This is a genomic window from Chitinophaga sp. Ak27 (assembly GCF_012726295.1).
Taxonomy (GTDB): Bacteria; Bacteroidota; Bacteroidia; order Chitinophagales; family Chitinophagaceae; genus Chitinophaga.
In genome coordinates this window covers 1-230,686 of the sequence record NZ_JABAOB010000004.1, presented here as the reverse complement: position 1 = coordinate 230,686, position 230,686 = coordinate 1, and the positions used below count along the sequence as shown (strand labels likewise).

155 protein-coding genes, 1 pseudogene and 1 riboswitch are annotated in these 230,686 nt (G+C 45.3%); of the genes and pseudogenes, 54 read left to right on the top strand and 102 right to left on the bottom strand.

What is annotated here, in order from left to right; genetic code table 11:
• Positions 1–12: 12 nt before the first annotated feature.
• The 4 genes from HGH90_RS15680 to HGH90_RS15665 all read left to right on the top strand — a co-directional run bounded on the left by HGH90_RS15680 (position 13) and on the right by HGH90_RS15665 (position 2,613).
• The gene (locus tag HGH90_RS15680) at positions 13–981 is read left to right on the top strand and encodes a lipid A deacylase LpxR family protein (protein WP_168762952.1); all 969 of its coding nucleotides are present in this window, start codon (positions 13–15) and stop codon (positions 979–981) included.
• 181 nt (positions 982–1,162) lie between these two features.
• Entirely contained in the window at positions 1,163–1,483 is a 321-nt protein-coding gene (locus HGH90_RS15675; protein WP_168762951.1) for an ArsR/SmtB family transcription factor, read from the top strand.
• A complete protein-coding gene (locus HGH90_RS15670; protein ID WP_168762950.1) occupies positions 1,480–1,980 on the top strand; it encodes an SRPBCC domain-containing protein in 501 nt (166 codons plus the stop codon). Before HGH90_RS15675 ends, HGH90_RS15670 begins: the two co-directional genes overlap by 4 nt.
• Positions 1,981–2,124: 144 nt before the next feature.
• Positions 2,125–2,613, top strand: coding sequence for a DinB family protein (locus HGH90_RS15665; RefSeq protein ID WP_168762949.1), 489 nt, complete (start codon positions 2,125–2,127; stop codon positions 2,611–2,613).
• A 5-nt stretch (positions 2,614–2,618) separates the two neighbouring features.
• Here the strand turns inward: HGH90_RS15665 and HGH90_RS15660 are convergent, their stop codons facing one another.
• From HGH90_RS15660 to HGH90_RS15615, 10 genes are all read right to left on the bottom strand, one after another.
• Positions 2,619–3,263, bottom strand: coding sequence for a class I SAM-dependent methyltransferase (locus tag HGH90_RS15660; RefSeq protein WP_168762948.1), 645 nt, complete (start codon positions 3,261–3,263; stop codon positions 2,619–2,621).
• A gap of 51 nt (positions 3,264–3,314) precedes the next feature.
• Complete coding sequence (locus tag HGH90_RS15655) at positions 3,315–4,358, bottom strand: Gfo/Idh/MocA family protein (protein WP_168762947.1); 1,044 nt, start codon at positions 4,356–4,358, stop codon at positions 3,315–3,317.
• Positions 4,330–5,436 carry a radical SAM protein gene (locus HGH90_RS15650; RefSeq protein WP_168762945.1) on the bottom strand — a complete coding sequence of 369 codons (1,107 nt, stop codon included), beginning with the start codon at positions 5,434–5,436 and terminating at the stop codon, positions 4,330–4,332. Before HGH90_RS15650 ends, HGH90_RS15655 begins: the two co-directional genes overlap by 29 nt.
• Positions 5,437–5,649: 213 nt before the next feature.
• On the bottom strand, positions 5,650–6,612 hold the full coding sequence (locus HGH90_RS15645) for a class 1 isoprenoid biosynthesis enzyme (protein ID WP_168762944.1): 963 nt from the start codon (positions 6,610–6,612) through the stop codon (positions 5,650–5,652).
• 281 nt (positions 6,613–6,893) lie between these two features.
• Positions 6,894–7,538, bottom strand: coding sequence for a Gfo/Idh/MocA family protein (locus HGH90_RS15640; RefSeq protein WP_169191502.1), 645 nt, complete (start codon positions 7,536–7,538; stop codon positions 6,894–6,896).
• A gap of 79 nt (positions 7,539–7,617) precedes the next feature.
• Entirely contained in the window at positions 7,618–8,295 is a 678-nt protein-coding gene (locus tag HGH90_RS15635) for a hypothetical protein (RefSeq protein ID WP_168762942.1), read from the bottom strand.
• Positions 8,296–8,305: 10 nt separating this feature from the next.
• The gene (locus tag HGH90_RS15630) at positions 8,306–9,274 is read right to left on the bottom strand and encodes a hypothetical protein (RefSeq protein ID WP_169191501.1); all 969 of its coding nucleotides are present in this window, start codon (positions 9,272–9,274) and stop codon (positions 8,306–8,308) included.
• A gap of 69 nt (positions 9,275–9,343) precedes the next feature.
• On the bottom strand, positions 9,344–10,147 hold the full coding sequence (locus HGH90_RS15625) for a polysaccharide deacetylase family protein (RefSeq protein ID WP_168762939.1): 804 nt from the start codon (positions 10,145–10,147) through the stop codon (positions 9,344–9,346).
• A 70-nt stretch (positions 10,148–10,217) separates the two neighbouring features.
• On the bottom strand, positions 10,218–11,252 hold the full coding sequence (locus tag HGH90_RS15620; protein WP_169191500.1) for a ferredoxin--NADP reductase: 1,035 nt from the start codon (positions 11,250–11,252) through the stop codon (positions 10,218–10,220).
• Positions 11,253–11,408: 156 nt separating this feature from the next.
• Positions 11,409–11,996: a helix-turn-helix domain-containing protein gene (locus HGH90_RS15615; protein ID WP_168762936.1), complete on the bottom strand. Its 588-nt coding sequence runs from the start codon at positions 11,994–11,996 to the stop codon at positions 11,409–11,411.
• A gap of 249 nt (positions 11,997–12,245) precedes the next feature.
• On the opposite strand from HGH90_RS15615, the gene HGH90_RS15610 reads away from it, so the two are divergent.
• The gene (locus HGH90_RS15610) at positions 12,246–14,249 is read left to right on the top strand and encodes a TonB-dependent receptor (protein WP_169191499.1); all 2,004 of its coding nucleotides are present in this window, start codon (positions 12,246–12,248) and stop codon (positions 14,247–14,249) included.
• A gap of 11 nt (positions 14,250–14,260) precedes the next feature.
• Positions 14,261–15,286, top strand: a complete 1,026-nt coding sequence (locus HGH90_RS15605) for an AAA family ATPase (protein WP_211092901.1) — start codon at positions 14,261–14,263, stop codon at positions 15,284–15,286.
• A gap of 241 nt (positions 15,287–15,527) precedes the next feature.
• On the opposite strand, the gene HGH90_RS15600 is transcribed toward HGH90_RS15605, so the two are convergent.
• Positions 15,528–16,403, bottom strand: a complete 876-nt coding sequence (locus HGH90_RS15600) for a DUF72 domain-containing protein (RefSeq protein ID WP_169191498.1) — start codon at positions 16,401–16,403, stop codon at positions 15,528–15,530.
• Between the two features lie 98 nt (positions 16,404–16,501).
• On the opposite strand from HGH90_RS15600, the gene HGH90_RS15595 reads away from it, so the two are divergent.
• Positions 16,502–17,488, top strand: coding sequence for an SUMF1/EgtB/PvdO family nonheme iron enzyme (locus tag HGH90_RS15595; RefSeq protein ID WP_168762933.1), 987 nt, complete (start codon positions 16,502–16,504; stop codon positions 17,486–17,488).
• 56 nt (positions 17,489–17,544) lie between these two features.
• On the opposite strand, the gene HGH90_RS15590 is transcribed toward HGH90_RS15595, so the two are convergent.
• The gene (locus HGH90_RS15590) at positions 17,545–18,705 is read right to left on the bottom strand and encodes an acyltransferase family protein (RefSeq protein WP_168762931.1); all 1,161 of its coding nucleotides are present in this window, start codon (positions 18,703–18,705) and stop codon (positions 17,545–17,547) included.
• 277 nt (positions 18,706–18,982) lie between these two features.
• Positions 18,983–19,315, bottom strand: a complete 333-nt coding sequence (locus HGH90_RS15585; RefSeq protein WP_168762930.1) for a winged helix-turn-helix transcriptional regulator — start codon at positions 19,313–19,315, stop codon at positions 18,983–18,985.
• Between the two features lie 110 nt (positions 19,316–19,425).
• On the opposite strand from HGH90_RS15585, the gene HGH90_RS15580 reads away from it, so the two are divergent.
• Together HGH90_RS15580 and HGH90_RS15575 are read left to right on the top strand one after the other, a co-directional pair.
• A complete protein-coding gene (locus HGH90_RS15580) occupies positions 19,426–19,839 on the top strand; it encodes a DUF6194 family protein (RefSeq protein WP_169191497.1) in 414 nt (137 codons plus the stop codon).
• Between the two features lie 84 nt (positions 19,840–19,923).
• Positions 19,924–20,742 carry a helix-turn-helix transcriptional regulator gene (locus HGH90_RS15575; RefSeq protein WP_168762928.1) on the top strand — a complete coding sequence of 273 codons (819 nt, stop codon included), beginning with the start codon at positions 19,924–19,926 and terminating at the stop codon, positions 20,740–20,742.
• 2 nt (positions 20,743–20,744) lie between these two features.
• On the opposite strand, the gene HGH90_RS15570 is transcribed toward HGH90_RS15575, so the two are convergent.
• Positions 20,745–21,191, bottom strand: a complete 447-nt coding sequence (locus HGH90_RS15570; RefSeq protein ID WP_211092900.1) for a YybH family protein — start codon at positions 21,189–21,191, stop codon at positions 20,745–20,747.
• 96 nt (positions 21,192–21,287) lie between these two features.
• Here HGH90_RS15570 and HGH90_RS15565 point away from each other — a divergent pair, with 96 nt between their 5' ends.
• The 8 genes from HGH90_RS15565 to HGH90_RS15530 all read left to right on the top strand — a co-directional run bounded on the left by HGH90_RS15565 (position 21,288) and on the right by HGH90_RS15530 (position 27,846).
• The gene (locus HGH90_RS15565) at positions 21,288–22,346 is read left to right on the top strand and encodes a tellurite resistance/C4-dicarboxylate transporter family protein (RefSeq protein WP_169191496.1); all 1,059 of its coding nucleotides are present in this window, start codon (positions 21,288–21,290) and stop codon (positions 22,344–22,346) included.
• Positions 22,347–22,385: 39 nt separating this feature from the next.
• Positions 22,386–23,450: a hypothetical protein gene (locus HGH90_RS15560; protein ID WP_211092899.1), complete on the top strand. Its 1,065-nt coding sequence runs from the start codon at positions 22,386–22,388 to the stop codon at positions 23,448–23,450.
• Between the two features lie 36 nt (positions 23,451–23,486).
• The gene (locus tag HGH90_RS15555; protein ID WP_168762926.1) at positions 23,487–25,700 is read left to right on the top strand and encodes a molybdopterin oxidoreductase family protein; all 2,214 of its coding nucleotides are present in this window, start codon (positions 23,487–23,489) and stop codon (positions 25,698–25,700) included.
• Between the two features lie 24 nt (positions 25,701–25,724).
• Positions 25,725–26,294, top strand: coding sequence for a 4Fe-4S dicluster domain-containing protein (locus tag HGH90_RS15550; RefSeq protein WP_168736790.1), 570 nt, complete (start codon positions 25,725–25,727; stop codon positions 26,292–26,294).
• A 10-nt stretch (positions 26,295–26,304) separates the two neighbouring features.
• Positions 26,305–26,829 carry a Rieske (2Fe-2S) protein gene (locus tag HGH90_RS15545; protein WP_168762925.1) on the top strand — a complete coding sequence of 175 codons (525 nt, stop codon included), beginning with the start codon at positions 26,305–26,307 and terminating at the stop codon, positions 26,827–26,829.
• Entirely contained in the window at positions 26,826–27,080 is a 255-nt protein-coding gene (locus HGH90_RS15540; RefSeq protein WP_168762924.1) for a DUF6755 family protein, read from the top strand. Before HGH90_RS15545 ends, HGH90_RS15540 begins: the two co-directional genes overlap by 4 nt.
• A gap of 132 nt (positions 27,081–27,212) precedes the next feature.
• On the top strand, positions 27,213–27,464 hold the full coding sequence (locus tag HGH90_RS15535) for an alcohol dehydrogenase catalytic domain-containing protein (protein WP_168762923.1): 252 nt from the start codon (positions 27,213–27,215) through the stop codon (positions 27,462–27,464).
• Positions 27,460–27,846: a zinc-binding dehydrogenase gene (locus HGH90_RS15530; protein ID WP_169191624.1), complete on the top strand. Its 387-nt coding sequence runs from the start codon at positions 27,460–27,462 to the stop codon at positions 27,844–27,846. The genes HGH90_RS15535 and HGH90_RS15530 overlap by 5 nt, the downstream gene beginning before the upstream one ends.
• Before the next feature lie 78 nt (positions 27,847–27,924).
• Here HGH90_RS15530 and HGH90_RS15525 read toward each other — a convergent pair whose 3' ends face one another.
• Positions 27,925–28,476, bottom strand: coding sequence for an RNA polymerase sigma-70 factor (locus HGH90_RS15525; RefSeq protein WP_168762922.1), 552 nt, complete (start codon positions 28,474–28,476; stop codon positions 27,925–27,927).
• Between the two features lie 184 nt (positions 28,477–28,660).
• Between HGH90_RS15525 and HGH90_RS15520 the strand changes: the two genes are divergently transcribed.
• The 3 genes from HGH90_RS15520 to HGH90_RS15510 all read left to right on the top strand — a co-directional run bounded on the left by HGH90_RS15520 (position 28,661) and on the right by HGH90_RS15510 (position 34,676).
• The gene (locus HGH90_RS15520; protein ID WP_168762921.1) at positions 28,661–29,635 is read left to right on the top strand and encodes a FecR family protein; all 975 of its coding nucleotides are present in this window, start codon (positions 28,661–28,663) and stop codon (positions 29,633–29,635) included.
• A gap of 222 nt (positions 29,636–29,857) precedes the next feature.
• Complete coding sequence (locus HGH90_RS15515; RefSeq protein ID WP_168762920.1) at positions 29,858–33,034, top strand: TonB-dependent receptor; 3,177 nt, start codon at positions 29,858–29,860, stop codon at positions 33,032–33,034.
• Between the two features lie 19 nt (positions 33,035–33,053).
• Positions 33,054–34,676 (top strand): RagB/SusD family nutrient uptake outer membrane protein, encoded by a 1,623-nt coding sequence (locus tag HGH90_RS15510; protein ID WP_168762919.1) that lies wholly within the window; start codon positions 33,054–33,056, stop codon positions 34,674–34,676.
• A gap of 71 nt (positions 34,677–34,747) precedes the next feature.
• Here the strand turns inward: HGH90_RS15510 and HGH90_RS15505 are convergent, their stop codons facing one another.
• From HGH90_RS15505 to HGH90_RS15480, 6 genes are all read right to left on the bottom strand, one after another.
• Positions 34,748–35,050, bottom strand: coding sequence for a hypothetical protein (locus HGH90_RS15505; RefSeq protein WP_169191495.1), 303 nt, complete (start codon positions 35,048–35,050; stop codon positions 34,748–34,750).
• Between the two features lie 267 nt (positions 35,051–35,317).
• Positions 35,318–36,766, bottom strand: a complete 1,449-nt coding sequence (locus HGH90_RS15500; protein WP_247679817.1) for a TolC family protein — start codon at positions 36,764–36,766, stop codon at positions 35,318–35,320.
• On the bottom strand, positions 36,763–39,939 hold the full coding sequence (locus tag HGH90_RS15495) for an efflux RND transporter permease subunit (RefSeq protein ID WP_248277020.1): 3,177 nt from the start codon (positions 39,937–39,939) through the stop codon (positions 36,763–36,765). Before HGH90_RS15495 ends, HGH90_RS15500 begins: the two co-directional genes overlap by 4 nt.
• 41 nt (positions 39,940–39,980) lie before the next feature.
• Positions 39,981–41,066 carry an efflux RND transporter periplasmic adaptor subunit gene (locus tag HGH90_RS15490; RefSeq protein WP_168762916.1) on the bottom strand — a complete coding sequence of 362 codons (1,086 nt, stop codon included), beginning with the start codon at positions 41,064–41,066 and terminating at the stop codon, positions 39,981–39,983.
• A 180-nt stretch (positions 41,067–41,246) separates the two neighbouring features.
• On the bottom strand, positions 41,247–41,651 hold the full coding sequence (locus HGH90_RS15485) for a hypothetical protein (protein WP_168762915.1): 405 nt from the start codon (positions 41,649–41,651) through the stop codon (positions 41,247–41,249).
• Between the two features lie 162 nt (positions 41,652–41,813).
• Entirely contained in the window at positions 41,814–42,707 is an 894-nt protein-coding gene (locus tag HGH90_RS15480; protein WP_168762914.1) for an SDR family oxidoreductase, read from the bottom strand.
• 126 nt (positions 42,708–42,833) lie between these two features.
• On the opposite strand from HGH90_RS15480, the gene HGH90_RS15475 reads away from it, so the two are divergent.
• Positions 42,834–43,421, top strand: a complete 588-nt coding sequence (locus HGH90_RS15475) for a Crp/Fnr family transcriptional regulator (RefSeq protein WP_168762913.1) — start codon at positions 42,834–42,836, stop codon at positions 43,419–43,421.
• 52 nt (positions 43,422–43,473) lie between these two features.
• Here HGH90_RS15475 and HGH90_RS15470 read toward each other — a convergent pair whose 3' ends face one another.
• Positions 43,474–43,884, bottom strand: a complete 411-nt coding sequence (locus HGH90_RS15470; protein WP_169191494.1) for a RidA family protein — start codon at positions 43,882–43,884, stop codon at positions 43,474–43,476.
• 120 nt (positions 43,885–44,004) lie between these two features.
• Between HGH90_RS15470 and HGH90_RS15465 the strand changes: the two genes are divergently transcribed.
• Positions 44,005–44,586, top strand: a complete 582-nt coding sequence (locus HGH90_RS15465) for a GNAT family N-acetyltransferase (protein WP_169191493.1) — start codon at positions 44,005–44,007, stop codon at positions 44,584–44,586.
• 20 nt (positions 44,587–44,606) lie between these two features.
• Here the strand turns inward: HGH90_RS15465 and HGH90_RS15460 are convergent, their stop codons facing one another.
• From HGH90_RS15460 to HGH90_RS15445, 4 genes are all read right to left on the bottom strand, one after another.
• Positions 44,607–45,023 (bottom strand): DUF4345 domain-containing protein, encoded by a 417-nt coding sequence (locus tag HGH90_RS15460; protein WP_168762910.1) that lies wholly within the window; start codon positions 45,021–45,023, stop codon positions 44,607–44,609.
• Positions 45,024–45,146: 123 nt separating this feature from the next.
• Complete coding sequence (locus tag HGH90_RS15455) at positions 45,147–45,698, bottom strand: dihydrofolate reductase family protein (protein WP_169191492.1); 552 nt, start codon at positions 45,696–45,698, stop codon at positions 45,147–45,149.
• 64 nt (positions 45,699–45,762) lie between these two features.
• Positions 45,763–46,548 (bottom strand): helix-turn-helix domain-containing protein, encoded by a 786-nt coding sequence (locus HGH90_RS15450; protein ID WP_168762908.1) that lies wholly within the window; start codon positions 46,546–46,548, stop codon positions 45,763–45,765.
• Positions 46,549–46,600: 52 nt separating this feature from the next.
• On the bottom strand, positions 46,601–47,437 hold the full coding sequence (locus HGH90_RS15445; protein WP_168762907.1) for a hypothetical protein: 837 nt from the start codon (positions 47,435–47,437) through the stop codon (positions 46,601–46,603).
• 422 nt (positions 47,438–47,859) lie between these two features.
• Here HGH90_RS15445 and HGH90_RS15440 point away from each other — a divergent pair, with 422 nt between their 5' ends.
• From HGH90_RS15440 to HGH90_RS15430, 3 genes are read left to right on the top strand one after another with little or no spacing between them, the layout of a single operon-like run.
• A complete protein-coding gene (locus HGH90_RS15440; RefSeq protein WP_169191491.1) occupies positions 47,860–49,380 on the top strand; it encodes a hypothetical protein in 1,521 nt (506 codons plus the stop codon).
• A 2-nt stretch (positions 49,381–49,382) separates the two neighbouring features.
• Positions 49,383–49,745: a hypothetical protein gene (locus tag HGH90_RS15435; protein ID WP_168762905.1), complete on the top strand. Its 363-nt coding sequence runs from the start codon at positions 49,383–49,385 to the stop codon at positions 49,743–49,745.
• Positions 49,746–49,748: 3 nt separating this feature from the next.
• Positions 49,749–50,471 (top strand): hypothetical protein, encoded by a 723-nt coding sequence (locus HGH90_RS15430; RefSeq protein WP_169191490.1) that lies wholly within the window; start codon positions 49,749–49,751, stop codon positions 50,469–50,471.
• 76 nt (positions 50,472–50,547) lie between these two features.
• Here HGH90_RS15430 and HGH90_RS15425 read toward each other — a convergent pair whose 3' ends face one another.
• Positions 50,548–51,303 (bottom strand): SDR family oxidoreductase, encoded by a 756-nt coding sequence (locus HGH90_RS15425; protein WP_169191489.1) that lies wholly within the window; start codon positions 51,301–51,303, stop codon positions 50,548–50,550.
• A gap of 92 nt (positions 51,304–51,395) precedes the next feature.
• Positions 51,396–51,770, bottom strand: coding sequence for a helix-turn-helix domain-containing protein (locus tag HGH90_RS15420; protein WP_168762902.1), 375 nt, complete (start codon positions 51,768–51,770; stop codon positions 51,396–51,398).
• Between the two features lie 258 nt (positions 51,771–52,028).
• Between HGH90_RS15420 and HGH90_RS15415 the strand changes: the two genes are divergently transcribed.
• From HGH90_RS15415 to HGH90_RS15405, 3 genes are all read left to right on the top strand, one after another.
• Entirely contained in the window at positions 52,029–52,820 is a 792-nt protein-coding gene (locus tag HGH90_RS15415; RefSeq protein WP_168762901.1) for an SDR family oxidoreductase, read from the top strand.
• Positions 52,821–52,836: 16 nt separating this feature from the next.
• A complete protein-coding gene (locus HGH90_RS15410; RefSeq protein WP_169191488.1) occupies positions 52,837–53,754 on the top strand; it encodes a helix-turn-helix domain-containing protein in 918 nt (305 codons plus the stop codon).
• Between the two features lie 78 nt (positions 53,755–53,832).
• The gene (locus HGH90_RS15405) at positions 53,833–54,150 is read left to right on the top strand and encodes a DUF3175 domain-containing protein (RefSeq protein WP_169191487.1); all 318 of its coding nucleotides are present in this window, start codon (positions 53,833–53,835) and stop codon (positions 54,148–54,150) included.
• Positions 54,151–54,158: 8 nt separating this feature from the next.
• On the opposite strand, the gene HGH90_RS15400 is transcribed toward HGH90_RS15405, so the two are convergent.
• From HGH90_RS15400 to HGH90_RS15385, 4 genes and pseudogenes are all read right to left on the bottom strand, one after another.
• On the bottom strand, positions 54,159–54,356 hold the full coding sequence (locus HGH90_RS15400) for a hypothetical protein (RefSeq protein WP_168762898.1): 198 nt from the start codon (positions 54,354–54,356) through the stop codon (positions 54,159–54,161).
• Positions 54,346–54,987, bottom strand: a pseudogene (locus HGH90_RS15395) (cbb3-type cytochrome c oxidase subunit I); the annotation flags it as partial. The pseudogene HGH90_RS15395 and the gene HGH90_RS15400, both read right to left, overlap by 11 nt.
• Before the next feature lie 269 nt (positions 54,988–55,256).
• A riboswitch (TPP riboswitch) is annotated at positions 55,257–55,348 on the top strand.
• A gap of 41 nt (positions 55,349–55,389) precedes the next feature.
• Positions 55,390–56,181: an ABC transporter permease gene (locus tag HGH90_RS15390; protein ID WP_168762897.1), complete on the bottom strand. Its 792-nt coding sequence runs from the start codon at positions 56,179–56,181 to the stop codon at positions 55,390–55,392.
• A gap of 2 nt (positions 56,182–56,183) precedes the next feature.
• Positions 56,184–57,095 (bottom strand): ABC transporter ATP-binding protein, encoded by a 912-nt coding sequence (locus HGH90_RS15385; protein WP_169191486.1) that lies wholly within the window; start codon positions 57,093–57,095, stop codon positions 56,184–56,186.
• Positions 57,096–57,442: 347 nt separating this feature from the next.
• Between HGH90_RS15385 and HGH90_RS15380 the strand changes: the two genes are divergently transcribed.
• The 7 genes from HGH90_RS15380 (at position 57,443) to HGH90_RS15350 (ending at position 61,351) form a co-directional block, all read left to right on the top strand.
• Positions 57,443–58,315, top strand: a complete 873-nt coding sequence (locus HGH90_RS15380; protein ID WP_168762895.1) for a pentapeptide repeat-containing protein — start codon at positions 57,443–57,445, stop codon at positions 58,313–58,315.
• Between the two features lie 12 nt (positions 58,316–58,327).
• Positions 58,328–59,095, top strand: coding sequence for an ABC transporter ATP-binding protein (locus tag HGH90_RS15375; RefSeq protein WP_168762894.1), 768 nt, complete (start codon positions 58,328–58,330; stop codon positions 59,093–59,095).
• Complete coding sequence (locus HGH90_RS15370; protein WP_168762893.1) at positions 59,095–59,862, top strand: ABC transporter permease; 768 nt, start codon at positions 59,095–59,097, stop codon at positions 59,860–59,862. Before HGH90_RS15375 ends, HGH90_RS15370 begins: the two co-directional genes overlap by 1 nt.
• A gap of 240 nt (positions 59,863–60,102) precedes the next feature.
• Positions 60,103–60,270, top strand: a complete 168-nt coding sequence (locus HGH90_RS15365) for a hypothetical protein (RefSeq protein WP_168762892.1) — start codon at positions 60,103–60,105, stop codon at positions 60,268–60,270.
• Positions 60,263–60,424, top strand: coding sequence for a hypothetical protein (locus HGH90_RS15360; protein WP_168762521.1), 162 nt, complete (start codon positions 60,263–60,265; stop codon positions 60,422–60,424). Before HGH90_RS15365 ends, HGH90_RS15360 begins: the two co-directional genes overlap by 8 nt.
• Positions 60,425–60,607: 183 nt before the next feature.
• A complete protein-coding gene (locus tag HGH90_RS15355) occupies positions 60,608–60,781 on the top strand; it encodes a hypothetical protein (protein WP_169191485.1) in 174 nt (57 codons plus the stop codon).
• Positions 60,782–60,844: 63 nt separating this feature from the next.
• Positions 60,845–61,351 carry a hypothetical protein gene (locus HGH90_RS15350; protein WP_169191484.1) on the top strand — a complete coding sequence of 169 codons (507 nt, stop codon included), beginning with the start codon at positions 60,845–60,847 and terminating at the stop codon, positions 61,349–61,351.
• On the opposite strand, the gene HGH90_RS15345 is transcribed toward HGH90_RS15350, so the two are convergent.
• Together HGH90_RS15345 and HGH90_RS15340 are read right to left on the bottom strand one after the other, a co-directional pair.
• Positions 61,352–61,867: a putative immunity protein gene (locus tag HGH90_RS15345; RefSeq protein ID WP_168762890.1), complete on the bottom strand. Its 516-nt coding sequence runs from the start codon at positions 61,865–61,867 to the stop codon at positions 61,352–61,354.
• Between the two features lie 19 nt (positions 61,868–61,886).
• Positions 61,887–62,390, bottom strand: coding sequence for a transposase (locus tag HGH90_RS15340; protein WP_169191483.1), 504 nt, complete (start codon positions 62,388–62,390; stop codon positions 61,887–61,889).
• Between the two features lie 141 nt (positions 62,391–62,531).
• Here HGH90_RS15340 and HGH90_RS15335 point away from each other — a divergent pair, with 141 nt between their 5' ends.
• The gene (locus HGH90_RS15335) at positions 62,532–63,233 is read left to right on the top strand and encodes a MarR family winged helix-turn-helix transcriptional regulator (RefSeq protein WP_168762888.1); all 702 of its coding nucleotides are present in this window, start codon (positions 62,532–62,534) and stop codon (positions 63,231–63,233) included.
• Between the two features lie 63 nt (positions 63,234–63,296).
• Here HGH90_RS15335 and HGH90_RS15330 read toward each other — a convergent pair whose 3' ends face one another.
• The 6 genes from HGH90_RS15330 to HGH90_RS15305 form a co-directional block, all read right to left on the bottom strand.
• On the bottom strand, positions 63,297–65,099 hold the full coding sequence (locus tag HGH90_RS15330) for a glycoside hydrolase family 97 protein (RefSeq protein ID WP_248277019.1): 1,803 nt from the start codon (positions 65,097–65,099) through the stop codon (positions 63,297–63,299).
• Positions 65,100–65,880: 781 nt separating this feature from the next.
• On the bottom strand, positions 65,881–66,570 hold the full coding sequence (locus HGH90_RS15325) for a hypothetical protein (protein WP_168762887.1): 690 nt from the start codon (positions 66,568–66,570) through the stop codon (positions 65,881–65,883).
• A gap of 9 nt (positions 66,571–66,579) precedes the next feature.
• Positions 66,580–69,354, bottom strand: coding sequence for an outer membrane beta-barrel protein (locus HGH90_RS15320; protein WP_169191482.1), 2,775 nt, complete (start codon positions 69,352–69,354; stop codon positions 66,580–66,582).
• Between the two features lie 98 nt (positions 69,355–69,452).
• Positions 69,453–70,145: a response regulator transcription factor gene (locus HGH90_RS15315; protein WP_168762885.1), complete on the bottom strand. Its 693-nt coding sequence runs from the start codon at positions 70,143–70,145 to the stop codon at positions 69,453–69,455.
• Complete coding sequence (locus HGH90_RS15310) at positions 70,142–71,554, bottom strand: sensor histidine kinase (protein ID WP_168762884.1); 1,413 nt, start codon at positions 71,552–71,554, stop codon at positions 70,142–70,144. Before HGH90_RS15310 ends, HGH90_RS15315 begins: the two co-directional genes overlap by 4 nt.
• 177 nt (positions 71,555–71,731) lie before the next feature.
• Positions 71,732–73,489 (bottom strand): phospholipase D-like domain-containing protein, encoded by a 1,758-nt coding sequence (locus HGH90_RS15305; protein WP_168762883.1) that lies wholly within the window; start codon positions 73,487–73,489, stop codon positions 71,732–71,734.
• Between the two features lie 602 nt (positions 73,490–74,091).
• On the opposite strand from HGH90_RS15305, the gene HGH90_RS15300 reads away from it, so the two are divergent.
• Together HGH90_RS15300 and HGH90_RS15295 are read left to right on the top strand one after the other, a co-directional pair.
• Positions 74,092–74,526, top strand: coding sequence for a hypothetical protein (locus tag HGH90_RS15300; protein ID WP_168762882.1), 435 nt, complete (start codon positions 74,092–74,094; stop codon positions 74,524–74,526).
• A gap of 230 nt (positions 74,527–74,756) precedes the next feature.
• Positions 74,757–77,351 carry a protease pro-enzyme activation domain-containing protein gene (locus HGH90_RS15295; RefSeq protein WP_168762881.1) on the top strand — a complete coding sequence of 865 codons (2,595 nt, stop codon included), beginning with the start codon at positions 74,757–74,759 and terminating at the stop codon, positions 77,349–77,351.
• A gap of 84 nt (positions 77,352–77,435) precedes the next feature.
• Here HGH90_RS15295 and HGH90_RS15290 read toward each other — a convergent pair whose 3' ends face one another.
• Positions 77,436–78,029: a dihydrofolate reductase family protein gene (locus tag HGH90_RS15290; RefSeq protein ID WP_168762880.1), complete on the bottom strand. Its 594-nt coding sequence runs from the start codon at positions 78,027–78,029 to the stop codon at positions 77,436–77,438.
• A gap of 36 nt (positions 78,030–78,065) precedes the next feature.
• The gene (locus tag HGH90_RS15285) at positions 78,066–78,878 is read right to left on the bottom strand and encodes an alpha/beta fold hydrolase (protein WP_247679815.1); all 813 of its coding nucleotides are present in this window, start codon (positions 78,876–78,878) and stop codon (positions 78,066–78,068) included.
• A 337-nt stretch (positions 78,879–79,215) separates the two neighbouring features.
• Here HGH90_RS15285 and HGH90_RS15280 point away from each other — a divergent pair, with 337 nt between their 5' ends.
• On the top strand, positions 79,216–79,602 hold the full coding sequence (locus tag HGH90_RS15280) for a hypothetical protein (RefSeq protein ID WP_169191481.1): 387 nt from the start codon (positions 79,216–79,218) through the stop codon (positions 79,600–79,602).
• A 79-nt stretch (positions 79,603–79,681) separates the two neighbouring features.
• On the opposite strand, the gene HGH90_RS15275 is transcribed toward HGH90_RS15280, so the two are convergent.
• The 3 genes from HGH90_RS15275 to HGH90_RS15265 form a co-directional block, all read right to left on the bottom strand.
• Complete coding sequence (locus tag HGH90_RS15275) at positions 79,682–80,578, bottom strand: 3-hydroxyacyl-CoA dehydrogenase (protein ID WP_168762877.1); 897 nt, start codon at positions 80,576–80,578, stop codon at positions 79,682–79,684.
• Positions 80,579–80,606: 28 nt separating this feature from the next.
• Positions 80,607–82,556 carry an oleate hydratase gene (locus HGH90_RS15270; RefSeq protein ID WP_168762876.1) on the bottom strand — a complete coding sequence of 650 codons (1,950 nt, stop codon included), beginning with the start codon at positions 82,554–82,556 and terminating at the stop codon, positions 80,607–80,609.
• Between the two features lie 93 nt (positions 82,557–82,649).
• The gene (locus HGH90_RS15265) at positions 82,650–83,408 is read right to left on the bottom strand and encodes a helix-turn-helix domain-containing protein (protein WP_211092896.1); all 759 of its coding nucleotides are present in this window, start codon (positions 83,406–83,408) and stop codon (positions 82,650–82,652) included.
• A 241-nt stretch (positions 83,409–83,649) separates the two neighbouring features.
• Between HGH90_RS15265 and HGH90_RS15260 the strand changes: the two genes are divergently transcribed.
• Positions 83,650–84,837, top strand: coding sequence for an exo-beta-N-acetylmuramidase NamZ domain-containing protein (locus tag HGH90_RS15260; protein WP_169191480.1), 1,188 nt, complete (start codon positions 83,650–83,652; stop codon positions 84,835–84,837).
• Between the two features lie 50 nt (positions 84,838–84,887).
• On the opposite strand, the gene HGH90_RS15255 is transcribed toward HGH90_RS15260, so the two are convergent.
• Entirely contained in the window at positions 84,888–85,622 is a 735-nt protein-coding gene (locus HGH90_RS15255) for an SDR family NAD(P)-dependent oxidoreductase (protein ID WP_169191479.1), read from the bottom strand.
• Between the two features lie 192 nt (positions 85,623–85,814).
• Here HGH90_RS15255 and HGH90_RS15250 point away from each other — a divergent pair, with 192 nt between their 5' ends.
• Together HGH90_RS15250 and HGH90_RS15245 are read left to right on the top strand one after the other, a co-directional pair.
• Complete coding sequence (locus HGH90_RS15250; protein ID WP_169191478.1) at positions 85,815–86,849, top strand: phosphotransferase; 1,035 nt, start codon at positions 85,815–85,817, stop codon at positions 86,847–86,849.
• Positions 86,850–87,149: 300 nt separating this feature from the next.
• A complete protein-coding gene (locus HGH90_RS15245; RefSeq protein ID WP_168762871.1) occupies positions 87,150–88,760 on the top strand; it encodes a condensation domain-containing protein in 1,611 nt (536 codons plus the stop codon).
• A 47-nt stretch (positions 88,761–88,807) separates the two neighbouring features.
• Here the strand turns inward: HGH90_RS15245 and HGH90_RS15240 are convergent, their stop codons facing one another.
• The 43 genes from HGH90_RS15240 to HGH90_RS15030 all read right to left on the bottom strand — a co-directional run bounded on the left by HGH90_RS15240 (position 88,808) and on the right by HGH90_RS15030 (position 204,620).
• On the bottom strand, positions 88,808–91,189 hold the full coding sequence (locus HGH90_RS15240; protein ID WP_169191477.1) for an ABC transporter permease: 2,382 nt from the start codon (positions 91,187–91,189) through the stop codon (positions 88,808–88,810).
• 159 nt (positions 91,190–91,348) lie between these two features.
• Entirely contained in the window at positions 91,349–93,136 is a 1,788-nt protein-coding gene (locus tag HGH90_RS15235) for a lanthionine synthetase LanC family protein (protein ID WP_169191476.1), read from the bottom strand.
• 15 nt (positions 93,137–93,151) lie between these two features.
• A complete protein-coding gene (locus HGH90_RS15230) occupies positions 93,152–94,051 on the bottom strand; it encodes a DUF6734 family protein (RefSeq protein ID WP_168762868.1) in 900 nt (299 codons plus the stop codon).
• 30 nt (positions 94,052–94,081) lie between these two features.
• The gene (locus tag HGH90_RS15225; RefSeq protein ID WP_169191475.1) at positions 94,082–96,274 is read right to left on the bottom strand and encodes an SDR family oxidoreductase; all 2,193 of its coding nucleotides are present in this window, start codon (positions 96,272–96,274) and stop codon (positions 94,082–94,084) included.
• Between the two features lie 26 nt (positions 96,275–96,300).
• The gene (gene glf / locus HGH90_RS15220) at positions 96,301–97,419 is read right to left on the bottom strand and encodes a UDP-galactopyranose mutase (protein WP_168762866.1); all 1,119 of its coding nucleotides are present in this window, start codon (positions 97,417–97,419) and stop codon (positions 96,301–96,303) included.
• On the bottom strand, positions 97,412–98,590 hold the full coding sequence (locus tag HGH90_RS15215; RefSeq protein WP_168762865.1) for a glycosyltransferase family 1 protein: 1,179 nt from the start codon (positions 98,588–98,590) through the stop codon (positions 97,412–97,414). Before HGH90_RS15215 ends, glf begins: the two co-directional genes overlap by 8 nt.
• Positions 98,591–98,635: 45 nt before the next feature.
• Positions 98,636–99,349 (bottom strand): thioesterase II family protein, encoded by a 714-nt coding sequence (locus tag HGH90_RS15210; protein ID WP_168762864.1) that lies wholly within the window; start codon positions 99,347–99,349, stop codon positions 98,636–98,638.
• Between the two features lie 29 nt (positions 99,350–99,378).
• Positions 99,379–99,714: an MbtH domain protein gene (locus tag HGH90_RS15205; RefSeq protein WP_168762863.1), complete on the bottom strand. Its 336-nt coding sequence runs from the start codon at positions 99,712–99,714 to the stop codon at positions 99,379–99,381.
• A gap of 25 nt (positions 99,715–99,739) precedes the next feature.
• Entirely contained in the window at positions 99,740–100,018 is a 279-nt protein-coding gene (locus HGH90_RS15200) for a hypothetical protein (protein ID WP_168762862.1), read from the bottom strand.
• Positions 100,019–100,073: 55 nt separating this feature from the next.
• Positions 100,074–100,448: a hypothetical protein gene (locus HGH90_RS15195; protein ID WP_168762861.1), complete on the bottom strand. Its 375-nt coding sequence runs from the start codon at positions 100,446–100,448 to the stop codon at positions 100,074–100,076.
• A gap of 26 nt (positions 100,449–100,474) precedes the next feature.
• Positions 100,475–103,540 (bottom strand): cyclic peptide export ABC transporter, encoded by a 3,066-nt coding sequence (locus HGH90_RS15190; RefSeq protein WP_169191474.1) that lies wholly within the window; start codon positions 103,538–103,540, stop codon positions 100,475–100,477.
• A gap of 14 nt (positions 103,541–103,554) precedes the next feature.
• Positions 103,555–104,355 (bottom strand): 2-amino-3,7-dideoxy-D-threo-hept-6-ulosonate synthase, encoded by an 801-nt coding sequence (locus HGH90_RS15185; RefSeq protein WP_168762859.1) that lies wholly within the window; start codon positions 104,353–104,355, stop codon positions 103,555–103,557.
• A 30-nt stretch (positions 104,356–104,385) separates the two neighbouring features.
• On the bottom strand, positions 104,386–105,501 hold the full coding sequence (locus tag HGH90_RS15180) for a 3-dehydroquinate synthase II (protein WP_169191473.1): 1,116 nt from the start codon (positions 105,499–105,501) through the stop codon (positions 104,386–104,388).
• A 49-nt stretch (positions 105,502–105,550) separates the two neighbouring features.
• Positions 105,551–107,347 carry a non-ribosomal peptide synthetase gene (locus HGH90_RS15175; RefSeq protein WP_169191472.1) on the bottom strand — a complete coding sequence of 599 codons (1,797 nt, stop codon included), beginning with the start codon at positions 107,345–107,347 and terminating at the stop codon, positions 105,551–105,553.
• A 35-nt stretch (positions 107,348–107,382) separates the two neighbouring features.
• Positions 107,383–114,108 (bottom strand): type I polyketide synthase, encoded by a 6,726-nt coding sequence (locus HGH90_RS15170; protein ID WP_169191471.1) that lies wholly within the window; start codon positions 114,106–114,108, stop codon positions 107,383–107,385.
• On the bottom strand, positions 114,101–117,355 hold the full coding sequence (locus HGH90_RS15165) for a non-ribosomal peptide synthetase (protein WP_169191470.1): 3,255 nt from the start codon (positions 117,353–117,355) through the stop codon (positions 114,101–114,103). Before HGH90_RS15165 ends, HGH90_RS15170 begins: the two co-directional genes overlap by 8 nt.
• Before the next feature lie 21 nt (positions 117,356–117,376).
• Positions 117,377–120,025: a non-ribosomal peptide synthetase gene (locus HGH90_RS15160; protein WP_169191469.1), complete on the bottom strand. Its 2,649-nt coding sequence runs from the start codon at positions 120,023–120,025 to the stop codon at positions 117,377–117,379.
• A gap of 21 nt (positions 120,026–120,046) precedes the next feature.
• Positions 120,047–121,021 (bottom strand): TauD/TfdA family dioxygenase, encoded by a 975-nt coding sequence (locus HGH90_RS15155; protein WP_168762853.1) that lies wholly within the window; start codon positions 121,019–121,021, stop codon positions 120,047–120,049.
• 27 nt (positions 121,022–121,048) lie between these two features.
• Positions 121,049–126,787, bottom strand: a complete 5,739-nt coding sequence (locus HGH90_RS15150) for a type I polyketide synthase (protein ID WP_169191468.1) — start codon at positions 126,785–126,787, stop codon at positions 121,049–121,051.
• A gap of 30 nt (positions 126,788–126,817) precedes the next feature.
• On the bottom strand, positions 126,818–133,993 hold the full coding sequence (locus tag HGH90_RS15145) for a non-ribosomal peptide synthetase (protein WP_169191467.1): 7,176 nt from the start codon (positions 133,991–133,993) through the stop codon (positions 126,818–126,820).
• Positions 133,994–134,011: 18 nt separating this feature from the next.
• Positions 134,012–134,767 carry a class I SAM-dependent methyltransferase gene (locus HGH90_RS15140; RefSeq protein WP_248277027.1) on the bottom strand — a complete coding sequence of 252 codons (756 nt, stop codon included), beginning with the start codon at positions 134,765–134,767 and terminating at the stop codon, positions 134,012–134,014.
• Positions 134,748–140,528: a type I polyketide synthase gene (locus HGH90_RS15135; protein WP_169191465.1), complete on the bottom strand. Its 5,781-nt coding sequence runs from the start codon at positions 140,526–140,528 to the stop codon at positions 134,748–134,750. Before HGH90_RS15135 ends, HGH90_RS15140 begins: the two co-directional genes overlap by 20 nt.
• 33 nt (positions 140,529–140,561) lie before the next feature.
• Positions 140,562–142,409 carry a non-ribosomal peptide synthetase gene (locus HGH90_RS15130; protein ID WP_169191464.1) on the bottom strand — a complete coding sequence of 616 codons (1,848 nt, stop codon included), beginning with the start codon at positions 142,407–142,409 and terminating at the stop codon, positions 140,562–140,564.
• Complete coding sequence (locus HGH90_RS15125; protein ID WP_169191463.1) at positions 142,406–151,459, bottom strand: non-ribosomal peptide synthetase; 9,054 nt, start codon at positions 151,457–151,459, stop codon at positions 142,406–142,408. The genes HGH90_RS15130 and HGH90_RS15125 overlap by 4 nt, the downstream gene beginning before the upstream one ends.
• A 51-nt stretch (positions 151,460–151,510) precedes the next feature.
• Positions 151,511–153,118 (bottom strand): MBL fold metallo-hydrolase, encoded by a 1,608-nt coding sequence (locus tag HGH90_RS15120; protein WP_169191462.1) that lies wholly within the window; start codon positions 153,116–153,118, stop codon positions 151,511–151,513.
• A 22-nt stretch (positions 153,119–153,140) separates the two neighbouring features.
• On the bottom strand, positions 153,141–158,390 hold the full coding sequence (locus tag HGH90_RS15115; RefSeq protein WP_169191461.1) for a non-ribosomal peptide synthetase: 5,250 nt from the start codon (positions 158,388–158,390) through the stop codon (positions 153,141–153,143).
• Between the two features lie 17 nt (positions 158,391–158,407).
• Positions 158,408–164,635 carry a non-ribosomal peptide synthetase gene (locus HGH90_RS15110; RefSeq protein WP_169191460.1) on the bottom strand — a complete coding sequence of 2,076 codons (6,228 nt, stop codon included), beginning with the start codon at positions 164,633–164,635 and terminating at the stop codon, positions 158,408–158,410.
• Positions 164,636–164,696: 61 nt separating this feature from the next.
• Positions 164,697–166,631: a methylaspartate mutase subunit E gene (locus HGH90_RS15105; protein ID WP_169191459.1), complete on the bottom strand. Its 1,935-nt coding sequence runs from the start codon at positions 166,629–166,631 to the stop codon at positions 164,697–164,699.
• Between the two features lie 21 nt (positions 166,632–166,652).
• On the bottom strand, positions 166,653–167,369 hold the full coding sequence (locus HGH90_RS15100) for an aspartate/glutamate racemase family protein (protein ID WP_168762842.1): 717 nt from the start codon (positions 167,367–167,369) through the stop codon (positions 166,653–166,655).
• A 35-nt stretch (positions 167,370–167,404) separates the two neighbouring features.
• Complete coding sequence (gene asnB, locus HGH90_RS15095) at positions 167,405–169,276, bottom strand: asparagine synthase (glutamine-hydrolyzing) (RefSeq protein WP_169191458.1); 1,872 nt, start codon at positions 169,274–169,276, stop codon at positions 167,405–167,407.
• Between the two features lie 26 nt (positions 169,277–169,302).
• On the bottom strand, positions 169,303–185,898 hold the full coding sequence (locus HGH90_RS15090) for a non-ribosomal peptide synthetase/type I polyketide synthase (RefSeq protein ID WP_169191457.1): 16,596 nt from the start codon (positions 185,896–185,898) through the stop codon (positions 169,303–169,305).
• An 85-nt stretch (positions 185,899–185,983) separates the two neighbouring features.
• The gene (locus tag HGH90_RS15085) at positions 185,984–188,398 is read right to left on the bottom strand and encodes an ABC transporter permease (RefSeq protein ID WP_169191456.1); all 2,415 of its coding nucleotides are present in this window, start codon (positions 188,396–188,398) and stop codon (positions 185,984–185,986) included.
• 18 nt (positions 188,399–188,416) lie between these two features.
• Entirely contained in the window at positions 188,417–189,559 is a 1,143-nt protein-coding gene (locus tag HGH90_RS15080; RefSeq protein ID WP_169191455.1) for an acyl-CoA dehydrogenase family protein, read from the bottom strand.
• Complete coding sequence (locus HGH90_RS15075) at positions 189,552–189,815, bottom strand: acyl carrier protein (protein WP_168762837.1); 264 nt, start codon at positions 189,813–189,815, stop codon at positions 189,552–189,554. Before HGH90_RS15075 ends, HGH90_RS15080 begins: the two co-directional genes overlap by 8 nt.
• On the bottom strand, positions 189,806–190,849 hold the full coding sequence (locus tag HGH90_RS15070) for an HAD-IIIC family phosphatase (RefSeq protein ID WP_168762836.1): 1,044 nt from the start codon (positions 190,847–190,849) through the stop codon (positions 189,806–189,808). The genes HGH90_RS15075 and HGH90_RS15070 overlap by 10 nt, the downstream gene beginning before the upstream one ends.
• Positions 190,850–190,860: 11 nt before the next feature.
• Positions 190,861–191,712, bottom strand: a complete 852-nt coding sequence (locus HGH90_RS15065; RefSeq protein WP_168762835.1) for a 3-hydroxyacyl-CoA dehydrogenase family protein — start codon at positions 191,710–191,712, stop codon at positions 190,861–190,863.
• 11 nt (positions 191,713–191,723) lie between these two features.
• Positions 191,724–192,725 (bottom strand): ornithine carbamoyltransferase, encoded by a 1,002-nt coding sequence (locus HGH90_RS15060; RefSeq protein ID WP_169191454.1) that lies wholly within the window; start codon positions 192,723–192,725, stop codon positions 191,724–191,726.
• 10 nt (positions 192,726–192,735) lie between these two features.
• Entirely contained in the window at positions 192,736–194,094 is a 1,359-nt protein-coding gene (locus tag HGH90_RS15055; RefSeq protein ID WP_168762833.1) for a glycosyltransferase, read from the bottom strand.
• Positions 194,095–194,114: 20 nt separating this feature from the next.
• Complete coding sequence (locus HGH90_RS15050; RefSeq protein WP_168762832.1) at positions 194,115–195,419, bottom strand: nucleotide disphospho-sugar-binding domain-containing protein; 1,305 nt, start codon at positions 195,417–195,419, stop codon at positions 194,115–194,117.
• A gap of 45 nt (positions 195,420–195,464) precedes the next feature.
• Positions 195,465–196,433 (bottom strand): 2,3-diaminopropionate biosynthesis protein SbnB, encoded by a 969-nt coding sequence (locus tag HGH90_RS15045; protein ID WP_168762831.1) that lies wholly within the window; start codon positions 196,431–196,433, stop codon positions 195,465–195,467.
• 3 nt (positions 196,434–196,436) lie between these two features.
• A complete protein-coding gene (sbnA, locus tag HGH90_RS15040) occupies positions 196,437–197,411 on the bottom strand; it encodes a 2,3-diaminopropionate biosynthesis protein SbnA (RefSeq protein WP_168762830.1) in 975 nt (324 codons plus the stop codon).
• A 55-nt stretch (positions 197,412–197,466) separates the two neighbouring features.
• Positions 197,467–203,943, bottom strand: a complete 6,477-nt coding sequence (locus tag HGH90_RS15035; protein WP_169191453.1) for a non-ribosomal peptide synthetase — start codon at positions 203,941–203,943, stop codon at positions 197,467–197,469.
• A 152-nt stretch (positions 203,944–204,095) separates the two neighbouring features.
• Positions 204,096–204,620 (bottom strand): UpxY family transcription antiterminator, encoded by a 525-nt coding sequence (locus tag HGH90_RS15030; protein ID WP_168762828.1) that lies wholly within the window; start codon positions 204,618–204,620, stop codon positions 204,096–204,098.
• Positions 204,621–205,762: 1,142 nt separating this feature from the next.
• Here HGH90_RS15030 and HGH90_RS15025 point away from each other — a divergent pair.
• From HGH90_RS15025 to HGH90_RS15010, 4 genes are all read left to right on the top strand, one after another.
• Positions 205,763–206,002 (top strand): hypothetical protein, encoded by a 240-nt coding sequence (locus HGH90_RS15025; RefSeq protein WP_168762827.1) that lies wholly within the window; start codon positions 205,763–205,765, stop codon positions 206,000–206,002.
• 250 nt (positions 206,003–206,252) lie between these two features.
• Complete coding sequence (locus HGH90_RS15020) at positions 206,253–206,870, top strand: glycosyltransferase family 9 protein (RefSeq protein WP_169191452.1); 618 nt, start codon at positions 206,253–206,255, stop codon at positions 206,868–206,870.
• Positions 206,871–206,880: 10 nt separating this feature from the next.
• Positions 206,881–207,540 carry a 4'-phosphopantetheinyl transferase family protein gene (locus HGH90_RS15015; protein WP_168762825.1) on the top strand — a complete coding sequence of 220 codons (660 nt, stop codon included), beginning with the start codon at positions 206,881–206,883 and terminating at the stop codon, positions 207,538–207,540.
• A 128-nt stretch (positions 207,541–207,668) separates the two neighbouring features.
• Entirely contained in the window at positions 207,669–209,750 is a 2,082-nt protein-coding gene (locus HGH90_RS15010) for a DUF748 domain-containing protein (protein WP_169191451.1), read from the top strand.
• Between the two features lie 67 nt (positions 209,751–209,817).
• On the opposite strand, the gene HGH90_RS15005 is transcribed toward HGH90_RS15010, so the two are convergent.
• The 4 genes from HGH90_RS15005 to HGH90_RS14990 all read right to left on the bottom strand — a co-directional run bounded on the left by HGH90_RS15005 (position 209,818) and on the right by HGH90_RS14990 (position 213,557).
• A complete protein-coding gene (locus tag HGH90_RS15005) occupies positions 209,818–210,429 on the bottom strand; it encodes a hypothetical protein (protein WP_168762823.1) in 612 nt (203 codons plus the stop codon).
• 31 nt (positions 210,430–210,460) lie between these two features.
• Complete coding sequence (locus tag HGH90_RS15000; RefSeq protein WP_169191450.1) at positions 210,461–210,886, bottom strand: hypothetical protein; 426 nt, start codon at positions 210,884–210,886, stop codon at positions 210,461–210,463.
• A gap of 117 nt (positions 210,887–211,003) precedes the next feature.
• On the bottom strand, positions 211,004–211,645 hold the full coding sequence (locus HGH90_RS14995) for a response regulator (protein ID WP_169191449.1): 642 nt from the start codon (positions 211,643–211,645) through the stop codon (positions 211,004–211,006).
• Positions 211,635–213,557 carry an ATP-binding protein gene (locus HGH90_RS14990; RefSeq protein ID WP_317166153.1) on the bottom strand — a complete coding sequence of 641 codons (1,923 nt, stop codon included), beginning with the start codon at positions 213,555–213,557 and terminating at the stop codon, positions 211,635–211,637. Before HGH90_RS14990 ends, HGH90_RS14995 begins: the two co-directional genes overlap by 11 nt.
• Positions 213,558–213,702: 145 nt before the next feature.
• On the opposite strand from HGH90_RS14990, the gene HGH90_RS14985 reads away from it, so the two are divergent.
• Entirely contained in the window at positions 213,703–214,164 is a 462-nt protein-coding gene (locus HGH90_RS14985) for a hypothetical protein (protein WP_169191447.1), read from the top strand.
• A gap of 226 nt (positions 214,165–214,390) precedes the next feature.
• Here HGH90_RS14985 and HGH90_RS14980 read toward each other — a convergent pair whose 3' ends face one another.
• Complete coding sequence (locus HGH90_RS14980) at positions 214,391–217,540, bottom strand: TonB-dependent receptor (protein WP_168762818.1); 3,150 nt, start codon at positions 217,538–217,540, stop codon at positions 214,391–214,393.
• Between the two features lie 868 nt (positions 217,541–218,408).
• On the opposite strand from HGH90_RS14980, the gene HGH90_RS14975 reads away from it, so the two are divergent.
• Complete coding sequence (locus HGH90_RS14975; RefSeq protein WP_169191446.1) at positions 218,409–219,131, top strand: hypothetical protein; 723 nt, start codon at positions 218,409–218,411, stop codon at positions 219,129–219,131.
• Positions 219,132–219,326: 195 nt separating this feature from the next.
• On the opposite strand, the gene HGH90_RS14970 is transcribed toward HGH90_RS14975, so the two are convergent.
• Both HGH90_RS14970 and HGH90_RS14965 read right to left on the bottom strand, forming a co-directional pair.
• Positions 219,327–220,028 carry a prolyl oligopeptidase family serine peptidase gene (locus HGH90_RS14970; protein ID WP_168762816.1) on the bottom strand — a complete coding sequence of 234 codons (702 nt, stop codon included), beginning with the start codon at positions 220,026–220,028 and terminating at the stop codon, positions 219,327–219,329.
• A gap of 437 nt (positions 220,029–220,465) precedes the next feature.
• Positions 220,466–221,764 (bottom strand): spondin domain-containing protein, encoded by a 1,299-nt coding sequence (locus HGH90_RS14965; protein ID WP_169191445.1) that lies wholly within the window; start codon positions 221,762–221,764, stop codon positions 220,466–220,468.
• A 100-nt stretch (positions 221,765–221,864) separates the two neighbouring features.
• On the opposite strand from HGH90_RS14965, the gene HGH90_RS14960 reads away from it, so the two are divergent.
• Entirely contained in the window at positions 221,865–222,596 is a 732-nt protein-coding gene (locus HGH90_RS14960; RefSeq protein WP_248277018.1) for a response regulator transcription factor, read from the top strand.
• Positions 222,593–224,059 carry a sensor histidine kinase gene (locus tag HGH90_RS14955; RefSeq protein ID WP_169191444.1) on the top strand — a complete coding sequence of 489 codons (1,467 nt, stop codon included), beginning with the start codon at positions 222,593–222,595 and terminating at the stop codon, positions 224,057–224,059. Before HGH90_RS14960 ends, HGH90_RS14955 begins: the two co-directional genes overlap by 4 nt.
• 273 nt (positions 224,060–224,332) lie before the next feature.
• Here HGH90_RS14955 and HGH90_RS31780 read toward each other — a convergent pair whose 3' ends face one another.
• Complete coding sequence (locus HGH90_RS31780) at positions 224,333–224,515, bottom strand: hypothetical protein (protein ID WP_248277017.1); 183 nt, start codon at positions 224,513–224,515, stop codon at positions 224,333–224,335.
• Here HGH90_RS31780 and HGH90_RS32280 point away from each other — a divergent pair.
• Both HGH90_RS32280 and HGH90_RS14945 read left to right on the top strand, forming a co-directional pair.
• The gene (locus HGH90_RS32280) at positions 224,444–224,623 is read left to right on the top strand and encodes a transposase (protein ID WP_410493693.1); all 180 of its coding nucleotides are present in this window, start codon (positions 224,444–224,446) and stop codon (positions 224,621–224,623) included. The two genes, HGH90_RS31780 and HGH90_RS32280, sit on opposite strands and share 72 nt — an antisense overlap.
• Positions 224,624–224,795: 172 nt before the next feature.
• On the top strand, positions 224,796–225,209 hold the full coding sequence (locus tag HGH90_RS14945) for a hypothetical protein (protein ID WP_169191442.1): 414 nt from the start codon (positions 224,796–224,798) through the stop codon (positions 225,207–225,209).
• Positions 225,210–225,548: 339 nt separating this feature from the next.
• Here the strand turns inward: HGH90_RS14945 and HGH90_RS14940 are convergent, their stop codons facing one another.
• The 4 genes from HGH90_RS14940 to HGH90_RS14925 all read right to left on the bottom strand — a co-directional run bounded on the left by HGH90_RS14940 (position 225,549) and on the right by HGH90_RS14925 (position 228,774).
• Complete coding sequence (locus HGH90_RS14940; protein WP_169191441.1) at positions 225,549–226,745, bottom strand: IS256 family transposase; 1,197 nt, start codon at positions 226,743–226,745, stop codon at positions 225,549–225,551.
• A 316-nt stretch (positions 226,746–227,061) separates the two neighbouring features.
• Positions 227,062–227,796 carry a hypothetical protein gene (locus HGH90_RS14935; RefSeq protein WP_169191440.1) on the bottom strand — a complete coding sequence of 245 codons (735 nt, stop codon included), beginning with the start codon at positions 227,794–227,796 and terminating at the stop codon, positions 227,062–227,064.
• Between the two features lie 218 nt (positions 227,797–228,014).
• Positions 228,015–228,281, bottom strand: coding sequence for a hypothetical protein (locus HGH90_RS14930; RefSeq protein ID WP_169191439.1), 267 nt, complete (start codon positions 228,279–228,281; stop codon positions 228,015–228,017).
• A complete protein-coding gene (locus tag HGH90_RS14925; RefSeq protein WP_169191438.1) occupies positions 228,271–228,774 on the bottom strand; it encodes a hypothetical protein in 504 nt (167 codons plus the stop codon). Before HGH90_RS14925 ends, HGH90_RS14930 begins: the two co-directional genes overlap by 11 nt.
• Positions 228,775–229,393: 619 nt before the next feature.
• On the opposite strand from HGH90_RS14925, the gene HGH90_RS14920 reads away from it, so the two are divergent.
• A complete protein-coding gene (locus tag HGH90_RS14920) occupies positions 229,394–229,606 on the top strand; it encodes a helix-turn-helix transcriptional regulator (RefSeq protein WP_169191437.1) in 213 nt (70 codons plus the stop codon).
• 47 nt (positions 229,607–229,653) lie between these two features.
• On the opposite strand, the gene HGH90_RS32275 is transcribed toward HGH90_RS14920, so the two are convergent.
• Complete coding sequence (locus HGH90_RS32275; protein ID WP_410493692.1) at positions 229,654–229,812, bottom strand: helix-turn-helix domain-containing protein; 159 nt, start codon at positions 229,810–229,812, stop codon at positions 229,654–229,656.
• A gap of 547 nt (positions 229,813–230,359) precedes the next feature.
• Between HGH90_RS32275 and HGH90_RS14910 the strand changes: the two genes are divergently transcribed.
• The gene (locus tag HGH90_RS14910) at positions 230,360–230,545 is read left to right on the top strand and encodes a hypothetical protein (protein ID WP_169191435.1); all 186 of its coding nucleotides are present in this window, start codon (positions 230,360–230,362) and stop codon (positions 230,543–230,545) included.
• Positions 230,546–230,686 lie beyond the last annotated feature (141 nt).

Below are 230,686 nucleotides of genomic sequence, written 5' to 3'. Positions count from 1 at the left end.
CTATACAGCTGTATGTTGGTAGTATGGGATAACGCCAGCGCACAATTGAAAGACAATAGTTATTTATTCCGGCTGTACGACGATAACGACGGCATTAATATTACCGGCAATGGTACCGACGAAGCGTATACGAATGGTACCCGTTTCGACCTGTTTTATATGCGCCGGAAACTGCCCCGGGCTTTACCTGACCGCTGGATGCCACGGGCCGGCCAGGAGAGCGTGAATACCTATGGCTGGGGATTTATGCAGGCGATGTTTACTCCCAGGATCATTAAACGGGAAGTACCGCCTCCGGGCGACTATGCCTACTCGGCCGGACTATTTATCGTACGCAGCCTGCATTCGGCTAACCCCGTACGCAAGTACAACCTTCAAACTTCCTGGGTAGCCGGCGTCATGGGCCCCTGGGCGCTGGGCAAGGAAACACAAACGATGGTGCACCGCCTGCTTGGATACCAGGCACCCCGGGGCTGGAGCAGCCAACTAAAAAACGACGTACTGCTCAATTTAAATATTGCTGCGGAGAAGCAGTTGCTGGGATACAAGCGCTTCATAGAAGTAATTGGCGGCACGGAGTTGTGTGCCGGCACTATGCTCAATGCCCTGTCGGCTTATTCGCTGATCAGGATTGGTAAAATGCAGCCCTATTTCAATGGCTATCTCTCCCAGTATTCCACCAATGCCGGGGATGCCCAACACTGGCAATTGTACTTCACATTACAGCCCAGCGCCCGGCTGATGCTGACTAACGCGCTGATAGAAGGCGGTATGTTTTCGAACCACGAGTCTGCTCACCGCATTATGGCGGATGGCCATTCAACCTTTGCCATGCATAAACTGCTGGGGGGCATCGACTACGGCATGGTAGCCGTTTACCGGCGGATTGGTTTCTCGTTGTCACAGAAAAGTGTTTCTTCCATGATTAAGGGCCTGCCGAGTGTGGAGACGGGCAATATTTCTTTATACATTGCCTGGTGACGATAAACGGCTTTCAAACCAATTTAACCTTCTTATAAACCGTTGAACAAGGCAGCACTCATGTTGTTTTGCCTGCTCTTCATTTAACGCCCTGCCCGCTAAAAAAAATCAAAAAATTTTGCGCAACCAATTAGTTTCATATATTTGCAACTGAACGGTTGCTCTTTTTATTCTTAGTCACATGAGAAGGGATGTATTTCAGGCAATAGCAGATCCGACCCGTCGGGCCATCCTTTTGCTGATTGCAACAAAGCCCATGACGCCGGGTGCTATCGCGGAGCATTTTGAGATATCGCGACAGGCCGTATCCAGGCACCTGCGCATCCTTACGGCATGCCAGTTGTTACAGCAAACGCAAACAGGCAGGGAGATATATTACCGGTTAGACGGAACGAAATTAGCGGCCATCGCGGAGTGGCTGGAGAAATGCCAGGCTATCTGGGAGAAGAAATTTGATACCCTTGATATTGTATTGTCAACCATAAAAACGCAAAAAAAATGAACGCGAATTTAGCATTTGATTTCTCTGTGAATAAAGAGAAGAAAGCCATTACGGTAAAGCGGGAATTCGACGCCGCCTTACCGTTAGTCTGGGACGCCTATACGAAAAAAGAACTACTGGATCAGTGGTGGGCGCCCAAACCCTGGAAGGCTAAAACAAAATCCATGGACTTCCGCGAAGGCGGGCAATGGCTATATGCCATGGTGGGCCCGCAGGGCGAAGTACACTGGTCATTTGCCAATTACCAGGAAATCGTCAACCAGCAGAAATTTATAGGACTCGACGGGTTCTCTGACGAACACGGCAACGTAAATGCCAGTCTTCCTCAATCCCGCTGGGAAGTATCCTTTCAGTCTACCGGCAACAAAACATTGGTGACCTGTCATATTACCTATAATCAACTGGAAGACCTGGAAAACATTATCAAGATGGGCTTCAAAGAAGGATTCACCATGGCATTGGGCAACTTGGACGAAGTACTGGCAACGCTCAAATAATCACAGTCATCGCTCACAGCAACGGCAGGTTGGTTACGGGCGCCAGCTTGCCGTTTTATCTCCCATCACTGGTTTCCCGCTGAAAAAATGCTTTCCCACGCGACATTTCCCTATCTTCCGGGCTCTGAAGTAAGGAACATGCATATGAACAAAGTATACCGCACCGGCGCCGTGGGCGCCCTGTTAGACGAATATGAAAATGTGATCAGCGCGTTGCAGGATGTTATCGCCGACGTGAGCGATCACACCCTCGCCGCCGTGGCCGATACTGCCACTACCGATCCTAACTGCCGGTCCATTCAATCGGTACTGGCACATGTAATCAGTTCTGCCTACAGCTACGCCGTATATATACAACGCGGTAGCCGCGACAGTGTACCGGGCGTTGCCGATACCTTACGCACTACCGCAACAGCGTATATACAAAGCCTGACAGATGCTTTTGCTTTTACAGTAAATGTTTTTGGCCAGATCCAGGACAGTGAACTGGAAGCGCTTGATCCCGCCAGAAAAATCGCTACGCGCTGGGGACAAGTATACGATATCGAACAACTCATGGAGCATGCCATTGTGCATGTAATGCGGCACCGCCGGCAAATAGAAAAATTTAAGCTTGTATTCGCGAGCAGGTAGGTAGATCAGCGTTTTTTCGCTATTAAGATCAGGTCATCTGTAGGCCATCCATGTTGATTAGCCGCCGGGATCCGCTGTACCGCCAGGAGGGCAAAGTCGTTTTGGTTCAGTACCGCAACGAGGTGGGCGGCCTGATGGTAATGAATATAAATTTCATCACCGGATGAGGAGGAATAATATCCCGACAGGTGCTCCTCTCCTTCCATGGTGCTCAGATACAGTACGCCTCCGGGCGCCAGCAGACCATAGGCATCGGCGATTAACTGTTCACTTTCTGTTTTGGAGAGATAGGGTAACCCGAACGCACATACGATAGCGTCAAATTGTTGGCTGATGGTGCGGATAGCACGTGCATCCTTCAGCTCAAAAGTAGCACCCGGATTATTCTTTTTGGCCAGCTCAATCATATTAGGGGCCAAATCAATTCCCAGGATCCGGAACCCTGGCCGTTTCTGAAGCAAATATGCAGTCACATTGCCCGGACCACAGGCAATATCCAGCAAGGCAGCATCGTCTTTGGGAATGTAATTGCAAAACAGATCAAACGTATCATGGTACATGGAAACATCCATGTATTTATCCTGGTATACTTTGGCCTGCTTGTTGAAAACTTCCACGGCCATCAGGGATCTGCTGTTGAGCTGATTCATTCGGGGACCGGTTTTAATAAAATCCGGTGCTACAATTTACATAATTTCTATTTACTTCCCCAAGCCTTGCGAAACAGCCTCCAATAAACGGAAGGTACCTTCAAAAGTATCCGGCCTTGCCTCCAGGGGCGATTTCCCCTGCTGTACAGCCTCCACAAAACAGGCAACTTCGCGATAATAGCCATGTTGCCAGATACTATTGTTGGCAGCCACTGGCACTGCACCGGCAGCATTACTTACCTGCACACGCCCCGTTCGTTTTAAAATTTTATCTACCGGGATTCCACCGGGGCGATAACCCAGCTCCTGTACCACAAATGTCCCCGGATAGTCGATAGCGACATGCCGTGTTGGCGTTACACATTGCAGCTGGTCCGTGAAAGACGACCAGGCGTAACAAGTAGATAGCTCCATGGTACCGGTTACCCTGGCATGCTGGAGTAACAACTGCACCTGTACCCCACCATTGACCTGCTGCACCGTGAAATAATATTCCTTTACCGGTCCGAAGAGCTGCAGTACATTATCTACCGGGTGGCAAAACAACTCCATCACAGCATTGCCTTCCGGATAAGGACCTGTAACATAGCGTGCCTGGTAGCTGAATGCCTTATTGAAATCCTTTTGGAACTGTGCGTTCACGGGGTTGAATCGTTTGTTAAAGGCGATCATACAGCGGCTGGCATGGCGATGTGTCATCAATTCCTGCCAGCCTGCGTAGCTGGTTACCCCCGGCTTTTCCACGAAAACATATTTTCCCTGATCCAGGCAGGCTTTCACCACGGGTAACTGGTATTCATTTTTGGTGCAAATGAATACGCCTTTAATGGTGTCGTCCTGTAAGATGACCGACAGGTCATTGATCCCTGTGCAAGCAGGAAACATGCGTGCGGCCTGCTGTGCCAGCGGCAGCTGCCGGGAGTAAATGTATCTTACTGGCACGCCTAAACGTAATAATACCGGGTACAGGTTATCGAGGCTATGCTGCCCTATTCCTATAAATGCAAAGTTGCATCCCGGCAATGGCGCCGCCAGGGCATCCATTACCTTTTTCCTTCGCCAGTTTTTATACCGCGCTGCCAGGGATCCTATCATATTTCGATATCACTGTTTTAAAGCGTTCCCGTTGTTCATTCCATTGGTAATTGCCTAATACCGCCGCGGTGATGCTGGCTCCGGCCAGTTGTTCCGCCTGTCGGAACAGGGTAACATCATACTTCCGGTGAAAGTTGATCCAGCAGCCATTACAATCACGGCAATGTTTTTTCTGTAAGGCTATCGTCGCGGCCTCATTGTAGATAGTATCCAGGCTTTTTTCATGGATGTTGCCCAGCTTCAGGTCCAGGTTCTGACAAATGGGTACATCGCCGTTAGGGAGTACCACCACACTATCGAAGATAGAATAACAAGGGAGCTTCAGCTCGCCCCGTTGCCAATATTTATAAAGTAACAGGAAGTCCAGGTTCTCTTCGAAATTCCCCAGCTGCTGAATAATTTCCGGCGGTATTTCATAGCCGGCTGCTGCCGCAGACCGGGAGCCTTGTTCATGGGCTTTTTCCACGGTGTCGAAATAAGAGATGTTATTGTAAATACCTACCCTCAAGTCAATCCCATAGCGGGTACATACATCCATCACGTGTTGCAGGTCACCAAAACTATTATAAGGAGAAAGGGTAAACATCACAGAGATATTGCAGGTACTATGCAGGGCTTCAATAACGGTTAATACCTTGTCGTATCCATCTTTGCCCCGCATATACCTATAAGACTCACGGGTACCATCCAGTGAAATAAATAAGCGTTTGGGAGGAAACTGTTGCACTGCCCGGATCACTTTTTCCGGCTGCAGGCAGTTGGACAACAAATCGAAATTGGGATGGTGCTGATGGAACCATTCCAGTATCTCAAAGGCTTCCGGGTGCAGCAGGAATTCGCCGCCTTCCAGTCCCACGGTGGTAGCAGCACTGATACAGCTGCTTTGCATGATGTCTATAATTTTTTCTTTAGAGAGATAGGCCACTGGGCGTTTGGCCCATATCAGGCAATGTTTGCAACGGGAGTTACAAAGATCGGTAGCGTATATCATCAGCGTAGACAGTACCTTTCGGGAAGGGTACAACTGGTTACGTACAAAGCGGCTCCCCCTGGAGAGATAATCAGAAGTTTTATACATGGTCCGGCGTTATAATAAAATGATCAGTAGTATAATGGCGATGGAAATGAGGCCCAATGCGGGCAAAACCAGGTAGGCCAGCAGCCTGGTCAGCTGCTGGTTCATTTCGTCTTCTTCGTATTGCATGTATGATAATTTGGAGCTAATACACGCTACTGAAAAAATACCCTTATGTGCGGGAAAATATTTTTTGGGAAAGATGGTAATCCGTTATTAATTAGCCGCTGCTACCGATAGTTGCCAGGCCTTCGTTTTTTGGTAAGTGAATTTGATACAATACCAGATATTGGTTGCTTGTTCCATATCAACTACCAGCGCTTTTCTGGGCAGCTGGCGCAGGTTGGGCAAGCGTTCTTCCTGTCCCTGTAGCTCCCGGAGCCGGTGCAGGGCCAGGCTCCCAAATGAGCAGATGCCCATGACGCCCGATAGGAAATCCTGCCGTTTTGAGGTGTCATACGGCAGCATAGTGATCGCTTTTTCGATGGCTGTAACTTCTTCCATAAAGTAATCGGAAAACTCATAAGCACTCATCATCCGATTGGGTAAAGTAACCGATCCCTGCTCCAGGTCTTTATGAATATCGAACAAGTCGTTTGTTAGCTGGATAATGCCACCAAGGCGGTACCAGCAAGCCTGTTCTATAGCACAGGCCGGGGCGTCAAAATAAAAATGGCAAAGCAGCACAGAATAGCCGCCTTTGCCCAGGGTGATGCGTGTTAATTCTTCCTGGTTGATAGCCGGATCAAATTGTTTATCTGAATCGATCTGGGCTTGTATAACGGCCCGGACTACCTCATCATAATAGGATTTATCAGGAACAAAGTCCCTCAGCGTCAGGTTGGCATGAATAAACATCCGTTCCTCCATCCGGGTAGGCTGGTATTGCCCGTCCCCGGCGGCAATGGCTTCCAGCTGCGCAGGCAACAGCTCCCGCTTGTCGCAGAAATCGTCGAACAGGGTGCTGCAAATAAAATATAACAGCATACGTTCTTTCTCTTCTGCGGAAGTTTTTTTTCCCCGGAGTCCCATAAAGGCATCACAGATCATGGGGATATAAATACTGTAGCTATTGACGATTTTACGAAAGGAAGCTGGATCCAATTGGCCGCCAAAGAAACTTTCCAGGCGTCTGAGATAATTAGTCGCCCATTTTTCTTCCTGCCTGCGGACAGACATAATTTGATACAACTGGTAACAGATGCTTGCCCCGAACCTGACAAAATACATAATAGAATAAAAAACGAAATAGTTAGTGTAACGATAATGGTTGTAGGTAAAACTATATTTCCAAATATAATATAAAAGAGGATTATTTAAAGTAATTGTTGATCGGCGTCTTATTTTCCGACTTCGTAGGAAAATAAGACGCCGGTTGTTCCTGAAAACCGGGCCATCAGAAAATCATTTTATCCTTCTTCGTAAAACTATCCATCAATTGCATAGAAAGGATAGCTTCTTCAGCAGAACACGGCCCGGTACATTTTGGCCTGGTTCCTGGCAATCCCGGTAGCGCTCCTGGCTCTTCCAAAAAACCAAGTCATGAGGTCCAGCTGGTGAGGAGCCAGGTCATGAAAGAGCCCTCCCCCGGATACGGCAGGATCTACCCGCCAGTTAGCTTCCGGTGACACGGGTGGTTGCAGCATTTGCAGGGATACAAAACGAATATCGCCAATGGCTTTTTCCTCGAGCAATGCTTTTATTTTCCGGAACATAGGCTGTGCCCTCCGGTAATGTGCAATGGTTAATTTTACATTGTGCCGTATGGCTGCTTCCTGCATGCGGTATGCCGATTCTGTGTTCAGCGTCATCGGCTTTTCCACATACACTGGTTTTCGGGCTTGTATGCATTGCAGGGTGTACTCCTCGTGCTGGAGCGGAGGTGTGGCAATGTACACCGCATTTACAGCAGGATCGTTGATGAGTGCTTCGGCGTTGTCGTACCACTTAGGTACGCCATGCCTGCGGGCATAGTCTTCCGCTTTGGTGGCATCCCGGCGCATAACCGCTACCAGGGATGAATTGGGTACTTTGTTAAATGCCGGTCCGCTTTTTACCTCTGTTACATCTCCACACCCGATAATTCCCCATTTGATGTTGTCCATATTTATTCGTCAGATTTTAATGACCGCTCTGAAGTGCAGAAAGATATATAATTTATTATAATAATTTATTTCTTTTTGATTATTCCCGGTAGAAGCGGTCAATATTCCCGGCAGCGGTAAAGCTGATAAAATAGCGTTCCCGGCTACCGCTGATGGAGCGGGGATACCAGGTGATACTATCTCCCCTGATAATGGCATAGATATGTTTGAGGGGCGCCACGCCTTCGATACTGTCGGCCTTCAGCCGGTAGTTATTGTAGATGTTAGCCACGGTAGCAAAATGTACTTTATCCAGGTTTACCAGGCCTGCTTTGATATCGTCGTGTACGGACAATTGTACGGGTGCTGGTTGCTGCCAGCTTCCCCTATTGAAACGATAAGCATCGATATAGTCGGTCCTGGTGGGGTGTTGCAGCTCCAGGTTAATTCTTCCGTCGTCATAAAAGTGAATGGCTTCATAAGCGGCGATTTGTTTACCGGCAAACGCTGGCAAATTTCGCAGGGCATTTTCTGCCGCAGCCAGGGCAGAGGTATTTCGCAGGAAATTACCTTCCGATGGGCTGTGTACCGTGTGGCTGCTGCTACTCACGGTGATGGTAGTACTACTGTGCTGCTCCACCTGGGTGGTGTTGTCGCTGGTTTGACCCGCGGCGGGACTCCCATACAGGGTATCGTGAATAGACTGGCGAAGTGGCTTACAGGACATGCTTCCCATGATTAGGGCTGCCGCCAGGAAATATCGCATATTCATCTCCATAAAAATAATTTTAATCCTCCAGGTCACTGGCAAAAGCAATTTTTTCGGGGTGCTCTTTCTGGTAAAAAACAGGTATGGACGACTGTTTGGTAATCCCGAGGTCCAGCAGGGAAATTACTTTCTTCAGGGTAGCGGTATGTGTACGGCCACTGCTATCCTGGAAGCGCAATTCAAAGCGGATCTGTGGTTGTTCGTTGATGTAGGTACCGGTTTGATTGGCAGACACAATTTCCGCATCGGTGCGAATACCGTAGTACTTGGTGCGCAACAGGTCGGAGGGTTTTCCTCCTATGAACCGCAACAGCTTAGTAAAAAAGAAGATTTCCGCCAGCAGTATAAGCGGGCATAATACCAGCGGATGATAGAAGCGCAGAAAACGCCAGCCGGCGCCTCCGTTTTCCGACAAATAAGAAAACTGGTAATAGTAGATAACTGCTGCTGTGATGATACACCAGGTAATACCCAACCAAAGCATGCGGGATATTTTGACGCCTATTTTCATGTCTTCCAGGCAAATGACGGGAATAGAACGAAGGGTATCATCTACCAGCAACGTTATTGTTTTCCCGTTTTCATATCGTCTCAGTGCTGGCTGTGTATCGGTCAGCTCCATATCTTCTGTAATAGGGGTACCTGCAAAATTGGTAAAGGAAAACGTGATCTTCCTCGCTTCAGCGCCACCGCTGCTTGTTTTTAGCATTTTACTTTCCAGTATGCGTCCTGCTTTCCGCACGCCGGCTTTTGCCAGGCGGGCAAAATTCTTTTTCACAATGAAGGGTTGCACGATCCATCTCCGGGCTAACCGGCCCAGCACTAATGCCCATAGCACCACTGATAATGCCAGCCAGCTAAGGGCCAGCCAGGGCGCCGTATCCGGTGATTCCTTTCCATAAGTGGAGGCGTAATAGATAATCATCGGGAATGGCACCGCGAAGAAAAGCATGTAGAGCATCCAGAAATAACGCCAAAATCCAGTCATACACTCGTTTTATGATCAAAGATAATGGAAGGATAGCTGACTAATCTAATTTACGGTATGATAGCTTTGTTATCTTTTGGGCGCATGTGTGATGTAGTCCATCACTTCCTGGAAGGTGGCCACCCACAGTTCCTCGCGATGGGCTGCCAGCCAGGCCAATAGTTGCTCGTGCGCTTCCCCGGAAGTTGTAATATAATCGCCCCCTACACCGTGAAACATGAAAATACCGAGGCCATTTTCCTGTAGCGTACGGGTGGCAAAGTCAATTAATCTTTCTCCCGTAGGTTGATAGCTCACCGGCCAGCTGGGTACTTTATACAGGTGGAGCGTATCGAAACGGGTGATGATGGCGGTACTGTCGCCCCCGCTGCGTGCGTATTTCACCAGCCCCGATTGTTGCAATGCCGGGGTATAGTCTACCCCACCTACCACCGACTGGCTGCAGGGAAAGGCGTAGGTGCGTTGCCGTTTGCCATCTATGCCGAAAAGCAGTTTGTTCATCATCCCCACCTCTTTTATCATCGTGTTGACGTCGTAATTTTCGGTATAGTATTGCCGGGCATTGGGATATATCTGTTCGCTACAAGGATGGTACAAACTATGGTTGGCCAGCTCCATGCCATCGTCGGCAGCCTTACGCCATTGCAGCATCTGATCTTCTGTTATATTGCCTGTAAGGAAGAAGGTGCCGGTTAATTTAAACTTTCGGAGCTGGGGAATAGCCACGTTTAACTGTGAAGCCAGGGCGTCATCATAAGTCAGCACGATTGCCGCTTTTTTTCCCCCGGGCCATTCCATTGGCTGTTGTGCATGCGCGGTAAGTGAGGTTGTTGCCGTTAATAAAGCCAGCAGGGATTGACAGGTCCATTTCATATAGTAACGTTCATATTACGCTCAATATAGGCATAAATCGTCTTCCCTGTATGTTCCGCTTCATTGTTCGCTACTCTCCCACTACCACTGTTACATCGGCCGTAAGTGGATAGCTCTGACACAGTAATATCATGCCGTTGGCGATATCGGAAGGTCGCAATGCATAGTTCTGCCGCATGGTTACTTTACCGGAGGTGAGTTTAGCTGAGCAGATGCCACAGGTTCCGCCCCGACAGGAGTAAGGAAGTGGAATCCGGTCGTCGAGAGCTGCCTGGAGAATTGTTTGCCCGGCATCTACGTCCAGCAGGTTGGTTTGTTCGAAGAAATGCAACAATACTTCCTGTTCCTCGCCGGGGAGCGCGGCGTTATTGTCTGTTGCCCCGGGAGCGAACCATTCCATGAAAATATTATCAGTTGGTACTTGCAGGGCTGTCAGCATTTCCTGGTGCATGGTCATTAGTCCTTCGGGGCCGCAAATAAAATAGTGTGCCTGGTCCAGTGGGCTGGTCACTGCCTGCTGAATCAATTTACGGGTAACGAGCTTACTAAGCCGTCCTTTCAGATGACTGGTTGTATTGACCTCCGCGGCGGCAGACAAGGCATGAAATACGTATAGTCGTTGAGGGTAGCGTTCCTGACATGCGTCCAGCTCTTTGCTGAAAATGATTTCATCCGTGCTCCGGCTGGCATATATAATGGTAATATGGGTATCCGGCGCTTCTTCTAATAGGGAACAGGCAATGGTATACAGAGGGGTGATACCGCTTCCACCGGCCAGCAGTACTACATGCCGGGCCTGGTAAGTAGCCGCTGTGGGGGTAAAGCTGCCATGTGGACCGGCTACCTGCCACTGCCGGATCTGGCTGGCATGATCAAGGATATAGTTACTCATTACACCACCTGGCACCCGCTTTATGGTAATGGCAGGATGCCCGCCCGGTACGGCGCTCAGCGAGTACGAACGGGTAACGGGCATGCCGTTGATCGTTAAAGTCAGCTGGATAAATTGTCCTGGTTTATAGTAGAAGGGCTCGCCCTGCGTATCAAATATAATGGTGACCGTGTTTGCGGTTTGCTGAATTATCTGTGCTGTCTGCCAAATCATATGTTGTAAATTTTCCTTGCCTGAAGCCCGTTTACAGGGTCTTTCAGTTGTAAATTTTCCTTGCCTGAAGCCCGTTTACAGGGTCTTTCAGCGGAGCAAAGCTACATCGGCGCAACAGCGCTCTGTTGCACTATTCACCCAAAGTTGTATATAATTTTAAGATGCCTGTTCTCCCGGATGGGTAAGTGATTGTTTCATTTTCCGTATTTCTTTGAAATGCGAGGTGTTGAGCCCCGTTTGGGCTTTAAACTGCCGGGAAAGATGCGGGGCGCTGCTGTAGCCCAGCTTAAAGGCGATATCCGCCAGGGTTTCATCCGTATATACCAACAGTTCCTTTACTTTTTCAGTTCTGTATTCCATGATATACTTTTCCAGGGTAACGCCTTCCAGCTCGGAGAAGATGGCGCTCACCAGGGGATAAGGCTGGTGTACCGCCTGGGTAACTACGTCAGAAAACTTAAAATTATCGGGGAAATCATACGTGCCTGAATATACTTCTTCTACCAACGATTTTACCTGCTTAATCAACCTGGTACGTTTATCTTCCAGTAGGGTAAATCCCAGTGCCGACAGCTTCTCTTTCACCAGTTTCCTATCCGGATCGGATAGGGCGGCAATGGTAGTTACCTCCCCCAGTGTAATGCCGGTAATCGGTACATGCAGGTCGGCAAATATCTCCTTCACGGCCAGGATACAGCGTTCACAAACCATTCCTTTAATAAAAATCTTGTGGCTACTTAACATGTATACGATATTTTGGCAGCTACAAAGGTCGGCTATCGGCAGGAATAGGCATTATAAAATTCGGGAAAAGGTTTATATAATATCAGGATGTGCCGTCTTCTATCGTATATACGTTACCGTGTTATACATTGAACAGATAACACAAACGTGTTATCCGCAGTAATTAATTACGATCGTATATTTGTGTAATTATTACACTAATTATTAGTTATTGGGAGGCAAATTCTCAATATCGCAGCCGTACATTATATGAATCAACGTTTTACAGCTATCATGGGATGGCTCTTATCACCATTGTTGACCCGGGCCCAGGACAGCCTGCCAGCTAAAAAAGACAGTACCCGGCACTTGCAGGAAGTAGTGGTGGCCTACCGGGCGGGTAAAAACACCCCGGTTACGTATTACAACATGGATATGAAAGTATTGGGAGAGAAGAACACCGGCCAGGAGCCTTCTTTTCTGTTGTCTGAAACACCGGCAGTAACCGTTTACGCTGATGCCGGTAACCAGCAGGGCTATTCGTACTACCGTATCCGTGGGATGGATCAAACCCGCATCAACACCACCCTGGATGGCATGCCATTGAACGAGCCGGAAGACCAGGGCGCTTACTTTTCCAACTACCCTGATATCCTCAACTCCGTGAGCCAGTTGCAACTGCAGCGGGGCGTAGGCATGTCTAAAAATGGCGCGGCGAGCTATGCCGGCAGCGTACAGCTGTCGTCGCCCAACCTAGGCGATACAGCCCACACCACGCTGGGCATCGGCTATGGCTCCTACAACAGCTTCCGCATTTTTGGCGCCTGGAATAGCGGCATCAAAAACCACAAAGCCCTGTATGTACGAGCCTCCCAGGTATATACCGATGGCTATAAATACCATGCTTTCAATAATGCCCAATCAGTTTTCGTGAGCGGAGGATTATTCTATGACAAGAGCACCTGGAAAATAAATATCATGGCCGGCAATCAACGAAATGGGATGGCATGGCTGCCGGTAGCCGACTCGCTGATTCAGAAAGACCGCCGCACCAATGCCGATACCCGCGATGAAAAAGATCATTTTACCCAGGCATTGGTACAGCTGCAAAACACCTGGCAAACAGGCGCCCGCTCCAGCCTCAGCTCCAGTGTTTACTATACCTACCTGAAAGGCGGCTACGATTTTGACGTCAATAATTTCAGCGGTCTGCCATCCAATGGCGACCTGTTCAACTACGGCTTCCTGTCTCATTTCACCGGCTTTTTCAGTCACTACACACTGAGCGGCCGCCACCTGAAATGGACCAGTGGCGTACACAGCAACCTATATCAACGCCGGCATACGGGCACGGATACACGTGAAGGGGAATTATACCGCAATACCGGTTACAAAAATGAGATCAGTGCCTTTAGTAAAATGGAATACTACCTGCACCGGTTTACCTTCTATGCCGATCTGCAATACCGCTACGCCGCCTTTCACTACAATGGCAGCGTACCATTACAGCCCTTACACTGGCAGTTTCTCAATCCCCGCACAGGCGTTAACTTTGCCGTTAATGAACATACCAGCATCTACTACAGCCTGGGCCGCACCGGGCGCGAACCTACCCGCAACGACATCTTCGGCGGCAACGACGACCTCCCAGCCGACAGCACCGGTAAGCCCCTGCTGTATAACCACGACCCCGAGTACGTAACCGATCATGAACTGGGCATACGGATTAACCGGCAGCGCCTCCAGGTACAGCTGAACGGATACTATATGAACTTCAATAATGAAATAGTACTCAACGGACAACTGGGGCCCAATGGGCTGCTACTCACCAACAACGTAAAACGCAGCTTCAGAACCGGCGCAGAACTATCAGCCAGTTACCGGTTAAATAAAGCGTTCAGTTTCACCCACAACAGCTCCTTTAATTACAGCCGCATAAAAGAACAGTCCACTACTTTCAGCCCGGTACTCACCCCGGCACTGATCATTAACCAGGAAGTGGCCTATCAACACCGGCGCCTGTTGATGGCCCTGTCTGGCAGGTACCAAAGCCACTCCTATATCGACTTTGCCAACACAGCCACCATTAAAGACTATGTATTGCTCAACGCCAGGATACAGTATAGCCTTGACCGTTATATTATGTCATTTTATCTTAACAACATCTCCGGAACAAAATACTATAACAACGGTAGTGTAGACGCCGCAGGTACCCTGAAATATTTTGTTCAGGCCCGGGCGAATGTATACCTTGCCTTAAAATATAGTTTCTGATACGCATAGCCATGCAGGAAAAAAAGATCACCAAAGCATTTGTATTCGGTAAGTTCATGCCCTTTCACAAAGGGCATGAAGCCATGATAAATTTTGCATTGTCGCACTGCGACTTTTTATCCGTACTCATTTGCTGCAGTGAAGAAGAAACGTTGCCTTGCGCGCTGCGGAAGTCATGGATGGAGGCAACTTTCCGGGGAAACCCGCGTATTGACATACGCACTTTGCAATACGACGAAAAAGTATTGCCCAATACGTCGGTATCCTCCGCAGCCGTATCCGCCATCTGGTCGGAACGATTTAAGCAGCTGTTTCCCGACTATTCATTGGTGGTAACTTCAGAACCTTATGGCGATATGGTGGCGGGTTACATGGGTATACAACATATACCTTTTGATATTGCCAAAAACCTCTATCCTGTATCGGCAACGCATATACGGGCCGACCTGTTTAAGTCCTGGGAATATTTACCGGATAGCGTAAAAGCGTCTTTGGTGACTAAAGTGGTGCTATTGGGAACTGAATCTACCGGTAAAACCACGCTTACCCGAAGGCTGTCGGCGTACTTTAACAGCAGCGCCGTTATGGAAGCTGGCCGGGATCTGATCCCTGATTCCCATCATTTCGGCGTAGCCGACCTGCACCTGGTTGCCCGGGAGCACACCAGCCGTATCCTGCAAATGGAAACCGGCCCATCTCCCCTGGTGATCATCGACACCGATATTCATATTACTGCCTCCTATAGCGTATATACGTTTGGGGAAATGCTGGCTATAGACCCTGCGATTTATGCCACTAACAAGGCAGATCTCTATCTTTACCTGAATAACGATGTGCCCTATGTGCAGGATGGCACGCGACTCAGCGAAGCGGAAAGGAATTTGCTGGATCAATCGCACCGGCTGGTGCTAAGGCAGAACAATATTGCCTGTGAGGAAATTACCGGCGACTGGGAAGCCCGCTTTCAACGGGCGGTGGCGCTGATTACCCGGTTGCTGCAACGCAAGATAACGGCCTGGCATACACGCCCGTACTAAAACAAACGCCCCGCTCTGCAATGCAGAACGGGGCTCGTTATATCGACGGGTGTTGTTATCTTAGCTCTTTGCGTATTTCTTTTTTACATGTTTAACCCTTAAAACGATACAGATCAGGTAATACATCATTTCGATAAAATTCAACATGCTATCAGTTTTGTGCCGGAACAGGTCCCGACGGGTGCTTAACTTTTTTTAAGATACTATTTTCCGGTGATACTGCCAACGCAGTTATTTCGGACTAGAAAAGCGTCATTTGTGGTTGAGACCGCGCTAATCCAAACAGCGCCTGTACTTCCTCGTAAAATCCTGCTTCATATTTACCATCATGTACGTGTAAAAAAAAGTAGGTTTCCTCGAGGCCCCGGGCATTCCATTCGTCGAGGCGGGCTTTCCAGTCCCGCAAGCGAATGCTGTCGAGCGGATGTCCTCCCTGCGTTACAAACCGCAGCATCAGCTTCGGAATGGTAAGTCCCATGTGGAGGCAATCGCGGCGGCCCGGCGTATCGGTGATCACGGCGCCAATGCCCAGGTCTTTCAGCGTACGGAAAAGCTCCGCCCGTTCCCTTGGGTTGCCAAACCAATCGGGATGTCTTACCTCCACGAAAAAAGTCAGCTGCCGGGGCAGGGACTCCAGGTATTTGTACAGGTTTATTTTACGGACCGGTGAAAAGTATTCGCTCAATTGCAAAAAGATGGGCCCCAGGCGGTCTTCGAAGGCGGCAATGCCTTCCAGGAAAGCGGCTGTTTCTACACCGGCATTCAGCAAAGTGCTGTGGTGGCTGATAGACTGTGGTACTTTGGGACAAAACTTAAAATCGCGCGATCCCGTTTTTTCTACCCATTTGCGCACCGCATCTGGCGCGTATATTTTATAATGGGTAGCATTGAGCTCTACGCAATTAAACAAGCGGCTATATTCAGTGAGCAACCCGGTTTCTTTTATACCCCTGGGATAGAGCGTACCCATGTACGCCGCTCTGCTCCAGCCGGAAGTGCCTATCCTCAGCGGATGTGGTACAGCCGTTCCGGTGAGTGTTTCGCTGGTCACCCACTCATCGGGAGGTAACGGATGATACAGCTGATCGTATTGTTGCCAGTTAGCGCCAAAGTCCATACAAAGTATTGTTGTCGTTCAGGGCCTGCAAGATAGGTTAAACAATCCTGTTTGGTTATCTTTGCATTTTCGTTTAAAAAAATTGTTTGTTTAAACACATGGATATCACACCTATCTTTAGCCGGAAAGCCTGGAATCAGCTCCCACACGCCGAGGCGGCCCATTTGTTACAACACCTGGCCGCTACCCGACTGCCCGGATTTACGCTTCTGCGCTTTGAGCAATTTGATAAATTCCAGCAAAGCACTTATACAGCGGTGATGGCGTATGAAGGATGCGAATTTGTTTTTGTACCGGGAGATACTGTTACCCTGGGCCTGGACCCTCTCGTAATTCCTGACACCACGCGGCAACGACTGGCTGAACTGATGAGCGGCAGTATAGATGAAACAAATACCTACCTGCAGGAACGACTCTCACCGCTGCGCACGGCTACCATTACCCCAATGATAGTAGAACGGCAGGTACGGGAAACCGGCTATTTCCCGGTAGCATTAGACGATGAAAGGCTGCTGGCGGATGATTATTTTGAAAAGACAATGGCTGAGGTGAGCGCTGCTACGCGAGAGCATTGGACCTATACCGTGAACAATAGTTTCAGGTTGGTAAAAAATGGCGCCCACATACGGGCCTTTCTCTATGAACCGGCCAGCTATCCGGCACTGTTGCAGGAGGTTTCGGCCAGCGGTTTCAGTCTCCCTACAGAAGATGAATGGGAGTACTTATGCGGAGGCGGCAGCCGGAGCCTATATCCCTGGGGCAATAGCGTAGACCTATTGGAGAAATACCACCATTTTGCTGCCGGAAAAGACGATGCCGCGCCTTATATACTCGATATACCCAATCATTTTGGATTAGTGATTGCCAACAACCCTTATCGCTACGAAGTAACCAGCAGTGAATGGTTTCTTAAATCGGGCGATGGTGGTTGCAATATATGCGGCGGCGCCGGTATGGAGTTTGGTTATCTGCCCGTGAGCAGCTATTACCGCGATAGCTACATTTTTGACGAAGAGATGAATTATAAAGGGGAGGTCACCGGTGACTATACCTTTACCCGGCGCATTAAACATCTGGCACTTTAAAAAAAGCGCGTAATACTGGTTGTATTACGCGCTGTATCCTGAACATTCATTTCTCTTTATACTTTGAGAAATACTTTCTTCTTATACATAAAATATAAAAATAACCATTTCACGAATACGAAAGACAGGGCCAGCGCCACAGCGCCGTAAGGCTCTCCTGCCAATTGTCCCAGCCATTTAAATAATGCGTTATTGGAATAATTCCAGTCCACAAAATGACCGGAGATGTAGATAAGAATAGAATTCATGCCAATCACGCGGAAGAAGAACGCCCATTTTTTATATCCGGCAATATCTATCACGTAATAAAATAATGCCAGTAATAACAGGCTGATACCCCCCACCTGCAATACGAAGGAGCTGGTCCAGAGGTTTTTGTTGATCGGGAAATCGAGGTTCCACAGTTGTGCCAATACCAGGAACACCACCCCGGTGATGCTCATCAATGCTACTTTTCTTAGCGGCGCCGTGTGATTATTGCGCAGCAGGTTACCGGTCAGGATACCCAACAGGGCGGTGCTGATAGCGGGGAAAGTGGAGGCAACACCTTCCGGATCATGAATACCGAGATATAATTTACCGGGAACTATACACCGGTCCAGGTAAGAGGCAAAATTACCCTGCATGGTGAGGTCGCCCGGAGGAAAGCCGGGAGCGGCCGTAAACTTCAGCAGCAGCCAATATACTATCGGGATGGCTACAAACCAGATCATCTGGCCTCTTTCTTTCGTGTATAGATAGATGATATTGGCAAACATATAAGCCAGTCCGATTCGACCCAGGACGCTGCAAAAACGTATTTCTGATATAGGATGCAGTTGCAGACCGTTATTGTAGATAATTCCCAACAGCACCAGGGTAAGTCCCCGCTTTACCACCCGCCATAGTAGCTGGCTACGGCTTTTTCCTTTCTCCAGTTCCCTTCCCACGGAATACGGGGTAGATACGCCGGCCATAAACAAGAAGAGCGGGAAAATAAGGTCATAAAAATGGAACCCATTCCAATCGGGGTGTTCCAGCTGCTCTGATATGGTATGCCAGAAAGGAGCTCCGGTGGCTTTTTCCAGTGCGTGGAAAATGCCGGCGCCCCCCATAATCCAGAACATATCAAATCCGCGGAGGGCATCCAGCGAATATAGCCGGCCTTTTTTTTCGTTGTCACCGGCCGGTACGGATACCTCTCCTACCTGTACAGGGCTTGTTGTTAGTGTGCTCATGAATGGTGTGATATTGAAGCGTTCGAACGATACGTTATCATGCAGATTTTGGTTGCATCCAGCCTACAAGCTACTAAAAATGAAATTAAATTTTTTTAAAAATAATGAAGGAAAATTTATCGCAATGTTATTATTAGATAAAAAATCTTTACTTTCTGGTATTGTCGTGAATTTATTAATAAGTGTATCAGCCAATGATGAATCGCCATTCCGGAAAAGACCTGGGAAAGTAAACTTGCTACAGTCAGGATGGATACAGCATGTATATCTATACTTTTTACAACAACTGTGCAATAGCCCAGGACTGTATCGCGCTCAACACCGGCTTCAGCGACTCCCCTTTCTCTGTGAGCGAATATTCTACCGTTGGCGGCACGGTGGCATAGGCTTTTCTTTTCACGATCTTCTTTGCCTCCAGCTGTTTCAACTCTTTGACCAGCATTCGTGTATTGATACCTGTCACATGGCGTTCCAGCTCCTTGAACCGCATGGTGCCGCTCATTAATACGTTTACAATAGACATCGTCCATTTGCCGGCAATTAAATCCATTGCTTCCTGGAAGGGACATTCCGCTGATTGTTTTGTTTTTTTCTTTGATTGCAATGCCATAACCCTAGCCAATACTTTACTTTAGTACACTATATGCCAAAAAGGTAACTACTTGCAAATGTAAAGCAGTCGGCCGACATTTGCCGCAGATCTATTAAACATCGTTGTATATGTCACTCTCCGCAATAGAACAATACTTGGGCACATTGCCAGCTATCAGTACCTCCGAGCATTTCGGGTATAAATTTTTCTTTTACGGAGCGGAGCAGGTGCTTCCATTTGTCACCATTGCCCTGGCCGATAACGAGCATGACCAGGTATCCCGGCTGGACCGCGATGGCGTATTCCGCCTGAATATTGGCGTGTCAAGGGCTACCTTTCAACAACTATTTCCTGATAATACTGCTGCGTGGGACTATACAGCCCTCAACAGTTTCATGCCACATCCGCATTATGCCGCCCAACACTTCATTTGTATACTGAACCCCGAAGGCGCCCACCTGTCGGCTACTACCGGTTATATAGCCGAGGCCTACGGGATAGCGAAAAAACGTTTTGACAAAAAGCACGCCGCTAATCATTAAAGGAAAATGATCACCCTTCAGAAAAGGGTGACCATTTTTTTCCTGCTTTCCTTGAAAAGGTTAACTTTATACAAGGACAATTATATGCAGTTTTTACCTTCCGCCAGCTTAGCACCTTACATAAAGAATTATACCGTTGTTACGATCGGTAAACATCTGGACAACGAAGTATTTTACCCAAGCGGGTATGTAGACCTGGTGATCAATATCTCAGGTGGTATGGCGGCCACCATTATCAATGGCAAGCGAAAAGATACGCCGGCGATAGAGCTGCTGGGACACCTGACCCTTCCCACCCGGCTTACGGTAGCACAAGGCACCTCAGTGCTGATTGCGCGGATTTATCCGCATGCCAGTACCCTGTTCTTCGCAGATCCGCTGTCGGAATTCACCAACTACGCCACAGATATGTATGATGTGACACTGAACGAAAGCCGGGAATTATACGACCGTATCATGTTGGCCGAAGGACTGGCACAAAAAATCGGGATTTTAGAAACCCACCTTCTTCAGCAATTGAAAAGAAATGAAACACGGTTAAAAAAAGTATCTATGGTACAGGCCCTCAGCCAACAGCTTTTCCTGGAACATCAGTCACTCGATTTACCTGCCCTGGCCCGGCATTCGGGGCTATCGGAGCGATATATCCAGAAACTCTATCTGGCAAATATCGGCATTAGTCCGGCAGCCTTTACCGCCGTGGTGCGGTTCAACAGGAGCCTGCACCAGGTGTTGCATACCTCCGCATCCTTGACCGCCATTGCGTACGATTGTGGGTATTACGACCAGGCCCATTTCATTAAAGCGTTCAGGCAATTTACCGGCATCACTCCTTCTGCTGCCCGGCGGTCGCTGGTAAAAAACGGACCGGATTTCCAGCAGGCTGTCAACATCGGCTTCTAGTGTTATTTTGCGGGATAGTTGCTGCTAAACATATCCCGGTACATCTTCCAGCCATCCTTTGTATTTTTCCAGATAACAATTACTTTTCCATCATCCAGCTTTTTGCCTTCCAGGTCGGTCATCTCGTAATAACTTTCCTCTGTCACAAATGACTTACCATCTCCATACAGGTGCTGGATAGTAAAAGTTACGTGTACCTTAGGGCCGCCATTAAAGAAGGCAGCCATTTGCGCGGAACCGCATACCGGCGCGGCATTGGGCGGAAAGAGGCAGGCATCATCGGTATACCTGGTGAGGATAGAACCGTCGCCCTTGTTGGCAAGATCTGCATAAACTGCATTGCTTGCTTCTATCTCCTTCCTGACGGCTTTCAGTTCAGGGCTCTCTGTTTGAGCATTACACCAGCAGGCCAGCATCAACAATCCGCTTAAAAAAAACGTTCTTTTCATTTTGTATTTTTTTACAAAACAAGTTATTCCTGCGTGCAAGAAATTGTAAAATAGCGAACAACTTTTATTTTCAGTATCTTAGATAAAACCCTGCTCATGTCTACCACCACACTCGCCCATCCTGGCCAGCCCGTGAAGACTACGTCGCTGGAAAATTTCTTTCCTGGTTACTTCTCCCTGGTAATGGCCACTGGTATTGTTTCCATTGGCATGTTCCTTTGGGGGTATCGTTTGCCGGCGGAAATCTTCCTGGGACTGAATATTTTTTTCTACGCTCTTTTATGGGGTATCCTGATCGTGCGGGTCATCAGGTATCCATTGGTAGTATGGAATGACTTGCATCATTCTGCCAGGGGTGTTACCTTCCTTACCCTGGTTGCGGGCAATAATGTATTGGGCAGCCAGGTGGCCCTTATTACAGGCCGTATGGATATAGCACTGGTACTATGGATAGCGGGGTTCGTGTTGTGGATATTACTGCTGTATACGTTCTTCCTGGTAAATATCATGAAAGAGCCCAAGCCTACACTCCCACAGAGTATTAGCGGGGCCTGGCTGCTGATAGTGGTGGCCACCGAATCGGTAGCGGTACTGGGTGCCATCATTGCCAACAGCAGTGCGCTACATTGGCTGATTGCGTTTATTTCCCTTTGCACGTATATGATTGGCGGCATGTTTTATTTTGTGTTGATAGGATTGATCCTTTACCGCTGGCTTTTTTTCAGTATGAAAGCAGAAACGCTGACGCCTCCCTACTGGATTAATATGGGGGCCGTAGCCATCATTACGCTCGCCGGTTCCCGGTTGGTGATGTACGCACATGCCCATGAGACACTCATTGTGTGGGCCAGTTTCGTACAGGCATTCACCCTATTTTTCTGGGCATTTGCCAGCTGGTGGATTCCCCTGTTGTTCCTGATGTTTGCCTACCGGCATTTTATTGCCCGGGTTCCGCTGCAATACGATCCACAATACTGGTCCATGGTATTCCCGCTGGGTATGTACGGCGTATGTACGTTCACGTATGCTGCCATTACCGGCTTCAGTTTTCTTAAACCCATTTCGGCTTTATTTGTTATATTAGCTTTAGGCACCTGGATTATTGTACTCATAGGCTTGTTTATTGAAATGTTTTCAGCAGGAAAAAAACAATAACCGCGTGTCCTCTTCCCGGAAAACCTTAAACTGATCGCCATGCAATTTTCTCTGAATAAAAAAGCAGCGCTGATTTCATTTGTGGTAACGGTGGTTTGTGTGGTCGTCTCTTTTTACGGATCTCGAAAGCTGCAAAATTTTGATCCTGCCTTAATTGCTTATTTATTTGGTACGCTCTTCGCTCTTTTTGGCGGCATTTACCGTTACTGTGTGTGGCTACAGCGGCCTCCTACCTGGCTCTATTTCAAGCGGACCTGGCAACTGGTATTCAACGGTAAATTCTTTGTCCATGTATGGACCTTATTCACCGATGCAATAAAAAACCTGCTGTTCCAACAGTTTATTTATCCAAGGGGCAAGAAACGCTGGATTGCGCATTTTATGCTGGCCTCCGGCTGCATGGCGGCTTTTGCCATTACCGTCCCGCTTACCCTGGGCTGGATCAACTTCACCCTGGATCCGGCCACCGCACTGGACCCCGGCATGACCAAACTCTATAACGCCAATTTCTTCGGATTCAAAGTGATGAGCTTTCAACTGGGATCTGCGCTGGCATTTTTTATTTTTCATGCACTTACCTGGTGCTCCTGGCTGGTGATTGCCGGAGCAGTAATATTTCTGGTGAGAAGATTAACCAATGCGGGGCTGATTGCTTCACAAACCTTTGAAGGGGACCTCCTCCCACTGATACTACTGATCATCATTTCAGTAACCGGCCTGGGACTGAACTTCAGCTATGCTTTTATGAAAGGTATTGCATACGACTTTATGTCCGTTACACATGCCATATCGGTGATACTCTTCCTGGTATGGATTCCTTTCGGTAAATTCTTTCATATCATCCAACGGCCCGCTCAAATCGGCGCACATATCTACCGCCGGGAAGGTGAGAAAAAAGGCATGGCTGTTTGTCCGCATACCGGTAAAGAATTTACCTCGCAACTGCATGTCGATGACCTGAAAACCGTGACCAAAGAACTTGGATTTGATTTCACGCTGGAGGATGGCAGCTCGCACCTGGACTATAGCCCTGAAGGAAAGCGTTCCCTGTTGGCGAAGGCCCACCTGAAAGCCAGGCAGGAAAATGGAAAACTATTTGGATAACCAACACCCGCCTACCGGCGTATAAATACGATCAGCATGGCTAAATTACCAGTATCACCGGATAAAATTATCTCACATTTTGGTCCGCACCTCAACTTCGCGCCGCAGGAAGGTTACCCCGGCAGAGATGAACCCGATGCCACCGTAAAAACGCATTGCTGTTTTTGTGGTATGCAATGCGGTATCCAGCTGCTGGTAAAAAACAATAAGGTGGTAGGCTTTGAGCCCTGGATGGAATTTCCTTTCAATGAAGGCAGGCTATGCCCCAAAGGCGTACAACGCTACCTGCAGGACAATCATCCCGATCGTCTGCTGGAGCCGCTGCAAAGAGTGGAAGGAGAAGGTTTCAAGCCCATTGCCTGGGATGATGCGCTCAACCGTGTAACTACCGCCATCAGGCAGATACAGGCTGCCCATGGAAAAGATGCTTTTTCTATTTTATCGGGCGTTTCCCTCACCAATGAAAAAAGCTATTTGATGGGCAAGTTTGCCCGGGTAGCTGTGAAGACGGCCAACCTCGATTATAACGGCCGCCTGTGTATGGTGAGCGCGGGCGCCGGCAATAAAAAAGCATTTGGGCTTGACAGGGGGTCCAACAACTACGCCGACCTGGAGCATGCAGAAGTGATCATCGTTACCGGCGCCAATGTGAGCGAAACTTTTCCTACCCTCACTCACTGGCTTTGGCGTGCCAGGGATAATGGCGCCAAACTGATCGTAATAGATCCGCGGGTAATTCCGCTGGCGCGTACTGCCGACATGCACCTCGCCATTAAACCAGGCACCGACTCTGCCCTGTATGGCGCTATGCTCAAGTACCTGGTGGATCATGACTTGCTGGACCATGATTTTATCCGCGAACATACCACCGGCTTTGCCGACACCATTGCCGCCGTACAAGACTATACGCTGGAGTGGGCGGAAGCGGTAACCGGCATAGAAAAAGAGAAAATACGCCAGGCGGCCGACTTATGGGGCAGGGCGAGCACCAGCTTCCTGTTGCACGCCCGTGGTATTGAACACCATTCCAAAGGCGTAGAAAACGTATTGGGATGTATTAACCTGGTGCTGGCCACCGGGCGCATTGGCCGCCCTTACTGCGGGTATGCTACTATTACCGGCCAGGGCAACGGCCAGGGAGGCCGCGAACATGGCCATAAATGTGATCAATTACCCGGCAACCGCGACATTACCAATCCCGAACACCGGAAATATATCGCCGGCGTATGGGGCATCGCTGAAGCAGCACTGCCCGGAAAAGGTCTCACTGCCTGGGAATTGATAGAAGCCATTCACCGGGGAGAAGTAAAAGGATTATTATCTATCTGTTTTAATCCGCTGGTGTCGCTGCCTAACAATAACTATGTAAGAGAAGCACTCGAAAAACTGGAGTTTTATGTTTGCATCGACTTTTTCCTCAGCGAAACCGCCAGGCATGCCGACATTGTGCTGGCAGGATCGTTACATGAAGAGGAAGAAGGCACCGTGACCACTGCTGAAGGCAGGGTGGTTCGTATACGCAGGGCTGTTACCCCGCCGGGAAATGCCCGTACCGATACTTCTATTATACTGGATTTGGCCGCCAGGCTGGGAGAAGCTGATAAGTTTACCTACGCTGATACCGAAGCTATTTTTAACGAACTGCGCGTAGCCTCCAAAGGCGGCACTGCCGATTATTACGGCATCACCTATAAAAAAATTGAAGATAATATGGGTATCTTCTGGCCCTGTCCGTCAGAAGAGCATCCAGGCACGCCGCGGCTCTGGGAAGACAAAAAATTTGCTACGCCCGATGGCAAAGCACATTTTAATCCTGTACAATTTCGCGAGCCCAGTGAAGTTACGGATAATGAATTCCCGGTAGTACTCACTACCGGCCGCGTCGTATCCCAGTATCTCAGCGGTACCCAAACCAGGCGTATCGGCAAACTGGTGGGCCTCATTCCTGAACCGTTGCTGGAGATACACCCTGAGCTAGCACAACGTTATAATATCCGGCAGCGCGAAACCGTAAGGGTTACCACCCGCCGCGGCAGCGCTGAGTTTCCGGCCAACATTGTAGAAACGATACGGAAAGATACCGTATTCATACCCTACCACTGGCCTGGGAAAAAATCGGCCAACCAGCTGACCATCGGTACGCTCGACCCGGTATCCAAAATACCGGAATTCAAGGTATGTGCCTGCCAGCTGGAGCCGTTGGGCATTTTCACTCAGCCCGGCGAAACAAATGCCTTTGACAGTATCTGATTTGACGCTAAATATTATAACCATATGGAAGTTACCGCCTATAAAACCGATATGGAGTTTTTCGTAGACATGCAGCGCTGCATTGGCTGCAAAGCCTGCGAAATGGCCTGCGCAGAATGCGAAACCAACGGTCATGAAAGCATGATCCATGTAAACTATGTAGAGCGCGCCGTCACTATTCAAACCACGGTGCAGGTGTGCATGCATTGCGACAATCCCGTTTGCGCACGGGTATGCCCCGCAGATGCCATTTCCAAAGATGATTTTGGGGTAGTGCATACCGCCAACACCGCCCGCTGTATCGGCTGCTCCAATTGCGTAATGGCCTGTCCCTTCGGCGTACCGATCAAAGAAGAAAAGTACGATATGATGATGAAATGCAACATGTGCTATGATCGCACCAGCGCAGGCAAAAAACCGATGTGCGCCACCGTTTGTCCCAGCCAGGCACTGTTCTACGGCACCCGGGAAGAAATCAGCCGGATGCGCCCCAACAGCACACCGGTGAACACGTTCCTTTTCGGCGCGGAAACGGTGACCACAAAAGTGAACATCATGATGCCCAAAGGCAGTACCCATTTGAGAATACATTAAACTGGATCGTATGTCCGATAAACCTATTACAACACCGCACTGGAAACAGGACTTTCCCATTGAAAGAACTGAAGCGACTAAAATCAGCCGCCGCGACTTTGCCCGGTTCCTGTGCCTGGTATCCGGGGGACTTGCAGCTGGCAGTGCCTATGTAGCCGTGAAAGCCAATTTCTTTCCTCCGGAAGAAGTAAAAGGAGAGCATTTTATCTGTAAAGCCGACAGCGTACCAACCGGTGGCACCCGTTCCTTTACCATCGCGGGAAGCAATATTCCATATATACTCATCCGGCTTGAAAACGGCAGTTGGAAAGCCTATGAGCAAAAATGCACCCACCTCTCCTGCGCGGTATATTATAAGCCTGGCAGCGGACAAATCGTGTGTCCCTGTCATGAAGGTTTCTTTGATGCCATGACCGGCGAAGTACTGGCAGGGCCGCCGCCCAGGCCTTTACCAGCACTGGAAGTAGTGCTGAAAGGAGACGATGTATATGTGAAAGCGGTTGGTAGTGATTTAGCTAAAAATGAGTCGTTATGAGTAACTTCAAAGACGCGCAAAACAAAGCGCATCCCAATAAAACCAACACCCTGATATCTGCGCTGATTATTATTCTTATTTTGAACATAGGTCTGCAGATATGGTTGTTGTATACCGGCCTTAACAATGCACTGGGCCATAACCGGGATATTGCGCTGCCAGCCTTTATTGCATCGCTGGTATTATTCCTCATCGGGTTCTTTTGGCTATATTTTTTACCGATGGGGTATAAGAAGGGTAAGGAGGAATAAAGCCGGTAAGATCTCCCTATCAACTTAAACTACTCTCCTTCCTATTTGGCTCAATCCCCCTGCAACATTGTCCGTTTCTCCCTCTTTCCAGGCAGGGTGTCCGCTTTACATTTGTGGCATAAAAGCGACTACATGAAAGCAGTATTGTTAGAAGAATTTGGCATAGAACATCTACAGCTGAGAGAAATTCCAACACCTGTCATCGGGGAACAGGAGGTACTGGTAAAGACTACCGCCGTGGCGCTCGAATACCACGATCTGATCGTAGTGGAGAACCGGAATCCCTTTGGTATTCCACTACCGCATATCCCCGTTTCGGAAGGAGTAGGCGTAGTAGCAGCAGTAGGCAACAAGGTAACCCGTTGGGGCACACGAAGTAATTAACTACAACACCTTTCCTGAATGGAGCCAGGAAGTAAAGCGCCTGAACGGAGGTATAGGCGTAGACGTTACCCTGGACATTGCCGGCACCGACACCATTGAACAAAGTATCCTTTCGGTAAAGCAACATGGTTTCGTGGGGCTCATCGGCTTAATGACCGGCACACAATTGACGATAGATCTGATTCCGCTGATCACCAACTATGTACGTTTACTAGCTTATTCAGTGGGCAATGCGGAGGAATTACACAACTTTGTAAACGCACTGGAAAAGAACCTTACGCAACCTGTGATCGACAGCGTTTTTCCTATTGAAAAAGTGCAGGAAGCATTCCAAAGGTTTAACTCGGGCAAAGCATTCGGCAAAGTGGTGATTACGTTTTGATATTTCTCCAGTACCTTTCCTATCAATAAAAAGCATGCCACCTCAAACAATGGGGTGGCATGCCTTCTAAATAGCATACTAATAATTCGTTAATCCCCATGTGGCCAACACCAGCAATAGTATTTCTTCGTCACCCAGTTGCAGGCGCAGCAAACGCAATGCTTTACCCACGTGCTTTTCTACGGTATTGACAGATATTTTCAGACGGGTGGCAATTGCTTTATAGGAAAGCCCGTCATAGCGGCTGAGTATAAATACTTCCCGGCACTTATCTGGTAACCGGTTAATGCACTGTTGCAGACGAAGCGCCAGTTCTTTTCGTTCCAGCCGGTCTTCCAGGTAACAGGCTCCTTCCTGCTGCTGACGCAGCTGCTGATGATGGGAAGCATACAGGAGATCGACCCGGAAAATATCGAGTATGCGGTGACGCAATACGGTATGCAGATATCCTCCCAGGTTACCGGCATATTTGATCTCGTTTTTCTTTAAAAAGAGGCTGATAAATACTTCCTGTACTACTTCTTTCGCTTCTTCTTCAGAGCGCAAACGCCTGAATGCGGCGTTTAGTAACGGGACCGCATATACGTTATATATCGCTTCGAATGCCTCCTCCTTTCCATCCAGTAGCATACGGAAAAGCAGGGCTTCATCATATGGTTGATCCTGTTTGATATAGATTGGTTTAATACAACTAATGTACCCCTTTTCCCCGCGTCCAACAAATAGTATATTCTCGCAAACCAATATGATATTGTTTTTTTAAACGGAATGGCGGTAATGCCTGTTTCATTCGTTAGTTATAAAAAGGCGCCCTATGGATAAAGATTCTTTGCTAATCCTGATTGAAAAATACCTGAATGAAGAAGCCTCGCCGGCTGAGAAAAAATGGGTAGAAAACTGGTATGCAGGTTTTGACGCAGGGGCTGACTGGCTCGAAGCGGGCAGCGAACGGGCGGACCAGATACGGGAGGAATTACGGCAATCATTGCTACACAAACTAAATGGGTGGCAACAATTGCAAGTTGTAGAACGGCAGGTTTTTTCCATACGTAGAAGACAGCGTTGGTCCTGGGCGGCAGCCATGTTGCTGTTATTGGGAGGAAGCATACTTTTTTATTTTCTATACCATGGTCGTCGTACCAATGAACAAATGCTGGTGATGGAAGCCACCAACGTGCCCCTTACCACTACCCTACCAGATAGTTCTGTAGTATGGCTGCAACCCCATAGCCGCCTTCATTACCCGGCTGATTTCAGCAACCACCAAAGAACGGTGGTATTGGAAGGTACTGCGCTTTTTGAAGTAATGGCCCGGCCGCAACCTTTTGTTGTGAATAGCGGAAGACTTAGCACCCATGTATTGGGTACCACTTTCAGCGTGCAGGCAGACCAGGCCGATAGTATCGCCATTACGGTGCTGGAAGGCAAGGTAGCTGTAAGCCGCGACCACAATGTCCTGGGTACCCTGGAAGCTTCCGACCGCCTCATATGTCTTTCCCATTCCGGCGCCTGCACAATAGGCAAAGCAAACCGGCTGCAATTACAACAGATGCAGCCCCAGGAAGTACTATTTGATAACCAGACATTGCGGGAGGTAACTATAATACTGACCCAATGGTATGGATATACCTTCCAGGTGCAGGACGCCAGTATCATGGACGAGCGTTATACCGGCAGCGTCAATCGCCGCGATCACCTGGATGAACTGTTGAATACAATCCACGACGTCAACCATATAAACTATCATATAGACCACCCAAACAAGCGGGTAATATTGAATTGGAAATAATAAAAAGTACCTGTTAAAACACGTTTATCGAAAAACACTAAAATCAACAACGCAAAAAAAGGCCGCCTTGTGTTCGAGACAAGACGGCCGGTTAAGAGTTCTATTACGTAACACAAAACCTTGTACAAATCTATGCAATTTCATGTAATTGAAAAGGCACGGGCATTTTTTCGCCCATGGGTAAGAAAATGCCGTGTCATCAACCAAAATTTAATTCCGCTCATGCGTATCTCATCACTCCTACTCGCTCTTTTAACAGCCAGCGTGACCAGTCTGAGGGCGGACGATGCTTCCGCGCAGCGACTAAAGACGATGAAGCTCACCATGCAGGTGAAAAACGAACCACTGCTGCAGGTTTTGCGCAGGATTGAACAATCTACCCCACTACGGTTTGCGTACAACGCCGCACAGGTAAACGGCGCAGGGCTGGTGACCACGTCCTTCCAGGATGTTTCTGTTGAAGAAATCCTGAACAACCTATTGGCTCCCCAGCACTACCAATGGAAAGAAAAGGGTAATAATATTCTTATCACCCCAACGGTATTGCCGGCCAATGCAGATACCCTGCTGTTGCGGGGCCGGGTGCTGAACCAGGCGGAACCACCCGCGCCCATTCCAGGCGCCACAATTACCGTAAAGGGAACCACCCGGGGCGTAGTAACCGATGCCGATGGTTTCTTTGAATTAAAAACCCAGGCTGAGGAAATCCTGGTATTCAGTTTCATCGGGTATAAACCCAAAGAATACATCGTAAAAGGTAGCCAGCGGAACGTGATTATTTCCCTGGAAGAAAATGTAAACAGCCTGAATACACTGGTGGTAACGGGTTTCTCTGAGCAAAAAGTGAAACACCTGGCTTCCTCTGTCAGCAGCGTAAACATAGCCAATGTCAATAATAAACCAATTACACAGTTGTCGCAGGCACTACAGGGCGGTGTAACCGGTATTAATGTCAGCCAATCATCCGGGCTGCCCGGAGGCGATGCCGCCGCCATCAAAATCAGGGGTGTCAGCTCTTTCCTGGGTTCCGATCCCCTGGTGCTGGTAGATGGAGTTCCGTTCGATATGAACAAACTCGATCCCAACACTATTGAAAATATCACCGTACTGAAAGATGCTGCCGCTGCCTCCATGTATGGAGCCAGGGCGGGCAATGGGGTGATCATTATTACCACCAAAAGAGGCGTACCCAGTGTGGTAGATGTACAATACAACGGCTACACGGGATTTCAGTCTCCTACTTTCACCCCCCACTTTGTAGATGCAGCTACGTATATGCGTATGAGTAATGAAGCATTGCGAAACAATGGAGGAGACCCTCTATACACAGATGAGGTGATTAAACAAACAGCTAACCATAGCGACCTGGTAAAATATCCCGATACTCACTGGCGGGAAGAAGTAATGCGCCAGCAATCATCTATACAGCAACATTCCCTGTCGGTATCCGGCGGCAACAGCGCGGCCCGTTTTGCCCTTACTGCCAATTACCTGAGCCAACAAGGCATGATCCAGAATTCATCGTTCAATCGCGGTACCGTGAGAGCAAATACCAGTGTAGACCTCCGGAAAAACTTCGTCGTGTTTATGGATCTTTTTGCGGCACGTGATCAGCAGCAGGAGCCTTATGCCTGGGGAAGGAATACCGCCGGTATTCTTAGCTGGGTATACACCGCTCCTCCGAACATTGCCTCTAAATATCCCGATAAGCCGGAAAGACCCGGTTATACTTACTATGGCACCTATGGCGAAAGCTGGAATCCTGTGGCCAATATAGAAAGAGGCGGCACCGTTAACCGCATCCGGGATGAAGTGCTGATCAACCTGCGTCCAAAATGGGAAATACTACCAGGTTTGAGCCTGAAGGGGCAATTCAGCTATCGCGTATCTACCGGCGCCAACAAAACCAATCGCGACGCCTATATATTCTTTGACTACTTCACCAATCAGAAAACAGGACGCGATTTCACAGATATGAAAGATGCAGGCCCTACTAACCGGTCCAGTTACTACTATACCGGTGGAAACGTCGATTATACGAAAACCTTTGGACAACACCGTATCAATGCACTGGCCGGCTATTCCAGGGAATTAAACAATACTGATACCTGGACGGAAATTGCACTTACCTCCTATTTTGGTAAAGTATACTATAGTTATGCCGATAAATACCTGCTGGAATTGGGACTTCGCCGGGATGGGTCTTCCCTTTTTGCCCCTAACCGGAAATGGGGCAATTTTCCCTCTATAGCTGCCGGCTGGAACCTGGGTAGCGAATCATTCATGCAATCGCTCACTTTCCTGGATGAACTAAAACTGCGTGGTTCCTATGGTAAACTGGGTAATAATAATATTAGCCCCTACAGCTACCAAACTACTATCAATACTAACAATGGCACCGAAGCCAGTTATGGTAATCCCAACATCACCTGGGAAAAAGTTTCAATACTTGATTTGGGCACCGATATCAGCCTATTCAAAAACAAACTGGATTTCACATTTGACTGGTACAATAAGAAAACAACAGACCTCATCCTTTCGCCACAACCTACGCTTACCTCCGCTATCAGCAAAACACCTGTCAACATTGGCAGTATGAAAAATGTGGGCTGGGAAATAAAAGCCTCCTATAACGCCCAACTGACACAAAAACTTTCCCTTACCCTCAATGCCGGGTATTCCCGCAATCGCTCCACTTTGCAGAAGCTGGCGCAGGAACTGCCTATTATTGAAGGTAATATTATCCGCCAGGTTGGTGGCCCATTAGCGGAGTACTATGGGTTTAAGAGCCTGGGGCTGATACAGCAAAGCGATGTAGCCAAAGGTATTCCTATGCTGCCCGGGCAGGCAGCAGGCGATATACGTTATGCAGATATTGATCATAACGGCATAATAGATGATAATGACCGGGTACCCCTGGGCGCTACTGAGCCCTATAATAACTACTTCGGCAGCATCTCCCTTAAATGGAAAAACCTGGATTTTGAAACGATGATTACTGCCGTGGGCAAAGTAGTGGCGATGTATAGCGGACGTATAGCCCTTCCGTTTAACGCAGCAGGAGAAGGCGGTACCCCGCTTACCTGGCACCTGGACTACTGGACGCCTGAACATACCGACGCCAGGTTCCCCCGCTTGTTGCCATCGCCGGGTGGTAACGAAAAAAGTTCGGATTTCTGGGCCTATAATGGCGCATTTACCCGGGTAAGGTATATACAGGTGGGATATAATTTTAAGTTGGAGAGAAAAGTCAAAATAAAGAAGGTGCGTGTGTACGTCAATGCCCAGAATCCTTTTACCATTTCCCAGATAAAAGCGGGTGATCCGGAAAGCCGGGGAGACCAGACCACCTACCCAATTATGAAAGTATATACTGCCGGCCTGAATGTAACATTCTGATCTTTTAACATCTCTGATTATGCAAAAAAGAAAATACTGCAAACAAATATATATCCTGGCAACCTGCCTGCTACTGGGCATCACTGCGTGTAAAAAAGATTTCCTGGTGCGTGACAACCCTACTGCCACCACCGATTCGAAATGGTGGAATCTTGAAACGGATCTGCAAAGCGCTTTGGAACAAATATACGGTGGGTTACCGTGTGGCACGCTGGGCAACTATGATTTTATCGCCAACTCCCGTATACACCTGGCTGCTACAACCGATGAAGCTGTGTTTCGTGGCAATTATGGCGACTGGCAAGTATACCCGGTAGGCCTGGCTACCAGTCAGACCGGCTCTGTACAGGAAATCTACCAGAAGAGTTACTCGTATATCCGTAACGCCAGCCGTTTTCTCGAAAACTATCGTAAAGCTTATGTAGAGGATACCGTACGCAAAGCCCGCTATGCTGCAGAAGCCCGTGCCCTGCGTGCCTGGTATCACCTCGACCTGTTTCTTCTCTATGGTCCCATTCCCATTGTGAATCAGTCGCTGCCGCCTACCGGGCAATTTGTGAAACGGAATTCCAGGGACGAAGTCGTGAATTTTCTCGTTGCTGAACTGGATACTGCCGCTGCCAGTTTACCTGCAACCTATACCGAAAGTGATGCATATCGTATGAGCAAAGGAACTTGCTATGCCTTACAAGCCATCCTGTATATTAATGTAGGCAACTATGCGAAATGCCTGGAAGCTTCCAGGAAACTCATTGCGCTAAATGTTTATGAGTTGTATCACAGTTCCGATCCTGCTATCAACAGCTACAGTGGGCTATTCTCTTATAGTGGCATCATCAACAAAGAACGTATCCTGTTCCGCCGCGGAGGACAAACAGAATCATTTTTCCGGAGCGCTCCCAAAAGCCTGGGAGGCCAGGCCACTACCAGTCCTACAGCTGCCATCGTTAACACTTACGAAACACTGCAAGGCAAAACGCTGAGTGAATTGGGAGCTGACAGTATGGCGATTTACAAACGCCAACCCGAATACAAACAAAACCGGGATCCCAGGCTGGCAGCAAGCGTTATGATACCTGGAGAAACTTTCGTCAACCGCAAGCTGGATCCATTCACACCTGGCGGTCCTGATCTGATTGGCCAGACCCAGTCGACCCAAACCGGTTACTGGATTAAAAAGTATGTAGATCCCAGAGATGCAGGTACCCCCTGGGGAGGTTCTCTTAATTTCATGATTATCCGTTATGCCGAGATATTGCTGGATTACGTAGAATCGCTGGTAGAAACCGGCGACTGGCAAAATCCTGATGTCGTAAAGTATCTCAATATGATCCGCAACCGGGCAGGAATGCCGAATGTGGATATTAACCAATATAATACCCAGTTGAAAATGCGGGAACTCGTACGCCGGGAAAGACAGGTGGAACTGGCATTTGAAGGACAACGCCTATTCGATATCCGCCGCTGGAAAACCGCCGAAATTGTACTCAATCAGGCGGCCGAAGGCGCCGTAGATCCTTCCACCGGCAAGGCTGTTGTAATAGAACAACGCAAGTTCAATGCTGCCCGCGATTACGTTTGGCCAATTCCGCTGGCAGAAATTAATGCCAACCCCAATATGCAACAGAACCCGAACTGGTAATCGGCCCTACTAAAAAACAGGCTGTTTCTTATCCGGAAGCAGCCTGTTTTTTTAATAGATGACTTTATTATTTAGTTTCTTCTACTCAGCTTATATCCCTCCCGCATCATATTCAATCCATAAGTAACCGTAGCCAGCGCGGTACCCAGCCCCACCGCGACTATAACAGATTCCTGGCTGGCCTGACGAAAAGTGAGCGAGATCCCAACCAATGCTACCAGGCAGGTCCAGGTGGCGGCGTAGTAGTCGAGCCGGCGTTTAAACACCCAAGCCATCGGGTAAAAATGTAGTCCTACAATCAATCCAATAGCGGGAACAACATATTGCTGAAGCTTCAGGGTGGAGAGTACGGTACAGGTAAGGAAGATGGCCACACCTTCTCCCGCGAAAATAACACCAAACCATTTTCCTGTTCTTTTTTCCTCCGCTTTATCTTCTTCACTGGTTACTTTGGGAAAAGTAGCTGCAATTTTACAAAGATAAATGGCGAAACCAAGCAGCAGTAAACCAAACAGGATGGCTATTGCCGATAAAACATTTCCATAAAAAGCAGGTAATCCAAGAGGCTAAACGCAGCCATAAAAAGGTAATGGCCGGCCCCGGGGGCCAGCCATTACACCAAAACACCGGGGCCGCTCCGCCTAACGTCCCTGGTTCCAGCCACCACCCAATGCCTGGTAAATATTGACCATCGCATTGAGCTGCTGCTTCTTTGTTTCAATCAGTTCAAACCGTGACTCCAGCGCATCACGCTGGGTCATCAGCACCTCCATATAATCTGCACGGGCCGATTTAAACAGGTCATTGGAGATGGTAATAGATTGTGTAAGTGCATCTACCTGCTTCGATTTCAGGTCATAGCGCTGTTCCAGGTTGCTGATCTTTGCCAGCTGATTAGCCACTTCTACATAGGCATTTAAAATAGTGCGCTCATAGTTGTACACTGCCTGTACCTGTTTGGCATTAGCGCTGTAGTAAGTGGCTTTGATCGCATTTTTATTAACCAATGGCGCTACCAGGTCCCCGGCTAATGAGTATAACATGGACTGGGGCGTTCTTAGCAGGTAACTGGGGTTGAAGGCCTGGTAACCAACAGCAGCAGTAATGCCGAGGGAGGGATAAAACCGGGCTTTGGCTACCTTTACATCCAGGTCAGCAGCGGCAAGCTCCCACTCTGCCTGGCGTATGTCCGGACGGTTGGCTAACAACTGCGAAGGAATACCAGCATGCACCGCCGCAGGCAACAACGCAGCAAACTGCTGATCATTGCGGAGTATTGGCTGCGGATACCTGGCCAGCAGGAAGTTAATCCTGTTTTCTGTTTCGGTAATCTGCTGCCGGATGTCGTACTGCAAGCCCTGGGTTTTCAGCACCTCTGCTTCAAATTTTCGTACTGCCAGCTCCGTTACCCTGGTAGCTTCCTTCTGTAGTTTTACAATCTCCAGCGCATTCTGTTGAATGTCTATATTCTTTTTTACAATATCCAATTCGTTGTCCAGCGCCAGCAGTTCGTAGTAAGAGTTGGCGATTTCTGCTACCAGGTTGGTGATCACGAAGTTCTTCCCCTCTATGGTCGACAGGTAATGGGCTACCGCTGCTTTCTTTGCGTTGTGCAACTTATGCCAGATATCCACTTCCCAATTTGCGTATACCCCTAACAGGTAGTCGGGCAGCGGATCCGGCATTTCTTTCCCCGGCTTGATCTCGGTGCTCTCTTCCATGGCGCCGATGTTGGTATACCGGCCGACCTTATCCAAACCTGCGCCGGCTCTCACGCCTGCAAAGGGTAAATACTCTCCTTTTCGTGCCCTGACTTCATTCCTCGATATTTCAATTTCCTGCAGGGTGATATTCAGTTCCTGGTTGTTCTTCAGCGCAGTATCGATCAGGGCTGCCAGGTACGGGTCGGTGAAATATTCATTCCAGTTCACCTTCGCCGTATTCAGCGTGTCTTTTGTATCACGGTAAGTGGCGGGTGTGTCTTTGTTAACGGCCTTCCCCGTGAGCACAGGTACCTTACAGGCCGCATAGGCAAGTGAAAGACAGGCCAGGCCTATATATCTGTATTTTTTATTTAACATCATTCTCATTTTCCTGGGTTAAAATTGTCTTCTTCCATAATGATGATCTTACGTTCGGTCAACGGTTTTACATCTTCATCTTTTATCAACTTACGTTTCGCCGCGATGGTACCGAATATGTAATACAGCCCCGGGATGAGGATGACCCCGAACAGGGTGCCTATCAACATGCCTCCCAGGGAAGCCGAACCAATGGTGCGGTTACCGATGGCGCCCGGACCGGTGGCAAATACCAGGGGTATCAGACCCGCAATAAAAGCCAGCGACGTCATCAGGATGGGGCGAAAACGCGTACGGGCGCCCTCGATTGCCGCCTGGAACACGGTCATGCCTAAACGATGCTGCTGGGCGGCAAATTCAACGATCAGCACTGCATTCTTACCCAGCAGTCCCACCAGCATAATCAATCCCACCTGGGCATAGATATCATTCGATAAGCCCATAAACTTGAGCAGCAGGAACGAGCCGAAAACGCCGGCGGGAAGCGAAAGCACCACCGCCAACGGCAATACGAAACTTTCATATTGTGCCGCCAGGATCAGGTATACAAAGAATAATACCACCAGGAAGATGTATAACGCTTCATTGCCGCGGCCGGCTTCGTCCTTGGATAAGCCCTCCCAGTCGATGCCATATCCGTGAGGCAATGTTTTAGCCGCCACTTCCTGGATGATCTCTATCGCCTCACCACTGCTATATCCTGCTGCAGGCTCACCGCGGATAGCCGATGAATTATACATGTTGTACCGGGTGATCTCATTCAGTCCATGTGTTTTTTTGATGCTCATGAAAGCAGAATAAGGCACCATTTCTTCCCGGTTGTTCTTCACGTAGAGGTTCATCAGGTCATCCGGCAGACGCCTGTATTCCGGTGCTGCCTGCACATATACCTTGAGGAAGTTGCCGAAGCGGATGAATCCCAACTCATAGGTACTACCGATGAGGATTGACAGGTTGTCCATCGCTTTTGCGATAGAAACACCTTTCTGCATGGCCGCCTGGTTATCTATTTGCAGTTCATACTGCGGGTAGTTAGCGCTGTAGAAGGTAAACAGGCCCGTCAGCTCTTTCCGTTTTCTCAACGCCGCCATAAATTCATCGTTCACCTTTTCCATTTCCTTATAGTCATCGCCATTGGTCTTGTCGAGCAAACGCAGGGAGAAACCACCTGCTGCGCCGTAGCCCGGAACCGCCGGCGGACCAAAGAATTCGATGGTAGCGCCGGGAATATCGCGACATTTTTCTTCCAGCTCGGCAATTACCTGGTTCACCGAATGTTTACGCTCTGACCAGCCTTTAAGGTTGATCAAACAAGTACCGGCATTGGAACCACGGCCTTCTGTAAGTACTTCATATCCTGCCAGCGCCGATACCGACTGGATGCCTTCCACATGTTCGGCGATTTCCTGTACCTTTTTAGCGAGGTCGTTTGTTCTTTCCAACGTAGAACCCGGCGGTGTTTGGATAATGGCGTAGATCATGCCCTGGTCTTCACTCGGAATAAAACCCGAAGGCAATGTTTTACCAATACCAAAGATGCCGAAGCCGAATGCTGCCAGGATAGCAAAGGTGACCACGCGGCGGTTCACGATCTTTTCCATTAATCGTGTATACTTTCCCGTTAGCTTTTCAAACCCGCGGTTGAAAGCATCCAGGAACCTGTTCATCGGCGTTTTCTTCCGGGGCTGCCCGTGGTTATTTTTCAGCAGGATAGCACAAAGCACCGGGGTGAGCGTAAGCGCTACCACACCAGACAACACAATGGAAGTGGCCATGGTAATAGAAAACTGGCGGTAAAAAATACCTACCGGCCCCGACATGAATGCTACCGGGATAAATACTGCTGCCATTACAAAAGTGATCGCCACAATGGCGCCACTGATTTCATGTAGCACTTTTTTCGTGGCCGCATAGGGTGAAAGATGCTCTTCCTCCATTTTGGCATGCACCGCTTCAATCACCACAATAGCGTTATCTACCACGATACCGATAGCCAGCACTAATGCAAACAGCGTGATGAGGTTGATCGTCAGGCCAAATACCTGCATGAAGAAGAAAGCCCCTACCAGCGACACCGGTACCGCCAGCGTAGGAATGAGTGTAGAGCGCCAGTCGCCCAGGAACAGGAATACTACGATGGCCACCAGCACAAAGGCCTCTCCCAGGGTATGTACTACTTTCTCGATAGAAGCGTCCAGGAAGTTGGACACATCGTAGCTGATTTCATAATCCATTCCCGGCGGGAAAGACCCTTTCAGTTCTTCCAGCTTGGCTTTCACATTCTTAATTACTTCGCTGGCATTACTGCCGTAAGTCTGTTTCAAGACAATAGCCGCAGACGGGTGGTTATTCAGGTTGGAATAGATATCATAGAACTCACTACCCAGCTCCACATCCGCAACATCTTTTAGCCGCAACAGCTCCCCATTGGGGTTGGCCCGGATGATCACGTCTTTATATTGTTCTGGCTGGTTATACCTTCCCTGGTAGGTGAGCACATACTCGAGTGCTTCTGAACGTTTACCATCACTGCGTCCCAGTCGCCCGGGGGAACCGATGACGCTCTGGCTACCCAGCGCCGACATAATTTCTTCCGTAGAGATATTGTAGGCGCGCATCCTGTCGGGCTTCAGCCAGATACGCATGGCGTATTGCCGGCTACCCAGGATCTGGGCATTACCGATACCTTTTACCCTGCTCAGCTCACGCAGGATATTGACGTTGGAAAAGTTGTACAGAAAGTTTTCATCAGCCTTGGGATCTTTACTGTATACGTTTACATACATCAGCATGTTAGGCTGCAGGATGTTTACCACGATTCCCTCGCGTTGTACCAGTTCGGGCAGGCGGTTGGTTACCTGCTCAATACGGTTTTTTACGTTTACCACCGCCTGGTTAGGGTCTGTACCCAGATCGAATACCACCTGTATATTAGCTTCCCCTGCGCTGGTAGCGTCGGACGTCATATACTTCATTCCCGGTACTCCATTCACTGATTTCTCCAGGGGAATGAGCACCGATTTTACCAGCACATCGGCGCTGGCGCCCGGATAAGCCACGCTCACAATTACCCTGGGAGGTGCAATAGACGGGAACTGCGAGGTAGGCAGTGTATTAATAGCCAGTATGCCCATGAAGATGATACCCAGGGATATCACGATGGCAAAGACCGGCCTTTTCATAAATATATTGAACATTATGTGATCGTTTTTGGATGTTTACTTTATTCCGTTGGCAACTTTAAATGGGCGATTACCTTCGCGGGCTCCTCGTAGTCGAAGGATATTTTATCGTTGTCCTTCACTTTCCGTAAACCTTCCAGTAATATTTTATCATCTGCCGCCAGGCCTTCTTTCACTACATACAGGTCGGGCATTTCCGCACCAATCGTGATGGCCCTGAGCTTTACCACATTATCTTTATCTACCACAAACACATATTTCTTATCCATGATTTCCATAGTAGCTTTCTGGGGGATGACCAAGGCATCTTTCAATGCTATGTTCATGAGGATACTACCGGTTTCTCCATGTCTCAGCAGTTTATCGGGATTTGGGAAGTTGGCCCTGAAGGCGATATTGCCGGTTTCATTGTTGAATTCTCCTTCGATAGTTTCCACTACGCCGGGATATTTAAACACCTGTTTATTGGCCATCAGGAGGTTTACTTTCAAGGGGCCTTTCGACTTTACGCTGGCTTCATAATCCAGATATTCCGGTTCTGATACGTTGAAATAAACCCACATGTGGCTGTTGTCCGACAGGGTGGTTAACAGATCGCCATCGCCTACCAGGCTACCTTGTCTTAAATGCAAGCGGTCGATGATACCATCGAAGGGTGCCCGGATTTCCGTAAAGGCGAGATGTACCTGGGCCAGTGATAATTCTGCCTTAGCCTTTTGTAATTTGGCATTAGCCAGGGCCAGCTCATTCTTTGATACCACATTTTTGTCGGCGAGTGTTTGGGTGTTCTGCAGCTCAATTTCCGCCGCTTTAGCTTCGGCGGCTACTTTAGCCAGTTCAGCTTCATACAGTTTGGGCATAATCTTAAACAGGAGCTGCCCGGTTTTCACCGGCTGGCCTTCATCTACCGCAACACTTTGCAGGTAACCTTTTTCCTGTGCCCTCACTTCAATGTTGCGGATAGAGTGTATCTGGCAAACGTATTCCCTGGTAACGGAGGTATCCATCTTTACCGGGCTGGTAACCAGGAATTTTGTAGCGGCTTCTTTTTCTTCTCCTTTGGATGACTTACAGCTGGTATGGCACAACAATGCATACAAGCCCATGAGCATGACGATTCTTTTCATAAATGTATATGATGATTAATTCAGGTTAGCCTGGATATTTTTTTCAGCGGACACATGACAAGGCCGGCTCCATAGCAGCATGCTATGCAGACAAACGGTATCAGCGCCCAGTAAACAATATGGGAACAGCTCAGGCGATATTATAATGCCTGCAATGAAACGGGAAATAAAGTGTAAAAATCAAATCCTGATAACGCGATGCACGATATACCTATCGGCAGATGCACTGAAGGCGTGCGCGGAAAAAGGCAGGTAGCGGAAGTGGCTGGGAAGGCTACTGCCTGCGCTGAGAGTGTAAAAAACTGTAATGCGGCTAATACCGGTCTCTAACAGTTTTCTGAAAGATCCAGATTCACCTTCTTCGTCGATTTCCGTTGCTTTAATCCTGTCGGCTATTTTTCCACTGCTGGAAGCAGGAACATCACATACCGGCGTTTTGTTGGTTTGCATAGCTACCAATTCTGCCTGAATGGTATTTTCGATGGTCCAGGCTGAAAGACGAGCGGCGCCTGTTTTGTGCGCGTGCGCATTTCCTCCCAGTAAAAGAAAACATAACGACAGGAAATATCCTATTATTAGTCTCATTTGGGCCCAAAAATAATATCAAAATGTATAAGTCGGTATAGGTGTAGATAAAATTTATTTTAAATCTTTGTTCGAAGAAAAAAAATGCACTTCATTTCTTGTCAAAGAAAATATAAATGGGACGCATAAAAAAGCCCTCCAGACTACCTGAAGGGCTATACGTTATTTAAAATAAACGGGCCGGTCAAGGTCGGCCATGAGCGTAGGATGTGCAGGCTCCCACCCCAGCTGTTCCCGGGTTTGTTTACATGAGGCAGGTACGTCCAACGAAAAAAATTGGGCTATCCAGCCGAAGTGATCCGGCGCAACCTCCGGCGGCCTGGACTCCACCGGCAACTGTAACCCCTTCCCTATCATAGCGGCAATATCGCGGGTAGGGATGCCTTCTTCCGCCACGGCATGATACCTTGCACCTGCTGCTCCTTTTTCGAGTGCGAGCCGGAATACCCGCGCCGCATCAAAGCGGTGCACCGCTGGCCAGCGGTTACTGCCATCGCCAACAAACGCTGCCACCTTCTTTTCCCGCGCAACGTTGATGAGTGCAGGCACAAAACCATGATCCCCATCCCCATGTACCGTTGGAGGCAGCCGTACAATGGAGGCACGCACACCTCGTGTGACCAGGGATAGCGCCAACTCCTCCGACGCGGCTCGTGGAATAGTACGTGGAGATGCTGCCGGCGCATCATTTTCAGTAGCGATACCGCCATTATGTACCAGCGACGTCCCCGACGTTATCACCAATGGCCGGTGACTGCCTTCCAATGCAGCTCCCAGGGCGCTGATAGCGCCGCGATCGGCCTCACAACTGGCGGCAAAGTTGGCAAAATCATGAATGAAGGCCAGGTGGATGACCCCATCCGCCGCGGCAGCACCGCGTTGCAGACTATCCGCATCATTGATATCCCCACGGTGTACCCCCGCTCCTGCTGCTTCCAACAACCGGGCACCGGCATCCGAACGCGCCAGCCCCGTTACCTGGTGGCCCGCCTGCAATAACTCCTGTACTACAGCAGTACCAATAAACCCCGTAGCTCCTGTAACAAAAACACGCATAAATGTAATTTTTGATCGGCTACAAATTTGCAGCGGAAGACTACATCATTACAAGGACATTTGACACAATTTTTCAAGGTCATTTGACTTACCTTTGTACCGGTCAACTGTATAAAACCGTTACCCATGTCTGACGTTTTCGAAAATTACCTCCGGTCTGTGATGCCCCTTACCCACGAGGAGGTGCAACAAATATTATCGTTATCTGTCACGAAGAAAGTGCGCCGCAGGCAGCTGCTGCTGGAGGAAGGAGAAGTATGCCTCTACAAAATATTTATTATAAAAGGGCTGTTAAAATCTTACCTGCTGAAGTCCGACGGCTCGGAACATATTATGCGCTTTGCCCCCGAGCAAACCTGGCTTACTGATCATGAAAGCTACATGCATCAAACGCCGTCGAAATACTATATAGAAGCCATTGAAGATACCTATGTGTTGCTGTGGACACGCGATCATTTCAATACGCTAATGGACACCATTCCTGCTTTAAAAGCTTATTCGATCCGTATTGTTTCCAATAGTCTCAACGCCAGCCAGGAAAGGATCCGCATGCATATCAGCGCTACTTCTGAAGAAAAATACCACGAATTTGTCGCCACCTTCCCCCACCTGGCCAACCGCATCCCATTACATCTGATTGCCTCTTACCTGGGCGTTTCCAGGGAAACACTCAGCCGGATCAGGCATGCGCAACGCATGGTGAAGTCATCCTAAAAGAGGACCACTCCAGCAATAAAAATCGTGGCTCATATTCTAGCTTCCTGGTTTACTCGCCCGCAACAAATGCCACGGCCTCCACTTCCACCAGGAAATCGGGCCTGGCCAGCGCCGACACAAAAAGACCGGATATAGCCGGCGGGTTTTTCAAATGACCCAGGTATTTCTGGGAAGCCTGAAATCCACGGTACAAATCCTGTCCCTGCACAATGTATATCGTTAATTTCACCAGGTTTTCAAAAGTAGCACCACAAGCCCATAACGCCGCTTGAAGATTTTCCATCACTTGTGCCGTTTGCTCACCAATATCTCCTTTGCCTACTATTTCACCCTGCGCATTGACGGCATCCTGTCCGCCGACATAAATCGTTTTTCCGTTCCCATGGGTAGTGACTACCTGTGAGAATGCCGGATTTTTTGAAAGACCATCGGGATTAATATACTGTACCTGGGAGCTCATACATGAAGATTTTGCTGTTAGAATATGGTTATTTTATCGCGACTGACCTGTGTTCGGTTAGTTAGTACAGTCGGCAGCACAATTTAATTATTATATTTATAAAGAGATAACACCAGATAGATGCTTACTGTTCCCGGAGATATTGTAACACCGCGATTAATACTACGACTGCTTGGCACAGCAGTTACCCAGGCCTGCCTTGTACCGGATCCGGCAACTGCCGGGCAGCTACTGGGTATTCCAGTTTCCACCGAACTCCTGGATGCTCCCAATGCTCTGGCGCATGACCTGCGTCAGCTGCAGCAAGATGCCGCGTATGCCCCCTGGGCATCCAGGGCTATTATCCTGAAAGCGGAAATGAAAATGATTGGCCTGATACGATTTCACAGCAGGCCTTCATCTCCTGCCGAAAAATTCTACCGGGAAAACGCTGCGGAGATGGGATATGAGATCTATCCCGGGCACCAGCGCCGGGGATATGCGCGGGAAGCTATTACCAGCGTTATGCAATGGGCCCTGGAAACCTCCGGCATACATCGTTTTATTGCGTCGGTAGCGCCGGAAAATATAGCTTCTTTATCCCTGGTACAGGGATTAGGTTTTATGAAAGTAGATGAAGTGGTAGATGAAACGGATGGACTGGAATACGTCTTCCTGCTGGATACCCATGGAAATACAGGAGCCGGATCCCTCTTGTGTTGAGGTATCCGGCTTCTGCCCTATCAGTGATGGAGTTGGACCAATGGCCGACGCAGGGCCACTAACAGAGAGACGCCCAGTATGCAAAGCACGCTTTCAATCATCAGCCATTGTGTTCCAAACGCGCCCAACGGACCTTCGATTGAAATAGTGATGAGTCTTGATATCGCGTAGAGTCCCCACAGCACACTTGCAAAAGTAACACCCTGCTGTACGTCCTTCAGTGCCCAACGTACCAGCGCCAGGGCGATGGTGAGGCCCACACCGCCATATACGCCCCGTATAGAACTGAATGCATCGTTATTGGGTAGCTTTACCTGCACCAGGTCCATTACCGACTGCGGATTGGAAAAGGCCATCAGGCTCACCATCAGGAGACTTGCGGCAGAAAAAAAGAGGTAAATACGGGACAGGATAATGCTTGCACGTGTATGTTTCATTGCTTGTTGTTTTTGATACTGCAAATGTGGAGGGATGCCGGTAGATAAATCTTGGTATGGACAAAGATTTATATTATAAAAAAGGCGCTCCCCGGATATGAAGTATCCAGCAACCACGTTTGCTTATCCTGCCGGTACATAGGTAATTTCAACCACGCCCTTATCCAGTTCCTTTACTTGCTTGCACTGGAGGCTGGCAGACATATCGTCCGTAAAAAAGCGCAGCCCATTTCCCATAATATGTGGCTGTATCATTACTTTTAATTCATCCAGCAGCCCCACGGCCAGCAAGCTGCGTACCAACGTGCCGCTACCCTGTACCAGTATATTACCTTCGCCGGATGCTTTTAACGCTTTCAGCGTTTCGATAACGTCTTCCCTAATAATAGTGGAGTTTTCCCAGGCGGCTTCGTCCATCGTACCTGATACCACGTACTTGGGGGTTTTATTGAGCTTATCGGCTACCCCCATTTCATTGTTTTTAAAGGCAGACCAGTATGGGTACAACATCTGGTAGGTATTACGTCCGTACAGCATGGCGGAGCAATTATGGATGTTTTCGCTGATGAGCGCAGCGCGGCTGTCGCTGTGATAAGGGTTGAACCATTCAGCCATCCCGGTAGCGTCGAAGATGCCATCCAGGGACATCCATTCAGTAGCAATTATCTTTGTCATTGTTTTAAGTTTTAACCAAAATTAGCCTGGGCGGCGAGGTTAAAATAGAATGGACCCGACAAAATCATTTTTCGGGGGTATAGCCGGCGCGTAATGCCAGGTAGTTTTTAGGGCTCATACCGGTAAATTCTTTAAATACCCGGATAAAATGGCTCTGATCAGAAAAGCCATTGCGATAGGCGATATCGCTCAGCTTAGTAAACTCTAAGTGGTTGAGCTGTTGAAAGGCCATATGGAACTGGCAGATCCTTTTATAGAGTTTAGGAGAGATACCCACCTGGTCTTCGAATAACCGCTGCACCGATCTTTCTGTACTAAACAGCTGATCCCGCAGTTTGCCCAACGCTTCCCCGCTTGCATCTTTTTGCAGGGCAGCAGTAGCAAAAGCGATACGGCTGTAGTCAATACAATCGTTGGCTATACGCCGTAACAGGAAGGCATTGATGAGTTTTAATTGTTCTGTTACAGACGATGCATTCAGCAATTGTTCCTGCAGGCTGATGGCTTTTGCCGGCTTCAGGTCATTCACATCTACCAGCGTATTGGTCAATTCACCCGCGGTGATACCCAGTATCGCTTTAATGGTATAAGGATGGAGGAAATAGGCAATGAGTACGAAACGTTCCCGGATAAAAAGATTGGTGGGCGCCACCGCTTGTCCATACACGCTGATATGTCCTACCTGGTTACCATTGCGCTGCCCCCGGGTACTTTGAAACACCAGCGTAGGCATACCATTGGCATACAATGGCAATACAAAGCCGGCCCGGTCCTGCGGATGTTCAATGACCATGATACTTCTTACATAAGAAGATAGTGCTGCGGGTGGTAACAAAGATTGTATATTCACTACCGTATAAGTTTGCGGTTACACCTGCAAGAAAGATAAGCATTACTCCTCGCTAAAACAAACTCCCCTGTATGACTGCCGGCGGCGTAGTAGGATGAAATAACCCTACAATGGTAAATGGTTGCTTCAGGCTGGCATGCGCATTTTGGGTAGTCCCCAGGAAAAAATGCAGGTCTGTATTCCTAGCATACTCCTGCAGGTACTTCTTTCTTACCAGGTTGATGGCTTTCTGCTCCTTGTCCGCTCCACCAGATGCTTTCAGGCTTTTCCAATACAGGGATGCCAGTTGCCAGTCCTCTACTGGCAAAGTAATCTCTTCATTTTTATCATCCGTAAAACGGAAGGAAAATTTGTACGGCAGCTTAGGCATCACGGTAAAAGGATCTTCCTGTTGTTCTGTCACCCGACCGCTTTCTTTCTCCTCTGTTAACCTTTGTAATTGTTGCGGGTCCCAGTTCCCGTCTGTTTCCTCTACCAGGAAACCCAGTATGCGGGCGGGCTTAAACACTGCCAGCGAGGTATAAAATGCTTCATGTTTGGCCTCCATGAGTAAGGTAGACAGGTTGCGGTAAACCGTTTTCAATACCACTGCTCTTCTTTCACTCCAATGATCTTCTATTCCGAGGTGTCCTATTTTCTTTACCGCCACTTCTGCAGAAGCCGGCCTGAAACTTTCCATCCTGAAATCCCTGGGATGCCGTACCAGGTCCATCTCTATCCAATCGTACAACTGGTATTGCTCCTCGTATACTTTTTTTGAAAACGGGATAGGGTATATCCTGATGAAGATCCCATCTGGCGTGAAACCGGCAATGCTTACCTGCTCATCATAATGGGAAGATATAGTGGGGTAACTTTTTACAGTGATTAAAACTTTTATCAAAGGCATGCGCACAATCTTTTTAATCCATCCGCAAAACTAAGGTAAATCATTGAAAATAAAAAAGTTATAGCCAATAGCATGTTCCATAACCGATGCAATGTGGTGTAAGATCAACCCGGGATATACGCTTGTTTCCGGAAAGCATCACCCGAAAAATTTATTTTATTTTTATTTTTTATTTTTTGTAACTTCAGCAAGGATGATAGAAATCCTATTTATCGAGCACCTAGACATTAACTCCAATTAACGCTGCTGTTGTAAGAGCAAAGAGCAATATTCATGGAAGTGCTGGCAGCATTCAATTATTCCCTATAAATTAAACGTTACCTCCATAACGCAAATCGTGTAGCATTATGAAATAAATGACTTCGTACGCAAGTATTTAAGTATTTCCCAGAACCTAAGTATCACTTCAATCTTCCCCGACAATGACCAATACCTATCTTAAAAGTATTTTCCTGCTTCTTCTCTGTATTTTCTCTTTCGGAAAAATATATGGGCAACAGGTAGTATACGACTTCGACCGTCCGGAAGCACTGGATGGGAAAGTGCCATTCGACAGGGCCTTCCAGCTAAAACTGGTACATATTAAGCCAGAGGTAACTGCTATTTCTGCTACGATTTACCCGGTAGGCGTTACCAATTACCGAAAGCTGATGAAAGATGCTGGCTTAACCAGGAAAGGAAAAAGAGTAAATGGAAAAAGAATCTTCCTCTCCAATGATGTGCTGCTAAGCAATACGCTAACCCCCATCCTGGTGGACTCTGTTACCCGGAACGTTAACTTCGCTGATACCGGCACCCAGGCAATAATACCTCACCTGATCACACTTCAGCCCAGCACAGATTATTTCATCCAAATAAACACTTATAGTAAAAGAGAATTGACGGATGCAGAATCGGCTGCTGTATTAGCTGCGCTGGTAAGCAATGATGCCATCCCGACATTGCTGAACACTTTTGCCAGAGTCAACCTGGCGGATCCCCATAGCCATTTTGACCAAACATTCTCCGGTTTTGTAAGAGCGATAAGAGAAAATGCACTCAGCACCGCACGCAAAATTAATAAGGACTATACCCTCGACCTGTCGGATAAGGATCTCGCCAGCCAGCTGCACAGCTATGCAGAGATGTATAATAAAATTGCCAATGCTACTCTCCAACTCAGAGACATAAGCGAAGATGCCCGTTTGAATGACTCTCTTAAAAGAATTGCGGGGAATGATTTTGTTGCAAAGGCCACTAATACATTAATGCAGGTCGACTGGTCAACTATTAAGGAATCGGATACCTCCGCCATTATGGCCCAGTTTTATCGTGTTATTCCTAAAGATAGCAGCTTCACTGTTAACCGGACTTATGGACTTATAGCGAAAAATATCAAAGCCGCTATTGAGTCCCGTGACGCGGCCAACCGGTATTTGACCTACAGCTTAATTGCCAATTCTATTAAACTGCAAGGCGTGCTGGCTTGCACCTACCCCGAAGAATTTGTGAAACAGGCGAGCCAATTTATCGCTTCAGACTTGGGTCTGGCTTATGTTTGGGGTATTGGCCGGGTAAATCCATATATAGGTGTACAGGTGGCACTATCTCCACTGGATGATTCCATTCCCCTGCGGGAATATAAAGGCTTTGGGCCTATTGTCCGCTCCAGGCTTTCTTTCCTTATCGGGATTTCTGTAGATGCTGTTGCCAAAGACAGCGTACGAAGAGGGATTATCGGTGGCCAGGCACTGATACTGGGTACCGGCATAAAATTATGGCCATGGCTCAAAGTCAACAGCGGCTTTTACCTATACTATCGCGAACCAACGAATCCCACTACTGCCAAGGATAACCTCCGCTTCCACGGATCTCCATTTGTGTCGCTATCTATTGATGTAAGGGTACAATCACTCCTGAACGGCGTGGGTAGTGCCATTTTCAGAACCCGTCAAAATATGTAACAATGGTACAACAACCAACTCTTTTGCTCGACAACGTTAAAATACTGGCTGCCGACGGCAGCTCCAATGTAAAAAGCGGACGCGATACGTGTACTGTCTTCTATGATGCGGTAGTGACCACTCCCGAACAGAACCCTGTACAGGTAGTGAGCTTTGTGCTTTCCGACCTGAAGGTAGCCATAGATCCCGCCAGCTGGCAAAAAACAATGCTGATCAGTGAAGACTTCCTTACCTATACCCAGATTGTCGATATCCACTCTGACGTCCAGTCAGCAGATCCAATAGAAATAAGGGTGAGTCTTACGATCCAGGATCGGCTTAACAACCGAAGAGAACAAATTACCAGCTTCACCCTAATTCCCTGACCAATGATGAAAACCAAATTAACCGTCCTGGTAAACATCCTGCTACTGACCCTCTTGCCCGCCTGTGACCGGGAAGACGATCTTTATTCCCTGGGTAATACGTTGGGACCAAAACTGAAGGATATCATCGCATTCCAGGAGCTCTCTGTCACGTCATTGGATGCAGATAGCGCCTCCAGCTGCCAGATCAAGGTAAAAATCAATCCCGAAGCAAGTGCCGACAAGCGCACCGTAACTTTTGTGGCTAAGAGCGGTGCATTTCCCAACAATGACACCATCCAGGTTGTAAAAGCCAACGATGAGGGCATTGCTACCACCACCCTGGTTAGCAAGCAACCCGGTAAATGCATGATCAAGGCCACTACCGATACCTATACCATCGATACATTCATTACGGTGAACACCGCGCTGCCAGATGATATACTTCTTACCAGCGATCCTTATACCGGCGATACCAGTACCTCTTTCTCTATCTCAGCTGAACTGGTCCGCAATCCGGGCCGGGGCATGGTTACTGATCCCGTCAAAGTATTTTTTGTGATCACACCGCTGGATACCAGCGTCAATCTCATTTATCCATCATTCTCCTTTTCCAGTATGCATCTCGCTACCATCACGGTTATCAATCCTTACAAAGTATCGGGGAAGTTTAAAGTAGTGTCGAAGGCATTGTCTCCACAGGGGGATACGCTCAGAAGAGATGTCATGCTCTACATTAATAAATAGACGGAGCTTGCCGCTGGCACCGGCGGTCTGTTCGATGTCAATGGCAAGCTGGTTAAATGTAAAAGATGAAGGCTTTTTAACGGGTAGTATAACCTCCGTTAGCAAAAATCGTTTGCCCGGTAATCCACCAGCCGTCTGTTACCAGGAACTCTACGAGAGGTGCGATGTCTTTAATATCGGTCAATCCACCGAGAGCTGACGCAGATTTATGATAGGCTACCGCATCCGGCGTTTCCTGGCCATAGAAAAACGGGGTATCCATAGGGCCCGGCGCTACTGCTGTTACAGAAATACCACGGCTACCAAACTCTTTTGACGCCGCCCTTGTGAAATCTTCTACCGGGGCCTTGGCGCCAGCATAGGTGGAGTACAGACCCGTATAAGCTGCCAGCAGGGAAGTTACAATTGTACAAATCTTACCGTGATCATTCAACTGTTTGCCCGCTTCCTGCATGAAGAAATAAGCTACTTTTGAATTGATGTCGAACATCGAATCGTATTCAGCTTCCGTAGTATCGGGGAAAGGTTTCTTCAATACCTTACCAATTGTATTGATAGCGATATCTATTCCATTCCATCTCTTTTTAGTTTCTTCAAACAACTGCTTGATATTATCTATCCTGGTAAGATCGGCCTGGTACAGAAATGCTTCTCCGCCCGCGCTGGTAATATCGGTCAGCGTTTTTTCCGCATCTGCTTTAGTGCTGTCACTGTTGTAATGGATGGCTATTTTTGCCCCTTTCTTAGCGAGGTTTCTGCTGATTAATCCCCCGAGGTTCTTGGCGCCGCCAGCGATGAGCACTACCTTTCCTTTTAAATCGTTACTTGCCATGATGTCCTTTTTTTACTTGGTTTAACAATAGGATAAAGGTCGAGAAACCTGTATAGACGCCATGGTGAACTTTAAGGAATTTTCCCGGAGCCCTATTTTATTTTTTCCCTGAAATGCCCCGGTGTTTGCCCGGTTATTTTTTTAAAAAACTTGGAGAAGTTGGAAGGATCGTAGGTCAGTATGTTGGCAATTTCCGCGATGGGCTTATCTGTTTCCGCCAGCATTTTCTTCGCGGCATCGATGATTTTTCCATCATAAAAATGGCAGGGATGATGCCCCATGGTTTGCTGGATAGTAGCGGTAAGATGCGCATGCGACACAAACATGGCCGCCGCAATCTGGTTCAGCTCCATAAAATGCGGCGCATCTCCATTAATGACATCTGTAATATGTTTATCTAAAAAGGTAAAATACGCTTGCGTAATCACCTCACTTTGCCTTATTGGTTTGCTGACGGATTTCGACATGATCTGCTGAATGTTGCCCGGGTTAAACATTACTTCACGGTCGTGAAGCTACAAAAAACAGTAGGGACTGCCAAAGGCGGTCATAATTTATCTGCTACATCATGTAATAGCACTTCTATTCTATGCGTATTCATTTTAGATATGCACACCCCTTGGACCTGTTGACCAGCTTTCGTCATTTTGGCTACAATCATCTTCATTATGGTTACGTAACATCCCTACCGCTGGTGGAATTTTGTGTTATAAACATCACAAAACATGAAAACAATTTTTATTACCGGTGCTTCTACCGGGTTAGGGAAAGCCACCGCAGAATTATTCCAGCAGCAGGGATGGAAAGTGATTGCCACTATGCGTCAACCGGCAGGGTCGTCGCTGGCGCAACTCGACAACGTAACCGTATTGCCATTAGACGTTACCGATCCTCTACAAATTCGCTCCACCGTAGACAAAGCGATACAATTAGGTGTAGATGTAGTATTCAACAATGCAGGCTATGGGCTGATGGGACCTATGGAAGGCTTCAGTGATGAGCAACTGACCCGGCAGCTGGACACCAACCTGCTGGGCGTATTGCGGGTAACCCAGGCCTTCATCCCGTATTTCAGGGAGAAAAAAAGCGGTCTATTTATTACTACCACTTCCATGGGCGGCTTCCTTACTTTCCCGCTTAGCTCCGTATATCATGCCACCAAGTTTGCCCTCGAAGGCTGGAGTGAAAGCCTGGCTTATGAGCTGTCGCTCTTCAACATTGGCGTAAAAACCGTTGCACCCGGTGGTATTGTTACCGACTTTGCCAGTCGCTCCCTCGATGCACTCTCCCACCCTGCTTATGATGACACCAGCAAAAAGGTATGGGCGCTTTTCGACGTCAACAACTTTTCCAGTGCCGCTCAGATAGCCGCCGTAGTATACGAAGCCGCCACCGATGGCAAAGACCAGGTACGCTACGTAGCCGGCAATGATGCACAGTCGCTATACGCCCGCCGCCTCGAAATTGGCGCAGAAGCCTTCAGAAAAGAACTAGGCAAAAGCATACTAGGCGCATAATCCGTAAATTAGCATTATGAAAAGAGCTACGCCGGTTCCTTACAAAATTGACGACATTACCACGGTGCACCGGCTGCTGGGCTTACCCAGCCCGATGCATCCGCTGGTGAGTCTCATCGACAACACCAAAATTGCAGCAACGGTAGAAGAGCTACCTAAATCGCTTCTGCTCAATTTCTATAAGATATCTTATAAGAAGTTGCCGAAAGGCAGAATTGGCTACGGACAAGGTTATTATGACTTTGACGAGGGCGGCCTGGTGTTTACCGCCCCTCATCAAATCATTTCCATCATGGAAAATGAAACCGAATTATACGGCGTTACCCTCCTCATTCACCCCGACTTTATCCGCAACCATGCACTGGGCAAAGACATTAAGAAGTATGGCTTCTTTGCCTATGAAGCTAATGAAGCGCTTCACCTGTCGGAAAAAGAAAGAACCACCATCCTGGAAATATTGGAACATATTAACCGGGAGCTCAACAATCCTATCGATGATTTCAGCCAGGACGTGCTGCTGTCTTACATCGAGGTATTGCTCAACTTCAGCAACCGGTTTTATAAACGACAATTCATTACCCGCAAAACGGTGAACCACGACCTGCTATCCACTATGGAACAACTACTGAACAATTATTTCGATGACGAGAAAGCCCTGCACCAGGGCCTTCCCACGGTAGAATACCTGGCGGCACAGCTGCACCTCTCCCCTCGTTATCTCAGCGACATGCTGCGCTCCCTCACCGGGCAAAATGCCCAGCAACATATCCATGAAAAGCTGATAGAAAAAGCAAAAGAGAAGCTCTCTACCAGTGATTTATCCATTAGCGAGATTGCGTATGAGCTGGGGTTTGAGCATCCGCAGTCATTTAGTAAACTGTTTAAGATAAAAACGAAGCAGTCACCGCTAGAGTTTAGGCAGGGGTTTAATTGATGTTCACTGCTGGCATTCATTTTCTGGATTCATTGTTGATTATTTTCTTTCCCGGAGAACCTACAAAAAACCAGGATTATGAAGAAGAAAACATCACATACCACCCACAACCGAAAAAAAACCGGTAAAAAATGGTCAGCACATGTCATGGAAACCAGCGATGCCCTGGATCTCAAACAGGGAATTTTTAAATCTGACGATCCACAGGAAATTGCGGAGTCGCTCAAGCGCTCATCCCGCAAAAGCCACCGCCGAAAAGGCACTCCATATCAATCGGCCATGTCTATGCTGAATTTCTATATCAACCGGGCAGGTAAAAATCTCCCGGAAAAACAAAAGCAAACACTGGAAAAAGCTAAGGAGAAACTAAGAGTTGTTTTTGGAAGGGATAAATAATCTGCGCTTCAGGTGATGTCCTTCTCGCCCTGCATTGGCGGAGTCGTTTGTGGAATAAACTCCTCGCCGTTTTTCCCATAGTCATACGCCCAGCGATATACAACGGGGACTTCGCCGGGCCAGTTGCCATGCCCCGGATGAATGGGTGTTGTCCATTCTAGCGTATTGGCCTTCCAGGGGTTAAGAGTAGTTAATGCCGCCTTCATTCGGTAATATTCTCCCGCCTATAAATATTTCACTCAGGTAAAAGCTGGTGCCGGCATGCCGGTCCATGAGCAACAGGATAAAACCAGCCAGCAATACCGGGAAGGATAATACGCCCAGGATAGCCGTAAAAAAGAACCCACACATGGTTAACGGCAGCCGGTTCATTTGCATGCCCTTGGTACGCATATTAACTATCGTGGTAATATAGTTGATGCCAGCGAGCAGTTGCGACACAACGAACAGCGCCATGCTGGCCAGCCATAAATCCATACCTATCTTAGAACCGATGGAAGCATCTCCCAGCGCGCTTAGCGGAGGATAGGCCGTCCAGCCGCCGGATGCCGGCCCTATTTGTACAAACAGGGAGCTCATCATCACTATGCTGGAGAGAAAGAAGAACCAGTAACTCAACATGTTTAAAAAAGGAGAGGCCATATCACGAGCCCCTACCTGTAAAGGAATCAGCAGGTTGGAGAAGGTACCGCTCAAGCCGGCAGTCAATACAAAAAAGATAAGAATGGTGCCATGCATGGTGATCATGGCATAAAAGGCCTCCGCTGAAATATGCCCCCCTTTGGCCCAATGCCCCAGTATGCTCTCCAGCCAGGGAAAAGAAGCATCGGGATATCCCGCGTGCTGCACGCCTCATTTACTATGCCAGGAAAGGCCTATGGATCAGCTTCCGGGGAGGCTGTATTCCTTCGCATACACTACTTATCCGGGAAGGTTTCTTTATATTTTTGATTGTTCTATTTGCGGACTGGGAAATATATGCACAATATGTATCGCCTGTGGAATTCCTTTCAGCCTTGAGATAGCTAAAAATAGGGGCTCCTCCTGCTGACAAATGATGGGGGGATACTGGCACGGTTTTGTAGTTATCTATAGCGGAAGTTTCCCGAAAAGGGGTGGTCTCTTAAAACAGACCTGAGAACATACCCTCGGACCTGATCTGGATAATACCAGCGTAGGAAAAGAAAGAAACAACCATGGCTCCGGTCTTAGGACCAGAGCCTTTTTATTTAGAAGGATTTAACGATCGCCTGCAAAATTCCTGGTAAAGTCCCAATATCCCCATGAGCAAAACAATATAAAAAATCCGACGCTATACCATTCATGCTCCGGCAATGGTCCCCAGATATACTCATGAAAAAAATAAGGTGTGGCAATCGATAAATAGTGGTAGGCATAGGGAAAATATTTGATTTCCGTTGCCGCTCCTTGGAAAAGCGCTACCATCACAATGGAGCAAAAAACAGCCACTGCAATCGGGATAATCATATTCTTAAACCGTATACTCAGCCAAATATGAATACCAATGATACTCAGTGATGAAATCAGGGAGTGACAACAATTCCTGAACAGCAGGGCAAAATCCGGCGCATGACAGGCAAAGTGCAACGGAGGCTTAATGGCTCCCAGCAAATACCCCATAGCCACCCAAAACGGGATAAACAGCATATAATAACAAACTACAAATACTATCATCGAAAGTACCTTATTCAGGTATACTTGTCCCTTCCCTATAGGGAGCGTGAAAATATGTTTCCAGGTATTATTTTTATACTCGATGTTAAAGTACAGGCAGGTTAACAACACGATGAAAAAGACAGAATAGAAGAAAGACATTCCCTTCCAGGACATCTCGGCAAATAAACCCCAGGGATTATCTCCCGCCTCCCCGGCTATATGTTTCCATTTAGTGAACACAACAAAAGCCACAAATGCAGGCATCATAAACCCACCCAGTAATATTAGCCACCGGGCAAATGAATTCCTGATTTTTATAAATTCTGTCAATAAGGAGGGCCAAAACTTCGCCATTATTAGTTACTTGTTAATTTCATAAATATATTTTCCAGGTCGTGATCGCCTGTCTTCACTTCATATAGACGAAAGCCTGCCAGCACCATCCTTTGGCATAAATCGCCAATAGTTTCTTTATCTTCATAAGGAACATGTAGCCTGTCGGCTACCAGAGAGACTGCCGGATAGTCCTGTTTCAACAATTGTAAACAACCCTGATTGTTATCCGTGTTGATCATGACCGTGGACTGTTGCTGTTGTATGGCTTCCAATTCGGCTGCACTCCCCTGAAATATGAGTTCGCCTTTCCGTAAAATACCAGTATGCGTTACCAACTTCTCCAGTTCTGACAAAAGATGACTCGAAAGAAATATAGTAGTGCCATACTCCTTGTTGAGATGAATCAATAACTCCCTGATCTCAATTATTCCCAAAGGATCGAGTCCATTCACCGGCTCATCGAGTATCAATAGTTCTGGCTGTGGAAGCAGGGCTATAGCAAGGCCCAGCCGTTGTTTCATTCCCTGTGAATAGGCGTCTACCCGCTTATTGGCGGCATCCCTGAGGCCCGTCATATGTAATACCCTGTCGATGCTGTCTTTCTGAAGTCCCCTGATCATACAGGTAATGCTGAGATTATCCCTGCCTGTCAAGTTTTCATATAACGAGGGCTGCTCTACAAGACAGCCTGTTTTCGATAAAATCTCTAACCTGTGGCCCTTTAATGGCTTTCCAAATAACATGATCCCACCCGTATGATGCGGCAATAAACCCAGCAGCAGCCTTATCAGGGTAGTTTTTCCCGCCCCGTTAGGTCCCATAAATCCATAAATCGCAGCGGTTTCCACCCTGAGATTAATTTTGTCAAATACGGTCGTTCGTTTGTTATAGCCAAAAGTTAAATTATCGGTTTCTATGACCCATTTCCCCATAGTAATGTTTGTTTAGCTCAAAGGAATATGAATGGTAGAGATCAGGAAGTTATTTGTGACAGACGCTCAATAACCAGGGATGAAACAGGTCATTCATGGGATTAAATTTTATTCTTCTCTAATATTTCCATTGGCGGATTGAAGGTAACAAGCTACATTTTCCGGACATAGTCCTCGTTGTCACTTTTTTCCCAATAAGCTGAATTTCAACCACCTACAACCTACAGTTGTCAAATAACAACCACAAGTAGCGATCATACAACTAAGGGTGGCGATTGTTTTTAGGTGGTTCGGTATGTATCGGAATACCTTTGTGAGGTCGACACAAAAAACAAAAAAACACATTTATGGAAACTAAAATGATCGGTAATAAAATTGCTCACGCAAGGAAAAGAATAAACATCTCACAGGCGCAGCTGGCGCAACGGTTATTTATCAGCCCGCAGGCGGTAGGAAAATGGGAACGGGGCGAATCCGTCCCGGATATCATTACGCTTAGCCAACTGGCGGAAATCCTGGGAGTTGACCTGAATTATTTCTCAGAAAAATTCACGTCCTCTCCGGAGAGCACATCCATGAAGGTTTTGGACGAACAGCCCGTAACACAACCGCTTAACTGGGATATGTCGCTCGGAAATTGGGTAGATGCCGACTTCTCCGGGCTGAAAAACCTACATGAAAAGTTCAGCTCCTCCAACATGCAGCGTTGCAAGTTTATTGGTTCAGACCTGTCGGGACTTTTACTGAAAAATAATATGATTACAGCCTGCGATTTCTCCGGATCCAAACTGGATAATAGCCACATAGGAAATTCTCATTGGGTAGATAATCATTTTAATGATTGTTCACTCAAAGCGGCGCAATTTTCAGGCAGTCATATTAAAAACTGCGACTTCTCGGGCGCCGATTTAACCGGGGCCGCCTTTACCTCTTGCGCCATGGAGAAAAATACCCTGGTAAATGTGAGGCTGCACCGCACTATGTTTAATGCTACCCATTTAGCCAACATTATATTCGAGGGCAAGCTGGAAGATTGCTATTTTGAAAACGCGTCCTTTTCCAGGGTAACCTTTCAAAATTCCACGCTCACTAACACTTTCTTCAAATGCAGGAGCCTGAAGCATATCCGGTTTATCGACTGCCAGGCAGACCGGATGACATTTGAATTCCTGAAAAACGGGAAAGCAGATATGAATGGTATCACATTGTTAACCGCATAAGAATGTATGCATATGTCATCAAATGAAATCGCTATCGCGGTAAAAGGACTGGAAAAATCCTATAAAAATACACCGGTGTTAAAGGGCGTTGACTTCCAGGTAGAGAAAGGGAGCATTTTCGCTTTGCTCGGCCCCAATGGTTCAGGCAAGACCACTATGGTTAAAATCCTCGCTACGCTGTTGAAACAAAACAACGGACAAGCCATTGTAAATGGATTCGATGTATCGTTGCAACCTGAGCAGGTACGGCAGTCAATCAGTCTCACCGGGCAATTTGCCGCCGTGGATGAAGTGTTGACCGGCCGGGAAAACCTTATCATGATGGCCAGGTTGCGGCATCTTCCCCATCCCCGGCAGGTAGCGGATGATTTATTGGAGCGCTTTGGTTTAACCGACGCCTCCCACCGGAAGGCGGCTATTTATTCGGGGGGTATGCGCCGGCGGCTGGATATCGCCATGAGCCTGGTCGGAAACCCATCCCTCATTTTCCTCGACGAGCCTTCCACTGGGCTTGATCCGGAAGCGCGCATCGTTGTTTGGGAGATCGTCAAAAAACTGGCCCGCGGCGGCACTACGGTTTTTCTGACCACTCAATACCTGGAAGAAGCCGAGCAGCTTGCCGATACTATTGCCATCTTGCATAACGGTAAAATTATCGCCAGCGGCACGCTGGAAGCACTGAAGCAGCTATTTCCGCCTGCAAAAGTTGAATACATTGAAAAACAACCAACGCTGGAAGAGATATTTCTCGCCATTGTTGGTACAAAAACAACCTACTAATGGAAACGATCAAAAACTATTTCTTTATAGACCTGGGCGTGATGCTGGGCCGCTCGATGCGCCATGTTTCCCGGAGCATGGATACCATCATTACTGTTACTATTATGCCCATCGCGATGATGCTGTTATTTGTATATGTGTTGGGAGGCGCCATTCAAACCGGCAGCGATAATTATGTAAATTATTTGTTGCCGGGCATCCTGCTGATTGCTATCGCCAACAGCGTGGGTTACACCTCCTTCCGCCTGTTTACCGATGTGCAGCGGGGTATTTTTGAGCGCTTCCACTCCATGCCGATTGCACGCTCTGCGGCGTTATGGGGACATGTGCTTACCTCGCTGGTATCCAACGTCATTTCGCTGATCGTCATTATTCTCGTAGCGCTCCTGATGGGTTTTCGCTCACCCGCAGGCTTAGCGTCCTGGCTGGCTATAGCCGGCATACTGGCTATGTTTACCCTGGCATTGACCTGGATCGCAGTTATTCCCGGACTCACTGCCAAAACGATCGATGGCGCCAGCGCTATTGCCTATCCCATTCACTTTCTGCCGTTGATCAGCTCAGCGTTTGTACCCACGAAGTCAATGCCCTCAGGGGTTCGTGCCTTTGCCGAGCATCAACCGGTGACGTCGATTGTGGAAGCGATCCGTGCATTGCTATATCATCAGCCAGTAGGCAATGGAATATGGGTGGCATTAGGATGGTGCGGAGGGATTACCTTGCTGGCTTATTTTTTTGCGATGAGGGTATATAAGAGGCGGGGGTAGTTTGTAATGAGAGCGCCACTCAATGGGTGGCGCTCTCATTAGAGGCAATATAATGTAGCCCTGATAAATACCTATATCCACCCGTCCATTTCCGAACACTAATCATTCATAACTGGACATCTAAATCCGCATAAACAATTGGTTATCAACCATACAACACGGCAAGTAAACCGCTAGCTGAATATCAGGTTATCGCTGGGTGATAAGGGCAGTGAACAGCTTAAAAAAAACCTGTCAGACATGCAAAGTGCTTATGCAGCTATCTATCCCAATGAAAAATTTGAGTATCATTTTTATGATGATACAATCCGCAACTGGTACGATAAAGAGCAACAAACAGAACGACTCATGAATACAGGTATGACCATCGCCATCCTGATTTCCAATTGCATGGTATTGCATGCATAAATGGTTGCAGGGCTTGCCTACAGCGCCCCTATTTCCTGGTGGGATATTTGTGCTGGCAGGGATGATCGCTATACTCATCGCACTTTTTACCGTCAGCTTCCAATCGGTAAAAGCAGCACTAACCAACCCAGTAGATAGTTTAAAGTCGGAATAAACCCTCGACAAGTTTATCGTATCAGACAGTTGATGACTGATGAGCGGGTATATTTTATTGTCCTGGAAAAAGGCTTTATTATAAAGTTTATTTCTATATTAGTAATTGTAGCATACCGGTAATGATCACAGGTTTATTACCTGTAATCATTACCGGTAATTATCACCAACATCCCGCAACCACATGAAAAGTTACCTCATCGGATTTTTAACCTCCTTGTTGTTAATCATTGGTACTATGGGCGTAAGCGCCCAGGAAAACAACTTCGACGAGCTATCAAGAATCCCGAAGGATACCACCGTTGATTTTCCACTGGATTACAAAATTGCCAGGCCCAGAACAGCATATCCACACTGAGATGATGACTATGATGCTTACGTTGCCTTCCTGACACCCGCCGTCAGGAAAACGCAGGCCGCCATGAGTTACCGCGACAAAGACGTTGTTACTACAATAACGGCTAACTCGATAATCCCGCATGCGCAACTCGACACTACTATCATTATTGATGATCCAACTAAACTAGTAGGTACCTGGCGAATGCTGAAATTCCGCTCCGTCAGGTACAACGATTCGGTTTACATACCTACCAAACAATACTACCGGCTTCCGGATGTACTGCTGGACGAAAAAAGCGGAGATGAAGCATTTGCAGTGATCACCGATGATACCTTTAAACTGTACGCCAAAGAAGCTGGTAAAAGAGATTTTAAAAAAATGATGTCAGCAAAATATAAGATTGAAAACAGGCGGTTTATGCTAATGTACAAATTAATGAAGGCCAGTGGGGGCGTATCACAGTTTGGCATAGACGAAAAAGGCCGCCTGATTATTAATTATCCCAGCGTCATTGAAAATGTGAAGAAAGGCGAATATTTCTCTTATTACGCCGTGGTAGTACAGTATATATATGAAAAAGTGAAGTAGTCAATCATCAAACACTGACCAGCAGATATCATTCCTTAACCGCTGATCATCGATCACCAGTTCCCTTATTTTTCTCGGGAGCTGATCCCGCTGCCACTGACATTCTTGTTGCCGGGCCAGCTCTTTTTTATCGTCTGCAGCCGCAGCCATGGCAGCCCTGATGGCATAGGCTGCAGCGCCTAATTCATGTGCTGCCACATGCGCTACTGCCACTGCCTGCCCTGCCGACAATGCTGCAAATTTCGCCGCGGCAGATACATTTCTTGCGGCTGCATTGGCTGTAAACGCTGTCATATGGGCCTGTTTCATAGTAATTTCTCCTTTTACCCAGGCATAGGTTAATGCAATAGCCCTCCGCGGGCGATCATCATTGGGCTGCGCTGCTTCAAAGTTATGTAACACGTGCTGCGCACATTCCGCCGCCCAGATAGCCAGTAGATGATGGTCTTCATCTGATAGTGTACCACCACGGCGAACGGTGATCAATCTTTTGTCCCGGATTTTAGGTAGTATCATATTACGTGGGTCGTTGTTTTTAATGACGCAAATGAAATAGCCTGATGCACAAAGGAACCAACCCTACCGACACCCCGATAAAAATACCGACCCGCACATAGTTGAGCGCCTTCCAAAGCGTGGTTTTATTTACCAGGTCATTTACCAATGTATTGGTTTCGGCTATCTGCTGAAAGTTGATGATGTTAGGCGCAAAAAAGGCCAGGGTCCATACTCTTACAGCAAAATGAATGGCAAATAAAATCAATAACCAGTTCCTGGCAAAATCAATTTTCCAGCAAAATATGATAGCCAGCAGGAAAGTTATTTCATGCAGGGAGTGAACAACGATCCAGAAATTTTTTAGACTTGCACCCTGCCCATCTAATAGTAATTTGAAGTTGGCTGGCGGTGTATCGGTCCATTTAGGCACAAATACCAGGGTCTCAAATACCTGCGCCCCATTCATCAGGAAATAAATAAGCGTTGTAATGTATAACCATATTTCGGCCCTGGTCAGGTAGCCTGTTGTTAAATTATCCATTTAAAAAATATTTAATCGTTTTCGTTTTACTTTCTATATAAAAACATCTATTTCGATGTAAAAATAAATATAAAAACCATTTAACCAACATATCCGCCTGTTTTCTGCTATATTTACATCGAATTCGACATAAATTAACTTATGAGTGAACTGGTGAAACTAATTACCGCCTGGGAGGCTTATGCACGGCAGCATCCGGGCGCTTCCGCAACGGAATTCTGCATGTATTTCCTGGCTCAAGAAAGCAACAGCCAGCTATTCAGCGGCCTAACTCCCCCTGACCTGGATACCGTATTTGCCAAGCTGATAGGGCGACTCGCAGGCATGCAAACGGCCTATTCCAAAATGGCCCTACAGGAGATTCCTGGGTTTGAACTGGATTGGTTCTACTTTCTCAACTCTATCTACCATCTGAAAGAGGTAAAGAAAACACAAATCATTCAATACAACTTCACAGAACAGACGACTGGTATTGATATCCTTAACCGGTTGAAAAAATTGGGGTATATAACTGAAAGAGCAGACCCTGAAGACAAAAGGGCAAAGCTGGTAAGCCTGACAAAAGCCGGTGAAAAAATCCTGTTTAAATTATACCAGCTGCTTCACAAACCTACTTTGCTTATGTATAGCAGCATAGACGATAAAGACAAACAGGTGGTGATCAACCTCCTGAAAGACACCGAACAAAAACACCAGGAAGTGTTGTCTAATGCTAAAAGCAAAACGATAGATGAACTGCTGGCAGCAGCATTCGGAACAGAAAAGATGGCGCAGATAGTACTGGAGCAGCAAAAGAAAATTGCAGCGTTTTCAGGATCGAAACGCCATGACAAACACGCTTAATATAAAAAAACCTACGCAATGCGTAGGTTCAAAGGCCGCTGGCACCCGCGTAGTCTCACCTATTTATTTCAGTTGGGTAAACCGGATCGCTTCCCCTCCTGATGCTAATAAATGTGCATCCAGTATGCTGGAAGCATCCACCTCCACTTGTTTTATAGATACTTTGGTACGGACCGGAGATGCCGGGTCATCGTAATAAATCTCCGCCCTATACCGCTTTCCCTTAGTCAGAAAAGAGCAATTGATTTTAATATCCCGGCCGTCGTCATTAGTGATGGCGCCCACATACCAATCCGTTCCGCTTCTCCTGGCAACGATAATATACTCCCCGATGGCTCCCTCCACGACCCTGGTATCATCCCAGACCGTAGGAACAGCATCAAAAAATCTCAGCTCAGGCTCGTCCTGCGAGTCTTCCGGTTTATCATACCAATACAAAAATTGCAGTGGGCTATAATATACCACTGACAACGCCATTTGGTGCATGGACGTAGTTTTCAGTACATGCGCATTTTGCGTTTCGGCAAGGCGGCTTTTTAGCTCCGGCCGGTGGTAGTAGCAGATTGTATAGTCAGCTGCCCCGCATAAAAACCGGGTAAATGGCAATACTGTGTTATGGGTAGCATCCGGCATTTCTTCATTTCCTTTTATTCCTTCCTGTGTAAGTAAGTTGGGATAGGTTCTGCTAAATCCGGTAGGGCGATACTCATCATGGATATCCACCATTAAATGATAGTGTGCGCATTTCTTTACTGCCTCATGCAGCCACTCAGTCCATTTATAGGAACCTACATTTACAAATCCAAATTTTACTCCTGCCACCCCCCATTTTTCGTACAATGGCAATAAGCTATCCAGCTGCTTTGCCAACGCAATCTGGTTTACGTATAAGAAAACGCCGATGCCATGTTGTTTGGCATAGCTGATTATAACCGGCAAATCCAAATCATTCTTCGGATTACGGCGGGGATCTACTTGTACACGCGATGCATCGGAAGCAGTGTCGTATTCATAACCGTACCAGCCTGCATCAAAATGAATGTATTGCAAATGCCGCTTCACCGCAAAGTCTATCGCTTTCTTTGCCCCATCGGTAGATAAGGTCATTTCGCGCATTACTTTACCCGGCTTTATCCAGGCAGTATTTTTAATGGCGCAAGGCAAATTCAGGTTCAGTAACAAATCATTATGTTGCAATAACTGCGCAGGCTTCTCTGCTATCATGACTACCCGCCACGGCGTGGCAAATGGTTTTGAAAACTCCACCGGTTCATACATAGCACAGCCTATGGTATTGGGTTTGGTGGAGTCTAATGCAAAATAAGTGCGACAATAATTTACCACTTCCGCTTCGGTCAGGGCAGCATATAGCCCATTCTTTAACTGTAATGTCAACGGCCTTTCTGCAGCTGATGGCCATTTTTCCAACGGCAACAGACGATAACTTCCCTGGGCATGGTTAGTAAACCAGGCCATGGTACCTGCCGGCAGTGTGAATACAGATAAATCTTTTTGAATACGCACCTTATTGCCGGCAGTAGCTCCGGGAAAATAATAACGAAAAGCTACACCTTCGTTATAGACCCGCACCTCTAATTGCAGCTGTCGTTTTCCATTTCCTTCGAATGTATAGGTACCGGTATGATATTGGTCATGTACTACACTTCTTTCTCCATACACCGGCTTCCAGGAGGTATTCTTTTCGCCCTGATGACTAGCTATCAAATGCAAATGGTCACTCCAGCCCGCCAGTCCCAGTGATGAGCGTTCAATCACTTCCTGCTGCCGGTAAAAAATATCATACCCGATTGTACCGTCCTCACTGATAAATAAACGGAACCGGGTTTTCCCATCAGGGGACTCCAATGGTATTGTCTTTTGTGCTGTTGCATAAAAGGCAGATAGGAAAAAGTAACAACTCAATAAAAGCAAGAATTTCTTGCACCAGGAAATCATCATCAGACTTTTGTTTTTATAGATATAACAGGAGGATGGCTTTCCCATCCTCCTTAAAGCTAGTATTATTCCCAGTATCCTGGGTTCTGCGCTATTGGAGCGCAGATTAAATCGATCGTCACATCCGCACCGGGCAACGGCGAAGCATTCCGCCAGCGGGTATTTGCAGCAACACCCTGTCTCTCGCTGTTTTCACGTAGGAATTGGATATCAGATTACGGGCGATGGTAAACAGTTATGAAGAAAATGACTTATCCGGATCAATAGCGGAATGGTACTCTCATATTTTTATAAATGCTTCCTGGAGAATTTCCTGAGCCACCGTGCGGGATTTGACAAGCTTCAGGATATTTCCGTACAACATGGCACTATATAAAAGCTAATTTCTTCAAACGCAATCTCACTACCGGCAGCCATTTGCTCCAATAGCTCATTTTTATTATGCCCGGTAGCAATCATTTTAAGGATTTTGATCCCGCAATTATCGATCAATACTGGAGTGTTTCCAACTCTTTCAAAAGTAACATATCTCTTAAAATTTTTTAGAGAATATTTAAAGATTCCACCAACTGGTGCAAGCCTTCCGCCATTGCTTTTTGCAACAAAAACGATTTTATAACCGACAGTATCAGCCTACTAAAAAAGCCGGCAACTCATAGGTTGCCGGCTCGATAGGTCTTTCCTTCGTAAGTTATTTCCCCTCCTCCATTACCGGAATATCCTCCGGTATGGTTACTTCACTGACGCTTACAGGGGAATAGTTAATAGCAGTCGCGATGGCGCTAAGCTTTTTGTTCTCTACTCCAAGCACGAGGCCTTTATCTGTTACCATTCCCATCGGGCCGGCATAGAGCGGTAGCGCATCGGTTACCCACAATGTCATCTCTCCCATCTCTTTACTTTTTATAACCATTTCCCGGCAGGTAAATCCAAGTATTTCCCTGGTTCTTTTACCGGTTTCCACTTTTGCTGTGTCTACCTGCTTAACTTGCTTTCCCATTGGCTTATGTCCTTTTCCCATTGACACCAATGTCTTCTTGCCATTTTCCTCCCGTAGCGACCAGGACTGCCCTGTAGCCCCATTTGAATAAACTGCAATCTGACCATCGTTGGTAACTATTTTTACTTTTGCCCCTTCATCCGATGTAATCTCGTCCGGATCTTTACGAGATAACCGTGCTTTGCTACCATTAAAATACAGTACTTCTTTATTCACTACTTTTTCCGGCACCAGGTCTTTATACTGTTGCTGATCGGGCTTCATGGACGCCCGGACATTCAGGGTAACTTCATAATCAATTTTACCCTGGCTCTTATCCTGTGCCATACCTACTGCTGAAGAGAGGCTCGCCATGGCGAGCAGAAACACCATCTTTTTCATATGCATTATTTATTTTTTTGTTTTTGGAAAGTGTCTGAATTTATATACCGCACTGAGTAAAAAATATCTTCCCAGTACACTGTTCTGCCGATCTTCTATATAACCGCTGCCATTAATGCGGTTGATGGTGATATTACGATTGAGCAGGTCTTTTGCTTCCGCCCGCAGGGAGAACGACTTACCAATTCCCTTGGTGATGGCGGCATTCACCAATAGTATGGTGTTATTATACCCGGCGGCCATCCCTAAGGAACTAAAACCATCTGTTCCCGCTTCCAGTGAAATATCCCAGGGCAGTGTTACAATGGACTCCACTCCATACATCAGCAGCCAGTTTTTTTCCGGCAGCAGCGGCGTAACGGAAAACCGGCGCATATTCCAGGCGGCGCTCCCACGTGCCGATACATTAATGTTATCACCCAGATAGTAGTTGAAATTCATATCCGGAGTTATAGACCAGGTACGGTTAATGTTGGGCAGACTATTTGTAAAAGTAAGACTGCGTACATAGGTAGCACTGATCCCAGCCGTAAAAGAGGAACCATTATGACCGATGCCGATGCTTTTACCCACTGCCAGCGACCCGTTAAGATTCCCCGCAACATTCACCGGGATGATGTATTGCTTGCCACTGGCGGCTTCAATGCTGGTACTGTCTGTTATATCCCTGTTGAAGTAGGTAAAATCGGCCCGTGCATAGATACTGTTACCAGCTGTTAGCTGAAAGTTGTTGAACGATAGTTGCAAATGCTGGCTCTTTTTCTGTTGCAGCAGTGGATTCCCCTTCCGTATGTAAAGCGGATCACTGTTGTCTTCCAGCGGTTGAAGCTGGGCCACAGAAGGGGCTGATGCGTCCATGTTATACCGGAAGATCAACTTCGTTGTTTTATTTTGTTTCCACTCGGCATAAACTTCCGGCAGCCATGCGCGATAGTTGCTGTTTACGTGATAGCCTTTCATATCGGAGCTACCACGGATATTAAATTGGCGCCAACCCGCTCCCACTGTGTATAACAGGCGCTTGTGATTCCCGGCGAGGGATAATTTGCTGGTATATTGCCGGGAATTTGCGTCGTATATATCACTCAGCAACGCATTGGGTTGAGTATAGTGGCCGCTGGCATCGCGGTCGCATACCTGCCTGTTGTATTTCCCCTGGCTATAGTAAAACATTTGCCCGGCTTGCAGGCTGAGAGAGCGCGACAGCGGTTCGGTGTATAAAATGTTGGTGTTCACGCTATACACATCTCCCTTATCTGTTCGTAGCTGATCTGTAATTGGTTGTTTTTCTCCCCCCTGCAGGTTATAGAAATTGCCGGTATTCCTATTGTATGTTTCCCCTGTATTATGATAGTACTCCGGCGTTACATTCAGTACCACCGTGCGTCCTGGTTTGGCCAGCCGGTGACGCAGGATTAGTTCGGTGGTCAGCAGTTGCTGTTTGTTAATACTATTGGTTAGCTGCCGTCCGTCATTCAATAACTTCACACCATCTGCAGTAAAGGACCGGTAGCTGCGATCCTCCTGGTTGTTGCCGCCATTGATGCTCATATGAGGCGATATTTTCAGCGAGGTACGGGGATTAAATTTTATGTCCCCGCTCATATCGATGCGTTGGTTGGTATTGTTGCCCGATGTGTTGCCCGCCTGGAGATAGTTATAAGCGGTGTCTGGCATGCGGTACTGCCTGGCATAACTATAATTATTGCTGGTACGGTTGTTATTGTAGAAGTAACTGCTGCGCCACTTTAAATTGTCCCAGTCATTATTAAAGTTTACACCACCGAACTTAGTGTCTGTCAATCCAGTGGGGCGGGCTATTTCAGCGATATTGCCTCCATTGCCTTCGATCCTTACTCCTTTCATACGCGACAGTTCTGACAACGCAGCCGGCGGCAGGTTCCTGAGCATGTTTGGGTCTTTCATTACCAGCTGCAGCAGCTCTGATGCGCTGAATCCCGACTTATTCACGTTATTCCCTTTGAGTAATCCGGAGAGCTGCATATCACCGGCAAAGCTATTGGCATTGATACCGCCTTCATAGCGGCCATCGGTGCCTATACCGGCACTGGCGTTACCAAAGAAGCCGCGCTTCCTGTTCTTTTTAGTTACCAGGTTGATGGTCTTGGTTTGTTGTCCGTCGGCAACGCCGGTAAATTCACCCGTCTCACTTTGCTTGTCCAGCACCTGTACTTTGTCGATCATATCTGCGGGAAGGTTGCGGGTAGCAACGGTGGGATCGCTGCCAAAAAACTCTTTGCCATCTACGAGGATACGTTGTACTTGTTCTCCCTGTGCTTTAATCGATCCATCGCGCTCTACTTTTACACCGGGCAGCTTACGCAGCAGGTCTTCCACTACAGCGTTTTCTTTGGTTTTGAATTTTGCTGCGTTATATTCCACTGTATCGCCTTTCATCCTTACCGGCGCTGCGTCTTCTTGGATAGTTACCTCCCTAAGCGTTAAGCCTGGGGTAAGGGCGATGCTGTCGGGCCATATACCGGGAACGGTTACACGACGTTTTTGATCCTGGTAACCAAGGGAATGTATGAGCAGTTCGTATTTACCATTGGGAATATTAATGAAAGAAATTTTGCCCTGTCCATTCGCCATGCCGGAGCTGATTACCGCGGTATCTCCCGGGATACGGAGACTCCCGGTGGCGCCTGCGAGTGGCTGGTTGTTTGCGACATCATGAACGTATGTGTGCAGTGATTGCTGTGCCCCAGCAACTTCTGGCAGCAGCAAAGATACAAGTAATATCAGCGGCAGTATTCTTACCATAGTCATTTGCATTAATCTGTTGCAAAGCTATGGGGACGCCTCTCAGGAATGGGTTAACGGGTATGTATATAGTCTTAATGAGTGTTAAAACTTTTTGTTTATACGATGAGTTTAAATCCGCGGGCACGTATGTTGATAATCTGTATATTGTTATCGAAGCGCAGGTATTTCCGCAGGCGCGTAATGTATACGTCCATATTGCGGGCGTTAAAAAAGCTATCATCTCCCCACAGCTCCATCAGCATATCTTTCCGGGAGGTGATGTTACCGATATTGTCGGTTAGTATTTTCAGCATATCGGCCTCCCGTTGTGAAAGGCGCTGCATACCGTTTCCATGATGAAGTTCCTGGCGGCTGTGATCAAACACATATTCACCGAGGCGGAACTGCCCGGTGGCGGGCGTTTGCTCTGGTGCTACCATCGATCTTTTTAACAGGGCATGTATCCGGAGTATGAGCTCCTCCATGCTAAAGGGCTTTTTGATGTAGTCGTCTGCACCTGCACGGAAACCTTTTAGGACGTCCTGTATTTCACTTTTGGCGGTGAGGAATACCAGCGGTATCCTATTGTCGATAGCCCTGATTTCCTGCACCAGCGTAATACCGTCTTTTTTTGGCATCATCACATCTACTACGCATATAGCGGGTTTAAAGCTATGATATAGCTCCATCCCCTGTACGCCGTTAACGGCTTTGGCTACGGCAAAGCCTTTCATCTCCAGCGTTTCTGCTACCACGCCAGCTAGTACTTCTTCATCTTCTACTAATAACAACCGTATCGGTTGACTCATGACTTTCTCAATTGTATGATAAATATAGTTCCTTTTCCTGGTGTACTTTCCACGCTGATGGTACCCTTTAGGCGCTCTACCAGTTTTTTCACATGACTGAGTCCCAATCCATGTCCTTTTACTTCGTGCAGGTCGCCATGCGGTACACGGTAGAACCTATCAAAAATATAGGGCAGGTGTTGTTTGGCAATACCTATCCCCTGGTCTTCTATAAAAATGAGATAGTGCAGTTCATTCTCTCTCACCTGTAAAGAGATCTGTTTTTCTTCCGCTATCGTATACTTGATGGCGTTATCCAGCAGGTTGGAGAAAATTGTTTTTAGCGCTACCGGGTAGGAATGCAACTGATCGTGGCTGATTTGAATATCTAATTGGATATCTACGCCCGGCAAGCCTAAAAATCGCTGCGTGACGGCTTTCAGCAGGGCTGACAGCGAAATATCCTCTCCGGCGCCTGTCAGCTCATCGTCTCCGTCTTCCAGCCTGGTCAGGGCCATAATATTGTCGACAAGCCCCTGTAGTTTACGGATTTCGTCTTGTCCGAGGCGAAGATAGCGCTCTGTCTTTTCGGCGTCATTCATTCCCCCGAAAGACAGCAATGCCTCATTGGTGGCTCTTAGAATCGCTACCGGCGTCTTCAGCTCATGGGTAATATTGCTGATAAAATCATTCTTCATTACCTCCAGTTTCTTTTGCCGGACAATAATCCGCCATAAAGTCCAGATACAGCCAATGATCAGCAATACCAGGAAGAAAGAAAGCACAACAGGCCAGAGGATTTTAAACAGCAACAGGTTATTGATACCCTCAAAATGTACTACCAACAACACGTCTTTTTGCTGCCATATTACCGGCAACGTTACAAACCCTATATGCTGATCTGCCGGCGCAAAGGAAATGTTGAAAGGTAATGTGATATGCCTGTTTTGCAGTTCTTTCCGGTAATTAACGGCCAGCAGCGCGGTATCTATCTCCACCAGGCTTGACAAGGAAAATACATTGGCCATTAGCTTAGTCACATTCAGGCCGGAGCTCTCGGGCTTGATTTCTCTTTCAATAAGGGTATCTCTTCCTTTATGCCGGCTTTCCTGGGAAATGATCTTAATGCCTGGCAGGGTCTTGCTTTTGGCCAGCAGCGAATCCAGCATCCCGCTATCGCCCCTGTTGATGCTTACGCTGCTACTTACCCGGAATTGCCTGTTGCTATCTTGTTTTTCACCAGGAGCGAGCATTTTTACAGATTCCACCAGCGTCACATCATGCGCCTTTTGCAGAGCATCGGATGCAATCTGCCGTAGGCTGGTTTCCTGGCTGACATAGGACATACGCAGCCAGTACAGCTGAAAAGCCAGTACTGCAAGGGCAGTGGGAATAACGATCCACCATATACGCCGGATAATAGTGTCCATATGGCAAATGTAGGGGATGCGGGGGACCGGGAAAAGGAATTTTAACAGTTATTAACAGTTTTGCAAGAGTGGTTAAGGGTTGGTGAGAAAGTATCAAAGCTGATAATAAAAGCGTGATACACTCCTTTTGAATGTATCTCGCTTTGCAATTTTCAAATGGACATACGTTGTAACTAATTATTCCGCTTTTGCCACCTTTTTACCCTTCGGTTTAGGCGTAGCCTTGGGCTTAGGCGCAGCTTTGGGCTTAGGTGCAGCCGCTTGTTTAAAGTACCAATCCTGCCATGCGTCCGTCATCTTCAGGCCATGGTATGCATCTGCGAGGGATGGGCTACTCTGGAGGATGTACCTCCACCGGTAATGGTCGTATACATCCATTACGTGTACCACGTAAGCATTTGCCAGCTCTTTGTTCCCTTTGATGATCAGCAGGTTTTCATCATTGGCGTAAGATGCCTTGTAGCCTAAATTGTGGCTACCGGTAATTACTACCGGGTTGTCGCCGTAGGCATCAATCACCACTATTTTATCGTGGATGATGGCATGCGCAAAATTGGAAGACTTCAACAACTCCTGTTCCCAGTAGGAAAACTGGTCTTTGATATTTGACGCTGCCACCACGGTATCTATTTTATTTGATTCGTTAGCCAGCAAACTGGTATTGTAGTCGTTGACGGCTTTGGCATCGGTAGCGGCGCCGCGGATATATAAATTAGGGTTAGCCTGCTGAATTTCCAGGGCTTTGGTTAATATACTGGGCGAGCCAGGTTGAAAGGCCAGAAACTGGATTGATTTCTGAGCCTTTTCCATCAGCTCAAACACTTCTGCCATATCATCCGGTGCTGCCGGATTGCTGGCAGGCTTTGATTTCTTCGCTGTGTTGGGAGAAAACCAAAGGTCAATTTTTGTGGGAGCGATGTTAACTGGGCGTACCTTGTCATTGTTTGCCCGGAAATCGGCGCCTTGTTCGGCATCATCTGCCTTCAGTGTTTTCCAGTAGTCCAGGTAGCTTTTAGCCAATTCCGGGGAGGTAATGAGAATAGCATTATTAGTTTGTGCACACATACCGGTATACGTCCAGTTGGTGCTTCCCGACAGTACCCTTTCTGCTTTTCCCTGGCTATTTACATACACCAGGAATTTATTGTGGCCGATATGCCCGTTGCCCAATATACGGTCGGTAATATCGATACCGGCGTCGTGCAATCTTCTACGGGAAGACCTTTGATCTTCTGGCAGGTTGTCTTCATTTGTATTGGGATCATCGTCGCCATTAGCGCCGGCATTCGACAGGATGATATGTAACTTCTTTCCGAGGCTTAACAGGCCATCTATCAGCTCCGGATCATTCAGCTCATACAATGCGGCATAGCACTCCCCTCCTTTTGTTTTCACTTCCTGGATGATTTCCATGAGGGCATCTTTAATCTGCCCCATCAGCTGTTTTCTCAATTGGTTACCCGGTGTTTGAATACTGGTCATCAATTTAGGACTGCTGGGGGCATGATTAGGTCCCTCAATGGCATGCGACACCGATTGGGTGGAAATAATCCCCCTGTTGAAATAGGCTTTGATGTCACCACTGCCGGGCGACAGGGTAACTTCATTGGTATGCAGATGCAGCGACTTATCTGTTATCTGTTTCAGGTTCCCGGGAGTGCCTACCATGGGAATAACATTGTAGCTGTAGGTTTTTCCTCTTGTAGCTGTAAAATCGCGCCAGTTAAATTTCTGAACAGGCCAGATACTCGTATCCCGAGCCTTCCATTGTTCGTTTTTCTGGTTTTCAAAACCTACCCAGGCAGGGAGTATGGTGGCTACTCCGGTAGCTTTGTCGATCCGTTCCAGGCAAAAACCCAGGCATTGGGGGATTTTCTGATCATAGGACCATCTGATAAACGCCAGGTCGTTATTGGCGTAAGCTTGTGCGTACATAAAAGAGATTTTTAAGGAGTTAATAAATCAAATGATGATCATCAGGACATGACATACGAATCACGGACAGGAATTTCCTATCAGTTTAGGTATAATGCTTAGTAAGCTCAGGATTACATTGGGGTACTTATGTAGACTGGTTTTTTGAGGTGATGACTGCTTGTTCCTGCCGGTAGTGTGCTATCTTATCTGTTTTACAACAAATCCATACGATGGTATAGAAAATGTATACTGCCACCAATTTATAACTAATTAGTGAAATGCCACATTAATTTTTAGGCAAGGCGATGAAGATAACTAAAATCCTTTCTGTATCAAAGGAACTGATACTCAATAATATCGGTCATAAATTCTATTTTTTTCCATAAATAATCTTACCTTAGAAGACAATATTGAGCCCCATCCTTCGCCCTGTCAGTCGTCGTCTTTGATTTGATCTATTATTTATTATTATAAAAACAATTTTTATGAGAACGATGTATCTTTTCGTATCGATTGCTTTTTTAGTAGCCTGTACCTCCGCCCCTAAAAAATCAGAAACGGAAGCTGTAAAGACAACCGGTTCAGATTCAGCAAAACAGGAGAGCCTAAAATATCCGTACATGGCGAGTTATTCTTCAGATTTCGAAATTGGTCCCGCAAAAAATGCGCAAACATTGCTCGAATTGTATCAAGACTGGGACAACAACACGCTCGACAATTCGAAGCATTCCTTTGCGGAAAACGACACCATGTTTTTTGCCGATGGCAATATGTTTGCCGGTCCCCGGGACAGTCTCTTTGTTATTGCCAAAAAGATGAGAGGACAAATGGGCACCGTTGTCGATTCTGTTCATGCCTGGGTACCTCTCCGAAGCAAGGACAAAAAGGAAAACTGGGTTGTAATATGGAGCCGGGAGATTTCGACAGATGCCAAGGGCAAAAAGACAGCCAGGGAATTACAGGAAACATGGCGATTTGATGAAAACGGGAAAGTTAACCTGATGTATCAATACGCGCAGCTTCCGCCTAAAATGCCGCCGATGATAAAGAAATAGAACGTTTTTCATATTCGCACCAGCCCCGCAGAATGTATTGCGGGGCTTTTTTATATTTCTATAAAAATAAATGATGTTGACTTCTTATGAACCAAAGCCTATTTAGCATTGTTATTCCAACATCTCAAATCAAAATACAACAGATCATTGCCCTTACTTCTCAAAAAAGGCGTTCCCCAAAGCACTTTTAATACATCACTCAATATCACCAAACCTCAAAATCACATCTTATGAAAACAACATGGCGCTTCAGTACGGGAGTTGGCTATCCTGCCCGTCCACTTATCCCCCTGTTATTGGCGGCATTTCTTTCTCTTTTACTGCTCCCCTGTATGGGGCAGCAGCAGCGCAAATTAACAGGCCATATTCCGCTGATTATTTCACATTTAAAGCCTGCCGGCAGTCTTGCCGCGTCGAAGAATATAGAACTGGTCATTTCTTTACCGTTGCGTAACCAGCCGGAATTAAATACCCTGTTGCACGACCTCTACGATCCATTCGGCAAATCGTACCGGCATTTCCTGACGCCGGAACAGTTTAATGAACAATTTGCGCCTGCGGAAGCCGATTATCAGCGGGTGCTTTCTTATGCAAAGGCTTGCAAATTCGCGGTAATCAACACACAGCCAAACCGAACACTGGTACGGGTATCAGCTTCCGTTGCCAATATTGAAAAGGCGTTGCGGGTAAAATTACAGACCTATAAACACCCCACGGAAAACAGGAGCTTCTATGCCTCTAATACAGAGCCGTTTATTGATAGCTCGCTACCAATTTTGCATATAAGCGGACTTGATGATTATGCGCAACCCCGTATTACGCTGAGAAGTACACCTATTTTAAGTGAGAAGGATATAAAGGCCAATGGTCCGGCTGCTGCTGATAGAGAGGCAGGCCGGGGACCTGGAGGCGCCTTTGGCGGCAACGATTTCAGGACCGCCTATGCACCGGGTGTAAGCCTGAATGGCGCCGGACAGGTAGTAGGCCTGTTATCGCTGGATGGTTATTATCCCAGCGATATCAGCAACTATGAAGCGCTGTCCGGTTTAGCGGCTGTGCCCATACAAAATGTTTACCTGAATGGTTTTACCGGCACACCCAGCACTATGGGATTCGGCAACCTCGAAACCTCCATGGATATGGAACTGGCTATTGCCATGGCGCCGGGCATGTCTACGCTTAACATCTATGGCATACCATACAGCTCCCCCAACATAGATGAGGTGCTTAATGAGATGGCTAACCCCACCAAAGGGGAACAGCTTCCTCACCAGATCAGTACTTCCTATTCTGTTGTTTATGACCCCAGCGTTTACCAGTCGTTTCAACAGATGGCTGCACAAGGCCAAACGTTTTTCGGGTATTCGGGCGACCAGGGCGCTTACACCACCTACACTCCCGGTTCAAAAACGGACATACTCCCCTTCCCTCCGGGAGATTACAGCTACGTTACCAGTGTAGGGGGAACGCAGCTAACCACTGCAAGCCTCGATGGTACATGGTCATCTGAAACCACCTGGTTTGGCAGTGGCGGTGGCCCCAGCCCCTGGTTTACGATTCCTTCCTGGCAACAAGGCATGGATGTTTCCTCCAACCTGGGCTCTACTACTATGCGCAATTGCCCTGATGTATCGATGGTGGCTACCAATATCCTGGTCATCTGTAATAATGGGAAGATGGTCAACGCGAGCGGTACCAGCGCATCTACGCCATTATGGGCAGGCTTTACCGCCCTCGTAAATCAGCAGGCGGCCATTAATCATCTGCCTCCGGTAGGGTTTATCAATCCCGCACTGTATGCAATAGGCCGGCGTCCCTACTACAGCAGCTGCTTTCACGACATTACTACAGGCAGCAATGCATCACGTAACCCAAGCCTGTACCGCGCCGTACCCGGATATGACCTCTGTACTGGCTGGGGTACTCCCAACGGCATCAACCTGATAAACGCATTGGCAATCGGTATCCCCTTCAATACGGATGTTCCCACTGCGGCTACTTCCCTCAACAATTTTGTTTTCGATTATGCGAGAGATATGGATGGCCGCATTTACTTCAACCAGGCAAAGTATGGAGAGGCTTTTCGGGGCTGGTCGGAGCTGGCGGGTCAGGGAAGAACAAATACAGCGCCCGGTTGTACCAGTATACTATCCAGCCTTTTTGTATTTATCCGGGGCCTCGACAACCGGATTTATCTGAACCAGGCAGCATTTGGACACGACTACAGCGGATGGTTTGAAGTACAGGGCCATGGCGCCACGGACGCGGCTCCCGCTGCCGCCTCTATCGACAATGTGGTATATGTATTTATAAAAGGAATGGATGGCAAAGTATATAAAAACCAGGCTACTTTTGGATATGGTTTCGGCGACTGGTTTCCCGTGCCCGGTACCATACAAACCAATACGGCTCCTGCAGTAGTAACTCATGGGAAAACCATGTACGTATTTATACGCGGGCTTGATGGAAGAATATATAAGAATGAAGCCGACAAAGGGCATTCATTCGGCGACTGGTTCCCGGTGCCAGGCACTATCCGCACGGATGTCGCGCCAGCAGTGGCTACGATTAATAATACGCTATATGTGATTATTAAAGGACTCGATGGAAAAATTTATAAGAATGAAGCCGACTTTGGCCATTCCTTTGGCGATTGGTTCGAATTACAGGGCGGCGGCACCACCGACGCAGCGCCTACCGCTACCTCAATAGGACAAAGCCTGTTTGTTTTTATGAAAGGACACGACGGTAAAGTATACCTCAACCAGGCGGCCTACCGACATGCTTTTTCAGGTTGGTTTGATGTAGGAGGCAGGTATTACTAATCCGCTGTAAATAATTGCCACCAAATCTTCCCGGCAAAATCAGGGTAGATTTGGTGGCAACTATTCCGGAGACAAAATTCGGGGTCAGATGGTAAGATCTCCTGTTACCACGTCACCCGCGCGTTTATAGTTGGCAATGATCACCCCTTTTGAGGTTACCTGGCTTCCTGTTAAAACAAATGCAGCAGGGATTGCGCCGTTGTCGAACAGCTTCTTTCCTTCGCCAAGCACCAACGGATAAATTTTCAGCCGGAGCTCATCTACCAGGTCATGTTTCAATAACAGTTGGATAAGCTGACTGCTACCCCACACCTGGATATCCGCGCCATCCGACTGTTTCAGCTTTTCGATATCTGCCGGATTTTTGAGCACCACGGTGTTTTTCCAGTCTGATTGTTCAATGGTGTGTGACAAGACGTACTTAGTGCCTTCGTTGATCCCAGGCCAAAAGTCGGCATGGTGAGGCCAATAGCCGGCAAAAATATCAAACGTTTTTCTACCCAACAGGTAATCCGTCTGCTTCAACTCTTCCATCATAACTTTACCAAAATCCTCGTCACCATAGGGTGCAGTCCAGCCGCCATATTTAAACCCGCCTGATGTATCTTCCTGTGGGCCACCAGGTGCCTGCATAACACCATCCAGCGTAATCATCGACAATACAATTATCTTTCTCATGTTATTAGCTTTTTTGTAATCAGACAAAAGTTATTGCTACTTTAAAAAACCGTTCAGGTAGTTGAGAATGGTGGTTGTTTGCATCATCAGGCTAACATGGCTTTGTCCAGGTACGATAGCCAATTGCGATACCGGCATTTTGCCCATATCTGCAGCAACAACGCCTCCCAACAATTTATATGTTTTTATCAGCTCAATTTTATCCAGTCCGTCATTGTCGCCTGATATGATTAACACCGGTGCAGCAATTTTCGAAATATTGGCATCCCCAAAATCAAATGGTACTACAACGGAACCAATCATCTGCTCCAGGAACTTTGTCCATTTTGTTTTATCGGGAGCTACTGCATCGTATGCGGTTTGCATAGGTGTATTGGTGAAAAATTCAGGCTTCATTTGCTTAAACGCATTATTTACTTCGGGGAGCCAACCGCTGCTTTTATAAGTCGCAGAAATGATGACTAATTTCCTTAGCCGTTTAGGGCTTTGTATAGCAAACTTGTATGCCACTGCGCCGCCAAAGCTATATCCTGCCACATCCGCGCTGTCAATTTTCAGATAATCCATTACGCCCTCTACATCACTGGCCAAAGTAGCATGCGATAATTTCCTTTCCGAAAAAGGGGTATGCCCGTGCCCCTGCAATTCAATAGCAATTACCTTCCTGGTTTTTGACAGCTCGGGGATTAACTGGCTCCAATTTGTACCAATTGTCATAAAAGCGCCGTGCAATAAAACAAGCGGTCTTCCTTCACCGTATACTTCATAATAAACATTGAGACCATTAACAGGCGCATAGCCACTTTGAGAAGGTTTGATTTGTGCGCTCGATGAGGATGCTGTAAACATAACGATGGCTATTAAAAATATTGATTTAAGAGAATGGAATAAATTTTTCATGACGCTATTTAAGTTTTAGTGTGAATTCCTTTGACAACACAAAGATGAAACTCATTTCAGAATTTGACCCGGTGCAAAAGCGTCAACTTAAGGGGTGAAATCCGTCAAAAATCCGGGGGATTTCGTATATTCAACCGGTCACTTATTCCATATGCTATGTTACAGGAAAGTAAGCCCCTTCAGTCCAAACCGACTTCTCCGGCTGCAATACCTACCAAAAAATTACAATCTGTGCTATTATTTAATGAACCAGATGGTAATTTCATTATTTTAACACCAAAAAGTCATGTGGTCTCACCTTTACTGGTACTATGAAATACGGGGCAACGAAACTTATAGCCAAAGGTTATTAACCAGCGATGTATTGAACGTTTTGGGAAACACGGGGAAATTGCGACAGACAGGCCATCAGCAATTCAGTAACCAGGAAAATTTCCCATGGATTGGCATCGTTGCGGTCAATTCAAATGATGGTAATTATGGCAGAGACGAGGATTTTAACAGCGAATGGGTGAATTTAATTGCCATAGTAGGCTCAAAATCCGATCCCGAAAATGAAGCCGCATATGTCTCCCTGCTCACCAGGATTGCTGAAAGCATAAATTGGGAGTTAATATTAGAAGAAGATGATGATCATAATGAAAATGTTGTTCTAAGGGAAAAATCATTATAACCCAATAAATTTTAAAGCGTGATACATTCTTTCGAATGGCATCACGCTTCATAAACCTTATGGAAAGTAAATTTTCCTGCTATTTTAGAAAATCCTTATCCTGGTATGCAGGATGGGGATATGTATAAAATCCTTCTCCCGTGGCAACCCCCAGCTTATTCTTATCAATAAATTGTGTTTTCAGGTACTCAACTGTTTTCAATTTTAAAGGATCCTGTGTTTTCTCAGCAATCATTTTATTGATATTGTAGGCGGTTGTGATGCCCACAACATCAAGAATAGCGAAGGGACCCATTGGCGCACCGGTTGCAATCATCCACGTTTTATCTATCGTGGCAGCATCAGCTACCTCTCCTACCAATAAATTGGTAGCCGCACTCAACAAGGGAACCAGCAGCGAGTTAAGAATATACCCGGGCTGTTCTTTATGAAGCGGTAAAGCCACCATACCGATAGCCGTTGCAAACTGCACCAAATCATCGAACACCGTCTTATCTGTGCGGGCATGCCCCATTACTTCAGCTGTATTTTGTTTCCAGATATTATTAGCGAAATGAAGCGCTGCAAATTTCTCCGGCCGGCCTGTTGCTTCTGCAAACTGACTCGGCAACAAGGTGGAGGAGTTAGTAGCAAATATTGTCTTGGCTGGGGCTACCTTTGAAAGTTTTTGATAGAAATCGATCTTGATCTGAGGATTCTCCGGCACGGCTTCGATAAGTAAGTCGGCATCTTTTACCGCCACGGCCAGGTCAGCGCTATAATGGAGATGCTGATATGCGGCGTCTAATTGTGCCTGTGAAGCCCCCAGGTCTGTTTTGAACACTTCGCTCATTGTCCTGAATTTAGCTTTTGCTTTCTCCAGGATGTCGTCGTTAATATCGTACACGGTTACGTCAAATCCATGGAATGCAGATTGGAAAGCTATTTGATATCCCAAAACACCGCTTCCTGCTATGGTAATATTTTTGAAATTCATAAACCTTATAATTTTAAATTGATATCTGTTAGTTCTTAAAACTTGCCACCCATTCTTTAAACTTTCCGAATTGCTCTGCCAGGAAAGATTCCTTTTCTTCTTCGTGTGGGTGCCCATTGGCGCCTGCCGGCAAAACATGTTCGAAATAGGTGCCCTTCAATACTCTCCGTAACAAACCTTCGCCTAAAAACGGCTGATTATCGTTTAGTGTTTTGGTGGCCTTCAACAAATGACGGATATCATATTGCAACGGGTTGATGTCTGGCACCTGTTTGTTCAGATTCAGCAAGGTATATACGGCAACGCGTGCAGTTCGTACAGAGCTCTCCATCGTAAATACCACATCATTATTGGTTTCTACAAACTGTCCAATCAAAGCAAGGTTACTGCACCCCTCCGGAACCACCTGCGGACGATCGCCCTTAGCCCTGGGCATAAACATCGACGTGATGTAAGGCATATAGGCCGTATGGACGATGGTATTTGTTACTACATTATCCAACTGTTCTACAATGCCGAGGTGATAGCATAATTCCGCAAGGATCTCGTTTCCGGTGCAGGCGGGCATTGTCTTTCTAATATAGTTTCCCTCCTTATCCATAAACAGCGCATACACCCAAAGCACCAGCACGTCGCCTGGCTGCGTGGGAAAGTGTGGCTGGCGGTTGCAAGTAAAACTCATCAGCCAGTTGGAATCGGTTATAGTAATAATACCTCCTGTAACAGTCTTGCCGGAATATGGATCATTTACGGCGTATGTCTTTAATTTCTCGACCAGGGCAGAAGGCCTGCAGGTTAAGGTTACCGATTCCCAGGATGACTTTTCAATATTGGAACAAAATTTTTCCGGTTTACCGAAAACGGGGGATTTGGCGGCCAGGTTCTTCCACAATTTCCACCCTGCACTCTGGCCGCTGGTGCTGTTATCTACTGCCAATACCGGCGCCGTGTTATTATTGCCATAAGATGTATCCTCGGTCATTGAACCCGTAGTAACGATCACATAGTCATCTGTAGTAACCGGGATAATTACTTCTTTCCCCTCCTGCTCTGTAATAATCCCCTTCACTACTTTACCTTCGGCATTGATAAGCATATCCAGGTCTTTTACGAGGGCATCGAACCGGATCTTCACACCTTTTTCCTTCAACCATCTCCCCAAAGGGGTAACAAAGGAGTCATACTGGTTATATTTCGGAAAAATAAGGGAAGAAAGGTCATGTAGTCCGTCTATCGCGTGAAGGAAGCGGTGCATATACAGCTTAAACTCCAGCAGGCTATGCCAGTTTTCGAACGCAAACATGGTACGCCAGAATGTCCAGAAGTTGCTTTCCAGGAAGCTCTTGCCAAAATACGCTTCAATGGTGATGTCATCCAGCTCTTCCTTCTTCTTCAGCAGCAGTTTTATCAGTGCCAGCTGGTCTTTTTTGTTTAATCCGAATTTGCGGAAGTCCTTTATTTTCCCCTGTTCATGTATTAATCTTGCGATTGAATAGTTCGAGTCATTGTCGTTTACCAGGCGGTATTCGTCCAGCACGCTGTAGGGAGGCGGCATTTCCAGGGCGGGAATATCCTGGAAAAGGTCCCAGAGATTTTCATAGGTACAGTCCATTTCACGGCCTCCACGGATAATATATCCGTCTTTGGCGTTACCAGCGCCATCCAGCGAACCTCCCTCTATAGGTAGTTGTTCTATGAATGTGATGTTTTCCGCTGGGAAATGTCCATCGCGGATCAGGTAATAAGCGGTAGCCAATCCTCCAATGCCACTGCCTACAATATACGCTTTACTGTTTTTATAAGACCTGGCCGGGATACCTTTATTCCGTTGGTAATTTCCAATCTGGTCTGAGAAAGGCATTGATTTTTCGGGCGTGTTCCTGGGCGTTTCCTTACTGGCATCCGGTTGATGATCAACTTTTCCGTAGATGTCTGAAGCTTGTATAAAATTTTCGAATTTTGAAGTGATGTTATTCATGCTCGACTCATTTTGATTAACCATACAAAGGTAGACTTATACCCAAATTCGCTTATATCCCTAAATTCGCCAATCCTGTACGAAAATTCGCTTTCACGATAACAAATGGTGTTTCCTGTATTCCTGGGGAGAGATGGAAACATATTTCTTAAAGAAGCGGCCAAAGGAGGATGTTGAGCTAAACCCGGTATCCATTGCAATCTGGGAGATGGTTTTCTCCGGATCATTCAGTAATACGCAAACTTCTTTGAGCAGGGCTTCATCTATAATTTCATGGGGCGTTTTGCCGGTTGTCTTTTTAACGATATTGATCAGGTATTTGTTCGTAATAAATAGCTTATCGGCATAAAATTGTACATCTTTATAATGCAGAGCGTTCTCCCGTACAAGTTTTGTGAATTTAAAGAAAAGGTTGTTTGCGTCCTGCATATTGCCGGCCATCGTTGCTTTTTCATTATCGACGAGGGTGGCTACCTCAAGCAGCAGCTGTATGATAATGACCCTGATAATATCCTCCATAAACCTCCCCGTCCGGCCCGTTTGCTGCTGGAGATAATTCAGCTGGGCAAATAACTGGGAAGAATGCTTCTCACCAGGGTTGATGACACTGAACGTTGCGTTCCTGAACAAAGATAATTGCTCAATAAAAAATGGGTTAGCGATATTCTTGAGTAAAAAGATTTTGTCAAAGAAAAGAAGCTTCATCCTGAAGTCTTTGCTGAAGCGGATAATACGGATAATAGTAGATGGAGCGGAGATTAGAAAGCTGTTGGGGCCTATATGATAGCTATGATTATCTATTTCGACTTCTACCTGTCCGGATACACAAATACAAAAGGCGTAAAAATCCATCCTGAAAGCTTTTTTCGGAAATTCGAAAATCGGATTTCCCGAAGAGATATAGTAGGGCTCATTACACTGCACACCGTAAAAGGATAATGTTTCTTTCAAACTCTCATATAGTTTCATTATAGATAGGATCGCTGCAAATTTACAAATTAATTTCCTGGCCTGGCGTTTTCACCCAATAACTTATTTCTTATCCAAAAAAGCTTAATATAGCAGCAAACAACAGCCAATGCCGGCTCCGTTCATGCATAAGCTACTTTTTGGCATCGATAGTCTTTTGGCTCAACAGCCGCCCTGGAAAAGCAAGCGCATTGCCCTGGTCACAAATCATGCGGCTACTACCCACGAGTTTGTTCCATCACGGGTGGCTTTACTACAACAGGGGTTTAATATTCTAAAGTTGTTCTCCCCGGAACATGGTCTCGATACTACAGGCGCCGATGGCCATGCGATGGATAATGTAACCGATACCCTTACCCGGCTGCCGGTGGTCAGTCTGTACGGCAATAAACTGGCGCCGTCCCCATCAGACCTGGCTGACATTGACGTCGTATTATTTGACATCCCCGATATAGGCAGCCGGTTTTATATCTATCTATGGACCATGTCTCATGTACTGGAGATCTGCGCCTCCGTTAATCTTCCTCTTATCATCGCCGACCGGCCCAACCCCTTGTCGGGTGATTTAACGCTGGCAGAAGGTCCGATGCTGGATGAAGTGCATTGCAGTAGCTTTATCGGCCGTTGGTCGATACCGGTAAGGCATAGTTGTACGTTGGGAGAACTGGCCCATTATTTCAACCGCTCACGGGGCATTAATTGCCAGCTGGAGGTGATACCCTGTGTTAACTGGCGCCGGAACCTGTACTACACCGACTGGGGCCACTCGTTCGTGCCTTTGTCGCCAGCCATACCAGCCTTTGAATCGGCCTTGTTATACCCGGGGCTTTGCTTCCTGGAAGCAACCAACTGCAGTGAGGGCAGAGGAACGGCTGTCCCCTTTCGTGTAGCCGGCGCACCCTGGCTGCTGGCCGATGAAACTGCCCGGCTGTTCAATGCCATGATACCAGCCGTCTCGGGCCACGTATATGCCCGGCCGATAGTATTCACGCCGGTGGAGGGCAAATATGCCGGGATGCCATGTAATGGCGTAATGCTGCATGTCGCAGATACCACTTCCTTTCGTCCGGTAGCTACCGGCTGGTTACTTGTTAAAATTATAAAAACGCTACACCCCACAAATTTCGAATGGGCTCCCTATCCTACCCATGTAAATCCCACGGGCACAAAGCACCTTGATTTGTTGTCGGGCATATCGAATTCGGAAGCGCTTTTTGAAACCGCCTTACCTGACTTTATCGACGAGATAAAGCGGCAGGTGTTGTTGAAGGATTGGTCAATAGACATACGGCCTTATTTACTATATACATAAAGCTATCATGCACTATCCGGCTGCTGGCCATTCACATTTTAAAGTAACATCTATGGTAACCTGGCGGCGAGCTTCTCAGGCAAATACTTTAATACCTGGTGAATAAACTTCCATTTAATGCCCGGAACAATGGTGAAGCTACCACCGGCATTGACAATTGCACGGGCAATAAAAGAAGGTTCCATTAACAAAGACTCCGGGAGGTCTAGCCCGGCGGTCATCTTACTACGGATATATCCAGCTACAATCACATTAACAATTACTTTCCTGGCAAACAAATATTGTCTCAGTCCCGCGAGATACTGCGTGAATGCAGCTTTGGTACTACCGTAAACAAAATTACTTTTGCGTCCCCGCACGCCCGAAAGGGAGGATAGCCCGATGATCCGCTCCAAGTGATCGTTGTTGCTGTCTTTTATAATGAGATTGATAATAGATACTGCACCTGCATAGTGCACCTGCATCATGCGATAGCTCTCTTCCCAGTTTACCAGGGCCTCTTCGTTGGTAACCTGGAAGCCTGCTGCATATACAACGATATGAGGTTTGGCAGGCAACCCGGCGTAGAATTGACTATGGCTTTCAAAGGCAGTGGCATCAAAGTAGCAGATGGTGAGCCGGTTGCCGGGAACTTTCCTTGCTTCCATAAACGCTGTTATTTCCCCCGTGCTGCGGGACGCGGCTATTACATGGCATCCTTGTTCGAGATACAATAAGATGGCTTCTTTTGCCACATCGGAGTTGGCGCCGAGTACGAGGACAGTTTTGGATGTATTTAGCGTCATAGCAGGTAAAAATAGTGAAAAGAACGGTAAGCTATAAGACAAACTGCCCGGTCACACACACTTTCGGCAACGTTTTCAATGACATGTTTGGCTGAATGCCCTGTGATTCTTTTTGGAGAATGGTATAAAATGCTTCTATATTTGCTCAATGGTTAAATTGCCCAAGCCCTTATTAGTTTAATACTTTTCCCTATGTCATTGAATTATTCAAACATATTTCCTGCCGATCGCGTACCTGCCGTAACCACTGCCCTGGAAAACGCATTTGGCCGTGCGGTTATCAGTGAAGCAATATTGCTGACCGGTGGACTGTCTGCCGCTTCTGTATATAAGATCATCGCAGATAACCGTCCTTATGTGATGAAACTCGATATCCCGCATGCCTATACCAGTGCAGATCCATTTGAGAAAATAGCCCGGGCATCGGCAGCAGGCATTGCTCCGCCCCTGCATTACAAAAATGAGGAAGCAGGCATCATCATCAGTGAGTTCATTGAAAATAAGCCGATCAGGAGCTTCTTCAGCGGCGAAGCACTGGCCGTGAAACTGGCGGAGGCTGTGAAGAAGATACACATGATACCTTACGCGGTACCCGGCGGCAATTTGCAGGAAACAATGGATCATTTGCTGGCGGGATTCCGTCGTAATAATATCCTGTCGGGTCCTGTGCCGGATGAATGCCTGAGACGGTATGAAGAAATAAAGGCGTCTTATCCCTGGCACGATACCGACAAGGTATTCAGTCATAATGACCTGAACCCTTCTAATATTTTGTGTGATGGGACAGCTATCTGGATCATTGACTGGGACACTGCGTTTGTAAATGACCGGTACTTAGACCTGGCCAGTGTAGCTAATTTTTTCATTCATGGTCCCGAACAGGAGGCAGCGTTTCTGAAAACATATTTCGGCGAAGTAAATGATTACCATATTTCCCGCTTCTATGTGATGCGCCAGATCAGCCGGATCATTTATGCTGTCATGATGCTACAACTGGCCGCACAGGCTAAACCCGCAGACTATGCGCATGACCAGCAAATGGAAGGCGTGTTTCTGAAGGATGTGGGTCCGCTGCTAGGCTCCGGGGCGCTATCGCTTGCCACCTATGAAGGGCAGTTAATGTATGGCAAAGCCTTGATGAATGAGGCGGTGCAACAGATGTGTACAGTGAGGTTTGAGGATGCCCTGGTTTTATTAAAGCGTCACATCATGCCTACAGTAAGATAAGCGCCTGGTGCCCCAGTCTTCTCCCCTTTTTCCAATGCCGGCTAGCCCTTTATAGATAAAGCCACTGGCAATGCCAGTGGCTTTATCTATAAAGGAAAGCAGTTTCTTTTTTCACAGGTCATATGGGGCATTATACGACCTCTCGTTTATCCTTGGAAATGATCCTACTGTAATTTTATTATTCAATCAAAAAGTTATATTTTACTAATAGTATCAGACATTACTTTTATGCCATGCCAATCGCTCAACAAAGATTGGTATTAACTGGAATACTTATTACCTCCCAAAATTCACATCGATATGACGTTTGAAAAACTGCAGCTTGACAATGTACTCCAATTTATCGACGCACAGCTGGAAACACCCGCACTGACCAGCGATGAAACAGAAAGACGTAAAACGCTGCTATCACAAAAGACAAGCATCTGTACCTGGTCGGCATGGCTGGCTAAGAGCCCATACAACACACCGATACAGACGATACAGTCAATGGAGCTGCATGAACCGTCTGCCGCATTAAAGCACTTCTGGACGGGTTTTTTCCTGGAGAAAAAACATGTACCATTCAATGTGATTATCACCTACGATCTTCCATACTTTCAGGAAGATATTTTCAGGCAGACCTGCAAAATAATTATCGACAAGCATGAAATACTCAGAACAGTAGCTGTTTTTGACACAACGACGCTTACTGTTAAACAAAAGATTTTACCCAAGGTATCCCTTTCATCCCATCTTACGATCGTCGACATCAGCCATCACACTGAAGAAGAGAAGTTAAAAATTATCCAGGAACATACCGATAAGGCTACCGACTATATTTTCGAATACGGAGATGAGCCTTATTATTATTTTACCGTTTTAACAGATGGCAATAATCGGAACTTCATCCTGTTCAATATATCCCATTCCATCTTTGATGGCTTTTCGAAGATAATCTTCAGAAGAGAATTTTTAGCTATTTATTCTGCGCTTTCCCAGCAAAAAGACGTCAATATTGAATTACCTGAAGTGCAGTACAAAGATTTCTCAGCCTGGGAAAACAACCTTCAAAACCAGGATCTTAAAAAAGATTTTCAGAAATACTGGTGTTCGGAAAGCGATAGCAGGTTTCCTGGCGAAAATCTATCAACCTTCTATGGAAAGTTTAAATTGAGTGATTATTCTTACAGGGAATCATTAAAGAGAAGAATAGTACCCTATCTGATAAATGACTCAGAAGAGACCGTCAGTGCATTTTATGGAGTAGTAGATAAGGCTGGCAGAACAGCCGCAAGATCCTATAGGTTTACTATATCGGGGGACAAATTTCTGAAGCTGAAGGAAGTGTGTAAAAACAGATCTGTTACCATTTATCCGATAATGATCTGTATGTTAAATATACTCGTTTATAAAAAAACAAACTTAAAAGATGTAGTAATTGGTTCGTTGGTAGCCATCAGGGATAGGCCGGTGCTGCAAAAACTGATTGGCTGTTTTGTGAATACAATCCTCATACGCAGTAGAGTGAATGAACGTAGTAACTTTAATGATCTGCTTACTGATGCGATGATCAGCAGTACGGTTGCCTCTACTTTCAAATATTATACGATGTCGAAGTTATTGGACGATATGGATATTCCGTTCAATACAATTAATACGATGTACCTGAATATGCTGCCTGCATTACCTAATGAGGCATTAACCGACTTTTCACCCAGGCATCATCAGCATACCGTATTCGGTCATTTTGATATTGATATGTACCTGCAATTATATACCAATGGGCTGGAATTTATGTGTCATTATGATATTAATATCTATACCAGGGAGGCTATCGTAACCCTGTTCGAAGATTTTATTCACTTGATGGAGCTTTGCATGGACAATCCGCATACCCCTATCGATGATATCGTTTGCCAGGAGGCTTAAAATAACACTGGTAACCTCAAATGGGTTACCAGTGTTATTTTATTATATTATTCAGACCTCAAGCTTTTTGCTGGATCTTTCAACGCTGCTTTGATAGCCTGAAAACTCACTGTAAGAAGGGTGATAATCAATGATGCCAATACTGCTACGACAAAGATCCACCAGGATATCTGCGTACGATACTCATACTTTTGCAACCAATGGTCCAGAAAATACCAGGAAGCTGGTATGGCGATAAAACAGGAAGTCAATACCAGTATAACGAATTCTCTCGATAGCATTTCCCATAAGCTAAATACAGAAGCGCCTAATACTTTGCGTACGGTAATTTCTTTTTTCCGTTGTTCGGCAACAAATGACGCCAATCCAAACAGCCCCAGGCAGGAAATAAAAATCGCCAACACTGTAAAGAAAGTGGCCATTTTTCCAATACGCTCTTCATCAGAAAACTTCTTGGCGTATTCTTCATCCACAAATTTATACTCAAACGGGCTGTCAGGGCTATACTTGTTAAATACAGGTCCTATCCTGGCCAGTGCTTCCCTAACAGGTATATTGGGCTTTATGTGTGTGGTAATAACATTCAGCCAGCCGTAATCTAACATGAAAATGGTAGGTTGTATTGCCTTATAAGGAGAACCTGTTACCATATCCTTTACCACCCCCGTGATCACATGCTCTTTTCCTTTCCAGCGGATAATTTCACCTACAGGATGTTTCAGCCCGGTGAGTTTTACCGCCGCCTCATTCAAAATAAATGTGCCGGTGTCGGAAGGAAAGGATCTTGAGAAATCACGGCCTTCTTTGATTTCCCATTTTATTGTTCTCCCATAATCATGCGTTATATTTACGATACCAAAAAGCGGCTTAGATTCGGGATCTTTGTCTTTCCATTCAAATCCCATCTGCGAATCCTGTACCTCTGTAGCAGGACTGTTCGACGCAGCCGCATTGTCTACAACGCCGCTCTGTAAAAGATCATTCCGGATAGCGTCATAATGCCGGTAAAATTCGGGCATTCCTATGGCCGACATTATCAGGCCTTCTCGGGTGTAGCCCACCGGCCGGCTTTGTGTAAATTTGATCTGCTTATAAACAATCAGTGTACCTATTATGAGCGCAACAGAAACCGTAAATTGCAATACAACCAGTACTTTGCGTGGAACGGAAGCCTGCCGCCCGGGCTTAAATGTTCCTTTCAATACTTTGACCGGTTGAAAACCGGAGAGATAAAATGCCGGGTAGCTGCCAGCCAGCAGTCCGGTAAATACTGTAAATACCAGCATTATCAGCCAATACAGTGGATTTTGTAGTGGCGTTCGTATTTGTTTATCTGCCAGATTATTAAAAACCGGTATTAGTAACTGTACCAGCAATACAGATAATAGAAAAGCAATAAATGCGACAAACAGCGATTCCGTCAAAAACTGCGAAATCAGTTGTTGAGAGGTAGATCCATTGGCTTTTCGGACACCTACTTCTCTGGCGCGTTTCTCGCTCCTGGCGGTAGAGAGATTCATAAAATTGATACATGCCAGCAGCAGGACAAATCCTCCTATAATACCGAAAAGCCATACAAACTGAATGCGCCCGCCATTTGAGCTTCCATTTTTAAACTCGCTATACAGATGCCACCTATCCATAGGATGTAACAATATTTCCTCCTTGCTACCTGCAGTGGCATCCAGGTGTGCGACCATCACATTCTTCACTGTGGCGGTTACTTTTGCAGGAGAAGTATGACTATTTAACTGGACAAACAGTTGCGCGCAATGCGTGTCCCATCTCGATTCCAGGTCTTTCAACCAGAAGGCGACTGTTAAATATTTGCTCCAGGGCAACAGAAACTTAGTATTATAAAAGGAGGTGTTATACGGAAGGTCTTCATAAACGCCGGCAACTTTCATATCCGTCTGATTATCCAGTCTCACCAACTGATTAATCGGATCCTGTTCTCCAAACAGGGATTTCGCCACTGAACTGGCAATGAGCATAGAAGATGGATCTTTCAGTGCATCCGAACTACCACTTACCATTTTTACGGAAAGCATCAAGGGGAAGTCCGGCTCTACCCACATACCTGATTGGGAAATCTTCTTATTTCCCACCGTCAATATATGTGCGTTATTCCAGGAAGCAAGTGACAAGGCTTTGAAATAGCCTCCATAAACGGATTGCAGTTCTTTTTTTAGGGGGAGGGCTACCGCGGTACCTGTGTTTGTTTCTCCGTTAAAGGTTTGTGTGTCCATTATCTGCGCCAAATCCGCATGGTTTTTATGATAATGGTCAAAAGTCAGCTCATCCCACTCCCACAGCCCTATTAATACAACGATCGTCATACCCGCCGCCAGGCCAGCTATGTTAATAATAGAATATGCCTTATTTTTCAGCAGATTCCTTCGGGCTACTTTCAGATAGTTTTTAAGCATAGTACAATTTTATAGGATCTATATGGCTTAAACAAATCAATGCACCACTTACCACTAATGGAGTGCCAGTTACCTAAAAAATGATGAACCATGCCTATAAAAATAAATATAAATTTATATATGTCCGATTTTGATACATATATTATCCACAATCGGGCATTATGCGTCATCAGTCACCTGAAAAGCATTTGCCATATGTGAAGTTTTCATGTCGGGCAAGGCATCTGTTTGGGCAACTTCGATCATCCCTTCTCCCATAAAGGATTTGATAGCTTCAAAAACCATGGTTCCGATATACAGCTCAAGCTGCTCCGGCCTGGTTTTAAACTCCTTACAAATGATTGCCTGTATGTCTGGTGGCTGCGACATGGTAAATGCAACTATTCTCTTACTAATTTCATTACCTGTGCAAGGTTCCGTAAGGTTATCAAAAATCAGCTTTGATAAATTCATTACTTTGATATCTAGCCGCTCTTCGTCCCCCATCCGGCATACCATTGATTTAGAACCAAATTTGGCAAAAAAGGTTGATATTTCAGCCGGCGCTATTTTCATGTCTGCACTGATACCTGGTTCGTTAATTACAATAGTATCCGGGGATATACAGAATGGAATTTTCATAAATGTCTCCTGATCTAAGGTAACTATTTTAGCAGTAGCCAGCACTTCTTCAAACTCCTCTTCCGGTTTATTTGCGGTGAGCGTAAAACGGGCACGAAGTAAGGTTAGGTCAATGGCTAAATCATATTTATGGTCTAGATCTGCAAACATACCCAATGTAATTCTTTTGCCGCCTTTGAAAATTTCCTTCATAATCTCTTCACGGAGCGACTCTTCCCAGTTCTTGTAGGACGCTCTGAACTGTGAGTCCAGTATAACATCATGAATTGTATATTCATCGAGGAATTCCGGTGTACTACCGGTTGCAGCGGGTTGAGCAAGCATATGTGTAGCAGGAAAGAATACATTGGATAATTTTGACTTCCCTTCCATCAACCACCGAAGCAGGAAATAAGCCACCCCGCAGTGGCCGGAGGCCAGGGAGTAATCTCGATCCTGTGTCAATGGCTGACTGAGATATTCCGACACTATATCCCTGGACAACTCCAGGTATTCTGTTTTGTGACTCCATTCATATGCTTCTAGCAATAATATACCCGTCTTATGCCGTTTGTTGACGCCTGAAGCCGTTGGCTGATAAGCCATCTTACAAAGAATGCTGGCAATCGCTTCGGCACCAGGCTCGTACGGCAACGCGTTATTCATTAACAATCGCAGGTGGTCTGCCGAAAACAGGTGCGCAACCGCCAAAAGGACAGCGGTTATTTCGGTGTCATGTGCCAGGCGGACAGCCTCGTCGATATCAGTTCCTGGCGGCACCCAACTGAGCCCGGATTCGGTGACGCTTATACGTTGAATAATGCGATCAAAATACGGGGAAAAGACAGATAGCAACCAGTCCTCTTTTGTTTCCACATATAGCTCCATCAACACCGCCAAGATTCCAGCCGCTCCATTGTTAACGCTACAGTCACTCAAAAGAGAAAAATAAATCAAATGAGATGCTGATAAATGCCGGACTATTTTAAGTGCAGATGTGAGATGTTCTCTTTCCTCTGTGCAACGATAAAGCTGAATGTAAAAATAAACCAACCCCATTCTGCCAAATGCAAAAGAATAATTATAGGTATTGGCTAAAGTACGTTCAAGCGTTGGCAGCCGCAACAGTAAGGACTTTAAGACTTTAGGATCAAGCGTAGCTTCATATAGCTGCAGTTCAAACATCAACGTGCCTAAATAGCCACAATGGATATTATCTCCATTACGCCATCCTCTGCCAGGTGTGTTCCCCGACAAATTTGAAACACCGGCGCTGGGAGACTGGGTTTCCAATGCATGAAAAATTGCGTAGCAATAGTTTAAAATTTTTTCTTTATTATTTATCATAATACTTGAAGGGGTCTACAATTCCAATATAGATAAGAGATCGTTGATTTTATCATAAGATTCCCGATGACGCTCCCGGAGCTCGTGCTCCACCAATGTATAAACCATTCTCATGTTCTTATAGTACCCAAGCGCATGAGTATAGCCTTTGTGAAGATGTTTCTCGTGTAAAAATCCGATGCCTGGAGGATTGTTCTTGCTGGACGGAAACAGGTAACTGATATCTATTCCTGCTGCCTGGGATAATGCATAAAATATCACCTGTTCGAAGACAACATTTACACATGCACTATTAAACTGTTCCATGTTATCCAGTATATACTCGTGGTTTCTATTCACAAAGTCGAAAACTTCGTCTGTAAATTGCTGATAAAATGGAATGTTTTGTCCGCCTAAAATGCCAGCATTTACGCAGGGGATATAGGGCTCATCCTTCATCACTTTCATATAGCCAGGTACATATGGAAAGTATTTGCAGATATCAGCGAAGGTTTCTGTATAGTGAGCGGTGCTTGTCTCCCTGTTCTGGGCCACTAATGCTGCTTCGGATATATTCGAATCAAAAGGTTGCCATATGTAAATATCATTATCAACATGCAGAAATGGTTCTTTTTGTATTTTGTACGTATAAATTTTCCCCAGCGCCCATAATCCGGGATCGTAATCTGCCAGTGTATCCAATTCTAACGTAACCTGGTCGTATGCAAGTCCTAATTTATCTACGATAATTTCCTTGCCAACCAGGTCTGTTACCAGTTCCATCTGTGGATAATGACGGCGTAAATGATGGTAGCTGAGGGCAATGCTGTAATAGTTATATTTTCGTTCGGGCCAGCCGCCGTTCAGTCTCGAACCCACCAACATCTTTTTAGCCTGCAGAAAGGGCCTGGTCCAAAAACTTTGAACAATTTTCATATAAGTCGGTATTTACTTTTTGATTTATACTTAGCGAATTGTCGCCGCAGCATACCTATAACCATGTGCCTGGTGATACCTGCTGAGGGCATCGTCCAATGTTGGCATAAGCATTCCTTTTTCAGTAGATAATACACTAAAGCGGGGCCGGCGCGCAGGTAACGAGAATGTTTCGGCTGCTACCCCCCGGATGAGCGTTGTATCCAAACCTGCTACCGCAGCCGCAGACCGGGCCAGCTCCGCCCAGGTAATACCTCCGCGGTTTGCAAGATGCCTTATGCCGGAATCATGGTCTATCAACAAGTCCAGGCAGGTGTCTACCAGGTCAGGAACATACGTGGGAGATACCGTGATATCATTGGCGGCTGAAAAAATTTCACCGCATGCAATTGTCTGTAGTGCTTTTGTAATAAAGTTATACGAATCCCAGGGGCTAAAAAAGGCGCTGGTACGGATAATCAATGCTTCTGGTAATAGCTGTTGTACTTTGTCTTCTGACGCCGCTTTACTTTTTCCGTATATGTTTATCGGACGTACAATATCCTGTTCCAGGTAAGGAACGTTTAACATACCATCAAATACCTGATCGGATGAAAAAGTGAGCAGCTGCGCTTTGTGACGTTTGCATGCTGCTGCCAGCAATGCAGGTCCAACAGCATTTACCTGGAAACAATAGCCTGCATTATCCTCCGCCGCGTCTATTTGCACGTAACCCGCTGCATTCACTACAGCCCATGGCCGGTGCTCCGACAGGATGCGGTCTATTCCTGCCGCATCAGTGATATCCAATTCCTGCCTTGAAATGAGGCGATAGGAAATATGCCTGGCCGCACAGTGCCTGGCAAATGAACGCCCCAGCGTACCGGTGGCCCCAATGATCAACAGAGGTGCAATACCATCCTTGAGGCAACAGGAATTGTTTACTGCGGCATCAGGTACCCGGGCCATGCCTGTCCTTCGCCAAAAGCCCTGGGAAGCCATTACAGGATGTTCAAATAATTTATTCTCCGCGAGACAAACCATCAAATCCGCAAGCGCAGTAGGTCGCCGATACTGCCCCCGTATGTCAAAGACCCCCGACTCATAAAATCCGTTATCCCTGGTTACCAGGGAATTCCAGTCGAATGAGCCCAACAAAGACCACGCAGTCACCGCCCTGATATCTACTCCTTCCCGAAATAATAACTGTCCCGTGTCCCAAAACTCCTTCAACCAGCGCAACTGTTCCTCCCGCCCGCTACATATGTGCGCTTCCGTTACCGCGATTGGCAGCTGGTATCTCTCCCATACTTCCTTTAATAATACATACAACGACATATCGTTATAATCAACCTTCCTTAATGCTTCCACATCAGCATACCTGTATTCCAGGTTTCCCCCGTGGTAATGTTCGGGATAACTGTCGCATTGTTCATCAAGATAACGGCTACTGGTAGGATAATGGTTTACGCCTATAATATCCGGCGGACAGGGATGTTGGCTGAACCATTGCAATTCTTCTTCACTGATAGCATAAGAGCGTAGTATCGGCCACATTTTGTGTGTTTCATCTATGCTGCCACATAACAGGTCAAGGCTAAGCCAGCGCCGCTCATTTTCATAGGCTGCCTGGTAAGCCAGCAACGGAGTACTGAATATTTTGCATATATCCTCTGTCTGTACCAGCTGCGCATCCGGTATGTATTCTCTGATGGCCTGCATGGACCTGATAACAGCTTTGCACTGGACCACCAATGCCCGGGCAAAGGTTTCATTATTTTTCCCGTGAGGAAACCAATGACCATAAAGGCCGCTGAAGCGGGCCGTAGTCAATGGCTCGTTAACAGGCGTATAGTATTTTACCCAGGGATACCTGGCCGCAAATGCGGCGGCATAGGTGCTCAGCTTATCCGGAAAATCGGCGTCTATCAAGCTGGTATGACGAGGGCCGCTTCCATGATGTACAAATCCTACAATGGGGTCAATTCCCAGCTCCTGCAATTTATACAATCTTTCATCTGCCCATCTCCAATCGGCATCCGCTATCTTTCCTGCTGCTATCTGCTCCCACAACACCGGGTAACGTATCTTTTTAATACCTAATGCAGCAAACAGTTCCAGATCTTCTATCCGGTCCAGATGTCCGTTGCGCTCCATTTGACTAAAATATTGCTCTCCTACCCTGTTAATCGTGCATTCGATGCCCGCCCACAATTCAGGCGACTTTTGTGTGTTAATATCCATCTGGAAACATTTTAGATTTTCCCTTGTTATGGGATAATGGCCTCTTTCAGGGAACTTTTAGCAGCGAGTTTACTATAAAGAGTAAGGGCTTGTGCTACCACCTGATCCATATTGTAGTAACGATAAGTGCCAAGCCTGCCAACAAAGTGAACGTCGGGAGTTTCTTTCGCCAGGGCTGCATATTTTTTATACAGTTCTTGATTCTCTACCCGTGGAACCGGGTAAAACGGGTCTCCATCCCAGCATGGGAACTCGTAGGTAACGCTCGTCCGGGAATGCTGCTGCCCTGTAAGATGCTTGTATTCAGTGATTCGGGTATACAAATTATCATTGGGGTAATTAACAACGGCTACCTGTTGTAACCACTCCTGGTCGAGTGTTTCATGTTTAAACCTAAGGGAACGATAAGGTAATTTGCCGTAGCAATAATTAAAGAATTCATCTATGGGTCCGGTAAAAATAAGTACTTTATAAGCTATCAGTTTCTTCAGATCCTGGTAATCTGTATTCAATAAAACGTGGATATTAGGGTGAGCCAGCATATTCTCAAACATCCTGGTGTAACCATAGCGTGGCATCACCTGATAAGCGTCGTTAAAGTACCGGTCATCTCTGTCTGTGCGTACCGGAATCCGGGAAGTAACCATTGCACTGAGGGCAGATGGATCAGTGTCCCATTGCTTGCGCGTATATCCGCAGAAAAATTTTTCATACAGATCCCGGCCAACCTGGCTTACAATCACATCTTCCGATGTTTTGAGCGTTTCTACAGGCTCTGCTATATTCTCAAAATAGGTGATCAGCTCTTCAGACGTATAATTTTTATTATACAGATTATTAACCGTATCAAGGTTGATCGGAAAAGGATATAATCTTCCATCCACAGAGGACAATACGCGGTGTTCATATTGGCGCCATTGCGTATACCGCGACAAGTACTCGTATACATCTGAAGAGTTGGTATGAAAAATATGGGGGCCATATTTATGAATGAGGATACCATCGTCGTTATAATAATCATATGCATTACCTGCAATATGATTTCGTTTATCTACCAGCAATACTTTCTTACGTCCGTCTGATGCCAGTCGTTCTGCCAGTACACTCCCCGCGAAGCCGGCACCGATAATTGCATAATCATACATAAGCATTCATATTTACCGGTTTATTCTCGGGACTTTTTTCTATCAATACTTTACAGATGAGATGCACCATATCTGCCCATGTCTGATTCCAGGAAATTCCGGAAAGGTATTCATCTACAGGCTTCAGCCATTCTTTATCTGTATCCTGCGAAAGTGCGGCTTCAACAGCTGTAATAAACCCGGCTGTGTCGCCGGCAATATGTACCAGCCCTTTTTCTCCGTAAGTAGCGACAATATCGTGAATGGGAGTAGACACCACCGGCTTCCCTGCTGCAAGGTACTCCGGTGTTTTGGTCGGACTGATAAAGCGGGTAGAGTCATTTAATGCAAAAAGTATCAGTGCCACATTCCAGCTACTGATATAAGCCGGTAGTTCGTCGTATGTTTTCATACCGGTATAGTGAATGTTAGGCGCCTGGGGCAATGATTCTTTGTCTATTTTAACAACGGGGCCGATCAGTACAAACTGCCATGCTGGTTTTGACATAGCCATCTCTGTTAGTAGGGAAATATCCAGTCTTTCATCCAATACTCCAAAGAAACCAAGCCGGGGATAAGGAATATGCTGCTGGTCTAATGGTTCTGGCAGCGGATCACGGGCCTTCGAAAAATGCTCCTGGTCAATGCTACTGGGGAAAGCATATACTTTTGGATGTTGGCTGCGCTTGAGCCGATACAGGCTTTCACCACCGGTAAACACGATATCGGCTAAAGACATCAGGGTTTTCTCCCTTTCTGTTAACTCAACAGGAGCAAATTTAAACATCGACAATTCATCCATACAATCATATATCATTACAGACGGTTGCAGGTGCATGCTCCAGGAAAGCGCCATCGGTGTATAATACCAGGACATATAATCCCGAATATCATATTGTTGTACCAGTTGATCAAGGAATAGCTGCTGGCAACTGTCTTTTTCCTCAGGGGTCATTCCGGACTTTACATGCGGTGTAGCCACATAGAGGTTAGGCACCGGAGATCGCAATTCCAAAAATGGATCTGTCGTATCATCGGTGACATATTCTTCCATGAAAAAAACCCGGCCGTTTTTGGCGAAACGATTCATTAAATGCTGGGGGCGTTGAAAGACAAAATCCCATCTCAGGTGCGAGAAACAAAAGAGGTCTGGATTCAGGTGAAGGTCACTGAAATTTAATAATTTTTTCATATCTTAGCTTCATTAAATAATTGAATATTTCTTGATCTGCAAGTATTAAAAATGACCGGCACTAAGTGTGTTATTAATAATTCCGGTTACGCCTTCCATATAATCCTTGATAAAAAAATGGCCGCCTTCAAAATAGTGGATATTGCATTTCTGTCTGGTATGCATGCTCCATTCCTCGCAATCAGCTTCCGTAAGGTCATCTCCCTTTCCTGAAAGAACAGTAATACTACAGTCTAAAGGATGTATTGTTCCTTCAAAGAGGTCTGTTTCAGAAAGTTTAAAATCATTTTTCAGCAATGGCAGGTAAAGTTCAATTAGCTCTGGATGCTCAAAGAATTCCACAGGTGTTCCTCCCAGGTTAATGATCTCCCGCTTGAAAACGTCTGTTTCCATAAGGTGATATTTTTTATCCTCTTCTTTGCTAATATGCGGCGGTCTCCTGGCGGAAAAGAAGATATGAGCAGGTCCCGGTAATCCTTCTCTCCGTATTTTTTGGGCAATCTCATAAGCTAGCATCCCACCCATACTATGTCCAAAGAAAGCATAAGGCCCCATGGCTATCTCCTCTTTTATTATATGAAATAAATCATCGGCAGCCACATAGACATTTTCATACATTTTTTCATTTATTCTTTTCCCCCGGCCTGCAAGCTCTACAGGCCTTAGCAGGATATCCTGACGCAGGTAGCGGTTCCATTTCTGGTAGACCAAAGCCGATCCACCAGCATAAGGAAAACAAAACAGTCTTAATTGGCTCATGAGGTGCTATTTAAAGGGCGATAGAAGTATTATTTACCAGACATTTGCTGATAGGCTTCAGTACTAACGGTCGTTAGGTAACCGGTGCCTTCGCAGGTGGCGGAATTGATGTCTGCAACACATTTTACCGGCTGATAATTAATATTCAGCGTTCCAACCAGGCGTATTACACCGCCGGCATCGGGAGCCTCCAACCTACATTCCGGCCGGAATAACTGCATACTCAATTCAGTACCGGACGCTTCAAATAAAAGATGCACATAATTCCGGCGGATACATTGTTGTAATGCTTCCCTTGATTTTTCAGGGCGAATACAGGTTACTGGTCCCGGCGTGGATAATATTTCAACCAATTCATCTTTCATTTGCGTATTTTTTTTAATGAGAAGATCAAAGCTCAAAGCCCTTATTAAATGTCATACACCAGTCCAGTGCCGACAGTTGTTTTTCTTCATTCCGGCCATAGGTAAACATGGGGTACTTCTCCATCTCTTTCCAAACGGTTTCATCTTCCTTACCTGGAAGTGAGACAAAAAACACGGCGGCGGTGAGTCGTGTAAGAATTTGTTCATAGGGTAATTCCCATTGTGTAATTAACCCTTCTGATTTCAGATGATCCAGGTGCTGCTTGATTTCATTTATTTCCCGGACATTTCCCAGTCGTGTCATGCTAACATAAAATTTTGAGTGAATTAATAGGTTACTTTTCCTGGTGATAAAATAATCAGTAATCGTAATAACCGGGATATTCACCGTCAGTATCTATCTTCGGCTGATAGCGCGCTTCCCATTCAGACACTAGCTGCTGTACTTCTTCTGCTGTCCCCGTTGGCTTACATTCATACATCAGCAACTGAATCCAGGGGCCTTGCATAAAATGTTTAAGCCCTTCGGAAGGTGGATTTTCAAACATTCCCCGGACAGCCTGCTGCAAATTTTCCGCATATCCGGTATACCGGCAGTTCACCGGCTCATTATCCACGATGGCAAAAATTCCAAAAACAGCAGCATCTTCCGGGATATCATGGAGGTTATCTTTTTTATCCAGGTTAAAATCTGCGTGAAAGATCTCCATTCTTTCGAGCGTCAATGTTTCCATAAGTGTGCATTTTTATTTAGTAATTGTTATTTAACAGCGGTAAGTGTGCCGGACAAACCTTTTACCAGCAGGCTTTCCATCTTGCCCACATTTAGTTTCAGAATCTTATCTGCTACATCAAAGTAGTGATCATCATGGGTAATGGCAATAACGATCTTATTCTGCATTTTCATTTTGGGGAGCAGGGTACGATAGAAAAACTTCCGGTATTCAGGGTCCTGGTCAGCGGCCCATTCATCAAAAAGGTAAATGGGTTTGTCTTCCAGGTAGCATTGCAACAGTGCCAGTCGCTTTAATTGACCGTTTGATAGTTCCAATGTATCAAAAGTCATGTTACGGATACTTACCTTATGGCTTAGATCCAGCTCCTCCAAATAGCGGAAAATTTCTTCTTCCTTTCCATCTATGGTCACTGAATATAACTTCTTAAAAAGATGTACCGGTGAAAAGACCACGGAAAAATACTCTCCTAATTCTAAAGCAGGGATTACCTGGTTATTAATCCTGATAACACCAGCCGACGGTTTATAAAGACCAGTTAGCATTTTGGCCAGCGTACTTTTCCCGCTTCCGTTACCACCCGTGATAAAGAGAATTTCGCCTTTGTTCAGTTCAAATGAAACCGGTCCTACGCCAAATGGCTGTGCCGACCCTGTATCGTACAGAAAACGGATACCGTCTGCTTGAAAACTATCGGGCATACCGGCGACGGTAAGAGGCATCGGTTCATCAATGGACAAGTCGGAAGGCAATTCCCCGAGGAATACTTCTATCCTGTCCCAGGCAATTTTAAATTGCATTATTTCCGGTATGGATCTCAGAATGCCATTGATAGGTCCAATAAGATATAATAGTATCATAATAAAGCTCATGATAACCGGGAATTTAATGGCTGGGAATAATAGTGGCAAGCCAAAAGCGGAGGTTCCCAGGAGCAGGATCAACAACAGTTCACCCACCAGGAAGGCATAAATAAAATTGGTTTCCGCTTTCATTATTTTTGCGCGAAGCCCTTCTGAGCAATCACTGATATCTTCCCGGAATTCCAATTTCTTTCTCCTGTTCAGGCTAATTTCTTTATAGCCATTAATAAGATCAGTCATAAAATCCATTAGCACGTTGCCTGCATCCCTGGCCTCTTCAAACAGTGGCCGCGTACTCTTACTAAAGAAATAATAGATCGTTGAAATCACGCATACCAGTATTGCCGTAACCATAGTTGCCCAGAAGGCAATAGCTGAAAGATAGAGGAATGCGCCAATCACTGTGATAATACTGGTAGCCAGTGAAATGGCCATGTAGGCAATGTTGCCAATAACATAAATATCACCGTTGATAGTAGCAAGTACCCGCCCATTTTCTATTTTCTCAAATTTTTCATAGGAAGATGATAATATCTTTCCTACCATGTCTATTCTTATTTCATGTACCAGTTTCCGTGTAAATCCAATGAGCGTTCGCTGTATGTAACTTCTCCCGATGAGATATATCATTACGGAAAGTCCAAAGTAGAAAAGGATAAAGGGGAGATTATCCCTGTTACCAGCTGCCGAAGAAATCAGCAGGATCAATACCATGTTGGCAATTCCTGATAATATGCTTACGATCAGCGTTTGAGGAATTACCCTGAGATACTTGTGCGGATCCGGGAACAACAGACTTACCACCGCATTGCCGCATGAAAGCCCGATACATAACAGTAGCAGTGTCATCATTACCTGCAAACTATCAGGCCCCCACACCCTGATCGCCTGCCATGAAAAATGCATGTATGCCTGGGGAATCAGGTAAATCCCTACCAAACAGGGCAACACAGCAGCGAAAAGCAACAACATGGATATACTCTCTTTCTTGTGCCACCCCCGGTATTTTCTTCTCTTCCGGATAATACCAACAATAATATATCCGGTAAATAACAACGTAATAAACAAGTAAAAAAACAAGGCGATTGCTATTGTGGCAAACGATCTGTCGTTGTCACTTTCCGGGTAAATATCCTTTGGTACTACACCTTTATCCATCAGGGATAAAAGCTGGTTTCCCAGCGTGCGGGTGTAGGTACTGTTTGAATTGGCCAGGATAACTACTCCCGTTCTTTTCCTGGTAATAAAACCTGCATAAGAAGTAAAATCAGGATTTAGTCCGTCGTGATAGATAACGCCATCCCCACGTAAGGAAACAAGCCAGCCCTGTGCATAAGAAAGATTACTGCCCGGAGGCACACTTTCATCACGAAGATGGGAGGCGGCAATCTCGGAATCCAGTTCGGTATGAACAAGTCCCATCTGTACTTTCAGCCATTGAGCCATATCCGGGCCATCCGTAATAATATATCCGGCCGGGTTATTTCCTTTAAACAACGGCGGCTCATAAGCCCTTGCTTTAAAAAAACTGATTTTATGCCCCTGGGCCATCACATACCCTCCCGGAACCCGGTCACGCCCTACAAAGGTATGATGCATACCCAGGGGCGACAGTACACTGTCGGTCACGTAGGTTTCGTAAGACAACCCGCTGACGGTAGCAATGATGAGTCCCAAAATATCATAATTCACTGTAGCATAGTGAAATGATTCCCCGGGTATTGCCTGGAGCGACATATTATTCAGCTGCCGTACCGTTTTTTCCAGGGCATCCCGTTCATTACCGGGAGGAATACTCGAAATGGTATACCACGGAATGCCACTGGTATGATGCAACAACTGGGCAACAGTTACGACCGCCGGTTTCCCTTTGTAAGAAAATTTCAACCAGGGAAGATAAACCGAAACAGGGTCCTGCAAATTTATTTTCCCGGCCTTTGAAAGACGTAATATACCCAGCGCAGTAAATGCCTTGCTACAGGAAGCCAGTTCAAAAAGCGTTGCAGGCACTACTTTTTCTTTTGTGCGTACATCGGTATAGCCAAAAGTATAAATACTTTCCCGGCCATCCTGTATAACTACCAATGTAAGTCCCGGTATATTACCATCTTTCATCTGCTCCCTTACCAGGCTGTCGATTGTTCCGGGATGAATCGCCGAAACCTGCAGCCAAGATAACAGCACGCAGCATAAGAGGAAAAATCTCCCGCCTGCATTATTGACTATCATAACTTTCCCCTTGTTTATATCTCCAATAATTCCCTGTTCATCTTTTCTATACATTCTTCTATCTGCCAGCCATGATGAACCAGATTGCCCACCATCTGCGTCATTACCCTTGGATTGTTATGCTGGAAAATGTTCCTGCCGATTGATACGCCGGAAGCGCCGGCCAGCATCGCGTGATGCACCATCATAAGGATATCCGCAGGGCTATCACTTTTGGAACCGCCTGCAATCAACACAGGAATTTGTACTCCCTGGATTACCTCGTGCAATTTTTCGCCTGAGCCGGGGTAGTCAATCTTCACGATATCGGCGCCAATTTCCTGGGCCAGCCTGGCCGCGTGTGCAATTTTTCGGGTATCATGCTTACAGTTATCTACATACATCATAGCCAGCAATGGCATTCCCCAATGATAACAATCAGTAGCAATTCGTCCGAATTCTTTGAGCATTTCCGGTTCTTCCGCTGTTCCAAGATTTACATGAATGGAAATGCCCGAGGCCCCCATCCGCAAACCTTCTTCAACACTTCCCACCATAACCTTATAAGACTGTGAGCTGCCCAGACAGGTGGATGCCGATAAATGCAGCAGATAAGTACCACGTACCAACTCAGGTTCATCGAGCACGTGAGCCAGAATACCCTTGTGTAGTACAATAGCATCTGCTCCTCCGTCTATCAGTTGCCCGATAATACGGGTAGAATTTTTCAGACCTGGAATAGGACCTAATGTAGTACCGTGGTCAATTGGTACAATACAGGTTTTCTTTCCGTCACTTCTGAAAACATGATTTAATCTCAGCGATTTACCATTCATAAAGCGGATTTATATTGTCAATAAGACGAATTATTTTTCCTCAATACTCTCATCAATTTTAATCCCTACATGCCTCCCTCTTTCGCAGACGTATGCCAGCAACTCATCTCCTTCCCTGATACAGGATGCGTTCAGCGGCTCTCCTTTGCCGCCAAAAATCCTGATGTGCCAATCGTCCTGCACAAATGCATTTATCACCCTGTTCTCCGCCATTACCTCGATTTTCAGCAGCGGGCGTACCTCCGTCTTCACACGACCTACTACCACCTCACGTGTATTTCCCTCTGTATCCACACAGGTAACCCTGGAGCCGCCTTTTAATTCTGTGATGTAGGCCGTTTTTGACTCCGGACACCAGATGTAGGAATGAACGGCGCCTGCGTTCACCCGGAATGGCCGCAGATCCATATAAGGAAGGTAATGGGTTTCTGAACTTACCAGCAGTCCGCCGTCGCTAGTCGATCCTATCAACATTCCTTCATTTTGTTTAAGAAGACTGGTAGTATCAACACAGGCCCGGAATCCCATTCCTGCATGTTGCACCGAGGTGACCAATGCTTTCACCAATTTGAGCTTGCCCACGCTTTGTCGTTGTAAAAGCTGATCGAGTGCTACAAAATCATTGACCGTTTCACTGGTAAACAATACGCCATCGCTGCCGGCTTCCATCACGCCGAATACAACTTCGGCCTCCTGTACTGAATGGATTTTCTTGATCAACACGGTGTTCGTGGATTGAAGTTTTGCAATCAGCAGTTCCAACGGAATATTGGTGGCTGAAGTAAACTCTGCAATCAAGTAATCATAATTCAGCCCTTCTTTCCAGGCAAAATTCATGGATGCTTCGTCTTCGATCCTGCATAAAACGGCTGTTTTATGACCTGCTTTAGCTGCCAGCTTTAATAATTCTGACGACGAGGAAAAAATAGTGCTTTGTGCCGGAAGCTCTTTGAGATCTTCTTTCTTTTCTATTTCAATTACAAAATTCATCCGTTTGGGCGCTTTAAATTTATCCAGATCCGCCCTCCTGATTAGCAGGCAGGCAAAGTTCAGATGGTAGACCAGCAAAAGGATTTCGGTCTTATCTGCCAATTCCCGTCCATCTATCCAGACGATCTTCTCCTTAGCATTTTTGGTACCCGGCATGCTTATTTTTTTTTCGGTTGAGTTTATTTGTGTTACCATGAGATAGTTATTATACTTGCTTTACAACTGTTTTTTCCAATAAGGCTGCAATGCCGGCGATGGTTTGATGATCAAATACCTGGTTAAATGTCAACTGCTGTGGATAAAGGACATCCAGTTTTTCCTGCAGCTGAATAATAGTTAAGGAGTTTCCGCCTACTTCAAAAAATTTATCCGTTACGCTGAAAGAATCATACCCTAAAATATCTGCCCAAATAGCCGCCACTGTTCTTTCTGTTTCTGTTAACAATGGCGTGGCGCTTTTATCCAACGAATCATAAGATGCGATATCCAATGCTGAGCGGTTTATTTTCCCGGATGCTGTCAGGGGAAATTCTTCTATCTGAATAAAACGCTCCGGTAACATATATTGCGGCAATGCAGACAGCACCTGATGACGCAACATAGCTTCATCTATGTGGTCCTCTTCTGCCACATAAAAGCAACAGATCCTGTATTGACCGTTTTCATTCTCCCGTTCAAAGGCTTTTACAACGGCCTTTTTTATACCCGGAAAAGTATTAATGGTTATTTCTATCTCCTGAAGCTCTATCCTGTAACCATTCAGTTTTATCTGCATATCATTGCGTCCCACATATTCGACTACGCCTTCCGGCAACATTCTGCCAAGATCTCCACTCCGGTACATCCTTAGCGATGTTCCCGGAACAGTCATCAATGCGGTATGCTGAGGTTGCCCCCAGTATCCGGGAGAAAGAAAGCGGCTAGTGAAAACCAGTTCTCCAACCCCTAACATTCCCTGTGGCTTGTTATGCTCATCTAAAATCTCAAAGGTGACTCCCTTCATCGGAAGCCCTACGGGTATACGCTCCCTGGATAAAATCGTGGTAGTATACAGGTCTTGAGAAAAAGCCATCAGTATTTCGGATGATCCATACAGGTTTACCATCCTGCTGGTATCGGGGAAAACTGCTTTATAGATCTCAAAGTCCTGTTTACTAATATCTTCCCCCCCAAGAATTACCAATCTTATGTTACCTGTATGCACGGCAGTTGATGTGTCGCCAAACAAACGTCTGAACAAAGCCGGTATTGAATGAAAAACTGTGATTTCATGTTGGGAGAAAGCGGACAGCAGAGATCTCAGATCAGGCTCTTTTTTCACATCGTACACAACTATGCAGGCTCCACTTAAAAAGGATCCGAAAATATCCAATACAGATACTGTATGGCTAAATGACGTTGTTAATGCGATACGGTCGCCTACATTCATTTTCATGAGCTCTGCAAAAGCAGTACAAAAAAACAATATGTTCTCCTGGGTTTGTATCACCCCTTTGGGCTGACCAGAAGAGCCGGAGGTATACATCAGATAGGCTGGTTGCTCCGGCGGGAAATCGTAGGGATGAACGAATGCGCTAATCGCCTCAATATCCGCAATATTCAATACGGTTAGCTGCCTCTCCTCCGCCAGTAAAGCGGCTCTTTCCATATGGGAATCATTCGTCAGCAATACCTGGATACGGGCATCATCCATAATTTGACTGATCCTCTTATCCGGAAGATGAACATCCAATGGCACGTACATGTGTCCGGACTTCAGGACTCCCAATATTGCTGCCGGCATTTCCAGGCAGGGGTCAAAAAAAAGACCCACTGTAAAATATGTCCCAGTGGCTGCATTCTCCGAAGCGCGGCAGCTATGCAGCCTGGCCGCTATGCCATTTGCATGACTATGAAGCGCCGCATACGTCAGTTGGTTCAATCCATCGAAAACAGCTACTTCATTTTCATATGCAAACGCAAGCCTATCCAGCTCATGTATCAGATGAACAGTTTTTTCCATAATAGCATACTTTAGTTTTAAATTAAATGCGTCACTTATACAGATGCTTGTGTACGGCCCAATACACGATATTCGCCAATATGTACTGAGGGGTTTTCCATGATTGCGCTGACCAGTTCAACAAACTGGTTCATGAGGTAACTAATCGTTTCTGGTGCAAAGAGACTTTTGTTGTAATTGCAGGTAAATGAGAATACAGATTTAAAATCATAGGCATACAAAGACAGATCAAACTTGGCGAAATTATCTTCCATACCAGCGGAATTAACGGATAATTGTTCATCCGTCGCTCCACCCTCGTCTGCCCTGACAAACATATTCCTGTAATTAAAAAATACGTTCAACAGCTGATCTGTTCTCTGGTGGGATTTACGCAGCATTTCCAGGATAAACTCAAATTGAAAGTCCAGGTGCTCAAAGGCAGCCAGTGTATTCGATTTTACTTCCGACAAAACTGTTACAAAGGATTTTTCCGCTGAAGGATAATTGCGAAGGATAACAGTATTGATAAACATGCCCACTACATTTACAAAATCATCATGATTCCGACCAGCGTGAGGAATGGCTAACAAGATATCTTCCTGCCCGGAAAGCCGATAAAAAAACACATTCAATAAGGCGGTCCAGGTCATAAAATAGGTAGCATCCATTTTACGGGAAAAGGCCCTTAGTTTATCTGATACCTCCGGCGAGAAGGAGAATGTATAGTTAGCCGCAGCCTTTGATGTTGTATTGGTTTTAGCAAAGTCATAAGGTAGATGTATGCCCTGCAACTGGCCAGACAGCTGCTGTTCCCAATACCGCTGCTGCGCTTGTACGTGGGTTGTTTTCAACAGACGCGACTGCCATTCTGCAAAATCCTTATACTGCCTGGGAAGTACAGCTAGCGTATTCCCGTTATAAAGGCTTAAAAATTCATTAATGAGGAGTAACAAGGATGATCCATCCGCCACCAGGTGCAATAAATCAATCACCACATGATGCTTGTTTTCATGGACCCCAAAAACGCCCACCCGAATAAAGGGTGCGCTGCTCATATCGAAAGGCTTCCTAAATGCATGCAGTTTCTCCGTGACTTCATTTTCTGTAGCAGTATGATAACTAATAACTGCCGATATTTCTTCGTGTATCCGTTGATAAGGTATACCATTTACTACTACAATGCTGGTTCTCAGGCTTTCATGCCTGTTCAACAACTGCTGCAAAGCCGCTTCCAGCTTTGCAGGGTCCAGGCGGCCGTCCACCACAAATGCCTCTGTAATGTTGTACAGGGTACTTTGCGGAAACATACGCTCCAATATATAAATACGCCTTTGCGCTGCAGACAGCGCATAATACGCTCTTTTTTCAGCCTTATTTATGGATGAAGGACCCGATTTAGTTCCTTTGTCAATAATAACAGCCAGTTTTGCAATAGTAGCATTATTAAAAAATTGCGTCAGCGAAATATTTACCGTAAAAAGTTTGTTGATCCGGGATAAAATGATGGACACCATTATTGAATCACCACCCAGTTCAAAAAAGTCGTCTGCCGTTCCCAGCTGATTAATACCAAAAAACCGCTCCCATTCAAGCGCCAGCTGCTTTTCGACAGCCGTAACGGGTGCAACATATGGCGTTGACATATCTTCCCTTTCGTTCCGGTCATCCGTTCCGTCTTCTTCTGTTGAGGCAGATAGTAAAGCCGTTTTCTTTTCCGAAGGGTGATTTGCCCGGACAGCTATATGCGGATAATTATGGCAAAGAAAATGTTGAAATATCTCCAGGTTTTCTGCGGTGGACAAACCATATAAAGTAGGCTCATCGGATACTTTTGCTCCGGCAGGAAGGGACTTTCTTCCACTTTCTCCTGGTTTACCGGGGGTATATGGTATAAATATTAACCCGGATACTGTCACTACTACTTCTTCTTTTTCGTTCCATATAGTAATATCGAAAATAAGTTCCTTTGATTTATCGCCGCGTAATACTATGTGGCTGGTTATATGTGGCGTAAGCGGACCTGTGATAACAATTTTCTCATAACAATAGGGCAGGTATTGTTTGTTTTCTTTAACATGAAAATAAAGGAATCCCGTTGCAATATCCATTAAGGCGGGATGTAGTTTAAAGGGGCCTATATCCCCGGTATATACGTCAGGCAGCCGCAGCCCTGCCACCCCTTCATTTCCTTGAAGGCTTATCCATTGCAGGTTGTTCCATCTCGGACCAAACTCTGTACTCGTCAGCTCTTGCTGGTTTATCCATGTTTTCTTTTCAACAAGGCCGGCAAGATCGGACAACTGCCTGGGAGCGTTTACAGGAACCGGAATCACACTTACTTCCGCAACAGCATGATGCCCTTCTATCCTTTCCTTATTGGCAGCACTACTAACGATTTTCACATTGAAATAATGCGTTTTTGCTGTTACAATCGTTTTTACCACTTTGGATTCACCAGGTTGAAACACCATCGGGTCTGTCAGGAAAAGATGGCTGATAGTTACCGCCCCACCGGGTACAATGTGGTTGATTGCTGCATATATAAGTTCAATATAACCGGTTCCAGGGAAAACTGGTAACTGGTGAACCACCCGGTGTTCGTTCAATATCCACAGTTCCTCCGGTGTAAAATGCGATACGAAGACGAGGTCCTCTTCTATATCTGTTGCAACATACCCGATTAGCGGATGTATTGTATTCAATTTTATCTGTTGCAGATAATTGTATTTTTCTCTTTCGCTTTCCAGTGCCATACCTGTTTCTTTCCAGGTATCCCAGTTAATTGTTTTAACCTGTGCACAGTATTTCAGCCCGTTGGCATAAATAAATGCATCCAGCACGGCGTTGGCTGTACTGTATCCCGCCTGTGCAAAACCGGGATCGATAGCACTGATGCTTGAAAAGTTAATAAAGAACAGCAAATGTTCCTTAGCAAACAACTGGTTAAGTACCATTAGTCCCCTTACCTTTGCCCGCCATTGGCGATCCATTTCTGCGGCTGTCGTTCTTTCAATTATTCTCCTGGAAGGGATTCCCGCAGCATGAATGATTGCATCAATAGGGTACCCTGACAAGGATGACGCAGCAGTGACGACTTCTTCCATTTTTTTCTCGTCTGCTACATCTGCGGAAAAATGCCATACGTTTATGCTAAAAGATTTCAGGTGAAGGATCTTACGGATTTTGACGCATACCGGGTCCGCTGCCGGCGTTACAGCCAGCCAGTGATCCCATGAATCTGGATCGGGTAATTCGGTTCTGCTCACCAATGTAATATTCCTTACAGATCTGCTGGCAAAATGCTCTGCTACAGCCAATCCTACCCCTCCTAATCCACCGGTAATGAGCAAATGTTTCGGCAGGCCGGACCCGGTGCTCTCCGTCTTTCGCCAAATAACAGGCTCGCGGCAAGGTTGCCACCGGAAGCCATTCCTGATACCTGTAATACAAACCGCCGGCTTTCTTTCCGGCAAAATCAACAATTCATCAGCTAATAGAGCAGTTGATGCTTCCGTTAGTAAAAGATCAATATCTATTACAGCACACGAAATATCCCGGTATTCGTTATTTATCACTGCTGCCAGGCTGTGCAGCCCTGCATGCAGCGGCAATAGCAAATCATCACCGGTAATTTCACAGGCGTTATTCAATACTATTCTAAGCGTGGTAGGCTCGCCGGGAAAAGCAGCGTTAAATGACCTGCAAATCGCCAATACCTCCAGCAAACCACGCATGGCATGTGTATACGCTTCGTCTGTAAGACCACCGCCCGCCACAGCAGCATATAATATATCAACCAATATTAATCGCGGTACAAACCCCTTCGCTTTGAAACTATCAAACAAGGTATCAATCGCATTGGGATCGTCGGTATTGATATTGTACAAATCATTCACCACATTATATCTCTTACTGTATCGTACCACTATCGGCGATACTGCCTGTTCTAAGAAAGCAGATGAAAGCATCTCGCTTAACCTGCTACTATTACCCGCAAACAACACGGGTCTCCTCTCAGCGTTCCCACCGGGAAGCGGGCCTGATCTTTTCCAGGACGGAACAAAGATGTTCCCCTGAGCGCTTTCTGCGGGATTACGCTGCAACAATTCTTTAACCAGATCTGACACATCCTTATCATCACTGAACTTTTTCCTTTCGAACGGGTAGGTAGGCAACGGAACCCTACCTGCCTTTCCCGTCTGGCGGCATAACATCCAGTCTATTTTATATCCCAGCAACCAGAGGCTGCCTACCGCTTTCAAAAAGAAAGCATTATCCGAAACGCTTTCTCTCGGATGACGCAGCAATGCAATGATCTCCGGTATTTTTCTGTCTGATGCATTTTCGCGCACATAACTACTTAACGCCCTGCTGGTACCTACCTCTATAAAGACTTTATCTTTCAGCGACTCCAGTGTCTGAAGCCCGTCGCCGAAGCGGATGGTATGACGCAGGTGCTGCACCCAGTATATAACATCGGTGGCCTCTGCCGCCGTAATATATGTGCCGGTAAGTCCAGATATAAACGGTATTTCCGGCTGGCGGAAACTAACCTTCATTAGTAAGTCTTCAAATTCTTCCAGCACTTCATCCATCAGCTCAGAATGAAAAGCCCTGTCTGTATGCAATTTTTTCAGCCCCACCTGGTTCGCCTCGAGTAATTCCTGTGTTGCAGTGATATTCTCCGGACTACCGGACAAGACACAATGACAACGGCCATTTACAGCCGCAAGGGAAATTCCGGGTAGCAAATATGACTGTATCTCTTCTTCACTGAGGCTTACAGCGATCATACTTCCTTCTGATGAACGCTGCATAAGCATTCCTCTTTTCTCCACTATTTTCAAGGCGTCTTCCAGGCTAAATACACCACTGATACAAGCTGCAACATATTCACCGAGGCTGTGACCGATCATGACTGCCGGCTTGATACCCAATGTGATCAGGGCCTGGGAAAGCGCATATTGTATTACAAATAACAATGGCTGGGTAAGGCGTGTTTCGGTAACGTCTATATCCCCTGCCGACACCATTACCTGCTTTATCTCACTTGCCAGGGAAGGTGTTAACAGCTCCAAACATCTGTCTACTGCGCTCCTGAACACCGGTAACGTATCATATAGTTCCCCTGCCATCCCGGCATACTGTGACCCCTGTCCCGGAAACATAAAAATGGGTACCTTTTTGGTTTCCGAAGCTTTACCCATATATATGCCGTCGCTCTGGCCAGTGAGTATGTTAGCGGCATCAGTGGTATCTGACGCCAGGAAAAACAGGCGGTGACTGAATTCTTCCCGTCCTTCCTGCAACGTATAAGATACATCGTTGATAGATATCTGCTCCTGACCGGACAGAAACATACTCAGATTATGCTGCGATTGCTGTAAGGCCTTTTTTGTTTTAGCGGATAATGGCAACAGCTGCAGTCCTGTTGTGGAAGGTACCAATTCGCGGAAATCCGGAGCTTCTTCCAGCACTACATGTACATTGGTGCCACCAATCCCAAAAGAACTGACCCCCGCGCGCCTTGGTAGTGGTGTATTTTCCCATTTACGATAAACGTCGTTTACGTAGAAAGGGCTGTTGGCGAAATCAATTTTAGGATTGGGTGTATCGAAATGAAGGCTTGCCGGGATAGCCTTATGCTTAAGTGACAACACCGTTTTTATCAGTCCGGCTATACCTGCTGCGCTGTCCAGGTGACCGATGTTGGTTTTAACTGATCCAATAGCACAGCAATTTCTTCCAGGAGAATCGAATGCCTGCCTGAGTGCTTCCATCTCAATAGGATCTCCCAATGGCGTACCCGTGCCATGCGCTTCAATCATACTGATCGTAGCAGGATTAACGCGAGCAAGTTTATGCGCCAAACGAATTACTTCTTTCTGGCCTTCAATACTGGGAGCCGTATAGCCTACCTTACGACGCCCGTCATTATTTACCGCAGTTCCTTTTATAATAGCCTGAATCGTATCACCATCCTCAAGCGCTTCTTTCAGCCGCTTTAAAACTACTACGCCAGCGCCTTCTGCAAAATAAGTTCCGGAGGAAGCAGCATCAAATGCCCTGCAGTGACCATCGTTAGACAATACCCCTCCTTCTTCATACAGATATCCCCTGGCTTTATCAGGAAAAATGCAAACCCCACCAGCCAATGCCATTTTACAATCACCGGTAAGAATAGCCCTGGTAGCCAGATGTATAGCCGACATGGAAGTAGAACAGGTGGTGTTAATGGAGTAACAAGGTCCGGTTAAATTCAATGCATAGGCTACCCTTGAGCACATATAGTCCTTATTCCCCAGCCGAATCGCATTAAACGGACCAATTTCGACAGCTCTCCCTGTCAGGTTATTTAGTAGCTCATGACTGAAGCTGCTTGACCCACCGGCAAATATGCCAATCTTATTTTTTATGATATCTTTTGCAAACCCAGCCGACTCCAGCGCCTCCCAGCAAAGCTCATGAAAAATACGTGTCTGGGGATCCATTATCTTTGCCTCCTCTGGCGTATAGGAGAAAAAATGATGGTCGAAATAGTCTTTATTAAAAGGAGCCTGTGCCACTACTTTCACATATTCCGGTTTATTGTAGGTATTATCGCTGACGCCGAGTTGATCGAGATCCCCGTCGCTAAAGTATTTCACCATTTCATCTCCTTTCACGAGACGCTCCCAGAATTGTTCGCTGTTGTCGGCGCCTGGAAATCTTAGTGCCAAACCAACAACCGCGATTTCGGTGCCGGCGAGACTTTGTATATATTGGGTTTTATCAGTCATTTACTTCGAGGTTTTTAGTAGCATTCAAAAGAATATCGAAGACTTCCTCCTCACCATTTGGCCCGGGGAAATCATTGGTACCTGTTATATAATAGGTAGCCAAACTACTGATAGTGGTATATTTAAAGAGATCCACCACTGCCAGCTGCTTCGGAAAAGCTTTATTCAACCGGTTAAATACTTTAAGTATGGTGATAGAGTCTCCTCCAATCTGAAAAAAATTATCATTTATACCGACGGATTCTATTCCCAATACCTGTTTCCAGATCTCCGCTATCAGCCTTTCCTCCTCATTTACAGGCAAGGAAAAAACTTCTTCTGACGAGATCCTTTTTGCCTGACGGAACAACTCTGCGCGGTCTATTTTTCCATTTGCTTTCATTGGGAAAGCTTCTAGCTGGTAAAAACTGGTGGGGATCATATAAGAGGGAATTCGCTCTGCCATAAAGGCGGTTACCTGCGAAAAAGAAAACGTTTGGCTGCAGACAATAAACGCATTTAACTTTGTATTGTCTCCCTGTTGCTTGCTGCCAATGACAATTACGTCTTCCACGTCCGGATACTGTCGCAATACTTTTTCAATTTCACCGGGTTCTATTCTCACTCCGCGAATTTTTAACTGGTCATCTTCCCGGCCAATAAATTCCAGTTCCCCATTTTCCAGCCAACGGGCAATATCGCCCGTTTTATATAATCTCTTTTCTTCCCCAATCCGGACATTAACAAATGCAGCATGTGTTAAATCGGGCCTGTTTAAATATCCCAGCGCAAGCCCGCCGCAAATGTAGAGGTCACCAGCCACACCCTCTGGCTGCAATTCCCGGTTTTTGCTCAGCACATACAGCGAAATGTTATTTATTGGCTTGCCAATCGGAATAATTTCCTCGTCCCACTGACGACGGCAGTTAAAGTAGGTAACGTCTACCGTGGCTTCGGTAGGGCCATATAGGTTCACTAGCTGACAGTCAGCAAATAACCTGAAAAATTCTGACACCGTTGCTTTCTTAAGTGCCTCTCCGCTGGAAAATACGATACGGAGTGTGGGAAAATGCCGGTACTGCGAATTTTCGCCAATGAAATCGAGAAATACATCTAACATGGACGGAACAAAATGCATCACGGATACTTTCTGTTCTGCAATTACTTTACTGATCAGCATCGGGTTACGTTCTGCACCCGGCGGCAGCAGTACGAGCGACGCGCCTGATATGGCCCACCAGCATAATTCCCACATAGATACATCAAATGAAACAGGCGTCTTATGTAATATCCTGTCTTCAGGAGAAAGGGCATATGCCTCCTGCATCCAATAAATCCTGTTTACCAGGGTCTGATGATTTACTATTACCCCTTTGGGTCTGCCGGTAGAGCCAGAAGTATATATCATGTATGCTGCCGCTACCGGACTCACCTCCTGTTTAAACGAACCGCTTTCTCCGCTGTAACAATCAGGATGCGATAGATTCATTTTCCTGCAACGGATACTGCTCCAGGCATTTCCTGTTTCTGTATTTGTCAGTACCATTTCCGCTGCACTATCTTCCAGCAGGTACCTGATACGCTCGGGAGGATAACCGGGGTCAATTGGCAGGTAAACCGCACCCGCCTTCATAATGGCAAATAAACCTATTATCAGTTCAAGTGAGCGTTCCATCATCACCACCACCACACTACCCGGCTTCACTCCTTCCGCCAATATCTTCGCGGCAACCTGGTCAGACTTTCTATCCAGCATTTCATAAGAACAGGAAATATCTTCCGACACCACTGCCAGCTGTCGGGGCGATTTTACCGCCTGTTCCCTGAAAAGATCCATGATTGTTTTATCATCCGGATATGTGCTTTCCGGACCTTTAAAGTCCTGCAGAAGCTGTTGCCTTTCTACCGCACTTAAAATGCTGTCCTTCGTACATATTTCATCTGGTGTACCTGTGATACGATGCAATACTTCGTAAAAGTACTGTGACATAGCTGTAATCAGTTTACCGGGAACTACAGATTCATAATAACGGATCACCAGGTTCAACTTCTCGCTCCCCGCATCCAGCATGAAATCCAGGTAAGTATTTGTTTTTTCGTAAGAGCCTACATGCACTGCCCTGGGAGCTGTTGTATCTACAACCGACGCCTCTCTGATCTCTTTATAAATGTAAAAATCAATGTAATTAAAAAAAGTATTGACAAGCGGGATCGCCTTACTATCCGACATGCCTGGCAAATTGCCTATTTCCTTCAAAGAAAGACCCTCATATTGCCTGACCTTCAATAATTTTTCATCAACTAACTTTAACAGCTGCTTCCAGGTAATATGCTGTGGCCAGTTTACCCGGAAAGGCACTGTATTTAAAAAACAGCCTACAATTTTATCACCATCTTCCAGTACAGGGCGATTATGGGAAATAAGTCCGAGCAACAGGTCTGTTTGATGCGTGATCATGTATATGGTATAAACATATGCCGTAAAACATATATTCTTTACGCTGGACCCATATTGTTTGGCAGCGCCCCTAATACGGGCGTATATATCTTTATTATAAGTGCGAAAATAATTTTTCAACTGATCTCCTTCCCGGTAATTGCCGGGTAACCTTAGTCGTTGCAAATCCATCAACTCCTCTGCCCAGAATTGCTTGACGCGTTCACTTCTTTTAAGCGTCAGCTCGGCCTTCACAAAATCCCGGTAAGAGCTTCTGAGCTTCTCAAAGCTAAAACGTCCATGTGATTTGAGTGCTGTATAGGCCTCATGAAGATCCTTCATAACCAGGCTCGTACTCCATCCATCAATAACTGCATGATGATTGATCCAGATCACCATCAGGTTGTTTTCATCCAGTAAAAAAGTACGCACTCTCCATAACGCCGTATGAGAAGCAAGTACAAACGGCTGAAGTTGATCATCATGCATGCATTTACTAATAAAATCCTCCTGGTCTTTTTCAGAAAGAGAACAAATATCCTGGTGCTCAAAGTCAGCCACTATATGCTTAAACACTATCTGAACGGGGCTATCGTAATCAAATATATTATAGTTGGAGCGCAGGTTTTCATGCCGGTCTGCCACAAGCAGCAAGGCATTGTAAAACACGGTAGGATCAAATGCCGGCAGTTGAATATTAAAGACAATCTGGTCGTGATACACAGCATCCCCGGGATGTTGGAGGGAATGATATACCATTCCAAAAGAGATATCACTCATGGGAAATATATCTGCTATTTGCTCTTTATTTATGATAGCTTTCGGCATCATTGTCAATCGGTTTTTGGCAAGTTATTCGAAGTCGTTCAGAATATCTTTCTTCAGCAAATCCATTGCTATTTCCACCTCCTGGTCATAATCATCCTTTATCGCAGATGCTTCCGCTTGCATGAGGGCTGCTGCAAATTTCCTGATGGTATCATAGCGGTATAGGTCTACGATATTAAAATGCACGTTAAACCTCTCATTGATATCATATAGTAATGAAATAGTTTTGATAGAGTCTCCACCAATATTGAAGTAATGCTCATTTACACCAATGTTGCTTAGTTGCAGGTTAGACTTCCATACTTCCAGCAGCTGTTGTTCTATTTCATTTTCCGGCGATGTATTATCCGGCCCTGAGCCTATAACAGTGAGCGGATCCGGCAAAATCCTGTGATTAATTTTCCCGTTGGGGAGCAGGGGTAGTTCCTCCAGCTGCACCAGGTAAGGTGGCACCATAAACTGAGGGAGTCTTTCCACCAGGTATTCCCTCAGGTCGTCTGGCGTAACATTTACAGCGGAGTAATAGGCTATCAGGGTCGTGGTCTCCTCATCCGCTTTCGCCAGTAATGCTGACCTGCGTATTTGCGGATGGGAATTCAGTTGTCGTTCGATCTCCCCCATTTCTATCCGATATCCCCTGACCTTTATTTGCCTGTCTTTTCTACCGGTAAAATATAATTGTCCATCGTTTTTTAGCGTTACAATGTCTCCAGTAAAGTATACCGTATCCTTCAGTGCGGGGACGTACCTTATTTTATCGTGAGTCAGGTGAATATTATTGAGATATCCCATGGTGAGGCCTTCTCCCGCAATACACAGTTCACCGGTTCCTCCTACCGGGCATACCTCGCCCTGCTCATTCAAAATATAAGTACGATAATTGGGTAGTGGGCGGCCAATCGGAACTTCATCAACTTCGTCTAAAGTGGCCGCCGAAATATCAAAACTGGTGGCATTTACTGTACATTCCGTAGGCCCGTATACATTAGTAATCATGGGCAGATCATGGCTGCCGGCTAATTCAAAGAATGCCTTTATCTTTGATTTATACAGTGTATCACCGCCGTAAATGATATGCCTCAAAGTCCGCCCCGAAGCGGAGATGGCGCCTGACTGCAATATAAGCTGAAGATGCGCCGGAGTTCCGTCAGTAATGCTCACGCCGTATTTATCATAGCTTTGCAGCAACTTTCTGCCATCCGATTTTTCCTCGTTCGTTATAATCTGCAGGCGATGTCCAAACAACAGGGCACCGAAAGTAAGCTGCATACAGGCGTCAAATACAAAAGGAGATACCAATCCCATCACCTGGCCAGGACCATATTTTCCAAATATTCTGTCGTTCATACCATATAGCAGATTGACGCAGCTTTTATGCTGTATCACTACGCCTTTAGGATACCCGGTAGATCCTGATGTGTAAATAATATAGGCCGGGCTCCCGGCATCCACTGCCGGCAGGTCACCGGGTGGTTCAGAAAAATCATCTGTATCCATGCAAAACATATTGCAGGCATACGCGTTCCCTTTCTGTTCCATCTTCTGCCATGTGCTGCTATGGGTGAGTATAAGCGCTGCCTGGCTGTCGCCGATAATATAGCGTACCCTGGATTCGGGTGTACCTGTTTCTATAGGCAGGAAAATAGCGCCGGCCTTTAGCACTCCGAGCATTGCTACTACCGTATCAATAGAACGTTCCAGCAATAAAATAACGATACTGCCCTTCGGTATCTGCCGGCTGATCTTCCATGCCAGTAAGTCCGTCTGATGGTCCAGCCAATCATAGGTAAACTCTTGCTCCTGACAGGCTATGGCTATTTTAAAGCGGTTTGCAGCCACCTGGGCGCGGAAAAGATCTGGTATGGCCAAATGAAGCGGGAAATCACCTGCTTCGGGAGCCATTTTAAGTTGTACCTCCATTCTACCTGCATCATCCAGCAGTGGAATTTCTTTGAGAGGGCGGTATACATCCTGCAATACCCTATCCAACAATCCGGTAAACAGGTTTACAAGGGAAGCAATGGTCGTTTCGCTGTACTTGGATTCATTGTACTGTATACTGCAGATAATACTATTTCCAATTCTTTCAAACAAAAAGATAAAATTAAGCTTTGCCTCTTCCAGGTGTTTGGAGTCCTGGATATTTTTGAGCAGGATACCTACATCGAATAATGGATGTGTTTCTTTATCTTCCAACAGGCCCAATTCTTTAAACAGGATATGTAGCGGGTAATTCTGATGCTTTAAGGCTTCGCTTATCACCCCCTTCATCAGCACGATAACATCCTTAAAAGAAGCGTCGCCATGCAACTTTGTTATCAACGGCAATAAGGTGTTTATAAATACGCTGTCGGTATCTTGCCTGTCGATAGCAGTAGCCAACACTATTTGCTGGCTACCATTGTATTTATACAGGAATAATGCTACAGATGCGGCCAGCAACACCTGCAACCCGGCATCACTCGCCCTGCTTAACCTTATCAGTGATACCGTCGCTTTGTCGGAAAAGCAATATGTATGTTCTCTGACACGCCTTTCCGGATGATGTCCTGTAATGTCATAACCGATTACCGTTCTTGTATTAAAATCCGCCAGGCGTTCCAGCCAGAAACTTTTTTCTTTGACCGACTGACCTGCTATTATATTTAACTCTGCATTTAGACCGTCTTTCATGCCGGATAATTGTATGATAGGTTAAAAAGATATTTCATTTGCCATTCCAACCAGTATTTTCCTATTGCCGCTGTACGTGCTTCTTCCATGAGAAAACAGCATATTCTCCAGCAGCAGGAGATCTCCTGTTTGCCAACGGAAAACGTAAGACAATTGGTTATAGGCAGCTGAAAAACGGTCTATTACCTCTTTTTCAATGATACTGCCATCACCGTAATAAGTAAGGAAAGGCAAATATTCCTCGGGAACCACACTGCGGACTTTTTTATCGTATAAAGACAGGTGCCCGAAATACATATGATTGAACCATACCTGGTTTCGGGTAACAGGATGCGACTGGAAGGCTGGCAATGTCCATTCTACTCTCAGATAACCATCGCCGAACCAGCTAAATGTTGCTCCTTCTCTTGCCAACAATGCTTCTACTTCCGCCGGAGCAGACACCTGGTAAGCCTTTTGCCAGGAAAGTCCCAACCCTTTTACAAAGTTGCGCACATATTTTACCCCCTTGTTCCTGAACCTGGTGATAACATCTTCCCCTACTTCGTTGATAATACTCATTTCATTTGCTATGGGTGTTTCACCTCCCTCCGTTGCCGGAACCGAGCAAAAAAAACCTATATGTCTTGGCCATGCAGCCGAATAAGATGACTCCGTATGCATATGAATGACCTGGCTGGCCGGATGATCCGTAGAAGTATAAATATTCCTGTCTACTTCTGTCCGTGGGGATGTCTGAAACTGGTACTTCAGCATTTCCCCGCATAATGCCTGAAAAGTTTCGTGGAAAGCATCTACGTTATCCAGTCCCTCAAAGCCCCTGATGAGCAAAGCGCCATTCTCCAACAGGCATTGCTGTAAATAGTCCCTGTTTTTGGGGTCCAGCAACACGGCATACGTAATCCTGGAGACAGACGGTGTTACAATAACAGGCGCCTGTCCAATAACTGCTGGTGGTTGGAACATCAGCTGTCCATGAACGATATCAGTTAACATATAAAAGATTTGGAAGGTAAACGTCTATTAGAAATCGAATTCTATTTTCTCGCGGGCGGTAGCTGCCCTCGCAATATTATTAGTTGAGGTATCCAAAACAATATCTTTAAGCTGTATAGTATTATCAGCCACTACCTGCTTTATAACTTCCTTTAATCTTTCAGCCATTAATGCCACCGTCGCCGCGGCGTACAAACAATCTGCGTAATCCAGCCTGATATTAATGCCCACACCGGTATCTATAATTCCAAAACGCATATCCCAGATAGATAAACGTTGGCGATATTCCAACATACTGGCATCCAGTGACGATTTCAGTGTTTCCGTGCTGCCGGAAAAAGTGGTGGAAATATTATCAAGACTAACTATAATATTGAAGAGCGGATTCATATCCACCCGCGTTTTATTCAATTTCCTGACCAACTCGTTAAATTGAAATGACTGGTGATCGAAGTCCTTCAGGGTGTTTTCCTTTACAGCATTCAAAAAATATTTGAAGGTTATATCAGGTTCCACCTGGTGGCGTAGCGGTAACAAACCAACAAACATACCGGTTGTTTGCTGGATGTCCGCGTGTGGCCGGCCACCGGTTTCGGTACCAATCACAATATCCTTTTCCCCTGTATATTTCTCCAGTAAAATCAATGTCGCCGCCAGCATAAAAATAAATACGCCGGTGCCATTCGCTGTACTGATTTCCTTTATTTCTCTATATAATGGTTCGTCTATGCTAAAATAGCAGGTATCAGCCTGGTATTGATGTGTAGCAGCTCTCGGAAAATCGGCGGGCAGCTGCAAATAAGGGACATTTCCCCCCAGCCTGTTAAGCCAGTAGGTTTCTTCCTTTGCCAATAGCTCCGACTGCATTAGCCGGTTATGCCATTCACTAAAATCTTTGTATTGTAACATGACAGGGGCTGTTATACTTCCGCTAAAAAGCGCTACCATTTCATTAAGTAATACATTTATAGTTACTGCATCCGCAATAATATGGTGAAAATCCAGCATCAGTAATAACGTCCCATCGCCAAATCCGATGGTTCCCATCCTGAACAAAGTAGGTTCATTCAATGCAAAAGGTCTGACAAATGCCTTTATCTGAGCGCTGCATTGCTGCAATATATCGTTGCCTGCCGGTTCATCGGAGTAGTATTTCTCTGCTGTGAAATGCAAAATATCATTGATAACCTGCCTGGGTTCCCGCTCAATCATTACAAAAGATGTACGCAGGATCTCGTGTCGTTTCACCAATGACAAGAAGACTTCTTCCAGCTTACCTGCCGGCATCTTTTCCCTGATATGATAAAAAGAGGTGAGGTTATAATTAGTGCTATCAGCGCTAAGTGTACTGGCAAAAAAGATGCGTTGTTGTATGGCAGAAAGCGCATAATGGGAACGTTTTTCCGCCTTTGGCAATGGTCTGTAAACAGTAGCCGCCGCTCCCGATACGAGGGCCGCCAGGTTCCGGATATTGGGTGCTTCATAAAATGACTGCACGGACAATCTTACCCCCATCTGCTCGTGGATTTTTGCAATGATAGCTATGGCGAGCAGGGAGTCTCCTCCAAGCTCAAAAAAATTATCATCGATTCCTATTTCCGCATATCCAAAGCACGCATTCATCATTGCGGCCAGTTGCACTTCTGCAGGGGTATATGGCGCTACAAATGATTGCTTTAATGAAGGCCGTGTACGGCTAACGGCCTTTTTTATTTCCTTTCCTGGCGCTTTGGTTATCCATTGTTCCATTCTCTTTCTCAAGTCCGTTACGGACACCGCTAATTGTGAAAATCCGCTGGTCGCCAGCGCCCGTACGATGACCTCTATACCTTCGTCAGGACCAATTGTTTGTTGCCCGGGGGTGGAGTCAAAATGCCAGCCATCAAAATTAATACTCATCCAATTATCGCCTTTAGACAGCGCCAGGCCGGCAAATGCGTCCATGTAAGCGTTTGCGCCAGCATAGGCGGTATATCCGAGTCCACCGAGTATTGCCGACAGCGAAGATGCCAGCAATACAAAGTCTGGTTTTTTTTCCTTAAAAATATTATACAATACCTCTGTGCCGGTTACTTTTGCGTCAAAATGCAGGAAAGCACTTTCCCGGGTAGTACGTTCTATTGGCGCAGCTGTTGTGATTCCTGCCAGGTGAAAAACGCCGGAGAAGGGACCTCTTTCATTTTCTGCTTCTCTAATGATGTCTCTCATCTGCTGTTCATCAGACAGGCATCCATATTTTACAACACAGCTGCCTCTCTCTACATTGCCAACCGCACTGCTATCTATTCGCCGATGTGGTCCGGCCAGCAAGACAACATGCGCTTCATATTCTTCCATCAACCATGCTGCGATTCGTGTTCCTATCTTTCCGGTTCCTCCCGTAACCAGGTAATTTCCTTTCCTGCGGATGACGGCAACATCTGTTGCCGGAAGTTTTACAGCTTCCCAGTCCTGTACCCAACTACGGCCATTCCTGAAAATAATCGTATGATGCTGGAAAGTACTTTGTTGCAGCACCGGTAATAAGTTATTAGCAGTATTCCCCGCCAGCGTGGCCCCGTCAATGTCTACTATGCGGAGCTTGAGGTTTACTATTTCCTGCGGCCCAACTTTCACGATCCCCTGTAATAATGAAAGAAAAGGTGAAACAGTTTCGTTACCGGATACACTAAACATCCCCTCCGTAATAAAAGATATAAGTATGTTACTACCTATACCACTATTAATCAGGGACTGCACAAAAATCAGCGGGCGAAAAAATCCATGTCTTATGTTATTGGTGTCATCACTATTTACCATTCCCTGGCTCCAATAGTAAAGTATCTTGTCTGGCATAACCGGGAGGCTTCTCCACAAACGGAGGTAGTCCTCTTCGTTATCCGGGTTTATCCACCAGGCATTTTCACCATCCTGCCTGAAAGCTGTTGCCGGCCTTACAAAAAACACCGTATTATCAAGGCACAATGTTCTGATGTGGTCGTAATATGTTTCTTCATTTGGCAAAAACACCGCATAGGTGTTAGCTGGCTGTATTACTTTCGTGACGACAGTTTGCTTCCATACCGGCGCATAAAACCAATCGGCGATATCCCTTTCCGCTTTCGCATCCTGATTTCTTCTATTGAAATGCCGGTCAAAAATGTCATCTCCTAGCCAAAAGTCAACATGCTCAAATGGATAACCTGGTAATGATATCCGGTTACAGGGGGTATTTTTATAAAACCGGCTCCATTTTACAGGAAGACCGCTAGCCCACATATCTGCTATATTAGTCAGCAGAAACTCGTGGTCACCGATAGTGTTAACAGCATGTCTTAATGTAGCATAAACGCGGGTATTTTCTTTTTTCTGTGGATGACTATTCACCACGCGTTTTAAGGAATTACCGGGTCCTATCTCTATAAACGTGTAATAACCGCTATCCATGAGGATATCCATTCCTTTTGCGAATTGCACGGTATAACGTAACTGCTTTACCCAATAGCCGGGATCACAGGCCTCATCCGCTGAAATCCATGTACCGTAAAGACCAGATACAAATGGGATCCGGGGAGAATGGAGTTTAACCGTGGCCAACGCAGCGGCAAAAGCAGGTAGCATTTCTTCCATCATCCGGGAGTGAAATGCGTGTGATGTGTGCAAGTCTATTGGTTGATATTTTGCAGCCACCAGCTTGCTTTTACAGGCTTCGATCGCACTACTGCTACCGGACAATACCACGGAGTGGCCACTATTTATTACCGCCAGGTCAATATCATTACCTATAAACTCGTTGATGCCGGATGCCGGCAGATCAACGCTGATCATACTACCCGGCTGCATAGATTGCATTAGTCCTCCACGCAGGGCCACTATCTTCAGGCAATCTCTCAGCTCAAAAACACCTGCCAGGCAGGCAGCTACATACTCTCCTATACTATGACCGATCATAGCATCCGGCTGAATGCCCCATTGCATTAAAGTAAGGGCCATGGCATATTCCACCACAAATAACAAAGGTTGGGCGTATGCAGTGGCGGTGATATCAGTTTTTCCGGATACCTCTTCAAAAAGCAGGGCTTTAAAATCATGGCCGGTTATTTCGCTCAGTATAGTAAAACATTCGTCTGCCGTTACCCGGAAAACTTCTTCTGTATCATACAATCCCTGGCCCATCCGGTGGTAATGGTTTCCCTGGCCTGTAAACATAAATACGATCCGGTTCTCTTCCGCACTGACCTTTTCTACGGGTACAAAGGGCCTGCTGACGATGGATGACAGATCTGCGCAGGCAAAGGCCATTCTATAAGGCAGTTCCTTTCTGCCTGTCTGTAAAGTATAACAGAGATCCTGAAAGGGTAGACCAGGATTACCTGTCGCGTGAACCACCAGATTTGTAAAACTATTCTCAAGTGCTTTTTCGGAAGCGGCGGAAAGGGTTACTACATTATACTTTCGTGTGCAGGGCAATTGATCTGTCACAGGAGCTTCTTCCAGTACCAGGTGGGCATTGGTTCCTCCGATGCCAAAGGAGCTTACGCCAGCCCGGCGCGGATGATCTGTTACTTTCCAATTACTTACCTGTTCACTGACAAAAAATGGAGACTCCTCAAAATTTATTTTTGGGTTAGGCGTAGTAAAGTTTACGGTGGGTGGTATTTTCTTATGATAAAGGGCCAGTACTGTTTTGATAAATCCGGCTACACCTGCTGCTGCGTCCAGGTGGCCGATATTGGATTTCACGGAGCCTATTCCACAAAAATTTCTTCGGGAAGTGCGGAATGCCAGCGACAAGGCTTCTACCTCTATAGGATCACCAATAGCGGTGCCTGTTCCATGTGCTTCTATGTAACCGATCGATTCTGGTGATACTCCTGCTACCTGGTGGCACATAGTGATAACCTGGCGCTGTCCATGAACTCCCGGAGCGGTAAATCCAAGCTTCCGGTTGCCATCATTATTAACAGCAGAACCCTTGATAATTGCATAAATATGGTCTCTGTCTTTAAGTGCATCTTCCAGTGTTTTCAGCACCACTACTCCTGCGCCTTCTCCTTCCACGGTACCACTGGCATCTTTATCGAATGCTCTGCAATGGCCATCTGCGCTATAGATCATTCCTTCCTGATGAAGGTATCCTTTACTCTCAAGTGGCAGTATATTTACCCCTCCGGCCAGCGCCATATTACATTCTCCATTGTTGAGCGCCTGACAGGCCAGGTGAATAGCGACCAAAGAACTGGAGCAGCTCGTGCTTAGCATGATGCCCGGACCTCTCAGGTCAAGCAGATAGGCAGCTGTCATACTCATAAAATCCCTGTTGGCCAATGTCGAGGCTGCATAGCCACCCAGGTGCTGTATCTCTTCACTGAAAAAGGTTTTCGCCTGCCAATAGAACCCCGACTTGGAAGCTGCATAAATACCTGTTATTTTGTCGGTACCTGCGGGATTATATCCTGCATCTTCCAATGCATGCCAGGCCGTTTCCAGAAATATCCTGATCTGTGGATCCATGAGCATGGCTTCGACAGGCTTTATCCTGAAAAAATCTGCGTCAAATCCTTCTTTTCCTTCCAGTAATCCTCCGGCGCAATTGACATACCGCGGATCGTTCATTTGTGCCGGGGATACATTCATTTTGCGGAGTGTCGCTTTATCCAGGAACGTTATACTTTCTTTTTTTGCAACAAGATTGTCCCAGAACGACTGTACGTCTTCTGCGCCAGGCATCCGACACGACATGCCTACCACTGCTATTTCCAAGCCATTATGCAAAACCTCCGCCATAAGAAGCTGATTAACGATTGATAAACGCTATTAATTTTCGTATATACTATCCTCCCCGGCTATATTACGTAATGAACGCTGCTGTAGTTTTTTCTGCCGGGAAATCACTATCTGTTCCTCATGGATGCTTTCCGTGGCGGACACATTTTCTGTAAGGAATGCGGCCAGCAATCGTATCGTCGGGTATTCCACCAATCTGATCAGCGATCCGGAGAAATTCATTTCGGTTTTCATCATGCCGTATACCCTTACCAGGTCCAAAGAATTGCCACCAATTTCAAAAAAACTGTTGTCTACCCCCACCTCCTCTATTCCCAGCACCTTTGTCCAGATAGCGGCAAGCTGCATTTCCGATTGATTACGGGGAGCAATCGTATCACGCTTTAAATGACCGGTAACATCATAAGCCAGCAAAGCCTTGATATCCGTTTTATTGTTGGCGGTCAATGGTATACTATCTATTTTGATAAAATAAGACGGAATCATATAGTATGGCAGGTGTTTCTCACAAAAATCCCTTATCGCGCCAGTAGTATACTGGCGATCCGATACATAAAATGCCATGAGACGCACGGAGTCATTGAACTCCTTTGTTACTACCACCGCTTCCCGGATACCATCCAGTTGCTGCAGTTGTTTTGTAATTTCGCCGGGCTCAATTCTGAAACCGCGGATCTTAACCTGACTATCTATTCTCCCTTCATAAAACAAATGCCCGGTGGCGAGCCGTTGTCCTAAATCACCGGTTCTGTAAAGGCGGTCTCCTGCCACAAAAGGGTTAGGTATAAACTTTTCCTCAGTCAGGTGTTCCTTGTTATGGTATCCTTTGGCTACACCGGTACCACCTATGTAGATCTCTCCATGAATACCCGGTGGCAGTGGCCGCTGGTCTTTATCCAGGATGTATACAGACTGATTTGGCAGTGGTTCTCCTATAGGAATTTTTTCCCATTGATCTGTTTCTCCTGGTATAATATGGAAGAAAGTACTGTCTACACATGTTTCCGTGGGACCGTACAAGTTAGTAATCCGGGCTGTATTTCCCCTGCTGTAAAATTCGTCCACTATTCTTTTGGGCAACTCCTCTCCGGCTATCAGGAAGTGTTGCAATGACGGTGCAAATGCCATCCCCGTTTCCAGGCACAGACGTAAATGTGTAGGAGTTCCATCTGTCAGCATGATATTATTTTCCGTGAAAAAATCCATGAGCAGGTACCCATCCGCCCTGGCTTCTTCTGGTACAATAAATACAGTATGTCCCAGCAACAAGGCACCAAAAAGGTGCTGCACGGAAGCGTCAAAATCAAAAGGAGATACCAGCGCCATCCGGATGCCGGGGCCATAGTCCGCAAATATTGTTTCATTTAAACCATATACCAGGTTCACCACATTTTTATGCATTACCCGGACACCTTTGGGATTCCCGGATGATCCTGATGTATAGATCATGTAAATCAGATCTGTAGAAGATTGGTTTTCTGCAACGACCTCCTGTACATCAATGGTGGTCGCTGGTAATTCCTCTATAATGACCACCTCCCGGCCATCTTCTTCCAGCAGCGCTTTCAGGTGCCTGTTAGTGATGACAGTGCTACAACCGCTATCGGACAGCATATACTTGATTCTGCTCTGCGGCAGGCGGGAAGACACGGGGAGATAAGCGGCGCCGGCTTTAAGAATACCCATAATTGCTACAACCGTATCAATTGAGCGCTCCATCAATATGCCGATAATCGTGCTATGTATGGCCTGCCGTTGCAGCAGCAAAGACGACAACCTGGAAGAACGCTCGTCCAGCTCCTTAAACGTGATAGCATTTCCATTAAATATTACTGCGGCTCTTTCCGCATGTTGCCTTACCTGCTCACTAAAAAGACTGGTCACTGTTTGCTCCAGCGGGTAACCCGGGTTGCTATTATGAGAACCGATATTGAGACCTGTCTTTTCTTCCTGCAATAAGGGATCTACTGCCGCAATGTTTGTGTCGCCAGCCAACGCCAACTGTTCCAATATCTGCCTGAAACGTGCAGCCATCTCCGGCAGTATTTTGTTATTAAACTTACTTTCATCATACTGGAAGCGGATATGGATATCACTATCTGCACTGACAATAACACTCAAGTCATAATTGGTTTGTTCTGATACCTCCACATTTACCAGCCTGAATGGTCTTGGGCTACCAGCGGCCCCTGCATTCCATATAGTTGTTATTTCTTCTCCCAGCGGATAATTCTCAAATACAAAGATGTGGTTAACCAGTTGATTGCCTGCCTGACTCTCTGACTGTATCCTCGCGAGTGCGTAAAAATCATACCGGTTACTGTCTAAAGCTTCATGCTGCAGCCGCCTGTATAGGTCAAAAAGCCTGGTATCCGCATCAAAGGTTACGCGTACCGGAATTGTATTGATAAACAGTCCTATCATATTTTCAATTCCCGGTACTTCAGGAGGACGGCCAGATACTACGCTGCCAAAAACCACATCCCTATTGTTATTGTAATAAGCCAGCAGTATTCCCCAGGCGGTTTGCAACAATGTGTACAGGGTTACCTCAGCCTGGTTCGACAATTCTTTCAATTGTAAGGTAATGTCGGACCCAATGTTAAATGACAGGTCCTTTGTTGTCACCCGCTCAGCAACACCTGTCAGCAACCTGCCGGGCAATACCGTTACCTGTTCAAAACCGGAGATATAATTCCGCCAATATGCGGCTGCAAGCACGCTATCCTGTTTTTCAAGCCAGCTAATATAGGCACCGTACTGTTCAACAGGCATTAAAGCAGGTTCCTGCTGTGCAAGGAATGCGAGATAAAACAACAGGAATTCATTTACCAGCAGAGCAGTACACCACCCATCCATTAACAGGTGATGAAAACTCCAGATGAATTCAAAATCATTGGCGGACATCTGAAGTACCGTCAACCGAATTAATATATCCTTACTTACATCAAAGTTACGTTCACGATCGGCGGAACAATATGATTTCATCACGGATTCATGGCCCTTTTGCGCCACTTCGGCTGTTACATCAATCCATTCATATTCACCCTTCCCGTCCCTCAATACCATCTGCAGCGGTTGTTTCCCATGTGTATAGAGAAAACGGGTTCTGAGGACATCATGTTTCGCTATTAATTGCTCAAATGCCTGCCTGACATGTGCCGGTTCAATAGTTCCTTCGACCCGGTAAGCACACTGCACAAAATAATCCGGGGACGACGGATGTAGCAAGGTATGATACAAAATTCCTTCCTGGGCCGAGGATAGCGGGTAAATGTCCTGTATGGCATATTGCTGTTGCAAGGCATCGAGCTCTGGAATGGTTAACCCTTTATAGTGAAGATCAGCCGGTAGCAGGTAAGTTTTATTTAATCCTTCACAACAGGCAATCAACGCGGTCAGGCTCTCTTTATAACAAGTCATCAGCAAATCAATCTTCTCTCTATAATATTGGGACCCACTGTAATAAATGCTAACAGACAATTGTTTGTCATCTACAACCGCTACCATTTCAAAAGGATGCGACCTGTTTGCATCCGGGGCAATGGGTCGGCCTGTTGATTCACCTGCCATCTTGAAGTGCTTAGTGCTTATATCCGTATCAAATTGTCCCAGGTAGTTGAAAACAAGCGGCGCGCTAAACAGGCGCCCGTTATCGGCAAATAGCGCATAATCAAAGCCGTTATTGGGTATTCTCCGCAGCAACGTCTTATTATGAACGATAGCAGCAGGGTAGCCGTCTTCTTCCGGCATCTCCAATACCACAGGATAAATACTGGTAAACCAACCTACGGTACGGGTTATATTCACTCCATCCAATGCCATTTCGCGGCCGTGTCCTTCCAAATCTACTTTTAATGTTGTAAATCCAAACCCTTTGTTTACGGCCAGCATTAATGCTGCCAGCAACAGTTCAGGTGTGTTTGCTCCAAAAGACCGGCCAGCCTGCGTTAATAAAGACCGTGTTTCAGAGGAATTAAGCGTAAAGGTAACCTGTCGAACATCTTTTACACGATTGGTCCCCGATGGGCAATCCTTAACAAGGAAAGGGGCTACCGCTTCTGAGTTGTTTCTCCAATATACACACGCAGTCTCAAAAGCAGCACCCGCGGTATAAATGCTTAACCGGTTTACCCAGGTTTTAAAAGAATCAGTTTTGTAAGGCAGCGAAAGGGGAAGCTTCGCCGTCTGTTGCTCCAGCAGCAAATCCAGGTCCTCCAACAAAATGCGCCATGAAACGCCGTCCGTTACCATGTGATGAATAACTATCAACAGCCTGTCGCCATCCTTCCGCTTCAGGAGTGCCATCTTCATCAACGGGCCAGTAGTAAGGTTTATAGAAGCCTGTATACGGTCTGCTATATTCCGGGATACCTCTTCATAGTTTTCTTCTTCCGTCAGATCATAAGTGGTAACGCTTACCGGATAATCCGCCCCCTTATTTTCCTGCAGTATTCCATTATCATCGGGTTGAAATACCATTCTGAGACTATCATGATGTATTTGCAACTTGCGGGCAATAATCAATAAATCCTCTGTTGTTACCGGCGTTCTAAGCAAGAGCATCACCGCCTGGTTAAAATGATGCCGATAATTTTTCAAGAGCGAAAAAAAATGTTTCTGCAGCGGCGTAAGCGGTATCATTCCCTCCACGATGTCTTGTGAAGCGGTTTGCGTTATCTTCACTGCCTGCATTGCAAGCCCTGAAATAGTGGGATAATTAAAAATATCCTTTATGCTCACATTCAAATTTTCATTGAGCAAACGGGACGACAACTGTATTGCCTTAATAGAATCCCCTCCAAGCCTAAAAAAATTATCGTGAATGCCGATCTCAGCTTTACCGAACAATTTTTTCCATACTTTGGCCATTACCAATTCCACCTCTGATTGTGGATCTGCCTTATCTCTGGCCTCGTCAAGGAAAAAGGTCTTTAATTCCTTCCGGTCAATCTTACCATTTATTAACCGCGGGAAGTCGGCTATTGATACAAAAACTGCAGGCAACATATAAGCAGGTAGCTGCTGCTGCAGGTATTCCTTCAATGCGTCTGCGGATACGTTTTCATATGTTGTGATATATGCACAAAGAAAAGCGCTGTTATTCCCATTACCCTGCAATAGTACAGCTGCTTCCTTTACGGCAGGATGGGCGCCAAGTATATGTTCTATCTCTCCCAGTTCTATTCGGAATCCGCTGAGTTTTACCTGGCTATCTTTACGGCCATGAAAGCAGATATTGCCATCAGGAAGCCATGCGCCAATATCACCTGTCTTATAAAGAAGGCCGGCAGTACCAGGTGTAGCAAATGGATTGGGCTGAAATGCCAGGCTGGTCTTTTGAGGTTGATTCAGGTAGCCTTTACCTACGCCAGGACCAGCCACACAAATCTCTCCTTTCACGCCTTCCGTGCATAGCCGCATATAAGGATCCACGATATATACCGCCATATTTTGCAGCGGCTTTCCAATAGGTACTGTTTTACCAGGCAGGTCCTTTATAATATAATGGAGAACATTGTCTGCCGCCTCGGTGGGCCCGTAACCATTTGCCATAATGATGCCCGGAAACGACGTTAACCACTGGCGGGCCAGGCTAACCGGCAATTCTTCACCAGTAGATATGAGGTATTGCAAATGATCCCAGGTGCGGTGATTTGCCCGCATATACTCCAGCAACAGCACCAGATAAGCGGGTACCACCTGCAAATGGGTAACGGCGTAATGGTTTAACCGTGCTATAAACAAGGCAGGGCTATGTACTACCTCATCGGCGATGATAACCGTTTTTCCGCCCGCCACCAAGGCTGCAAAAAACTGCCAGATACTAATATCGAAAATTTGCGTGGTATGCTGCGCAATTACACTATTCCTCCCTATTCTGAAATCTGCTATTTTCCCCTGCAGGTGGTTCATCATACCGGCCTGGGTGACCAACACGCCCTTGGGCCGCCCTGTGGAACCGGAAGTATATATAATGTAGGCGATCGTTTCTTCCGGGCTTGCTATTTTATATGACCGCCGCACTGTCCCTTCCTTTTCCGGAACCTTTTCCAGGTAAATACAATGATCGCTATATGCCTCCTTTACCGCCGCAGGGAGCAGTGACTCCGTTGCTAGCAGAGTGGCCTGCGCATCCTTTAGTATTAATAATATCCTGGCAGCAGGCTGCTTTATATCCAACGGTATATAAATACCCCCGAGCTGCCATATGGCAAGGATTACAATAGGCAACGCAATATCCCTCTCCAGCAATACCGCTACCGGAGCGCCTGCTGTGACCCCCTGATCCCCGAGCCAAGCTGCAATGCTGTTTACCTCATTCGCCAACATTCCATAGCTCAACTTTTTCTTGTCCGCTTCAAAGGCGATATCATCCGGATAGATACTGGCATGCATATCCAGGTACTCTCCTACTGTTCTTTGCCCACCCGAAATATTATTATTATTCAATTCATATAGCAGTCGTTTCCGTTCTGCGGCCGCGATGATGTCTACCTGGCATACTGCAGTATCCCGAAGCTCACGCAGGCTGGTCAGTAATTTCACAATATGCTCTCCGATATGGCTTATATACTGCTCCGTATACGCAACTTTACATACTATGTCGAGTGTTAATGCATCTCCATTTTTGCTAAAAAGAAATCCCACATCACGAATGTTTTCCTCTGCCATGGTCATATCATGAACCCCCTCATAGGCAAAAAGGGCTTGCCCGAATGAATCCTGTTCCTTCCTTATTTTATTCCACAGGTGCAACACGGGGAAATTTTGATGGCGCATTACCTTCACCACATTCGACTGGACCAATTCTAAAAGTTGAAAAAAAGAACATTGCTCCCCGATATCCGTCACCACCGGAACAATGGTATTCATTCCATCACTGGCCGCGTCTTTATTGTATACCGGGGTAAACACTACCGCCAGCCGACTGCCATGATACTTAAAGAACAGCAGGCTCATTACGGTTGCCAGCAACACATGGACGTTCTCAGGTTTGTGCTTACATATTTTCAACATATAGACACCATCAGCCTCAGGAATCGCAAATGAATACCTTTGCCTCGTTCCTCCATTCAACCCTTCCCTGTCTGCTTTTGCCCACTGAATACCTGATGCAATTTCTCCTGCAGGAACATACCCGTTCCAGAACGCAGCCTCTTTTTCCTTTTGAGAAGTAATTATATTCAGGGTAATATCATCCATGCGATTAGATTTAACAGGTTATCTCGAAGGTATACGGCAAAGGGCGCCAACAATGTCATAAACATATCCTTCACTTCTTGCGGTATTAATGACTTCTAAATTCTCAGCAATCAATATTTTTAAAAACTCTGCTGAGGTAAGCAACTCGCGGTATCCCTGATTCAGCTCGAAGTTAACTTCGTAAAAAGCCCTTGTCAATGGGCTATCCAGGGGAATAATTATAAGGGCATATCCGTTATCGGACAGGAATTTCTTATGCGTCGAAATAATTTCCGTCTTATCAGGAAAATGTTCTATTACGCCAAAACTGCAAACAATATCATATTGTGGCGGTAGCTGCAACCGGAAGATGTCTTCCCGGACATAAGTCATGGAGGCATTCTTAGCGTCCATAGTATCCATAAATGCAGCGTATGCCTGATCGGATCTATCTACGAGCGTACCGGTTCCTCCTGAATTATCCACCAGCCACTTTGTTAAAAAACCAGTAGCTGCCCCCAGCTCCAGGATTCGCGGAGGAGAAGGGAACCTGACATCTTTTAATAACTGTCTCATGAATTTTTGGAATACAAAACCTAAAAGCGCATGATTCTCCTTGAGATGAGAGCGGGCGGCAGTAAAAATGGATTCAAGCGCCGGTGATATATCTTTCTTCTTTTCAGACTTATTAAGAAAGTAGCTGTCCCAGTCAAATCCATTTTCATTATTGGCGATAAGTCCCTTTACTAAATACATGTTTGGAAAAATTGATAAATCAGTTATAATCAAATCCATCAAAGGAAATCTCTGTTTCCTCAGATATTGCTTCGCTGCCGTTATATTCCAACTGAAGCTGACTAATCTGGACATCCGGATCTTTTAAAACAGCAGTGAACAGTGAGATGAAATAATCTTTTATCCTTATAACAGTCGCTTCACAGAAAGAGCGTTTATCATATATAAAAAGCACCTGTAATTGTGCGTCCATATCAGCAAAAACAATTTCCAGTTTATATTTTGGCTGATAAATGTGTGCATTGTAATAGCTAATTCCCCCTTGTAATTCTTCGTCATCAACCAACAACCGTTCATTAATATCCTTAACTGTAAACAGTACATTAAATGCTGGCGCGCTGAACCCGGCATCTCTTTTTTTCAACGATTTAATGAGCTCTTCAAAGGGATATTCATCCTGTTCAAAAGAGGCTATCGTATTATTATATACCGATTTCAGGAATGAAGAAAAACTGATATCATGCGATATATAATTTCTCAATACCACAAGGTTAATAAATATGCCGAGCGTGTTCTGCAATTCTTCCCTCTTCCTGCCCAGCACCGGGCTCAGGATACATATTTCCCGGTTTCCGGTTACCCGGTAAAACAATACGTTCAGTACAGCCAGAAGCCCATTGAACAGTGTTACATTATTATCTTTCAAAATATGTCTAAAAACACTTGTATCTTCTTCACCTATCAGCCATTCTATTATTCCGGCAGAAAGGTCTGTCGTTTTGTGCTGAACCTGGTCTTCCGGGAGAATGAGCGAGCTGAATGCGCCTGCATCCAACATTTTCTGCCAGTAATTCTGCTGTAGTTGCAACTGGCTCTTTTTTATACGATGCTGCTGCCATTCGCTAAAGTCTTTATACTGCCACCTTACAGGCGGAGGCATCCTTTGCTTTAGCAGTGATAAGAGTTCCCTTTTAAATATATTGAAAGAAATGCCATCTATAATAAGATGATGGATATCCAACATTATTATGACTTCTTCCGATTTTAATGTAAGCACCAGCATCCTGAGAAAGGGCGCGTGCCGCAGATCAAAAGGGCGGATAAATGCCTGCAAATCCTGGTGAACATTTTCGCCGCCATTATGATAAACAATCTCTATATCCACTACATCCTGCACTACCTGGTAAGGAATACCATCCAGTTCGATAAAAGATGTTCTCATCGCTTCATGCCTGGCTGAAAGCTGCTGCAATGCAGCTTTGATATCCAGGGGCGTAACGCTTCCCGCAACACTTATGATAGTTTGTTCATTGTAGGAAATGCTGCCAGGATTTTCCTTCTGAAGGAAGTAAAGCCGCTTTTGCGCAGAGGACAGTTCATAATATTCTTTTTTCTCCGATAAGGGAATGTTTTTATAGCTGTCTTTCTCTCTGGCATTTATGATCTGTGCTACCTGTTCAATCGTTCTGGCGGCAAGAAACTCCTTGAGGAGCAGATTCCTATGAAACAGATACTCTATTTTGGCAATCAATTTAATCGCTTTGAGCGAGTCCCCACCTATTTCAAAGAAATCATCTCTGACTCCCGGTGCATCAAAACCGAAGATATCCTCCCATAATGCGACTAATTTTTGTTCTGTTTCATCCCGGGCTGCCACGTAAACCGTAAGTAAATCCGGTCGTATTACTCCTTGCTTCTTCTCTGGAGCATTGGTGTTTACGTCTTCGGCGCCTACGTTTACCCAGTTGCTTATTTTATGCTCAAGGTCACTCAGATAAATAAATATCTGTCCACTTTCCCTGGCTTTCAGCACAGTTTCCACGGCCAGCATGCCTTCTGAAAAAGTCATTCTCTCATTATAATCAGATTGCCCGTAAGCAGGCAGCTTAAGATCGTCTTTGTAATAAGTCCACCCGGGTGCATTAAAGCTAATGTAGCGCATCCATCCTTTTTTCCGTTGGTAATGCGCAAATGCATCCATAAAGATATTTGCTGCCGTATATGCGGCATAACCCAGCCCGCCGAGCACGGAGGAAATAGAGGAGAGCAGCAGGAAAAAATCCAATGGCAGGTCTTTCGTTAACCTGTCCAAAATTAACAGCCCATGGCCTTTGGTGCGAAACTGTGTCTCCACCTGTTGCTCGCTGATATCAGCTATCAACATTTTCTGATCCTCACCAATGTCTGTTACAGCATAAATAACACCGTGTATCGTTCCTTCGTTGGCCAAAGCCTCCGTGATCACCTTTGTCATTTGCTGTTCGTTGGCTGCATCCGCGGCATGATAACAGACTTTTACCCCGGTAGCTTCCAGCCTTCTGATCTTCAAAAGCCTGGATTTCAGCTTCGGACTGGCCTGTTCATCACAGATCACGGCATTCCACGTACTGCGATCTGGCAGGGGTTGCCTCCCTGTAATAATAAGATCTGCGTTATACTGTGTAGCCAGGTGTTCCGCGATTACAAATCCTACATTCCCAAGTCCCCCGGCCAACAGGTAAACGCCATTTGCACGAATTCGTGAAGGCTGATCTATCAACTGTTGTGTTAATACCGGCTCGAGGGTTTGTACCCAACGGTAAGCACCACGATAAGCTATCACCTTCTCCGCTGCGTTCTCATTTACTTCGGCCAACAGGTGTTTGACTTTTTCATCGATATTCCCTTCGAAGTTGTTCCAATCAAGATTATAGCAACGAAGCCCCGCATATTCCTGGTTAATACTTTTTAACAATCCCAGTAAAATAGATTGTGCGGGGTTGATATCTTCATTCCCAGTTACATCGTGCAGGCCTGCTGTAAGTACGAATAAAGATTTGTTTCCGTTCTGTTTACCGGCAGCTCTGGCTATTTCCAGCAATTCATAAAAATATTGTTGCTGAGTATCCCGGAAATAAGAAGGGGTGATATCCTCGTTAACATCCTGAGGAAGAAAATAGACGATAATTCCCGGAAGTATTGTAGTCATTTCCCAATGGCTTACTATCGTAATACCTGGCACATGATTCTGTAAGTCCCGAGCAAAGACCTCTCCGGTGCTACCGGCCTTATTGATAAATAAAATCTTACCGTCTGTTTTTATAACAGGTACTTCAATGTGTTTTCTTTTCCATCCGGGCGTGTAAAAACAATCTCTGAAATCATTTTTCCGCTGCCCTGGATCGGGTGCTCCGAAAGAAGCGGGCAGTTCATCCAACGTAAAAATCTTTCTATCGAAAGGGTAGCCAGGCAACGCCACTTTCTTCCGTTGCTGCTGGCTGTAAAAAGATGTCCAATCTATATTTATACCCCAAGTCCATAACTGGGAAAGTTTATTATACAAGTACTGTACATCATCATGTACGCCGTTTCTGCGTTGTAATAGGGACACCACCTGCGGGGGTGTTTGCTGCCGGTCATAAAACCGTGCGAGGCTACTACCCAATGCATTACCCGGTCCGGCTTCGATGTATACTGCATTTTCCATGGCCGCAATTTCCCGGAGTCCATCAGATAACCTCACCGTTTTCCGGATATGGTCTATCCAGTAGTTAGGATCGACAGCCATACCAGGAGTAATCCAGTTTCCCGTAATGTTGGATATAAAAGGAATAACCGGCGCTTTTAACGTTATACTGTCTAATACTGCGGCAAATTCCTCCAGCATTCCATCCAGTAAATGGGAATGCCCGGCGTGGGAAATTTCGAGGCGCATGGTGACTACCCGCAGCTGTTTCAGTTTATTCTCCAGCGCTGCTACCGCCATTTCTCCACCAGCAACCAGGCAGCCGGGGTCGTTGATGGTGGCAATGGTCAGCTCCGCGCCTAATAACTTTTCCAGGTCGTGTTCCGGCATCGGTACATACAGCATTACGCCCCGTGGCAATTGTTCCATTAACTTTCCGCGTACTGTTACCAAAAGCAAGACGTCCTCTAATTCAAATACGCCAGCCCAAAAAGCTGCTACATATTCACCTATGCTTTGCCCGAACATGGCATCTGGTCTTATCCCCCATTCCCGCAGCACATAACTGAGTGCATAAGAAACAACGAACATCAGCGGTTGCACAATATGCTGCTGGTAAACAGTTTCTTCTTCCTTCTCTATAAGAGTACCGCCCTTGATATATACACGAATATCCTCGTGCAGATAAGCTTGTAATATCTCCGCACACCTGTCAACGGCCTCTCTGAAAATGGGTATTTGTTCATATAACTGCCTCCCCATATTCAGATACTGGTAACCTTGTCCGGGAAATAATAGTACTGTTGCCGGAGTTTGCCGGGTTATGCTGGAGGCTGGCCGCTCTAGGGCGGCAACAATCTTTTCCAGCGCCTCTTCCCTGCTTTTTACCACCACAGCATAACGGTGGTTAAAATGTTTTCGGCCAGTATGCAATGTGTAACAAATATCTTCCAGCGATTTCTCCGGGTTGTGTTGTAATACAACAGCGATATTATCCAGCTGCTGCTGTAATGCTTTTGTTGTTTGCGCAGTAACAGACAGGATGTGAAAATAAGATTGCCTGCAATGACGTTCCACTGGCAGGTATTCTTCCAGTATAACATGTGCATTTGTACCGCCTATGCCAAACGAGCTCACTCCTGCTCTTAGCGGATGTATTTCGTTCTTCCATTCTTCGAGTGTGGTATGCACATAGAAGGGAGTATTAGCGAAATTTATTTTGGGATTAGGCTTTTCAAAGTGAAGACTTGGTACCAGCAGGCGGTGCCTGAGTTGTAAAACTGTTTTAATAAATCCCGCTAACCCGGCTGCCGTATCCGTATGTCCTATATTTGTTTTTACAGCACCAATTGCACAATATTGTTTCAGGTTAGTACTAAATGCTTTTGTGAGCGCCTCTATTTCAATCAGGTCACCCAGCGCAGTACCTGTACCATGTGTTTCCACATAGCTGATGGTTTCAGGCTTTACCGCTGCCATACGGAGCGCACTGCGGATAACCGCTTCCTGTCCTTTAATGCCCGGCGCAGCGTAACCTATTTTCTGTGCGCCGTCGTTATTAACAGCTGTTCCTTTTATTACCGCCAGGATATTATCTCCGTCGGCCAGTGCTTCTTCATATCTTTTCAGCACCACTACTGCGCCCCCCTGACCATTTACCGTACCATCTGCCTTTTCATCAAATGCGCGGCAGTACCCATCAGAAGACAATACCATGTCATTCTCATAATAGTAGCCATCCATCATATTCGATGATACCGAAATGCCGCCGGCCATCGCTATTTTACATTCGCCCTCCAGCAATGCCCTTGTTGCCATATGTACCGCTACCAACGATGAAGAGCAGGCTGTAGAAAGCGATACCACCGGGCCGGTAAGATTCAGTTTATAGGCAACAAGACTTGCCATATAATCTTTTTGGGCCACTTTGTCTGCCATAAAACGACTGATGACACCAGATAGACTTGAATAGTGCGCTTTCACTTCCCAAATTGTATGCTCCCCGGCTGCGGCAAAGAAACCAATTCGTCCTTTATAATCAAAACTATTGTACCCTGCGTGTTCCAATGCTTCCCATACCAACTCGTGCATGATACGGGTCTGCGGATCCATGAGCCTGGCCTCGTTGGGAGTATAGCCAAAAAACGCCGCATCAAACTGCATCGCCCCATTTATCCGGCCTCCTTTGGATTTTACAAACTGCGGATCATTGACCACCTCCCTGGGCATGGTATTTATTTCCGCATCATCCAGAAAAGAAAGAGAAGAAATTCCATTCTTCAGGTTTTCCCAATAGGCAGCTACATTTTCTGCTCCGGGGAATCGGCAGGAAATTCCTATTACAGCTACTTCAAGGCCTGTCAGTTGCTCATTCATGGAACTATTAGTTAATGATGTATATCGCCATATTTACATTTCATCTTGTCCGTTTTGCCGCATTTGCGCAAAGCGGTTTTGCGGTACCCGAAGGTCTTCCGCCTGCACCTCGTCCTCTCCGGATGTTTTCTTTGAGCGCAGGTAAGCTGCAAACGAACGAATAGTAGGATACTTAAAAAACAGCAGGATGAGATCTTCCTCTGATTCATTAACATCTGCTTTCAGCAAATGGCAGATCTCAATAACTTTAAGCGAATTACCTCCGATATCAAAGAAGCTGTTGCAAACACCCACTTCATCCAGTCCCAGTACTTCTTTCCAGTAAGCGGCCAGCAGTTTTTCCATTTCATGCACCGGTCGGACAATTTCTTCCAATACTACCGATCCTGGTTCAGGTAATGCATTTTTATCCAGCTTCCCATTTGAGGTAAGCTGAAATGCCTTAACTCGGATAAAATGGGCCGGCATCATGTATTGCGGAATATACCCAGCCAGTACGCGCTTCATTTCCTTTACCGCTATTTCGCTCTCTGAAATATAATAGGCACAAAGCATCAGCTCTCCCATGGCCGTTTTCCTGGCCATCACATAACAGTCCGCGACACCAGCTACCGTGGATAGTATTTTACGGATCTCTGCCGGTTCAATTCTATAACCATTAATTTTTACCAGGTCATCACTTCGCCCTTCAAATTCTATTACATTCCCGGGTAATACAGTCGCAATATCACCTGTAATATATAGACGTTCATTGGGTGCATACGGATGATCTATAAACCGGTGCCGGGTCAATTCAGGGGAGCCGGCATATCCTCTTGCCAACCCGGCTCCACTGATATATATTTCACCCTGTTCTCCTTCCGGGACGGGCATTAACTGGTTATCAAGCACTAATACCTGCATGTGGTCAATTGCTTCTCCAAGCGGCACGGTAGTGCTATTGTCTATCCCATGACGATACTTGTAAACCATAGCCCCAACGGTAGTCTCCGTTGGACCATATTCATTAAAGATTTCCACCTCCGGAAACTGTGCCGCAATACCCGCCGCCAATGACGTTTCCAGGGCCTCTCCCCCTACAATGAACTTTTTCACAGCACTACGCGAAATTTGCAAACGGCTGATCATTTTCAGGTGCGAAGGCGTCAGCTTTATGATATCTACTTTTTCATGTTCCAGGATCCTGTGCAGGTTAATTTTACTCAGTTCTTCCTCAAAAACAATAATCGCGCTGCCACTGATTAATGGCGTAAAAACGGAAGTAAGTGTGAGGTCGAAGCTCAACGGTGTAAACAGCGGAAAATTAAGCTGTTGCCCCTCAAGATAGGTACGGGACGCCCACGTAATATAGTTGACAATACTGCGGTGTTCAATCATCACGCCCTTTGGATCGCCTGTAGATCCCGATGTATATAAAATATATGCCAGATCCGATCCGGTGATAGCTGGCGCCGGAACAGGTATTTGTCCGGTAAAAAGCTCCTCCTTCATAATATCTGCTGCACGTATGCCTGCCGGGATCTGCTGCTGCATATTTTTAAACAGCAGCAACTTACAATCGCTATTTTCCAGCAAGTACAGAAAGCGTTTGGCCGGGATATCCGGATGTATCGGTAAAAATGCTCCACCTGCCTTTAAAATACCTAACAGCGCAACGACGGCTTCCAGGCAAGATGGCATCATAACTGCTACAGGAGCGCCTTTCTGCAACCCGGCAGATAACAGGTAATTCTTTATCCCTTCTGCTTTTTCATTCAACCCGGCATAAGAAATTGAAAACTGCCGGCCAATAACCGCTGTATTTCCCGGATATTTTAATACCATTTCTTCGAATAAAAAATGCAGCGATTGATCCTTCTTTATATTCTCCATGCTCATCATAATGACATTATATTTTGAGTTGTTGCTAAAACATTCATATCCTTCAACAGTACATCCCTGTTTTCCCGGATTGCAGCGATACACCTCCGGAAAATACTGATATATCGATGAATAGTTTTCTCGTCCAAGACAGCGCTGGCATAATAAAAGGAGCCGTATAATTTTGTGCCGGCACTAATCTGCAAACACAGATCAAATTTTGAAATATTATTTTCCAATACTCCGGCAATATGTGAGATAGTAGTATTATTGCCTTCCGTCTCCGGTTCATAAAAATCATACATGATTTCAAAAAGCGGGTTACGGGAGGTATCGCGGGGAACGTTAAGCACTTGCAGTAAATCGTCTAAAGTAAACTCCTGGTGTTCCACTGCTTCCATAAATGTATTGCTTACTGTTTTAAAATAGTCACTGAAACGCCTGTCTGAAAGTGGAAAAGTATGCAGCACCAGTGTATTCAATAATGAACCTACCACATTTTCCAGTTCCTGGCTGCTCCTGCCGGATAGATTAAAACCCATAACCACCTCCTCCATCCGGGTAACAGTGGCTATTACAACATTAAAAAGTGTTAAAACCAGGACATTCAGGGTTGTTTTTTCACTATGTGCGTAGGTTTTAAGCCATTGTGTATCTCCTTCCTCAATCACGAAATCAACTCTCGCTCCATCAAAAGACTTCACCGCGGGGCGGGGTTTATCAGAGAGATTAATTTCCGGTAGTGTACCGTTTAGCTTACCTACCCAATAGTTTTCCATTTTTTCAAAATGCCGGCGAAACTGTTTTGTATTTCTTGCTTCGGCAATATCCTTGTAGTGAAACTGTTGTAACGGCAATTCATTTCCCTGCAAAAGGCCGGTAAGTTCCCTTGCCAGTATCTGTTGCGATATTTGATCAGATATTATATGATGCATATCCACTAAAGCTACCTTACGTAACCCGTCAACATAGCCGATTCTGATCAGGGGAGTGTTGTCCATGTCAAAAGAAAAGGGCCGTATGAAGCGCTTTACTTGTTCTTTTAATTGTTCCCTGAACGATGTGTCACTGTCCGCCTGTATCAATATATATTCTATTTCTATTTGAAGCTCCGGCAGCACAAATTGTATCAATTTACTTCTCTGTAACCGGAAAGATGTTCTCAATGCTTCATGTCTTTTGACCAGCATATTAACTACCGTTGCCAATTTCTCCGGCGATATGGCGTTCCCCAGGTCACAGGTATAGGTGAGGTTATATGCTGTTGATTGCGGGTAGATTTTCTGTACCAGGAAAAGCTGCTGCTGAGTGGAAGTTGTTTTGTAGTACTCCTTTTTCTCAGCCTTTCTTAGCGTGATCCCTCCTCCGGGTTTCCGGGATTTACAATGCAATGCCAGTTCTGCAATGGTGGGCGCCGAAAAAACAGCCCGCAGTGGCAGATCGGTATTCATCTTCTTATTGATATAGGATACCAATACCGCAGCTTTAATAGAATGCCCGCCGAGGTCAAAGAAATTATCGTGTATACTGATCGTATCTTCCGGCCTTTTAAAAACATGCGCCCAGCTCTGTAACAATTGCCGTTCTATGTGATTACGTGGTGCTGTAATATCTCGTGCTCCAGTACTTTCAACCGGATTCGGCAATGCTGATATATCTAATTTTCCATTGGCAGTAACGGGAAATGAGGGGATCTGTATAAAATGGACCGGCACCATATAGCTGGGTAATTCTTCCTGTAACCGGGTTCTAAGGTCTATCGCTTCTATGGGCTGATCTGAAATAAAATAGGCACAGAGAAACTTATCTGCTGCCTGGTTTTGCTGTACGAAAACGCGGGCCTCTTTAATACCGGGTACCTGCCGGAGTTGGTACTGTATTTCTCCCAGTTCAATACGATGGCCGCGGATTTTTACCTGCGCATCCTTTCTTCCAAGAAATTCAATATTCCCATCTGCATACCATCTGGCCGTATCCCCTGTCCGATACATTTTTTCACCTGTCCGGAAAGGATTGTCTATAAAGCGGAATGCAGTCAGTGCCACTTCGTTGAGATATCCGTCAGCAATACACTCCCCGCCGATAAACAGGTCTCCGGGTACGCCTATGGGGCAGGGTTGCAAATCCTTATCCAGGATATAATACTTTGCATTTTGCATCGGCTTACCATAGGGAATACTTTTCCATTGCGGATCTACTGATTGTACCGGATAAGAATTAGACCACACGGTAGCTTCAGTAGCGCCGCCGAGTGCAATTACCTCCGCTTTGCGAAAGACTGATTTTATGACGGTGGGCAAATTCAGGGGAATCCAGTCACCGCTGAGAAATACAAGCCTTAATGCATTATGCTGCATTTGCTCTTCTTCCAGCCATGGTGTCAGTTGTTGTAGGGCTGCAGGAGCAGAATCCCAGTAAGTAATTCCATACCTGTATATCTGTTGCAGTAGTTTTTGGGGCTCTCCGATATCGGTGTTGGGTACTATCTGCACGCTCCCGCCGGCAGCCAGTAAACCAAAGATATCATAAACGGACAGATCGAAACTCAGTGACGACACAAATAACACCTTATCATTTCTGTTAATATGATAAGTATTATTTACCCATTCTATCAGGTTGATCACCGGCTGGTGCCTGACAACAACCCCCTTCGGCATTCCGGAAGATCCTGAGGTGAAAATAACGTACGCTGTATCGTTTGCACTTACAGATCTGTTGAGGTTATCATCCCGATAATCACCGCAGTCCATTTCGATAGAAATACAGTCAGTATTTTCTTCCGGCAGATCAAAACAATATACCTGTTGCAGACTCGCGACCGCTTTCCTGATACCGGCCATTCTCAGGCATTGCTGCTTGTCTATTACAAGTTTCCTGCAACCTAACGACTGCAACAGGCGAATGATCCGGCCATCCGGGAGATGCGGTTCAATAGGTACATAAGTACCACCGGATTTCAGGATGGCAAAAAGGGTAATGATCATCTCCGGTGAACGGTTCATTAGTATTGCCACCAGTTCACCTCCTTCTGTGCTGTCGGCCATCATTTGTCTTGCCAATCGGTTGGCACGCACATTCAACTCATTATACGTCAATATCTTATCTTCATAAACAAGTGCGGTAGCATGAGGTGTTTCCAGTACCTGCTGTTCAAATAATTCATGGATAGTAATATGGCGATTGTAGTCCCTGGCGGTATCATTGAAGCCATCAACCAACAAATTAAATGCTGCATCTTCCAGCATACAAATACTTTTAAGTTGCCGCTGTGCATCTTCAGTCATCTGCATGATAATCCTTGAAAACTGCTGCAACAAATCAGCTACCAGTTCCCTGCTGTAAGTAACTGGATTAAACCAGCATTTGATCGTGATCTCTTCACCGGGTACAATAACGATAGTCAGGTCATAATTGGTTTCCTCGAAAATTTTTACATCTGTCACCTGGTAGCTGGTATCAGCAGTTATTCCCGGGAGGCCATCCACCTGGTCGAGCACAGGGAAATTTTCAAAAGCCATAATATGACTGATAAGCTCCCGGCCATTAAATAGTTCAGCCTGTATGTTTACGAGCGGATAGTATTCATATCGTAGGCTTTCCAATGCGCGTTCCTGTACCCGCCGGAGCTGGGATGCTACTGTCCCTCCTTCTTCCAGGATGATTCTCACCGGAATGGTATTAATGAATAAACCAATCATGTTCTCCACCCCTCCTATTTCAGCAGATCTCCCGGATACCACGGCGCCGAAAACTACATCGTTGGTATTGTTATATCTTGACAGCAAGATACCCCAGGCGGTTTGCATCAGCGTATTCAATGTTACGCCCGTTTCATTAGCCAGGGCTTTCATCTGGTTTACCAAAGGTATTCCAAGCACCATCACCTCTTCATCCCGGTGGCGTACGCCGTCCGTTTGTGCTATTGTGCTCAATTTCGGAAAACCAGCAGGCCCTTCGTAGGAAAACAGGTACCTTTCCCAATAGCTTCTTGATAATTGAGCATCCTGTTCTTCCAGCCAGTTGATATAATTGACATATGGAGTGATGGCGGGAAGTATAGCATTACTACCACTGGTGGCTGCCTCATAAAGCCTGGTAAACTCACGGATTAATATATTAGTACACCATCCGTCCATCAATATATGATGATAACACCAGATAAATTCATAATCGCCGCTGCCTGCCTGTAAAATATGGATGCGGATCAACAGGTCATTGTCCAGCCGAAAATGCTTATCGCGTTCCTGCAGGCGGTACCGGTTTACAACTTCCGATCTTTTATGCAGGCGTACTTCTTCTCTTATATCGGTAAAACTACAAATCCCATTTAATTGCTTCAGCACCAGTTGTAACGGCCTTTCCATTCCCTCATAAACAAAAACGGTCCTTAATACATCATAACGTTGTACAAGCTGACTGAAGGCAGTCTGCATGGCTGTCACATCAATATTACCTTTCAATGTGTAGGAGAATTGAACCAGGTAAGAAGCGGGATCCAGGAGGGAATGAAATAGCATTCCTTCCTGCATGGGCGACAAAGGATACATGTCCTGCACCTCATACCGCTGTTGAAGGGTATCCGCCTCGCTGACACTTAGTTCGCTATATGTAAAGTCGGCCGGTGTACGCAAATGGTTTTCAGCCGTAACACAATGCCTGACTACCTCTTTCAGCGCTTCTTCACAGGCATTCATCAAACTGTCGATAGTACCCTGCAGGTATTGTTTTCTACTGAAGGATGCCCTTACGTGCAAGCGTCCGCCAGTCACAATCGCCGATACATCCAATGCATATGGAAATTTTCGTTTATGGCTTGTTGTTATACCGGCCTCACTACTCACTTCGAAAGATAAGGAAGATGTATCTGCGTCAAACTGTCCCAGGTAGTTGAACCGGACAGATGGATCTTTTTGTTGCAGACAATGGGTGTCGTCGGTAAAATATTTACAAATCCCGAAATCAATACCACCATTTGGTACTCTCCGCAGGCTTTCTTTATTCATCCGGATCTGCTGCCCTACGTTGCCTGCACAGGAGATCAGCTTTACCGGGTAAATAGTAGTAAACCATCCAACAGTCCTACTTACATCTATATTTCCACCGATGCTCTCCCGCCCATGTCCCTCCATGTCAATATTGATTGCTGATATACCAAATGTGGCCTGCAATGCCATGGTAAATGCAGTGAGTAATAAATCCTGTGCACTGGTGCGATAAGGGTGATTGGCAACAGTTAACAACTGCGTTGTAAGGTCTGCCGGAAAAATAAAAGATGTTCCTGCCACATCTTCCAGTAGCGACGCACTTCCTTCAACATCCGAAGGGAGCACCTGAACGTTGTCTGATAGATTTTTATGCCAGTATTTCCTGGCTTTTCCGAACTGCGCGGTAGTTACGTATTCCTGCAGCTGTGCCACCCATTCACTAAAAGCAGTTGTTTTACCAGGCAGTGTCATTATTCTGTTCTCCTGATGCTGGCGGAAAAGGGCGTCCATATCTTCCAGTAAGATACGCCAGGAAACACCATCCACTACCAGGTGATGGATAATGACAAACAACTGGCTACCATGATTGGTATGGCATAACACCAGTTTTACCAGCGGGCCATTCTCCAGGTCGATGCTTGCCTGCACTTCATTCACTTTTGCAGTAATTGCAGCCTCCCGCGCATCTTCTGCTACCGATAACAGCTCTAATACATCCAATGAAAATGGTAACCCATCTCTCTGTGTTTCCTGGATAATTGCTGCTCCCTGTGCTTTAAAACTCATCCGCAAGGCGTCATGGTGCGCTGTCAGTTTTGTAAAAACTGCCGCGATAACATCTTCATCTACACAATATGCAAACTTCAATACAACAGCCTGGTTAAAATAATGCCTGTCTGTTGAATCAGATTCAAAAAACCAGCGTTGTATAGGCGACAAAGGAGCTTTGCCGGGCACGATATGCTGGCTAACCTCCCCGCCTTTCTTGCGGATGCAGGCAGAGAGATTCTTTATTTCAGGGTACCTGAAAATATCTTGTACCTTGAGTTCATAGCCCTCTTTATGTAGGCGGGATGACACTTGTATGGTTTTGATCGAATCGCCACCTAAAAAGAAAAAATTATCACTAATACTGATATTTGCCACACCGAGTACCTCCTCGTATATCTTTACCAGCTGCCGTTCCAGTTCATTCCCCGGCGTTTCCCGGTCCTTAACGAGCGTGATAGCAGGTGCGGGCAACGCGGCTTTATCCACTTTACCATTTATTGTCAATGGAATACTCTCCAGCAAAACAAAATAAGAGGGTATCATATAATCCGGCAGGAAGGCCGACAAGAATGCGCGGAGTGCCGGTATATCTGCTGCATTGTCTGCCACATAATAGGCACAAAGTGAGTGCTGCTCCTCCCGGCTCCATAAAACAACTACCGCGTCTTTCACGCCCTCATAAGCCACGATCCGGGATTCAATTTCCCCTGGTTCGATCCGGAAGCCATGTAGCTGTACCTGGTGATCAATGCGGCCATAATACTCTATGTCTCCATTCTCCAACCATCTTCCACTGTCACCGGAACGATATAACTTCTCACCCGGTGAAAACGGGCTGGCAATAAACCGGCTGGCAGTAAGCTCCGGATTGCCATGATATCCCCGACCAACGCCTTTTCCGCCGACGTATATCTCGCCAGTTACGCCTATAGGAACAAGCTGTAACTGACTGTCCAGGATATACACGGTAGTGGTAGGAATAGGTTTTCCAACATTACTTTTCCCGGTACTGATCTCCTGATCGGTTATCTCTTTATAGGTTACATGAACGGTTGTTTCGGTGATCCCGTACATATTAACAAGCCGGGTTGCCGGGTAGTTCTTTCTCCATTTCGTCAGCTTGGCAGGAGCCAATGCCTCCCCGCCAAAAATCACATACCTGACCTTCAGGGACTGGTCACCTTCCGGAATAGTTTCGCTCAGATTATAAAAAGCGGTGGGTGTTTGATTCAATACTGTGACCTGGTATTCACGGAGTAACCGGAGAAATCCGGGCGTATCCCTGGCTATGGCTTTTGGCACTATTACAAGTTCTCCGCCAAACAGCAGGGCTCCATACATTTCCCAAACCGAGAAGTCAAAGCAACATGAATGAAACAGGCTCCAGACATCATTTTCATTAAAATCAAACAGCGCTCGATCATTAAAAAACAACCTGACTACATTCCGGTTTTCAATCATTACTCCTTTGGGCATCCCGGTTGTTCCAGATGTATAAATGATATAGGCCAGACTTGCGGAGGTTGCTGTATTTTCTATCCGGCCTGTATCCTCTTCGCGGATGTCCCGGTCTAAAAGGAGAGCAGTCGCTTTATCTATTACCGCACAATTATATGACGTGGTGCTGATAATCATCCGGCAACCACTGTCTTCTATCATAAATTTCGTTCTTATATCCGGATAATGATGATCCAAGGGCAGGTAGGCAGCTCCTACCTTTAGCGTTCCCAAAATGGCAACGATCATTTCCGAATGGTGTTCGAGGGCCAGTGCAACCACACTTTCAGGACCTATCCCTTGCCTGCGGAGCGCATGAGCTACCCTGTTGGCTTTCGTATCCAGTTCTGCATAGGTCAGCCGTGTGTCGCCATCCCTGATTGCTATCTTTGCCGGATGTTTGCCTACCTGTATATTAAACAGGTCTATAATGGTAGCATCTTCCTGATAACCAATGCCGGTGGTATTGAAAGCCGACATTATTTTTTCACGTTCTGCTATTGACAAAAATGATAACTGGCTTAATTCAGTAGCAGGCTCCTTCACTGCATTTTTCAATAACTCCAGGTAATGTCCTATCATCCTACTGATTGTATCACCATTAAAATAATCACTGTTATATACCAATATACCGTGATAGGCATCACCATTTTTTTGTACCAGCAGATTTAGATCATATTTACCCCATCCAAGATTGGTTTCTATATACTCGAGGCACAGGGGACCTGCCTCGTAAATCACCGGCATCTCTTCCTCATACGCAAATAATATATCAAACAGCGCTGTGCGTCCCATATCTATCTGCGGCGCCAGCTCTTTTACAAGTTTGTCAAAAGGCATACTCTGGAACCGGAGCGCTTCATGTTCGGTGTCAGCAATGCGGGCAGCAAGATCTGCAAAGGTTAGCCGCTCTTCCACAAAAGTGCGCAGTACCAGTAAATTGGAAATCGGTCCGATCGTATTTTTCAGTTCCGGTTGAATCCTGTTTACAGCAGGAGTTCCCAGCACAATTTCTTCTACCCCAGAATAATTCTTCAATAACCATTTAAATGCTGTCAGGAAAAACACCCTGGGGGTGACACCGGCAGCCTCGCTGGCACGTTTTATTCCTACCTCCAGTGACGGATCGAGGCGAAATGACTGCCGGCCGGCAGAAAAAGTATGAATCAGGGACCTGGAACGATCCAAGGGCAACTCGACCGCCTGTAGTTTTCCATTCAGCTTTCTCTTCCAATAAGACAATAGGGCATTAATAGCGGAGGCTCCCAGGTTCTTCTGCCACTTTGAGAAGACACTATATGGCAGTAAAGGAGCCGGCAGAGAAGCCTTGGTATGATTGACCCTGGCTTCATATAACACGGTCAACTCCTGAATAAACAGTTGTACAGAGGGTTTATCAATGATACTGTGATGGATGCTGATGACGAGTAGCGACTGTTTTGAAGCTGAAGTAATCAGCCAACCCCGGATCAGGGGCTCACCCAAAAAAGTCATAGGCTGTAATGCCAGCGATAGCGCATAGGTTATCAGTTCTTCATCGGCATGATCTGTTAAACAAGTGCCAAGTTGAAAAGCAATATGCTCCTCTACCTGCTGATAGGGTAAATTATCGGTCTGTTCAAAAACGGTACGGAGCGCATCGTGCCGTTGTATCAGTTCCCGGATAGCCATTTCCATCGCTTCCTGGTCCACCACTCCATGCAAGTGTAATATTATAGGTACATTATGATATACAGGGCTGTTATCATAAATATTACCTTTTTCAAATTTATCAATAAACCACAGTCTTTCCTGGTGATAGGACGCTTCAAATTTCATACTGTAACAGTTAATAGCGTTTATAAACATGGAACAAAAACGGGGCAATGCTTACTGTACCACGCTGGATTTTTCATAGAAAAGTTCTTTCTCTCCGAACAACCTCTCTGCTACTTTTCCCTGGCTGCAGCAATGTGCAATTAGTTTATCAGATTCAATAATGGGTATCGATGTGGCGGTATATTTAATACTGCTGATGAATTCCAGCCAGGGCTCCATGCCCATGGCATAAACATATACTTCTTTGGGATCAAAGGCCTCTATCAATGCCTTCCCTCTTTCAAAATTGGAACCGGCAAGACGCCTGGACTGGTCATTAGTCATATCCAGGGATGTTGTCAGGAGAGGACCGTATAACCACGACAAAGGGGCGCCATCACATTCCATGCCCAGGAAAACGACATCCACTTTACCTATATACTCGCGGATATGCTGGTATAACCTGGGTTCAACATTACAGGCATCTGCAACAAACAACATTGAAAACTCTCCCGCGCTAACGTGATGACACATCTTTGCCTGAATATTAAGGTCGCTGTGTTCTCCAATAAACGGTATGCCCGTTATGGTAATATCCTCAAATTGAATTGACTCCAGGTCATGAATTTCTATTACATTTTTAAATCCCAGGTAGTTAAACATTAGCTTCAGGTTGGGGTCCTGCAGTGCCCCTGCGGTAGTGGCGGGCACCACCAGGTTCCTGATTTTATGACGGATCGGCAGCAATGTCTCAAATAAAATATGGTCCTGGTGATTATGGGTGATCAACACATAGTCAATTACATCCGGCAGATCTGCATCTGAGAACCTGGTTCGTTCTATATCGTAACCATAATAACTGATAAGTGGATCTATGAGCAGATTTACTTCTTTTGTTTCTACCAGGATACAAGCATGTCCGAAGTATCTTATCCTTATTTTATCCCCGGTGTAATGTTTATACACGGGTGGCGGATCAGTAGTGAAAAAAGAAGTAAACAGCGCTTCATCTTCCTGCGAAACGCCCAACATCGTCTTCACTTTTTCCGGAGCCGCTGCCTGTCTTTTCATCTTCCCCAGTTCATCGATCACCTCGTGAGAAAACGGTATCTGGAAATGCAACGTATCGGTATCAGTTTTTAAGCGTGGTGTACTCAATACAAAAGGGCGTTCATCATTATTCGTTACCCACAAGGCAATACTTTGTGCCTGTGGATCATATAACTTGCTGCGATACAGCAAAGATTCAAACAACCGGTATGCCGGATGATTATTCAGATCATATACCAGCTCCACATATCCTTTCAGTATCTCCGGCACGAGTTCATACAGGCTTTCCATACTATAGCCACTTTTATGGCTTTTCAAGAGCTGATCGAGTTCCTTGATCGCGGCTGAAAAAGCTACCTGGTATTCTCTTTTCTGATAGGTATCTTCCATCAATTGCCTTACCTCATCCACCTGCTCCATTTTCACATCCATAAATGGACCGCCCTTCATTTTAGGATTTCTTACCGCTGTAGCATGCAATTCGGGAGCTTTTAAAAACGACTGCATAATCTTCAGGTGTCTGCCGGTCACGTTCATGGCTGAAGTAGCTGGTGAAATCAGATGTGGCCATGCATACCATTGATCAAACAAGGGTTCAATTACGGTATTAGGCTTCAGAAAAACCTCCATATATAATATCTTTTTGCAGATATCAGGTAATAGATATATCGGGCAATACCAATGCTTCAGCGGCAAGCGCTATAAAAACTCCGGCAACCCGGCAATTGGTATCAGCTATAAGTAAAGTAATGATCCGTCGCAGATCGTGTTGCAGATCTTCTATGTCTTTGGTCAGATACACCGATTCATTATACCGGATTTCAACAACCAATTCTTCATTCTTTAATGATATAAATGCAGAAAGGTCGTACTCATTCGGGTCATAACTTTCCGCACGGGTAATTTTAAAATCCAATGCCGCCATTTCCGCTTGTATCTCCATTAACTGGTACTGGTTTTCAAAAACAATTACATGGTCAAACAGTGCATTTCCGGCGGAACGAATATCTCCAAGGGGAAAAGTATGATGTTCCAACGACGTCATATCATCTTTCAGGACCTGGTTGATGAAGGCGCTGAGTGTAAGCGACTCGTTTATTATGACTCTCTTGGGAATTGTATTTATAAAAAGTCCCACCATATCCCCTACGCCGGCAATATCCGGTCTACCGGACACTACCTGCCCAAACATAACATCGTTCTGATTCCGCCACCTTGATACCAACAGGCTCCAGGCAACCTGTATAAGTGTATACAGCGTACAATGTTCCTCCTTCGCGATATTCATCAGTTGCGCAACCACAGCACCATCAAAGCGGCTGATAACAGACCGGTCCGAATGATTGCCTGCAGTAGTCGTCGGCAATTTCTTTTTTAATAACGCTCCTGAAGCGGTATATCCCTTTATATAATTTCTCCAGTATGCCGCCGATTCACTAAAATCCTTTTCCTGCATCCATAACATATAATCGCGATACGACGGAGGCGCAGGAAGTTCCGGCGACTGTTCCGTGATAAGCAAATAATAAATGACAAGCACCTCCCGGAATAATATATTCAGACACCAGCCATCCAGCAACAAGTGGTGATAATACCATATCACTTCATACTGCGCAGGTCCTGTTTTTAAAACAAATACGCGCATCAGCAATTCCCGCTCAAAGTCATAGGGCTTTTTGATCATCGCCGTTTTAAAATCAGCTATGTATGTCGCTGTATCCGTTATTCCGGAAATATCTTTTTCCTCGAACGCCATCTTCTTTTCTTCTCCAATCAATTGCAGTGGTACAGACAGCCCATTTATGGTAAAATTGGCCCGCAGGTTCTCATATCTTTTCAAGATTAGTGAAAAGCACTTTTGTAATATGGCGGGTTGAAAGTTTCCTTCAATAAGAAATGAAAACTGTGTATTATAAGCAAATGAACCAGGATTTGACAATGCATGAAAGAACAATGCTTTTTGCATCGGCGTAAGCGGGTAAATATCACGGAATGCAAACTTTGCAGATAGCAGGGAAAGCTGCTCATCAGTAAGTTTTTTATACGTAAAGTCACTGATGGTTCTTTCCGGAGTTGTCTTTTCCATGCAATGCCGGATGACATCCAGGAGTGCCTGTTTATAGGATAATGCTATATTTTCGGTTGTTTGCCTGCTAAACCTGCTTCCGTTACTGGTAATGGTAAAAGAAAGCCGGCCTTTTATGCATATCCCCTGTATTTCAATATCATGAATCATGGGATTGGCGATACTACTGTTATCGCCTTTGTTTTCCATGGCCGGTTCAAACGGGCCGTTTTGTACAACATCATCAAAACCTCCGAGGTAATTAAAACTTATCTGAGGACGAAGTTGAAAAACAGCATGGTTGTTATCCTTACTCCGCATATATTTCAGCAAGCCATAGCCAGCTCCTTTCGTGGGAATACGCCTCAATTGTTCTTTTACCTCCCGTATCATACTGCCGACATTGCCCACATTCTGCGTATTCAGTATGATAGGATAGATACTGGTAAACCATCCTATCGTACGGCTGATATTGATATCCGGAAGTATGTTTTCTCTGCCATGTCCTTCCATGGCAATAGCGAAATGACCACTCCCAAATAATTGCCCCAAAGAAATAGCCAGCGCAGATAAAAGCAGGTCATTAATTTCTGTATTATATACCTCATTAACTGTTGTCAATAACTGGCGGGTATTCAGACTGCTGAGAGAAAAATCCGATAGGCATTTGTTCAAAGGCTCCGGAGATAACATAACATCTGGCTCAATGGTTAAAAGCTTACTGAAGTCCAGTTGTCGCCAGTATTGCAGTTCTTTTTCCATGTTGTTGCCTGTGGCATACCCCGGCAGCGCATTATTCCATACAAGGAAAGCACTTGTTTTAGGTGGAAAACTTATCCTTTCCCCTTTAATCGCCTGCATGTAGCCACCCTCTAAGTCTTCAAGCAGGATGCGCCAGGAAATACCGTCTATTAACAGGTGATGGACCACTATCAGCAGGCGGTCGCCATCATCCATTTTAAAAAGGTGCATTTTTATTAGCGGACCATCTGTAAGACTGAATCCTGTCTGCAAATCCATCGCTTGCTTCTCCATTTGTTGAACAGCATGGGCAGTTCCCCGTAAATCACTTCTTCCGGGTATGGCATTACTTATAAATGCAGGCTGATATAAAAAAGGCTGGCCTGACTTATATTTTACCACCATTCGTAACGCATCGTGATGTGTCAATATACCATCAAATACCGCTTCCAAAGCCTGTTCATCAACTCCATCCCGGATATGTAACAACAGCGATTGATTATAATGATGTTGTACAGTATAATTTGCAAAGAACCAATGCTGCACGGCATTCAGCGAGGCTTCCCCCTCTATTCTTCCCTGCCCGGCATACCTTTCCACTGGCTGTAGCAACAATGCCAGGTCAGCAGGAACCGGATGGTAGTAGATGTCTTTAACACTTACTTTGAAACCTGCTTTTGACAATTTAGCCGAAAGCTGAATAGTTTTTATTGAATCCCCCCCTTTCCTGAAAAAGTTTTCATTCACCCCTATTATGCCCATACCCAGCACTTCGGACATAGCGGTTGTTATAATTTTCTCCTTTTCACTTACGGCAATACCCGGTGCTTCACTTTGCTTGTAATCGACCGATGGTAGCGCATTATAATCCAATTTCCCGTTCCTCGTCAATGGAAATCTATCCAGCCACGTAAAGCTTGCCGGGATCATATAGGCCGGTAATGCCATTGACAGGAAATTCCTGAGGGCAACTTCACTAATTGTATTGTCACCAGTATAATAAGCGCGGAGAATGCCGGCGCCAGGATGGGTCTTATCAACGATGATCCTTGCCTGCATTATTCCCGGATACTGTGTCAGCTGTGCTTCAATTTCTCCAGGCTCAATGCGATATCCGCTAATCTTCACCTGTTCATCTATCCGGCCGAGATATTCCATATTACCATCTGCATACATCCGTGCATTGTCTCCCGTTCTATACATTCTGGCGCCTGCTATAAACGGATCTGCAATAAATTTCTCCCTGGTTTTCTCTTCGGAGGAAATATACCCTGTGGCCACCTGGCTTCCTCCGATATATATTTCACCCGCAACGCCTACAGGTACCGGCTGCAGCTGTTTGTCGAGGATATACAGCCGGCAGTTAGGCGCCGGCCGGCCTATCAGCACACTTCTTCCTTTCGTTACGGTAGGATCGTACCGGTAAATAGCACATCCAACGGTAGCTTCCGTAGGCCCGTACTCATTATATATTGCAACGTTTCCACCCGACAGCTCATCTATTTCCCGGGCGAGTCCCCTGTCAAAGAATTCCCCTCCCACTATCACACATTTTAACCGGGCCGGCCAGTAACCATGCGCCTTGATGATGCTGAGATGAGAGGGAGTCAGTTTAATAATGTCAACCTTGTTCTCCTTTATTATCCTGCTCAACACGACCTCATGTTCTTCCTGTACATAAATAAGCAGGCTTCCACCTGTTAAGAGCGGCAGAAAAATACTGGTGATAGTAAGATCAAAGGAAATGGAGGTAAACAATGGAAATATCAGCCGCTGTCCCGATATATATTGATCAGCTGCCCATGACAGGTAATTATTTATATTATGCCTGCTAACTACTACGCCCTTTGGGTAACCGGTAGAACCGGAGGTATAAATGATGTAGGCGGGAGCATCCTCCGCAGCTTCTGTATACTCCTTTACTACATCTTCCCCGTATTCGTAAAGCGCCGTTACATCCGCCAGCAAGGCTGCTTCGACATTTGTCATTTCATTATTGGCGGCCAGGCTTGCATTAGAAAGGATCACCGCTGTCCTGCTATCCGATAGCATAAATGCTTTGCGTTTCCCGGGAATCGCCGGATCAATAGGCAGAAAACAAGCCCCTACCTGTAAAACCGCCAGTATACTGACAATCAGATCCGATGACGGTGGTAATATAATAGCCACCACGCTACCCGGCCCTATACCCTGGTGGTCCAGGTATTGTGCCAACCGGTTTGCCCGGCGGTATATCCCGGTGTAATTCCATTTCTGGTCATCAGTCACCAGGGCAATGCTATCACTTCCCGCATGTTGCTGCAATCTTGCCCACAGCCTATTTTCCGGCAACGCCTGCACCCAATTGTTAAGATCGTAAATAAGCCGGCGGCTTTCCGTTGCTGTCATGGAAACCAGACCCGTAACCGCCCCCCCAGGCTGGTCCAGGGCGGCCCGCATGCTCTCCATAAACACAGCCATAAATCCCGCTACCGATTCCTGCAGGAATCTATGTTTATTATAACAGACCTTCAGCTCAAGGATGTTATCCTTCAGGGAAAAGCTAAAAAGTAAATGATACGGAACATTCTCCAGGTATGTTTCGTCCTGTAGCCCGGTAAACAATACTATTGTATCAACTATTTGCGGGAACCCCTTCGTTTCCAGCAACTGCCGGTACGGATAGTTCTGATGTTGCCCCGCTTCAATAACAATACGCTTTGTCCGTGAAGCCAATTCCCTGAAAGTATCCTTATCATTTACTTCATTTCTCAGCAAAAGGCAGTAATTAATAAGCCCTTCGGGATCATCCTGTTTGAAAATGGGTGTCCCTAACAATAATTCCGATTGATCCGTATATTTCTTCAACAACAATTGAATACCGGCCAACAACAATACGAATAACTGCTCCTGGCTGTTCGCCGCGGCCTTTAATAACCCTGCAGTCAACACACTACCCAGGGATGTTATAGTGGTTTCATATTCCGGCGTAAGCTGCGAATCGCTATCAGAGGGCAGTACAGCGTATGCTGACAGTCCCTCCAATTTGTTTTCCCAGTACTGTTTGTCTTCGTAGACGATATTGTCTGTAAATGTTAATGCTTCTCCAGGCAGCATAGCAGTAAATTAAGCGGCTAAAGATCAAATTCCTCGTTACCCATATGCATTGTATTGTGCCTCGCTTTCTTTTTATCTACCGACAAATGGATACCTTCGAGACTAACGTGAAAGTTGGCAACTGTTTGCTGGATAATTTCCAGCAGATGGATTTTTATCTTGTCAATAGTATGTGCATGAAACAGGTTATGTGCATAAGATATCCTGAACCGGGTAGTATTGATATGTTCAATGGCATCGAGGCATAACTCAAATTTTGTTTCTCTACTATTCATAAATGCATATGCTGACACGGCGTTATCTTCCCCTTCTTCAAACCGGTACAACCGATGTGCATGCTGCATTGTAAATACCGTCTTCACCAATGGCCGGCTGCCTGTACCGCTGTGTTGCAGGTCCTTCATCAGCCGGTCAAATTCGTAATCACTGTTTTCCAGTATTGCTCCAATCTTTTCCTTCATAAAAGAAACATAGCGAAAGAAGCTTTGTGTTGGTCCAGGATAAGATCTTACTAGTAACATATTTACAAAAAATCCCGCCACTCCTTCAAGATCAGGATTATTCCGCCCTGTTGCCGGAAAGGCAGTTAACAGTTCCTGGCTACGGCTATAACGAAAGAGCAATACATTATACACCGTAAAAAAATACATGAACAAGGTGAGGTCATGCGCTTTCAGCAAAAGAAGCACCTGTTCGTAGAGTGCCGGCGGAAGGCTGAAGTAGGTTACACTTCCCGGATATTCTGCTTCATCCTCCACGGGCGGAAGGTCATAGGGAAGAATAATATCCGGCAGTTTCCCAGCCAATTCCTCTCTCCAGAACTTTGCCTGCATATCAACGTCATTTCGATGCCTGACGCTACTCTTCCAGCGTTCATAGTCCCGGTATTGAATCTTTAGCGGCGGTAACACCTGGTCGAGTAACAATGCGTTGAACTCTTCAGATAAAATCCGTTCTGTGACGGCGTCATTGATAATATGGTGGATTTTAATAAACAGGTTCTTTCTCTCTTTGTCCGCAACAATAGCAGCCATCAGCAGCGGGGCAACAGACAGGTCAAAAGGTTGCATAAATGCTTCCTCGAGCTGCCATTCTTTCATTTCCGTTACATCCAGCTCCAGGTGGTCATGCACAATTTGAACGGGTTGTTCATTAAATAACCGGAAAGATGTACGCAGGCTTTCATGCCTTGCTACCAGCTTATTCAATGTACTATGGATTCTTTCCAGAGGCAACCCTGTTACGTCCAGCTTCATGTACATGGTATAGGCCCTGCTTCCGGGATGAAGATGCTGTAGAAAATATAACCGTTGCTGAGACGGTGTTAACGGGTAATAGGCCTGCTTCTCCCGCTGTTTAAGAGGCAGAAAAGAAGATGGGCGGGCCTTTCTGATACCGGCGCTGATACCGGCGATAGTGGGGCTTTTAAAAATCTCTCCCAGGGATAATCTTACATCAAACTCACGATGAATCCCGGATATGAGCGCCATTAGCTTCAGTGAGTTTCCACCCGCATCAAAAAATTTTGTGTGGATACTAATGGGCGAATCACCGAATGATAATATTTTCGACCATATTTCCTGTACTTTATACTCTTCTGCATTCCGGGGTGGCACATACAGGTCACCGCTTTTTTCCAGTACAGGCAACGCTTTGTGATCCAGCTTACCATTTGGCAGTAAAGGCCAGTCGGAGAGCTGCGCCAGGCTGGCCGGTACCATATATTCCGGCAAAACATTACTAAGGTAATCTTTTAAGGCAGCGACAGATAGCTGTTTATTTGCCATATAGTATCCGGCCAACTCAATATCTCCTTTCTCATCTGTTACGGGTAAAACAGCGGCCTGGGAGATACCTGGAAAGCCGGTCAACAGATTTTCTATTTCGCCCGGCGCCACCCGGTTACCTCTTATCTTTACCTGGTTATCTTTCCTTCCCAGGTATCCTAACTCCCCATTAGCCAGCAACCGGCCAATATCCCCGGTTTTATAGAGCAGATCATCCGGATCTCTCCTATTAAATGGATTAGGCAGGAAGGTATGTTTATCCGGGCTTCCTTGCCTGAAGTATCCCAGGGTCCGATACGGTGTCCGGATATATATATCCCCTGGTACAAGGGGCGGAAGCAGCCGTTGTTGTTCATCCAGTATAACCACCTGGCTACCTTCGATCGCACTCCCTATAGCAACCCGGTTGCTGTTGCCATCGCACTCACGGATAAAATAGCAGGTTTTTATCATTGTTGTTTCTGTAGGGCCATACAAATTGACCAGGTCGACCTTTGCTTCCGAATTTTCATACCATGTCTTCAGCTCATTAGGTTTTATCTCTTCTCCCGAAAGGAGAATGTGTTTCAGGGTGGTAAACCCTTCGCGGAACAACGTTTGTTGTTTCAGCATCCGGAATATACTCGGTACACAGTGTAATAATGTTATCTGCTTTTGTTGTATCCATAGCGCCAGTAGTCCCGGATCAAAGAGCAAATCCCTGTCTGGTGGGATACAAATGGTGCCTCCTGTCAAAATAGGCACGAAAATATCACGAAGTATGGCATCGAAGCCGGGGGCTGTCAACTGACTTACCCTGCAAGAAGCATCCAGGCGGAACCGGGCAGCTTCCCATTCCACAAAGTGACAAAGACTCTCATTCCTGCCGATAATGGCCTTCGGCTTTCCTGTAGAACCGGAGGTAAAGAAGACATATACCGCATCGTCAGGGGAATATGCCATTGAAAGTGGAAACAGCGGAGATAATCCTGGGTCTTCCGGCCACGTTATCACAGGTGTATCCCCTATAAATCCAGGGATCTGTGTCGCATTGTCCGCAATCAGGGCCGCCAGCGGAATTTCTTGCAACAATGCCTTGATCCTTTCTGGTGGCAGCTTTTTGTCGATCGGTACAAAAATATGTCCCGCTGCTAGTATCCCAATGATGGCGCTGACGAACCCAATCCTGTCGTCTGTAAATATTCCAATAAAACGCTTATCCGGCAATTTCATACCGGCCAATTTGCGGGCAATAGCGGCAGACCGCCCCTCAAGGGCGGCATAACTGCAGGACTGATCTCCCCATTCAATGGCAACATGCTCACGGTAATGGATAAAGCTGTACCGGCAAAGCTCCTGGACAGTATTGAATTTCAAGGGCTGTTTTAATGATTGCGACAGCTTTGATACCGCGCGGACCTTCTCATCGGGACTAAACATGTCAAGATCGCCGATAGTCTGATTCCAATTATCTTCCACTGATGAAAGCACCTGTATAAAGAACCGGCGGATCCTTTCAATAGTGGCGCGTTCAAATAAATTGCTGTTATAACTCAACCCGAAAAAAATCTTTTTACCGATTTCCTTACAGGTTAAAAGCAGATCTACTTTAGCTCCTCTCTTCAATGCCTGGTTTAAAAATATATCTTCCTGATCCTGATGCGGTTCTGCTTCTGTAAAACTGCTCAGGAAATTAAACACTACGTCAAATACCGGATTACGGGTATCATGCCACTTTATGGCCAACGCTGCCACTAGTTCATCAAAGGGATATAAGCTATTAGCCTGTGCAGCAAGCATGCTATTTTTCATGCCGGTAAAAAAATCCGCTACCGGCACTGTCGACGCAGGATGGCTGAGGATGGGAAGAAAATTTACAAACATCCCGATAATCGTATGTGTGTCTGCGTGCATTCTTCCTTCCGACAACATGCCGGTGATAATATCTTCCTGTCCGCAGACCTTAGCCAGTACAATATGGAATGCACCATGCAGGACCATGGCCGGCGTAAGGCCGTAGGCGAAGCACAGCCGCCTGAGTCCCAACAGTTCAGTTTCCTCCAGAGAAAACAATACAATATCTTCTGCCTGGTTGGCACTACCGCGGGCGTAGTTTACCGGTAATTGGAGCAGAGGCAAATTTCCTCCCAGCGCTGTTTTCCAGTATAGCCCCTGTTTTTCTATTTCCTTCCGTACCGGTTCGGTCTGCTCCCATTCCGCAAAATCCTTGTATTGGAGTGAAACCGGCGGCAACTTCCTTCCATTAAGCAGGGCTGACAACTCTTTTTCCAGCATCTGTTCGGAAGTACCGTCGCAGATAATATGATGCATATCATACAACAAATGCAAGCTACCGGCCCTTCTTACAAGGTGTGCCCGGAATAAAGGCGCTTCGGCCAAATTAAATGGTTTTACAAAGTCCGTTACCGGGTCACCACCGGTTTCTTCCAGTATAAAATTCACCTCAGGCGCCACCCGCTGCATACACGCTTCATTTATCATATGAAATGATGTGCGAAAGCTTTCATGTCTGTCAAATAGTTGTTGAATGGCACTTTCAATTGTTTGCCGATCGAGCGAAGGATTCAGTTCAATACGTCCCGGCATATTGTAGGCTGTTTGCAATGGGTCCAGCTGACAGATAAAATAGACGCGGTGCTGGGCAGATGACACCCGATAATATTCTTTCTCTTGTACGGGGGTAATACCAGCGAAAGCCTGGCTCCAACCGGACTGTATAAGTGCAGCTATTTTTTCTATAGTAGACTGATTAAAAATCTCCTGGAGAGAAATCCGGGTATTAAATACTTTATGGATCTCTGATAGTAATGACATCAGTCTAATGGAATTTCCTCCGGTATCAAAAAAGGATGTATTTACACTTATTAATTCGGCAGGTATATGTAGTAGCTTACTCCACAACGCTACCAGCGTTGCTTCTGTGTGGTTGTGTGGCGGAATATATTCCTCGGCCGTAAAAGCCGGTTCCGGCAATGCCGCCTTGTCTATTTTTCCGTTAACAGTTAAGGGGAGCTGCAGCAGCTTAACAAAGAAAACTGGTACCATATAATCCGGCAACCCCTCCCTCGCGTAGCGCCTTAACTCCTGTGGCGTTAGTTGGCCACCTACATAATAACAACATAACTCCTTTTCCCCCACATGATCTCTTACAATCACCACGCAATTATTGACGTCGGGGTGCCGCAACAGATAATTTTCTACTTCTCCGGGCGCCACCCTATTACCCCGAATCTTTACCTGATCATCCTTTCTACCTAAAAAAACGAGATTGCCATCCGGGAGCATATAACCCAGGTCCCCGGTATTGTACAACATATCATCCGGATCATCATTATAAGAATTGGGGATAAACTTTAATTTGTTCTGTTCTTCATCACGATAATAACCTAAAGTACGGTAAGGCGTTCTGATATAGATATCCCCCGTCACCTGCTCATCGCAAATCTGCAGATCTTTATCCATTACAAATACCTGCGTATTACTCATTGCCCTGCCTACGGGAATTCTGGCCATATTAACATCTTCAGGAGAAATCAGATACCATGTTTTGGCCATGGTAACCTCTGTAGCGCCATACAGATTCACCAATCCGATGCGGGCCCCCAATAATGCGAACCACAACTTAAGTTCGCTGGGCCGAAGCTCTTCGCCGGCCATAATAATATAACGGAGATGAGGCAAGCTCAATGCAGTTAGGGCCCCCTCTTTCAACAACCGGAATATGCCCGGTACACAATGCATATGCGTGATATTATTTTCCTCCAACCAGCCTATCAGTATTTCCTGGTCAAAAATGATTTCTCTCGCCGGCGGAATGCATAACGTAGCGCCAACAACAAGCGGAAGAAAAATATCGCGTAATACCGCATCAAATCCCATCGCCGAGAACTGGCTCACACAGGATGTTTCGTTCACATCAAAGGTACTTGCTTCCCAGGTAACAAAATGAGACAAGCTTTCATTTTTACCCAGCACGGCCTTGGGCAAACCATTGGTGCCAGAAGTAAAAAAGGTATAAATTGGATCCTGTGGCTGATAATTACCGGTAAAAATACTGCCGGTAAAATATGTCCCGGCAGCAACGTCAGCTTCGTCGAATAACCTCTGTGGACCGCAAAAGTGCGTAAATAGTGCCTTGTCATCTGTAAAAATGCCAGTAAAATCTATCATTCCTGTTAACTCTGCGATCCGGCCTGCTGGCAAAAGGGGATCTATGGGCACAAAAACGCATCTCCGGCTCAGAATACCAATAACGGCGGCTATGAAACTTAACTTATCCTTTGTATATACCCCTATAAAGCTTCCGGCTGCCACTGATTCTCTATCAAGAAGATGCGCATACTTACCCGCCAGCTGCTCAATACCAGCGTAAGTGATATGCTGCCCTTTATACCTGATAGCGGTATAGCCGGCATATTTATTAAAAGCGGTTTGCAATAATTCCTGGATAGATTTCATATAATTGAAGCACTGCTTATAACTGATGTAATACAGATATGTTTATTGATAGACGCAGCTATCAGGCCAGCGAGCGTTGCGTGAGCGGCCACTGTTTAAATTCATTTTTCCATATACGGGAAAGATCATTTTCCACCAACTTCACCAGGTTACTCTCTCTTTCATATTTCTTTTTTATGATGAGCTCACTGTGATGAAAGTCCTTCACCTTATCAGGAAAAGGCAAATGGTCGGGATTCGCGAACCTGATAGCACCATTGACACTCCTGAAAGTGATGGTTTTTCCTTTATTGTAATTGCTGGGGGAGAAAGGAATATCCAGGATACCTTCCTGGAAAGCTTTAACAGCACCACGTGCTATATGTCCCATACCCATAATTTCGATGACGTTCATAATACCGGTAACTTCTGCTTCGAGCAATTTCATTTCCTCCTCTACTGTATGCTGACTATACTTTACATCCCCCGCCTTTTTTATTCCTTCAAATGTTAGTTTTACACCTCTTACATTATCGTTCACATTTGGAATTTTAATAGATTCTACGGGGGTTTTCGTCATAATTTTGGTGGCATTTGCGCAGGTGGCGGTAACAGAGCTTTCCCTGATTAACTGCTCCGACTTCCCATTATCCGTAGGAAAAGCTGCCATAAACTGATGGAAGACTGTAGTTACCTGGCAATGTCTCAAGCCATATTTAAGCAGGTAGGAATTGGTTAGCTTCTCCATTACCGTAAGTGCGGCTATATCCTGTTCCCGGTTTCCCTGCTCGGCATACCCGACACTGATGCTCCTGATCCCTTGTTTGGCAGAGAGTATCGCTTGTACAATATTGATCACGATGGGTATACTTGGCTCTATCAGCGTACTGGTAAGCGGGCCAAAAAACTCCCTGTTAACTAAAACATTATGGCGGAAAAAGTACCCTGCTACCAATCTATCTACATACTTCCAGTGAGATAACGATTGGTGTGGAGGTGTACTTTTATCATATGGAAACAGGTAACACAGAAAAGATCCTTCTACTCCTGTGGCTCCGCCGGCGATGCCTATTTCATAAGTCAACCGGTGATCCGGTGCACCTCCGCGAATCTGGAAAGGCTTATTAAAATTTTCAATGATTTTCTGTACGCCAGCTACACCATGAACAGGCACCGGAAATCCATTTAACCGTGATTTACCACACAAAATACTGTCCAACAACCCCTCTTCTGCCACATGATAAAGATTACGTCTGCTGGCCGCATCCAGCTGTACAGACAAAACAGAGATATTTTGTTCAGACAGCTTCTTAAACAGCGCTATCTGCTGATCAATATCTGCTACGCCGGTGCGGGGCTGCACCAATGGCGTCTTCCCCTGCTCTTTGTTATTCCATAAAAGTTGGCTAAGGTTCTTCACTTTTGACAGGCTCTTTTTTGCGTCCAGCTCATTTACATCTTTACCTGTTCTGAAACTTAAAAGAACATCTTTTCTTTCCTTTTCAAATGCTTCTCTGCTCAGGGGATTATCATCAATCAGATCAATGTTATAATCGAGCCCTTCTTTAAAATGGATATAAGACTTCGCGACCGGGCGTCCCTTGATATTATAATAACCAATATCTTCTTTCAGACAGGTCTTAATATTATCGAGTCCTACCGGCTTTGGGAAAACCCGGGTAAACCCTTTTTGCAGATAACTGCCTATCACTTCATCGTTTGATTTACTGGTAGAAAGGTTTCCACCAATGTACCATATTTTCGGTTCGTCGTGAACCAGCTTAAAGCTAGACAGCTTTTCCGCAAAATCCTTAAGATACAGATCAGAATGACCATTCAGGCTGGATACAAATATTATTTCATGACTATCGGCATGCTTAAAAAAATCGTTAATTGAATTTTGGATAACGAGGCTGGTGACATGAAATCCTTCTTCGAGTAAAAACCAATTCAGTAATGTTAATCCGACAGAATGTGCATCGTCGCCCAAACCACCCAGTAGAACTCTGATTTTCATTATGGAAAATATAAACAGGCGTTATGAATAAAACTGCGTTAATACATGATCTGTCAATACATCGAAAGCATCTATCAACAGGCTTTCTATATGCTGTTGCCGCATTACGATCGGGATTTCAGAACAACTGGACAGGATCGCGTCTGCTCCCATAGCAGTAAGCATATGACAGGCTTCTATCAATTTCTTTTGAGGTTCGTCTGATACCTGGCCGGACTTTACACCTTTATCGCCGTAGATAGCCTCCATGAAAACAGACTCCTGTGCAGCGTGAGGCAAACAAATAACCTCAACACCTATATTCCGGAGTTTTTTATGCCACATCTGTGTTTTGATTACGCCGGTGGTGGCCAGCAAACCCACGGTTTTCACAGCCGGCAAATGTTCCCGGATATGATTTGTTAATACATCAAGCAGGTTGAGGATCGTTGAATAATGCAGCTTCTCCTGCAAAATATCACAATAATAGTGAGCCGTTACACAAGCCATAAGCAGGTAGTCTACCTGCAAAGTGTCCATTATCCTGGCCGATCGCAGTATCTCAGGGAAAGGATCCGGCCCGTTATAAAGAATCCCCCTGGTCCGGTCGGGAATCCGTGCATTATTATGAATGATAATTTCAATATGCTCTGCATCATTTTTCGCAGGTGATTTGCTTAAAATGGTATTATAAAGATTTGCAGAAGCAAACGAACCCATACCACCAATTATACCCAATTTCTTTTCAGCTGGAAACATACCTGTAAATAATAAGGGTTAAAAAATAAGGGTTGTCAGGAGTGATCAGGAAGGTCAAATTTATCTAGCAGTATGCCAAAGGTAATAATGATCATCAGCAAATCTGAGTCAAAAGGGATATTGAGATGAAAATCCTCCCGGCTATATTGTTTTACGAGTGCCTGTACTGCTTCCGGATCAAAATACCCCTGCCGTTTTACGGTATCATATGACAGCAGGTCGTTAATATATGCAACATTCCTTTTCAGGATATAAGGGCTGCCGGGCGCCACAAAGCCAAACTTCTCCCGGTTTACTATCTCCATAGGGATTTCGGCGGACGCAATTTTCTTCAGAATATACTTCTCTTCAAAGTCATTTAGTTTGAGATCCGGCGGTATCCGGGCAGCAAATTCTGCGATGCTCCTGTCAAGAAATGGATACCGTACCTCTACTGAATTGGCCAGGCCCATCCGATCACCGTGATCGGATAAAAGATGATCCACCAGGCGTAATTTATAATCGAGATAAGCCCTCTTATGCAGTATATGCCGATTTGCGAGGCGACTGTTATTTACAACGAAATGCTGTAAACAGTCGAACTGGTCAAATTTTCCTCTTACACCTGCCGCATACACGCCCCGCTTTACCCCAGTTAATGCGGATTTATTTTTTTCGTAAAAAAAATCTTCGTCTCCCCATAACCGGGCCCGGATAGCTCTCTCCTCCGCACTGTCGGCACCGATACCGGCAGGCTGCAGTTGCCTGATCTTATCAAACCTATAACCAACATATCCGGCAAAAAATTCATCTGCTCCTTCACCGGAAAGTATTACCCTGTAATCGTGGTCGTGTACCATTTCAGAAAGCGCCATAGATGCAGTATTATAGCTTTCCTTTATAGGGCATTCACAAAAATAAACTGCATCAGGTAACCGGGTCGTGATATCGGTATAATTAAACAACTTCTTATAATGTTTAAGCTGTAGCTGCTGTACCAGTAAATGCTGGTATTTTTCTTCATTGATATCTTTCTCCCCGAATACGATAGAATATGCATTGGTGATATACTGAGGCGATATTGTCTTGGCCTTGGCTGCTATCAAAGAAGAATCCAATCCCCCGCTCAGGTAAAGTCCCACCGGCGTGTCACTGCGTAAACGCAGCCTGATAGAATTATTGATCAGGTCATTCAATCCTTCTATATAGTAGCTTTCCTTCTCAACCGGTATACGCTCCTCCAGGGTTGGATAAATGAGATCCCAATACTCCTTTTCCTCTAATTTATACCCATCGTAGCGCAAAAAGTGTCCGTTTTTCAAACTTAACACCCCTTCAAAAAGAGTTCTGTTACCTACCATTCCCGGAAAGGTAAATACCTGGTCCAGTCCCGTCAGATCTACCTTTCTCCTGTATTCCGGAAATGCCAGTATTGATTTTATCTCGGAGGCAAATACCAGGTAATTATTAACTACTGTATAATAAAAAGGCGTAATACCAAAATGATCCCTCGCACATAGCAATACCCTGTTCTTCAGGTCAAACAAGGCAAATGAAAATTGCCCATTCAGGTGGTCCAGTAAGGCAGTTCCATATTCTTCATATAGATGGAGGATCACTTCTACATCCGACCCTGTTTTAAACAGGTGGCCTTTTCCTGTTAGCTGCTGCCTGAGCTCAATAAAATTGAATATCTCACCATTGCAGATCAGCACAATGGAATCATCTTCATTGCTGATAGGTTGCATGCCTCCTTTCAGATCTATAATACTCAGCCTGGAAAACCCAAATACAAAATTATCGTTGTAAAAAAAGGCGTTACTATCAGGTCCCCTGTGCCGGAGTTTTTCCGTCATCCCCGTAATGACAGGAAAATGTTCTTTTCTTCCCTGGTAAGAGAGGTCAACAATGCCGCAGATTCCGCACATAATGTTAGTGAAGGTTAATAAGTCAGCTACTTCAAACCTGCACGTAGCAAGTCTGCTTGGTTATGTTTATCGTTACCGGTCATCTTAAATGTACCAATTCGATTGTCCGGATACTGCATGACTCCTTTGATTAATGTCAGGAAGTAATCCACAAAATTACGGATGGTTTGCTCCCTGAACATTGGCACAGCATATTCAAACTCAAAAAGCAGGTTATCCCCGACTTTGACGATACGCAGAATAAGGTTATTCTTAGCCGTAGCCGCTTCTCTACCTGGTTTATCCCAGTTTTCAGCTATATTGAAATGGTCGGTTTCATTTTCAGTATCAATGTAATTACAAACCACGTCAAATAGCGGGTTCCGGCCTTTCACTGTGCGGAGCTGCAACATATCCAACAGGCTGTCGTATTGATAGTCCTGGTTATCAAAACACTGTAGGATGTTTGCTTTAGTATCTGTCAGGAAGGCAGCAAAGGTTGTGTCCATATTCACTTCACTCCGGATAGCCAGATAGTTAACAAACATACCTACAATACCCTCAAAGTCGGCCTCTGGGCGCCCAGCTACCGGAACACCGATAACAATATCTTCCTGTCTGGCAAGCTTCGCTATGAAAACATTGAATACGGAAAAGATAAAAGTAAACAGGGAGACCCGCCTGGTTTCTGCAAACCGAAATATCTTCCTAACGGTCTGTTCATCGGCATGAAAACGAACGATCGCTCCCGTATAACCAACTCCAGATGACAGTGGCTGATCTGCCGGCAAGTTCAGCAACAGAGGTGTCCGGCTGAATACATTTTTCCAGAACCGTTCCTGACTGGCTATCCGGGCTTGGTAACCGGATGATTTCATCCACGCTACATAATCGATATATGCCAAAGATGACTTGGCGGGCGCCAATCCATCCTGTAGTAATTGCAGGAACTCCTGTCCAACAAGATGTTGTGAAGTACCGTCATATATGATATGGTGCACGTCTACCAGTAGCTTCCGGCGATCTCCCATCTCTACAATGCAGGCACGAATAAGGGGCGCTACCTCCAGATCGAAAGGGCGGACAAACTGTTTCCTGATAACGGAAAGATCCGACTCGTCACCGGCAGTATAATAGTCTGTTGCCAGTACCACTTCTTCCTGTAATTTTTGCACCGGTATATTATCTATCATAGAAAATGACAACCGGAAGCTATCATGTGCACGAATAATATATTGAAATACCTTTTCCAGTCGATCCGGTGTCACCTCCATATCAATATCTATTACCTGTGGCATATTATAGGCAATGCTTCCAGGATTTAACGCCTGAAAATAATAGATCCTCCTTTGTGAAGGCGATAACGGATAATACTCTTTTTTCTCCGCCCGCTTTATGGCTGCCCCGTTTTGCTGGCGGCTTACACCAATATGCCTGGCCAGTTCCTTTATAACGGGATACCGGTAGAGATCTTCCAGCGAAAAAAGGTGATTGAATTCTTTACGAATAGCAGCCAGTAAATAAACTGCCTTAATAGAATGGCCTCCCTTTTCAAAGAAATGATCAGTCAAGCGAATATGTTCCGGATCTATTTTCAAAATATGTCCCCATATCTTTATAAGCCTTCGTTCTATGCTGTTGGCAACATCCCCATCCACCGTCATGTTATGTACAGGAACCTGTGACATCGTTTCAAGAAACTTCAACAGTTCGGGTTTATTGACTTTGCCACTGGGTGTTAATGGGATAGCCGCTACGTGCATGAAACGGGACGGTACCATATAACGAGGTAACTGCTTTAGCAGGTAGTCCGCAAGTTCCCCGGCAACAAGTGCATCGCTGGCCGTATACCAGGCACAAATATGGGGGTTGTCACTGCCGGCAATTAATACAACGCTTGCCTGTATACCTGGAAAACTATTCAGCACCGCTTCTATTTCTCCCAGCTCAATGCGTAAACCGCGTAGTTTCACCTGTTCATCTTTCCTACCGGTATAGGCCACAATTCCAGATGGCAGCCATTTGCCCCGGTCTCCGGTTTTATACAACCTGCCGGTTTCGTAGTAGGGATCATCCAGGAAAGCCATTTCCGTTAGCGCCTTGTTATTTAAATATCCGGCGGCAACGCCCGGTCCCGAAATGAATATCTCTCCTTCCACGCCTATTGGTTGTAATTGCATGCCAGGATCCAGGACCAGCAACTTCATATTATCAACCGGCCTGCCTATGGGTATTGGTGAAACGCCATCCCACTCATCCAGATCAAACAGGCTCGCGTAAATACTGGCTTCAGTGGGCCCATAAGCATTAATTAACTGTGTTTGCTTATTAAACTGCCGGAACTTTCTTACAGCCGCTCCATCCATAGCCTCCCCAGCAACAAACAGATGCTTCACACTTACCATTTGCTGCGCCAATTCATAATCTAATATATCTGCAAGCGCATTGAATAACGATGGTACCAGGCATAAGTGTGTAATACCACTGCGATGGACCTCAGACAATATGCTGTAAGGATCTCTTTCCAGCCCCTGCTGCAGTATTACCAGGCGGTTGCCACTATATAAGCTTTCGAACAACTCCTGGATACATACGTCAAAAACGAGCGGCGTTTTAAACAGGTAACTATCACCCGGCAGCATGGGATAACGGCTGGACAGGCAGGTCAGCGTGTTTAATATGCTTGCATGCGTAACCATCACCCCTTTGGGTTTACCTGTGGAACCAGATGTATACATAATGTAAGCCAGTGCATCTGGTGACACTGCGGAAAGAGCTTGCGTTGATGCTGTTTCATAAAATCCGTCTCTCATACAAAGACTTTCTGTCCCATCATACTGATCGGATGCATCATCGCAAAGCAATATCGTCACATTACTGTCTGCCAACATATACTGAATACGCTCGGCCGGAAAATCCATACCAATAGGCACATATGCCGCACCGGTATTCAGTATACCATAAATGGCGATCATCATTTCTATAGACCGGTTCATCTTTACGGCAATCTTACTACCCGGGCCAATCCCTTTTTGGCACAGAAAATTACCCAGTTTACGGGCAGCTATGCTCAGAGAAGCGTAGTTAATCTGTTGGTCCAGGTAGGAAAGAGCGATACCGCTGCCATTTATCATTGCCTGTTGTTCCAGCAGGGAACTAATATTATCTGCCGGCGAAGGCATAACTTTCGTTTTGTTAAATACCTCCAGTATCTCCCTGCGTTCGGCGGGACTAATAATAGCTATTTCACTTACCCGTTGTGAAGATTGATTGGCAATAGCCTTCAATATCCGTAAAAACTGGCCTATCGTTCTTTCTACCTGCAGTGAATCAAACACCAGCTCATTATAATATACACTCACCTTCATGCTATCACGGCGAGGGTGTATCACCAGGTTAAAATTATAGTTAGTCTCTTCGTAGGTCCCTGAACCGGAAATTTTAAATGAGGTGCCGTCTGCCGTCCTCTGTCCCTCTATTTCCGGATAATTTTCAAAAATGAGCAAATGGTTAACTAACCTGCTTTTAAATGGAGATGTTTCCAATATATCAGCCAGGGCACAGTATTGATGCGGAACACAGGCAAGATGATTCTCCATCACTCTTTTCAGAAGACCAATTACGGTCTCTTCTGTCGCTATTTTTATGCGAACAGGCACAGTGTTAATGAAAAGGCCGATCATCGTATCTATTCCGTCCACTTCATCAGAGCGGCCGGATACAACTGTACCGAAAGTAATGTCATCGCTGCTGGTTAATTTAGACAACAGCACTCCCCATGCCGTTTGGACCACCGTACTCATAGTTACACCTGTTTGCCTGGCCAACTCCTGTAGTGCAACAAATGTGTCACTATCCAGTAATATTGTTTGAGCAGCATTCTTATACTCCCTCACCTCGTTATGTCCGCCTGGCAAGACCGTAACTTCACTGATACCAGATAGATAACCGGACCAGAATGCGCTCTCTGACTTTTTATCCCTTGCTGACAGCCATTTCAGATAGGTGGAATACTGCCCCGCCTTTTTGAGTACTATAGGGCGCTGGTGAAGCAATCCGTGATATATAGCCAATAATTCTTCCAGCAATATACCCAGGCACCACCCGTCCATAATAATATGATGAAAGCTCCATATCACCGAATACCTGTCCGCCGCAGTTCTTATCAGCATCACGCGCAGCAGGTCATTGTTTAATAAATCAAATCCCTTTGCAAGATCTTCCTGCTTTTTCTCTGCTATAACAACTGTCCGGGAGGTCTCCTCCATTTCCGAAAGATCCAGGTAGCTACCTCCGGTAATGTTTCCTGATAGTACTACCTGTAGTGGTCGGGAAAAACCATCAGCAACTATTCGTGTTCGTAATATTTCATGGCGGCCACTTAGCTGCTTTACACTCTCGAGGAAAACAGCTGCATCCAAGGCTTCTTCTATATCAAATACCAATTGTACAAAATAAGCGGTAGTGGATGGTCCATGCAGATGGTAAAATAAAATCCCTTCCTGCATAGGAGATAGCGCCGACACGCTTTGTATAGCGGTCCCTTGGCCAGCAGCTTCCCTTATGATTTCCTGTAAAGCATCAAATTCGGCTATACTTAACATTGCATCACAGTCACTGGGCGTGAGCTCAGGGGTGGTGATTGCGACACAATGCGCGATAGTTTCTTCCAATGCCGATATAAACTTCCGGGCAAACGACTCTATTTCTGCAGTAGTAAATTCCATTTCATTATACCCGATATATACTTTCAGCTGTCCATCTTCTATCAAACAGTTTAAATTCAGTGGAAACAAGCTCTTCAACCGGTCACCAAATGCCTTTCCTCCTTGCAGCGAAGATCTGGTGAAATGGGTCAATGCCAGATTATCCAGCTGGCCCAGATAATTGAAACTGATCTCAGGTGTTATATTCCAGACGGCATGTGCCGGTTTTGACGCAGACATATAACGTATCAGGTTATATCCCACCCCATTGTGTGGAATCTTGCGCAGGTATTCTTTAATACTTTTAATATAAAACGCAGGATCATCTGCCCGCGATACATCTAATACGACGGGATACATACAAGTAAACCAACCGATGGTCGCCGTGATATCGATATCAGGAAACAGCGGTTCTCTTCCATGTCCCTCCTGGTTAATTATAAACTTATCGTTGCCGGTCCATGCTTTCAATGCTGCACCCAGGGCCGCCAGCAAAAGGTCCTGTACCCTGGTATTGTAGGCACGATGGCAATTTTTCAGCAGGTCCCCGGTACGAGGGGCGTCAAGTACGGCTGTCACAATCAGGGTATCTGCTTCCAACCGTTCCTGCAGCTGGGTAGCTTTATCCAACACTGCCGCCCCCTGTATATCCAGTTCTTCCCAATAGGCTAATTCCGTTTGATCCCGGTTCGCATCCAGCAAGTCAGTAGCGTATCTTTTTAACCGTTCTGTCCACGTAGCATAAGCGTTGTCTTTAACCGGCATCACAACCTGCTTACGTTGCAGGAGCTGATCATACACTGTATGCAGCTGCTCCAGTAAAATACGCCAGGATACGGCATCTACAACAAGATGATGTATTACTATCAGCAGGTGGTCGCCTGTATTTGTTTTAAACAGTGCGGAGGCTGCCAGCGGGCCTGTCTTAATATTTAATGCACTTTGTATTCCTGCCGCCAATATTTCGATATGTTCCGCTACATCAGCCACAGAGGTAAGATTATAGCTGCTGAAGGTAACTGCATCATTATTATGCTCACGAATAACCGCCGATATCTCATCTTTCTCATCTACGGCAAAAGCACTCCGTATAATATCGTGATGCTGTAATACCGTTTTTACCGCTTCCCGGATCAGGGCTTCCTCAAAACCTGCCTGGCGGAACAACACCACATGCTGATTGAAATGATCATGATACGCTGCCTGATGATGAAAAAACCATCGCTGCGCAGGTGACAACTCAAGGCCGCCTGTCATTGCCTCAGGGCCTGGAATAGCTTTGCCCAACAGCTTTACCTGGGAACTGATTAAAGCCACCGTAGGATAAAGGAAAAGATCGCGGATGTCGATGCTATATCCGAGGCTGCGTAGCCTGATAGAAATCTGAATTGATTTTATAGAGTCGCCGCCCAGCTCAAAAAAATCGTCGTGCAGGCCTACTGCCGGCAACTGCAACACCGCGCTCCAGATATCAGCCATGCAGCGCTGCAATGGCGTAAACAGCTCTTCCTCCGTTTTGTTAATCCTCACAACCGGTAGCGGCAGCGCTTTCCTGTTTATCTTTCCATTTACCGTAACAGGTAATATCTCCAGCTGCATAAAATGTCTGGGAATCATGTAATAGGGCAGTCTTTGCTCAACGTGCTGCCGTATCAATGAAAGAGGCACCTGCGCCCCGGCTGTGAACCAGGCAGCCAGGTAATGCTGACCATCCTGGTCTGTGAGTATATCGACCACTACAGCAGCTATGCCCGGGAAGGCAGCGATGCAGATTTCAATTTCTGTTGTTTCAACCCGGAATCCCCTTATTTTCACCTGCGTATCCCTTCTGCCAATAAATGCAATGTTCCCATCTGGCAGCCATTTTGCGATATCGCCGGTTCTATACAACCGACCCGCTCCGAAAGGATTATCAATAAACCGTGCAGATGTTAACTCCGGATTATTCAGATACCCTCGTCCAAGCTGATCTCCGCCAATATAAAGCTCGCCGGAAATGCCCACCGGAAATAATTGCTTGTGCTGGTTCAATATATATACTTGCGAATTAAAAGTTCTTCCAATAGGTACAGGATCATCTGCAGGAAGATCTTTTATTTCATAGAAGGTAGTAAAGACGGTATTTTCCGTAGGACCATATCCGTTGAAGATACGGACACCCGGACTATGTTCTCCCACTAGCCTTAAATGTCTGGGAGATACCACGTCCCCTCCCAGCAAAATCCCCTGCATACCGGTAAATACAGCAGGATCCTGGTCTACCAGCTGGTTAAATAATGCTGGTGTAAAAAACGTATAAGTAATCTGATGCGCCTGGATAAATGAAGACAGTTTGTCGGCCCTGAACAGGTGCTCTTCATCGATTAAGAAAAGCGTCCCTCCGTTCAGTAATGTGTACCATATCTCGAATACGGCAGCATCAAAAACGACCGCACCTGTTTGCAGAAAATTGACTTCTTCCGGGATGTTGAGCATTTCTTTGAGCCGTAGCATTGCATGAATCGCTTGGTGCTCCACTATCACACCTTTGGGCTGCCCGGTAGATCCTGAGGTATAGATAATATAGGCCGGATGCCCGGCAGTAATATCCACCGGTAACAACGGATATACTTTTTCAAGTGCATCCTGCAGGGTAAGCACAGGTATACACATATCAGCCACCTGCTCCGCAGATTCCGCCGAGCTTAAAATAACGGCAGCACGACTGTCATCCAGTAAATAATCCACACGTGACCGGGGATATTTTAAAGAGATCGGCAGATAAACAGCACCGGCTTTCAGCACCGCCAGCTTAAATATAATCATCTCTGCCGAACGCTCTGTCAACAACGCCACAATGCTACCCGCCGTCACCCCTTTATGCTGTAAATAGGAACACAACCGATCCGATTGCTCTTTTAACGCCGTGTAAGTCAAAGCATCTGTACCGGAAACAATAGCCAGGTGGTTGGGGTGCAGGCTCACCTGTTCATCGAATGCTGCATGTACTGTTTTATTACATGATACATTGGAGACTGCCGGATTAAATACGGTCATTATCTGAGTTCTTGCATCTTCCGACAACATAGACAATTCACTGACCAGTATATCTGGCTGAACACTCAATGATTCCAGCAATTGCGTAAAGCATGCAGCAAATTGCAAAATTGTTGTTCTTTTAAACAAAGATGTTTTATAATAGAACTCAAATGAACATTTTCCTATATCATCGCAATGAACATACAGCGACAAGTCAAATTTAGACACCTTCCTTTTCTGCGGATAGGAGCTGATCTGTATGTTTTCCATTATTACCGATGAGAAACTTTCATCGTTGTAAACAAATACCGTATCAAACAATGGGTTGGCGCCATTATAAAGAGGGATATCCAAATCCATAATGATATTCTCAAACTGGTAGTCCTGGTTTTCTATGGCTGTGAGTGTGCATCGTTTCACCTGGTTGACAAACGCTGTAAAACTCATACCATCAATGACTTGACAGCGCAATGGCAGCGTATTCACAAACATACCGATGCTATGTGTTAACCTTTCATGATTTCTTCCGGACACCGGTGTTCCAATAATAACCTCCTGTTGGTTATACAACCTGGAAAGGAAAATAAAATACACGGATAAGAGTACCATGTATTCATTGGTATTGTTTTGCTTGGCAATTGCGCTGAGACTTTCCCTCAGGCCGGGCGAAATTTCAAAAAGTACCGTATCTCCTTCATATGCAGGTATGGCAGAACGGCTATAATCATTCGGAAGCTGGAGAGGCGCCCATTCATCCTTAAACTGGTTCTTCCAAAATGCAGCCTGCCTTTCAATTTCTGCTGAATGTTGTTTTCCAAGGCACCATATCGCGTAGTCTTTCGGATGTATGGCCACTGCGGGGAGATTTTCTCCTTGGTAAAGACGCATAAAGTCCTTCAGCAAAAGATTTTTGGAAAATCCGTCAGTGGCAATATGATGTATGTCTATCAGCAGCAGGTAATCCTCCGCAGTCCGTTTCACCAAGGCCGCCCGGAAAGGTATCTCCTTAGCCAGATCAAATGGCCGTACAAAGCTGCGAATAAAAGCCTCTTCGTTCCCGGCAGCCTCCTTTATTTCCAGTTCAATAATCACATCTTCCTCTACTACCTGGCATTCCATTCCGTCCAACAAGTGAAAAGTAGTACGTAAGCTCTCATGCCTGTTTATCAGCTCCTGCAATGCTGCTTTTACCCTTGCTTCATCCACTGGCCCTTTTAGCTGAAAAACGTCAGTTTCATTATAGGCCACCATAGCAGGATCCCACTGCTGCATTAGGTAAAGTCTGCGCTGGGAAGGAGACAGTGGATAGCTATCGGCCTTTCCCTGGGGGGATATATCATAGAACGCCATTTTGCTGCTACGGTGTATCTTTGCCGCGGTTTGGGCGATGGTAGACTGCTGCAGAAAATCGATCAGGGAAATTTTTACCTGGAAGGTCTTAAATATCTTGGCCAACAAAATAGTAGCCCTCAAAGAATCTCCCCCCAGCTCAAAAAAATCGTCGTCCACGCCTATATTCTTATATCCTAATATTTCCTCCCAGAGGGCCAGCAGTGTATGTTCATAATCAATAGTACCTGCTGCATAAACTGAGCTCATCCCCGACCGGTTTAACTGCGCAGTAGCATTAACCGCTACCTTACTCAACAGGCTATCTTTTTTGCTTATCTGCTCCCGGTTATCGCGGATTCTCTCCATTAAAGGAAGCGACGATACCACCAACTGATAATATCGTGCGGGTAATATTTTTTCAAAAATAATTATACCATCCCTTACATCGATGCCACCTTCCAGTTGTTGACCACTCAGCGTATAATGTTGTTGCTCCGCGTTTACAGCCATCCCTGTATTTTTCCACCGGTCCCAGTTCACAGACAGCAATTGCGGGCCACTATTTAACCTCGCGTATGCGGCAAATGCATCCAGGAAATGATTGGCAGCACAATAGTCTGTTTGCCCAAAATAAGGAGTAATGTTGCCGATAGAAGAAAACAACATAAAGAAATCAAGCTCCCGGTCCTTCAGGCAATGATAAAGATTTAATACACCATTCACCTTAGGCGCCAATACCTGCGCGGAGGCAGCTGTATCTAAGAGTTGCAGTACTTTTCCTCCCGGTACACCTGCTCCGTGCAACACCCCGGAGATCTTTCCATGTGTTGCCTGCACGGTGTCGATCATAGTGGCTGTTGCACTTGCGTCGGAAACGTCACACCTGAAGTAATAAACATGTTGATGTGCGGACTTCAGTTCTTCTAAACGCTTTTCCTGTAGACTGTTCTGCTCAATATCCCTACGCCCAAGAATAACCAGTGTAAGATTTCCGCCGGCCAAATGTTTGGCTACTTCGAATCCAACGCCGCTTAATCCGCCCGTTAACAGCACGGTACCGGAAGGCCGGAAAATTTCGTTATTCTCCCCGTCAACCGCAGTAAGTTCGTAGTACTTAACCATTCGGTCCTTGCCCCGGTAAACTACAAATGGATCTGCTGCAACAATGGAGAGTTCCTCGGCAACTATTTCTGCGATGGCGGCTCCCCTGTTTACATCCAGCGAAACATCTATACTTTTGCAGGATATCTTGCTGCATTCAATATTTAATCCGTCAACAGCTGCCATTACGGGCGCCTTTCCGGGGTGCACTACCTGATCCCCCACCACATACTGCATGTGATCCGTTATAACCAGTAACGTCGTCTTCTTATCTATAGATATTATATTTTCCAACGCCACTCCCAAAGCACAAACGCTGTAGTAACCTGTATCCAGGTTCTGTTGCACCCGTAGCTGATCTGCACGCTCTTCCCTGCCTGTTACATTCCAGAGATGAATGACCAGGTCTGGCAGCAGGCCGTCTTTCAGGAGCTCCTCCAGTAATAAAGCATAGTGCGAAGGTTCGGCGGGGATCACCTCATAGCTGTTGGCTGCTATCTTCTTAAAATCGTTGCCGCTTGCAACAAAAACGACCTGCCCGATGGAACCCGATAAACGGCCGGATAATGCACTTCCGGCTTCCGGATCATCTGTAAATATCAGTACATTGGTATAATGTTGTATTATCTTTCTGCTACCATTTATTGTATTCTTCCAGGAAGGAATATAGATACTGTCAGCTGCATTAACTACACCGGCAACTTTGGGAATCCCGCGCGGAATTGGCTGCATCCCTTTGGTAACGGCAAATAACTGTCTTTCAAAAGCATAGGTTGGTAACGGAACTTTTCGCCGCGGCAGATGCCCGTGAAAAGCGTTCCAGTCAATGACACCACCATTTGACCAAATTTCGCCCAATTGTTTGTTGAGATAATACAAGTCTGATACAGGGTCTTGCTTTCGTTTGATAAGGTTATTGGCCACATGTCCAGGTTTCCGGTTGTCGTTTCTCTCAAGAAATAAACAAAGCTCTTTCCCCGCTCCCACCTGCAGGAATATACCGTTGTCATAAGCAGCTATCAGTTTGTTCATTCCTTCATAAAACCTCGTGGGTTTCCTGATATGGTCTGCCCAGTATTGCGGTGATGTTGCTTCTGCGCCCGTAATCCAGGTACCACTCATACCCGATATAAAAGGAATAACCGGGTCATGGTATACGACGGTCTTCGCTGTTTCCAGGAACTCCTCCAATATAGGATCCATTAGCAAAGAGTGGCCACCCAGCCGCACTTTTAAATTCAGCATTTCTATTCCTGCTTCGCTTAAAGACGTTGCCAGCGTTTCCACGGCTTTTGCTTCACCTGAAACAACGCAGAGACCGGGAGCATTGACAGCTGCGAGATCAACCCCTGGCTGTAGCCATTGCCGCAACTCCGCTTCTGCTATATTTACGCTCATCATTCGTCCTTCGCAGGTCTTCTTCATCAGCTCCCCTCTTTTCAATAGCAGCTTCAATGCATCGTCAGCAGAAAAAACACCCGCCAGGCATGCAGCGGTATATTCTCCCATACTATGTCCTATCATAGCCACCGGTTCCACTCCCCAACCACGTAACAAGGTAGCCAGTCCATATTGGAAAATAAAAATGACCGGCTGCAGGTAATAAGTATCATGCTCCTTATCTTCGGAAAGCGCCTGTTGAAAAAGACCAGGATACAATACTTCAAGGAAATTGTCAGTGGAAAGGGCTTTTAGTCTTTCAAACAATCCATCAATGATTCTCCTGAACGCAGGCAAATATTCGTATAACTCCAGTCCCATATCAATATACTGTGCCCCCTGCCCAGAGAACATAAATATAACAGCGCTCCCTTCTTTTGGTGAAACGGTGGAGGTATACTGTTCCCGGAGTAAGGACGTCACGGCATCCCTGATGTCTGTGCAGGGCACTGATCTCCTGTAGCGAAAATGTTTCCTGCCGGTTTGCAGGGTATAGGCAACGTCCGAAAAATTTATACCAGGATTATGCTGAAGAAAGTTGATCAATTTGGTGGTAATCGAATTCAGCGCCTCCGGCGAATTAGCCGATAACAATAGTGTTTCCGCCGGGTTGGACAGGTATTCGTCTTCCTTTTTGGCTATCGCCTCTTCCAGTATCATATGAACATTAGTTCCACCCAGGCCCAGCGACGTAACTGCTGCTCTTAGCGGCGTGTTGCGGCGTTCCCATTGTTTTGCACTGTCGTTTACATAAAATCTTGACGCCGAAAGACTTAATGCCGGATTGGGTGTTGTAAAATGGAGACTGGGAGGTAATTCCTGGTATTGGAGTGCCAGCACTGTTTTTATAAAGCCCGCCACACCTGCCGCAACATCAAGATGCCCAATATTGGTTTTCACAGAGCCAATAGCACAGCTTTTTGTTTCACCGGTACCATAGCCTCTCTTCAGGGCTTCTATTTCTATTACATCACCAATGGGCGTACCAGTACCATGTGTTTCTATGTAGCTTACTGTTGCAGGATCTATACGGGCATTGCGGAGCGCAGCCCTGATAACCTTCTCCTGGCCTGTAACCCCCGGGGCTGTATATCCGGCTTTATCGCTACCATCGTTATTAACAGCGGTTCCCAGTATTACTGCCATGATATGGTCACCGTCTCTCAATGCCTGTTTTAATGGCTTCAGTACCACTACACCTCCGCCGTTACCACTAACCGTCCCCTTTGATTCCTTGTCAAATGCCCGGCAATGACCATCTGGTGAAAAAATCATCCCTTCAGTATACTGGTATCCCTCTTCGTCATAGAATGTTACGGAAATACCACCGGCAAGGGCTATATCACATTTTCCATTCTTCAATTCACTGCAGGCAAGATCAATTGCCACAAGAGAAGTAGAGCAGGCGGAATGAATTGTAAAGCTTGGCCCCCTGAGATTGAGCTTGTAAGATATCCTGGTAGACAAAAAATCCTTATCTGCATATTGCATCGCATTCCACTTTTCCGAAAAGGTGGTCTGCTCATTTAATATAATTTCCGATTCAAACCTGCTGTTGGGCGTGGCTCCTGCGTAGAGGCCAATGGCTCCTTTATAGGAAAAAGGATCATAACCGGCATGTTCCAACGCCTCCCAGGTCATTTCATGGAAGATCCGCATTTGCGGATCCATATGCGCCGCTTCAAATGGGGTATAGCCAAAAAACGACGCATCAAAATACTCGGCCGCTTCGAGCCTTCCTTTGGCCTTTACATACCCGGCATCCATCGATCCGGATTGAGCCTGGTTATCTCCTTCCAAAAAGCTGATACACTCCCTACCTTCTTTCAAGCTGTTCCAGAAAGCGGAGATATCCTGACTTCCGGGAAATCTGCCGGCCATACCTATTACTGCGATACTGTCAGCGTAATCTGTTTCCCGTTCGTCGACTGGTAAATCAGCAGTCGGCTTATCTGTTGTTTTCAATATCCGATTCGCCAGCTTACGTATAGTCGCGTGTTCAAAAACATCCACCACAGTCAAATCGGACTGAAACTTCCTGTTTAATTGACTAACCAACCGGATGCTGAGTAAGGAGGTACCGCCGGCATCAAAAAAACTGTCTGTAACACCAATATCATTTATTTTCAGTACGTCCTTCCATATGGCTGTCAACTCCGATTCCAATACGGTATATGGCGCTGTATTGGTATTTTCTGTAATCCCCCCCTCATAGGTGATCAATGCTTTGCGGTCTGTTTTTCCATTGGCTGTCAATGGCATCGCCTCCAGCTGTATAAAGAAAGAAGGCACCATATATTCTGGCAGGAATTGGCTCAAATAGGTCTTCAGTTCATTTACCGGTAGGTGACCGATAGCTACATAAAAGGCATACAAATACCCAACACCATCCCGTTCCCTGGATAATACCGCTGCCGCTGACAATAACGGATGCTGTTGTAAATGAAATTCAATCTCACCCAGTTCAATCCGGTAACCTCTTATCTTTACCTGTGTATCTCTTCTCCCTATGAACTCAAACTGGCCATTTATATTCCTGACAGCCAGGTCACCGGTATTATATAATCGCTCGCCCGGAAAGTAAGGATGAGGAATAAATTTCTGCGCAGTCAGCTCAGGACAATTTAAATATCCGGCCGCCAGTCCGGCTCCGCCGATATATAATGTGCCCTGCACTCCAAAAGGAACAACGCGCAGATGCTCATCCAATATCAGCATACTGGTATTCATAACCGGCTTTCCGATATCTATGCTATCCTGCTGCGTAAGATCACTTACAGAAGTCCAAACAGTTGTTTCCGTTGGCCCATAAACATTATAGATCTTCCCCTGGTAGACTGATTTTATCCTTCCAAGCAAATCCCCGGTAAGCGGCTCTCCGCCAAGCAACAAAAATTCCGCTTGCTGCAATCCTTCTCTGAACTTCTGCTCTTCCAGGAAAGCTGACAGCTGTGAAGGCGTGAATTGTGCCAATGTCACTTTGTTTTCCAGCAGCATACCACCTGCCAATACGGGATCCTTTTGTTCCGATGCGTTGCCCAGGCATATGGTATACCCATGCATAAGCGGCAATAAGGTTTCCAATACGAAAATATCAAATGACAATGTAGTAAGAGATAAAAAGCGAGGCCCCTCTGCAAATGGAATTATATTCACCATTCCTCTCACGAAGTTCACCACACCACTATGCCGGATAACCACCCCCTTGGGTTTCCCTGTGGATCCTGATGTATAAATTATATAAGCAGGATCTGTTGGCAACACATTTGGCAATACATCCGCCTGTAGCCCGTTATCCGTTATTCCTGTGACATTTATCTTCTTATAACTGTTATCTATTTCATTTGCCGTTAAGGCAGAAACAAGCACACATTTCACCCCTGCATCTTCCAGCATATATTTCACTCTCTCTGCCGGCAAAGAAGGATCTATCGGCAGATATACCCCTCCTGACTTCAATATTGCCAGCATGGAAATAATAATTTCAGGCGAACGTTCCAGATAAATTCCTACCGCGATGCCTTTACTTACCCCCCCGGCAGCAAGTATCCGGGCAAGAAATGTTACCCTTTCATATAAATGGCCATAGGTTAGATTTTCCCTGTTGAATACTATCGCTACCTTATCAGGATAAGTGCTGCAATTTCCGTCAACAATAGCAGAAATACTTTCCCCATTGACATACATTTCCTGGCTGGTTGGTGCTGACAGCATCTCATCCATATCTGCTGCCGATAACATAGGCAGATCCTTCACCAATGAGCCGGGCACGTCAACTATATGACGGATGATCCGTTCAAAAGCCCCCATTAATCCTGCTGCCAGTTGCGGTTCATACAAGTTCTGATTATAGCTCAGCGTAACAGATACCCCATCACGGGAAGGATAAACAGTCAGGGTAAGCGGGTAATTAGTTTGCTGATGATAGTTAAAATTATGCAGTGTAAAACCACCTGCAATATTATTCTCTTTAAAGTCCAGCGGATAATTTTCTATTACCACCAGTGATTCAAAAAGTGAGGCACCTTGCTCTATTCCCGACAGCTGCTTGATAAGCGCCAGGGAAGTATGTTCGTGCGCTTCTCTTTCCAACAGAGAGGCCGCTACCTCTTTAAGAAATTCAAGCCCTGATATTTCTCCCTTTACCTGTACCCGCAGAGGAACCGTATTGATAAACAACCCAACGATATCGCCGATCCCTTTTACAGGAGCATTGCGGCCAGACACCGTGGTGCCAATGATTACGTCTGTATTGCCGGAATAGGCGCCCAGCGCCAATGCCCAACAGCCGTATAAACAAGCGGCCAGCGTAAGATGTTGTTGATTCAAAAGGTGTTGAAGATCTTTTACCAATGCAGGCTCCAGTATAAAACGAAGGCAATTGGCAATGTTTTTTTCCTGCAGCGAAGGCATCCGGACACGGCGCAGCGGCGCTATCTGTAGCTCTTTCAGGTAATCTTTCCAAAAAATGCTATCCGCCGGCCGTCCTTTTAGAAACCTCACATATTCCCTGAACTTATTTTTAGGCGATAGCTCCGTTTCTTTACCGGCTTCGAGTGATGTATAAAATTGAAAGAAATGCTTCAACAAAATACCTGTACTCCATCCATCAAATAAAATATGATGACTTAATATCGTCAGCTCATATTTAAGTTCTGCCAATTTACAAAGCGATATCACCAACGGTGTTTCCTCCTGAAGATCAAACCTGCGTTGTTTCATTTGTTCCAGCAGATCAGCTAAAGCCGCTGCCGGGTCGCCTTCTTCCGAGAAATCATAAAAATGAAGATCAGGGGATACAGTAGCATAAATAACCTGCACAGGCGCCTTAATATCTTCCCATCTGAACGAGGCCCTCAGCATTTCATTATCCTCTACTACCTGCTGCCAAGCTTTTATAAATATCTCTTTTTCAAACCTGCCGGATATATTAAGACTGACCAGTTCATAATATAGATTACTTTCTTTGTCCACCAGGTAATGAAACAGCATACCCTCTTGCAGGGGAGTAAGACCAATAATATCCTCGATGTTTTTTGTCGTCATAAACACTTGGTGTTCAGTCAGTTAAAAGAGATAACTTCAGGTAATAGTCAGAACAGGAATGAATACATTAAAGCCTGGGTATGGCTCATTCTGACCGCAATGCTGTAACAGGATTTACGGATACTGTCCGGTACAGGGAATAGGTAAGGGTGAGGAGGAAGAAAAGCACCACAATTACGGTTGGCAGCAGGAAAAACCACACATCTATCCCAATATGATAGGCGTAGTTACTTAGCCATTTACCCGATACAATGCCTGAGAAGATAAAACCGACGGTAAGCGAAATCGCCATAAACCGTAAAAAATTCCTGGACAATTTCATGATGTCAAATAAACCGGCGCCGAGTACTTTATGGATAGCGATTTCTTTTTCGCTCTCCTTAAAGGCATAATAAGTGATCATAAAAATGCAGAAAGAACAAATTAACAGTGTAAGCCCGCAAAAGAACTTCAGCCATTTCTGCAGGTTGATCTCACTGGTATAAAGTGTTTTAAAATCTTCCGTAAAAACGCTATATACAAATTCGCTCTCCGGGAATATCCTGCCCCATATTTGCCGGAGCGAACCAATTGTACTGGCACTGCTATGCGGAGATATTTTCACAGTGGTGGTATGCCGCATATTCTCCCGCTCCAGGTGGAAGATCACAGGTTCTATCTTAAATTTCAAACTTTCCTGGTTAAAATCCGCTACTACTCCAACCACTTTTTTATTGACCCTTTTATGCTTTACAAATACCATCTGTCCAACAATATCTTCCGGCTTTTGATACCCCAGCTTACGGCAGGCCGTATAATTAACCACGATATCATCTTTATCACTCTCCTTTGAAAAAAAAGAACCAGCCAGCAATTTCATCCCATAAAGATCAAAAAAGTTATACATCACCTCATTATGCGCAAACATAATGTAGGTATCTTTTCCGATTTTATCATTGGAAACACCTCCCCACTGGGCATAACCGTTACTCCCCGGACCGTATACCGACCTGGTAATGCTAACCACATCAGGAAGACTTTTCGCTTCCTGATCAAAGGCTTCCATTTTTGAGGTTACGCTCCCTATATCCTCAAGATGTGGCTGCGGAATAAAGATGATATTTTCCCGGTTATATCCCATATCCTTATTGAGGATATAACTTACCTGCTTAAAGACCACTTGTGTAAATGACAGAAAAAAGATACAGATAGTAAACTGTATAATAATAGGGACAGATTTCAATGTGATCCTTCTGCTGAGAATCTTATCGCCCCGTTTTATGATATTGATCGGTTTAACCCTGGAAAATATGAATGCGTATAGCAGGCTTACTAATATTGTAAAGAAAATGAAACTTAAGAAGATAGCGAGGTAAAACCAATATGATGCGGCGCCAATACGGTAGTTATGCGGGAAGTTAAAATACCTGGCTACCAACCCGGCGGTAACCAGGTAAATAAGCATACTTAATACCAACGCAATCCCTATTTGCAATATTGCTTCCGCAAAAAAGATCATCATATTGTCCCTGAGCGTGGCCCCCATCATTGTTCTGATACCAACTTCCCTTGCGCGTCCTATTGTTTTTACCAGTGAAATATTAATAAAATTCAGATAAGTGATAACAAAACAAATAATACCTATCAACTCCAGCAATAAGATCGTTTGTTCATATCCCCCTTCGCTGCCTACAATTTCGTTCTGCAACTGTGATTTCAGGTGAATCATTCCCATTGGCTGTAGCTTGATTCTGACTGCGGCCGTTTTATAAATCTCCATTTTAGCCAGTTCCTCATTGGTTTTATCTTCCACCATCTTGATATTCGTATTATCATTCAGTAGCAGGTAAGTCCAATGGTTCATGGATAACCTGAAACTATAAAATTGTTCAGGAATTTTAAACAGGTGATGATTAGAACAGATCCAGTCCATCTGTATATGTGAGTTGGCGGGAAAATCCTTACAAATACCTGTTATTTCAAACAGGAAGGTGGCATACTTACCTTTAATTTTCACGGTTTTACCGATAGGATCTTCTCCATTAAAGTATTTACGTGCAGCTGATTCCGTTAGCACCACGGTATTAGGCTTTTTCAGTACTTCAGACGGATCTCCTTTTACAAGGGGGAACGAAAATATGTTGAAAAAGGTGGAGTCTACCTCAAACACCCTGTTTTCCCTGTACACTATATTCTTATACACGATGGTACAACCATCCGAAAGCGGGGTAAGGTTCACATAATCTTTTACCCCACTGATAGTCCTTTTCATCAGGTCTGCCGTCAATCCTAAAGAAGTAGCATACTCCGTCGTTTCGTCGGATGCTACCAATTCGGTCTGGATGCGGTAGAGATTTTTTGCATTTGCGTGGAATTTATCAAAGCTTTTCTCAAAGGCGATATACTTCAACAGGTGAAGAACGGTGGCTGTTACCAGGGCTAATAATACAATATTAGCCAGTCCGATAAAATTCCGGTGAATGAGATTCCGCCAGGCGTAAATAATGTTTCTTTTTAACATGCAGATAAACTTAAAATGCTATTCATTTACATAATAACCATTCCGGTAATACCGGCTAAGTGCGAGCTCGGAGAGTTGCACTTGTTGTATCTGTGAAGATCCTTCAATAATCTCCAGTACTTTCGCTTCCCGGAAAAGCCTTTCAACCGGGTAAATGGAGTTACATCCATTTGCGCCGTGCACCTGCACAGCATCTGCAGCCACTTTCACTGCAGTAACGGAAGCAAAATATTTTGCTATTTGGGTAGCGCCGGTCATATCAGGATGATTTTCCTTCCGACATGTCCCGGCATGTATACATAGTGACCGGGCAGCATGTACCTGGGCGACAGCGTCTCCAATCAATCCCTGTATCAATTGATATTCATACAATGCTTTTCCAAACTGTTTTCTCTTTCGGGCATAAGACACCATCGCTTCCAGCGCCTCCTGTGCAATAGCGAGCCCTCCCCAGGCAACGCTATACCTGCCATGATCCAACGCCGTATTAACGATATAACGAAAGCCATTCCCGGTTTTGCCCAACACCTGCTGATCAGCAACGGCTACCTCAGTAAACTCCAGCTCCGCCATAGCCGCAGCCCGGCCTGCCATCATCCCTTTCATAGGTGTGACATTTAAACCCGGGCTATTCTTTTCCACTAAGAAGGCTGTTATTCCTTCACTACCGGTGGCCATCACCAAAAAAAGATCGGCCCTGGTTCCGAAAGTGATCCACTTTTTCCTGCCGCTGATCAGGTATCCACCGGATCTTTTCCTATAAGTAGTTTGAATGCCCGCGGCATCACTGCCCACACCGGGTTCGGACAACGCAAAAGCGGCTATCACCGTACCATTAGCCATTAATGGCAACCAATAACTTTTCTGTGAAACAGTACCATAGCGGACAATGCTTTCGCCTACCAGGGAGGAATGTACCGTGAGCAGGGAACGGGTAGCACAACAAGCTTTCCCTATCTCTTCTGTGATGTAGCCATAGGTCAGCGGATCAAGTTCCAGTCCGCCATACTCCCTTGGAAAGGTAACCGCCAGCATCCCCATTGTCGCCAGCCCCTGGATAATATTTTCCGGTACACTTCCATTTTCCTCAATATCTGCGGAAAGCGGTCGCAGGTAGTTATCAGTAAATTGCTTTACCTCCTCCAGCCAGTTCTTACTCATTGCCTGCCGTTGAAGATAGTTTGCCAGCAATCAATCGTTCTATATTATTCACGGAACTGAAATTATTGATGTCGATGTCCTCATTTTCAAGGACAATATCAAAAGTATGTTCCACGTAATTGAGCAATTTCATTGCAAACAGGGAGTTTACAAACCCCAATTCAAAAATGTTATCCTCATCTGTGAAGGAAACATCGTCGTTGAAGACAATAAGATGCTGGCCGATAAATGCTCTGATATTTTCTCTTACTTCCATTTTGAAATTAGTTGATGGTCTGTAATTTTGATATATCCGGGTAATTTTAGCAATTGAGCTGCTTCATTTTCAAATAAAATAAGTCCTGCTTCGTTGGTGAGTACTGTAAATCCGGCAAACTTAAATGTCAGGTACATCATTCTATTCCTGTCTGTTTGTTGAAAATCGGCTCTTACTTTTTTACCGGTTTGGAAAGCCTGGTTCAGAATATAATTGAGGAGCACTGTACCAATACCATGTGAAATAACCCGGCAGGAAATCAATATCATACGCAGATGCCAGTAAGAGGACTGCTTCTCCACTAATGCCAGCCCTATTTTTCCGTAGGATCCGAATTTGTCCGTCAGTTCGCACACCAACAAATCGTGATCAGGCGAGATGCGGAAATAATTGAGTTCTTCATAACTGTATATGGTACCAGTAGCATTATATTGATTAGTGCGCAGCGTAAGCTCCTCTGCTCTTTCCAGATCTTCTTCCGTTGCGGGTGAGATCAACAGCTCCATATTCAGTTGTGCCAGAAACTGTTCTTTGGGACCTCGAAATGCTTCCTCCTGCCTGTTTCTTTCCGCCGCCTCGAGATACATGAATCGCCTTCGCCTGCTATCAGTCGTAATGAACTTGGGCTGTAACCTCTTATCTGTCAGTAAAAGACGGAATTCCGCTGCATCTATACAGGAAATTTTCGGATGCACATTTTTCACCTCTTCTCTTTCAAATGGCTGATCATCTATAAACAGGAAGGTATCCGCCCCTAGGTTCAGTTGCTCTTGTATTGTTGACACCGCATGGGACTTTGCGTTCCAGCTAACCTGAGGGAAAAGAAAATAATGCGCAATACCCAGTTCTTCCAGCTTCCCGACAGCTTCTTCATAATTATTTTTACTGGCAACAGAATGTAATATCCCCCTATTGTCCAGCTCCTCCAACACTTCCCGTATCCCATCCCGGAGCGTCACCGTCTTATCTTCCAGCAGGGTTCCTTCCCAAATAGTATTGTCCAGATCCCATATCACGCATTTAATATCTTTCATGCCGAACCACTTTAATATTTATAAAATCCTGCACCTGTCTTTTTACCTAGTTGCCCCGCAGCGACCATTTTTTCCAGCAAAGGACAACTACGGAACTTGGGATCCTGATAGCTGTCATAAAGTATTCTAAGGGAGTGCAGTACGGTGTCCAATCCTATAAGATCCGCTGTTTCTAATGGCCCCATAGCATGCCCATAACCTTTTCTGAAAATAATATCTATGTCTTCCGGTGTGGCAACACCTTCCTGTACCAGGAAAGCGGCTTCATTCATAAACAAGTGAGACAACCTGTTTGCGACAAAACCGGTAGCATCATTTACCAGCACCGGGAGTTTGCCGATACTCCGCAAGAAAACGCGCATAAAATCGATAGTGGCCGCTGATGTATGATACCCTTTTATTACTTCTACCAGCTCTTTCAACGGCACAGGGTTAAGAAAGTGGGTACCTATTACCTTTGATGGGTCAGGAAGCCAGGAAGCAACTTTGGTAATCGAAATACAGCTGGTATTTACGGCATAGATAACATCCTTATCAGCAATAGCGGCTAATTGCTGATACAGCTGCTGTTTCAGCACCACATCTTCCGGTATGTTTTCTATAATCAGGTTTACATGTTCCCAATGCTGATAGGATGTGGTAAACTGAATATGTGATAAAATCTCCGCAAGATCTTTCTGTTTCCAGTCCTTCCTCATCATCTGAAACATTCTGAAATCCCCCTTCATCCTTTTTTCGGCTGCTAATAAAGGAGCCTCCTCTTTGTCTTTCAGGATAACCTGATGACCACAGGATCCAAGATCCATTGCCAGGTGGGCACCCATTGTACCCGCACCGATAATGGCTATTGTGGCATAATTCATTATTGTTCCTTTTAGGTAAAGAGAGGAATATGATGCGGCGCCTTTATCTTCTCAAATACAAAATTCATAATCGCCTTCTGCATATACAACCGGTTTCCGGCCTCGTCAAATATGATTGAACGCGGGCCATCTTTCACTTCCGCAGTTACTTCCTCACCCCGTATGCTGGGTAAACAGTCCATGTATACGGCATGCTGACTCGCCGCCTCAAAATGCCTGGATGAAAGACACCAGTCTGCTCGTACCGAATTCTTTATCGCAAGTTCATCTTCATCACTCAGGTTCAATGCTTTCCAGCTTTTCACATAAATCACGTCCGCTCCTTCTGCTGCCGCCATCATATTATGTGAGAAAGAGAGCTGGCCACCTGAAAGTGCGGCCTGCTTTTTGGCAAAATTTATGTACGCCTCATCAGGTTCAAACCCTTCCGGAAAAGCAACCTCCAGGTTCATTCCAAGGAGTGCTGCCGCACTCATCATGGAATGCGTAACACCGGGAGATTTTTGTCGTTGTGCGAAACCCCATGTCAGTAACACTTTCTTCTTTCTGAAGTCGGGCCCCAATTGCTCCTTTATCGTAAGTACATCGCTCATCACCTGGCAGGGATGGTCTTTATCATCCAGCGCATTTATAACCGGAAAGGAGGTGTTCGCTGCAATTGTTTCCAATGCTTCCCGCCCACTACCATAACTTTTCATGTCATACATTCTAACGATAAGGCCATCAAGGAACCGGTCCATTACTCTGGCTGTATCGGTGACTGTTTCCCGGTTCTTCAGTTGTAAATCGCCGGTATTCAGGTACTCTGCATGCCCACCCATTTGCCGGGTTCCTGCAAGAAAAGACAGACGCGTACGGGTGGATGCCACACTGAAAAGCATCCCCAGCGTTTTCCCCGACAGCACCTGTGAAACATCTTTCTGGCCGGATTTAATTGCTTCGGCATCTAACAATATCTGTTCGAGCTCCTCCCTGGAGAAAGACCTTAAGTCAATGAAATCTCTTTTATGCATATGATCTATATTAGTTACCCGTTGTTATTACATCAGCCGGAACTGGCAACGTCACCGGATTTTCCCGGATCACCTTCTCTACGAATTTTACGCCCGCCGCGCAATCATTCTGTGCGCGGAATATGTGCTGAAAATGGCGTATCGATTTCTTTATATCATCATTGCCCAATACATAGTCAATCTGCCGCAAAAATTCCGTATCCCTCACGTTTCGGAAGGAACTGCTGACACCCAGGCGGTGATATACCACCCTGGCAGCATTCCCCGGCTGATCGCATCTTAGTGGAAAAACAATCATCGGTACCCCGAAGTATACCGCTTCTTTAATAGAGGAAGGCCCCCCATGCGTAATAAAGAGATCCACCATGCCAAGTACTTTTACCTGGGGCACAAAGTCATGTACCTGTACATTGGCCGGATAAGGCTGCAGATCCGGATGCATATCGTCTTTGGGTAAACTTAGTACAAGATATAGGTCCGGTCTTTGCCGGAATGCAGCCAACAGCTGATGATAAAAATGGTACCGGTCTCCCGCATTAGTGTAAAAACTCAATGTACCCAACGCACAATATACCACGCGCTGCTGTGAACCAGCCCTTAGCTGAAATGGTCTGCCATCCACCCTGTCAAGATAAACATGCGTACCGCCGTACACATAATCCGACAGATGCTTTTTACCGGGAAAATCCAGTTCAGGAGGGAAAGCATAATAGTCAAAGCCTATTAAACGGTGACGATGTTCTGCCATATAGTATCTCCCGCCCAGCGCTCTGATTTGCCGGTATATATCCAGCTTTCTGTACTTTTTATCTTTATAATTCCTGAGATAAAAAGCATATAAAAAAAAGCGGTAGCTTCTTGCAATAAAATTTTTATGAGATACCAGCCACGCCCACATGTTAAGCATCCATGAATACCACCTGGTGGTATAATGTACACCTGAAAATGCAGGAGGTACCTGCGTGCTGAATCTATGTACCAGGATATTTTCAAAAAAAATCAGCGGGACACTATATTTCAGGAAATTAACGGACAACAACAGGTTTTCAGTCAAACAAACACAAGGACGCTCTTCCAGGATTAGCTTCTCAATTTTACGGTTTACCACCTGCTGGTATAGATAAAAGTGCCTGACATGTGCATCCAGTGTATTGATATTCCTCTTTTTCTGCCGCGGATTCAGTAATACATACCTGAATCCATTCTCCCTGATGTGCAGGCTCTCCTTTCCCATGGAAAGGTATAATACCTCATAGCCCTTTTGCTGCAATTGTTTGGCCAATACAAAGCTGCTGTTCAGAGAACTGGTCTCCTGCAACAGGAAAAACACTTTTCTGCCGGCTGAGGCATCAAATGAGGTTTGCTCCATAAGAAAATGCGTAAAACGGATCAAAGGAGTGGCGCCGGAATTCGCCTGGAAGCGATCATAGCCTCCAGAAAAGAGACGCCTTTACTGCAATCATATTGTTTATCCGCCAATTGTTTGAATTCGGTCACTGCCGCTTTGATTTCCCGGCTGTTAAGCAGATAGTCAATCATCCGGATAATCTTCTTCGCAGATACGCGCCGGAAACTTCCCCGGACGCCTAACTTATGATATACCACGCGTGCTGCATTACCCGGTTGATCAACAATACCGGGAAATACCATCATCGGTACCCCATAGCTAATAGCTTCCTTTATAGAAGACGATCCTCCGTGCGTAATAAACACATCTGTTAACGGCAATACCTTTAGCTGAGGAACAAAGGAATGCACTTGCACATTTTTGGGAAAAGACAATGACAGGTTTTCAAGATCTTCGTTTGGTAAACTAAGTACGAGGTGCAGGTCCTGTCGCTGCGCAATTGCCGAGAGCAGCTGGTTGTAAAAATTAAGGCGCTCCCGCTGTTTCAGATGTTGGAGGCTCCAGGTGCCAAGTGAACAATAAATTATTTTTTGCCTTTCATTAGCCTTTAGCTCAAAAGCAGTATTATCATTCCGTTCCTTATAAATATGTGCCCCTCCGTATACAAATGCCGACCTATGTACCTTACCCGGAATATCCATCTCAGCGGTAAATGAAAAATAATCAGGTCCCTTCAAACGATAACCGTATTCGCACCAATAACAGTTCCCTTTATATAACCGGATTTCTTTCATATAATCCAGCTTCAGGAAAGGCCGCCGGGAAAGCCAAAAGAAAGCTACCAGGTGAAACAATCCTTTCTTCCGGTAAAATTGAATATAGGTATATACCCATGACCACAGGTTCACTATCCTTCGATACCATTTCTTTCCTGGAAGTACCCCTGAAAAAACTGCCGGTACTTCGCTGTTAAAGCGATAAATAAATTCATTGACATAGTTTACCACAGGTACCTGATGCTTCAATAACTTTACGGTAAGCGGGAGGCTCAACACATTAACGAGGCAAAGACATGGCCTTTCCCTCAGCACCAGCCGTTCAATTTTCCTGTTAACAATGTATTGATAGATATAATAATACCTGACATACGCTATTAAACCCCTCAGGTGTCGCTTTTTAGACTGGCGGGGATCCAGCAATTCATACCGGAATCCGTTATCCTTTATGTATTTTGCTTCTTTTCCAAATACAAGGTATAATACAGTATATCCCCTCTCCTGTAACTGCCGGGCCAGGATAAAACTGCTGTTGTAGGCGCTTTTCTCACCCAGCAAAAAAAAAATCATTCTTTGATTAACTGTCTCTTTCACCGTTATGATCCTTTAATAGTATTAGTCCAGCTCTATGAGATGGTTGGTTTGCGATAGCTTATGCAGGAAATAAGTCCCTATGGCGATATCGAAAACAGCCATTCCCATTGGATTGAACATTACAGGTACATCAGGTGGATATCTGGCTATACAGTCGCCATATACCACATTTATTATCGACTGCGTGTCTGCCTGCTGAAGGCTTCTCTCTTTATGCATTACTTCAATATCCGTTTGTTCCCGGCAAACCTCCTCCCAATTATCCACAATGATAGCACCCCGGAACCAGTCGAATGCAACCGGCATATAGTCTCTCAGCGATACATTCAAATGAAGGGATCCGGATTTCGGCCGGCGGTCTATGTACGGACGCTTAGATACTGTACAGGTAATAAAAATATCTGCGCTATCATATGCTTCCATCCAGCTACCGGCTATCTGAATCTTCGCTATAATGTCAGGAGACAGTTCTGAGAGATCAATTTCCTTTAGATCATAAAGCACAATCTTTGCGAGATTTTCACCAAGTATGTCAACGCACATCTTAAGATGATACCTCCCGATAGGGCCAAATCCGGAGATACCGAGGGTAATCTTCTCCGGGTTCCTGGCATCCATAAAGCGCTGTATCACCATTCCGCTTACAGCCGCGGTTCTGATAGCACTGAGCAGGGCCGTATTAATTACAGCTTCAGGTTTACCGGTATCTGCGTTATTCAGGATCACCACGCTGTGGGCCCTGGAAAGCCCCTTATTAATATTATCGGGAAAACTGGCAATCCACTTGATACCAGACATATTACAGGTGCCCCCTACATACGCAGGCATGGCTATGATCCTGTTTTTCATATCCTTATAACGCAGGTACGGTTTTATAGGTTGTGCGTACTCATTAGTAAACAAACAACCTACTGTATCAGTAATAACACCAACGGCTTCCGGCCAGTCAAGCACGATTTCTTTTAAATGATTTTCATTCAAATATTTCATCTCTTAATCTATTAATATAGTTCCTTTCGCAAGTAATTCGTCACACCAGGTCTTATTATAGATAGTATTACAATAACGTTCTCCCCTGTCGGGCAATACACAAAGCACATTTACAGGCTGCCTGCGTGGAAGCCGGGAAAAATATTGTTTCATTGCGGCATACACAGCTCCCGACGACCCACCGGAAAAAATGGAGTACTCACTAAGTAACTCCTGGCAATTTGCGATGACGTCTGCTTCACTTACCCATACCACCTCATCTATCAATGCACCTTTCAGTATGTCTGGCACCATACTGGAACCGATTCCCGGAATAGACCTTTTCATTGGTTTAGCACCGAAGATAACAGAGCCTTCCATATCCACTGCAATAACAGATGCCTCCGGAAACCGTTCCTTTATTTTTCTCGAAGCGCCGGTAATAGTGCCGCCAGAACTAACACCAAGGAAAACATAATCAAGTCCGCTGCTAAAATCCGCGCAAATCTCTTCTCCAAGGGATTTATAATAGGCTTCTGCATTCAGCTCATTCCCATATTGATTGATCCAGTAACTGTTCCCGATAGCGTTCTTCAGCTCCTTCACTTTCTCAATCCTAGTCAACAAATACCCGCCATTCCTATCCGTTGTTGTCACCTTGCATATTTCGGCGTTATAATTGCTACCGATCAGCATTTCATTGATGGGAGAAATAGTGGGGTCAATAACGCATATAAACTTCAGGGAAAGCAATTTACAATAAGCGGCCAATGCCACGCCGAAATTGCCGGAAGAAGATTCTATGATAGTGGTATCCTGGTCTATAATTTTTTCCTCCAGGCATTTTTGCAGAATGTAATAGGCTGCCCTGTCTTTCACACTCCCTGTCGGATTATAGTATTCCAGTTTGCAAAACAGGTTAACATCGGGCAAATCTGGCGTATCCAGTTTTACGACCGGTGTATTACCAACTTTCTCTAAAATGCTGGAGATAACCATTTTATTTACTTATTTATTGGTGTGAGATATATACTGGTATTAGACAATTGTATACTCAAATCTGGCTAAACAGTGCCTTCAGATCATCTTCATCCAACTCAGAGGTATCAAAATCCGATGCGGTAAAATAGCGGCCAGGCGCCATCAGAAGGTGTTGAATAATTTCCTCCAGTACTGCTATATATTGCTCGATAAAATTTGTAGCGGCATGAGCAGTAAAATAGTGGCTGTCGTAGGTAATTTCTACTTTCAACCGGCCGTAGATCACTATTGCATTTATCTCAATACATGCTGTCGGGGCGTTTTCCGGGTCGATATCTTCTCCTGAAAAAATATCTTCATAGGAAAAAAGGTCATTGTCTGTATCCTGGTCAAACTGCCCCAGGTAATTCAAACGTACCGGCGCCTCCTGATGCTGATCCGAAAACTTTCCGTACAGGTCTTTCAGTATACCATACCCTATGCCCTGCTGAGGTATATTATTAAGTAACTCTTTTACATACCGGAGCTGCATGCCGATATCCCCGGTCTCCAAATGCAGGCTAACCGGGTACATGGCAGTAAACCAGCCAATAGTCTTTGCCACATCTTCTCCGGGCAAATTTCTCCCATGATGTTCCATCTCTATTTTAACATCCGGCGTATTGCACCAGTCTTTTAAAACTATCGCCAGTGCAGTGGTAAGCAACATCAACGTATCAGTATTATATATCAGGTGCGCTTCTTTTAACATAAATTCAGTAAGCCGCTCATCGAGATGAGCCACTGTCTTTCCAGTACGGGACAATCCGGTTGCCCTTCCTGATATCATCGGCATTTTGAATACCGTCGACGACATAGTTTGCCAAAATTCGCTGGTTCGCTCCACTATATTCTCCTGTAGCGCATATCTTTCCAACAGCTGGGGCCAATCCTGGCAGGAACCGGTTTTACGGGATAGTAATGGTGGTTGCCCATTTTCCAGTGTAGTATACAAACGGTACAAATCCTCCAACAGTATCCTCCAGCTGATACCATCCACAACCAGGTGATGTGCCGTGATTAGCAGCAACATGCTGTTCCCCTGGTAAATAATCAAAGGCTTTATCAGCAACGTATCATGAATATTGAAGGAGTTCTTTACACTGCGCCCTTTGGGCGCAATAGTTTCTGTAGCGCTTAACGTACAGGTATCGATTTTAAAAGGCTTTCTCAGGTAATCGTTGTTAAAAAACGGCCTGTTATCCTTTTCATCATAGTTTAACCGAAGTGCGTCATGATGTTCTATTATTTTCCCGAAAGCAGCATCCAGTAAGGCATTATCAACGCGCCTTTTAAACTTCAGGACTATCGACTGATTAAAGTAATGCGGATTTTTAAGTTGCTGCCTGAAAAACCAGTGTTCCACCGGCGTTTTCGCCTTAAACCCTTCTGCTGTTCCCTGGTTGATAGCTGCGGTATCGGTAAAAGATGCCTGCAAACTCAGCTGGGAAATAGTGGGATAAGTAAGTATACTTCTCGTGGAGAGACTAATGTTTTCCTCTCTCAGATATCCGGCTATCTGAACTGCTTTAATGGAATCGCCCCCCTGCTCAAAAAAATTATCTTCCACACCGGCACCTGATATCCTAAATACTTTCTCCCAGGCAGCCGCTATCCGTTCTTCCATGGCAGTCCGCGGAGCAACGTGCCTGGTACGTCTTTCCGCGGATGGCAGAGGCAGACGTTCCTGGTCTACTTTCCCATTCCTGGTCAAGGGAATAGCGTCGATTATTACAAACTTTGCCGGAATCAGGTAAACCGGCAAATGTAAATACAGGTGTGTTTGCAAACTTTTCAAAAAAAGCTCTTCGGAAGTATTCTTCTTATCCATCACCACATACGCGCATAAAAAAGCAGCACCATCTTTATCTTTCCGGGTCAGCACCACTACATCTTTCACATCTGCCACCATCTTTATATACTGCTCTATTTCAGCCGGTTCTACTCTATGCCCGTTTATTTTGGCCTGGTTATCCACACGCCCCTGGAAATCGATCTCTCCACTGCTGAGTTTCCGGGCCAGGTCTCCTGTTTTGTACATTTTTCTTCCCGGGCAAAAGGGATCATCGATAAACCGCTGTTCCGTGAGTATTGGATCATGCCAGTAACCTGCTGCCAGGCAGTCGCCGGCTATATAAATCTCTCCGGTTACGCCATATGGGACAGGGTTCAGATACCGGTCCAACAGATAGATGGCTGCATTGTCCATAGGCCGGCCAATTGGAATATTTACGCCATTATCCTTTTCTGGCTGGTACCGGTATATCATACACCCTACTGTTGCTTCTGTAGGGCCATATTCATTATAAATATCTACGTTTCCACCCAGGGTATTATTTATTGCAGCTGCCAGCGATGTTGTCAATGCCTCACCGCCAACAATGATTTTCCTGATGCGTGTAGCATTCCCCTTGCTGATCAATGACGGATCTGCCGCCATCATCTTGAGATGCGAGGGCGTCAACTTGATAACATCTATACGGTTGTCTTCCAGCACCTGCTCAATCGACAGTTTACTACCTGTATCTTTATAAACAACAATAGTATTGCTGGTTAGCAGGGGAACAAAAATGCTGGTAATAGTAAGGTCAAATGATATCGAGGTAAACAATGGAAAATCCGCCGGCATTGTTGCGGCATATATTTTAGCTCCCCACCAGGCGTAATTGACCAACGACCGGTGTGTTACCATCACGCCCTTCGGATTCCCCGACGTACCGGAAGTGTAGATGATATAGGCAATACTTTCCGGAGAAATATCTTTTTCTACCGGTAGATCTATGTCACCAAGTACGGGGTAGTCGTCCACGTTAACGAATATAGCCTGCGGTAATCCCAGGTCGTGCTGTCTTACTATATTCTCTGCGTTTGTGATCACCACCGCTGCGCCACAATTCTCCAATACATATTTTATTCTTGCCGATGGCAACACCGGATCAACCGGAACAAACGCGCGGCCAGACTTAAGCACTGCCAGGATAGCGACTATGAGGCCGGCGCCTCTTTCAAGAATGATACCAACAGGCTCATTGCTCCCCGGCTGCACCCTCTCCAGGAAAGCAGCCAGCCGTACTGCCCTGGCTTCCAGCTCCCCGCCAGACCATGTGAGCCTGCCTTCGGCTACTGCAATATATCCCGGATTCCGGGCAATTGCCTCACTTATCAGCTGATGTATCGGTGTATGCCGTGGATAGGCAGCAACGGCGGCATTAAAGGTAACGGTATGGGCCCGTAATTCTTCCGGCGACAGCATATTTACCTTTGCAATAGTGATATCTATTGAGGTAGCAACATATCTCAGGACATTTTGGTAATGCTTCGCAAAGTTGTCAATGGTAGCAGGTTCAAAAAGTGAAGTAGCATATTCAATATAAAACTTGTCTTCTGCTTCAAATATCTCCAGTGACATATCATATTTGGCAACGCCCGGATCAAAAAAATACCGGCTAAGATGGATATTATCCGTACCCGGCACAGGTACTTCCAACTGCTGATAGATAAACATCGTATCGAAGAGCTGATTGCGGCTCATTTCACGCCGCATGCCTGCCAACGCAACCATCTCGCTGAATGGATAATCTTGCCTGGCAATGGCCTCCTGTGACATATCAGCGAGTGAGCTTAGAAATGCGGCCAGCGTTTTGCTTCCCTCCGGAGCTGCCCGCAGCGCCAGGCTATTAACAAACATCCCGAAAACACCTTGCCACGCCGCCCTGGAGCGTCCACTTACCGGTACCCCGGTTACTATATCTTCCTGTCCTGTGTATTTTGCCAGGGTAATATACCACGCAGCTAAACAGATGGTAAAAAGTGAGACCCCACGTTCTTTTGCCACAACCTGCAGCTGCTGCTTCAATTCAGTATCCAAGTAAAAAGCCCGTTTCTCCCCGGCATAGTCAAATACCGGAGGACGTGCCTTATCAAGGGGAAGTGATAATATGGGCAACTCACCCTGCAAATGATTCTTCCAGAACGACTGATGCTGGGTCATCTCCTCACTGCTACTGTTACTTTTCTGCCAACCCAGGTAATCCATATAACTAAATGCTGGTGGAGAAAGCACTTTTCCTACATACAACGACATTAACTCTTCCAGGAAAAAAGCAATCGAAATGCCGTCAGCAATAATATGATGGAAGTCAGCAAACAGGATACACTTTTTTGCCGAAACACGGAACACCTTTATGCGAAAAAGCGGACCTTTATGCAGATCAAATGCCTGTAGGGCATCCACCAATGCTCCATTTAGATCTTCCTCTACAAGATATTCATAGATTATTTCCACATCGACAGTCTCCGCTATAAATAACGCCGGCGCCCTGTCCTTCAATCCGAAAAATCCTCTTAACAGCTGATGTCTGTCCAACATTTGACGCATGCTTTTCTCAAGCGCTACGGTGTCCATTTCTCCTTCCCAACATAACGCAGATGGAATATTATAGGCGATTGAGTTCGGATTTGACTGCCATATATAGTATAACCTCTCCTGTGTGGATGACAACGGATAAACAGCGTCGAATGGGAAATGAGTAACAGGAGCTGGTATAGCACCAGCGTATGCCTGGTCGATATATTCGGCAAGCCGTCCTATTTCGGGATAAGTATACAGATCTCCCACCGACAGATCAACACCCATTGATGCCTGAATCCGCATGAATAGCCTCGCTGCCAGCATGGAGTTTCCGCCTATAGAAAAGAAATGATCACCTGCATTTAATCCCCGCCGCTCCAATACTTCCTCCCATATCTCAGTTAATGTTGTTATAGTAGTACTATCAGCCGTTTTCTCCTTTTCACCAGCAGATCCTATACTTTGTGCCATATCTTCAAGCACCTGATCAAAAGCTCCGGCTGCATATTGTTCGATAAGCCTGTAGCGTTGTATTTTCCCACTGGTTGTTTTAGGAATTTCTTTAACAGGGATAATATATTCAGGAACCACACCCGCTCTTTCGTTAATGATTTGCGCCAGGCCTGTATATAGTTCTAAAAAATCTGTTACAGTGCCTCTGTGCTGTACAAATACCAGCACCTCTTCTTTATCTTTCTGAGGATTGTAATACCCTGCTACAGCTATTTTCCCGGCACGTACTTTCGGATGTCCCTGCGCTTGTAACTCCAGGTCATGAGGATAAAAGTTTTGCGCATTCACGAGGATAAGGTCTTTCTCCCTGCCGGTAATATATAAATCCCCATCAAGCGTAAATCCAAGATCACCGGTATCCAGCCATCCTTCAGGGGAGATGGTGGCAACTGTAGCCGCCTCATTATTATAATAATGGCTGGTAACATTATCCCCCTTAATCAGAATATGTCCTATGGTACCCGGCTCTACACGTTGACGATCACCATCCGTGATTAAAATATTACAGTTATCCGAGAGCGGCCTGCCTACATTTACAAAAGTAACTCCGTTACTATGCGTGGATAATACTTCAACCTTGCTGCCAACGCCCAATGATTCCCGGTTAATGGTAATCGCTTTCACCGCTGCTCCCGGCCGACTGAAAGTTACTGCCAGACAGGCCTCTGCCAACCCATATACAGGAAATATTGTACAGGCGGATAAACCGTAATGTGCCATTCTCCTGGTAAATGCGTCACACAGCGAGGCGGAAATTGGCTCTGCGCCGTTGGTTATAATTCTCAGGCAGGAAAGATCAACATGTTGTAATTCGTAGTTGTCCAGGTAATTTAGAATATAAGCGTACCCGAAGTTAGGTGAGGCCGTAAAGGTAATCCGGAACCTGCTGATTACTTCCAGCCACAATGCAGGGCGTCGTATAAATAACTCCGTTGGCATGATATAATGCTCCCAGCCAGCTACCATCGGTGTTAGATGATAGCCAATAAGCCCCATGTCGTGCGTTAGTGGCATCCAGCTAAAAAAAGTATCTCCGCTTTCAGGGCTATCAATGTGGCCCAAAATCGCCCTGCAATTAGTCAGAATATTTCTATGGGTAAGCGTTACTCCCTTGGGAGTGCTGGTAGAACCGGATGAAAATTGAACGTAAGCGATAGTATCCTTATTTGCCGCAAATATCTTTCCCGTACCCTGCGCCTGGCTGGATTCCTCCAGCAACAGGATCTTGTCTGCCATGTCTTCCAGGCTAACCTCAACCGTCATTGAACGAAAACCCGCTTTTAGCTTCTCCAATGCTCCCCTCGTAGTAATCAGGCAAGGATTATTCAGGCAGTCCCACACGTTAAGAAGCTTTAGATACTGATCATAAGTTTTGCCAACCGCAAGAGGTACCGGGATGATACCTCCCAGTATGCAAGCCCAATAAGTAATGAGAAAAGAAGATGGTTCTTCTATCTGCAATATCACTTCATCATGGGGCTTCAGGCCTTTCTTCTGCAAATAAAAAAGCAAACGGCTGGCCTTGTCATATAACGCAGCATAGGAAATATGTTCCTTGTCTGAATTATTTTTAATAAAACTCACGCCGCGCATATCGGTCTTTCTTGCTTCCAGAAGATCAATAAGCGTATTGACTGTTTCCGACATCAGGGCAGTTTGATATAGATGTGAATAGTATTGTCCTGTACAACACATGCATTCCAGGTGGAATTACAGGAACGTTGAGTGAAAGAAAAGATAAGTGCGAATCCAAACATTGACACGTAGCATTAACAGCGGCTATACACCGCATTAAGCTTTTATCCGATTGAATAATTATTCTGCAGCGATAAATACTCCGGCTGAAAAGCGATCAGGATACTTCTTTGCAGGAGTTCTACTCTCACCAGTATACGCTTTAATCCTTTATACTTAACAACTTCACAGGATAGTCCACACAAAGGCCCCTTGTTGATCAACAATACCTGACCCTCCTGGAACCTTTCATCAGATACGCAGAGGTCTTCTCCATGTTGTGCAACCAGTGCTATCCGATTAATTATCTGTTGATCTACCCGGGCCAACTGCTTACCAAATCTTACATAATATGCAGCGCCGGCAACATGCTGTCCATAGTAAAACTCTTTCAGGCTCTTGAGGTTAACGAATACATAAGACGGGAAAAGCGGCGTATCCATCATCTTTTTCCGGTCATGCCACTGGCGTACCGATTTGCTGGTTGGGAAAAAGCATTCCACTTCACATTCTGTCAGTTGCTGTAATACTTTCTTTTCCTGGCGTGCCAATGTGTAGATCAGATACCACCCTGCTACAAAATTGCTCATGTTATTTTGATTTTTACAACTAGGAAGATTATAATTGAGATGAGTCTGGGATTATCACTTTATTATTTACCACAGTATAGTTGCCCTAACAGCATACCTAGGCCCTCCTATTGTATGTTAACACTAGTTTCCGAACAAAGCTATCGCTGCCATTATCACAAGGAAATGGTACCGTTTAAATATATATGTAAGAGGGAAAGGAAATATCGGTGCTAATTTTTGGGCTTCATTTATTCTAAAAATCGTTGTGCAAAAATAAATACCTGGTGGTCCGACCAGAGATAAACAATCATCATTCAACTAAACCAAGTGCATTAATAACTCAACAAAATATCGATCTGTCAAATCATGCAAAAGCTATCGCTACGGTAAGTAACAGCGACCTAACCGGGATAAAAGTGTCTGAAAAAAAATGCCAGGATATTACAAGGTGACAGCACTTCTGTAACTTTCAGGGCATAGCTAACGCTACAATAAGTAACACTTACTCACTTTAATAAAATAAATTAAAAACCTATTAAGAATTAGATTCAATGGCTCACCTCTAAATCATGGAGTCTTACTTTAATAATCGGGCCATTTAATCTTAGAACCAGGACTCAATAACGTGCTAAGCTGGATTAAAACAACTAAAAGGGAAAATAAGTTAACATAGTGAAAAATAAGGTTACGAGTTATAAACACAAAACAGTAACTTTTTCTGAAAGTGAATATAATGAATGTTTTTTGTAAAATACAATAGGTAGAAAAAATTTTATTCGAAAAATAATTCAGCACATTTTAATTACTCGCCCGGTTAGATAAAAGATGAAAGAATTACAGGCAATCCGCTTATATACACTACAACAAAGGATTTATGGGGATTAAATGCCACGGTATTGACTTTTCGTGTAATGTTGTCCGTTAAAAACCAGGTATTGACATTGCGAAATATTTTTCTGTATATTTATAATCGTTCCATGTTAAAAGGCAAATGATCCGACAACTCATCAGTCCGCGAATCTTCTTGTTTGCCAAAATACTTTCTGTGAACCCGTGAAGCTGTTTATTAATATTTTTACTTGTAAATCAATCCACTCAATATTAACCCGAAAATACCTGGCAGTTTTAAAAACTGCCAGCATCATAAAAAATAATTTTCTATGAGAACTGAAGCAGACATCCGGCAAAGGATGGCAGAGATCAGAGGCAACCTCTCTATAATAGAAGAAAAAGCTAAAATTGAAATGGCTCAATATGTTGGTGATATCAGCATACGGAAAATCCATTTCCTTTTCCAGGAAAAAAAGGTCTGGGAATATGCCTTAAATCAACTCGAATGGATACTGGAAGAAATACCTCATCATCATTCAATCCATCAAGCGCTGCAGCATGAACAATAAAACCCTCCGTGTAATTATGTTTGGCGGACTGGGTGACGTATTATTAACGAGCCCGGTATTCAAAGCTATTAAAGAAAAAGCTCCTAAAAAAAGGATCGTTGTATTTTGCATTAACAAAAAGATGCAGCTTATTTTAAAGAACAATCCTTACATCAATAGAATTACCTCCGTCTCCTTTTGGAAAAACCCGATATCATTTATCAGATACTATCAAAACAAGGAGAACTTTTTTACCACTTTTTATGGCGCAATGCAGCCAACATTATTCTGCAATAAGAATGTGAAAGAAATTATTGCAGACCTATACAATGTAACACTAACAGACAAAAAAGTACAGATATACCTTTCTGATGAAGAAGATCGAAACGCGCAGAAAAGAATTGCTGCTTACAAAAACCCTATTGTAATGCATATCACCTCTAGAACCACCTCCAACCAGGAATGGCAAATACATAACTGGAACGAACTGGTTGCATCTATGCCGGAATATACTTTTCTCCAGGTAGGACTGGAAGACGAAAAGCCAGTAAAAAACGCAGTCGATCTCCGGGGAAAGACATCCATCCGGGAAACATTCGGATTGATTAAATATGCACGCAGCTTTGCAGGTGTCAATTCTATTTACTCGCATGCCACTAATGCATTTGACACCCCCGGTGTAGTAGTATGGGGACCTGCCCAACCTACTATATGGGGACACGAAAACAATATAAATATCTATAAAGCGGTACGCTGTTCACCCTGTCTGGACCTTATCCTCGGCCACCCCTGCCCTTACGACAAACGCTGTATGAGCAATATTAGCGTAGATGAAGTAAGAACGGCTTTACTGAGACAGCTAACCTGCCCATCAACATCTAACAGATAACTTACCGGCAATGCCTGACCCGATAATATCTCCGGCAGTTTACTATACCACCTACCATACTCCGCTCCCGACAGCGCGCTTTTCCCAACTATTGCAGGAAATCCCTGCACATTTCAGGGAAAAAATAAGTAGGTTCAGACGATGGCAGGACGCACATGCAAATCTCCTGGGAAAACTGCTTCTTTTGCATGCCTTGAAGGGAAATCACTGTAATGCCACCCTCAACGATATCGTATACACGAAGTATGGACGGCCCTACATCGTCAATGCCCCGGATTTCAACATCTCTCACTCAAGCGAGATCGTTGTCTGCGCCATTAATTGCAATGGGCGCATAGGCATAGATTTAGAACGATGTACACCTATTTCCATAAGTGACTTTCGACGTCAATTTTCACCGGCAGAATGGACTAACATTGAACAATCTACCCCCCGGGAGGCCCTATTTTATAAATACTGGACAATAAAAGAAGCTATTCTCAAAGCAGATGGAAGAGGTATCTTTACTTCCCTGGACACGCTCGACGTCACTAATGGCCCAGCCTTCCTTCTCGACGGTCAAACATGGTATATTACTCCTATCAGTCATTTCGAGCATTACATTTGTCACATAGCCACCAATATGCATCATCAACAATATACTATCCAAAAAGTATCCTTTATATCATAAGATCCCGCCAGCCATCTTCACTTATCTCCTGATCTAAAATATCAAACATATTATCAAAATATACACATCAAACAATTAGCAACAATCGGATGTAAAAGATAAAGAAACAAGATAATACAGGCAGGCTGATGGGCAGATTATCTAACATACCAAGGAAATGGTTAATGCTGATTTACAGTAGCATCGGCATACTCGTTATACTGATTACCGCCAACATCGTTGCAAACCGAATCATTCAGCATACCGTCAGTGAGCAACTTCAGCATCTTTCTCCTAAACTAAAAATTAGTTATTCCTCCATAAAAAGCAACCTATTCACTTCATCACTTGCACTGAGCAATCTTACCATAGCGTATACGCCGGATAGCAGCCATCACCAGCATGCCATGCATTTTTCAAGCATTGAACTTAATGGCATTCATCTCCTGGAGATGCTCTTTCGAAGGACACTATCTATCAATCATTTAAACTTAAATAATGGAGAAATAGACCTGGACCGGTTCTTAATGAATAGAAAAGATACGGCGCCCATACAGCTGTTGGCGCAGGCGCCCGTCAAAAGTATATCAATCAACCATCTTCAGTTAGGTCCCTTCCAGGTACGCGAGGATCATCAGCTACTGCTGAGTGGGAATGTGGGTATAGACGACATAAACATACATCATCTTAAGGACGCATTCGCCGCCGGCAATTTTCATTTCGGCGATATCAAAGGCAGTCTCTCCGGTATCACCTATCCCCTACCCAATGCCTACCATACCCTGATGGTCAAACAGGTAACGATAGACAGCCGCCAGGGATTACTGGAAATAGATTCCTTACAACTGCTACCACAATATAGCAAAGCCGACTTTTTCCCGAAAACCGACAACCAGCCTTTATTTGTGAAGGCAGGCATTGCATACATCTCCATTCACAATGTCGATATCCGGAAACTGTTTGATAAAAAACTGGTGGCTGAAAAAATAATTTTAAACCATCCCGTTTTGAATATCTATAGTGAAACTACCACCCGCCGGCCGTCATCTCTTTTTATTGACTTAACAAAAATGCTCTCTGCTATACAAACAGACTCCTTCAGGATGCGCCACGCTGCCATTGCCTGCGAAACCACAACAGGCGCCCAATTGAAGCTACATGGCGATATGGAAATAGATAAACCGGATATCCGGATAACAGATAGTCTTCCGGGTATTCGTTTCAAAACGCTTGCCTGCGCGCTAACCGATATTCAGGCATCCATCCCGGGCGCTCGCCAAAACCTTCAAATAAAGCAGCTGGACGTTGATCGTGAAGGCAGCTTACAGGCTGCTTCCCTGAAGGTAACTCCGCAATACGACAAGGTGGAGATGGGGCGGAAAGCCGGGCACCAGGTAGATGTTGTTGATGCCAGTATTTCCGGTGTAACGATCACCAAACTGGATATCAACAAATGTCTTCAACAGCAATTAGTAGCTGAACAAATATGGATCAAGGAAAGCAACTTTTATATCTTCCGGGACAGAAGGCTACCTCGTCTATCACAGTATAAACCGTTACCAGTTGCATTCCTGAAAAGCATCCCGGGTAATATCCGTGTTCAGCGTTTCAAAGTATCTGCGTCAACACTGTTGTATGAAGAATTCCCCAAAGACAAACTGCAAACAGGTTTGCTGCGGTTCGAAAGACTGCAACTTTCCGTAGCTCCGCTTATCAATAACCCTATCCCGTCTGACCCCGATCATATGGATCTGAATATGGAAGGTTCCATCATGGGCTCAGGCACTATTAAGACGGCCATCTCTTTGCCGTTTACCGCTGGTAAAAGTTATAATGTCAATGGGACAATTGATAATTTAGATGTGACCACCCTGAACCCATCCGCCGAAAATCTTGGTAATTTTCATGTAGAATCCGGACTATTGAATCATTTAGCCTTTCAATTCAGTTTCAATGATGAAAAAGCCAGTGGCAAGGTGGTGGGCGAATATCACAACCTGGTGTTGGATAAACTTAAAGGACAGCAAAAGAAAATAGCCAAATTCCCGTCGTTTATGCTCAAACATGTCATCATCCCAAAGAACAAGGATAAATCACTGCCTGTGGACCGTCGCACGGGTACGATAGATTATAAGTTTGACCATACACGCGCATTGTCGTTTTACCTGTTGAAGTCACTGCTATCGGGTATTGAGGCAAGTTTTACGTTTGGGTTTCTGCTGCCGAAATGATGGGGGTATTACCAAATCGGCAGCAGATAAGATAGCTTACTGGGTCAAAAAAATGAATGAAGGCCGGCTATTCAATGGCGAAACTGACTGACAAATAGATATATTGCTCTGCCAATGGCTTAAAGTAATAAGTTTCTGCCACCGTGGTTTCTTGTTGGGTAAGATCCGTAACCGCGAGCACAGGTCCCAGCTTTTTATTGATTGCTTTTGCAATTTTGGCGGCTTTTTCCTTACTGTCGAGGAATGCAGTTTCGTAGCCTTTTTCATCTTTCACCACCGGCTTGAACTTTATCCGGGTAGCGGTGATATTGATAATGTTGCCGTTCGCCAGCCTGGCAGCCGTCAGCAGTTCATCGCGGGAACGGGTTTGGAAAGTATATAAACCACCTTCCCTGAAAAGCTGTAGTGCCTGGTATGCCAGCTTATCTTCTTTGAACTGGTTTTCACTCAGACCAACTTCCTTTACCTTTGCAAAAAAGTCCTTTTTGACGTCTTCAAAAGATTTTTTGCCTTCCGTGTCTCCGTACTCCGGTGCTATGGCGAAATCGATCAGGTAAGCTTCCACTTCACGGTTTATTTTAGCGGCGCCACCCACCTGGATAGCATGGTTTTGTTGTTCCTGGGCATGGCCCTGTAGTGCCGACACCAATATGATGGCGGCCAGTATCATCTTTTTCATCGGTTGACGATTAAGTGGTGAAAGAATAATGCTAGGCAATCGTAAAGAGGAAGGATGCAACGATCATCCATATACCAACGATGATGCCCAGTATGCCCAGGCTACCTTGTTTCGGCGCAACTTGTGCCCGGATACGCACTGCCTTTTCGCGGGCTTTTTCGTTGTTGGAGAGGAAGAACTTGTTGATGAGCGGGAATCCGAGCAGGAAACCAAGGCATGCTTCCACCAGGTTGCCTGCAGTCAGTGTGATCCACCAGATAGGCGCTGAAGTGAGCCACCCCAGGTTTAAAATGGCCATTACAAGCCCCCATATACCCCAGCAGCAGAAAACAATCCCTATCCACCCCTGGTAGGGTTCTACTTTTTCCAACAGCTCCTTTGCATTGGTTTTTTTAGATAAAATCAGGGAAGGAACGGCGATGATGCTTAGCAGGATTAATGTTATTCCGTAGATCATAATGTTGCATTTTTACGTGACGAGATGGTTTCGTTTTATTATGCAACAAAGGTAGCAGCGTACGATGGCGACCACAACATCGTATTCAGTGAAATTCACCCCCCTGTTTTCAGGGGGTTAACTCAGGAGGCCCAATTTGACGGCATACCTGGTGAGGCCAGCCAGGTTGCGTACCTTCAATTTCAGGATGAGGGTTTTGCGGTAGCTTTCAATCGTATGTTTGCTGAGAAAGAGTTTGTCTGCGATTTCCTGGGTGGTGTATTCCTCCGCGATCAGCTTCAGTACATCCTTTTCGCGGGAAGTGAGCATTTCAAGGGTTTCTTTTCCCTTATTAAAAACACTCTTGAGATACTCCTGTTTCACCGCCTCTGAAAAGTATTTCCCGCCCTTGAGGATCGTTTTGACCGCTTCCAGCAATTCGTCTGAATCCGCATTCTTCGACAAAAAGCCGTCGACATTATTCTGGATAAGCGCATCGATGATATTACTGTCGGTATGCATACTTACCACCAGCGTGCTGATCTCCGGTCTTTTTTCCTTGATATAGTTATTCAATGTAATGCCGTCTATGTCGGGCATACTGATATCGGTGATAACGAGATCGACCTGCTCATCCGGATGCTGGTCGAGATAGTTGATGACCAGTTGGCCATTATGCGCATAATATGGTACATGGAGGTCTTTTTCCTGTGTTATCAGCCTGATAAGGCCTTCCAGGAACAATTTATGATCGTCGGCCAGGATAATATTATGCTTCATAACATTCCGGTTTTAAAGGTATTTCAATGTCAATTACGGTGCCTTTCGATGGGAAAGAGTCGATGGAAAATACGCCGTCGAATAGTTTCAAACGCTCCCGGATATTCTGAAATCCGATGCCATATTTCACCGTTTCCACAGAAAATCCCTGCCCATCATCTTCAAACAGTAACTTCAGCATACCATCCAGCCGGGTCAATTGTATTTCTACTTTCGACGCCTGGCTGTGTTTCTGCGCGTTGGTGATGAGCTCCTGGATAATTTTATAAACCTCCGCTTTCAGGGTAGTCCCGATCCGGTCAATTTCTTCGCCGGGAAACGCATGAAAGGTGATAATGGCGTTGCCGGGCATGTTGAATTGCCTGATATAGCCGGTTATGAGTTCGGTGAAGCCGGTGTTACCAAATTTCAGCGGCACCAGGTCATGGGAAAGATCACGTACCTGGCGGTAGGTGTCGTCTACCTGCCGGATGAGCGCATCCAACCGATTCGCGGCAGTTTGATTGGAGAGCTGGAGTTTGATAGCGGCGAGGTTACCGCCAATGCTGTCGTGCAACTCCCCCGCAATTCGTTGCCGTTCTTTTTCCTGGCCGGTAATGGAGGCCTTCAGCAATTCAAGTTCTTTATCTTTCAGCAGCGCCGCAATTTTCTGCCGGTTCATTTCCTCCATCGTAGCATTTAGTTTGCTCTGCGCCTGCAATTTCTGGTAATACATAAACAGCAAGCCTATGATGGGCAGCAGGATAACGAGAAACCCGATCAGCAGGCTATATTTTACTGTCTTCTGATGATTTAACTCATTTTCCTTATTCAATATTTCTTTTTCCTTCTGGGCGGTTTGGTATTTTATTTCGAGTTCGTTGATCTCTTTTTTATTCTGCCTGTTCAACACTTCCTGGGAAATGCCCAGGTACTGGGTCATGAGTGCATAGGCGTTTTTATAATCGCCTGTCACCGCATGGAGGTTACGCAGGCTATTCAGTACTCGCAGCTGTGCTTTGAGATCGTTCCATTGGAGCGCGTTGGCATACACCAGCGACAATAAGGCCTTGGCGTTGTCATAATCTTTGCGGGCAATGAGCAGATCGCCCATCCGTTGTCCGGCGTTGATGTACAGGTCAAAAAACTGGTGCTGCTGCGCCTTGTTTTCCACTTCATTGTAAATGGCATAGGCCTCGTCTGTTTGCTGGCTGAACTCTGCGATAATACCGAGGGTCAGTTTCGCCTGTAGTGCCTTCTTTTCCTCTTGTTGCTGCTGGAAATAAGCCAGTGCTTTTTCAGTATACAACTTCGCCTGGGGCAGGTTCTTTTGTTCCAGGAAAGCGATACCCAGCCGCTCATACACCAAATGTTCCAGTTTTTCAACCCGGCCGGTATTCCGCAGCAGGTCCTGGTACGCCGCTATGGCTTTGTCATATTCCTTTCGGGCGGCATATACGTTTGCTATGCCCAGTTTGTTGTCATTGATGGCGATTTTGTTGTTGAGGGATTCTGCGATCGGGATACCCTGAAGGTAAAAACGTAAAGCTTCGTCGTATAGGCCTTCCTCACTGTAGGCGTTGGCCAGCGTAAGATAAAGGGAAACCTGGCTGGGTAGTTTATCGGCAGATGGAAGGTCGCTTTGATTAAGACTGCCAATAAGCTGCTGCGCATAAAAGATCACCGAGTCCGTAGTGCCATGGGCTGCATGGAAGGCCAACAGCGGCTGCACCGCCGCTATTTTTGCTTTGATATCGGTAGCCAGATGCATTCTCCGCAAAAGAGAATCGGGTGTTTTTACCGGTACGTCTCCGTACGCCGTGAAACCTGTTTCATTCTGGGCCAGACAGGGACTGGAAAGCGCCATCAGGACTACAAAAAATAAGGCTGGCACTTTGTTTAGCCAGGTTCGGGTTAATATGGTAAGTTCCACTATCAAGAAAAAAAATTTCCGTTTAGACGTTGAAGGTAATAATTAAATATATTATTTGGAATGGGATAGGCAGGTTGTTATCTGAGATAAAATATATTGGATCAGAAGCCATAAATTTGTATCCTACCAATTTGTTAGCTAACCCATGGTCATTACTAAAAGAATACAGACAACTTATAACACCGTACTCCGTGCTAAAATGTACTTCTTTTTCAGGAAAAGTATCTGGATGTACCTATTGGGCATGCTGATGCTGGGCTATGCGCTTCCCCTGGAAAATGCTGGTATGCTCCTTTCTGCACTCATTTATTTTATCATTTTCGCGCTGGTTATTTTGGTCCCAGTTTATCACTTCAGTACCCAGATGATGGTTCGGAAAGCCCATTTAGATGCCAATATTGAATTTAATGAGCAAGGTATTATTATAAGACATATCGATAGTAATACCATCGAAACCAAAAGCTGGGATTGGATTAAACGAATAGACATCACCCGGAAAGATATCCTGCTCATAGTGGATCATCCTACCCGCTTCCTTATTGCGCTGGAAAAGAGTAAATTGACAGCCCCTGAAATTCAGTTTTTCCTGGATAAAAAGAAAGGATAAAAGACTATTATCATAGCGTATCTATACACTAAACACGCTTTTGATACGGCTTATCCCTCTCCTTCCCCTACCTTTTTCAGATACCGTGCCGGTAGTGGCGCTACCTGATTTGCTGAGAAACAAAGCAATGCACTCCCTAATAACAAGGGAGTAGTATAAAAGATCAGTCGCCAAATCGAAGTTATACTTCGGCATGGCGACTGACAAGATCTATTTTCGAATGATTTTAGAAGAAGAATCTTACTCCTAACTGCACCTGGTAGGGATCTCCACCCGGGTTAGCGATTCCGCTGGTATTAACAGAATAGTTGTACGAGCGGGTGTCTTTGCTGAATGCGGAAGCACGGTATAACGAAGTATTACCAAAGTTATGGCTGGCTCCCCATTTCTTATTGAGCATATTGGCGAAGTTGAAAACGTCGACGGAAAGTTCAAAACCGCTCTTTTTAGACACCTTCAGTGTTTTGGCCAATCTTAAATCGAATGTACCATAGAATCCATTGACGCCTCCATTTCTCTCCGCAATCTTACCTTCCGATTTTTCAATATATTTTTTGAAGCTGCCACCTGCACCTGAACTCAGCAGTTTATTCAAACCATCTCTAACCGCAGCGGGGGTTGCCGCATCATTCGGATTAAATACATACGCGAGGTCGTTGGTACCGCTTACAAAGTCCTGGTTGCTGTTTACGCCAGACAACAGGCTGTAACGGGTGCCACCAATACCGGAGAAGCGCACGCTGAATACAAATCCCGCAAAGGTGGGCGATGTGCCATAGAATACTACCTTATGACGGAATTGCGCATCAGAGTAACTCATCTTACTCAAATTACGCGGATCATCTGCCACCGGCAAACTTAAGGTAGCTGTATTGGCCACATTACCGTTGTAGGAGGTATTATCTTTGGAATCGTTCCAGGTATAGCTGGCAGTGATGCTACCATCTTTATAATAGCGGTAGTTAACATCATATACGAAAGTATAGGTATTGTTTTTACCCTTGCTGGTGAGTTCCAATACCCTACCAAACGCGTTGCTGATCCGGCCATCCAGGTAGTTACCACTGCCACCGCTGGTATTCATCTTATCTAAAGGAATATATACGCCCCTGTTGGCTTCGTTAGGCATTGTGAAATACGGGGTTTCCACCATATTCCTGTCTATATAGAAGTAGTTATTACGGCCGTAGGTGAGGTAAGCGGAAACGCCCATTCTCAGGCGGCTCGTAATATACTTGGTGTAATTGATATTAGCCTTGTAAACGACGGGTATCTTAGCGTCGGGGCCTGTGTAGTTAATGAGTGGCAACTGGTATTGTGCAAAAGTTGGCACTGTAGAAAGATCTTTCCGGAATGCCGCGAAATCAGGAGAAGGTATGCTTACTGAACTCGCGTTCAGGTTAGCTGTTCCGAAATGTTTGCCATCAAATGTGAGGTTGTTGATGAGCATATAGTTATTCATATCGGAGCTAAATATACCTGCACCCACTTTGATATAATCGGTATGTTGCTGGTTCACATCCCATGTGAGCTGGATTCTTGGCTGTGGCACAAAAGACTTAATGCTGTTGTTGGTGCTTAGGCCCAGTGCTTTATACAGATCTTCGTTGAATGGCGCTTTAGGATAAGTAGCCATATCAAAACGTAAACCGGCCGTTAGGCTTACCCCTTTACCCAGGTCTGTTTGCAACTGACCATAGATACCGCCGTTGAAAATACCGGAGGTTACGCTTGGATCGGCCACCAATGGTACTTCCCGATAGAACGCATACGGCGTATTATTACGGAAAGCATCCAGGCCCCTGTACACATAGCGGCCATTTACTTCGCTACCATACAGCGATTTGGCATGTGTATACATGAGATCGATACCGAAGGTGTAATTAACTTTTTGGGTATTGTAATACAGGTTATCTGTGAGCTGGAAAACGTTGTTGGTAAACCCTTCCTGACCAAAGCGGTGCCCGCCAATCTGGATATTGGTAGACTTGGTAGAGCCATCAGACAATACAGAAGTAACGTTTTCCACGATCGCTCTGGGCAGTGCGCCCGGCAGCTCATCATTTTGCTGGCTGGATTGCCAGGTATACAAATGCTGCGCTTTTAATTCGTTGGTAATTCTAGGGCTGATCGTAGACCTCAGCGTCAGCAACAGGCTGTTATCTTTGTTGAAGTCGTTACCGGTTGACTCATACAGGTCGATGGCCGTATTGTCAATCAAGCCCAGCTTGTTGATGTCATTGGTGTAGTTGTCTCGAATAGTCAACAGGTTCTTATCGTTGATCTGCCAATCCAGTCGCAGGAAGCCTGCATCGGACTGACGTGTTTTTCCAAAAGAGCCATACTGAGCATGATTGGAAACGCCATACTTTGTTCTGGCAATATCTACAAATGTATCCAGTACATTCCGGGTAATATTATATACGAGCTGATCGGAATTGGATTGTACGTCGGCGATTACCAGGGAACGGTTATCTGTTTGATGGTCCCAGGCGAAGAAGTAGTGCAATTTATCTTTGATGATGGGACCGCCGATAGAACCTCCGAACTGATAAGTAGAATAGTCGTTATTTCTTTTGTTACCACGAATATCATAGGGGCTGGATAACCAGTTGGCGCGACCATAACCAAATACCGAACCAGACACCGTGTTGGTACCGGATTTGGTAACGGCGCTCACCGTACCGCCACCGGATCTGCCGAGCGTAACATCATATTGGTTAGTCACCACTTTAAACTCGCGTACCGCTTCAATAGAGATAGAATATGGCGCACCGCTCCTTGACGTGGTAGGGCCGGCAGACGTAGGATTCTTTGCCGTCATACCATCGATGGTGTAGTTGGTGCCAGATCCCAGCTGACCACTGATACTGTTACCATTGCCGGTAAGCGGAGACAACGCCGCCAGGTTGGCGAAGTTTCTTCCGTTGACCGGCAGCCTGTTCATATCTGTGGGCGTAATAGTAGTGGCAGCGCCTGCATTCACCACCGCTTTCCTGTTGGACGTAGATACGATGGTAACGGCCTCCAGGTTGGAAACAGATTGCTCCAGGTCAAAGTTCACCTGGAGTACATCTCCCTGGTTAAGGCTATAGTCCTGCTTTTTTTGCGCGCCGAAACCCACTGCCGATACGGTAATCGTGTAAGGACCGCCGAGCGGCAACTGTTTAAAAGTGTAATGTCCTTTGTTATTTGACTGGGTCCTGTTGGTAAAACCAGTCGACTCATTTCTTACAGTAACAGATGCCCCAGGAATCAGGGTACCATCCTTGGCTTTGACCTGGCCATTCAAATCAGCCAGCGTAGATTGGGCAAATACATAGGAAGACGCTAGCATACCTAACGTAATAAAGAACAGACAGAGTGATCGCTTCATCGATTTAGATGGTTTAAAATTCAGTCCGCGAAATTATCAACGTGATGTTTAGTGCGTATTAACACGATGTTAATAAAATATTATATTTGGTTTTCATATAGGCGTGACAGATAAGATAGGTTTAGATAAAGATAATATTTTAAATCGTTATTTCTTAGTTTCATATAAAGGGCCTCATTGTTCTTTAGAACCGCTCAAAAATATCCGATCCGATAACGAACGCTTCCCATATCCCAGCCGGCTTCTTTGTTCCATCCGCATCCAGCTTTTCATTGGCAACCACGTACCACTGGTTTCCATGCTGCCATCACGTAATACTTTTCTTGTACTTCAAATTATTCTTGCCCGCTCCATTCATTATTTGAAAAATATCATATATTGCGAATATGTTCGTAACTCAGTTTTTTTTTGTTAATCACTTTGAGCTGTAGTATTTTGAAAAAATACCCTTTTGCTATAATGTCCATACTTTTCATTGTTTCTTGCCAATCAACCCGGAAATTTGAGACAAAAGAAATATCGAGGTTATGTATTATCTACAAGACAAACTTTACACCCGCCCATAAAAGATCGCCAGAAACGCGAAAACAGATTAAGAACAGGTTAGAGCAGCTAGAACGCTATATGGCACTTTCGCCCGATTCAATAGTTATTTCACAAAAGAGCGGCGAAGCCGCAGATAAGGCTGTGGTGGATTCTTTTTACTCCAACATCAATAAAATTTCCTATATCCAGCGGCACAAATTAGAGTCTGCCCACAAAATTTTCTATTAATAAACGTGGTCGACATCCCTAAAAGGTCATTTTACAAATCCCTTAAATTAATTTTTTCCGGTCTGGGGTTAACCATTCATTAAAAATTACCAATATGAGAATTTACAATTATTTTTTAATTGTCACATCGACACTTTTATATGCTTGTTCCAAAAACGATTATGCACCTGTTGTCCCAAAATTGAATCCAATTGATGGCTACTCAATTGCCCAAGTCGATTCCATCGCCCGTCACTATGGCTGGACATTTACTCCAGGAGATACAGCAAAGGGAAAACAGACCATGAAGATTCAGGATTTCATAAACCTAGCCGAAGGCCGCATTGCAAACGGACTGAACGCAAGAAAAATTAATATTGAAGGCACTCTAACGTTTGCGAATACCGTACTCGGTGCGTATCCCAATGACGGAAATACTTTTGTAGGGCTGGGTGGCCAAAATGCGCCATTATACAATCTTACCTGGAAATTCCCCAATTTAAAGAGCATGGCATTTCCAAGTATATACAATATGACGTTTTCTGTTTACTCAGACATTGGGTCTGAGCCGCAAGTTGGAGGCGCAGACTTTATGTATGATGGAGCAGACGGCCCTATTTTAAATACCGATTGGGCATATAAGCACCAAGGCTCGACTATTTCCGGTCTTGCAAGCGCATTTTATGTGCAAAATTATGGTACCGAACATGAAACTGTTCACGTTTTGGGAGGGACGATACAACGCCATTATGTGGTTCAATTTAAAATTAACGGTCAAAACGTCGCAAATGTATTATCGCCGGTCAATGCAGTCATCACCCTGACACTATTAAACTAACTTCAGGAGTACCAACTGCCACAATAAAAAATAGAGGTTATGTGTAAAAACCCCGATTTGATCCAACAGTAGGATAACTTTTTAGGCAGCCGGAGGTAGATCATCCAGCTGCTTTCTTTTTGCCCAATGTAACGTTTCTTCAAAAGTTTGTAATAGCTAATTCCAAAACAAGGCAGGACAATAACAAAGGCAGGATTACCTAGCATGTACATCCTGCTTTTTTTTCAGCAACAGCCAATCAAACACATCTTTCCTTTCATAAATAAACTGAAGGTCGTGACCTATCCCCTCAAGCCGAGTAAACCTGATATTTCCGTTACACCAATCTAGTTTATTAACGACTCGCTCTGTTTCAGTTATCGGAATTTTCTCGTCTGCTGTCCCATGAAAAGCCCATACTGGAACCCTGCTAATATCGCAAATCCTTGTTGTGTCGGTATCATTACAGCCTCCGCATAATGGTATTATTGCAGCAAATTCATTGGGGTGATCCATTGCTGTAATATAAGTGCCATATCCTCCCATGCTGATTCCTGTTAAGTAAATTCTGTTGGAATCAATCCGGTATTTAGATATCAAATCCATATATAACGAATCAAACCAATTCTCAGTTGACCAATACTTACCTTCCGGGCACTGCGGCGCAGCAACGATAAAGCCGAATTCTTGTCCTCTATCAATAAGGTGGGGCCATCCATATGCTTTTACTTTATTCAGGTCATTCCCCTTTTGTGACCCTCCATGAAGATAAATAACAAGGGGATAACGATTGCTTCCTTCTGAATACCCCTTTGGCAAAAACAATACGTAGTTGTATTTTGTCTTTACCTTTAAATTAGATTGCGCATACGCATTGTTACCAGCAAAAAGAAAAAAAAATAGCAAGAAGATAAACATATTTTTGGGCTCTGTGAATGTTCCGAATAGTTCTCTTTGTAAAGATAGTTGGAAGCGACATAAAGTGTATGTAAACCACAACAACTCTTCTCCGCTTTTATAGAATAAATTATAGAGCAAAAACAAAAAATACACTACTACAGCGAATTACAGCAAAACCCTGTAATTTCGCTGGAATTATAATCGGAGACTAATATGTACTTAAAAACAAAATGTCGTAAACTAGTACAGACAAATCAACCCAAATAAAATTAAGTAAACACGAAACGCGATTTCGCACTTTGATAGACTAACAAATAGACCAAAACAACAAAGCCCGCGACCAGCGCGAGCTTCGTGAGGGGCTTGCAATGGACTTTCCATAGTAAACTATCAAGGATGTAAGTGAAACTATGTCGCGCCTGTAATTGACTGATAAAATTTAAGTCAATCATTTCTTACTGTAATGTTACTTTAATAATGTTTGTGATAGCAGGCAATGTATTATACTGGTTCGGATTGGGAACAGGCTGAATGGTTTTACTTTCCTGTAATGGCGTACCAGCCAGGTTTGCCTGAGTAACCCCTGCACCAGGATACTGATTAACCGCTGTACCATTATCGAATAAGCCGACGAGGGAAGAGAAATCTCCCTTTTGTGAGCCGTCAATATCATTGCCTGTAGTTGCAAAAAACCAATCATTGGAAAAACCGTACATAGTGGCAACAGCAATTCTGTCGCCAGGTTGCAGCGATAACTGCTGGGATACCTTTCCGCCAGCGGCGCCACCTACTCTTGGCAGTAATACTGTATTAGCTGCTTCTTTTAACACATAGACATTCCTGACACCAGGTTTAGTTTTCAAGAAACCTGCCAGGATATCCGCATTACCTTTCTGTGCAAGATCTTTTAAACCTTCTCCGCGATCATTTTCACCAGTCTTGTAAAATGGGTTGGCTGCTCCCTGATAAATAACGACCAGTACTGGAGATAGAGGTGTAAAAATGCCGGTTTGCTGGGTGAGATACGAATTCATTGCAGTGATATTTCCCATCTCAGCGATATCTGTCAGTCCATTGGCAGTAGGTTTACCAGATGAATAAATGGGTTCTGGCAACAACTGGTTACCCCCAGCTACGTAAGATATGGTCCATACACCCGGGCTAAATGGTGTTTCATTTGCTGTGCCTCCGGATTTATTGCTGATTGTAAAAGTAAACTTGGAGTTGCCATCGTACTGTAATGACGCCTGCATTAACCGGGATGCTGGCAGATAGGAATGACCATAGTCGTCCATTCCATTTACTTCCTTAATATTTTTAGTACCAGCCTCCGCCGTTCCTGGATGCATTACGGCCCCTCCCGGCGCCTGGTTTACCCTGGTGCCATTGTCCCATAGCCTGATCTGATCGGAAACATCCCCGGTAACCGGGCTTCCATCGCTATTATATAGTGTAATGCCAGGATTTATAGGTGCAAAGAAGAGGTCATTGCTCCAACCATACATGGTAGCGAAAGTTAGTCGTTGGTTTTTAGCAGCATAAAACGAGAAGGATACGGACTGCCCAGGGAGGATCACGGGTGGCGTACCGTTACCTTTGAATGTGCCGGATTCCACCAGGGGTTTGCTATCCAATACATTTTCAATAGTAATAGTACCGTTTTGCTCAGGCGGCATATCGTCGTTCTTATTGCAGGAAGCCAAAAATATAAAGAGGCTTAATACCGCCATCGAGCCGAAAAGGGTCTTTTTCATGTCTGATTAAGTTTAGAATACAAAAAAACAAGATGTAGTTCCCAAACTAGTAACAGAGTTATAACAAAAGTATCACAGCCATATTTTGACCGGTTTTTTCATGAAATTTGTAGCGCAACAGAACGATATGCAGAAAGTACTAATTATTGAGGACGACCAGGAAATAATTGAATTACTGGATATTCATCTTAAAGACCTCGGTTGTGAGGTTACTGCCGTTACTAATGGGCTGGATGGGCTGACTGCGGCCAGCCAGGCCAGGTACAACCTCATTATTCTGGACCTGATGCTTCCAGGACTCAACGGCATGGAAGTTTGCAGACGCATCAGGCAAAACGACCGGCTCACTCCCATCCTGATGCTTACAGCAAGATCAGAAGAAATAGATAAGGTAATGGGATTGGAAACCGGGGCAGACGACTACCTCACAAAGCCTTTCAGCATCAGGGAATTCATAGCCCGGGTTAAAGTTATCTTCAGAAGGAACGAAGAAGTATCCGCCCCTGACGTAAACCACGGGCCGCCTCCCCTGATCCATTTTGATGGATTAGAAATTGATCTCGACAAACGAAAAGTCAGCATCAATGATCTCCGGATTGACCTCTCCCCTAAAGAATTTGAGTTATTGGTTTTACTTGCCTCCAACCCGGGGAAGAGTTACAGCCGCAAACGACTTCTTAACCTTGTGTGGGGCTACGATTTTGAGGGCTATGAACATACGGTAAACAGTCACATTAATCGCCTGCGAGGCAAAATAGAGAGCGACATCGCAGCACCAAAGTATATATTAACCACCTGGGGAGTTGGCTACAGGTTTAATGAAGAGCTATGATGAAAAAATCAATCCGCGGCAACTGGCTATTTTGGAAGATTGCCTCTGTTTTTACGCTTGTAATGGTTATACTGGGGCTCGTGTTTATTTATATAGCATCTACCTTCTCACGATCCTACTATACTGCCGCCCATCAGCAATTGTATGGCGATATCGCTCAACATCTGGCAACATTTACGAAGCCAATCAAAAATGGCAAACCTGATACCACCGTTACTCATGACATCATCCACTCTACAATGGTTGCTAACCCAAGTGTGGAAGTATATCTCCTGGACACCGCAGGAAATATAACCGATTTCGTGGTTCCGGATACCACTGTTCAAATTCGACGGGTTAATATGATCCCTGTTAAAAAATGGCTGTCTGCTTCCAACGGTAACCGGCCGATGGGAGATAATCCCAAACAGCCCGGCGAGCCGGCTATTTTTTCTGTTGCACCTATTGCTGAAAACGGACATCTTGCAGGCTATGTTTATGCTGTACTTGCTAGTGAAAAACAGCAGGAGGTGCTGACGTCATTAAACGATCATTTCTATTTCCGATTAGGGTTTTCAATCTTCTTTGCAGCATTGATTGTTGCACTCATTGTTGGGCTAATAACATTCTTTTTGATTACAGACAGCATAAGAAAGATTTCAGATGTAGTAAAACGATTCAAAGAGGGCGACTATTCAGCACGGATAGAAGGCACTGTCAAAGGTGAGTTGGGGCTCCTCACCTCCACCTTCAATGAGATGGCAGATGAAATTGTAAACAACATTGATAAAATAACAGCAACTGACAAATTCCGGCAAGAGCTGATTGCAAACGTATCTCACGATTTACGTACACCACTATCTATCATGCAGGGGTATATTGAAACACTCCTGATAAAAAAAGAAATCACAGCAAACGGAAGGGAGCGTTATCTTTCAGTAATACATGCGAGCGCTCAAAAACTCTCCAGTCTGGTAGACCAGCTTTTTCAATACGCCAAACTTGAGGCAAACCTCGTAACGCCTGAAAAAGAACCATTTTTCATAAACGAACTGGCTTCCGATATACTTGTGGCCTATCAGTTAAAGGCAACCAATCGTTTTATTGATCTGCATCTGGATGCGGCCCCTGATCTGCCAAGAGTTTTTGCAGACATTGCACTCACTGAGCGTGTGTTTCAAAATTTGCTGGATAATGCATTTAAATTCACGCCTGATGGAGGTTCTATCAAAATCATCCTGACAAAAGCGTCAGCAGGTGTAGAAGTTCGTGTGATTGATACGGGCATTGGCATCCCACTTTCAGATCAGGCTTTAATATTTGAGCGCTACAAGCAACTGGACGTTGACTCAAAACCAAAGAAAGGAATGGGAATTGGACTAGCGATCGTAAAAAAGATCCTGGAACTGCATCACTCAAGCATTGAGGTGGAAAGTCAGCCTGGATATGGAGCAATGTTTCATTTCATAGTACCGGCAGTGTGAGAGGATGATCTGTAAAAGTTCAGGGGGCATCATATAGCGAAAATATCAAAAGACCAAACTGGCAGAAATATTGAAAACTCGTCAGAATACAATTAATATTATGCTGGCAAGATAAACCTTAAAAAAATCAATTGTTTTAGCAACACATAGCCTAGAAACTTTTTCTATAATACGCCTTTATGCCTAAATAACTTCATTATGAAAAAAGCTTTATTTGTATTAATTCTGTTATGCAATCTAAAAGGCTCTGAATGATTGTTATCTACTAAATATTCATACTGGAACCACTTGGTGGTTAACACAAAAAAAGATAAGAAGTTCTCCTTTGAAGTAGTCGATATCTTCATTGCCTATATAGATAATCTTCAGGGCTTTGCTGATGCCATCGAAAGTGTCTTCCCCCAAACCGAGGTTCAGCTCTGTATCGTACATCAGATACGTAATTCTCAGAAACATCTTTCCTACAAGGATGTCAAGCCATTTATGAAAGATCTTCAAAACGTCTACAAGGCCACTACTGCTGACCAGGCAGAACGAAGCCTTGACCAGCTGGAATCTAACTAGGAACCAGGTATTCCAAAGTGATTGAATCCTGGCGGCCATCGGGAGCGAAGGAACGACTAGGTTGACAACTAGCATTAAAGCATTTATAACCGCTAAACATTGAATCCATCTCAAGATTTTATATAAAAATTGTATATATTTTGCATTATCAGAACTTCAAATTAAAGGAAAGATGAAAAAATTACCTCTTTTAGGGACTATTCTTACTGCCTTACTTTTTATAAGTAAGATTAGTAGCGGTCAAGACAAGATTACTAAAAATTTTTATGAGTTAATTTGTAAAGAATGGAAACTTCAATCCTATGAAGAAAAAGGAAAAAAATTCCCGCCTGTTCCGGAACAAAAAGGAGATAAAATGATATTTTATAAGGATAACAAAGTGAAATCAATTGAGTCAGGATATATCCAAAATGGCATTTGGAAATATGAAGCTACCAAAAGTATACTGACTGTCATTGATAATGATACAAAAGAAAAGGCGATAATGAAAGTAATTAAATTAACTAATGATGAGTGTATATTGGAATATAAAGACCCGGAAGGAACTTTACTAAAAATGCATATGCTACCCGTCAAAAAAGTATGATTGATTATCTCAAAAGAGAGCAACAAAATAATATTCTAACTTGTGAAGTTTCAAGAGATTCGCTACATTTTGTAAATTACTGAATCTAACATTCTAACTATCATCAATGACTCCAGAAAAAAGACAAATTAAGGCCAGAGAAAGCTGGATCAAGTATTATGAAGAATTAGGTTCAGTAAGCCAAAGTTCGGGGAAGTCCACATAATCAGGAAACGCAATTTCGCACTTCGATAGACTAACAAATAAACCAAAACAACAAAGCCCGCGACCAGCGCGAGCTTTGAAACGGGACTATTTCAATAAGTGTGTAAACTTAAAAATCGGGGATCAAATTAATAATTAGATTCTCACTCTTTTATCAAAAATAGTTAAAAACTGATTTAGGACCATGCCCCAGTTTCTAATGGGCATGGTCCATTTTTTTGATACTTCCCGTAAAGCCAGGTATACTGATTTAAGGACAGCTTCATCAGTAGGGAAGGATAGTTTGTTTTTGGTATATTTTTTAATTTTACCGTTCAGATTTTCGATGAGATTGGTCGTATAGATGATCTGTCTGATCTCCATGGGAAAGTCAAAAAAGACAGTCAGGTCTTCCCAGTTTTCGCGCCAGCTTTTGATGGCGTATGCATACTTTGTACTCCATTTAACATCCAGGGCATCAAGAGCAGCCATGGCAGCCTGTCTGGTTGGGGCAGCATAAACATCCTTCATATCGGTGGTAAACTCCTTTTTATCTTTCCAGACTACATAGCGGCAGCTGTTACGTATCTGGTGTACGACACAAACCTGAGTGGCAGACTGAGGGAACACCGATTTGATAGTCTGAGTGAAGCCATTAAGATTATCCGTGGCTGTAATTAGAATATCTTCCAGGCCACGGGCCTTCAGATCTGTAAGTACAGTCATCCAATAGGCAGCTGATTCATTCTTACCCAGCCACATTCCCAGGACTTCTTTGAGGCCATCCCGCTTTAGGCCGACAGCGATATAGACGGTTTTATTCACCACTTTGCTGTTCTCCCGTACCTTGAACACAATGCCATCCATCCAGACTATGAGATAAACCGGTTCTAATGGCCGGTTTTGCCAGGCGACAATATCTTCTGTCACCCGGCTGGTGATGCGGCTGATCGTGGCCGTGGAAACGTCAAATTTATATACTTCTCTTATTTGCTCTTCGATGTCGGACACACTCATTCCCTTGGCATAAAAGGACACAATTACCTCTTCCAGGCCCTGAGCCATCCCTTCGCGTTTCGGGATGATCATGGGATTAAAGCTAGCATCACGATCTCTGGGAACTTTTATCTCAGATTCACCATAGCTGGTCTTAATCTTCTTCTTACCATAGCCATTACGGCTATTGGCACTATCATTATGTTCATGCTTGTCATAGCCCAAATGGCTATCCAGCTCGCCTTCCAGCATTTTTTCAATGCCCCGCTTCTGAATCTGGGCAAGAAAATCGTTTAGCTGATCGGCTGTTTTAAACTGCTTCAGAAAGTCGTCTGATAAAAAATCTTCTGTCTTCATAAAACTGTATATGCTTTAAAATTAAAAAATCGGAGCTAAACCCCGATTTTTAATATTTACACAGTTTATGAGATAGTGTCTTTGAAACTTTTCGGTGATCCCCTTGGGAGTAGCACGTATCTTCGTAATGTCTTGTAGAATGGGTGTTTAGTAGTGGTGAGCGTTTATTGCTAACCGTGATACTGACCGGATTAGGTGTAACCGCTATGGTCAGGAGTAATGTTAGGCAAATATAAAGAAATTAATTTTATAAAATCCCCGGAAAATCTGCCTTAATCTATTTCTATCAAGGGATACAGCAATTTGTAGATATTAGCTATTTAATCGTTAAAGAATCAATGCTCCCCATTTTATACATTATGCTCGTCGAATCTCTTTTATCATATAAAAATATATTATTCTGCGTTTGGCCAACAAATATTAACGAATCTGTAGTCTTTACGCGATGTCCATTATATAAAAAACTCATTTCCTTTATACTACGTGTACCGAATTTCGTCCTTTCTGCATCAAATCTCCTATAGTTACCTATCTCCTGTCCTATAAATATAACAAGGGCTAAAGAAGCTACAAATGAATAATTCAGAATAAACCCCAACTCATTATACCTTTTAAGAACAAATAGCAACCCAATTAAAAATAGAAAGGAAGCAAAAAGATACCAATCTTGAAGTTCATAGTGTCTAAAATGCCAAACCCTTGTGAGTAATAAGGCACCAACAACTAGAATAGCGTAAAAAATTGCGATAAAAATCAAAGCTGCATTTGGGGCTTTTCGTGATACATTACCCTCCCCGGCCTCTTCTCTTTCTACCACAGAAGAAGTATCAATATTTTTTATCTTCTGATTAAATATCATTTGAATAAGCCCGATATAAACTGTTGAAGAAAATATCACAATTCTTGGGAAGAACGACAAAAGTATTTCGGTGCTTGAAATATAGTTATATATGTCGATGCCAAATTCAATATAGTAGTAGTACAAGTTGCAAAATCCAAAATACAATAAGCATATGGTGCATAAAGGAAGGTATTCTAAAACTTTTTTCATAGGTATTAATTCTAATTCCTCAATTTACTATAAAAACTAATTTCAAGGAAAAAAGTACAAACATATCGTCAGGGCATAAACAGCCAGCTATGTTTTGGTAATACCCGAACCCTTAAACTTTTCATGCTACGCATTCAGTACCTATAACAAAAATGGCGCTAGAAGAAATCAAGCGCCATTGTCATTCAGTCCTACCTTACAAAAAAAAGAACACAATCTTACTTTTCTTCAGCTCCCAAAATGGAGGAAGATAGACCATCGGTAACCTCCTCGGCAATCTCCTTTATCTTCTCCTTTTCGGCGTTACTTAAAGCCTGTATCAACTTACCTTCTACTCTCCTATCAATCCCCCGCATCTTTCTGTAGAACGTAGGAGTACTATAGTTACATTCCTCACAAACACGCTCCCTGAAAAGTACCGGCAGCTTGGAAAACTTAGTATGCATGTCAAGCAAAATGTTTGCTGGTTGGGATTTAATATTCATAAATGAAGTTTGAAAGGTTAGTACTATTTGATTTTACTTCATCGATTCGCTCCTCAATATCTAGTCCATGGAGCGTTAGGAAAAAATTCTTGAAATAATTGCCTGTAATAGCCGCTATTGTTCCATCAACACCCGCATCTCCATCTATCAGTATGGAGATATATCGGTCCAATGCGGCTTCTAAATCATGTAGTTCGATTCCGGATTGAAAACTCGATAACTTATAAAGGTCACCTTCAAGCTCTTTTACCAGCGAAGGAGTTAAGTCCTTTACCCCGTCCCTCCGTAAGGCATCACGAATGCTAAATGCCGCAATGATGTTAGTTCTAAACAGGGCATAGAACATTATGAAATCGGCCCGTTGGCCCCCTGTCCAGTGATCAGCAATGTTGCTGCCGATGACGTTTGACAACTCGTACTCGCAGACCTCAATAAAGCCATCTGAAGTACCGCAAGCGGTGATTTGATCCAAGATGGTTAATAGATTCTCCATAACATTTAATTTTAAAGGTGATTACTACTATATCAGATTGCCGTATAGACATGGATGTCTCGTTCCAACCGACAACTATCGATGGGCTAAATGAAGATGATGAGGATTATATATGCTAACCACCTGGATAGCACTATATCACCATAAGGAGAAAGGAAAAGCTTAAAAGATGGAAGGCGCTGCAAAAGAAAGAATAAAAAAGCGCAGGCATTCACAATCCGTTTCAGAGGTACTGGTATACCCGACGACGAGAAAGTGAAGCCCACGCTATATCGCATGAGCAACTCACTTCATCTCTCGTCGTCTTAAAATTACCAGTTTTCTGAAACGAGAATCTTATGTGTTGCTTCAAATCATAATTGAAGTTACAAATATAACTTTTCCCTGCTTTAATAAAGCATTATGCAAAAGAATCAAATAGCACCAATTATAATACTAAAAGATGCAAAAACAATTCCTTAAGTAGCAAATATAATTATTTGAATTCTAAAAAACAATCTTTTAGATTCTTTTTTCAATCTTTTAATATCTTTTTCAATTCTAAAAGATCTAAATACGTAAAAAAACAACTTACTGCAAATCGATATATTTGTTCCAGACAGATATTATCAAATAAAGTATGGCTACTTATAATAGAATCAAGGCGGTGCTTGCATTAAAGAAGGTAAAGAATGATCAATTGGCTGAAGCCATTGGGGTAAGTTCTGGCGCAGTATCTACCTGGTGTAGAAATTTCAAACAACCTTCTATTGAAAAACTATATGCCATTGCCCGTTTCTTAAACGTCGAAGCAACAGCATTACTAAGTCCAATGAGCGAAGTAAACGAATAAGTACTCGTACCTCCAACATTTCAATAAACAATACGCGTTTTAGAATACTATTCATCAGCTCTAACCTCCTGCTGAAATAGCTGCCAAACTTCTTCCCTCAAAAAGAAAACACGCGATCTAATCTTATGGCGCTTTAACTTACCTATCTTTATCCAATCATATACCGTTTGACGGGTGATCTGAAACAACTCACATACCTCCGCAATCTTGTAGACAGGCTTATGAAGTAAGCTATCGGCTTCACCAACAATCCCAGTAGGACTATTCTATCCGGCGAATATTTCTTCCCGAATTATTACCCTCACCTGTTGCCAAAATTGGTCTGAACCTAAAGGAAACGACATAGAGGACATAGCATTTTCATTGCTCACATTTTCTTTCATACACTTGCTTTTTTTATTATTAAGATTAAGTAATTCGAAAATAATTAAACGTTCAATGATAACCTCGACCTAATGGAATTTCGATATAGGTTAAGGAGCTTCCCTACTGTAGAGGAAAAGCATCCCAAATCCCGGTTGTGTCACAACCGAACATCTTGCGGGTTCCGACGAAGTAGGGAACTTCCTATCAAAACTAATTCAATATTGAGCAATAGCCTTTACTCCTACAAAATTTAAAGGGATAAAACCATTACCTCTTTTTCTTTTCACCGGCCACAATCTCCCCTTAAATCTCCGCTGAATTTACCCATTTGCGACCACCGGGAGCGAAGGGCAAGCGGTTTTTGCGCAGCAAAAACACCGCTTGCTAATGGAGCGAAGATCCATTCAAACTCCGCAACCGGATGGCGAAGCCGGCCGGTTTATCTCCGCATACAGGTTGCGAAGCAGCCGGTATAATCTCTCCGAACTGGTGGCAACGCCGCCTGTTCAATCTTCGCAAACGGGTAGCAGAACTACACGTTTTATCTTCCGTCCTATCTGCATAAGCCACTAAATGCTCAAATCTCCATTTAGTAGAAAATAATTATTTATATTTAAGGGATAAACCTCAGTCCACTATAAAATGATTACCTGTGAATAATTTAACATCTTGTCCAAATTGTGGCGCCAAAATAAAGGATGGCGTATTCAGTAG

What these genes read in the sequence shown, in the direction of transcription:
- HGH90_RS15680 (WP_168762952.1), top strand. Translation starts at nt 13, where the DNA reads ATGTTGGTAGTATGGGATAACGCCAGCGCACAATTGAAAGACAATAGT.
- HGH90_RS15675 (WP_168762951.1), top strand. Translation starts at nt 1,163, where the DNA reads ATGAGAAGGGATGTATTTCAGGCAATAGCAGATCCGACCCGTCGGGCC.
- HGH90_RS15670 (WP_168762950.1), top strand. Translation starts at nt 1,480, where the DNA reads ATGAACGCGAATTTAGCATTTGATTTCTCTGTGAATAAAGAGAAGAAA.
- HGH90_RS15665 (WP_168762949.1), top strand. Translation starts at nt 2,125, where the DNA reads ATGAACAAAGTATACCGCACCGGCGCCGTGGGCGCCCTGTTAGACGAA.
- HGH90_RS15660 (WP_168762948.1), bottom strand. Translation starts at nt 3,263, where the DNA reads ATGAATCAGCTCAACAGCAGATCCCTGATGGCCGTGGAAGTTTTCAAC.
- HGH90_RS15655 (WP_168762947.1), bottom strand. Translation starts at nt 4,358, where the DNA reads ATGATAGGATCCCTGGCAGCGCGGTATAAAAACTGGCGAAGGAAAAAG.
- HGH90_RS15650 (WP_168762945.1), bottom strand. Translation starts at nt 5,436, where the DNA reads ATGTATAAAACTTCTGATTATCTCTCCAGGGGGAGCCGCTTTGTACGT.
- HGH90_RS15645 (WP_168762944.1), bottom strand. Translation starts at nt 6,612, where the DNA reads ATGTCTGTCCGCAGGCAGGAAGAAAAATGGGCGACTAATTATCTCAGA.
- HGH90_RS15640 (WP_169191502.1), bottom strand. Translation starts at nt 7,538, where the DNA reads ATGGACAACATCAAATGGGGAATTATCGGGTGTGGAGATGTAACAGAG.
- HGH90_RS15635 (WP_168762942.1), bottom strand. Translation starts at nt 8,295, where the DNA reads ATGGAGATGAATATGCGATATTTCCTGGCGGCAGCCCTAATCATGGGA.
- HGH90_RS15630 (WP_169191501.1), bottom strand. Translation starts at nt 9,274, where the DNA reads ATGACTGGATTTTGGCGTTATTTCTGGATGCTCTACATGCTTTTCTTC.
- HGH90_RS15625 (WP_168762939.1), bottom strand. Translation starts at nt 10,147, where the DNA reads ATGAAATGGACCTGTCAATCCCTGCTGGCTTTATTAACGGCAACAACC.
- HGH90_RS15620 (WP_169191500.1), bottom strand. Translation starts at nt 11,252, where the DNA reads ATGATTTGGCAGACAGCACAGATAATTCAGCAAACCGCAAACACGGTC.
- HGH90_RS15615 (WP_168762936.1), bottom strand. Translation starts at nt 11,996, where the DNA reads ATGTTAAGTAGCCACAAGATTTTTATTAAAGGAATGGTTTGTGAACGC.
- HGH90_RS15610 (WP_169191499.1), top strand. Translation starts at nt 12,246, where the DNA reads ATGAATCAACGTTTTACAGCTATCATGGGATGGCTCTTATCACCATTG.
- HGH90_RS15605 (WP_211092901.1), top strand. Translation starts at nt 14,261, where the DNA reads ATGCAGGAAAAAAAGATCACCAAAGCATTTGTATTCGGTAAGTTCATG.
- HGH90_RS15600 (WP_169191498.1), bottom strand. Translation starts at nt 16,403, where the DNA reads ATGGACTTTGGCGCTAACTGGCAACAATACGATCAGCTGTATCATCCG.
- HGH90_RS15595 (WP_168762933.1), top strand. Translation starts at nt 16,502, where the DNA reads ATGGATATCACACCTATCTTTAGCCGGAAAGCCTGGAATCAGCTCCCA.
- HGH90_RS15590 (WP_168762931.1), bottom strand. Translation starts at nt 18,705, where the DNA reads ATGAGCACACTAACAACAAGCCCTGTACAGGTAGGAGAGGTATCCGTA.
- HGH90_RS15585 (WP_168762930.1), bottom strand. Translation starts at nt 19,315, where the DNA reads ATGGCATTGCAATCAAAGAAAAAAACAAAACAATCAGCGGAATGTCCC.
- HGH90_RS15580 (WP_169191497.1), top strand. Translation starts at nt 19,426, where the DNA reads ATGTCACTCTCCGCAATAGAACAATACTTGGGCACATTGCCAGCTATC.
- HGH90_RS15575 (WP_168762928.1), top strand. Translation starts at nt 19,924, where the DNA reads ATGCAGTTTTTACCTTCCGCCAGCTTAGCACCTTACATAAAGAATTAT.
- HGH90_RS15570 (WP_211092900.1), bottom strand. Translation starts at nt 21,191, where the DNA reads ATGAAAAGAACGTTTTTTTTAAGCGGATTGTTGATGCTGGCCTGCTGG.
- HGH90_RS15565 (WP_169191496.1), top strand. Translation starts at nt 21,288, where the DNA reads ATGTCTACCACCACACTCGCCCATCCTGGCCAGCCCGTGAAGACTACG.
- HGH90_RS15560 (WP_211092899.1), top strand. Translation starts at nt 22,386, where the DNA reads ATGCAATTTTCTCTGAATAAAAAAGCAGCGCTGATTTCATTTGTGGTA.
- HGH90_RS15555 (WP_168762926.1), top strand. Translation starts at nt 23,487, where the DNA reads ATGGCTAAATTACCAGTATCACCGGATAAAATTATCTCACATTTTGGT.
- HGH90_RS15550 (WP_168736790.1), top strand. Translation starts at nt 25,725, where the DNA reads ATGGAAGTTACCGCCTATAAAACCGATATGGAGTTTTTCGTAGACATG.
- HGH90_RS15545 (WP_168762925.1), top strand. Translation starts at nt 26,305, where the DNA reads ATGTCCGATAAACCTATTACAACACCGCACTGGAAACAGGACTTTCCC.
- HGH90_RS15540 (WP_168762924.1), top strand. Translation starts at nt 26,826, where the DNA reads ATGAGTAACTTCAAAGACGCGCAAAACAAAGCGCATCCCAATAAAACC.
- HGH90_RS15535 (WP_168762923.1), top strand. Translation starts at nt 27,213, where the DNA reads ATGAAAGCAGTATTGTTAGAAGAATTTGGCATAGAACATCTACAGCTG.
- HGH90_RS15525 (WP_168762922.1), bottom strand. Translation starts at nt 28,476, where the DNA reads ATGCTACTGGATGGAAAGGAGGAGGCATTCGAAGCGATATATAACGTA.
- HGH90_RS15520 (WP_168762921.1), top strand. Translation starts at nt 28,661, where the DNA reads ATGGATAAAGATTCTTTGCTAATCCTGATTGAAAAATACCTGAATGAA.
- HGH90_RS15515 (WP_168762920.1), top strand. Translation starts at nt 29,858, where the DNA reads ATGCGTATCTCATCACTCCTACTCGCTCTTTTAACAGCCAGCGTGACC.
- HGH90_RS15510 (WP_168762919.1), top strand. Translation starts at nt 33,054, where the DNA reads ATGCAAAAAAGAAAATACTGCAAACAAATATATATCCTGGCAACCTGC.
- HGH90_RS15500 (WP_247679817.1), bottom strand. Translation starts at nt 36,766, where the DNA reads ATGAGAATGATGTTAAATAAAAAATACAGATATATAGGCCTGGCCTGT.
- HGH90_RS15495 (WP_248277020.1), bottom strand. Translation starts at nt 39,939, where the DNA reads ATGAAAAGGCCGGTCTTTGCCATCGTGATATCCCTGGGTATCATCTTC.
- HGH90_RS15490 (WP_168762916.1), bottom strand. Translation starts at nt 41,066, where the DNA reads ATGAAAAGAATCGTCATGCTCATGGGCTTGTATGCATTGTTGTGCCAT.
- HGH90_RS15485 (WP_168762915.1), bottom strand. Translation starts at nt 41,651, where the DNA reads ATGAGACTAATAATAGGATATTTCCTGTCGTTATGTTTTCTTTTACTG.
- HGH90_RS15480 (WP_168762914.1), bottom strand. Translation starts at nt 42,707, where the DNA reads ATGCGTGTTTTTGTTACAGGAGCTACGGGGTTTATTGGTACTGCTGTA.
- HGH90_RS15475 (WP_168762913.1), top strand. Translation starts at nt 42,834, where the DNA reads ATGTCTGACGTTTTCGAAAATTACCTCCGGTCTGTGATGCCCCTTACC.
- HGH90_RS15470 (WP_169191494.1), bottom strand. Translation starts at nt 43,884, where the DNA reads ATGAGCTCCCAGGTACAGTATATTAATCCCGATGGTCTTTCAAAAAAT.
- HGH90_RS15465 (WP_169191493.1), top strand. Translation starts at nt 44,005, where the DNA reads ATGCTTACTGTTCCCGGAGATATTGTAACACCGCGATTAATACTACGA.
- HGH90_RS15460 (WP_168762910.1), bottom strand. Translation starts at nt 45,023, where the DNA reads ATGAAACATACACGTGCAAGCATTATCCTGTCCCGTATTTACCTCTTT.
- HGH90_RS15455 (WP_169191492.1), bottom strand. Translation starts at nt 45,698, where the DNA reads ATGACAAAGATAATTGCTACTGAATGGATGTCCCTGGATGGCATCTTC.
- HGH90_RS15445 (WP_168762907.1), bottom strand. Translation starts at nt 47,437, where the DNA reads ATGCCTTTGATAAAAGTTTTAATCACTGTAAAAAGTTACCCCACTATA.
- HGH90_RS15440 (WP_169191491.1), top strand. Translation starts at nt 47,860, where the DNA reads ATGACCAATACCTATCTTAAAAGTATTTTCCTGCTTCTTCTCTGTATT.
- HGH90_RS15435 (WP_168762905.1), top strand. Translation starts at nt 49,383, where the DNA reads ATGGTACAACAACCAACTCTTTTGCTCGACAACGTTAAAATACTGGCT.
- HGH90_RS15430 (WP_169191490.1), top strand. Translation starts at nt 49,749, where the DNA reads ATGATGAAAACCAAATTAACCGTCCTGGTAAACATCCTGCTACTGACC.
- HGH90_RS15425 (WP_169191489.1), bottom strand. Translation starts at nt 51,303, where the DNA reads ATGGCAAGTAACGATTTAAAAGGAAAGGTAGTGCTCATCGCTGGCGGC.
- HGH90_RS15420 (WP_168762902.1), bottom strand. Translation starts at nt 51,770, where the DNA reads ATGTCGAAATCCGTCAGCAAACCAATAAGGCAAAGTGAGGTGATTACG.
- HGH90_RS15415 (WP_168762901.1), top strand. Translation starts at nt 52,029, where the DNA reads ATGAAAACAATTTTTATTACCGGTGCTTCTACCGGGTTAGGGAAAGCC.
- HGH90_RS15410 (WP_169191488.1), top strand. Translation starts at nt 52,837, where the DNA reads ATGAAAAGAGCTACGCCGGTTCCTTACAAAATTGACGACATTACCACG.
- HGH90_RS15405 (WP_169191487.1), top strand. Translation starts at nt 53,833, where the DNA reads ATGAAGAAGAAAACATCACATACCACCCACAACCGAAAAAAAACCGGT.
- HGH90_RS15400 (WP_168762898.1), bottom strand. Translation starts at nt 54,356, where the DNA reads ATGAAGGCGGCATTAACTACTCTTAACCCCTGGAAGGCCAATACGCTA.
- HGH90_RS15390 (WP_168762897.1), bottom strand. Translation starts at nt 56,181, where the DNA reads ATGGCGAAGTTTTGGCCCTCCTTATTGACAGAATTTATAAAAATCAGG.
- HGH90_RS15385 (WP_169191486.1), bottom strand. Translation starts at nt 57,095, where the DNA reads ATGGGGAAATGGGTCATAGAAACCGATAATTTAACTTTTGGCTATAAC.
- HGH90_RS15380 (WP_168762895.1), top strand. Translation starts at nt 57,443, where the DNA reads ATGGAAACTAAAATGATCGGTAATAAAATTGCTCACGCAAGGAAAAGA.
- HGH90_RS15375 (WP_168762894.1), top strand. Translation starts at nt 58,328, where the DNA reads ATGTCATCAAATGAAATCGCTATCGCGGTAAAAGGACTGGAAAAATCC.
- HGH90_RS15370 (WP_168762893.1), top strand. Translation starts at nt 59,095, where the DNA reads ATGGAAACGATCAAAAACTATTTCTTTATAGACCTGGGCGTGATGCTG.
- HGH90_RS15365 (WP_168762892.1), top strand. Translation starts at nt 60,103, where the DNA reads ATGCAAAGTGCTTATGCAGCTATCTATCCCAATGAAAAATTTGAGTAT.
- HGH90_RS15360 (WP_168762521.1), top strand. Translation starts at nt 60,263, where the DNA reads ATGCATAAATGGTTGCAGGGCTTGCCTACAGCGCCCCTATTTCCTGGT.
- HGH90_RS15355 (WP_169191485.1), top strand. Translation starts at nt 60,608, where the DNA reads ATGAAAAGTTACCTCATCGGATTTTTAACCTCCTTGTTGTTAATCATT.
- HGH90_RS15350 (WP_169191484.1), top strand. Translation starts at nt 60,845, where the DNA reads ATGAGTTACCGCGACAAAGACGTTGTTACTACAATAACGGCTAACTCG.
- HGH90_RS15345 (WP_168762890.1), bottom strand. Translation starts at nt 61,867, where the DNA reads ATGATACTACCTAAAATCCGGGACAAAAGATTGATCACCGTTCGCCGT.
- HGH90_RS15340 (WP_169191483.1), bottom strand. Translation starts at nt 62,390, where the DNA reads ATGGATAATTTAACAACAGGCTACCTGACCAGGGCCGAAATATGGTTA.
- HGH90_RS15335 (WP_168762888.1), top strand. Translation starts at nt 62,532, where the DNA reads ATGAGTGAACTGGTGAAACTAATTACCGCCTGGGAGGCTTATGCACGG.
- HGH90_RS15325 (WP_168762887.1), bottom strand. Translation starts at nt 66,570, where the DNA reads ATGAAAAAGATGGTGTTTCTGCTCGCCATGGCGAGCCTCTCTTCAGCA.
- HGH90_RS15320 (WP_169191482.1), bottom strand. Translation starts at nt 69,354, where the DNA reads ATGGTAAGAATACTGCCGCTGATATTACTTGTATCTTTGCTGCTGCCA.
- HGH90_RS15315 (WP_168762885.1), bottom strand. Translation starts at nt 70,145, where the DNA reads ATGAGTCAACCGATACGGTTGTTATTAGTAGAAGATGAAGAAGTACTA.
- HGH90_RS15310 (WP_168762884.1), bottom strand. Translation starts at nt 71,554, where the DNA reads ATGGACACTATTATCCGGCGTATATGGTGGATCGTTATTCCCACTGCC.
- HGH90_RS15305 (WP_168762883.1), bottom strand. Translation starts at nt 73,489, where the DNA reads ATGTACGCACAAGCTTACGCCAATAACGACCTGGCGTTTATCAGATGG.
- HGH90_RS15300 (WP_168762882.1), top strand. Translation starts at nt 74,092, where the DNA reads ATGGCGAGTTATTCTTCAGATTTCGAAATTGGTCCCGCAAAAAATGCG.
- HGH90_RS15295 (WP_168762881.1), top strand. Translation starts at nt 74,757, where the DNA reads ATGAAAACAACATGGCGCTTCAGTACGGGAGTTGGCTATCCTGCCCGT.
- HGH90_RS15290 (WP_168762880.1), bottom strand. Translation starts at nt 78,029, where the DNA reads ATGAGAAAGATAATTGTATTGTCGATGATTACGCTGGATGGTGTTATG.
- HGH90_RS15285 (WP_247679815.1), bottom strand. Translation starts at nt 78,878, where the DNA reads ATGTTTACAGCATCCTCATCGAGCGCACAAATCAAACCTTCTCAAAGT.
- HGH90_RS15280 (WP_169191481.1), top strand. Translation starts at nt 79,216, where the DNA reads ATGTGGTCTCACCTTTACTGGTACTATGAAATACGGGGCAACGAAACT.
- HGH90_RS15275 (WP_168762877.1), bottom strand. Translation starts at nt 80,578, where the DNA reads ATGAATTTCAAAAATATTACCATAGCAGGAAGCGGTGTTTTGGGATAT.
- HGH90_RS15270 (WP_168762876.1), bottom strand. Translation starts at nt 82,556, where the DNA reads ATGAATAACATCACTTCAAAATTCGAAAATTTTATACAAGCTTCAGAC.
- HGH90_RS15265 (WP_211092896.1), bottom strand. Translation starts at nt 83,408, where the DNA reads ATGGATTTTTACGCCTTTTGTATTTGTGTATCCGGACAGGTAGAAGTC.
- HGH90_RS15260 (WP_169191480.1), top strand. Translation starts at nt 83,650, where the DNA reads ATGCATAAGCTACTTTTTGGCATCGATAGTCTTTTGGCTCAACAGCCG.
- HGH90_RS15255 (WP_169191479.1), bottom strand. Translation starts at nt 85,622, where the DNA reads ATGACGCTAAATACATCCAAAACTGTCCTCGTACTCGGCGCCAACTCC.
- HGH90_RS15250 (WP_169191478.1), top strand. Translation starts at nt 85,815, where the DNA reads ATGTCATTGAATTATTCAAACATATTTCCTGCCGATCGCGTACCTGCC.
- HGH90_RS15245 (WP_168762871.1), top strand. Translation starts at nt 87,150, where the DNA reads ATGACGTTTGAAAAACTGCAGCTTGACAATGTACTCCAATTTATCGAC.
- HGH90_RS15240 (WP_169191477.1), bottom strand. Translation starts at nt 91,189, where the DNA reads ATGCTTAAAAACTATCTGAAAGTAGCCCGAAGGAATCTGCTGAAAAAT.
- HGH90_RS15235 (WP_169191476.1), bottom strand. Translation starts at nt 93,136, where the DNA reads ATGATAAATAATAAAGAAAAAATTTTAAACTATTGCTACGCAATTTTT.
- HGH90_RS15230 (WP_168762868.1), bottom strand. Translation starts at nt 94,051, where the DNA reads ATGAAAATTGTTCAAAGTTTTTGGACCAGGCCCTTTCTGCAGGCTAAA.
- HGH90_RS15225 (WP_169191475.1), bottom strand. Translation starts at nt 96,274, where the DNA reads ATGGATATTAACACACAAAAGTCGCCTGAATTGTGGGCGGGCATCGAA.
- glf (WP_168762866.1), bottom strand. Translation starts at nt 97,419, where the DNA reads ATGTATGATTATGCAATTATCGGTGCCGGCTTCGCGGGGAGTGTACTG.
- HGH90_RS15215 (WP_168762865.1), bottom strand. Translation starts at nt 98,590, where the DNA reads ATGAAAAAATTATTAAATTTCAGTGACCTTCACCTGAATCCAGACCTC.
- HGH90_RS15210 (WP_168762864.1), bottom strand. Translation starts at nt 99,349, where the DNA reads ATGAGCCAATTAAGACTGTTTTGTTTTCCTTATGCTGGTGGATCGGCT.
- HGH90_RS15205 (WP_168762863.1), bottom strand. Translation starts at nt 99,714, where the DNA reads ATGAAAGATGAATTGGTTGAAATATTATCCACGCCGGGACCAGTAACC.
- HGH90_RS15200 (WP_168762862.1), bottom strand. Translation starts at nt 100,018, where the DNA reads ATGACACGACTGGGAAATGTCCGGGAAATAAATGAAATCAAGCAGCAC.
- HGH90_RS15195 (WP_168762861.1), bottom strand. Translation starts at nt 100,448, where the DNA reads ATGGAAACATTGACGCTCGAAAGAATGGAGATCTTTCACGCAGATTTT.
- HGH90_RS15190 (WP_169191474.1), bottom strand. Translation starts at nt 103,540, where the DNA reads ATGATAGTCAATAATGCAGGCGGGAGATTTTTCCTCTTATGCTGCGTG.
- HGH90_RS15185 (WP_168762859.1), bottom strand. Translation starts at nt 104,355, where the DNA reads ATGAATGGTAAATCGCTGAGATTAAATCATGTTTTCAGAAGTGACGGA.
- HGH90_RS15180 (WP_169191473.1), bottom strand. Translation starts at nt 105,501, where the DNA reads ATGCCGGGTACCAAAAATGCTAAGGAGAAGATCGTCTGGATAGATGGA.
- HGH90_RS15175 (WP_169191472.1), bottom strand. Translation starts at nt 107,347, where the DNA reads ATGGAAAAAACTGTTCATCTGATACATGAGCTGGATAGGCTTGCGTTT.
- HGH90_RS15170 (WP_169191471.1), bottom strand. Translation starts at nt 114,108, where the DNA reads ATGACTGATAAAACCCAATATATACAAAGTCTCGCCGGCACCGAAATC.
- HGH90_RS15165 (WP_169191470.1), bottom strand. Translation starts at nt 117,355, where the DNA reads ATGATGCCGAAAGCTATCATAAATAAAGAGCAAATAGCAGATATATTT.
- HGH90_RS15160 (WP_169191469.1), bottom strand. Translation starts at nt 120,025, where the DNA reads ATGAAAGACGGTCTAAATGCAGAGTTAAATATAATAGCAGGTCAGTCG.
- HGH90_RS15155 (WP_168762853.1), bottom strand. Translation starts at nt 121,021, where the DNA reads ATGTTAACTGATATCGTTCATGGACAGCTGATGTTCCAACCACCAGCA.
- HGH90_RS15150 (WP_169191468.1), bottom strand. Translation starts at nt 126,787, where the DNA reads ATGGCGGAGGTTTTGCATAATGGCTTGGAAATAGCAGTGGTAGGCATG.
- HGH90_RS15145 (WP_169191467.1), bottom strand. Translation starts at nt 133,993, where the DNA reads ATGGATGATATTACCCTGAATATAATTACTTCTCAAAAGGAAAAAGAG.
- HGH90_RS15140 (WP_248277027.1), bottom strand. Translation starts at nt 134,767, where the DNA reads ATGGATTTGATTATAACTGATTTATCAATTTTTCCAAACATGTATTTA.
- HGH90_RS15135 (WP_169191465.1), bottom strand. Translation starts at nt 140,528, where the DNA reads ATGAATGAGCAACTGACAGGCCTTGAAGTAGCTGTAATAGGAATTTCC.
- HGH90_RS15130 (WP_169191464.1), bottom strand. Translation starts at nt 142,409, where the DNA reads ATGATGAGCATGGAGAATATAAAGAAGGATCAATCGCTGCATTTTTTA.
- HGH90_RS15125 (WP_169191463.1), bottom strand. Translation starts at nt 151,459, where the DNA reads ATGAAATTTGAAGCGTCCTATCACCAGGAAAGACTGTGGTTTATTGAT.
- HGH90_RS15120 (WP_169191462.1), bottom strand. Translation starts at nt 153,118, where the DNA reads ATGGAGGTTTTTCTGAAGCCTAATACCGTAATTGAACCCTTGTTTGAT.
- HGH90_RS15115 (WP_169191461.1), bottom strand. Translation starts at nt 158,390, where the DNA reads ATGCTGCCTGGAGAAGCATTAACATTTACAGACAATATCGTCTACGAA.
- HGH90_RS15110 (WP_169191460.1), bottom strand. Translation starts at nt 164,635, where the DNA reads ATGAAATCTATCCAGGAATTATTGCAAACCGCTTTTAATAAATATGCC.
- HGH90_RS15105 (WP_169191459.1), bottom strand. Translation starts at nt 166,631, where the DNA reads ATGAAAATCAGAGTTCTACTGGGTGGTTTGGGCGACGATGCACATTCT.
- HGH90_RS15100 (WP_168762842.1), bottom strand. Translation starts at nt 167,369, where the DNA reads ATGTTTCCAGCTGAAAAGAAATTGGGTATAATTGGTGGTATGGGTTCG.
- asnB (WP_169191458.1), bottom strand. Translation starts at nt 169,276, where the DNA reads ATGTGCGGAATCTGCGGCATTGTTGACCTCTCTTACCAGGGAAGAAAA.
- HGH90_RS15090 (WP_169191457.1), bottom strand. Translation starts at nt 185,898, where the DNA reads ATGACGACAAAAAACATCGAGGATATTATTGGTCTTACTCCCCTGCAA.
- HGH90_RS15085 (WP_169191456.1), bottom strand. Translation starts at nt 188,398, where the DNA reads ATGTTAAAAAGAAACATTATTTACGCCTGGCGGAATCTCATTCACCGG.
- HGH90_RS15080 (WP_169191455.1), bottom strand. Translation starts at nt 189,559, where the DNA reads ATGAGTAAGAACTGGCTGGAGGAGGTAAAGCAATTTACTGATAACTAC.
- HGH90_RS15075 (WP_168762837.1), bottom strand. Translation starts at nt 189,815, where the DNA reads ATGGAAGTAAGAGAAAATATCAGAGCATTTATCGGCCAGCATCTTATT.
- HGH90_RS15070 (WP_168762836.1), bottom strand. Translation starts at nt 190,849, where the DNA reads ATGAAAGATATTAAATGCGTGATATGGGATCTGGACAATACTATTTGG.
- HGH90_RS15065 (WP_168762835.1), bottom strand. Translation starts at nt 191,712, where the DNA reads ATGAATTATGCCACAATAGCCATTATCGGTGCGGGTACAATGGGTGCC.
- HGH90_RS15060 (WP_169191454.1), bottom strand. Translation starts at nt 192,725, where the DNA reads ATGCATAAAAGAGATTTCATTGACTTAAGGTCTTTCTCCAGGGAGGAG.
- HGH90_RS15055 (WP_168762833.1), bottom strand. Translation starts at nt 194,094, where the DNA reads ATGGAGCAAACCTCATTTGATGCCTCAGCCGGCAGAAAAGTGTTTTTC.
- HGH90_RS15050 (WP_168762832.1), bottom strand. Translation starts at nt 195,419, where the DNA reads ATGATTTTTTTTTTGCTGGGTGAGAAAAGCGCCTACAACAGCAGTTTT.
- HGH90_RS15045 (WP_168762831.1), bottom strand. Translation starts at nt 196,433, where the DNA reads ATGAAATATTTGAATGAAAATCATTTAAAAGAAATCGTGCTTGACTGG.
- sbnA (WP_168762830.1), bottom strand. Translation starts at nt 197,411, where the DNA reads ATGGTTATCTCCAGCATTTTAGAGAAAGTTGGTAATACACCGGTCGTA.
- HGH90_RS15035 (WP_169191453.1), bottom strand. Translation starts at nt 203,943, where the DNA reads ATGTCGGAAACAGTCAATACGCTTATTGATCTTCTGGAAGCAAGAAAG.
- HGH90_RS15030 (WP_168762828.1), bottom strand. Translation starts at nt 204,620, where the DNA reads ATGAGCAATTTTGTAGCAGGGTGGTATCTGATCTACACATTGGCACGC.
- HGH90_RS15025 (WP_168762827.1), top strand. Translation starts at nt 205,763, where the DNA reads ATGAGAACTGAAGCAGACATCCGGCAAAGGATGGCAGAGATCAGAGGC.
- HGH90_RS15020 (WP_169191452.1), top strand. Translation starts at nt 206,253, where the DNA reads ATGCAGCCAACATTATTCTGCAATAAGAATGTGAAAGAAATTATTGCA.
- HGH90_RS15015 (WP_168762825.1), top strand. Translation starts at nt 206,881, where the DNA reads ATGCCTGACCCGATAATATCTCCGGCAGTTTACTATACCACCTACCAT.
- HGH90_RS15010 (WP_169191451.1), top strand. Translation starts at nt 207,669, where the DNA reads ATGGGCAGATTATCTAACATACCAAGGAAATGGTTAATGCTGATTTAC.
- HGH90_RS15005 (WP_168762823.1), bottom strand. Translation starts at nt 210,429, where the DNA reads ATGAAAAAGATGATACTGGCCGCCATCATATTGGTGTCGGCACTACAG.
- HGH90_RS15000 (WP_169191450.1), bottom strand. Translation starts at nt 210,886, where the DNA reads ATGATCTACGGAATAACATTAATCCTGCTAAGCATCATCGCCGTTCCT.
- HGH90_RS14995 (WP_169191449.1), bottom strand. Translation starts at nt 211,645, where the DNA reads ATGAAGCATAATATTATCCTGGCCGACGATCATAAATTGTTCCTGGAA.
- HGH90_RS14985 (WP_169191447.1), top strand. Translation starts at nt 213,703, where the DNA reads ATGGTCATTACTAAAAGAATACAGACAACTTATAACACCGTACTCCGT.
- HGH90_RS14980 (WP_168762818.1), bottom strand. Translation starts at nt 217,540, where the DNA reads ATGAAGCGATCACTCTGTCTGTTCTTTATTACGTTAGGTATGCTAGCG.
- HGH90_RS14975 (WP_169191446.1), top strand. Translation starts at nt 218,409, where the DNA reads ATGAGAATTTACAATTATTTTTTAATTGTCACATCGACACTTTTATAT.
- HGH90_RS14970 (WP_168762816.1), bottom strand. Translation starts at nt 220,028, where the DNA reads ATGTTTATCTTCTTGCTATTTTTTTTTCTTTTTGCTGGTAACAATGCG.
- HGH90_RS14965 (WP_169191445.1), bottom strand. Translation starts at nt 221,764, where the DNA reads ATGAAAAAGACCCTTTTCGGCTCGATGGCGGTATTAAGCCTCTTTATA.
- HGH90_RS14960 (WP_248277018.1), top strand. Translation starts at nt 221,865, where the DNA reads ATGAAATTTGTAGCGCAACAGAACGATATGCAGAAAGTACTAATTATT.
- HGH90_RS14955 (WP_169191444.1), top strand. Translation starts at nt 222,593, where the DNA reads ATGATGAAAAAATCAATCCGCGGCAACTGGCTATTTTGGAAGATTGCC.
- HGH90_RS31780 (WP_248277017.1), bottom strand. Translation starts at nt 224,515, where the DNA reads ATGTTTCTGAGAATTACGTATCTGATGTACGATACAGAGCTGAACCTC.
- HGH90_RS14945 (WP_169191442.1), top strand. Translation starts at nt 224,796, where the DNA reads ATGAAAAAATTACCTCTTTTAGGGACTATTCTTACTGCCTTACTTTTT.
- HGH90_RS14940 (WP_169191441.1), bottom strand. Translation starts at nt 226,745, where the DNA reads ATGAAGACAGAAGATTTTTTATCAGACGACTTTCTGAAGCAGTTTAAA.
- HGH90_RS14935 (WP_169191440.1), bottom strand. Translation starts at nt 227,796, where the DNA reads ATGAAAAAAGTTTTAGAATACCTTCCTTTATGCACCATATGCTTATTG.
- HGH90_RS14930 (WP_169191439.1), bottom strand. Translation starts at nt 228,281, where the DNA reads ATGAATATTAAATCCCAACCAGCAAACATTTTGCTTGACATGCATACT.
- HGH90_RS14925 (WP_169191438.1), bottom strand. Translation starts at nt 228,774, where the DNA reads ATGGAGAATCTATTAACCATCTTGGATCAAATCACCGCTTGCGGTACT.
- HGH90_RS14920 (WP_169191437.1), top strand. Translation starts at nt 229,394, where the DNA reads ATGGCTACTTATAATAGAATCAAGGCGGTGCTTGCATTAAAGAAGGTA.
- HGH90_RS14910 (WP_169191435.1), top strand. Translation starts at nt 230,360, where the DNA reads ATGGAGCGAAGATCCATTCAAACTCCGCAACCGGATGGCGAAGCCGGC.